At 44.5% G+C, this 230,686-nt stretch carries 166 protein-coding genes, 1 tRNA gene and 3 pseudogenes (2 of these 170 cut by a window edge); 113 read left to right on the top strand and 57 right to left on the bottom strand.

The genetic code is table 11. The features are described from left to right. The 3 genes from ACHFJ9_RS02630 to ACHFJ9_RS02620 all read left to right on the top strand — a co-directional run. Nucleotides 1–46: the end of a PAS domain-containing protein gene (locus tag ACHFJ9_RS02630; RefSeq protein ID WP_005396081.1), read on the top strand. Its footprint begins 392 nt before the window's first position; the window shows 46 of its 438 coding nt (coding positions 393–438); the start codon falls outside the window, past its left edge; the stop codon is at nucleotides 44–46. Nucleotides 47–132: 86 nt separating this feature from the next. Next, complete coding sequence (locus ACHFJ9_RS02625) at nucleotides 133–1,674, top strand: NAD(P)H-hydrate dehydratase (RefSeq protein ID WP_395355122.1); 1,542 nt, start codon at nucleotides 133–135, stop codon at nucleotides 1,672–1,674. Nucleotides 1,675–2,111: 437 nt separating this feature from the next. Continuing rightward, entirely contained in the window at nucleotides 2,112–3,155 is a 1,044-nt protein-coding gene (locus ACHFJ9_RS02620; protein ID WP_395355120.1) for a GMP reductase, read from the top strand. Between the two features lie 664 nt (nucleotides 3,156–3,819). Here the strand turns inward: ACHFJ9_RS02620 and ACHFJ9_RS02615 are convergent. Then, complete coding sequence (locus ACHFJ9_RS02615; RefSeq protein WP_395193904.1) at nucleotides 3,820–4,818, bottom strand: 2-oxoacid:ferredoxin oxidoreductase subunit beta; 999 nt, start codon at nucleotides 4,816–4,818, stop codon at nucleotides 3,820–3,822. After that, nucleotides 4,808–6,649, bottom strand: a complete 1,842-nt coding sequence (locus tag ACHFJ9_RS02610; protein WP_395355118.1) for a 2-oxoacid:acceptor oxidoreductase subunit alpha — start codon at nucleotides 6,647–6,649, stop codon at nucleotides 4,808–4,810. The genes ACHFJ9_RS02615 and ACHFJ9_RS02610 overlap by 11 nt, the downstream gene beginning before the upstream one ends. Nucleotides 6,650–6,915: 266 nt before the next feature. Here ACHFJ9_RS02610 and ACHFJ9_RS02605 point away from each other — a divergent pair, with 266 nt between their 5' ends. Next, on the top strand, nucleotides 6,916–7,845 hold the full coding sequence (locus tag ACHFJ9_RS02605) for a LysR family transcriptional regulator (RefSeq protein ID WP_006741107.1): 930 nt from the start codon (nucleotides 6,916–6,918) through the stop codon (nucleotides 7,843–7,845). A 249-nt stretch (nucleotides 7,846–8,094) separates the two neighbouring features. Here the strand turns inward: ACHFJ9_RS02605 and ACHFJ9_RS02600 are convergent, their stop codons facing one another. Next, nucleotides 8,095–9,072, bottom strand: coding sequence for a M23 family metallopeptidase (locus tag ACHFJ9_RS02600; protein ID WP_395355116.1), 978 nt, complete (start codon nucleotides 9,070–9,072; stop codon nucleotides 8,095–8,097). A gap of 381 nt (nucleotides 9,073–9,453) precedes the next feature. Here ACHFJ9_RS02600 and ACHFJ9_RS02595 point away from each other — a divergent pair, with 381 nt between their 5' ends. The 4 genes from ACHFJ9_RS02595 to ACHFJ9_RS02580 all read left to right on the top strand — a co-directional run bounded on the left by ACHFJ9_RS02595 (nucleotide 9,454) and on the right by ACHFJ9_RS02580 (nucleotide 28,292). Next, nucleotides 9,454–19,866 (top strand): tandem large repeat, encoded by a 10,413-nt coding sequence (locus ACHFJ9_RS02595; protein ID WP_395355114.1) that lies wholly within the window; start codon nucleotides 9,454–9,456, stop codon nucleotides 19,864–19,866. Between the two features lie 767 nt (nucleotides 19,867–20,633). After that, nucleotides 20,634–22,289 (top strand): hypothetical protein, encoded by a 1,656-nt coding sequence (locus ACHFJ9_RS02590; RefSeq protein WP_395355112.1) that lies wholly within the window; start codon nucleotides 20,634–20,636, stop codon nucleotides 22,287–22,289. Between the two features lie 23 nt (nucleotides 22,290–22,312). Further along, nucleotides 22,313–23,554, top strand: a complete 1,242-nt coding sequence (locus tag ACHFJ9_RS02585) for a hypothetical protein (protein ID WP_109169806.1) — start codon at nucleotides 22,313–22,315, stop codon at nucleotides 23,552–23,554. Further along, on the top strand, nucleotides 23,547–28,292 hold the full coding sequence (locus ACHFJ9_RS02580; protein ID WP_395355110.1) for an OmpA family protein: 4,746 nt from the start codon (nucleotides 23,547–23,549) through the stop codon (nucleotides 28,290–28,292). The genes ACHFJ9_RS02585 and ACHFJ9_RS02580 overlap by 8 nt, the downstream gene beginning before the upstream one ends. Before the next feature lie 72 nt (nucleotides 28,293–28,364). Here the strand turns inward: ACHFJ9_RS02580 and ACHFJ9_RS02575 are convergent, their stop codons facing one another. Continuing rightward, a complete protein-coding gene (locus ACHFJ9_RS02575) occupies nucleotides 28,365–29,996 on the bottom strand; it encodes a sigma-54-dependent Fis family transcriptional regulator (protein ID WP_085343953.1) in 1,632 nt (543 codons plus the stop codon). Beyond that, nucleotides 29,983–32,661, bottom strand: coding sequence for a type VI secretion system ATPase TssH (gene tssH / locus ACHFJ9_RS02570; RefSeq protein WP_395355108.1), 2,679 nt, complete (start codon nucleotides 32,659–32,661; stop codon nucleotides 29,983–29,985). Before tssH ends, ACHFJ9_RS02575 begins: the two co-directional genes overlap by 14 nt. Nucleotides 32,662–33,117: 456 nt before the next feature. Here tssH and ACHFJ9_RS02565 point away from each other — a divergent pair, with 456 nt between their 5' ends. The 13 genes from ACHFJ9_RS02565 (at nucleotide 33,118) to tssG (ending at nucleotide 48,643) form a co-directional block, all read left to right on the top strand. Then, nucleotides 33,118–33,636 carry an Hcp family type VI secretion system effector gene (locus tag ACHFJ9_RS02565; protein ID WP_005373415.1) on the top strand — a complete coding sequence of 173 codons (519 nt, stop codon included), beginning with the start codon at nucleotides 33,118–33,120 and terminating at the stop codon, nucleotides 33,634–33,636. Between the two features lie 72 nt (nucleotides 33,637–33,708). Beyond that, nucleotides 33,709–35,787 (top strand): type VI secretion system tip protein VgrG, encoded by a 2,079-nt coding sequence (tssI, locus tag ACHFJ9_RS02560; protein ID WP_109169809.1) that lies wholly within the window; start codon nucleotides 33,709–33,711, stop codon nucleotides 35,785–35,787. A gap of 2 nt (nucleotides 35,788–35,789) precedes the next feature. Beyond that, complete coding sequence (locus tag ACHFJ9_RS02555; protein WP_005392644.1) at nucleotides 35,790–36,272, top strand: hypothetical protein; 483 nt, start codon at nucleotides 35,790–35,792, stop codon at nucleotides 36,270–36,272. Nucleotides 36,273–36,383: 111 nt separating this feature from the next. Beyond that, nucleotides 36,384–37,703 carry a hypothetical protein gene (locus ACHFJ9_RS02550; RefSeq protein ID WP_395355105.1) on the top strand — a complete coding sequence of 440 codons (1,320 nt, stop codon included), beginning with the start codon at nucleotides 36,384–36,386 and terminating at the stop codon, nucleotides 37,701–37,703. Further along, nucleotides 37,684–38,676 carry a DUF2169 domain-containing protein gene (locus ACHFJ9_RS02545; protein ID WP_395355103.1) on the top strand — a complete coding sequence of 331 codons (993 nt, stop codon included), beginning with the start codon at nucleotides 37,684–37,686 and terminating at the stop codon, nucleotides 38,674–38,676. Before ACHFJ9_RS02550 ends, ACHFJ9_RS02545 begins: the two co-directional genes overlap by 20 nt. After that, nucleotides 38,669–39,613, top strand: coding sequence for a hypothetical protein (locus ACHFJ9_RS02540; RefSeq protein ID WP_301949008.1), 945 nt, complete (start codon nucleotides 38,669–38,671; stop codon nucleotides 39,611–39,613). Before ACHFJ9_RS02545 ends, ACHFJ9_RS02540 begins: the two co-directional genes overlap by 8 nt. 237 nt (nucleotides 39,614–39,850) lie before the next feature. After that, nucleotides 39,851–41,851 (top strand): serine/threonine protein kinase, encoded by a 2,001-nt coding sequence (locus ACHFJ9_RS02535; protein ID WP_395355100.1) that lies wholly within the window; start codon nucleotides 39,851–39,853, stop codon nucleotides 41,849–41,851. Next, nucleotides 41,838–43,400, top strand: a complete 1,563-nt coding sequence (gene tssA, locus ACHFJ9_RS02530; RefSeq protein WP_395355098.1) for a type VI secretion system protein TssA — start codon at nucleotides 41,838–41,840, stop codon at nucleotides 43,398–43,400. Before ACHFJ9_RS02535 ends, tssA begins: the two co-directional genes overlap by 14 nt. A 26-nt stretch (nucleotides 43,401–43,426) precedes the next feature. Next, the gene (gene tssB, locus ACHFJ9_RS02525) at nucleotides 43,427–43,933 is read left to right on the top strand and encodes a type VI secretion system contractile sheath small subunit (protein ID WP_005392637.1); all 507 of its coding nucleotides are present in this window, start codon (nucleotides 43,427–43,429) and stop codon (nucleotides 43,931–43,933) included. A gap of 8 nt (nucleotides 43,934–43,941) precedes the next feature. Further along, nucleotides 43,942–45,417 (top strand): type VI secretion system contractile sheath large subunit, encoded by a 1,476-nt coding sequence (tssC, locus tag ACHFJ9_RS02520; protein WP_005392635.1) that lies wholly within the window; start codon nucleotides 43,942–43,944, stop codon nucleotides 45,415–45,417. A 61-nt stretch (nucleotides 45,418–45,478) separates the two neighbouring features. Then, the gene (gene tssE, locus ACHFJ9_RS02515) at nucleotides 45,479–45,889 is read left to right on the top strand and encodes a type VI secretion system baseplate subunit TssE (RefSeq protein ID WP_005392634.1); all 411 of its coding nucleotides are present in this window, start codon (nucleotides 45,479–45,481) and stop codon (nucleotides 45,887–45,889) included. A gap of 10 nt (nucleotides 45,890–45,899) precedes the next feature. Next, nucleotides 45,900–47,648 carry a type VI secretion system baseplate subunit TssF gene (tssF, locus tag ACHFJ9_RS02510; RefSeq protein WP_395355095.1) on the top strand — a complete coding sequence of 583 codons (1,749 nt, stop codon included), beginning with the start codon at nucleotides 45,900–45,902 and terminating at the stop codon, nucleotides 47,646–47,648. Then, the gene (tssG, locus tag ACHFJ9_RS02505; RefSeq protein ID WP_006741089.1) at nucleotides 47,645–48,643 is read left to right on the top strand and encodes a type VI secretion system baseplate subunit TssG; all 999 of its coding nucleotides are present in this window, start codon (nucleotides 47,645–47,647) and stop codon (nucleotides 48,641–48,643) included. The genes tssF and tssG overlap by 4 nt, the downstream gene beginning before the upstream one ends. Nucleotides 48,644–48,697: 54 nt before the next feature. On the opposite strand, the gene ACHFJ9_RS02500 is transcribed toward tssG, so the two are convergent. From ACHFJ9_RS02500 to ACHFJ9_RS02490, 3 genes are read right to left on the bottom strand one after another with little or no spacing between them, the layout of a single operon-like run. Then, on the bottom strand, nucleotides 48,698–49,150 hold the full coding sequence (locus ACHFJ9_RS02500) for an Lrp/AsnC family transcriptional regulator (protein WP_005373369.1): 453 nt from the start codon (nucleotides 49,148–49,150) through the stop codon (nucleotides 48,698–48,700). Nucleotides 49,151–49,178: 28 nt separating this feature from the next. Further along, the gene (gene tssM / locus ACHFJ9_RS02495; RefSeq protein WP_395355094.1) at nucleotides 49,179–52,571 is read right to left on the bottom strand and encodes a type VI secretion system membrane subunit TssM; all 3,393 of its coding nucleotides are present in this window, start codon (nucleotides 52,569–52,571) and stop codon (nucleotides 49,179–49,181) included. 27 nt (nucleotides 52,572–52,598) lie between these two features. Continuing rightward, complete coding sequence (locus ACHFJ9_RS02490) at nucleotides 52,599–53,912, bottom strand: type VI secretion system ImpA family N-terminal domain-containing protein (RefSeq protein ID WP_085343945.1); 1,314 nt, start codon at nucleotides 53,910–53,912, stop codon at nucleotides 52,599–52,601. A 538-nt stretch (nucleotides 53,913–54,450) separates the two neighbouring features. Here ACHFJ9_RS02490 and ACHFJ9_RS02485 point away from each other — a divergent pair. The 11 genes from ACHFJ9_RS02485 (at nucleotide 54,451) to ACHFJ9_RS02435 (ending at nucleotide 64,518) form a co-directional block, all read left to right on the top strand. Beyond that, nucleotides 54,451–55,050, top strand: coding sequence for a hypothetical protein (locus ACHFJ9_RS02485; protein ID WP_395355092.1), 600 nt, complete (start codon nucleotides 54,451–54,453; stop codon nucleotides 55,048–55,050). Nucleotides 55,051–55,059: 9 nt separating this feature from the next. Beyond that, nucleotides 55,060–56,553: a type VI secretion system-associated FHA domain protein TagH gene (gene tagH, locus ACHFJ9_RS02480; protein ID WP_395355090.1), complete on the top strand. Its 1,494-nt coding sequence runs from the start codon at nucleotides 55,060–55,062 to the stop codon at nucleotides 56,551–56,553. Continuing rightward, nucleotides 56,546–57,046, top strand: coding sequence for a type VI secretion system lipoprotein TssJ (gene tssJ, locus ACHFJ9_RS02475; protein ID WP_005392625.1), 501 nt, complete (start codon nucleotides 56,546–56,548; stop codon nucleotides 57,044–57,046). Before tagH ends, tssJ begins: the two co-directional genes overlap by 8 nt. Nucleotides 57,047–57,057: 11 nt before the next feature. Then, complete coding sequence (gene tssK / locus ACHFJ9_RS02470; protein ID WP_395355088.1) at nucleotides 57,058–58,383, top strand: type VI secretion system baseplate subunit TssK; 1,326 nt, start codon at nucleotides 57,058–57,060, stop codon at nucleotides 58,381–58,383. Continuing rightward, a complete protein-coding gene (gene icmH, locus ACHFJ9_RS02465; RefSeq protein ID WP_006741083.1) occupies nucleotides 58,380–59,171 on the top strand; it encodes a type IVB secretion system protein IcmH/DotU in 792 nt (263 codons plus the stop codon). Before tssK ends, icmH begins: the two co-directional genes overlap by 4 nt. A 148-nt stretch (nucleotides 59,172–59,319) precedes the next feature. Beyond that, entirely contained in the window at nucleotides 59,320–60,828 is a 1,509-nt protein-coding gene (locus ACHFJ9_RS02460; protein WP_395355085.1) for a PAAR-like domain-containing protein, read from the top strand. A 7-nt stretch (nucleotides 60,829–60,835) separates the two neighbouring features. After that, nucleotides 60,836–61,603 (top strand): AHH domain-containing protein, encoded by a 768-nt coding sequence (locus tag ACHFJ9_RS02455; RefSeq protein WP_053807557.1) that lies wholly within the window; start codon nucleotides 60,836–60,838, stop codon nucleotides 61,601–61,603. 3 nt (nucleotides 61,604–61,606) lie between these two features. Next, nucleotides 61,607–62,179 (top strand): imm11 family protein, encoded by a 573-nt coding sequence (locus ACHFJ9_RS02450; protein WP_038899731.1) that lies wholly within the window; start codon nucleotides 61,607–61,609, stop codon nucleotides 62,177–62,179. Between the two features lie 8 nt (nucleotides 62,180–62,187). Then, a complete protein-coding gene (locus ACHFJ9_RS02445) occupies nucleotides 62,188–62,679 on the top strand; it encodes a hypothetical protein (RefSeq protein ID WP_085343938.1) in 492 nt (163 codons plus the stop codon). A gap of 101 nt (nucleotides 62,680–62,780) precedes the next feature. Then, nucleotides 62,781–63,191: a hypothetical protein gene (locus ACHFJ9_RS02440; protein WP_006741077.1), complete on the top strand. Its 411-nt coding sequence runs from the start codon at nucleotides 62,781–62,783 to the stop codon at nucleotides 63,189–63,191. Nucleotides 63,192–63,414: 223 nt separating this feature from the next. Next, nucleotides 63,415–64,518, top strand: coding sequence for an alpha/beta hydrolase (locus tag ACHFJ9_RS02435; RefSeq protein WP_134645542.1), 1,104 nt, complete (start codon nucleotides 63,415–63,417; stop codon nucleotides 64,516–64,518). 116 nt (nucleotides 64,519–64,634) lie between these two features. Here ACHFJ9_RS02435 and ACHFJ9_RS02430 read toward each other — a convergent pair whose 3' ends face one another. Next, a complete protein-coding gene (locus ACHFJ9_RS02430) occupies nucleotides 64,635–65,771 on the bottom strand; it encodes a multidrug effflux MFS transporter (protein ID WP_134645543.1) in 1,137 nt (378 codons plus the stop codon). Nucleotides 65,772–65,870: 99 nt separating this feature from the next. Here ACHFJ9_RS02430 and ACHFJ9_RS02425 point away from each other — a divergent pair, with 99 nt between their 5' ends. Then, nucleotides 65,871–66,644 (top strand): AraC family transcriptional regulator, encoded by a 774-nt coding sequence (locus ACHFJ9_RS02425; RefSeq protein ID WP_395355081.1) that lies wholly within the window; start codon nucleotides 65,871–65,873, stop codon nucleotides 66,642–66,644. Between the two features lie 90 nt (nucleotides 66,645–66,734). Here the strand turns inward: ACHFJ9_RS02425 and ACHFJ9_RS02420 are convergent, their stop codons facing one another. Further along, on the bottom strand, nucleotides 66,735–67,643 hold the full coding sequence (locus ACHFJ9_RS02420) for a LysR family transcriptional regulator (RefSeq protein WP_395355079.1): 909 nt from the start codon (nucleotides 67,641–67,643) through the stop codon (nucleotides 66,735–66,737). Nucleotides 67,644–67,778: 135 nt separating this feature from the next. On the opposite strand from ACHFJ9_RS02420, the gene ACHFJ9_RS02415 reads away from it, so the two are divergent. The 9 genes from ACHFJ9_RS02415 to mnhG all read left to right on the top strand — a co-directional run bounded on the left by ACHFJ9_RS02415 (nucleotide 67,779) and on the right by mnhG (nucleotide 75,851). After that, entirely contained in the window at nucleotides 67,779–68,498 is a 720-nt protein-coding gene (locus ACHFJ9_RS02415) for an SDR family oxidoreductase (protein ID WP_046875926.1), read from the top strand. A 396-nt stretch (nucleotides 68,499–68,894) separates the two neighbouring features. Beyond that, a complete protein-coding gene (locus ACHFJ9_RS02410; RefSeq protein WP_258660348.1) occupies nucleotides 68,895–69,830 on the top strand; it encodes a universal stress protein in 936 nt (311 codons plus the stop codon). 110 nt (nucleotides 69,831–69,940) lie between these two features. Next, complete coding sequence (locus ACHFJ9_RS02405) at nucleotides 69,941–70,132, top strand: hypothetical protein (RefSeq protein WP_005392611.1); 192 nt, start codon at nucleotides 69,941–69,943, stop codon at nucleotides 70,130–70,132. Between the two features lie 166 nt (nucleotides 70,133–70,298). Then, nucleotides 70,299–72,968: a hydrogen gas-evolving membrane-bound hydrogenase subunit E gene (gene mbhE, locus ACHFJ9_RS02400; RefSeq protein ID WP_395355076.1), complete on the top strand. Its 2,670-nt coding sequence runs from the start codon at nucleotides 70,299–70,301 to the stop codon at nucleotides 72,966–72,968. After that, nucleotides 72,968–73,321, top strand: coding sequence for a Na+/H+ antiporter subunit C (locus ACHFJ9_RS02395; RefSeq protein WP_395355074.1), 354 nt, complete (start codon nucleotides 72,968–72,970; stop codon nucleotides 73,319–73,321). Before mbhE ends, ACHFJ9_RS02395 begins: the two co-directional genes overlap by 1 nt. Continuing rightward, nucleotides 73,318–74,814 (top strand): Na+/H+ antiporter subunit D, encoded by a 1,497-nt coding sequence (locus tag ACHFJ9_RS02390; RefSeq protein ID WP_395355072.1) that lies wholly within the window; start codon nucleotides 73,318–73,320, stop codon nucleotides 74,812–74,814. The genes ACHFJ9_RS02395 and ACHFJ9_RS02390 overlap by 4 nt, the downstream gene beginning before the upstream one ends. Continuing rightward, nucleotides 74,811–75,287: a Na+/H+ antiporter subunit E gene (locus ACHFJ9_RS02385; protein WP_395355070.1), complete on the top strand. Its 477-nt coding sequence runs from the start codon at nucleotides 74,811–74,813 to the stop codon at nucleotides 75,285–75,287. Before ACHFJ9_RS02390 ends, ACHFJ9_RS02385 begins: the two co-directional genes overlap by 4 nt. Continuing rightward, complete coding sequence (locus tag ACHFJ9_RS02380) at nucleotides 75,280–75,558, top strand: cation:proton antiporter (protein WP_269043622.1); 279 nt, start codon at nucleotides 75,280–75,282, stop codon at nucleotides 75,556–75,558. The genes ACHFJ9_RS02385 and ACHFJ9_RS02380 overlap by 8 nt, the downstream gene beginning before the upstream one ends. Further along, nucleotides 75,558–75,851 carry a monovalent cation/H(+) antiporter subunit G gene (gene mnhG, locus ACHFJ9_RS02375; protein ID WP_054867462.1) on the top strand — a complete coding sequence of 98 codons (294 nt, stop codon included), beginning with the start codon at nucleotides 75,558–75,560 and terminating at the stop codon, nucleotides 75,849–75,851. The genes ACHFJ9_RS02380 and mnhG overlap by 1 nt, the downstream gene beginning before the upstream one ends. Before the next feature lie 26 nt (nucleotides 75,852–75,877). On the opposite strand, the gene ACHFJ9_RS02370 is transcribed toward mnhG, so the two are convergent. The 3 genes from ACHFJ9_RS02370 to ACHFJ9_RS02360 form a co-directional block, all read right to left on the bottom strand. Further along, on the bottom strand, nucleotides 75,878–77,884 hold the full coding sequence (locus ACHFJ9_RS02370) for an acetoacetate--CoA ligase (RefSeq protein ID WP_395355067.1): 2,007 nt from the start codon (nucleotides 77,882–77,884) through the stop codon (nucleotides 75,878–75,880). A gap of 87 nt (nucleotides 77,885–77,971) precedes the next feature. Beyond that, on the bottom strand, nucleotides 77,972–78,898 hold the full coding sequence (locus ACHFJ9_RS02365) for an electron transfer flavoprotein subunit alpha/FixB family protein (protein ID WP_005392603.1): 927 nt from the start codon (nucleotides 78,896–78,898) through the stop codon (nucleotides 77,972–77,974). After that, nucleotides 78,895–79,647 (bottom strand): electron transfer flavoprotein subunit beta/FixA family protein, encoded by a 753-nt coding sequence (locus tag ACHFJ9_RS02360; RefSeq protein WP_395355065.1) that lies wholly within the window; start codon nucleotides 79,645–79,647, stop codon nucleotides 78,895–78,897. Before ACHFJ9_RS02360 ends, ACHFJ9_RS02365 begins: the two co-directional genes overlap by 4 nt. 156 nt (nucleotides 79,648–79,803) lie before the next feature. Here ACHFJ9_RS02360 and ACHFJ9_RS02355 point away from each other — a divergent pair, with 156 nt between their 5' ends. The 9 genes from ACHFJ9_RS02355 (at nucleotide 79,804) to ACHFJ9_RS02315 (ending at nucleotide 90,532) form a co-directional block, all read left to right on the top strand. After that, nucleotides 79,804–81,441, top strand: coding sequence for an electron transfer flavoprotein-ubiquinone oxidoreductase (locus ACHFJ9_RS02355; protein WP_395355063.1), 1,638 nt, complete (start codon nucleotides 79,804–79,806; stop codon nucleotides 81,439–81,441). 241 nt (nucleotides 81,442–81,682) lie between these two features. Next, a complete protein-coding gene (locus tag ACHFJ9_RS02350) occupies nucleotides 81,683–82,483 on the top strand; it encodes an ABC transporter ATP-binding protein (RefSeq protein WP_005392600.1) in 801 nt (266 codons plus the stop codon). Continuing rightward, nucleotides 82,483–84,435, top strand: coding sequence for a long-chain fatty acid--CoA ligase (locus tag ACHFJ9_RS02345; protein ID WP_395355061.1), 1,953 nt, complete (start codon nucleotides 82,483–82,485; stop codon nucleotides 84,433–84,435). The genes ACHFJ9_RS02350 and ACHFJ9_RS02345 overlap by 1 nt, the downstream gene beginning before the upstream one ends. Then, entirely contained in the window at nucleotides 84,435–85,328 is an 894-nt protein-coding gene (locus ACHFJ9_RS02340; RefSeq protein WP_005373295.1) for a branched-chain amino acid ABC transporter permease, read from the top strand. Before ACHFJ9_RS02345 ends, ACHFJ9_RS02340 begins: the two co-directional genes overlap by 1 nt. Before the next feature lie 11 nt (nucleotides 85,329–85,339). Beyond that, the gene (locus tag ACHFJ9_RS02335) at nucleotides 85,340–86,407 is read left to right on the top strand and encodes a branched-chain amino acid ABC transporter permease (protein WP_395355059.1); all 1,068 of its coding nucleotides are present in this window, start codon (nucleotides 85,340–85,342) and stop codon (nucleotides 86,405–86,407) included. A 45-nt stretch (nucleotides 86,408–86,452) separates the two neighbouring features. Then, on the top strand, nucleotides 86,453–87,697 hold the full coding sequence (locus ACHFJ9_RS02330; protein WP_395355057.1) for an ABC transporter substrate-binding protein: 1,245 nt from the start codon (nucleotides 86,453–86,455) through the stop codon (nucleotides 87,695–87,697). A gap of 80 nt (nucleotides 87,698–87,777) precedes the next feature. Then, nucleotides 87,778–88,599: an ABC transporter ATP-binding protein gene (locus ACHFJ9_RS02325; protein ID WP_005392594.1), complete on the top strand. Its 822-nt coding sequence runs from the start codon at nucleotides 87,778–87,780 to the stop codon at nucleotides 88,597–88,599. Nucleotides 88,600–88,608: 9 nt separating this feature from the next. Then, on the top strand, nucleotides 88,609–89,811 hold the full coding sequence (locus ACHFJ9_RS02320; RefSeq protein WP_395355055.1) for a phenylacetate--CoA ligase family protein: 1,203 nt from the start codon (nucleotides 88,609–88,611) through the stop codon (nucleotides 89,809–89,811). A gap of 124 nt (nucleotides 89,812–89,935) precedes the next feature. Beyond that, a complete protein-coding gene (locus ACHFJ9_RS02315) occupies nucleotides 89,936–90,532 on the top strand; it encodes a methyltransferase domain-containing protein (protein WP_395355053.1) in 597 nt (198 codons plus the stop codon). On the opposite strand, the gene ACHFJ9_RS02310 is transcribed toward ACHFJ9_RS02315, so the two are convergent. From ACHFJ9_RS02310 to ACHFJ9_RS02300, 3 genes and pseudogenes are all read right to left on the bottom strand, one after another. Continuing rightward, the gene (locus ACHFJ9_RS02310; protein ID WP_124007757.1) at nucleotides 90,529–91,011 is read right to left on the bottom strand and encodes a hypothetical protein; all 483 of its coding nucleotides are present in this window, start codon (nucleotides 91,009–91,011) and stop codon (nucleotides 90,529–90,531) included. The genes ACHFJ9_RS02315 and ACHFJ9_RS02310 overlap by 4 nt on opposite strands. Before the next feature lie 117 nt (nucleotides 91,012–91,128). After that, nucleotides 91,129–91,764, bottom strand: a complete 636-nt coding sequence (locus ACHFJ9_RS02305) for a c-type cytochrome (protein WP_282150059.1) — start codon at nucleotides 91,762–91,764, stop codon at nucleotides 91,129–91,131. A 43-nt stretch (nucleotides 91,765–91,807) separates the two neighbouring features. Beyond that, nucleotides 91,808–92,031: pseudogene (locus tag ACHFJ9_RS02300) on the bottom strand (molybdopterin containing oxidoreductase); the annotation flags it as partial. On the opposite strand from ACHFJ9_RS02300, the gene ACHFJ9_RS02295 reads away from it, so the two are divergent. Next, nucleotides 92,016–92,306, top strand: a complete 291-nt coding sequence (locus tag ACHFJ9_RS02295; RefSeq protein WP_258508513.1) for a TPMT family class I SAM-dependent methyltransferase — start codon at nucleotides 92,016–92,018, stop codon at nucleotides 92,304–92,306. The pseudogene ACHFJ9_RS02300 and the gene ACHFJ9_RS02295 sit on opposite strands and share 16 nt — an antisense overlap. 150 nt (nucleotides 92,307–92,456) lie before the next feature. Further along, nucleotides 92,457–94,370 (top strand): BCCT family transporter, encoded by a 1,914-nt coding sequence (locus ACHFJ9_RS02290; RefSeq protein ID WP_258684132.1) that lies wholly within the window; start codon nucleotides 92,457–92,459, stop codon nucleotides 94,368–94,370. A gap of 90 nt (nucleotides 94,371–94,460) precedes the next feature. On the opposite strand, the gene ACHFJ9_RS02285 is transcribed toward ACHFJ9_RS02290, so the two are convergent. The 3 genes from ACHFJ9_RS02285 to budA are packed head-to-tail and all read right to left on the bottom strand — an operon-like array spanning nucleotide 94,461 to nucleotide 97,734. Further along, complete coding sequence (locus ACHFJ9_RS02285) at nucleotides 94,461–95,219, bottom strand: SDR family NAD(P)-dependent oxidoreductase (RefSeq protein WP_069549253.1); 759 nt, start codon at nucleotides 95,217–95,219, stop codon at nucleotides 94,461–94,463. Further along, the gene (alsS, locus tag ACHFJ9_RS02280) at nucleotides 95,216–96,919 is read right to left on the bottom strand and encodes an acetolactate synthase AlsS (RefSeq protein ID WP_047008215.1); all 1,704 of its coding nucleotides are present in this window, start codon (nucleotides 96,917–96,919) and stop codon (nucleotides 95,216–95,218) included. The genes ACHFJ9_RS02285 and alsS overlap by 4 nt, the downstream gene beginning before the upstream one ends. Before the next feature lie 29 nt (nucleotides 96,920–96,948). Then, a complete protein-coding gene (gene budA, locus ACHFJ9_RS02275) occupies nucleotides 96,949–97,734 on the bottom strand; it encodes an acetolactate decarboxylase (RefSeq protein ID WP_005392587.1) in 786 nt (261 codons plus the stop codon). Nucleotides 97,735–97,831: 97 nt separating this feature from the next. Here budA and ACHFJ9_RS02270 point away from each other — a divergent pair, with 97 nt between their 5' ends. From ACHFJ9_RS02270 to ACHFJ9_RS02255, 4 genes are all read left to right on the top strand, one after another. Beyond that, entirely contained in the window at nucleotides 97,832–98,719 is an 888-nt protein-coding gene (locus tag ACHFJ9_RS02270; RefSeq protein WP_395355049.1) for a LysR family transcriptional regulator, read from the top strand. A 279-nt stretch (nucleotides 98,720–98,998) separates the two neighbouring features. After that, a complete protein-coding gene (locus ACHFJ9_RS02265; RefSeq protein WP_395355047.1) occupies nucleotides 98,999–105,064 on the top strand; it encodes a DUF4011 domain-containing protein in 6,066 nt (2,021 codons plus the stop codon). A 108-nt stretch (nucleotides 105,065–105,172) separates the two neighbouring features. Next, nucleotides 105,173–105,514 carry a hypothetical protein gene (locus ACHFJ9_RS02260; protein WP_301583515.1) on the top strand — a complete coding sequence of 114 codons (342 nt, stop codon included), beginning with the start codon at nucleotides 105,173–105,175 and terminating at the stop codon, nucleotides 105,512–105,514. Nucleotides 105,515–105,653: 139 nt separating this feature from the next. Continuing rightward, complete coding sequence (locus ACHFJ9_RS02255) at nucleotides 105,654–106,409, top strand: PhzF family phenazine biosynthesis protein (RefSeq protein WP_301656361.1); 756 nt, start codon at nucleotides 105,654–105,656, stop codon at nucleotides 106,407–106,409. A 58-nt stretch (nucleotides 106,410–106,467) separates the two neighbouring features. Here the strand turns inward: ACHFJ9_RS02255 and ACHFJ9_RS02250 are convergent, their stop codons facing one another. Genes ACHFJ9_RS02250 through ACHFJ9_RS02240 form a run of 3 tightly spaced genes read right to left on the bottom strand, consistent with a single transcriptional unit; the run spans nucleotide 106,468 to nucleotide 109,017 of the window. Next, nucleotides 106,468–106,596: a DUF2474 domain-containing protein gene (locus ACHFJ9_RS02250; protein WP_395355044.1), complete on the bottom strand. Its 129-nt coding sequence runs from the start codon at nucleotides 106,594–106,596 to the stop codon at nucleotides 106,468–106,470. A 20-nt stretch (nucleotides 106,597–106,616) separates the two neighbouring features. Beyond that, on the bottom strand, nucleotides 106,617–107,624 hold the full coding sequence (gene cydB / locus ACHFJ9_RS02245; protein WP_150916824.1) for a cytochrome d ubiquinol oxidase subunit II: 1,008 nt from the start codon (nucleotides 107,622–107,624) through the stop codon (nucleotides 106,617–106,619). 28 nt (nucleotides 107,625–107,652) lie between these two features. Then, entirely contained in the window at nucleotides 107,653–109,017 is a 1,365-nt protein-coding gene (locus tag ACHFJ9_RS02240) for a cytochrome ubiquinol oxidase subunit I (protein ID WP_395355042.1), read from the bottom strand. Nucleotides 109,018–109,153: 136 nt separating this feature from the next. Here ACHFJ9_RS02240 and ACHFJ9_RS02235 point away from each other — a divergent pair, with 136 nt between their 5' ends. Continuing rightward, a complete protein-coding gene (locus ACHFJ9_RS02235) occupies nucleotides 109,154–110,587 on the top strand; it encodes a PLP-dependent aminotransferase family protein (RefSeq protein ID WP_395355040.1) in 1,434 nt (477 codons plus the stop codon). Between the two features lie 9 nt (nucleotides 110,588–110,596). Here ACHFJ9_RS02235 and ACHFJ9_RS02230 read toward each other — a convergent pair whose 3' ends face one another. Continuing rightward, nucleotides 110,597–111,145 (bottom strand): sugar O-acetyltransferase, encoded by a 549-nt coding sequence (locus ACHFJ9_RS02230; RefSeq protein ID WP_395355038.1) that lies wholly within the window; start codon nucleotides 111,143–111,145, stop codon nucleotides 110,597–110,599. A gap of 248 nt (nucleotides 111,146–111,393) precedes the next feature. Next, nucleotides 111,394–111,714 carry a DUF1840 domain-containing protein gene (locus ACHFJ9_RS02225; RefSeq protein ID WP_005392576.1) on the bottom strand — a complete coding sequence of 107 codons (321 nt, stop codon included), beginning with the start codon at nucleotides 111,712–111,714 and terminating at the stop codon, nucleotides 111,394–111,396. Between the two features lie 132 nt (nucleotides 111,715–111,846). On the opposite strand from ACHFJ9_RS02225, the gene ACHFJ9_RS02220 reads away from it, so the two are divergent. Both ACHFJ9_RS02220 and ACHFJ9_RS02215 read left to right on the top strand, forming a co-directional pair. Next, entirely contained in the window at nucleotides 111,847–112,683 is an 837-nt protein-coding gene (locus ACHFJ9_RS02220; protein ID WP_395355035.1) for a phosphate/phosphite/phosphonate ABC transporter substrate-binding protein, read from the top strand. Between the two features lie 11 nt (nucleotides 112,684–112,694). Further along, on the top strand, nucleotides 112,695–115,316 hold the full coding sequence (locus tag ACHFJ9_RS02215; RefSeq protein WP_395355033.1) for an ATP-binding protein: 2,622 nt from the start codon (nucleotides 112,695–112,697) through the stop codon (nucleotides 115,314–115,316). Between the two features lie 87 nt (nucleotides 115,317–115,403). Here the strand turns inward: ACHFJ9_RS02215 and ACHFJ9_RS02210 are convergent, their stop codons facing one another. From ACHFJ9_RS02210 to ACHFJ9_RS02185, 6 genes are all read right to left on the bottom strand, one after another. Beyond that, a complete protein-coding gene (locus ACHFJ9_RS02210; protein ID WP_395355032.1) occupies nucleotides 115,404–116,306 on the bottom strand; it encodes a hydroxymethylglutaryl-CoA lyase in 903 nt (300 codons plus the stop codon). Then, the gene (locus tag ACHFJ9_RS02205; RefSeq protein ID WP_395355030.1) at nucleotides 116,287–118,335 is read right to left on the bottom strand and encodes an acetyl/propionyl/methylcrotonyl-CoA carboxylase subunit alpha; all 2,049 of its coding nucleotides are present in this window, start codon (nucleotides 118,333–118,335) and stop codon (nucleotides 116,287–116,289) included. The genes ACHFJ9_RS02210 and ACHFJ9_RS02205 overlap by 20 nt, the downstream gene beginning before the upstream one ends. Then, nucleotides 118,328–119,110 carry an enoyl-CoA hydratase-related protein gene (locus tag ACHFJ9_RS02200; protein ID WP_395355028.1) on the bottom strand — a complete coding sequence of 261 codons (783 nt, stop codon included), beginning with the start codon at nucleotides 119,108–119,110 and terminating at the stop codon, nucleotides 118,328–118,330. Before ACHFJ9_RS02200 ends, ACHFJ9_RS02205 begins: the two co-directional genes overlap by 8 nt. 107 nt (nucleotides 119,111–119,217) lie before the next feature. Continuing rightward, the gene (locus ACHFJ9_RS02195; RefSeq protein WP_258684115.1) at nucleotides 119,218–120,825 is read right to left on the bottom strand and encodes a carboxyl transferase domain-containing protein; all 1,608 of its coding nucleotides are present in this window, start codon (nucleotides 120,823–120,825) and stop codon (nucleotides 119,218–119,220) included. A 114-nt stretch (nucleotides 120,826–120,939) separates the two neighbouring features. Then, nucleotides 120,940–122,109: an isovaleryl-CoA dehydrogenase gene (locus ACHFJ9_RS02190; RefSeq protein ID WP_074190552.1), complete on the bottom strand. Its 1,170-nt coding sequence runs from the start codon at nucleotides 122,107–122,109 to the stop codon at nucleotides 120,940–120,942. Nucleotides 122,110–122,154: 45 nt separating this feature from the next. Next, nucleotides 122,155–122,541 carry a MerR family transcriptional regulator gene (locus tag ACHFJ9_RS02185; protein ID WP_005373242.1) on the bottom strand — a complete coding sequence of 129 codons (387 nt, stop codon included), beginning with the start codon at nucleotides 122,539–122,541 and terminating at the stop codon, nucleotides 122,155–122,157. Nucleotides 122,542–122,750: 209 nt separating this feature from the next. Here ACHFJ9_RS02185 and ACHFJ9_RS02180 point away from each other — a divergent pair, with 209 nt between their 5' ends. From ACHFJ9_RS02180 to choV, 14 genes are all read left to right on the top strand, one after another. Further along, the gene (locus ACHFJ9_RS02180; RefSeq protein WP_395355025.1) at nucleotides 122,751–123,929 is read left to right on the top strand and encodes a thiolase family protein; all 1,179 of its coding nucleotides are present in this window, start codon (nucleotides 122,751–122,753) and stop codon (nucleotides 123,927–123,929) included. Between the two features lie 70 nt (nucleotides 123,930–123,999). Next, nucleotides 124,000–125,493, top strand: coding sequence for a CoA-acylating methylmalonate-semialdehyde dehydrogenase (locus ACHFJ9_RS02175; protein ID WP_395355023.1), 1,494 nt, complete (start codon nucleotides 124,000–124,002; stop codon nucleotides 125,491–125,493). 90 nt (nucleotides 125,494–125,583) lie between these two features. Beyond that, nucleotides 125,584–126,738: an acyl-CoA dehydrogenase family protein gene (locus tag ACHFJ9_RS02170; protein ID WP_395355021.1), complete on the top strand. Its 1,155-nt coding sequence runs from the start codon at nucleotides 125,584–125,586 to the stop codon at nucleotides 126,736–126,738. A gap of 49 nt (nucleotides 126,739–126,787) precedes the next feature. After that, a complete protein-coding gene (locus ACHFJ9_RS02165) occupies nucleotides 126,788–127,564 on the top strand; it encodes an enoyl-CoA hydratase (protein WP_256952578.1) in 777 nt (258 codons plus the stop codon). A gap of 10 nt (nucleotides 127,565–127,574) precedes the next feature. Then, the gene (locus ACHFJ9_RS02160; RefSeq protein ID WP_395355018.1) at nucleotides 127,575–128,705 is read left to right on the top strand and encodes an enoyl-CoA hydratase/isomerase family protein; all 1,131 of its coding nucleotides are present in this window, start codon (nucleotides 127,575–127,577) and stop codon (nucleotides 128,703–128,705) included. Nucleotides 128,706–128,723: 18 nt separating this feature from the next. Beyond that, complete coding sequence (gene mmsB / locus ACHFJ9_RS02155; RefSeq protein ID WP_256952576.1) at nucleotides 128,724–129,620, top strand: 3-hydroxyisobutyrate dehydrogenase; 897 nt, start codon at nucleotides 128,724–128,726, stop codon at nucleotides 129,618–129,620. A 9-nt stretch (nucleotides 129,621–129,629) separates the two neighbouring features. Further along, nucleotides 129,630–130,388, top strand: coding sequence for an SDR family oxidoreductase (locus tag ACHFJ9_RS02150; protein ID WP_395355016.1), 759 nt, complete (start codon nucleotides 129,630–129,632; stop codon nucleotides 130,386–130,388). 463 nt (nucleotides 130,389–130,851) lie between these two features. After that, a complete protein-coding gene (locus tag ACHFJ9_RS02145; RefSeq protein ID WP_154204445.1) occupies nucleotides 130,852–132,873 on the top strand; it encodes a GGDEF domain-containing protein in 2,022 nt (673 codons plus the stop codon). A gap of 605 nt (nucleotides 132,874–133,478) precedes the next feature. After that, nucleotides 133,479–134,078, top strand: coding sequence for a transcriptional regulator BetI (betI, locus tag ACHFJ9_RS02140; protein WP_005392557.1), 600 nt, complete (start codon nucleotides 133,479–133,481; stop codon nucleotides 134,076–134,078). A gap of 18 nt (nucleotides 134,079–134,096) precedes the next feature. Further along, nucleotides 134,097–135,557 carry a betaine-aldehyde dehydrogenase gene (gene betB, locus ACHFJ9_RS02135; RefSeq protein ID WP_025767886.1) on the top strand — a complete coding sequence of 487 codons (1,461 nt, stop codon included), beginning with the start codon at nucleotides 134,097–134,099 and terminating at the stop codon, nucleotides 135,555–135,557. Nucleotides 135,558–135,737: 180 nt separating this feature from the next. Beyond that, nucleotides 135,738–137,453 carry a choline dehydrogenase gene (gene betA, locus ACHFJ9_RS02130; protein ID WP_005373209.1) on the top strand — a complete coding sequence of 572 codons (1,716 nt, stop codon included), beginning with the start codon at nucleotides 135,738–135,740 and terminating at the stop codon, nucleotides 137,451–137,453. A gap of 36 nt (nucleotides 137,454–137,489) precedes the next feature. Continuing rightward, nucleotides 137,490–138,428: a choline ABC transporter substrate-binding protein gene (locus tag ACHFJ9_RS02125; RefSeq protein WP_005382646.1), complete on the top strand. Its 939-nt coding sequence runs from the start codon at nucleotides 137,490–137,492 to the stop codon at nucleotides 138,426–138,428. Nucleotides 138,429–138,505: 77 nt separating this feature from the next. Then, entirely contained in the window at nucleotides 138,506–139,348 is an 843-nt protein-coding gene (choW, locus tag ACHFJ9_RS02120; RefSeq protein ID WP_005392552.1) for a choline ABC transporter permease subunit, read from the top strand. A 2-nt stretch (nucleotides 139,349–139,350) separates the two neighbouring features. Continuing rightward, the gene (choV, locus tag ACHFJ9_RS02115) at nucleotides 139,351–140,529 is read left to right on the top strand and encodes a choline ABC transporter ATP-binding protein (RefSeq protein WP_005392551.1); all 1,179 of its coding nucleotides are present in this window, start codon (nucleotides 139,351–139,353) and stop codon (nucleotides 140,527–140,529) included. A 103-nt stretch (nucleotides 140,530–140,632) separates the two neighbouring features. Here choV and ACHFJ9_RS02110 read toward each other — a convergent pair whose 3' ends face one another. After that, nucleotides 140,633–141,289, bottom strand: a complete 657-nt coding sequence (locus tag ACHFJ9_RS02110; protein ID WP_258677925.1) for an NAD(P)H-dependent oxidoreductase — start codon at nucleotides 141,287–141,289, stop codon at nucleotides 140,633–140,635. A gap of 238 nt (nucleotides 141,290–141,527) precedes the next feature. Here ACHFJ9_RS02110 and ACHFJ9_RS02105 point away from each other — a divergent pair, with 238 nt between their 5' ends. After that, nucleotides 141,528–141,932, top strand: a complete 405-nt coding sequence (locus ACHFJ9_RS02105) for a globin (RefSeq protein WP_005392547.1) — start codon at nucleotides 141,528–141,530, stop codon at nucleotides 141,930–141,932. Between the two features lie 84 nt (nucleotides 141,933–142,016). On the opposite strand, the gene ACHFJ9_RS02100 is transcribed toward ACHFJ9_RS02105, so the two are convergent. The 3 genes and pseudogenes from ACHFJ9_RS02100 to ACHFJ9_RS02090 form a co-directional block, all read right to left on the bottom strand. Continuing rightward, complete coding sequence (locus tag ACHFJ9_RS02100) at nucleotides 142,017–142,799, bottom strand: slipin family protein (RefSeq protein WP_395355011.1); 783 nt, start codon at nucleotides 142,797–142,799, stop codon at nucleotides 142,017–142,019. A gap of 10 nt (nucleotides 142,800–142,809) precedes the next feature. Beyond that, entirely contained in the window at nucleotides 142,810–144,186 is a 1,377-nt protein-coding gene (locus ACHFJ9_RS02095; protein WP_085344417.1) for an NfeD family protein, read from the bottom strand. A 255-nt stretch (nucleotides 144,187–144,441) separates the two neighbouring features. After that, nucleotides 144,442–147,090: pseudogene (locus ACHFJ9_RS02090) on the bottom strand (EAL domain-containing protein). A gap of 720 nt (nucleotides 147,091–147,810) precedes the next feature. On the opposite strand from ACHFJ9_RS02090, the gene ACHFJ9_RS02085 reads away from it, so the two are divergent. The 3 genes from ACHFJ9_RS02085 to ACHFJ9_RS02075 all read left to right on the top strand — a co-directional run bounded on the left by ACHFJ9_RS02085 (nucleotide 147,811) and on the right by ACHFJ9_RS02075 (nucleotide 151,695). After that, on the top strand, nucleotides 147,811–148,779 hold the full coding sequence (locus tag ACHFJ9_RS02085; RefSeq protein ID WP_395355008.1) for a cytochrome-c peroxidase: 969 nt from the start codon (nucleotides 147,811–147,813) through the stop codon (nucleotides 148,777–148,779). Further along, nucleotides 148,772–151,129: an ATP-binding protein gene (locus ACHFJ9_RS02080; RefSeq protein ID WP_395355006.1), complete on the top strand. Its 2,358-nt coding sequence runs from the start codon at nucleotides 148,772–148,774 to the stop codon at nucleotides 151,127–151,129. The genes ACHFJ9_RS02085 and ACHFJ9_RS02080 overlap by 8 nt, the downstream gene beginning before the upstream one ends. Nucleotides 151,130–151,227: 98 nt before the next feature. Then, complete coding sequence (locus tag ACHFJ9_RS02075) at nucleotides 151,228–151,695, top strand: OsmC family protein (RefSeq protein WP_167427412.1); 468 nt, start codon at nucleotides 151,228–151,230, stop codon at nucleotides 151,693–151,695. A gap of 75 nt (nucleotides 151,696–151,770) precedes the next feature. On the opposite strand, the gene gdhA is transcribed toward ACHFJ9_RS02075, so the two are convergent. Further along, entirely contained in the window at nucleotides 151,771–153,123 is a 1,353-nt protein-coding gene (gene gdhA / locus ACHFJ9_RS02070) for an NADP-specific glutamate dehydrogenase (RefSeq protein ID WP_395355004.1), read from the bottom strand. 302 nt (nucleotides 153,124–153,425) lie between these two features. Between gdhA and ACHFJ9_RS02065 the strand changes: the two genes are divergently transcribed. Together ACHFJ9_RS02065 and ACHFJ9_RS02060 are read left to right on the top strand one after the other, a co-directional pair. Then, a complete protein-coding gene (locus tag ACHFJ9_RS02065) occupies nucleotides 153,426–154,436 on the top strand; it encodes a DUF2804 domain-containing protein (protein ID WP_395355002.1) in 1,011 nt (336 codons plus the stop codon). A gap of 7 nt (nucleotides 154,437–154,443) precedes the next feature. Continuing rightward, entirely contained in the window at nucleotides 154,444–155,301 is an 858-nt protein-coding gene (locus tag ACHFJ9_RS02060; RefSeq protein WP_395355000.1) for a sterol desaturase family protein, read from the top strand. A gap of 17 nt (nucleotides 155,302–155,318) precedes the next feature. Here the strand turns inward: ACHFJ9_RS02060 and ACHFJ9_RS02055 are convergent. Beyond that, nucleotides 155,319–155,393: transfer RNA gene (locus ACHFJ9_RS02055), tRNA-Gly, on the bottom strand. Between the two features lie 371 nt (nucleotides 155,394–155,764). On the opposite strand from ACHFJ9_RS02055, the gene ACHFJ9_RS02050 reads away from it, so the two are divergent. Both ACHFJ9_RS02050 and ACHFJ9_RS02045 read left to right on the top strand, forming a co-directional pair. Beyond that, nucleotides 155,765–156,283 (top strand): DUF4136 domain-containing protein, encoded by a 519-nt coding sequence (locus ACHFJ9_RS02050; RefSeq protein ID WP_005397138.1) that lies wholly within the window; start codon nucleotides 155,765–155,767, stop codon nucleotides 156,281–156,283. A gap of 575 nt (nucleotides 156,284–156,858) precedes the next feature. After that, a pseudogene (locus ACHFJ9_RS02045) lies at nucleotides 156,859–157,514 on the top strand (DedA family protein). Nucleotides 157,515–157,569: 55 nt separating this feature from the next. On the opposite strand, the gene ACHFJ9_RS02040 reads toward ACHFJ9_RS02045, so the two are convergent. From ACHFJ9_RS02040 to ACHFJ9_RS02025, 4 genes are all read right to left on the bottom strand, one after another. Next, nucleotides 157,570–157,893, bottom strand: a complete 324-nt coding sequence (locus ACHFJ9_RS02040) for a hypothetical protein (RefSeq protein WP_046875977.1) — start codon at nucleotides 157,891–157,893, stop codon at nucleotides 157,570–157,572. An 86-nt stretch (nucleotides 157,894–157,979) separates the two neighbouring features. Continuing rightward, complete coding sequence (locus ACHFJ9_RS02035; RefSeq protein WP_005397143.1) at nucleotides 157,980–158,438, bottom strand: hypothetical protein; 459 nt, start codon at nucleotides 158,436–158,438, stop codon at nucleotides 157,980–157,982. A gap of 330 nt (nucleotides 158,439–158,768) precedes the next feature. Next, complete coding sequence (locus ACHFJ9_RS02030) at nucleotides 158,769–159,410, bottom strand: murein L,D-transpeptidase catalytic domain family protein (protein WP_006741014.1); 642 nt, start codon at nucleotides 159,408–159,410, stop codon at nucleotides 158,769–158,771. Between the two features lie 843 nt (nucleotides 159,411–160,253). After that, complete coding sequence (locus tag ACHFJ9_RS02025) at nucleotides 160,254–162,620, bottom strand: EAL domain-containing protein (RefSeq protein ID WP_395354997.1); 2,367 nt, start codon at nucleotides 162,618–162,620, stop codon at nucleotides 160,254–160,256. Nucleotides 162,621–163,092: 472 nt separating this feature from the next. Here ACHFJ9_RS02025 and rbsD point away from each other — a divergent pair, with 472 nt between their 5' ends. The 13 genes from rbsD to vctC all read left to right on the top strand — a co-directional run bounded on the left by rbsD (nucleotide 163,093) and on the right by vctC (nucleotide 175,694). Next, entirely contained in the window at nucleotides 163,093–163,512 is a 420-nt protein-coding gene (rbsD, locus tag ACHFJ9_RS02020) for a D-ribose pyranase (RefSeq protein WP_005397153.1), read from the top strand. 23 nt (nucleotides 163,513–163,535) lie between these two features. Next, nucleotides 163,536–165,041: a ribose ABC transporter ATP-binding protein RbsA gene (rbsA, locus tag ACHFJ9_RS02015; protein WP_395221494.1), complete on the top strand. Its 1,506-nt coding sequence runs from the start codon at nucleotides 163,536–163,538 to the stop codon at nucleotides 165,039–165,041. Beyond that, nucleotides 165,038–166,021, top strand: coding sequence for a ribose ABC transporter permease (gene rbsC / locus ACHFJ9_RS02010; RefSeq protein WP_006741011.1), 984 nt, complete (start codon nucleotides 165,038–165,040; stop codon nucleotides 166,019–166,021). The genes rbsA and rbsC overlap by 4 nt, the downstream gene beginning before the upstream one ends. 77 nt (nucleotides 166,022–166,098) lie before the next feature. Further along, nucleotides 166,099–166,977: a ribose ABC transporter substrate-binding protein RbsB gene (gene rbsB, locus ACHFJ9_RS02005; protein WP_005397160.1), complete on the top strand. Its 879-nt coding sequence runs from the start codon at nucleotides 166,099–166,101 to the stop codon at nucleotides 166,975–166,977. 225 nt (nucleotides 166,978–167,202) lie between these two features. Continuing rightward, the gene (gene rbsK / locus ACHFJ9_RS02000) at nucleotides 167,203–168,120 is read left to right on the top strand and encodes a ribokinase (RefSeq protein ID WP_104970609.1); all 918 of its coding nucleotides are present in this window, start codon (nucleotides 167,203–167,205) and stop codon (nucleotides 168,118–168,120) included. Between the two features lie 33 nt (nucleotides 168,121–168,153). Further along, nucleotides 168,154–169,176, top strand: a complete 1,023-nt coding sequence (locus tag ACHFJ9_RS01995; protein WP_104970610.1) for a substrate-binding domain-containing protein — start codon at nucleotides 168,154–168,156, stop codon at nucleotides 169,174–169,176. 500 nt (nucleotides 169,177–169,676) lie between these two features. Further along, on the top strand, nucleotides 169,677–170,408 hold the full coding sequence (gene pnuC / locus ACHFJ9_RS01990; protein ID WP_005397168.1) for a nicotinamide riboside transporter PnuC: 732 nt from the start codon (nucleotides 169,677–169,679) through the stop codon (nucleotides 170,406–170,408). Between the two features lie 10 nt (nucleotides 170,409–170,418). Beyond that, nucleotides 170,419–171,150, top strand: coding sequence for a nucleoside phosphorylase (locus ACHFJ9_RS01985; RefSeq protein WP_395354992.1), 732 nt, complete (start codon nucleotides 170,419–170,421; stop codon nucleotides 171,148–171,150). A gap of 132 nt (nucleotides 171,151–171,282) precedes the next feature. After that, complete coding sequence (locus tag ACHFJ9_RS01980; protein ID WP_005397172.1) at nucleotides 171,283–171,963, top strand: Crp/Fnr family transcriptional regulator; 681 nt, start codon at nucleotides 171,283–171,285, stop codon at nucleotides 171,961–171,963. Between the two features lie 163 nt (nucleotides 171,964–172,126). Continuing rightward, nucleotides 172,127–173,035: a siderophore ABC transporter substrate-binding protein gene (locus ACHFJ9_RS01975; RefSeq protein ID WP_104973603.1), complete on the top strand. Its 909-nt coding sequence runs from the start codon at nucleotides 172,127–172,129 to the stop codon at nucleotides 173,033–173,035. 22 nt (nucleotides 173,036–173,057) lie between these two features. After that, a complete protein-coding gene (vctD, locus tag ACHFJ9_RS01970; protein WP_041853077.1) occupies nucleotides 173,058–173,993 on the top strand; it encodes an iron chelate uptake ABC transporter permease subunit VctD in 936 nt (311 codons plus the stop codon). Further along, complete coding sequence (vctG, locus tag ACHFJ9_RS01965) at nucleotides 173,986–174,936, top strand: iron chelate uptake ABC transporter permease subunit VctG (RefSeq protein WP_012842333.1); 951 nt, start codon at nucleotides 173,986–173,988, stop codon at nucleotides 174,934–174,936. Before vctD ends, vctG begins: the two co-directional genes overlap by 8 nt. 2 nt (nucleotides 174,937–174,938) lie before the next feature. After that, nucleotides 174,939–175,694 (top strand): iron chelate ABC transporter ATP-binding protein VctC, encoded by a 756-nt coding sequence (gene vctC / locus ACHFJ9_RS01960; RefSeq protein ID WP_005397181.1) that lies wholly within the window; start codon nucleotides 174,939–174,941, stop codon nucleotides 175,692–175,694. A gap of 54 nt (nucleotides 175,695–175,748) precedes the next feature. On the opposite strand, the gene cueR is transcribed toward vctC, so the two are convergent. Further along, complete coding sequence (gene cueR, locus ACHFJ9_RS01955) at nucleotides 175,749–176,135, bottom strand: Cu(I)-responsive transcriptional regulator (protein WP_012842332.1); 387 nt, start codon at nucleotides 176,133–176,135, stop codon at nucleotides 175,749–175,751. An 87-nt stretch (nucleotides 176,136–176,222) separates the two neighbouring features. Next, nucleotides 176,223–177,191 (bottom strand): helix-turn-helix domain-containing protein, encoded by a 969-nt coding sequence (locus ACHFJ9_RS01950; protein ID WP_257888465.1) that lies wholly within the window; start codon nucleotides 177,189–177,191, stop codon nucleotides 176,223–176,225. Nucleotides 177,192–177,307: 116 nt separating this feature from the next. Between ACHFJ9_RS01950 and ACHFJ9_RS01945 the strand changes: the two genes are divergently transcribed. Continuing rightward, nucleotides 177,308–179,314: a TonB-dependent siderophore receptor gene (locus ACHFJ9_RS01945; protein WP_395354988.1), complete on the top strand. Its 2,007-nt coding sequence runs from the start codon at nucleotides 177,308–177,310 to the stop codon at nucleotides 179,312–179,314. Nucleotides 179,315–179,356: 42 nt separating this feature from the next. Beyond that, nucleotides 179,357–179,638, top strand: a complete 282-nt coding sequence (locus tag ACHFJ9_RS01940; RefSeq protein ID WP_005397185.1) for a DUF2218 domain-containing protein — start codon at nucleotides 179,357–179,359, stop codon at nucleotides 179,636–179,638. 98 nt (nucleotides 179,639–179,736) lie between these two features. On the opposite strand, the gene ACHFJ9_RS01935 is transcribed toward ACHFJ9_RS01940, so the two are convergent. Further along, nucleotides 179,737–179,982: a YgjV family protein gene (locus tag ACHFJ9_RS01935; protein WP_005397186.1), complete on the bottom strand. Its 246-nt coding sequence runs from the start codon at nucleotides 179,980–179,982 to the stop codon at nucleotides 179,737–179,739. Between the two features lie 860 nt (nucleotides 179,983–180,842). Here ACHFJ9_RS01935 and ACHFJ9_RS01930 point away from each other — a divergent pair. Next, the gene (locus ACHFJ9_RS01930; protein ID WP_395354985.1) at nucleotides 180,843–196,214 is read left to right on the top strand and encodes a retention module-containing protein; all 15,372 of its coding nucleotides are present in this window, start codon (nucleotides 180,843–180,845) and stop codon (nucleotides 196,212–196,214) included. Nucleotides 196,215–196,373: 159 nt separating this feature from the next. On the opposite strand, the gene ACHFJ9_RS01925 is transcribed toward ACHFJ9_RS01930, so the two are convergent. From ACHFJ9_RS01925 to yccS, 3 genes are all read right to left on the bottom strand, one after another. Beyond that, complete coding sequence (locus tag ACHFJ9_RS01925) at nucleotides 196,374–196,676, bottom strand: hypothetical protein (protein ID WP_366999961.1); 303 nt, start codon at nucleotides 196,674–196,676, stop codon at nucleotides 196,374–196,376. 80 nt (nucleotides 196,677–196,756) lie between these two features. After that, nucleotides 196,757–196,987 carry a hypothetical protein gene (locus tag ACHFJ9_RS01920; RefSeq protein WP_041853076.1) on the bottom strand — a complete coding sequence of 77 codons (231 nt, stop codon included), beginning with the start codon at nucleotides 196,985–196,987 and terminating at the stop codon, nucleotides 196,757–196,759. 184 nt (nucleotides 196,988–197,171) lie between these two features. Continuing rightward, nucleotides 197,172–199,325, bottom strand: a complete 2,154-nt coding sequence (gene yccS, locus ACHFJ9_RS01915) for a YccS family putative transporter (RefSeq protein WP_005396670.1) — start codon at nucleotides 199,323–199,325, stop codon at nucleotides 197,172–197,174. A gap of 323 nt (nucleotides 199,326–199,648) precedes the next feature. Between yccS and helD the strand changes: the two genes are divergently transcribed. After that, nucleotides 199,649–201,718, top strand: coding sequence for a DNA helicase IV (gene helD, locus ACHFJ9_RS01910; RefSeq protein ID WP_256936507.1), 2,070 nt, complete (start codon nucleotides 199,649–199,651; stop codon nucleotides 201,716–201,718). 77 nt (nucleotides 201,719–201,795) lie between these two features. Here the strand turns inward: helD and ACHFJ9_RS01905 are convergent, their stop codons facing one another. Beyond that, nucleotides 201,796–202,251: a methylglyoxal synthase gene (locus ACHFJ9_RS01905; protein WP_005376571.1), complete on the bottom strand. Its 456-nt coding sequence runs from the start codon at nucleotides 202,249–202,251 to the stop codon at nucleotides 201,796–201,798. 64 nt (nucleotides 202,252–202,315) lie between these two features. Continuing rightward, on the bottom strand, nucleotides 202,316–203,320 hold the full coding sequence (torT, locus tag ACHFJ9_RS01900) for a TMAO reductase system periplasmic protein TorT (protein WP_048624953.1): 1,005 nt from the start codon (nucleotides 203,318–203,320) through the stop codon (nucleotides 202,316–202,318). An 88-nt stretch (nucleotides 203,321–203,408) separates the two neighbouring features. Here torT and torS point away from each other — a divergent pair, with 88 nt between their 5' ends. Next, a complete protein-coding gene (gene torS, locus ACHFJ9_RS01895; protein ID WP_395354981.1) occupies nucleotides 203,409–206,372 on the top strand; it encodes a TMAO reductase system sensor histidine kinase/response regulator TorS in 2,964 nt (987 codons plus the stop codon). Between the two features lie 49 nt (nucleotides 206,373–206,421). On the opposite strand, the gene ACHFJ9_RS01890 is transcribed toward torS, so the two are convergent. The 3 genes from ACHFJ9_RS01890 to ACHFJ9_RS01880 form a co-directional block, all read right to left on the bottom strand. Next, nucleotides 206,422–206,613, bottom strand: coding sequence for a hypothetical protein (locus ACHFJ9_RS01890; protein WP_005376565.1), 192 nt, complete (start codon nucleotides 206,611–206,613; stop codon nucleotides 206,422–206,424). Between the two features lie 18 nt (nucleotides 206,614–206,631). Next, the gene (locus tag ACHFJ9_RS01885; RefSeq protein WP_395354978.1) at nucleotides 206,632–208,986 is read right to left on the bottom strand and encodes a fatty acid cis/trans isomerase; all 2,355 of its coding nucleotides are present in this window, start codon (nucleotides 208,984–208,986) and stop codon (nucleotides 206,632–206,634) included. Between the two features lie 89 nt (nucleotides 208,987–209,075). Next, nucleotides 209,076–209,447 (bottom strand): winged helix-turn-helix domain-containing protein, encoded by a 372-nt coding sequence (locus ACHFJ9_RS01880; RefSeq protein ID WP_395193842.1) that lies wholly within the window; start codon nucleotides 209,445–209,447, stop codon nucleotides 209,076–209,078. A 330-nt stretch (nucleotides 209,448–209,777) separates the two neighbouring features. Here ACHFJ9_RS01880 and ACHFJ9_RS01875 point away from each other — a divergent pair, with 330 nt between their 5' ends. Further along, nucleotides 209,778–211,325: an arylsulfatase gene (locus ACHFJ9_RS01875; RefSeq protein ID WP_046875994.1), complete on the top strand. Its 1,548-nt coding sequence runs from the start codon at nucleotides 209,778–209,780 to the stop codon at nucleotides 211,323–211,325. A 123-nt stretch (nucleotides 211,326–211,448) separates the two neighbouring features. Here the strand turns inward: ACHFJ9_RS01875 and ACHFJ9_RS01870 are convergent, their stop codons facing one another. Further along, entirely contained in the window at nucleotides 211,449–212,306 is an 858-nt protein-coding gene (locus ACHFJ9_RS01870; RefSeq protein WP_269043672.1) for a LysR family transcriptional regulator, read from the bottom strand. 140 nt (nucleotides 212,307–212,446) lie between these two features. Between ACHFJ9_RS01870 and ACHFJ9_RS01865 the strand changes: the two genes are divergently transcribed. The 11 genes from ACHFJ9_RS01865 to yegS all read left to right on the top strand — a co-directional run bounded on the left by ACHFJ9_RS01865 (nucleotide 212,447) and on the right by yegS (nucleotide 224,577). Then, nucleotides 212,447–213,973 (top strand): arylsulfatase, encoded by a 1,527-nt coding sequence (locus ACHFJ9_RS01865; protein ID WP_170892605.1) that lies wholly within the window; start codon nucleotides 212,447–212,449, stop codon nucleotides 213,971–213,973. A gap of 115 nt (nucleotides 213,974–214,088) precedes the next feature. Further along, complete coding sequence (locus ACHFJ9_RS01860) at nucleotides 214,089–215,390, top strand: anaerobic sulfatase maturase (protein ID WP_256898719.1); 1,302 nt, start codon at nucleotides 214,089–214,091, stop codon at nucleotides 215,388–215,390. 85 nt (nucleotides 215,391–215,475) lie between these two features. Beyond that, nucleotides 215,476–216,459 (top strand): MoxR family ATPase, encoded by a 984-nt coding sequence (locus ACHFJ9_RS01855; RefSeq protein ID WP_074190586.1) that lies wholly within the window; start codon nucleotides 215,476–215,478, stop codon nucleotides 216,457–216,459. Nucleotides 216,460–216,471: 12 nt separating this feature from the next. Then, nucleotides 216,472–217,434 (top strand): DUF58 domain-containing protein, encoded by a 963-nt coding sequence (locus ACHFJ9_RS01850; protein ID WP_074190587.1) that lies wholly within the window; start codon nucleotides 216,472–216,474, stop codon nucleotides 217,432–217,434. Continuing rightward, on the top strand, nucleotides 217,435–218,013 hold the full coding sequence (locus ACHFJ9_RS01845) for a DUF4381 domain-containing protein (protein WP_074190588.1): 579 nt from the start codon (nucleotides 217,435–217,437) through the stop codon (nucleotides 218,011–218,013). After that, nucleotides 218,006–219,076, top strand: a complete 1,071-nt coding sequence (locus tag ACHFJ9_RS01840; RefSeq protein ID WP_005477545.1) for a vWA domain-containing protein — start codon at nucleotides 218,006–218,008, stop codon at nucleotides 219,074–219,076. The genes ACHFJ9_RS01845 and ACHFJ9_RS01840 overlap by 8 nt, the downstream gene beginning before the upstream one ends. Next, the gene (locus ACHFJ9_RS01835) at nucleotides 219,069–220,799 is read left to right on the top strand and encodes a VWA domain-containing protein (protein ID WP_395354974.1); all 1,731 of its coding nucleotides are present in this window, start codon (nucleotides 219,069–219,071) and stop codon (nucleotides 220,797–220,799) included. Before ACHFJ9_RS01840 ends, ACHFJ9_RS01835 begins: the two co-directional genes overlap by 8 nt. Continuing rightward, entirely contained in the window at nucleotides 220,796–222,112 is a 1,317-nt protein-coding gene (locus tag ACHFJ9_RS01830; protein ID WP_395354972.1) for a BatD family protein, read from the top strand. Before ACHFJ9_RS01835 ends, ACHFJ9_RS01830 begins: the two co-directional genes overlap by 4 nt. A 49-nt stretch (nucleotides 222,113–222,161) precedes the next feature. Beyond that, a complete protein-coding gene (locus ACHFJ9_RS01825; RefSeq protein WP_124007808.1) occupies nucleotides 222,162–222,587 on the top strand; it encodes a bifunctional diaminohydroxyphosphoribosylaminopyrimidine deaminase/5-amino-6-(5-phosphoribosylamino)uracil reductase RibD in 426 nt (141 codons plus the stop codon). Between the two features lie 173 nt (nucleotides 222,588–222,760). Then, nucleotides 222,761–223,666 (top strand): LysR family transcriptional regulator, encoded by a 906-nt coding sequence (locus tag ACHFJ9_RS01820; protein WP_374093560.1) that lies wholly within the window; start codon nucleotides 222,761–222,763, stop codon nucleotides 223,664–223,666. Nucleotides 223,667–223,674: 8 nt separating this feature from the next. Then, nucleotides 223,675–224,577, top strand: a complete 903-nt coding sequence (gene yegS, locus ACHFJ9_RS01815; RefSeq protein ID WP_048624961.1) for a lipid kinase YegS — start codon at nucleotides 223,675–223,677, stop codon at nucleotides 224,575–224,577. A 77-nt stretch (nucleotides 224,578–224,654) separates the two neighbouring features. On the opposite strand, the gene ACHFJ9_RS01810 is transcribed toward yegS, so the two are convergent. The 4 genes from ACHFJ9_RS01810 to ACHFJ9_RS01795 all read right to left on the bottom strand — a co-directional run bounded on the left by ACHFJ9_RS01810 (nucleotide 224,655) and on the right by ACHFJ9_RS01795 (nucleotide 228,732). Beyond that, nucleotides 224,655–224,990 carry a NirD/YgiW/YdeI family stress tolerance protein gene (locus ACHFJ9_RS01810; RefSeq protein WP_005398145.1) on the bottom strand — a complete coding sequence of 112 codons (336 nt, stop codon included), beginning with the start codon at nucleotides 224,988–224,990 and terminating at the stop codon, nucleotides 224,655–224,657. 15 nt (nucleotides 224,991–225,005) lie between these two features. Then, complete coding sequence (locus ACHFJ9_RS01805; protein ID WP_258642149.1) at nucleotides 225,006–225,653, bottom strand: AcfA family outer membrane beta-barrel protein; 648 nt, start codon at nucleotides 225,651–225,653, stop codon at nucleotides 225,006–225,008. A gap of 165 nt (nucleotides 225,654–225,818) precedes the next feature. Next, on the bottom strand, nucleotides 225,819–227,432 hold the full coding sequence (locus ACHFJ9_RS01800) for a VRR-NUC domain-containing protein (protein ID WP_395354968.1): 1,614 nt from the start codon (nucleotides 227,430–227,432) through the stop codon (nucleotides 225,819–225,821). A 67-nt stretch (nucleotides 227,433–227,499) separates the two neighbouring features. Further along, nucleotides 227,500–228,732, bottom strand: coding sequence for an OFA family MFS transporter (locus ACHFJ9_RS01795; protein WP_031780690.1), 1,233 nt, complete (start codon nucleotides 228,730–228,732; stop codon nucleotides 227,500–227,502). A 577-nt stretch (nucleotides 228,733–229,309) separates the two neighbouring features. Between ACHFJ9_RS01795 and ACHFJ9_RS01790 the strand changes: the two genes are divergently transcribed. After that, complete coding sequence (locus tag ACHFJ9_RS01790; protein ID WP_005398137.1) at nucleotides 229,310–229,666, top strand: hypothetical protein; 357 nt, start codon at nucleotides 229,310–229,312, stop codon at nucleotides 229,664–229,666. Between the two features lie 69 nt (nucleotides 229,667–229,735). Here the strand turns inward: ACHFJ9_RS01790 and ACHFJ9_RS01785 are convergent, their stop codons facing one another. Next, a protein-coding gene (locus ACHFJ9_RS01785; RefSeq protein ID WP_395354966.1) for a M48 family metallopeptidase crosses the window boundary here: on the bottom strand, nucleotides 229,736–230,686 show its 3' portion. 939 nt of this gene lie beyond the right edge of the window; 951 of the gene's 1,890 nt are visible here — the last part of the coding sequence; its start codon lies beyond the right edge, outside the window; it ends in the stop codon at nucleotides 229,736–229,738.

The following is a 230,686-nucleotide window of genomic DNA, read 5'->3' as shown; positions in this document are numbered from 1 at the left end:
TATACAAGACGCGACGGCTGAAGCATTGATGTCTCAGAGTCAGTAGCGATAAAAAACTTTCTCAAAAGCCAAGGTTCGCCTTGGCTTTTTTGTATACTTATAATTGTGTTTCCTAATGCGCAGAACGTGAAGATGGACTTTAATCTCGCCCTAAAACTCTACACCTCAGAACAAGTAAAAAACGGTGAAACGCTGGCAGCGCAAATGGCTGGTGTTTCTATGTATAGCCTAATGCAACGCGCAGGTATGGCTGTGTATGAGCGTTTTTTACACTTGTATCCCAAATCAAAAAATATCTTAGTCATTTGTGGCAAAGGGAATAATGGTGGTGACGGATACGTATTTGCCTCGCTTGCTAAACAAGCGCAACTCAATGTACAGGTTTTCCAACTTGGTGATGTGACTGCGCTCAAAGGTGATGCTTTACGCGCATATCAAGATTGGCAGTCCATCGATGGTGTTAACAATGATTGGGATGAGTGGAATACCGCATTGCTAGAAGCCGATGTGATCATTGATTCCATGTTAGGCACTGGTTTAAGTGGTGAGGTTCGTTCGGAGTACCGTCGCTACATTGAGCAAATCAATCAAATTCACACCCCAGTGATTGCAGTCGATATTCCTTCCGGGTTGTGTGCAAATACAGGTGCTATTTTAGGCGATGCCATTCATGCTGAGCATACTGTAACCTTCATTGGTGTTAAGCAAGGCTTGTGCACCGGACAAGCGAGAGATCGAGTTGGTGAACTCCACTTTTGTGGATTGGGTGTAAATGTTGAGTTTGATTCTATCGAAGTAGAAAGTGCACTAGGTATTGATCATCAGGTTGTTTCAAGGTTAATGCCCAAGCCAAACCCGACAGCACACAAAGGTGACAATGGCAAACTACTTTGCGTCGGTGGTAACCAAGGTATGTCAGGAGCGATTCGTTTATGTTCCTCCGCTGCGGTTAGAGCCGGAGCGGGTTTAACTGCCGCAATTACTCACCCGAGTAGCCTTATTCCAATACAGATTGGCTGCCCAGAAGTAATGAGCCAAAGCATCACCGCTGACTTACTCAGGGATACTGAGAACGACTTAACCAAACGCATTCGCTGGGCTGAAGTATTGGTGTTTGGTCCAGGTTTTGGTGATGATGAGTGGGCTTATCAAGCCTATCAATATCTGGCTCAAGAACAGAAACCTAAAGTTGTTGATGCTGATGGGCTCAATATTCTAGCGATGCTAAGCCAACGATGTGATGGCACTTTGGTGTGCGACAACCAGCGAGTGATCACGCCGCATCCTGGAGAGGCAGCTCGACTATTAAATGTAACCACTCAACAAATAGAAAGTGACCGATATTCTGCTGCAAGACAACTGCAAGAGCGTTATGGCGGTGTGGTGGTTTTAAAAGGCGCGGGAACACTTATTTACGATGGAACGAGAATGTACGTCTGCCTAGCGGGTAACGCCGGAATGGCGACGGGCGGAATGGGAGATGTGCTATCTGGTGTTATTGGTGCGTTGCTAGCTAAAGGGTTACCCATTTCCATTGCGGCACGTTTAGGTGTGGTACTCCACAGTCATGCTGCGGATATAAACGTGAGTCAGCATGGTCAAATTGGTCTTTTGGCAAGTGATGTTATAGGCACACTTCGTACCGCTATTACTCAACAAATCGATAGGACGTAGCTAGATCTCGCCCATCACTATGAAAAAATGATCGATTTTTTTGGAGTACTTTTTCCGAATTAGCAGCGCATCTTAGTATTAGGTGATTGAGTTTTAGGCAGATTTGAGAGGTGATGCGTTTTCATTTTAAAGGTATGACGCAAAGGTTTGCGCAATAGGTTAACTTAAACGTTTTCTTAAGTTGTTGATAATTATAAATAATGAGAAAAAATAACGACTTGAAGAGTGTTTTTGATATGCGATTATCAAGATGGTATCACAAAAAAAATTCAAATATCAGACTTGTAGGAAATAAATCACAGCCTATAATGCTGAAAACCGGAGCGTCTGCCAACGCTCCGGTTTTTTTGTGTCCGAAGAACAGTGAACTCGTCTGCCAACGAAATCACTACGCACTCTGAGATGACACATATACATATGAATCAAGGAATTACACAATGCGTATCGAACAAGAACTTAAGTTAGGTTTTAAAGATGTACTGTTTCGCCCGAAACGTTCTACCCTTAAGAGCCGTTCTCAAGTAAATTTAACCCGCAATTTTACATTCAAGCATAGTGGTCGTCAATGGTCTGGTGTGCCTGTAATCGCAGCAAACATGGATTCGGTTGGTAGCTTTGCAATGGCTAAAGCGCTAGCTGAGCATGGTGTAATGACTGCTGTTCACAAACATTACACGGTAGAAGATTGGGCTGAGTTTGCTAAATCAGCTGATAAAGCAACCCTGAATAACGTAATGGTGTCTACGGGAACATCTGACGCAGACTTCCAAAAAACCAAAGATATTATGGCGCTTTCAGATGAATTTATTTTCATCTGTATCGACATTGCAAATGGTTACTCAGAGCATTTAGTCGAGTATGTTGAACGCGTGCGAGCAGAGTTCCCAGACAAGGTGATTTCTGCGGGTAACGTGGTTACTGGTGATATGTGTGAAGAGTTGATCCTCGCTGGTGCAGACATCGTGAAAGTAGGCATTGGCCCTGGCTCAGTTTGTACAACTCGTGTAAAAACGGGTGTTGGTTACCCGCAGCTTTCTGCAATCATCGAGTGTGGCGATGCAGCGCACGGCCTTGGTGGCATGATCATTGGTGACGGCGGTTGCTCATGCGCAGGTGATGTATCCAAAGCATTCGGCGGCGGTGCGGACTTTGTTATGCTAGGCGGCATGTTAGCGGGCCACGAAGAGTCAGGCGGCGAAGTGATCGAGAAAGACGGCGGGAAGTTCATGAAGTTCTATGGAATGTCGTCGAAGAGCGCGATGGAGAAGCACTCAGGTGGTGTTGCTGGTTACCGCGCAGCCGAAGGAAAAACCGTACTATTACCTTACCGTGGAAGTGTTCACGGCACTATCCAAGACATCCTTGGCGGCGTTCGCTCAACTTGTACATACGTGGGTGCAGCAAAGCTTAAAGAGCTAACCAAGCGTACTACATTCATCCGCGTTCAAGAACAAGAGAACAACGTGTTCGGTAAAGAGTAAATCGACTGAATGTAACAAGTGTTGAAACAACCATAAATTGATATTTAAAACCATGTATTGATATTTGGTGCAAATATAATTGATATTGCCTCTTCATAAGTCTATGACTTTTTAAGTTTATGACATTTTTGAAGGGGCAATTTTATATCTGCTTTATGATGAGGTGCTTGCTACTATTCCGGTTTAATCTAATACTGATTGAATAATATCGAATGCTTCTTCTATTTTTTGGCTAGGGATAATGCCAAATCCAAATAAGAGGGCATTAGAATGATTGTTGATAGAAAAATGCGATGATGGATAAACCGCTACATTGGATGAAGCAAGCTTATTTACCATTTGTGTCGCGCACCCCGATACTTCAGCTGCTATATGCAATCCAACTTGGCTTGGAATACGTTGTAAGCAATCTACGTTGTCAATTAATTGAGTGAGCTTATGATACCTTTTGCCTTAAGCTTTATTCATATTAACTATAGTGACGATGTCACTATTTAAAAAACAGAAGAGGCTCATTATAGAGCCTCTTTTTAGTGTGATGGATATCTGCAACCACCACACTTCCTTATCAACTCATCATTCAGCAAGTCGCCAACTAGAATCGGAAACCTTTTAGTTTCATCCTTGTAGGGAAGATTGCCTCAATAGCTGGCTCTTTCAATTGTTAGCAGAGATGCTCATAACTGTTTTGTTTGAGCAATTCGGTTAAGTCGCCTTGACCATATTTTAGAGTTGCTTGATGTTTTTGATGTCGAGTGACCTGATCAAAAGTAGGTCGAGTCACTGAACGAAAAACGCCCACGGGTACGGGAAAGTCTGGATAGCTCAAGTTAGCAAGCGCATAAGCATAGTATGACTCCTCGTATTGACTGGAGTGGAGCAAAAGGTTCGGGGCCTCTGATTCGACAATCTCGAAACCAAACCCTCTATTGATCAACGCTTTTGAGTGTGTTTTACCAAACAATAACGGTTCATTATTTGAGAGATAAAGTAGATGTTCGCTTCTATTAGCTGGGCCGTTGTAAGGTTCGTGCACTTTATCGTTAAAAATGACACAGTTTTGCAGGATTTCAACTACAGCAATGCCCGAATGCGCGGCGGCAGCCTCTAACACCATCGTCATGTGTGCAGGATCATTGTCTGATGTTCGTGCTATGAACGTAGCACCTGCGGATGCTGCCAATGCCAAAGGTTTAAGCGCTTGATCGGGAGAGCCTTCAGGACTCGACTTAGAAATGAAGCCCTGTTCGCTTGTCGGGGAAAATTGGCCTTTGGTCAGTCCATAGACAGCATTATTAAAAAGCAAAATTTTAATGTCTTGGTTGCGTCGAATCGCGTGAATAAAGTGATTTCCGCCAATACTCAGTGCGTCACCATCGCCGGTTACGACCCAAACATCTAACTCTGGATTGCTCGCTTTTACACCAGTAGCGATGGCAGGGGCACGGCCGTGAATCGTATGAAATCCATAAGTATCGAGATAATAAGGAAAACGAGATGAGCAGCCAATCCCTGAGATGAATACGGTGTTCTCTTTAGTTCGATCTAATCGTGCTAGAACGGATTGCATCGTTTTTAATACGTTAAAATCACCACAGCCTCGACACCATTTGACTTCAACATCAGATGCGAAATCTTTGCGGTTGAGTACCTTAGCCGTCATTTTTAATATCCTTCAGGTGGTGGTTAATAGACTCAATGACCTCGTGAACTTTGAATGGTAACCCCTTAACTTGGGTTACGGAGCGGGCAGAAATGGCATATTGTGAGCGAATCACTTTAACGAGTTGCTGGTTATTCAACTCAAAAACAAGCACATGTTTGAATTGGCTAATGATCTCTTCCAAATTGATTGGAAACGGGTTTAGATACTTAATATGGGCGTGGGCAACCGATGCGCCTTGCTTTCTCAGATGCTCAATTGCGGTCGACACAGAACCTTGCGTGCCTCCCCAACTTAGTACTAGCAGTGAGTCTTGAGTGCTGCCTGTTAGCGTTTGTTTAGGGATGAAATGGCAGATGTTATTTACTTTTTTTGCTCTTTCATCAGTCATGCGCTGGTGGTTTTCAGGATCATGAGAAGGGTTGCCAGTAATCGCTTGCTTTTCCAATCCTCCAATGCGGTGCATTTTCTCTTTTGTACCAGGCGTGACCCACTCTCTGCTGTAATACACGTCATCACGGACATAGGGATAAAACGGGCTTATTTTTGCTTTTGTTGCCTCGGCAGTGAGCTTAATCTCATCAGGGTTGGGCACGAGCCAAGATTCGGAGCCGTTTGCTAAGTAGCCGTCACTCAATAAGATCACTGGCGTCATAAATGTAGTGGCAATTCGACAGGCCTCGATTGCCATATCAAAGCAGTCTGCAGGAGAGGCAGGAGCCAACACTGGGAGTGGTGAATCCCCATTTCTACCATACAAAGACAAAAGCAAGTCTGATTGCTCTGTTTTAGTCGGTAGACCAGTTGAGGGGCCTCCACGTTGTACGTTGATAACAACCATTGGCAACTCCGCCATTACGGCAAGGTTAATGGTCTCTGCTTTCAAACATAATCCAGGGCCAGACGTTGATGTGACTCCTAAACCGCCAGCATAAGATGCGCCTAAAGCTGAACAAGCAGCTGCAATCTCATCTTCTGCTTGGAATGTCGTAACCCCAAAGTGTTGATAGGTTGATAGCGTGTGTAGAATATCTGAGGCGGGTGTTATGGGGTACGAGCCCAAAAATAGCTGGCGTTGGAGTTTTTCTGCTGCGCATATTAACCCAAGCGATAATGCTTCGTTCCCTGAAACAGTGCGATACAAGCCTGCTTTATCTGCTACGGGAGCAACCTGAAAACAGTCGCTGAATATTTCGGTTGTTTCAGCATAATTAAATCCCGACTTTATGGCTAAAGTGTTTGCCTCTCTCACTTGCGAATTGTCAGCGAATTTATTATTTAGCCATTCAATGGTCGGTTCTAGCGGACGGCTGTAAATCCATAAAACAATACCAAGCATAAAAAAGTTTTTGCTTCGCTTCACTACTTTAGGCGCAATGTTTAACTCAGAAAGAGATTGAACGGTTAAACGCGTAAAACTGTCACTAATCACTCGATAATCTGCGAGGCTACCATCGCTCAATGGGTTAGATTCATAGCCAGCAAGCTCAAGGTTTTTTTTATTAAAACCATCGAGATCAATAAGCACCAAACCGCCTTCAACGAGTTGTGAGATTTTGGTTTTTAATGCAGCGGCATTCAGAGCGATTAAGACTGAAAAATCGTCGCCAGGAGTATAAATCTCTGTTGAGGCAAATTGCATCTGAAAAGCCGATACTCCAGATGTGGTTCCTGCCGGAGCCCTTATCTCAGCTGGATAATCAGGTAACGTCATGACATCGTTTCCTTGTTTCGACGAGTTGTCTGAAAAGCGTTCTCCAAGTAATTGGATACCATCTCCAGAATCGCCAGCAAAACAGATCACTTCGCGTTTAAGTTGAATTATTGTCATTAAAACCTCTTACCGTGTTAGAGCAAGTTCAGTATGTTTCATTGCACTTAATGAGATGCAATGGAATTAAAGGTTGGAGAAAATGCCGTAAGCCCGAGCATTTTGAGTGTAGAGTTAATGGTGTTGGCTTTATTTGTCGTCTCTGAGGTCAGTAGAAATATCTATAGCTAGGTATGCTTTTCCGAAATACTAGAAAAGTTTGCATGACACAAAAATACTTTTTCTGTCATATTAGATGTGATTATTTTTCATTAATTGTGAGCGTTATGGATAAGTTGTCATTAATAAAGTTGTTTGTATCTGTTGTGGACTTAGGGAACTTTACAGCAGTCGCGAATCAATTAGGGCAGTCGCCTTCTACTGTTAGTAAAGCGATTGCTCGCCTAGAACAGGATTTGGGTGTTCGTTTAGTGCACCGTACAACACGTCAACTCCAGCTCACTGAAGCGGGATTTAACTACCTTGAGACGGCAAGAGAAGTGATCAACTTGCTCAAAAGTAGTGAAGAGCAGCTTCATCAAAGTATTGCATCTCCGTTTGGTACACTTCGTGTCAGCCTTCCTTTATCGTTCGGGCAAAACTATATAACTCCGCTGATTCCAGAGTTTTGCGAACGTTACCCTGAAGTGAAGTTGGATCTTAGCTTTTCCGATGAATACACCAGTATATTGGAGAGTGGGATGGACGTTGCTATTCGAAGCGGGAGACTAAATGACAGCAACCTGATTGCGAGGCGATTATGTCCTATTGATATGGGTATGTTTGCCAGTCCGGAGTACATAAAGAAGTTTGGTCGGCCTCAGAGTGTTGAAGCGCTTAACCAGCACAAATGGATAATGTACCGCTATAAACAATCGGGGCGCTTGCTTACCTTGACGATGCCTTTAGATGGGCAATTAGTAGAATTTAGTCCTACACATCAAGTGACAGTAGACAATGGTTATGCGATGGCCTCTTTAGCGAGTTTAGGAGCAGGGATTGCACTGATGCCCCAATATCTTGCTCGAGACTTAGTACAGCAAGGTAAACTGATGTTGGTTTCTGAACCTCAAAGAACCGATGGTCAGGGTGTCTATATATACTATCCAAGTCGTAAGTTTGTGCCCGCGAAAGTAAAAGTGTTTATCGACTATATTATTCATAAACTTGATGAGCAGGGAGAGGCGATCAACAGCAGTTGGATGCTGAACCATTAAAGCTCTTACTGGAGGACGATAGCTTTTTCTGAAGTTTAAGCGTGTTACGTGCCAGTAAGTTTTCTACATTTAGTTGTGCCCACAAAAATATTAACTCATGGGTCTGTAAACAAAGATTTGCATCATTAAGAGCCGCATATAGCAGCTCTTTTTTGTCCTGAACTTGGAAAGTGGCGACAGGACTTGAAGCGCTCAGAGGGTTACGAGGACTCGCTTCAGATAAATGAAGAAAGATCGAACCGAAGTATTTTATTGCCGATTTGACTGCATATACCGTTGCCATTCCGTTGTTAATTCAGCTTTTTCTTTTCTCGCTGCAATTAGCATTTCTATATTAACGTCAGTGTTTGGGTGCTTTTGAATGTATCGCTCGTAATCAACCGGAATACCATTAATGTGCAGTTCAAGGTGTAAATGCGGCCCTGTTGTTCTTCCTGTGTTACCCGTTTTTCCTATCACTTGTCCTCGGCTGATCTTCTCGCCAACGTGGACGTTGCGTTGAGATAAGTGTAGGTAGCGTGATACCGCACCACTTGTGTGGCGGATATTAATGTAGTTGCCCGCAAAACGGTTGTAACGAGACTTTAAAACGATACCATCAGCAATACTACGAATCGGTGTACCTACTGGTGTTGCATAGTCAGTGCCTAAGTGCGGAGTCGTTATATTAGTTACTGGGTGTGTTCGTTTTAAGTCATAGCCAGAGCTTACTCTGTAGCTTTTATCAAAGGGGTCTGAAAATCGGAGTTTATTTTTTATTGACACGCCATGTTCATCAAATATGTTACCTTTCCCATCATTGATAATAAATAAATCGGTTTTACTACCTAAATAGTAAAAAGAACTAATATAGGTTTCATTTCTACTATTTAACTTAGTTCTTAAGATAAAATGGTCATCTCTCTTAACTGAATCAATAATATTAAAGTTACTTTTAATAAGGGCCAATAGCAAATTAATCTCTTTTTGACTTATCCCTGATTTTAACAATGAAGCGACAAACGAGTACTCAACCACACCTATGGTGATTTTTTGTCTAAGAGTACCCACCTCAAAAGGCGTTTGAACTCCCTCATTCTTGAACTCCAAAGGCTTAACGGTAGGCAGTCTATCCATGGGAGTGAGGATGTGGTGAGAAAGCGACACGCCAATAAAAATGAGTAAGGCAATGGTGAGAAGGGTTGCGGTAGGAGTTCGCATACTCCTTTTTATTATCAAAATAGTCATTAGTTTTGGTGGTTTATCAAGGCTGACAGTTGTGCGTAGAGTATAATATTTTAAATAAAACCTAGCATTAAAGTATGGCTAATTCCTCCGTTTTAACTAAGTGAATAATTATAGGTGATGATTTTAATTTAATAATTTAGTAAAAGTGACGGTTGGCCTGGTGTTTTTGGCTTTTTAAATGGTGTTATTGTCATGTTGAGAAAATATTTTACAATAATATAATCTCGGCAAAATATATTTTGCCAAATTACTATGTTCGCTAAAAATACGCTGAAATTAACATTAGGTCTTACGCTTACATCTCTTTTATTGAGTGCATGTGGTGGTGGTGATGGAGGAGACAACACACCTCCAGCTAGAAGCAAAGGAAGCATTTCCGGTATGGTTTTTGACGCCCCTGTAAATGGCGCAAAGATTGAGGTTTTCGAGTTCAAAAATGGAAACTTAGGCCGGAAGTTGGCTAACACGACGTCTGATGCGTTCGGAAACTATCTGCTAGAGTTTGAATCGTCTTCAATGCCTCTTTTTGTTGTTGCAAAAGAGGGGAGTTATACCGACCCGTTTACGAATGAAACGGTATCAGTGAGCAATGCGAAGACACTTAAATTTGAAGGTGTTGTGAACTTTAAAGAGGGGAGTGAGCAAAAGTTAATGCTTACTCCGCTGTCGAACTTGGCAGCAGGCTTGGCAAAGTACAAAATTTCTCAAGGATCCACAGATGAGAGTGCCTTTTCAACTGCTTTGGATAGTATCAATAGCATGTATGGGTTTGACGTAAATGAGACCAAACCTATTGATATAACCAAAGGTGGGCAAAGCAGTTTTGCTAGTGCTGGGCATCAATACGGCGCTTTATTAACTGCATACTCGTCTTACTCTTACGATCTTATAAAAAAATACGGCAACAGCGATAACGTCTACACTTCAATGCATTTCGCTGACATCCAATATAGGGATGTTATTGCAGATGGTGTTCTTGATGGTCTTGAAGTGAGCCAGACTTCAGGAGCAGTGACTCCCCTCAGCTTTGGACAGAAAAAGATAAATAGCGACATTTATACACGTGATTTATCTCAGCATGTTCTGATCGTGGTAAACGATCCAAGTGTCAATATCTCTGGTACTGATGCCGCAGACTATGTCGACTTTAGTAAGAAGCTTAATGACTTAGGTACATATGGCAGTACTGATGGCGTCATTCCACCGCGAGATGGTACGGATATCGATACAGATGCGCCAATAGTTACTCGTACGGACAGTGATGTGCTCGCTGGCACCGATAAAGTTGATCTAAAGATTGTTGATGCTATCGGTGTAGAAGACGTATCCGCCTTTATTCAGTATCAGGTTAATGGCTCTTGGTCTGGTGAATTTCAATGTAACGACATACAAGATTTTGGAAGCACATTCTGTTCGGTTGAATTTGATGATTTTGAAGTTGGCCTTCGAGAGACCAACGTTAAAGTTAACATTAATACCAAAGAGATCGATAGTGTGGATATGAACCCTGCCACAGGGCTCTCAAACGTAACAGCAGCACGATTAGTCTTATATACAGCGGATGTATTGGGTAATGAGTTAATTCCAGGCAGCCATTCGGGTCTTCATATCAACTTTGAATGGGATAACGATGCGCCTGTTATTGATATTACATCGGCGAGTGCAATTAATAATCAACTTAAAGAGTATGTTCTGAAAGGGGTTGTAAAAGAAAGCTCGCAAGAGATAAGTTCGGTCAGTATTTCATTTAAAGATGGCTTACATGAGGACGTCACATGTTCTCCTGTCACTGTAGAGTCTGGAAATGCTTGTGAGTTTAGCAAGGCTTACCCAACTGATGAATTCCTATCTACGACGGTCTTTGAGGTTCGAGCGAAGGATAGCAAAGGTAATACGGGCACCGCTCAGCATGCAGTAAGTCGTGACGATCAAGCGCCAGCACAAACGATTACTTATCCTGAAGGTGCGTCAATGACGTACGTAAATGTCGGTTTAGATGGTGAACGAACCACTTACGATGGTATCTACTCTCAAGATACGTATACCCCAGACAATGTTCAAGCAAGCCGCGATTTCCTAAAGATTGACTATGCGTACGCAAGTATAGGGATTCAGAACTCATTAAAAGGGATAGATTTTAGTAACTTCAACGCTAATTTATTGAAAGAGAATAAAATCCCTTATGTTCGTGTGAAAGTATCAGACGTAAATACCGATACGGTTTTAGGCTCCAACGCTAATAAGCTTAAGCTCGTCGTCAAGTACTACGTAAGCCAAAACAACGATAACAACTACTCACTTCAGCAAGTTATTGATACAACTGCATCAGATGACGATTACATCGCAAAAATTCCGCACGAAACGCTGTTAGACAGTAATGGGCGTGTAGAGGATGTCATCTATTACATTCCATTTGTAAGAGATATTTTGGGTGACAGCTTTAAATCGGTATCAGAAAACAGTAGTCAGAAGTTAGTCATTCAAACCGTCGATGAGTCTGATAACGAAAGCACTCCAAGAGAAGTATATTTTAGAAGTAGCTTTGATCTGCCAACTATAAAAGTGGTGACACCATTTATTGGTGCGCGAGCTCAACTTGAAGGGTTGAGTCCAAATGGTGAATTCACTTCACTTGCGAGTTGTACCACTATCCAACAATTGGAAAGTGACCAATCAATGGCTCTTGACGTCGCGAGTTGTGAAACCACAACTGATGTTGTGAATTATGACTTCATGCGTGTTCGTTTAATTGGTATCGAGGGCAGCGAGCCATACTACTATCAATGGAAAAGAGATCCAGGAACCAAAAAAGTAACGGTTGATTTAAACAAGGCCAATATTGGCGTGTACTTTAAGCTCAATGGCTCTCAGACTTACTATATTACTGAACTATCGACATATCAGACTAGCTTGTTTGATTTCCAGTGGGATCAAGTCACTGCCGGAGAGAAAACTTCTGAGCGTGCGATTCAAATTCTTGATGAGGTGCGCTACGCGTTATCAGGCACGAACAACAACTCATTCTTTGGGTTTGATCCAACGGTTGTGCCTTATGCAACTAACGAAATGCTTGCTACTAAAGCGATTCCAGAAAAGCCATCAAACGATTATCTACACCGATTTCTTGTCGAAGCCATCGATAGTATTGCTCAAGGAATGCCGAGAAATAACTCATTAGATTTTGCCTCCGCTATTTACGATGATTTGAGCTTTGATGGAAAAGCGAATGGTATTGGTGTTGGTGGACGTCAGGTTATGCTCGATTCTTATCAATTCGGTTCCGATACTTATCGAAAGGATTTAGCGCAATCGTATTACGAAATCATGGCGAGCAAATACGGTATTGAGACCAATATCGCGCAGCTCTATGCTGATGATATTTCGATGGCTAATCCTAACTTAAATGGTAAGAACATTTTTGATACAGAGGGTAGCAGTATCGATATCTTGCCTCCACAGCCAAAATTAACGATTGAAAGCGGTCGAGAGACGATGGTTGGCAATAGGCTTTATATTGCTGGTGAAGTTGTTTCTAAAATTATCCTAGACGATCCTTCTGGTATTGTAGAAACCGACGCTTATGGTCCGAAGTTTAGCACGATGTGGTATCAAGCCAGTGAGCCAAACATTGAAATACCGCTGGACATTAACATTGTAGAGAACCCTGGCAACAGCAATGCTTATCGAAAAGAGTACCTCTTTACCCTTAACTCTCAGTCTAGTGAACTAAAAGATATTGTAGAGTTTGCTGTGGAAACCAGTGCCATGGACCCACATGGTAATGCGTATGGTTACGATGGCAAAGATCCGTTCATAGAAACGGTATTTATTGATAATGATTTCCCTAAAACGAGTTACCTCCCACCTAATGATGTCGATGGTAAACCTGTAGAAGACGGTATTTATTTAAATGCCAAAAATACCCATGAATTGACCTTCAAGGTTGAAGACGTTGTGGGTGACAAGCTTTCTTCAAGAGGTCTTGTTTTCTACCAGCAAACGGGTGAAAAAGTCACATACACACCAGAGGACTTTGCGAATAACTCGAAAGACGCCTTTAAAGTCAAATTATGTACGGGGGAGCTTTGTTCAAATCAAGGCGCGACGATTTACCCGGGTGATGGTGATTGGCTAGTCGTTGCAGCGGCAGAGGATAATTTAGGTAACTCCGTTTCAGAGTTAACTAGCACGGCTCCGAGATTCAATATTCGTATCGACTCTGAAGCTCCTATTGTAAAAAGTGAGCAGGTCCAAAGCCGTTTAGGCGGTAACAACCAATGGACACCTGTCATTGATTGGGGGACGTTAAGCCCCGGCAATAATGTAAAAATAGATCTTCGCCGAGGGTCTGGTCAGGCACTGACATTAGAAAGCTGTGACCCTCTAACAGAGACGTGTGACGTACCATACCTAGTTGGTGAACAACCTGACGTCAAAGTCCAACTGGTTTCAAAAGCATTTGATTACGATGAATGGAATGAATTTTATGTCACTGCGACGGACAACGCTTACCCTGCCAATGTTAGTACAACAGGGAAATTCACATTCCAAGTCGATAACAAAGGTCCAGAAATCATCCTAAATACGCCTTGGGTTGAAGACACATTGTCCAAAGAGAACTATGTTGTCGGGCGTGAGTTCAACGTGCGATTTAAATCTGTAATAGACGATTCAGACATTGAGCAAGTCTCTCTATATCAGAATGGTAAAGATTCGCCAATTAAGACAATTGTGCCAACGGATTCATCTAAAGAGTTTGTAATGTCTCTCATTAAGAGTGACACAGATAAAATAGACATTTCTGAAGATGAAAAAACGACGTCACTGTATGTAAAAGCAACCGATATTTACGGTTTTGAATCTAGTTCTAACACGAGCAAGGTTATTCTTGATCGTGATGGGCCAACATTAGGGTTAAGTGGTTTCAATGCGAATGACTACTACTTAGGAAACTATGTCTTTGACCTAACGGCGTTAGACCTAAATGCCAACGGTGATGTTTCAATTAATGGCGTAAATCGAGAAAGCCTAGAGTATTGGACGTTTAGCTATCTTGAGCCATTACCTGGATCTCCAGGTAAAAAAATCAATGAAGATCTCAAAGTGAGCCTTGGTGATTTAGGTACGGGTACACACAAGGTTCGTTTAAAAGGGTCTGATGTTCGTGGCAACACAACCTTAACCAGTGGTGAGCAAGATTTTACCGTTAAAGTGTACAATTCCATCCCGCAGGTAACGCTAGCGATGAGTTACACGGATGGAACGCCAATTACAAACAACACCATCTATCAAGATGGAAATATCGTACTTACGCTTGATATTGTTGATGATAGTGGCGTTGATCGAATTGACTCAACGTATAGATTTTCTGGAGAGCAAAACGGGACTAACTTTACGTTCTCAGAAACCGCAGATGGCACTTGGACGGCAACGCTGCTTTCTACACAAATTGCCAAAGATGGTAACTATGAACTTGATATAAAGGTTTACAACAAAGTTCGTTACCTTGACGAAAAAGACAGAAAGGTTGGAAAAGTAAACCAAACCTTTAGCGTACAGCGTGAAGGCGTGGTTCTCTCGGTTGCAAGTCCGCTGGACTTCCAAAACTACTTATCTGATGGTGTTCTTGATGTCACCTTTACTACATTGAGTGCGGTCAAAGCCAAAACGTTAGAGTGTTGGGTTCGTGAAGAGTACAACTCTCTAGATGCACCACCAACTAATGAGCAACCAACTTCTGGTGTTATCAACGTATCGCAAGAACCTTACAGTTGTAGTGTCAATGTTGGGCAAAACATGACGAAAGCACCTGTCACTTTGATCACTAAAACCTTGGGTACAAATGGGCGTGAAACGATCAACAAGTTCAATTTTTCGATGGTGGATATTGATGCACCAACAGTCGTTGATGGTAACTCATACAGTTTTAAAGGAAGTGATGTTTGGTTTGATGAAGCTTTGAAGAAGAAGATGCTCACATTTGAGCTCTCTTTCAATGATGCTTTGTCAGGCGTGAATACTGAAAGTTCAGATAAATATCCAAAGTTGGTTCGTAATCTTGGCAACAAAGCTTATACACCAACGACCTGTGCCAAAGGTGTTGGAAATATCAAGTGTACGTATTCTGAATCCTACGCCGATATTATTGATGGCCTGAGTACAACTCAAGAATACAAAATCAAGAACGTATCTGATTTAGCAGGAAACTTGACGCCAGAGCATGATCTGCTGCTTGAATTACCTAAAGGTTCGGTAGTCGTTGAAATTACTGATCCGGTTGGAAACACAACCATTAATGGTCAGCAGCTTGTCGCTAAATTCAGAATTAAGTTGTATGAAAACTCTAGGCTAGACAATGTGATGGCCAGATTTGGAACGGAATCCTACAACTATAAAGATAATCCGGAGAAGTTTGCGCAATTGGAAGTGTGTGCAGATGACCCAACCTACAAGTGTTCAACATTTACGAGTGAACTTCCTAGCGATGCTGATGGAAAAACGATCAGGACAATTATTACCGCAACGGATGTGTGGTCGAGAGTCGGTGAAGCGACCGTTGATATTAAAGTTGACAACACACCTCCAAGTGTTGGCGATGAGATTATCGTAACCGAATCGCCAACAAATCCTGATAATGTTCGTTTTCGTTTTGATATAACGGACACTGGTAGCAGCCTCGCAAAAGTAAACTACTCGGTTTTAAACCCGAGTTATCAAGAAGAAAGAGTAGAGGATGGGAATGGTTCATCTACGTACTTTGAACTACCGAAATCTCAGTTAGAGGGGCGTGGTTCAATCACAGTAGACATCAAAGCGACAGATAGCGTCGGACTGTATTCTGATATCAGAAAAGTCATTGATATTAGTGTTCCTAAAGTCACAGTTGATTTCGATGGAATTACGAGTTTGCAGGGTGGGAAACTGTTTTTAACCAAGGCGAGCCAGCCGTTTACGGTATCTACGGTGGAAGGAGAAAGAGTGAAAGCTTCACAATATTCTGTGGAGCTTATTCCAAGCCTCGGTGATTCCTTGCGTTACTCAGGTGATGTTATCTCATCTAGTGGTAATGGAATGATGAACTTTGCCGTCGATAACCAAGGGGTATATACCCTTAAGGTGACGGTGACGGACTCAGTTGGAAGAGAGAATACAAGCTTTGAATTACTAGGCAAAAGTTATGATGGACAAGTTATCGAGTCTATTGTTGATTATGACGTTCCAAGTATTTCTGGCTTAAGTGCTAATCAAATCTCTAAGATACCGACAAACGATAAGTATCAGCTAGAAATTAGTGCATACATTACAGATAAAAATTTAAATCTCGTCACGTCAAAAGCGGTGAGTGGTGGCAGCACTGTGGCTCCTCAAGCGATTACTGAGCCGACAACCGAAGCGGGGCCTTATGTCATAAGCTATTTGTTACCTAAAGGCGATCATACGATCACGGTGGCAGCAACAGACAAGGTGGATAACAATAGTGAAAGTTCTATTGACGCGCATGTGGAAGCGGCAACCGTTCCCGGGCTAAGTATCTCTACCGCCTCAAGCGCCCCTCTTTTTGGAGGCGAAGAGATTACGCTCGCGTTTAACTTTACAGAAGAAGTTACGAACTTTGATATCTCAGATGTCCATCTTGTCGCTAGTGATAGCGGTGCAACAGGAACGTTAAAACAAGATACTTGGTCGACTTCAGACAATATTACGTGGACGGTTAACTATGTCAGCCCAGAAAAACAAGATAAAAATATCACTATTCAGGTAGAAGACAATAGCTATCAAAGTACCAACACAATTCCTGGAAAAGGAAGCAGCTTAAGTATCGCGGTTGAAGGAACCTTACCAAAACTGACCAATGTGACATTTAACCCCGAGCACCAGAGTGTGGGGCAAAGCGTGAGTGTCTCGCTTGAGTTTGATAAAGAGCTCCAAGAGGCGACCGCTATGCTTGGCGGCAATCGCATCAGTTCTCTGTCCGCAACGGCAGATAAAAAGGTCTGGGTTGGTGATGTACAAGTTCCGAGCACCACGCTGTTAAGTGTCGACTTGGTTGTTAGTCAGTTTAAAGATTTGACTGGTAACATAGGGAAGGATAACACCGCTCACGAATTACCTATCACGCCGACCTTAGCCATCACTCCAGTGGGCAGTGTGGATGAAACGCATGCCGCCACGTTACAATTCGAAGGTACGTCAACACGTTTTGACGGACAGTCCCTGCGTCTTGAAGTGAAAGCCCAAGGCAGCGCTGCCGTATTGAAAAGCAGCAGTGCAACAGTACAAGCCGGTGGCATTTGGACCAGTGACGCGATTGATATGAGTCATCAAACCAATGGCACTTACACCGTGATTGTGACAGGGACGAACTCAGCGGGTATTGAAGTGAGTGAAAGCCAGAGCTTTACACTCGCGCAATCTCTGCCAACCTTGACTAACGTGACGTTTACTCCTGAGCACCAAGTCATCGGCCAAAGCGTGACGGTAACGCTGGAATTCGATAAAGATCTGCAATCCGCCGCGGCGGAGTTAGGTGGCACGACGATCACCTCATTAGTGGCAACAGCGGACCCAAGCGTTTGGACTGGTGATGTGGTGGTACCAAGCACGTCAGAGCTCAATGTGGCGTTGCTGGTTAGTGACTACCAAGACTTATCAGGGAATACCGGTAGCCAGAATACGGCTTACTCCATGCCTATCACGCCGACCTTAGCCATCACTCCAGTGGGCAGTGTGAATGAAATGCAAGCCGCCACGTTACAATTCGAAGGTACGTCAACACGTTTTGACGGACAGTCCCTGCGTCTTGAAGTGAAAGCCCAAGGCAGCGCGACGGTATTGAAAAGCAGCAGTGCGACGGTACAAGCTGGTGGCACTTGGACCAGTGACGCAATGAACATGAGTCACCAAACCAACGGCACTTACACCGTGATTGTGACAGGGACGAACTCAGTTGGCATTGAAGTGAGTGAAAGCCAGAGCTTTACATTGGCGCAATCTCTGCCAACGTTGACTAACGTGACGTTTACGCCGGAGCACCAAGCCATCGGCCAAAGCGTGACGGTGACGCTGGAATTCGATAAAGATCTGCAATCCGCCGCGGCGGCGTTAGGTGGTACAACGATCACTTCATTAATGCCAACCGCGGACCCAAGCGTTTGGACTGGTGATGTGGTGGTACCAAGTACGTCAGAGCTCAATGTGGCGTTGCTGGTTCGTGACTACCAAGACTTATTAGGGAATACAGGTAGCCAGAACACAGCCTACTCTATGCCGATCACGCCGACCTTAGCCATCACTCCAGTGGGCAGTGTGGATGAAACGCAAGCCGCCAAGTTACAATTCGAAGGCACGTCGACACGCTTTGACGGCCAGTCCCTGCGTCTTGAAGTGAAAGCCCAAGGCAGCGCGACGGTATTGAAAAGCAGCAGTGCGACAGTACAAGCCGGTGGCTCTTGGACCAGTGACGTAATTGATATGAGTCACCAAACCAATGGCACTTATACCGTGACTGTGACAGGGACGAACTCAGTGGGTATTGAAGTGAGTGAAAGCCAGAGCTTTACATTGGCGCAATCTCTGCCAACGTTGACTAACGTGACGTTTACGCCTGAGCACCAAGCCATCGGCCAAAGCGTGACGGTGACGCTGGAATTCGATAAAGATTTGCAATCCGCCGCTGCGGAGTTAGGTGGTACCACGATCACCTCATTAGTGGCAACCGGGGATCCAAGCGTTTGGACTGGTGATGTGGTGGTACCAAGTACGTCAGAGCTCAATGTGGCGTTGCTGGTTCGTGACTACCAAGACTTATCAGGAAATACCGGTAGCCAGAACACGGCTTACTCCATGCCGATCACGCCGACCTTAGCTATTACGCCGGTGGGCAGTGTGAATGAAATGCAAGCCGCCACGCTACAATTCGAAGGTACGTCGACACGTTTTGACGGTCAGTCCTTGCGTCTTGAAGTGAAAGCCCAAGGCAGCGCGACGGTATTGAAAAGCAGCAGCGCGACAGTACAAGCCGGTGGCACTTGGATCAGTGACGCGATTGATATGAGTCACCAAACCAACGGTACTTATACTGTGATGGTGACGGGGACGAACTCTGCGGGCATTGAAGTGAGTGAAAGCCAGAGCTTTACACTCGCGCAATCCCTACCAATGCTGACTAACGTGACGTTTACGCCTGAGCACCAATCTATCGGCCAAAGCGTGACGGTGACGCTGGAATTCGATAAAGATCTGCAATCCGCCGCGGCAGAGTTAGGTGGCACAACGATCACTTCATTAGTGGCAACCGCGGACCCAAGTGTTTGGACTGGTGATGTGGTGGTACCAAGCACGTCAGAGCTCAATGTGGCGTTGCTGGTTCGTGACTACCAAGACTTATCAGGGAATACAGGTAGCCAGAACACGACTTACTCCTTGCCAATCACACCAACAATACATCTAGATGCTATCAACGATGTTACTGGAGTGGAAAGCGTGACAGTAAGTGGTAGCAGTGAACGGTTTGAAGATGGTGAGTATATAGATATCAAAGCAGTCGACGCTGATGGTACAGAGGCTACAGGCATGGCAACCGTATTTTCAGACTCATGGACAATTGACTTAGATCTTTCAGGACTGAAAGACGGGGCGGTGACGATTTATGTGAATGGTACCAACAAGCTGTCTGCCTCTGCTGAAGAGGCTCAAGCAACATTTAACTATGATCGTTACGCAAGTACGGCCTCTTTAGGAGCTGTCTATAACCGATATTTTGGCGAGAACAGAACCTTTAAAGATGCCGCATAAATAAAGCGAGCGTTTAGCTCGCTTTATTTATTTGGGACTTTTTGTGATATTTATCAAAATAATTGCCTTTATTGATAAGTTACTCGAATTAATGAATCGTCTTAATACAAGGCTGAATATCTATAATAACTAGGCCAATGTTGCTTTTAGGTGTGTATGACGTGATTGTGATGGTCGCTCGGTAGATGCTGTGGTGAATGTGTCGCGTTGAAAATCTTTTTAAATATTATATATTTACGCTCGTTTCTATACTCTGAGTATAGTGTTCTGCATGAGGTCGATGGGTAATACCTCGTCTCTTTAACTCGCGATGAAGCAAATTTAATCCTAGCAAGCTTCAGAGCAGTTACTTTTGTGAGTGCGTAATGCGCTCACCTTTTTATTTAAACTTCCTCAGTAACAGTCAATTTGTTGTTTGTTGCTGAGGAGGGCATCTCATCAGCTTCTGACTTTCCGAGCGCTTACCTCAAGCTCACGTTATTACGATTTTTGTTAACTTCAGTCCATAAATTAAATTTTTTTAGAGAGTAAGATTTTACCATTTTGACAAATCGGGTGATGTTACTGGCTTTCATTGTGGTTAAATCGCATGTTTTGATAGTAAAAATCACCATTTGTTTGGTGTTTTTGAATTCGGGTAATTTTTCTATCTCGTTGAAAATCAATGGCTAAGTAAGTAGGATACGCAGACCAAATCGTACCAGTAAGCCTTATCAGCTTAAACGTCACCGCAACCATATTTACGATGTTGGTTGTGGAGAATTCAAATGCATTTAGTTTGCAAATTTATACCTAGCTCGAAGCTATCCTCCAACGAGCTATCTTATGTTCTTACACCGGACGAGTGTATAGGACAGCTTTCGCGTTTGCGAAATTCAGATGACATCCTTAGAAACCTCCCTAAAGAATTGGCGCAAAAGATTTCCATCTCTGCCAAAAAAACGACCAGCGCATTGCTAGCTGCTATAAGAATCGAATTGGGGAAAGGCAATTGGGTGTCATTATCTACCGTTGCTCGTCGGTCGCCATTGACGGACTCTCAGCTGCAAAGCTTCCCTAGACTTAAATCACTCGTTGACTCTGTATCTGCTTCGAATGAAAGCAAAGCTTTTAAAGCAGGATACAAGCAGGTTACTGACGATGTTGCTCTAGTTCGCCGTTACACGCATGTACCTTCTGAGCCAAGCCCAGACCAAAAAATTGTTGTCGAGTTTGCGGGACAGTGGTCTAGTAATGCAGCATGTTTGATGTTGGGAAAAACCGACGCTCAAAAAGAAAAAGTGACTGTAGGCAAGGCTGATACCGAGAACAAACACCGTAGCCTTGCCACGTTTAAAGATCTGGATGCTGAAGGCAAAACGCTTTATATCAAAATCCCTTGCTCTGACCAGCCTCAGCCAATCTTGCTTAAACTCGCCGAAGACTTGCAACCCGTTGATAAAGAAACTCAGATGGATGAGTGGGATAACGTGTTGGTGCCTGTGAGACCATTGGCTTACTTAGATGGCAGCAACGACAAAGCAAAAGCTTCTGACCTGCGTGGTGGTTTCCTTTATGTGTTTTGGAAAGGGAAGCTTTGGCGAGAGATGGCTATCACCGAGAAAGGTTACTACCAAGATGTTGACGTCGAGTATTACCGTACCCTAGAGCAAGAAGAAAAGAAAAAGGACACACATCAGGTAATACAAAGAAGCGCAAGCGGTTTTGCCATGGCGCATTTTTGGGCACCTTACAAAATATCGGGTGAAGTCCAGCAGGGAGAAAATGGACTCAAGATCATTTTCTCACCAAAGCAAAAGCGCTTTGCTCAAATTGAAGCATTAGAATCGGATGCTGCTTTGCTAGAGAAATCCAGCACGCCATTAGATGAATTAAGCAGTTACAGTGACGCGCAGTCATTCAGTGCACGAGAATTCACCTCCGATGTAGACAGTGCCGCCATCCACAAAGTTACCGAGGATGACATGCCATGGCTGAGTGACCAGCAAGCCATAGTACGTAGTTATGACCAGAGTAATACGGTCATCGCTTATGTGGATGGAAAAAACAGTGGCCTATTATTCCGGGTGGATGTTGGTACGTCTGGCATCACCGCTTTGAATTCACTCTATGTAATCGATCACAATAGCGATTATAAAGACGTCTTTGATTTAGAGTTTTATGAAGGGGAAGACCACGACTGGCAGCAAGCGCTGTTAAGTGGGCTACCATCGGACGGGGTCTTTACTATGTCCCTGGTACATGACCAAGACCCAGACAGTCGTCACGTACTTTTTGATCGGGTCGCTTACAACGATTTATTTGTTGAACCTGAGAGCGCTACTGAACGTTCGCCCGAAGCTCAGCCAAACGATAAGCCTAAAGATATGACTGCAGCAGAAAAACAACGCTTTGAGTCATTAGTGCTGGATTGGTCGTTGTAACCTAAATAGAAAATGGATTAAGAATGAAAAAGAAAATATTACTCGGCTTGGGTTTGACGACTGTTGTTGTTGCGGGTGTTGGTTACATTATTGCTAAGCCGTATTTTGATGAGAAAGCTCGAATAGAGAGCATGGCAGACCGCCTAGATTTGTACAAAGGTAAAACGGATACTTGGCTTTACCAGTACGATTTTGAAATACCGGATAACCCAAATGTTGCAGATTGGAATACTGAAAATGTGACACTCCCTCAGGTCCTGTTTACTATCGAAAACCGAGAAGATAAATCCAAGGTCAGTTACTGGGTATTAAATATTGATGGTACTAACCCTCAATTGCTGATCCCTGAAGGGATATTGCCTCCCCCGCCTAATACTGGGATTGATTATGCTAAATATATGTCACGATCGCCAAACGGCCGCTATCTTGTTGTCCCTCAGAAAGATAGTACCGTGCTGTATGATCTAGATAATGGCGAAATAACTAACATTAGTGAGGAGTCTGGCTCAACTCGTCACGACATCATGTGGGATACAGACAGCACACAAGTTGTTGTGAAAAAAAGAGATGAGCTTCTTCTGGTTAAGCTAGACACCAAAGAGGTAGTGAAATTTACTGATGTAAATGGTTCATACGCACGTTACATGACCTCTTTTGCCAAGCCTTATATGAGCCAGTCAGAGCAAGCGATCTATTTGAGTTTTAATTCGAGTTTGGCGGGGTTTGGCTGTGGGTGGGAGAATGACGAATACCTTGAAACTTTTGGGGAGAGCGATGTACCCAAATGCGGTAATACATTCGTGTTTGATGCAAAAACCTTAAAACTGGTCGATCGCGGTGACTTTACTCCGGATAGCTACGATTGTAATGTCTGGGGCGGAAAGTATGGAGATGGTTTTTATTGCCTTGGAGGTGCGGCATACCGCTCGGGAAGGCCCTCTGAAAAAATAGGCGATTTCCCTGCTACAGTGGATTTGTTGGCTTTTAACGGTAGTGATATGTGGTTCGTCCCTGTTCACGGTCGAAACATAACCCGCGTATTACACCAGCCCACCGATAATAGCCCTACTACAGAAATGATATATGGGTTCGTAGGTTTTAGAGATGGAGAACGAGTTAAAAAATCCGCCTATGGCTTTGGCTTTAGCCGTAATGTGATTGAGCATAAAGAAGCGGATAATTGGAGCGAGTCACTCTATCCGCTACCAAGTTATGCTGACATCGAAAAAGCAAGAACCGTTCTAGAGGAGCGTAATCATGGCTAGGGCTAAGATTGAACAGCACTCTCTCTACTTGATGGGACAATTGGTCGGACCAGGCGGGGAGGCCATTACTGGCAACGGGCTCTATCCATTGCCCGGTTTTGCGTTAGCCCTTCCAGAGTTAACAGTTGGTCAAGCTGTGGATGGTAGCAATAGTAAGAATGCGTCACCACTATACTTCAGTGATTCATCAGGTCGGCTACAAGGTTGGAATACCAAGGTTCAATCAGTTAAAGAGCTTGATGGGAATAAGCTTTCTTCTTCACCACTAACGATTTCTAGCACGACAGATAAGCTAAAACCCGTCTATATCCCACCTTACTTAATTCCCGCTGCGGTTATGTCTGAAGATACTGCTTGGACGGAACGCTTAGCAGCCTTGGCCAAGGATGTTGTAAGTTCTAGTGATGAAAGCATTGAAGTTGGCGTAGTAACTAACAGAGATATTGAACAGGACCAAAAGCTAAGCAAAGACCCTGCCGAGAGGCGATTTTTAGCGCCCGAATTAGCCGAGTTTTTTATCCATAAAGCTGAAGCAGCAGAGGCGCAGTTTGGGCAAAATAAAGGCGCGTATAAACGCCTGTATGAAAAAATTTATAGCAAAAACTATAATCATAATTTTTATTATCTGCGTATTCCTCAAGTTTGGACCATCAATTTATTCTTCTCTGCCGACTATTTTGAGGGAGCAGAAGTTACTTTGTCCGGACAACCAGAAAACTTGATCATCCAAGGGGATGCTAAGGATATAGGCAATAAAATCACTAGCCGAGTAAGGCCGGTTACATACTTTGATATTGCTAATCAGGCCAGTGACTCTGACGTTGCAAAGGAAGTAACCCAATATGTCGCCACATTCTGGATAACTGGCGGTCATCTGGATGAGGATGATCAAATCAAGCAATTAGTCCGCTTTGATATAGATTTAGAGGGAATTAAGCGATATTGGGATGCATTACTTAAACCTTCAGATAGCCAGATGGCTCAGGTTGCTAAGTTAAATATCCCAAACAATTGTTACTCATTATCTGAGCAAGTCTTACACCTGCCTATTTATTCAATAGCAGGGCGCAGCATCATCCTTTCTGGTGATCCCATCTCTGTTGAGGAGTCACTGTTCCAACATGCGCCAGAAACATTTAAAGGCTGGCTCGATTGGAGTAAAAATCTCCCCTATACAAGCGAAAACAAACCTGCTACTGGTGTGCAACCGTCGATTAATATTCTAAATTCCATCGGTAACTATAAAGCCGTTATCGAGGCTTCAGCGTCTGGCGTGATGGATCCATTCAGTATGACGACGGTTCATAAAGCATTTAGCGCAGGTTTGAATCGAGAGCAAGCTGAAGATAAGCTCTTAAATGCTTTAAAACTCGCGGTCGGTATTGATGCAAAAGCAAAGGGTTTCTTAGATTTTGCGCAAAAGCTGAAGCCACCGGCTCAAGATACGCTTGGATCTGTTGAAGATTTAGCAAAAGCACTTAACTGGTCAAATCACTTTGGGAGCGCGTTACCGAGCGTTTATACAATTCCACCAGCGTTACAGCATTTTTGGCATAAGGTGGACGATAAGATCGTAACTCCTTTAAAGCCCGCCGTTCGGGCTATTGAATATGCACTTGATAAGCCTTTTGGCTTTGCTGAGTTTGTTTCTAGCGGTCTTGAAATTCCGAAAGGTATCGAGAATTCCGAGGCGGCGTTTAATGCCTATATTGATAAGTCGAAGGAATATGGCCAGAAAACACAATCGGTAATATCAACACTTTTATTGAGCGATGAAAAAGATCGTCAGGCACTGCTTGAGTCTGAAGCGGAACATAAAAAAGCGCTCCTTGAAGCATTCTCTGATAAAAGTGTAAGTCATAAAGTGCTGTTAAATGGTAGGCCGCTGTTAGAGAAAAAACGGGCAAAAGAAGGTGAGGCAAGCTATCTCACGCTGTTTTTTGAATTTGATAGCGCAAATGATGAACTTACCAATTCTGATAAGAAGCTCGTTTCTAAAGTGGCTGAATATCTGCGTAATACAGAATCAGAAATGTTGCTGAACATTGAAGGATATACGTGTGATATTGGCTCGGTGGAATACAACACTAAACTGTCGAAAAAACGTGCTTCGGCGCTGAAATCATCAATTTTAGAAGATCTTGGCACTGATGCTATTAAGTGGGACCATCGAATATCTGCGCTTGGTAAAGGCGTTTATGCCGATAATGATACGAGTAATAGGCGCTTAAGTCGTCGAGCGGAGATGAAGTTCTACCTCAACTCTGCTTTTGAATATCCTGCTTGTAGAAGTTGGCTGCTAGCTCTGGAGAAAAATCGACAGAAAGCGGTTTTAGCAGAGATGAAAGTCCATGAGGAAATTTGGAAATTTTCCGGCCAAGCCTTTGATATTGCATTAGGCTTTGCTGCGCCAATGCTTGGTCCAGGTGCTGCGTTAGCATATGGGTTGTATTGGTCAGGTGAAACCTTGGTTTCTACTTTGGATGGTGCAGCCAAAATTCTTAATAAAGAATTAGAAGAATACAAAGAGAAGCAGAAACGTTTTTCTGAATTTGATGTGGTAGGACAGGCGTTACTGTATCGAGGTTTACCTGCGTTCGATGAACTGAGTGTTGTTGGCAAGGCATATATAAAACGCGCTATAGCGCTCAATGGGCTGCTGCGATTGCTTCTACTTGAATCTCAAATAAAAGAAGAGAATAAAACAACTAATTACGTTTCGGAATATTACGCGGTTAATCACTTGACGTCTGGGCAAAGAGATCTTGATATTGAAGGCTATATAAAGACCTATCTTTTAAGTGATGAATGGGATTTGGGGGGAACTTGGCTTCCTTCTTTCCACCTTGATGAAGCGTGGCTAGAAACAAAGAATATTTACCGTAGTGCTTCGGAAAGTGTGCTGAGTTTTGCTGCAATGACGAGTTACGTAACATACCGAGCGAAGCAATCTCAGACTGGGATAAAAGCGCTTGAACAATCGCAGGTATATCAAAAATTCTGTCCTATACATACTATTGCGGACCCTAGTTTAACTAAGCTTAGATCTCTATTAAAAGCGCCAGATTTATCTAAGCTTGATGACTCCATGTTTGCTGGGCATATGGTTTCCGTAAAAGTCAATGACGAGTGGCTCCCACTCGAAGACAGGGTTAACAGCGGTGAAGCTATTACGCCGACTATGCCAATTAGAGTACTTATTATTCTTGATATGAAGGACGAAACGCTGACCAAGTTCAAAGAAGAAGGTTTGCTTAATCTTGTGCCTGTGGGTGTTAGACCTGTGAGGCAAAATAGGTTCTTTGATGATTTTGGCTCTTACACTACTGAGTATGTTCGTGAAATTGCACTGGAATCACTAGTTGAAACTGAGAGGGCGTATTTAACAGAGAAGCAAATGTTAGAGACAGATACGACACTATACGGTGTTGTTGTAAGTCCTACTTATTACTTTGGATGCAACATCATGAGTGGCATCAAGCCTATTGCAGATGACTACGGTAGCAAAGAATGGAAGTCGGTGTTTGGTCAGGTAGATGAACAACACTCAGCGTCTTATGTGATGCGTTACCTTTTAGAAGTTGGTGTGCCTAACGTTGCTAAAACAGAAACAAAGCTAACATATAAAAGAGAGCTCGTATTTAAAACACAAGATGGTGAGGAGCTAACTTCTAGTACGAATAAGGCTTCCATCTTTAATTTAACAATGTCGAAAGAGCATGAATTCTTATATGAGAAAACCTTCTTAGCAAGAGCAGGGAAAAAAGCAGTAGAGTATCCAGAATTATTCTCAGATGCTAAGGCAAACTTGTACATTTATGATGCTAGCGTTAAGAGCCTCATTCCCGGAAGTGAGCACGACGACATAATGGAAGCGCTCGGCTGGACAAAAAAACAGCCATCCTATGATCCTTCGGCTCAAGCCTCCAAGCTGCTACTTATTGTCAGCACTAAATCGGTTGCTAATGTGGAGATAACTCTTGAGCAAGGGGGGGTTGACACTCACCGTTTACCAGTGGATATTCGTTTGAAAGCAAACGACGCAAGAGGTCGCTACAGTTTTGAGCATCAAGATGTTGATCTGTATCCACTAGGAAAGGTCGAAGTGAATCTCGTGAAAAAAGAGGTCTTATTCAAACCTAAGTCGGTTCCGCAAAACTTGACTGACATTTCGAAGCATCTTTCGAGCAATATAAGTAAGCTTGTAGACGACATGGTAGTCAAGGAAGGAGGGATATTCGATTTATCACCAAACTTTGTTGACACTGATCTCTATGCAGTCGAGATTTCACTGAAGTACACTAATGCAACTGGGAAAGAGATGGCTGGCTTGCGCCCGTTTATCCCTAGTGAAAACGAAAAGCCATATATCATGCTCGATATCGATGGGAAAGCAGGCTTATCTTTAAACGCTTCATCACAGAAGCTTCCAGTACGAGCTATAAATACAACGGCGCCAACCTTGTTCAACTCACGAGAGATCCACTACAACCCAAAGTGGTATGAGATGAGTAAAAAGGAGTTTAAAGCTATTTCTGAATATACTGCGGGAACGACTGACGATGCTGATTCCAATTTGGCAAATTCAACTCGTAGCAAGATGTCCCACAAAGCTACTCCGTTGAGTGTTTGGATGAATGCAGAGCCTGTAATGAAAGACTACTCTGTCGCTAGGGATCTTCCATTATCTGCGCAACGAGAGCAAATACTTAAAAAGTGGTTACTTGATGGAAAATAAAAAACCGCCTTCGGGCGGTTTTTCTTTTCTTATGACTTCATACTGAATTTAGAATTTTCTTTTTAAGCCCCATCAACCCGCTGCAGAAATGTCGTATTTCTTCATCTTATGGTTGAGAGTGCTCATTGGCAGCGCCAATTGTTCGGCAGCTTTCTTGGTGTGCCAATTGCAGGCATTTAAGCAATCGATGATCACTGTACGCTCGTATTGGCTAACGACGTCCTTAAGGCTCTTTGAAGCGTCTTCTAAATCCGCTTGTGCCTGCCGCTCGTAAGCAGGTTGGTCTGGGGTAGGTGAGGCTGCTTTCATGTCGATACTTGGCACATCTTCTGGGATTTGTTCGCCAAACTCGATGTGAGTAATGGTTTCAAAATCAGACAGTAGCACCGAGCGCTCGATGATGTTCTTAAGCTCACGCACGTTCCCTGGGTATTGGTAGGCAAGCAGCTGTTTACGTACGTTGGCACTTAACCCTGGCGCTTGCGGCAAACCTAGCGTGTTAGTCGTGTGTTGCACGAAATGCTCAGCAAGGGGAATAATGTCCGACTTGCGTGCTCTCAGTGGTGGTAATGTAATAGGGAAGACATTCAAGCGATAGAACAAGTCGGCACGAAATCCGCCATCTTTGATTTGCTGCATGAGGTTACAGTGCGTTGCCGCGATAACGCGAACGTCCACTTCAATCTCTTTGCTGGTGCCGATAGGGCGAACTTTACGTTCTTGTAGCACACGTAGCAACTTTGCCTGCAGTAGCATTGGCATATCGCCAATCTCATCCAAGAAAAGCGTGCCGCCGTTGGCTGCTTCAAACAAACCGACTTTGTCTTTGTCCGCGCCAGTGAATGAGCCTTTCTTATGGCCAAAGAGTTCTGACTCTAATAACTGCTCTGGGATTGCGGCACAGTTCTGTACGATCAAAGGTTGTTCTGAACGATTAGAGTTTTCGTGAATGTATTTCGCGATCACCTCTTTACCAGCGCCCGTTTCACCACGCAACAGCACATCGACAGGAAGAGATAGCACCTTATCAAGACGATTCAAGACATTGAGCATTTCTTCGCTCTCTGCAATAGGACCTTGATAGGCTTTCTGGGTACGTTTTTTGAGCTGAGTGTTCTCGCGTACTAGGGCTTGATTGTCGGCATTGAGATTTTTTATTACTTGCCCGTATTGCTCTAACCAAACGGCTTGGCGAATATTACTCGCAGCCATTCGACAAAACTCCGTCAAGGCTGCCTCGTTGTCGATGACGTTCAAATCGAGTAAGACTAACAGCCCAATGGTTTTGCTTTCGCTATCAATCAAAGGCCAAGCCAGTAAGTTCTCGCTTTTTAATCCCAGTGTCTGTTCTGTTTGATAGATGCTTTCACAGTCATAGCCGTTGTACTTATACAACTCGTTAATCAACACCACTTCACCATTACGAATGGCAAAGTTAAATGGGTCGTTTTCACTGGCTGAGTCTAACTGCAATGCTTCCCAAGGATGGGAAACGATTGTTTTATCGTTATGGTGAGCGGTACTTGGAATCAACGCCTGGCCAGTCTGGTCCAAAACATAAATGATGCCATGTTTTGCGAGGGTCATTTGTCTCGCAGCGGTCAACACAGCATCCAATGTTTGGGTAAGCTGGCTGCGATCAGCCAAAGACTGACTGATCGCAAGTAGGGCGTTACTAAGTTCGCTATGGTTAGCTGAACGCATAGGTTAGTGTTCCTTGCTCATCGACAGACACTTCGATTTGCGTATGTGAATCATCCTTGTCATGCACTAATAGCTGAGTCGATAGTTGCGGCAGCAACTGACGGTTGATGACTGCGTCGATGTTACGCGCGCCCGTTTCAGCAAGGCGGCAGTTACCTAGTACGAACTCAACCAAGCTTTCTTCGTAGCTTAGCGACAACTTGTGATGGCTCTGTAGACGCTGAGAAACTTTGTTCAGCTTGTGGTGAATGATTTCTGTCATTGCTTCATCAGACAGCGGAACAAACGGAAGCACAGACATACGCGCCAACAGCGCCGGCTTGAAGTGTTGGTTCAAAGTAGGGCGAATAGCTTCTGCGATGATGTTCGCATCGATGTCTTTTGATTGATGAACCAAAGATTCAATCTCGTGCGTTGCAAGGTTACTGGTCATGATGATCAGCGTGTTCTTGAAGTCGATGGTGCGACCTTCGCCGTCGTTCAGCGTGCCTTTGTCGAACACTTGGTAGAACAGGTTCAACACTTCAGGGTCGGCTTTTTCCACTTCATCAAGAAGAACAACAGAATATGGACGTTGACGAACCGCTTCTGTCAGCATGCCGCCTTCACCGTAACCTACGTAACCCGGAGGTGAACCGATTAGGCGAGATACCGTGTGCTTCTCTTGGAACTCAGACATGTTGATGGTCGTCATAAAGCGCTCACCACCAAACATTTGATCAGCAATCGCACGAGCTGTCTCGGTTTTACCCACACCACTTGGGCCAACCAGCAGGAATACGCCTGTCGGTGCGTCTGGGTTACCTAGGCCGGCTTTTGCGGTTTGAATGCCTTCAGACAGTGCATCGATAGCGTATTCTTGGCCTTTGATATTTTGTGTTAGGCTTTCTTTCAGTTTTAGCGTGGTTTCTGCTTCGTCTTGAAGCATCTTACCCATAGGAATACCAGTCCAGTCCGAGATAACGTGGCTGACTTCATCTGGGCCCACTTCAAAGTGAACTAGTGGGTTGCCATTGCGGATTGCATCTAGCTGTTCTTGGCAGGCCGAAATTGCAATGCGAACGGCTTCTTCATCCATTTCTGCATATGGAGAAACGTCTTGCTCTTGTTCTGAATCTTCTTCTGCAACAAGCTCCTCTTCATTTTTTTCGCCAAAGACCAGTTCATGCAAGCGAGAGCGTAGAGCAATCATCTCTTGGATCTGCTCTTTTTCTTTGTGCCATTGCGCTTCTTGTTCTGCTAGCTCTTCTTTCGTTGTTTCCATGGCCAGTTTTAGGTCTGGAATGTTAGCAAGGCTGTGCTTGTCGCCAGTTTGCTGCAGAGCATCACGCTCAAGTGCTTCAAGCTCGCGCTGTTGAGCTGCAAGTTCTTGTTGCAGTGTCTCTACAGAAGCAGGAATGGCATTAAGGCTGATGTTCACTCGTGCACACGCCGTATCTAGTACATCGATCGCTTTGTCTGGCAGTTGACGACCAGAGATGTAACGAGCAGAAAGTGCTGCCGCAGCAGTGATAGCATCGTCACGCACGTAAACGTTATGTGATTTTTCATAAGCAGGGCGCAGACCACGAATGATCAATGCTGCTTGTTCAGGAGACGGTTCGTCGAGTTTCACCAATTGGAAACGACGCGCAAGAGCAGGATCTTTCTCGAAGTACTTCTTGTATTCCGACCATGTTGTCGCAGCGATGGTTTTCACTTCACCACGCGCTAGGGCTGGTTTTAGCAAGTTTGCCGCGTCGCTGCCGCCTGCTTGGTTACCACCGCCAACAAGGGTGTGTGCTTCATCGATGAATAGAATGATTGGAGTTGGCGAGTTTTTCACTTCATCCAATACTGCGTTTAGGCGTTTTTCGAATTCGCCTTTTACGCTTGCACCAGCTTGCAGAAGACCCATGTCCAGGCCGTAAAGCTCAACACCTTTGAGGTTGTCTGGTACGTCACCTTGTACAATCTTAAGTGCCAAACCTTCTACTACTGCGGTTTTACCAACGCCCGGTTCACCAACAGCAATAGGGTTGTTTTTACGGCGACGAGCAAGAATGTCCACGATTTGGCGGATTTCTTGGTCGCGGCAGAAAACAGGGTCGATTTCGCCTTTGCGTGCTTTACCAGTGAAGTCGGTTGTGAACTTGCTCAGTGCTGAACCACCTTCACGAGCTTGTGTTTTCTCTGAAGTAGCAACTTGCGCCTCAATAGATTGGCTTGTTAGCTCTGCAAAGTTACGCTTAAGGCTGTCAGGGTTTACCGCTTCAAGGATAGAGGCGTAACCATGTTGGCCGTAACGGAGAGGGTTGCTAACAAGAGTAAGGAGTAGGGCGCCAGAGCGGATTTGTGTTTCGGATAGATCTAAAGAAGAAACCAGCCAACTTTCTTGCAACCATTCGATTAATAAAGCAGAAAAAACAGGTTTGCTGCCATTTCCTTTGGCGTTGGTGTCGAGTGTGGATCGAACCGATTGTCTTAATAAGTTCTCAGAACAATCAAAATGACTTAATAAGACGTCAAAATCACTATTTGGCCTTTCTAATAGACTCAGTAAATAATGCTCAATTTGAACTTCGTTTGCTTTTTCAGAGACTGCAAGTGCAGCGGCGTCTTCTAATGCTACTTTTGCAATAGGGTGTAGACGCTGAATTAATGAAGAAAGGTTTATATTTATCATAGCCATTTTATTCTTTAGAGGAAAAGAGGTAGCGGCTATTATACTAAAAGTGATTGCGTTCTTTTTTTATCAAGATATTTTGACTATCGTTTGTTGGTTATTTTTAATGATTATTGTGACATTAATGTTTGTGGTTATTTTAATGGTGTTGTTATTCTAAATTAATTGATAGTAAAAGTGTCGGATTTATTAGTTTTAATGACTTTATTTACACAGTTTTATATGGTTATTTTCACTTTTTAAAATTAGAACAATTTATTATTATCTTAATCCAACTTTTTGGTTTTTTATCCAATAAATTGTACTCAAGATATTAGTGAATAATGTCTGAATTTGTTTAAGTTGTTGTTTTTGTTTTATTTTTAAAGTTGGCACGGACTTTGATTATACCAAGTGGTCGCGGTGATAAGCGATTTGGTGATTTAAACAAAACAGATTTTAGAAAAGGAAATAGCGATGCCAACTCCAGCATATATGTCTATCCAAGGTGAGACTCAAGGCCATATTACTAAAGATACTTACTCTGCAGATTCAGTAGGTAACACATGGCAAGAAGCTCACGTTGATGAGTTCCTAGTACAAGAACTTGATCACGTGCTAACTGTTCCACGTGATCCACAAAGTGGTCAGCCAACTGGTCAACGTGTACACCGTCCACTTGTTGTAACTAAAGTTCAAGATCGCTCATCTCCACTACTATTCAACGCACTAGTATCTGGCGAAAAACTTCCTGAGTGTGTGATCCGCTTCTACCGTACTTCAGTTCAAGGTAAACAAGAGCACTACTACTCAATCAAATTGATTGATGCGCTACTTGTCGATATCCAAACTCGTATGAACCACTGTCAAGACGCAGCAACAGCTGACCGCGTGACAGAAGAAGTGCTTAAGTTCACTTACCGTGCGATCGAAGTAACTCACGAAAACTGTGGTACTGCAGGTAACGACGACTGGCGTGCTCCACGCGAAGCTTAATTGCTCGTCGCGTAAAGATTCAGGGCCAACGATTGTTGGCCCTAATTCGATTATTTGTATCAGGTAAAAGATATGGTGAATGACGTAGAATTTAAATTTGAAGTGCCTGGATGTGGGCATGAATTTCGGGTTGAGAGCTTTCATGTTCATGAAGAGTTATCTAAGCCTTTCCACATCAATCTCTCATTACTTTCACTTGATCCAGATATCTCGTTCGATGAGTTAATACGTAAAGCAGGAACATTGACACTTTACGGACAAGGTGTTGGGGCTGCGCGTGTGTTCAACGGCGTGGTGAATGAAGTTCGTTACTTAGGGACTGGACGTCGTTTTTCTCGTTATCAATTAGTATTGGTTCCTCAAGCTTGGTTCTTATCTCAGCGCCAAGATTGTCGTATTTTCCAGCAAAAGTCAGCGCAAGACATCATCACAGAAGTACTCGATGATGGGGCAGTCACCGATTACCGATTTGAAGTGTCGGGTACTTATCCTCCAAAAGAATACGTTCTGCAATATCGTGAGTCTGACTTGCACTTCGTGCAGCGCATGATGGCTGAACACGGTATGTGGTATTACTTTGACCATAGCGATTCAAATCATACGATGGTCATTGTCGACAGTAATGACGCGATTGCACCTTTGATAAGCTCACCACTAAATGCTTCATACATTGGGCCGATTGTTTATCATGCCGATGGTGGCGGTGTTGCCGATCGCGAACATATCTCTGATCTCGAGTTAGTTAACCGCGTTAGAACGGGACAGGTTACGTACACAGATTACAACTACGAACACCCTAAAATTCCACAAGAGATGACACAGGCTGGCGAGCTCGACCAAGATCTCAAGCAGTTTGATTATCCTGGACGATACGTTGACCCGCTGATGGGCCAAGTGAGAACCACGGAGTGGATGTCGGAACACATAGTCGATAATCAACAAGTGGAAGCAACGAGTGACGTAATGCGCTTAGCATCTGGTTACAGCTTTAACGTCAGTGACCACCCACGTTCTGAGATTAACCGCGATTACCTCATGTTGTCTGTAATGCACACAGGGCAAGATCCGCAAGTGCATGAAGATGAAGCGAGTGGTATGCCAACCACTTACTACAACCAGTTCTCATGTATTCCACGTGATGTGGTTTTTAAAGCGCCTAAACTAGCAGCACCAGTGGTTGATGGCCCTCAAACGGCGGTCGTTGTAGGACCAGAAGGTGAAGAGATTTACACCGACAAACTTGGTCGAGTGAAAGTACAGTTCCATTGGGATCGCTATGGCGATAACGATGAACATTCAAGTTGCTGGATCCGCGTAAGCCAATCCATGGCGGCGCCAACTTGGGGCGCAGTGTACTTGCCGCGTATTGGCCATGAAGTCGTAGTGACTTTCCTTGAGGGGGATCCAGATCGCCCGTTAGTTACGGGCGCAGTTTACAACGGTTTGCATTTCCCACCGTACTCTTTGCCAGAAAACAAAACTCGTACCACGTTCCGCACGCAAACGCACAAAGGAACAGGTTACAACGAGTTGAGTTTTGAAGACGAAGCGAACCAAGAAGAAGTCTATATTCACGCTCAAAAAGACATGTCGACCAAGGTGCTCAACAACCGTTACCGTGATATCGGTCAAGATGAATTCCTGAAGGTTGCACGTCACCAAACGAATGAAGTTCATGGTGACCATAAAGAAACCATTCATGGGCATAAAACGACACAAGTAAACAGTACGTTTACCGAGACAGTCGAGCAAGACGTTACCGTCACATACAACGCGAATGAAGCTCAGTATGTGAAAAACAATTCTGACTTAGAAATTGGTGATAACCGTACGACTAAGATCGGCAAAAATGATGACTTAGATATTGGTGAAAACAGTAACCTTACTATCGGTGCGTCTAAGAGTTCAGACATTGGTGCTGATGATAACCAGACGGTTGGTGGCAACTTAACGGTATCAGTGAAAGGTAACACCGCTTATAAAGCCGATGGTGCGACGCAAATCATCAGTGGCGACAAAATTGTATTGAAAACGGGTGGTTCCTCTTTAGTGATGAACAGTGATGGTTCAATAAAGTTATCAGGCTCGGCTATTACGATCGAAGGCAGTGACAAAGTCGTCGTGAAAGGTGGCAACGTAGTGGTTAACTAACAATGGAAAAACAACCTCTTACAACAGAAGTAATATCAGAGCAGCAAGCCGAATCAACGGCTTGCTTTTCGCGTTTTGGAATAATAGTGGCTATCAATGAGTCTACGGGCAGTGTACGAGTTGATTTTGATGGTAATCCATTTAAGCAGCCACTCACTGCGAGACTAGGACGTGGCTTTCGTCGTTCTGAACTGCAAATGGCTATCGATAATCGATTAAGTTGTCGAATTGAGTTTTTGAACGACGACTTAAGCTTGCCTCTTGTGACGGACATTTTTTTCTCCATTCTGGATGACTCTGATGAGTTTGTATTGCGAGCGAAGAAGATGGTTATCGAGACAGAACAAGAGTTGGTAGTCAAAAGTGGTGAGACAGAAACTCGCTATAGCGGGCGCGATGGACGAATTACCACTAAAGCGAAGTACGTCACTTCTCAAGCAGAAAAAGCACAAAAAATTCAAGGCGGAACGATCGCAATTAACTAGTTACATCGCGTTAGCTAATGGTTTTGTGTTAACAAGTCACGCCGAGTGAGCTAATTACTTCGAGTTAACTAATTGCAATCGCGTTATGGCACGCTAATAACGGACAACTAGATGCGACAAAGAATCGGTGTCGAGCACCTAAAGGCACCCATAACCAATCAAGAAGTCGAAGGCGCGTTAGCAAAAGCTGAGCGTGCTGTGAACGACCTTTCCCAATTGCCAGTAACGTGGCTGGATTTCTGTAATGAAAAGCTGTCCATTGCTTCTGAAAGTATCGGGTTTTTAATCAGGCAGCGAGTTCAAATTCACAAAAGGGGTTATCCAAGTCGTGAGTTGGAGTATCTCAAACTGATCGAACGCCAAATTGAAGAACTGGAGCAGGTGTACTTGTCGTTTTATCGATTAGCGCCGGGCTTACTCCATCAATTAAGAAGCAAAGAGCCAGAAATCTATATCTGGCTCATGTTACAAGGAGAGTTAGGTTCAGATCTTGATAACCTTTTGTGTGGACTGAGTTTGCTCGAAGATATTGACGCTAAAACTGCAATGGTCATTGCCGTACAATCTCCGGTTGAGTCTATGGATAGCACGCTTTCGGAGCTTATTGAGGGTAATGCGACATCCAGTGCGTTTTACTTTGAATGCTTACGTGTCCGCCAGACATTAAGTGTTTCTCTCATCAAGCGCTGGCACAAAGCCAGCATCATTAGCTCTCATGTTGCTTTGCCACTACTCGCTTTACAAGACGTGAAAGAGGGGATTGATTGGCTCAATGACAATGCAGGCAGCGAACAATATCTATTTGAACGTTTGATTACCAAACGTGACAGAGGTACTTGGTTCCGTCAGTGCTTTGGCATCGAACCAAGTGGATTACCATCAGCGCAAGTGCTCACTTATGCCAAGTTGCTTGAGTTAAAAGAGTTTGAGGCGTTTGATATCTCTTCTCCATTAGCACCTGTTGATTTTGCTCTGAGTGGTGATTGGAAGTTGATGCCCCAAATCATCGAGCACTTGGAAAGCCTAGGGGAAGCAGAGGGTGAAATTTGGCTTCAAGCCTTGTATGTCGTCTACGGAAAACTTCTTCCTCTGACTCCGCAAGATGTTGGTGTCGAGTATGAATGGGAAGAGATCGTCGATCTTCTCAATGAGTGGGTGGAAGATGAAAAATATATCCAAAATCTACCAAGCCGCTTGGGTTACGCATTGAGCTTCGAGTCTACGTTAGCTGCGATGCAAGATGCTAACGTTGATGTGCTGTTCCGCGATTGGCTATGGCGTCAACTCTGTATTCAATCCAGAGCCTACGTGCCTTGGGATATGGCAATGCCGATTCATCAACAAGACTGGAACTTTAACAATTTAAAGACCGCACCTTCTGCGAGCGAACGATTCAACTTAAGGAATAGCAATGCAGTTATGGGATATTGAGGCGCACCCTGAGCTATCACTTAAAGGTCGTTTTCAACGTGACGAAAACGGCGATGAAGTCTGGGTTGTGGTCGCCAAACGCACATGGCAATTCGATGGTGTGGTTTGGCACGAATTAGGTGAAAGTGAAATCTTCGATGATCCCCAATATTTGGGCGAAGAAGGCTTCTCTGCGATGAAAGTTGACCATGAGTTCGCGTATACTAAAGACAACACAGATGTACTTGTTTACGGCAAAGCGCGCAGCTACGCGAAAAAGCCAGTGACATACCAAGAGTGTCGTGTGCTGATTGATGGTCATATCGATAAGAGTCTCGCTATTCACGGGGAACGCGTATGGGTTGAGCATGCTGGCAGTATCACGCTGAGTAACCCAGTCCCATTTATTGAAAAAGACATTGATTACACTTGCGCGATTGGTGGTGATTTACGCAACCGAATTGGCGGTGGTATTGCCGATTCCAACAAAGAGTTGCTTGAGCAGAAAGTGCCCTCGGTTTTTTATCCTCGAGAGGACTGGAGTGCCACCGCGAAAAAACTACGTGTTGCGGGTTTCGGGCCCGTGCCTCCGTTCTTTGAGTCGCGCCAGAAGCTGGCCGGCACGTTCGATGACGATTGGATTGAGAACCGCAAGCCAATGTTGCCACTCGATTTTGATAAGCGGTTCTTCCAAAGCGCGCCTATTGATCAGCAGTGCAAAGGCTTTCTTCGTGGGGGGGAGCGTTTGATGATGAGTGGCTTTTGTCATGATGACACGCTTTCATTCCGCATTCCTAAAGAGAAATATCGAGCAACTGCCGTTTTTAATAACGATAGCTATCAAGTTGATATGGTGATGTACACCTTATTCGTTGATGCTGAAAAGAAAACCATATCAATCAGTTACACCGCTGCGTTTCCTTGTCAGGGCAAGGAGCATTTGTTGGTGTCGACGTCTATCGCTAAGTTGGAAGAGGTAAGCGAGCATGCATAATTCGACAGGCCGTTACGTGCTAGGGATGGAAGTGATGACGCCAACCGGTATGAATTTAGATATTGCTAGTGCAGTTTCGTATGCTGATTTAGGAAGATTCGACCAATGTGTAGGGGATGATGGTATCGAGCGTTTTACTTACGCCAAAATCGAATACACCAAAGAAATTGAGCAGTTTGAGAAAACGTGTGAGTTAATAACCCACTTGCTTGATTCATTGTTAGCGCAGTTACCACGTTCATTGAGACCAATACCTTTGCTTATAGCGGTGCCTGCGTCTGTTTCACTAGTAAAGGTGCAAGAATGGCTTGGTGAAAGTCACTACGCTGACTTTCTCTCTGTGGTGAATGCAGTTCATGCCAGTGGGCCTAGTTTCGTTCTCCAGGCCATGAAATCATTGGATAAATATGATGCCATGATGTGTATCAGTGTCGATTCCTTGGTGAATTCGATGCAAACACTCATCGACGATGCGATGGTAATGAGTACGAATAATCCATGGGGCGTTATTCCGAGCGAGGGTGGGGCAGGTTTAATTCTTTGTCGCAGAAATACCATAGAGACATTGAAACTTAAGCCTCAAGCGCAGCTTGGCTACATTGATACGGAATTAAACACTTCAGACCGAAGAGGCATGTTTCGACTTGTTCAACGTGCGAGTAAAAAGCTCGATTCATTTGGTGAAGTGTATTCCGATATGACGAACCTTCGCATGCACACGGAAGATTACGGCTTTGCTCTGGGGGCTAAAGCGGAACGGTTCACGAATCCAGAACAACCGCAGCTTATTAACGAATTGTGGGGCACGTTGGGCAGTTGCTCTTCTCTAGCCTTAATCGCCTTTGCGGTCAGAGATCACCATTTTAGACAACCAACCACGTTGTTAATGTTTGACTTTCATGGTGACAAGGGGATTCTCCAGTTGCTGCAATGTTAGTAGGCACTCATCGATCAAATGGCAATGAAAATACACTCATATTATTAGGTTTACGTTTGTATCATGAAAAAGCGTATAACTGATGCAGTGAAAGCGTAAGTAAAAAACTCTAATAAGTTAGTAATAATAACTAAAATAATAGGCTTACTGTTTGTTTTAAATACTAGCCTTGATACAAGTATGTTCAAGAAAATATTATTCAACTCTAATAATATTTATTCTATAAAAGAGTACTAAGTGTCTAATAATCAGAGTACAGCCAAAGGATATATCGATCAGTTGGTTGTGAAAGCTATTGAGAAAAAGAAACTGAATGAGCAAAGGCTAGCAGAAAAAAATAAGCCGAAGCTTGAGTACGTGCTTTTTTCACAGTTTGATGTATTAGACAAGCTTCCTTCTAAAAATGGTAAGACAACGGTTTACCATCTTGCAAAAAAAGGGCAACCAGAGAAGCAGATCTGTTGCAAAGTTATCAATGATGACTCGCCAGAATTTGCGAGCAAAATGTTGGTTAACGAAGCGAGTCGATTAGAGCTTTCCCAACATCCGAGCGTGGCTAACTTCATAAAAATCGGCAACGAATTCGAACGCCCATATTTGATGTACGAGTGGATCCAAGGTGAATCACTCGCAGAAAAGATGGAGCGCCACTCTTCTAAAGGTTTCCGCCACGACCATATCGCTTGGGTGGTATATCAACTCGCTGGTGCCTTAGAGTTTATGCACACAAGAGGCATCTGCCATCTTGATATTAAGCCATCCAACGTACTAGTGAGTGAAGGCGATTACGTTAAACTCATCGATTTCGGTGCTGCTCGTTATATTGGAGAAACGGAACCTTACGCAGAAGCAAGCTTGAACTACGCTTCACCTCTTTATATCGAAACTGGCATCGCGGAACCGCAAGATGATGTTTACTCCCTTGCTTTGCTCGCTGGACATTTATTTTTGGGTTCAATATTTGGTGATACTTGGAATAAACAATTAAAAGACCGAAAGCGTCCTGCATTGATCCCGGCTCATATTTGGAAGTTGCTCAAACAAGTCATCAATAAACCAAGAGGGCATGGCTATACCGCTATTTCTTTCGCCCAGCAGTTAGCACGAATCGATACTCAATCGATTAACTCAAATTCTAACGCACCAATTTTCAGTAGCTTGCGTAATGCGGATCTTCTGCTTACACACTGTAAGTCGAATGATAAAACAGCGTACGGACGCTTTAAAATATTAGAGGCGAGCTTAGTGTTGAGTGTGCTGGCAATGACAGGAAGTTATTTGTATCAGCAAGATTCGGATGCATTGGATGCTATTTTTGCCCAAGAAACGACACCTTTAAGTCACACAATCACGCCCACAGATACTGCTTCTTTTTTGGCTGAGCCGCCATGGAAAATCAAAGAAGTATTAGCAAAAACTGAGCAGAGCGTTGATACGACTGAAGCCTACCGAGAAGCGTATCGAGTTCAGCAACTAAGCCTTTCGGGTTTATATAATGAAAAACAGACTCAGTTGAAGTCTTACCAAGCTTTAGCTGATGGACTACCACAGACATTAGTGGATTTACGTAAGGAGCTTGTCACGTTGCGAGAGGAACTCGTTCGTGATGGTGCATTGTTTCCTGATGCGGACGAAACGCTGACTAAAGTGATGTCGGGTTTGAATGTCGCCTCTGTTGATTCCATGAAAGTATCTGCCATTGCTGGCAGTCGTGATAAGCAGATTGCTCACTTAATTTTAGATGGTGAAGCTAAGCTCGCAGAAGAAGAAATGAAAGAGGCGTGGTTATTAAACCAGTCACAGGCATATTTCTATAGCCAAATCTTACCAAAGAGAGTGATGGAAAATATTAATGACTCCATTGATAAACATGCAGAAGCTCACTTTTATACCAAAGCGATTGAAGAAGCTGAATTAGCCAAAGACTACTTTGGTAATACGCCAGAACTAGAAAAAAAAATAACAGACTTAATCATCGCAAGAAGCGAATTTATTTTGTTTAGTACGGTGATGGAGCAATCCATTTTCGACAAACAGAAATTGCATGAGTCCCTTGCTGATTTAGAACGAAATGCGCCAAGAAAATTTACAGAAATCACAAAAATTCTAGATAGCATGGCGTCGGATGCGATTAATCAGAGTCATCAGTTTTCTAAGCCTGCAAATGGTGCCATTGCCGTAGCTCGTGCATTGAGAGACTACTTGACTGAAGGAGATGCGAATTTTGTCCAACATTGATACTGATCACCTTCTTAAACCGATTTCTGATGAATCTCCTGCGGGTAACGATGCTCGTTACGAGTTTTGCTATGAAATGATGGAAGCCGAGGTAAAAAAGTTCGGCTCTCTATTTGGCGAAACGGTCGACTGGAATGTAGTAAAAACCAATGCAATGGAAGTGCTCGAGCATCATAGTAAAGATTTAAAAGCACTTTGCTATTTAGTACGAGCGCTTGCCGAGGAATCTGGGCTCAAAGGTTTTGAGCAAGGTCTGAAACTGCTTAATGAGGCGTTAGCTTGCTTCGGTAGTGATCTTTACCCGTCACGGAAACGCGGTAGAGACGGTGCGGTGGAGTGGTTGAACCATCAATTTAAATTGATGAGCACTAAGCTTGCGGACAGTGCGCAAGCTTGGGAATTAGTTTCAGGCTGTATTTCGGCGATTGAAGAAGTGCAGCGTCAGTACGACGATGTTTACCAAGATTCCGAAGCGGACTTCTTTGAGATTCGTACGCAGCTTAATGTTTTATCTCAACAAGCGGCGGCCGATGACCAGAGCGATGACTCAGTCGCTAACATCGAACAAGCGGCACCTGCACCAGCTGCGGTAGAAACGCCAGCACAGAACGATGTTCAAACCGTTCCAGCGAAGACGGTTCCGCCGGCCCTTAAACCTGCGCCAGTTAAGAAAGCCGTAGCGAAAGAAGTCGATGTCGATACAGATTTCTCATCGCCTACGGCTTCAAAACGCACGTTAAAAAAAGTCGCGGAAGTCATGCTTCATGCGAATCCAAGTGATCCGCTGGCTTACCGAATTTATCGTCATCTGACTTGGGATGACATTGATGGTCTACCTGACCACCAAAACGATCAAACGCCATTGAGCTTGGCGGTATCGTCCGATCAACAAGCGGAATACCGCGACAAAGCCAATCAGGAAAGTGACATCGACACGATTAAACGTTTGGAGCGCACGCTAACTGACGCGCCATTTTGGCTCACGGGCCACCATTTCGTGTATTTGATGCTTACTAACTTAGGTTTTGATGACGCAGCACTTGCCGTGAAACAAGAAGTAAAGCGGTTTGTTGAGTCACTGGAGGGCATCGAACGCCTCTCTTTTAAGAATTCTATACCATTTGCAGATGAAGCAACATTGAGTTGGTTGTCTACTCAAGATGCTACTTCATCGGCAGCACAAACTGTCGTACAGACGGTTGTGATCGCTGAAGAAGATTCATTGCTGGTGGAGGATATCACTCTAGAACATCTAGGGGAATATGCCGCAGAACTCGCCCGCAAACTTGAGCTGGATGGCTCAGGGCGTGGACAGTTCATGCTGTATTTACAATTGATAGCAGCTTACCAGTCTGTTGGATTATACCCGTTGTGTTTGCCGTATCTTGAGAAGGGGTGGGAAGTACAAAATGCGTTTAATCTCGCGAGCTGGGAACCCCACTTATCGTCGCAGTTAGAAGACCTGATTCGAAAAACACTCCATCAGTTATTCAGAAGTAAGGATCTTTTACCTGAGAAGTATGAAGAGTGGAAAGCAATTTATGACTAATTAAAGAGTTAGATAAGGAACGAATTATGTCACGTGACGGCTCGGTGGCTCCTAAAGAGCGAATTAATATCCGTTATGTTCCAGCAACTGGCGATACGCAAGAAGACGTAGAACTGCCGCTAAGCATGATGGTGGTTGGCGACTTTACTGCACGTGCAGATGAGACGCCAATTGAAGAACGCACTCCAATCAATATCGATAAAGACAACTTTAACGAAGTGCTAGAAGGCATGTCTCCAAACGTTAAAGTGAACGTTGAAAACCGTCTTTCTGATGAAGAAGGCGGCCAAATCGGTGTTGATCTAACGTTCCAAAACATGAAGGACTTCTCTCCAGAAGCGATCGCGAAAAGTGTACCTGAATTAAACAGCCTACTTGAGCTTCGCGAAGCCTTGGTGGCGTTGAAAGGCCCTCTAGGTAATGTTCCTGCATTCCGCAAGAAGATCGCATCAGTACTTCAAGATGAAGACGCGAGAAAGAAACTGTTGGATGAACTAAGCATTGGTAACGACCAAGACGCGAAAGAAGAGTAAGGGATATCATGTCTGCAGAAGCACAAGCGCCAGAACAAGAAGCAGCCTTAGTTGAATCAGGCTCACTTCTGGATAGCATTCTTAACGAAACTCGTTTAAAGCCAAGTGATGAAGGTTTTGATGTTGCAAAACGCGGCGTAGAAGCATTCATCAGTGAGCTACTAAGCAGCTCGAACACAGAGAAAGTGGATCAGTCTTTAGTTGATCTGATGATCTCAGAAATTGACCAAAAACTGTCTAAGCAAGTTGATGCAATTCTTCACAACGAAGAAGTTCAAGCGATTGAATCAACGTGGCGCGGCCTTAAGTACCTGGTTGATCACACTGACTTCCGTGAGAACATTCAAATTGAATTGATCTCTGCAAAGAAAGATGAAGTTCTTGATGACTTCGAAGACGCACCAGAAGTGGTGAAGTCTGGTTTGTACAAACAAATCTATACGCGTGAATATGGCCAATTTGGTGGTAAACCTGTTGGCGCAGTCATTTGTGACTACGATATGTCGGCTTCGTCTCCAGACATCAAACTGATGGAGTACATGGCAAACGTGGGTGCAATGTCTCATGCACCATTTATTACATCGGCGTCTGCGAAGTTCTTTGGTTTAGATAGCTATGAAGAGCTACCGAATCTAAAAGATCTTAAGTCAGTATTTGAAGGCCCACAATACACTAAATGGCGTAGTCTACGTGAACACGAAGATGCACGTTACCTAGGTCTATGCACGTCTCGCTTTATGCTACGTACACCTTACTCTGTAGAAGATAACCCAATTAAGGCGTTTGACTACGATGAGCAAGTAACAGACAGCCATGACAACTACCTATGGGGTAACTCTGCGTACGCGATGGCATCAAAAATTAGTGAATCTTTCGCTAAGTACCGTTGGTGTCCAAACATCATTGGTCCTCAAAGCGGTGGTACTGTGCATGACTTACCGGTTTACAACTTTGAAGCCATGGGTCAAATCGAAACTAAGATCCCAACTGAGATTCTTGTTTCTGACCGTCGTGAGTACGAGCTAGCAGAAGAAGGCTTCATTGCGCTAACTATGCGTAAAGGTTCTGACAATGCGGCGTTCTTCTCTGCAAACTCAGTTCAAAAACCGAAAGTGTTTGCGAACACGCCAGAAGGCAAACAAGCAGAGATGAACTACAAGCTAGGTACTCAGCTTCCTTACATGTTCATCATCAACCGTCTAGCACACTACATCAAAGTGCTACAGCGTGAGCAAATTGGTTCTTGGAAAGAGCGTTCTGACCTAGAAATCGAACTGAACAAGTGGATTCGTCAATACGTTTCTGACCAGGAAAACCCGCCAGCGGAAGTTCGTGGTCGCCGTCCGCTTCGTGCTGCTAAGGTTGAAGTATCAGACGTAGAAGGCGACCCAGGTTGGTACAAAGTATCAATGTCTGTACGTCCTCACTTCAAGTACATGGGTGCAAGCTTCGACTTGTCTTTAGTTGGTAAGTTAGACCAATAACCCATTGCTGAAACCATAAAGCAGCCAGTAAAGACTGGCTGCTTTTTTCGTAGGAGTGAAGATGGAAAAAGGTTATCGCCTTTTAGAGCGGATTGAGCTTGGTGAACCCAAAAACTGTTACGAGAAAGTCGTTTCTCACAAGCATTTGATTGAATCTATTCATTCTCATCTCGCAGACTTGCTGAATACCCATTCTGGGAATGCAATGATCGACAATGAGTATGGTTTACCAGATTTTAATGACGTACTTTCTAACAACACGAACCTAGTTCGCCACATTCAAAAAAACATCACGTCAACCATAGAACGCTTTGAACCGCGACTGTTGAATGTCGAGGTTAATTATCGTGAAGATCACCATAACCCGCTACAACTCGGCTTTGGTATTCGCGGCGAAGTTTCCCATAACGGCGGTAAAGTCCCAATGTCGATAGACGTCTACATGGGAACCGACGGCCAATTTAACGTTTAGTAGGTGCCACTTGAGTAACAGTAAATACTTTCAAGATGAACTCACGTATTTGCGTGAGTCGGGTAGTGAGTTTGCCAAATATCATCCGAAGTTAACTCACTTTCTCTCTGAGGGAACCTTTGACCCAGATGTCGAACGACTGCTCGAAGGTTTTGCCTTTCTGACAGGTCGAATCCGCGAGAAGATTGATGATGAATTGCCTGAGCTGACGCAATCTCTGATGACTTTGCTGTGGCCACATTACATGCGTTCGATTCCGTCTTTGTGCATTAGCGAACTAAAACCGCATACCGGAAGTGTTACTGAGAAAACCGTGGTGAAACGTGGCGCAGAAATGGCGAGTGAACAGGTAGAGGGCACGCAATGTTTGTTCCGTACTTGTTACGACGTCAATCTATACCCAATTACGATCACTAACATCGAACAGACCAACAGCCGCACCAGTTCGATGATTGATGTGACTTTATCGACGGAGCACGGTCTTGAACTGTCTCGGATCGGTTTAGACACGCTGCGATTACACTTGCATGGCGAGATTCATATTACTCGAACTGTCTTCTTATGGCTGTTCCGTTACCTAGATTATGTCGAATTAGATGTTGGTGGTGGTTACAAACATCGCTTAGGGCCAGAATACGTTAAGCCAGTTGGGCATGAAGAGGACGAAGCGCTCTTGCCATACAGCAAAAATTCATTTGCAGGCTATCGTTTGCTGCAAGAATTCTTCTCTTTGCCAGATAAGTTCATGTTCTTCGACATTAAAGGCTTAGAGTGGTTAAAAGGCATTCCACAACGTAGCACGGTCAAAATCAAATTCCACTTTAAGCGTGCATTACCGTCAGAAGTGGTGCTTAAAGATAAACACTTGAAATTGCACTGTACGCCTGCCGTTAATTTATTTGAAAAAGATGGCGATCCAATTCGTTTAGAGCACCGACGTAACGAGTACAAGGTACGTCCGCAAAGCAACACTCAGGAGCATTACGAAGTCTATTCCATTGAGCAAGTGGAAAGCTGGAGTAAAGACGAGCGTCGTCGAAAGTCTCTGATTGAATTTGAATCATTTGAGCATCAAATTAACCAACGAGATAAGCGCGAGTTCTACAAATCTAAAGTCGCTGAGCGTGTAAGCGGTAGAGGTCTTGAGCGCTACATATCATTTCATACTCATAATGGGGACATTGCGGAACTGGGGACAGAAACGGTACTCATGAAACTGCAATGTAGTAACGCAGATTTGGCGGAACGTTTGTCAGTGGGGGACATCACTTACGCGACCCATAAATCACCGACCTATGCGACGTTTGGGAATATTACCAAGCCCACTCAATCGGTCAGTCCGCAAGTGAATGGTGAGCTTCAGTGGCAGCTAATTGCGAATATGTCACTCAACTATTTATCGCTGGCAAACATTGATGTACTTAAAGTACTTCTCTCTACCTATGATTTCCACTCTCGTGTTGACAGACAAGCGCACCGTGCATCCATTCATCGACTTGATGGGGTTATCTCTTCGGAAATGAAACCAATCGACCGTGTGTTTCGTGGCGTTTCGGTACGCGGCAATCAGTTTAAGTTGGTCACCAATTCCAAATTTTTTGTCAATGAAGGCGACATGTTCTTGATGGCAACGGTGCTTAACGAATTCATCCGTTTGTATTCGAGTGTGAACTCCTTTACCGAACTGGAAGTGTTTGATGAAGCGACAGGCGAGGTTTATAACTGGGCAAGTCTTATCGGACAGCAGACGATACTATGATTAATACACTTTCTGATAAGTCGAATGAGTTTAGTTTCTATCAAGCAGTCTTGCTGCTAGAGAAGCATTATCAACTAGAGCCGAACTCTAACTTTGTCGCCGTCGGTGAGAACAAGTACTTCCACCAAGAACGTATTGAGTTCAGCGTTTCGCCAAACTTATCTTTTCCAAAGAGCGATATGGACTTTATTGCTCATATGGAGAGAAATGGCCAGCAGTATTCTAGAGTCGAAACTAACTTTCTTGGCTTGCATGGTTCAAGCTCACCACTTCCTGCTTCTTATACTGAGAAACTGGCAGGGCGAGATCCTGAAGACAATCCGGTAAAAGATTTCTTTGATTTTTTCCATAATCGGTACACCAGTTTGTTGTATCGGGTTTGGAAGAAATACCGATATCACGTGCAGTACCAAAGCGGGGCAAGTGATGCCTTCTCTGGACGTATTCTGCACTTGGCGGGCCTATCTAGCGTAATGCAAGATAGTAAGGTCGCAGAGTTAGATCGAGCGAAAATACTGTCTTATGTAAACCAACTTTCTACGCGTACGCGTTCGCCGAAGCTGATTTCCGGTATTGTTTCGCATTACTTCTCGTTGCCTAGTGTGCGCATTGAAGAGTGGGTATATCGCCGCGTAGAAATCGCAGAAAGCCAACGGAATAAACTCAACCGTGCTAATTGCATATTAGGGCAAAATTTGCACTTAGGACAAAGCATTGCGGACTTAAACGGCAAATTTAATCTCTGCATCGACAGCATCGATTTTGAAACATTTAAGCAGTTTTCCTACGATGGTGAGTTACACAAAACACTGGTTGGCCTGATGCGTTTCATTTTGCGTGACCCGATGTCGTGGGACTTAAAGTTGACAGTTAACTTAGATAGTATTCCAGAGAATAAGCTAGGTAATGGGGAAGGGAACCACTTAGGACAAACATTCTGGTTAGGTAACCCAAGTGATAAAGATGCCAAAATCCGAGTTATCGGAAGCATATAAGAAAGCCGCTCTACGAGCGGCTTTTTATGTTGTCATCAAAAAGGTCAGAAAAGCTTAACGGCTGATCGGCTGGTGAAGTACAACGGTAGTATCAAGCCTTTGAATCCCGTTAAATGACTCAATTTCGTTACAAAGATGATGAATAGACTGCAGATCGGGCGCTTCAATTAGGGCAATAATATCAAAGTTGCCACCAACAACGCTTGTTAAGCGAACCTCAGGGATTTCTTTAAGCGCATTTGTTACATCATTTTTCTTACCCTTTTCACAAGATATCAATAGATAGCTTGCGGCTTTGCGCCCTTCGTTTTCTACACGAATTTGTGCGGTATAGCCTTTGATAATACCGGTCTTTTCTAAACGATTAATCCTTTCTGCTACTGCTGTACGAGACAAACCAATGTTTCGAGATAGATTCGCAATAGACTCACGCCCGTTTGACAATAGACTTGAAAGTATTTTTCGATCTAATTTATCTAAACCTTGTAAAGTCATGTTTGAAATCATGTGTTCTGCCTATTTTGTTTTTATATTGTTATTTAATCGACTCTGGGAGCGTAAAGTTATATAGCTCAGCAAGAGTGAATGGGTTTTTCTGCGTCAATGGAGTGATGCGTAAGCTTAAGTCCCTCCCTGACACTTTTATGTCACTGACAAAGCTGCCGTTATGAGTGTTTGTCAAGGTCGAGTCACCTAGCAATCTGTATATCGCCCATTGACCACTCTTATTTAAAACGTGCTGTCTACCTTCGTCGGTTACATCCTGGAGTGTGATACTAATATTGAAGTCACCATTTTGCGGTGGCCAGGCCATTTCACGAATTCGGCTTGGACCGTGGTAGTAACTCATATTGGTATCCGCAATTTTTAAACTGGCTCTAATTGCACTAGAGTCAAGGTCGAGTACTCTTGCACTAAACGGAATATGAACTCGGTTGGTGCTTTTATTAATTAATGTATCTCGAATGACATTATAGTTGCGTAGTTGCACTAGCAGAGCTGGAGAGATTGGCATCGTCTCACCATCTACCTGCTTTGGCGTCCACAAGTTCGTATCGTAGAACGGTGCAAAGTTTTTCTGAATAAATGTGTCTAACAAGCCACCTGAAGCAAATAGCAATTCGAAATCTTCAATTGAGATTTCCTCGGTCGCTGTTAGGTCAAATGGATATTTCCCCAATCCAATCTCTTTAAATTTGGTATAAATTTCACTGTACCACTGAGTTTGGATGCCTTTTGCGGACTCTGTAATCATTACTGACCAGCTTTGCTGAACCACATCTAGTAACCAGCTGCGAACGGGTTCTGGTGATTTTTGGGCTATCTGTTTAAGCTTTATTAATGGGTCCGCCTCAGTACTGTTCATTCGGTGCTGTGCTGCTGCTAGCGCCGCCATTTGTGGATCTGGCGCGTCGGCGATGTCCTTCATGTAGGTGCGAACACGGCTCAACGCTGCAACGGTCTCATCCCAAGGAGTAGGGGAGTTTGGTGTCTCACTCACTTGAAGCTGGTTTAATAGGTGAAAGGCTTGCTCAACACGTTGCATTAGCAAGTAATCAGGCTTTACCACTTCTTCTACGGCATCTGATGCAGAATCCGCTGCTGCCGCGAGTTTCGGGTCCAGTTTTGAAATTAGATCGCTTTTTTCGCCAACGGGTGAAAATTGTGTGTTGGCATAGACCTGCTTCAATACCGTTGTCATTGGTGAAGAAGGCCCAGAGATTAAGTCTATCGCGTTGGTCAGGTCACCAACGTTGTCATAGTTTTGGACTTTGAGCTCACTCAGCGCATTACGCCAGTTATTGATGTAGTCATCAGTATATTTTTTTCGCACTTCTTCTTTAAAGGCTTCTTGCTCTTCGTTGGTAGGGATGACATGTTGCGATAGACCTAGAACCCAGTTGTCGCTGATTACTCGTTGTGACATTAAGTCCACGCGTGGTCGATAAAAGGTGCTGAAACCAGTGGAGGTATAGATCTTATCGACGATTAAGCGTTCGCTATCGATTGGCGTATTAAATACATTGCTAAACTCAAAACCGACGGCTCGTTGCAGATCTAATGTTCCTAAATCAATAGAGCTTGCTTCGTTTAAAATGCCTGCATACACGAGGTCGACATTCGAATTTGCAAGTAATGAGCGACGTGTTGCACGAACAAGATCCATGTTGATATTGATTGGAGCAAATTGTGTGCGAAAGTAGGCGTCTAAGTAGCGCATGGCCTGATCAACGACGTCACTTTGGTTACTCAAATCACTCATCATTTGGAGTGTTTGATGACGTAAAAAACGGATATCACGCTTAGATGGATCATTAAGCATTAAATACCCCTTCAATAGAGGTAAAGCGCGCGTGAAAGCGTTTTGATTTTGTGCCAATTGTAGGCGGTAACCTTTCTCAATCAGAGGTATTAGCTGCTGAGCGACTTCCTTAAGTAACGCTTCGTAGGCAATGCGAGTGCTTTGATCCAAACGGCTAATATTGAGTGGTAATATTTCCTCATCTAAAGCCTTAGAACCTTTAAGCCATGCCCCATAAGACGGTTCTATCGCTTTGGTTGCATTTTCTAAAAGCTCACTAAATCTTGCATCGTGCTCTGCTTGTGATTTGTCATCAATACTTAATAGTTGATTCATCACATGTAAGTTACTGTCTAACGTAGTTGCAAAAAAGTAACTACCGCCAGCAAGCAGAATAATGGAGCCGAGTATGGCTAAACGGCTTTGTCTCTGAATTAGACGAAGATACGTCTTGTTTTCTCCCGCAAAATCGCTTTCAGGCAATATTTGCGAATCAATCAGAAAGCGAGAAAAATACGGTGTTTCCGTCAACTGGGTATGCTCAGAGGCGATAATTGGTAAGTTGAAGTAGTTACTACAACTTTTTGCTAGTAAATTGTATTTACGACCGCCTTGTAAACTTGAGCTAAAGAAAATTTCACGGATATCTAGCGAATAAACACCGTTGTTAACATCACACAGACGCTCTAGAACATAGCTGACTTCAGACTGACATAGCTCAAACTGCTTAGGGAAAGCGAGAATTGCCTGTTTCTCGTCGATATCTGTTGAGTTAGCTGATGCATCTAGCGCGTTACTTTCAAGCACTTTAACTAGATTTCGGTAACTATCACGATAGTATTCTGAAAAAACACCTTTGGCCTCTTTCAGTGGGATAGAAAGGAACTCTACACGTGTCTTAAGAGAGCTAAAGTGCATGTATTCTTTAAATCCATCTAACTTGTCTAGCTTCGACATAATTAGATAAATGGGTAATGCTGACGACGTTTTAGAGTTGATAGTGCTCAAGCGCTCCAATAACGACGAAATAGTGTACTCTTTTTGTTCTGGCTCAGAGACGATCATGAACTCGAAGTCGATAAAGAATAAACAGCCAGAAAATGGTTTTCTAGGTCGGTGGCGAATCACTTCTTCGATGAATGTATTCCATAAAGAAGCATCACTGCTTGATATTTCTTGAAACACTAAGCGTTGGTCAGGTTTGATGTATACAGCGCTGTCAGATTCGTACCATTCAAAAAAATCATTCTTAGCGGTTCTGGTGCGATCCATTGGTTTAATTGCACTAGAATTAAATAAAAATTGACGTCGCCCTGACCCTTTATTGCCAAGCATCAGATAAATTGGTTTCTTGCCTGAGTTAGCAAGAAGAGGTTGGATAACCATAGAAAGAGCTTCTTCCTCAGTTTCCAAATTTTGAGCTTTAGCGCTGTTCTTTTTTTTCAACCATAGTGTGAATTGAAAAGTGATGTAGAAAATGGCGATAACACCAAGGCTCAGCCAAAGATACAGTTTATCTGCATCTTTTAGAAAAAGAAGATAAATAGCGGTAATGGTTATCGCCACTAAAAGCGTTAATATAGTAGAAATCACAACTGGATTTCTAAACAGTTTTTGTTTGAACATAAGCCTAAAACTTCTTTAATTGTATTGTTATTTATTGTCAGTTTTTTCAGCTTGTAGCTGACTCAATTTATATAGGTAGATGTTCAGTAAAAGGGTTGCGCGGTCAATTTCCTTTTGCTGTGAATACTTTTCAGCGTATTCAATACGACCTAGAAGCGGGAATAGTGAGTTACTATATTCGTACGCCGTTTTAGAGTTCTTATCTACATTCTGTCTAGCTACGTTGGCAAACACCGTTCTTGCGTCTGAGAATCGCTTATACACATCCATAAACTGGTCTTCTAAATGAGCGCTCTGTGTCAAAAAGTTTTGACGTAACTGCTGGGCAGAAGATGAATCTGGATAGATTGCGATTAATTCATTGGTCAAGCTATCGAGCTCGCTGACGTTACTTACTTTGGCCGAGTCTAAAAACCAGTTATTCATCATAATATCTACGCGATTAATAGTTGGTGTTTTCAGTGACTGGGCATATTTTTTATTTTCGTAATCTAACGAGGCGACCAACTTTACAAGTTCATTAAGTGAAGCTTGACTAATTTTTTGCTCCAGCGTTCGATAGCGTTGTTGTTCGTACACAAAATGTGAACATATCGCCGTAACAATCAAGCCAATGATGAAGTAGATCATAAATCGGCCGGACTTTGTTGGGTTCGTTTTTTCACTGTTATTGAGGGGGGATGGCGAGTCCGGGGCAGGAGAGGGAGATACATTCACTTTAATTTCAGGTGTTGCCTGTGCGGAAGCTGAAGCGTTAGTATTTGCTTGTTTTTTCTCACGTAATTCTATGGCATGTTGTTGTTCTTTTATCTGTTCAGCCCATTGATTTAAGATACGACGAATGCGACCAAATGAAGGCGCTTGAATACCGTAATGAAGGCGAAGCTCTTCCTCTATTCTTAAACACAACTGGTGCGCAGCTTCAATCAGTGGAAGTTCTTCCGGCAACGCACGGTGCTTATTAATACGTTTTTCAGTATGCTCCACCATCCATTCAATTGCGCTCATTCGTGCTTTTGACTTTGAATGTTCAGGGTATGCGGTGTTCCAATAGACCACACACACATCAAGCAATGAATTTAACCCTTCAACAAGGCCTCTTAGACCATCGTTATATGTTGATGCGACCGTGAAGTAGCAGCAACAACGTAAGTCTTTAGCGTGAGTGCTCAAGATTTTTTTTGAGAGTGTTTGAACCGTTTTCCAAGAGACTCTTCCGGTGACTTTATTAAGATTATTTATTTGACGTTTTATTTCGTCAAAGTCTTCAGAGCCATTAGGGTTAGAGCCGCTTGGGTTATTTTCATCGATTGGTCTTCGAGCGAAGTCGCTAAAAAACATAAGGCAAATTCCAACTGATCATATAGAAGTATTAAAGTATATAGGACTCCACTGCTGTTATATTAAATTGTAAGCAGTGCATTACCGAAGTGATTCTATAGATAAAAGAAGTTGTTTAGATAATAAAAACACTTAAAAAATAAATTAAATTATCCTTAGTGTGATCTTTGTTCATAATATTAATGTCAATAGTTCGATTTGTTTTTAAGGAGAGCCTTATATATGACGAAGTCGATCTTTTGAGTTAATAAATGTGATTAAATTGTTAATTTTGTCTGTTTTTTGTTCGCCTATGTTCTTTAAAATAGCCCTCTTAAATTGGTGATAGAGCCTTCTTAATTTTTATTTAATTAAATAGGTTTACAGGCTCATTGCTTTAACTCAGTTCGGTCCATTAGTTTTTGTTTGTAGGTAAAATAACCAACCCTGTAGTTGAAATGTATTAAGTTATAGGTGTTTTTTTAGGCTTATTGAAAAAGAGAATATAATTGATATCTTTCGCCTCTAAGTAGAATATCGGTTTTCCTAGAGGGACGAAATGCTAAAACCAAGTCAAATCGGGCTGATTTCAGCCATGTGTCTATTTTCTTCTTTTGCAGTCGCAAAGGGAGAGCGTTATGGACTCTCTGCCAGTATGTTGACTATCGATAGCATTAATTACGAAGAAGGTAACAGTGGTGAACAAGACACTCTGAGGTTTGGCTTGGTTCATTCTCGCCCTATTGATGAAAATAATAACCGTTGGCGCTGGTGGTTAGGGCTTAACTACCTAGCAGAAGATATCGAAGCGCCAGCTAGCGGTCTATATCAAGAAGTAACTAACTATGAACTTCGTATTGTACCGCAATATGCGCTGGCTTCTTGGAGCGTTTTCACACCGTACGTAGGTGCTGGTTTATCTGCAGGTTACTCACAATATTCAAACCGTTGGCAAGTTGACCCAGAAGGTTACCGCTATAAGAGTGTCGAGGACATCGATCAGTTCGAGCTGGGTGCAGTTATCGCCGTTGGTACGGTCATTAAGCTAGGTAGTAACCCAGATGCTCATATACAAATCATTCCTCAAGCCTCTTATATTCTCCCAGTTATCAATGATGGGATAGGTGGGCTTGAACTGTCTGTTTCTATGCTATTTTGAGGTATATAGATGCACTCAAATCAGCTAGTTCTATTTATTTCTAAATGCCCAGAGGAATACACGGGTGCTAAGCACATTGAAATGCCCGAGAGTGGTGGTTCAATGGGGCGTTCACCAAGTTGTAGTGTGTCTTTAACCGATCACAACCGTTTTATATCAGGCACTCATTGCCTGATCAGTGTGTATGGAGATACCTACTATATTAGTGACGTCTCCACTAATGGCACTTTGGTTAACGGAAACAAAATACTAAAAAATCAACCTGTTGCGATAGTCGATGGCGATATTATTTCTTTAGGACAATATGAAATTGGCGTTTCTCTGGAGCATGTTACCTCGACACAAGACATTGCCGCTGATATAGCCCCTGAGCGAGTATCCAATGATCCTTTGGTTAGCCTCGGAGACGCAGTTGTCGAAGAAGAAGAAAAAGTAGGCGCTTTAGAAGATTTGTTTATGGAGACTAAACAGGATGACATTGATTGTCATGATCCTGTTGCGCACCTTAACTTTTCAATGCAGCGAGATGATGATTATTTAATTCGTGACGATGAGCATCCAGAACCTGAACAGCCTAAAACGGTGGAAAGCACACGTCAGGTGATCGATGACAGTTTCAGCATATACTCCGAGTTCGATCAGCCAAGCCTCATCCCTGAAGATTGGATGGCTACGGAGACCAAGAGTAACGCATCAATAAAGGGTTCGTTAGGGGTAGAGAACGGTACGCCATATAGAGAAGATATTGTCTCAGAAGAGACGGTTCAACCCCAAACGACGATTCTAGATAGGGCAGTTCAAAGACAGCATCATGCACCTAACTCCACCGAGACGGTCGTCGAACATACTGCTACGGGCTCAAAATGGGAAGAGATGACACAGTCATTTACTCCCTCTTCTCAAGCTAATCAGCCACTTCAAATGCCTGCGGTAGAACCTACGATAAACAGTACGACTAAAGAGCAAGCGGGTATCGAAGCAACCGCCTGTTCTCAAGATATAGCACAAGCGTTTTTTGATGGTTTGGGTATAAGAAATCCTGAGCTAATGACGAATGAAGCTCAGTTGTTCAAACAAATGGGCACTTGTTTGCGCTTATGTATCGATAACCTGCAGAAAGAATTACACGAAGTAGAGTCCTTGAAAGAAGAGCAGAGTACGAGTGAGTCTAACTCTAACATTGCGGAGCTGATGCTGACTCTCAATAGCCAACATCTACTGGCTCCAAATGAACTGGTAGAACAAATGCTTGATGAGTTGAATGACCACCAAGTCACGTTTAATAAAGCGCTGAATGAGCTCATTTTAGAACAATCAGAGACGAACGATCCCGTTGCATTTGCTAACAAAGTTGCGAGTCAATCTTTGTTCTCAACGAAGTCAAAACTGTGGGGCGAATATTTAGATTTCTACTCTAACAATCGTCGCCTGCTCAACGAAACATCCTTAAAAGGGCTGATTAAGAAAAACTATAACAAAGTGATTAAGGGAAACCATGCGTAGTATCGCCGTATTACTCGGATTTGCCATGTTGTCCGGTTGTTCCATGTGGGATCAATTTAAAGAGTCCACGGGTATCACACCAGAAACTTCGTCCATTGAATTGGTTATTGAGGCGTCACCTGTACTCAATGTGAGAGATGGGGGGCAGTCATCTCCGGTCATTCTCCGCCTTCACGAATTAAATTCGCCAGTTTTATTCCGGAGCTTAGATTTTTTTGCGCTGTTTGAAAACGATAAAGCGTCGTTGGGTGATGAGTACATCAAACGTTATGAATATCAAATACAGCCAGGTGGAAAAGTTCATGAAATGCTAACGCTAGACCCTGACACTCGTGCCGTCGGTTTTTCTGTGGCCTTTCGTGATATTGATGGTTCGTCATGGCGTAAAGTTGAAGTCATTGAAGAGAAGAGCGAGTACTACATCAAGCTCAAGTTAGAAGGCAGTGAGTTAATTTCTGATAATACTCGCGGCATTGAACAGGTTTACTTTTAAGGGATAGAAACATGTCTTTATACAATCCAGTTGTTTGGCAAGATGGAATGTTCATGAAGCCGCAGCATTTTCAACAACTCGATCGTTCGCAAAGTAAACTGTCGAGTATGTTGAGCAGCAACGCATCTCCTTTACATTGGGGGATTAAGCGTTTGGAAATAAATTCACAACTGCTAGCCCTCGGTAAAATTGGTATTACGCGTGCAGAAGGCATCCTACAGGACCGCACGCCATTTGAACTTCCACTGCTCGCTGAACTACCAGAAGTGAAAGATGTGGATCCTTCGATTGCCGATAAAGTGGTTTATTTGTGCTGTCCGTTACCATCGGAACGTTCTGAGTTATTTGGCACTAAAAAAGACGGTGCACGTTATACGATGGAATCTCAAGAAGCGGTTGATGCTTGTTATGATTCGGAAGACATGGCAAATATCGTTGTCGGCAAGCTTAACTTTTGCTTAATGTACGACCATGAAGATAAAAGTGCTTACACGTCTATTCCGATCCTCAAGATCTCGGAAGTGAAGCCAGATGGTAGCGTGATCTTAGATGATAGTTTCATTCCTACCTGTATTGATATTCACGCATCTACGGTACTTAATAAGTTCGCGACGGAGTTTGCTTCTATGCTGAAGCACCGCGCAGAATCCATAGTTCAGCGACTGGGAGTGGTGGATCAACAAGGCGTATCATCAGTTTCTGACTTTATGCTATTGCAAGCGCTCAATAGATACGAACCCTTGTTTTGGCATTTTGCAAACACAGAAGCTGTACACCCTGAGTCTTTGTATCGAATTCTTCTTCAGGCAGAGGGCGAGCTTTCGACGCTGTGCTCGACGACACGCCGACCTATTGAGTTTACTAAATACAATCATGGTGATCTTACTAGCTGTCTTTCTCGCGTTCTAGACAGTGCGAAAATGACATTGAGCGTGATGTCTGAACAAAGAGCAATTCCACTGACCTTAAAAGATCAGAACTATGGCATCAGAACGGCAGCGATACCTGACAATAAGATCACTGATACGACGACCTTTATCCTCGCAGTTAAAGCCGACGTAACCTTGGATGTCCTGCATACCCAGTTTGTCAGCCAAACGAAGATCGGCTCAATCGATAACATTCGCGACTTGATTAACCTTCAACTGCCTGGGATTGAGATCAAACCAATGCCAGTTGTGCCACGCGCGCTGCCGTATCACGCTGGCTATACCTATTTCGAGCTCGATAAAACGGGCGAAGAGTGGATGGCATTGAAGAACACTGCTGCGATTGCGATTCACGTTGCGGGCGATTTCGCTAACTTATCATTGCAACTTTGGGCCGTTCGTCTATGAGTTACGCAGAAACAGACGTCACCGTAGTCTTATTCCAACCAGAGCCTGGCAAACCAATGGAGGTAATGCCAGCGCCTGACTTATCGAGAAACATCGCAGTACAAGATCTATCTATCGACAACATGGGCATTAACCCGCTGGTAGATCAATTCTCATGGTTGATCGCCAGTCTGTCTTGCATGTCTTCGATCCCTTGGCTTGATGACCCGATGCCGTTTCGTGAACAAGTGGCACGTGAGATTCGAAAAGGTGAACGAAAACTTAATGAAATGGAGCTCGATCGTGCTTCGGTTCTTGTTATTCGTTACTGCTTGTGTGCGGCGATTGATGAATCTGTTTGTCGGCAAGAATGGGGGGCAAATAGTCACTGGAGCCAGAACAGCTTACTGTCTGAATTCCATAACGAAACATCTGGTGGTGACAAGTTTTTCGTTATTCTCGATCGCTTAAAAGCCGACCCTCGCAAATACCGTCACGTTATAGAGTTTCTCTATTTATTGCTTCAACTTGGTTTCCAAGGCAAGTACGGCCGTGAAGAGCGTGGTAACGAAAAGTTAGCGGAAATTGGCAGCACCATTTATCGATTAGTGCGAGATGACCGCCTAGCAGAACAAGAAAAAGTTTCTTTAATCAACCTTAAAGCTAAATACCTAAAGAAGCCGTTAAAAAGGGTAATTTCACCCAAGCTGATCTTGAGTCTTAGTGCGATTACGTTTGCGCTTATGTATGCGGCAACCTACATCGTCATAGACTTAAAATTCCAGCAACTGCTTGAAGTGTATAGATAACCAGAAATCTAAAAATGAGATCTTCTGCCAGTTTTAAGGTTTGCTGTGAATATCACTGGTCTTTTAGTGAAATTCACTAGTCATTTAGAGAGATTGCAATGTGCGATCTCTTTTATCATTCAATCAATAAAATTCAAATGGATTGGTTATGGGCGTAACAGTTGGTGCGAATGGACTTTCGATAGTTCATAAAGGCTCAGGTGGTGAAGCGAATGCAACGCTCCCAGATGTTTGTTTAACTAAGGTCGGCAAGCCAGTCGTTCCTATCCCTTATGGCAACAATGCTAAATCAGCAGACCTTGCAGGTGGGACTACGACGGTCTCTATGGATGGCGGTAACAGTGTCGCTATCAAGGGCAGTACGTTCTCAAAAAGTACTGGCGATGCGGGCGGTGACAGAAAAGGCGTTGCCTCAGGCACGATAGAAGCCGAAGCAAAATTCATTTCAGCTTCACCAACGGTTAAGTTTGAAGGTAAGGGCGTATGTCGCCTGTCCGATCAAATGACCATGAACAAAGCCAATACCATGTGTTTGGGTGGGGCACAAAACCCATCGGTTTCTGTTACAGAAGAGCAGGAAGGGACGTATACGGTTGACTTGTACCTTTCTTACTCAGACGGTGAACCCGTTCAAGGCGCAACTTACACTCTCACAGATCAATCTGGCGCCGTATTTGAAGGAACATTAGACAACAACGGTAAAGCATCGGTTGGTGGTGTTGCTCCGGGTGAGTTTGCCATAGAGTATGGTGAGGACAGTCGCGACTTTATGCCGAATGTTCCAACTAAGACCAATCCGAACTTTAACCCGAGTGCGAACGCTCAACTGATCATTGAAGAAACAAAGAAAGGCGAAGTTGGCTTCTGGGAAAATGCTTGGACGCGAATGTCTGGTGCTGCAAGCTGGGTTTGGGGCGTCATTCTTGGTGACTTTAACGATGATGCCTCCGTAGAACAGATCATTGCCAATACGGCCCTGACCATGATTCCTGTTGTCGATCAAGCAGCAGATGTCCGCGATTTATCAGCGAACATTATGACGTTGTTGAATGAGGAAGAACGTGAAAAGTCGGAAAACTGGCTGGCTCTTTCATTAACGCTTATCGGTTGTGTCCCGACATTTGGTAGTGCAGTCAAAGGTACGTGTAAAGTAGCCCTTAAAGGCGGAAAAGGAACATCAAAAGATACTTTACTGGCTGTTTTAAGAGGCATGGGTAAAGGCGATCCAGAGAAGTTCTTGCGTACGTTAGATTGGATGGATTATGCGAAACAAACCAGCCAGATTGTTAGTGATGTTTTAAAACCTTGTATTGAAGTGGCAACCGAGTTGGCGTCTTACGCAAACAGAATGGGTGCAGATGAGCTCGGTACGTATTTCTTGAAGTTAGCGGATGAGGTAAAAATCATCGATAAGATGGTTCCGGACAAGCTTAAAGAAGCGATGGGCGAGTTTGATGATCTTTTTGCTCGCATCTTAGGTAAGGGCGAGAAAACCTATCCAGCAAAAGTAAAACACAATACAGGTGAGTCTGCTCAGTCAGGAAAGAACTCTGCGAAGGCGAATGAAGATAAAGATAAGAAACCGATCAAATGTAAGGTTTGTAAGCGTATTGCGGGTAGAAAGAAAGGTCAATGCCAAGAAGCGTTGAAAATGTGAGGATGTTATGGGGATCATCAAAGATAAAGGTCGTTGGGAGCGTTCTAGTTTAAGCAACAGCAAAGTTAAATCGCTGCGTAATAAGCATCCACTTAACTTTCAAACTTACTCGATGGCTGCTCACCACTTAATTTCTTGCGAGGTTGCAAAAAAGTTATCAAGCATCAGAAAAAAGCAAATTGTTTACAAGGGTTATGATATTAACTATCTGTATAATTTAGTATTATTACCAACGATTGACCAAGTTTCATGCCAGTATAACGTACCATTGCATAAATCAGGGCATACCGATCGTCGCCTCGAAGAGTATTTTCAGAGAGAATCCGGAAAAAACCTTGAAGGCGAGCTGTCCGAGTTAGAAAGTGGTCTCAAGCAAGAGGCAGATGCGGATAAATCAAAGTTGCTAGCTGGAGATTTGTCTATGGTTGCTAGTGTGCGAGGTTATCACAAGGTCGTTGGCTCTATGTTAGCTAAAACGTTAAAAAATTTAGATTGTGACACAGAGGCTCAAGAGTATGTTGATAGCTTGGATGAATTATCTATCGATATTGCCGATCTTTTGGGTTGCCACAAACTTCATTTGATTTCACGTGGTAGGCATTTGACTCCTTCAGGTGGAGGTTGTCATATGTGTAGAAGTGGTAAAGTAGGCACACCAAGATTGCATTACTTGAGTGGAAGCAGAGATTTTGATGAACCAGTGCCTAGTCAAGCCAAGGTCAAAAAGTTCTGTTTTGAAGGGGCATCATTAAAAACAATGGGAGAATTAGTTTAGCCTATGAACTTTTCAATAATTAGTGAAAACTTTCATGAGTCTACAACAAGTTTTGTTTGTATTGACAGTAGAGAACCATTGTATAGCAAAGCGCAATTTGAGCCCACAAGCTCTTTAGAGCCTATTGTTTGGGAATCTACGGATGGTTTTATTAAAGGTGTAGGTAATATTGCGGATAATGGTGATCTCTGTGTTAGTAAGGAGTTCGCTGAACTGGTGATGAGTTTTGACCCTTATGGGATCGAATGTTACCCCGCAGAACTTAGATTACCAGATGGCTCGTTATCAAATCGTTATTTGTTGGCACTAAATAATGTTTTAGATGTTATTGATGAATCTAAATCTAGAATGAGAAAGTCACCCAAGAGAAATAAGATGTTAGTTATGGAACTTTATTTATCTGAGGAGAAATTAAAAAAAATCCCTCTTCAAAATAGAGTTTTGTTCCGCGTTAAAGGGGCAGAGACCGCAACAATTTTCTGTGAAGAAATTTTTGATCTTGTGAGTGGCACTGAATCATTTAGTGATTTAAGAGCTTTTAAATTGGATTGTGATAAGGAAGTACCAAAGTACTGAGGCTTAAAATGAAAGAACAATATCATTTACTAACTAAACAAGACCTAGGTAACTTCCCATTCCAACAAAGCCCTAAGCCAATAGTGCCAGTAGAGCCAGATTTGCTTTTGGAAATGACCTTTTCTCCAAAGCTATTTATCATCAGTGATATTGCGTCAAAAGTAGAGAAACTGGTCGTACACGGAGTAGAGTGGTTAGACGCTCGAGTGGATTGTTCCCCAAGCCAGCCATCTGATGATGAAATTAAAGTTTACGAAGATTATCGAATGCCTTATATCCATCAAACTTATAAATTGACGGACAAAGAAAAACAATACGGTATGTTGAACTGGTTAGATATCGAATCAACAAAGTTTGACTTCTCTAAATTAGAAAATATTCCTTTAGAAGAACGATTAATATTTAAACTAGAAGAAGATTTTGGCTTCGTTTTCATTCACCAAAGTGTGATTGACCTTCTTAAAAAAGACGTCAAAGACGTTTGGATAAGAGATGTATAATTAATAGCGCCGAAAGGCGCTTTTTATTTTCTTTAAAATAAAGTATGGTCTCCCTCCTTTTAAAATGGTAAGTGTTGAATAATTATACAGTGGTTAGGTAAATGAATAAAATAACTAAACTCGCTTTGGCTTTGTCCGTATTGACATCTGTTGTTGGGTGTCAACTGGTGTCAAATACGCCGATGCAATCGACAGCAACGAAGGAAATAATTGAAAAAGCAAAGGCAGAGTTTGATGGACAACGCTTTTATAAGTTGAATGAATATGATGAAGAAATCAACGTTTCAGATGATGGGGTCATTACCTTCAAGTCTTACTTACCACGCAGCGGCGGCTATGAATGGGTACCAATTGTGATACGCGATACTAGTTTTCGTGTTTCTTGCGATTATTTTAGTGAATATGTTGAAGCTGGAATGGTTGTTCAGGTTCAGTTTGTAGGTAAACGCGGGCGCATTGAAAATTACGACAAGCAACGTTGTGAAGAGTTTGGCGAGCCAACATGGCAATAAGATCTATGGATAATTAAAGCGCCGACAGGCGCTTTTTATTTACGCCTTAATTAACGTTAGAAGAGGTTTAGACCAATCTTCGGAAGATTAGGCAAGCAATGCGTAGTATCTGGTTAACGAAAAAATACGAAAGTTGCAACAATGTACGTGTCAGTAAAGTAGGAGCGATAAAGCCTCCGCGTACTGTACTCATCGTGTGTTACGTTAATTAGGAGTGTCTACCATGAAAAGCCAGAACGACAATCAAGCAAGTTACCAAGATGAACCTGATGAAGGTCGTCGCAATATGATGAAAATGACGGGTGCCAGCGTGGTTGCTATGGGGGTCGGATCGCTCTCAACGAGTTCCGTTCAAGCTGAGACGCAAATAAATCTTGGTGACACCTGGGATAAAACATTTACGAAAAGTAACCAAGTTCAACATCGCAAAGTGAGTTTTAAAAACCGTTATGGCATCACGTTGGCAGCGGATCTTTATCGACCTAAAAATAAAAGTGGCAAGCTTGCGGCTATCGTCATTAGTGGTCCATTTGGCGCTGTGAAAGAGCAGTCTTCAGGGTTATATGCTCAAACATTAGCCGATCGAGGCTTCATTACTTTAGCGTTTGATCCATCGTATACCGGAGAGAGTGGTGGTGAACCAAGAAACGTTGCATCACCTGATATCAATACAGAGGACTTTAGCGCAGCTGTGGACTTTATTGGCCTACAGAAAGACGTTGATCGTCAGAAAATTGGTGTGATAGGCATATGTGGTTGGGGCGGCATGGCGTTAAACGCAGTTGCTGCAGATAAACGCGTCAAAGCAGTCGCAACCAGTACGATGTATGATATGACCCGTGTAATGTCTAAAGGCTATAACGACAGTACGACGTTTGAACAGCGCACGCAAACGTTAGAGCAGCTAAGCCTGCAACGATGGGAAGATGCCGAAAATGGAACACCTACTTACGGGCCAGTATCGCTTGAGTTAGTTGGAGGTGAGCCCCAATTTGTTGTTGAGTATGCAGCCTATTACAAGTCTCCTGAACGTGGCTTTCATCCACGAGCCATTAATTCAAATGCAGCATGGACACTCACAACGCCGCTGTCGTTTATGAATATGCCAATTCTGACCTACATTGAAGAGATATCTCCACGCCCAGTGTTGTTCATTCATGGCGAAAAGGCGCACTCTCGCTATTTCAGTGAAACGGCGTATGAAGCGGCGGCAGAGCCTAAAGAATTGATGATCATTCCAAATGCGAATCATACGGATCTCTACGATCAATTGGATGTGATCCCATTTGATAAATTAGAGAGCTTCTTTAAGGTTAATTTAGTTTAGATCGCCCTCTAGAAGACAACTGAGGAGCGGTTACTATTGTGCTCCTCAGTTCCTATTGATTGAAAAATTCTCTAGATTCTCGGTGAACCATTACGGAGAGTATTTCATTATTATACTCACAAGTCGGTATGAACTTGTTTTGTAGAAAACGCTAATAAAATCGCTAAACAGCTACATGCTAATAGAACGACACCTAAGTTTTGTACTGTTCCAGCCATCGCTAATCCCGTCCCGATCATGATGTAGTACATGAGCCCAAATAAAGCACCTGCGCTACCTACCTGTTGTTTATAATCAACGAGTGCATCACTGAGTATGTTGGGTATCGCAATCCCATACGACATGACGACTAACATCATTGGAGCAACAAACCAGATTGATTGGCTCAGAATCAACACACCGACTGATCCCAAACTAAGCAATACTGCGGAGAGCCAAAGTAGTTGGTTTTTTCGAACATTTTTAGACACTAGGGATTTGTTTAAATAACTCCCAAGCAGAGTGCCTAACCCCAGTACCATGCCACTGTATCCAAATTGTTCGGAGCTATACCCAAGTGCTGAGAAAGTAAATGCGCCAAGCTGGTAATAAGAAAATAGAGCAATGTTATACAAAGCAACCAGTAATCCTGAGCGCCAAATTCGCGCGTCTCTTACCATTTTCCAGCTAAGTTGACGCAACCGTACTGGTGTCTGTTCTTTCTGTGTTTCAGGAAGCTTAATAACGTTATAAGCGAGCAATAATAACGCGATTAAAAACAAGGCAAAAAACACATAACGGTATCCACCAAGCGCTGTAAGCTGCCCGCCTAATAGCATGCCAACTACCGGGCTGATTGATATACCCATCCCCATTAAGCTGAAGACTTTACTCAGTTCTTGACCGTCAAACGCGTCACGAAGCATGGTCTGTGTGACAACGGAACCTACCGCGATACCAAATGCGCTCAGGGCTCGCGCAGCCATGACAACAGCAAAACTCTCGGTTTGAGTTGCGAGTAAAGACGCAAAACCATAGATAAAGAGCCCAATTAACATGGTAGGCCTTCTTCCCAGTTTATCTGCGAGCACTCCCCAAACTACAACGCCAATGGCAAAAGCTAGGAAGTAAATCGACAATGTTTGGGCTGCTTGTGCGTGGTTTACATCAAATGATAGAGCGATTGAGCTCAACGCTGGGCTATAGATGGTTTCTACAATTTGTGGAAACATCAACATAACCAGCATGAGCCATAAAGAGGGCTTAGTATTCATATTGTTACCCATCGTTAATGAAGTTGGCGGGCAGTATAAATGAGGCTATGATTGATCTAATAACAACATAAAAACCAAATACATCAACATTCGGACAAAATGGCACTTATTGACGAAGAAACACAATTTGACGCAGACAAAATTTCTAATTGTGTAGTGGGAATTGCTGCGGATATTGGCAAGCACGACTCAGGTATGCATCAGCACAAGAAAGGGCAATTGTTGTACGCATCTCAAGGTTGTATGAGTTTTGCTCTGAAAGATTCGATTTGTATTCTGCCCCCGACAAAGGCGGTTTGGATCCCACCTAATACGCCGCATCGCGCACTGATGACGAATGTGGTTGCGTATCGATCTTTGTATTTTGATTGTGAGGTGTTTGCGTGTCCGAGTAAGATCACGATGATAGAAGTAAATACTTTACTCCAAGCCCTCATTGATAAAATGTCATTTTGGGAGTGGGGTAAACCTAACAGCGAGATGGTAAATACGACGGCGCTTTTTTGGGAGGAGTTTTATGCTGCGAAACGTTATTCGTTTCAGTTGCCTTTGCCATCACATCGGCGTTTAGCAACGTTTCGCCGAGAGGTGGTGGAACCTTCATTTCTCGCTCCTTCGCTTACTACTCTTGCAGACAAAGTGGGGGCAAGTACTAAGACGGTAACACGATTATTTAAGTCGGAAACGGGTATGAATTATCAAGATTGGCGTCAACAGTGGAGGCTCTTAAAAGCAGTTGAATTGTTATCAACGGGAATGCAAGTCAGCGCCGTTGCTGATTGGCTGGCGTTTTCGTCAGACAGTGCTTTTATTGCATTTTTCAAAAAGCAAACTGGGCAAACACCTCTGACGTTTATGAAAACCAAGCCCTAAGCATCAAAATACTCACACTCTTTCTAGAACAAATCCTAGGTTCATAGGCTCAGCCTATGAAGCGTACATAGAGAGATACCAACGTGCACGTTACTTGTGTTTACTCGGCAGCTGACGAAAATATTGAGTAGCAAAGTCAATAAAGGCTCGGATGCGTTTTGGTTGATGTCGGTCGTGATGGTAAAGGAGTGAAAACTCCACACTCGGAATGCTCCAGTCGGTAAACACTTCTTTTAGCTTGCCTGTCTGGAGTTCTTGTTGGCAATAAAGCGCTGGCACACGGATGATACCATTTCCCGCCAACGCTGCTTTTATCATTACTCTGCCACTCTTACATCGTAACTGTCCACGTATCTGGTGTTCCGTCGACTGCTTTGTATTCGTATCCTCAAATGCCCACCGTGTCACACTACCTGTCAAACAAACGTGTTTTTCTAAGTCCTTTGGATGTGAAGGATAGCCATATGTTTCTAAATAGTTTGGGCTTGCGTATGTCCCCATTTCCACATCGATCAGTTTGCGAGCGATAAAGTTGGAGTCGTCTAACTTTCCCATTCGAAAAGCGATGTCGAATTCATCCGCGATTAAATCGACACGATGGCTGCTGAAATCTAAGTTAATGCTCACTTGTGGGTGTTGGATTAGAAACTGAGAAACGATATCTGCAACAACGTCTTCTCCTAAATAACCCCCCACGCAGTTGATACGAATTTCGCCTCTTAATTCTTCTACATCATCAACCACTGCCATAACAGCTTGATCAATATTATGAAGGGCAGTTTCACACTGTTTATACAGAACCTTGCCTGCTTCGGTGAGGTTCAGTGTTCGAGTGGTCCTTTGTAGCAAAGTGACACCAATCTGTTGTTCCAGATTTGTTATTTGACGTGAAACGTGTGAGCGAGAAACGCCAAGTTGCTCTGCTGCTTTCGTGAAGTTTCCTAGTTGAGCGATTAGGACGAAAGAGCGAATATCCGCAAGGTTGATGTGTGTTTGCATGATGACTTCTGCGTAATTCAAAAAAGTATTGTTGCAGTATAACAACAGTGTTTCAACTAGGTCGGTATATATCAACAAACAAAGTTTTCTTAAACTTATCGCCATTGAGGTAAACCGTTCTATTAAGGATTCAAAATGAAAAAGTTAATTGTTATTACAGGCGCTAGTTCAGGCATTGGTGAAGCGATTGCACGTCATTTCAGCGAACAGGGCCATGCTCTTCTTTTGTTAGCAAGACGTGTAGAACGTTTAGAAGCATTAAACTTACCAAATACGCTTTGTGAAAAGGTAGATGTGACCGATAAAGCTTCTTTTGAAGCGGCAATTGAGAAAGCAGAAGCGTTGTATGGTCCGGTAGATGCACTTGTAAATAACGCAGGCGTTATGCTTCTAGGCCAGATAGATACTCAGGACGCATCGGAGTGGAAGCGCATGTTTGATGTGAACGTACTTGGCTTGCTCAATGGTATGCAGTCCGTCTTAGCACCGATGAAAGCACGCAACAGTGGTACGATCATTAATATCAGCTCTATTGCGGGCAAGAAAACATTCCCTGATCATGCCGCTTACTGTGGTACCAAATTTGCGGTTCATGCGATTTCTGAAAACGTACGTGAAGAAGTCGCATCATCGAATGTTCGCGTTACGACTATTGCACCTGGCGCTGTGGAAACTGAATTACTTTCCCATACTACGTCTCAAGATATTAAAGATGGCTATGATGCTTGGAAAGAGGATATGGGGGGCGTGTTGGCAGCCGACGATATTGCACGAGCAGTGCTGTTTGCTTATCAGCAACCGCAAGGTGTATGTGTTCGCGAAATTGCTTTGGCACCGACAAAACAGCAACCTTAACATTAATTTACAGCGACTTCTGGATCATTAGGGCTGTGAATATTTGCACACCGATTCGTGATTGATATGGCATCTTTCAACTAAGTCGTATGAAAATTTAGGTTACCCATTTAAGTCCGTAGCCTAAGTGTGTTATTGCTTATACCCAAGTTACTCAAGGTGAGAAAAAACTTTGAGTAATTTGGGTTTTTATTTGGTCTCAATTTTTAGTATGTCGCTCTATTGGGGTCAGCGGGCCACAGTCGTAAAGAAAAGGAGAAGGTGACGTAAAGCAAAATGAAGCAATATCCATAGCTTAATGAGAATTGATTTCATCAACGTCACAAGCCGTTACAATTATCCGTTAGGTATTATACTTTGTGGGTGGTTAATATTTAACCAAACAAGGAGGTGTGTATGAAACGATTCGCGAACATACTTTTTGCAACACAAGGATTGCCTGGTCATAGTGAGGCGCTCGAACAAGCGATGAGGATCGCATCCAGCAACAAAGTGCCTGTTTCAGGGCTAATTGCGTGCCCCGACTTCCCCGCGGATATGCTCCAGTATCAGCAAAGTTATGAGCAATCGCTACAAGACTCCCTCAAACAAAGCATTCAGGAATACAGACAGAAGCTCGATCTTTCTGAAGATGATCTGGCATTTCCTCTTACTGTGAAAAGCAGTGAAAAACCCGCTGTCTGTATCATTAAAGAAGCATTAGCTGACAACAAAGATCTTATCATCAAAGAAGCTGAACCACTCGGTGAAGGCGCTGAAGGCTTCAAAGCCATTGATATGACACTGTTACGCAAATGTCCTTGTCCATTATGGTTACACCGACCGATTGATAAGCCGAGAGACAAACGCCGTGTGGCTGTTGCTATAGATCCGTTAACGGTGAGCGATGAACAGCACTCATTAGCGGTGCGTTTACTTGAATTATCTCGTTCAATAGCCGACACCTGTGACAGTCGTTTACATGTGATTTCTTGCTGGGAATATTACTTAGAGAATTACCTACATGACAATGCTTGGATTCAAGTCGATGACGCTGAGTTGAAACATGAACTCGACAAAGCAAAAGCCGATCATAAACAAGCTCTACAACAACTGCTGGAAGAGTCGGGGATTACGGGTGAAATTGTGATTCATCATTTACACGGAAAGCCTGATGAAAAAATCCCGGATTACGTAGAAAGCATAGAAGTGGACGTTCTAGTCATGGGTACCTTAGCGAGAACAGGGATATCTGGCTACGTCATTGGTAATACGGCTGAAAACATTTTGCAATCTATAAACTGTAGTTTGGTCGCTCTTAAGCCCGATGGTTTTGTATCGCCGATTCAGTAATTGGTGTGTAACAAACCTGGGTTTAAGTGGTTGTTTTAGGTAAAGGAGGGAGACGGAGTTCTAGAACATGGAATTATCAGTGTATCAATAAGTTATCAGAGGAGAGTGACATGAAAAACCTATGCCCGAAATGCCACACAGAAATGATAGAACGTTCGAACGTTTATGTTTGTCCGAGAAATGATATCGGTGACTGCACCTACGATGCGTTCGAGTTAACTGATGACGATAATCCATACACATTCAGTCGAGAACACGTAAGTAGTGATCTACGTTCTTACACCGTAGCGGACAGCAAGTAGCTGTTTGTATTAACGTTCCTTTAAGTAGCATTCAGTGATTGCTGTTTGCTACTTATCCCTTGGTTTTATGATCTTTTTTGAAATACTTGGGCTAAAACAATCAAGTGGAGCTTTTTATCTTTGCGCCAAATAGGGCGAACTTTCTTATAAAAATGAATGGGCTGCGATGTTGAATAGCATAACGGGTAAAGAAAACCTGCCGAAAAATCTCGATAATCAGTTGGTCTTACTGATTTTCCCTGTGCTGCCAATTTTAATCTTCTCTTTTCTTTTTTACATCTACACACCCGCAGGCGTAAGCTGGAATGCGGAATGGATACCTGGCCTCGATATTAACTTCAGCTTTAGGTTAGATGGTCTGTCATTCCTTTTTGCTGGGCTGATCAGCGGGATTGGCGCACTGATCCAAATATACGCTTTGGCTTACTTACGAGAGAGTGATAGCCGATTTTCCTTTCATTTATACCTAACCCTATTCATGCTTGCCATGCTAGGGATTGTGATGAGCGATAACATCCTGTTGTTATTTGTTTTCTGGGAACTCACCACCATCACTTCTTACTTACTGATTGGTTTTAATCACGAAAACACAACGTCACGAAAAAATGCACTGCAGTCGTTGATCGTTACAGGTGCTGGTGGATTAGCGTTGTTAGCTGGTCTTATCTTGTTGGGAGCGATGGCAGGGAGTTATGAGTTACATACGATCATCGCTCAGGCGGACACGATTGCGCAGCATGAATGGTTTATCCCATCTCTCGTGCTCATACTACTTGGTGCATTTACTAAATCTGCGCAGTTCCCGTTTCATTTTTGGCTACCTAACGCGATGGCAGCGCCCACTCCAGTCAGTGCGTATTTACACTCGGCAACAATGGTAAAGGCGGGCATTTACTTGTTAGCGCGTTTATCGCCAGTTTATGCTCATAGCGAGGTTTGGTTTTATGCCCTAGTGATCACAGGGAGTATCACCGCCGTTTGGTGCACGTTTGTCGCATTAAAACAAACTGACTTGAAGCTGATGCTAGCCTACAGCACGAATGTTGCTTTGGGTAAATTAACATTATTACTAGGTATGGGCACAGATTTGGCCGTGAGTGCAGTATTGATGTTTATTCTCGCTCACTCTTTCTATAAAGCAGCGCTGTTTATGGTGGTGGGCAATATCGACAAAGCGACAGGAACACGAGATATTGATCAACTGTACGGCTTGAAGTCAGTGCTCGTCATCAGCATGGTTGCGGGGAGTCTGGCAGCATTGTCGAAAGCTGGGTTTCCGCCGTTGTTAGGCTTTTTGAGCAAAGAGTACATGTACAAAGCCGCCGTAGAGCTCAATAACTGGATCGCCTTTGTACTTTTAATGGTCAATATATTGATGGTTGCGCTAACCATTATGCTTATTGCGAGACCATTCTTTGCTCGCCGTGATCTCGTGCCAATTGAAACGAAGCCAGTTGAGACAAAAAAAGCCATGTGGATCTCGCCTTTGCTCCTGGCACTTGGCAGTCTCATCGTTCCGTTAGTCGGTTTAAATTGGTTAGATCACCACATCATCTTTCCTGGCTCTGCTGACATTCTGCCTGCAGCCGATATTAAAGTGACATCATTATGGCATGGTGTGAATGTACCGCTGGTCCTAAGCGTTATCACGCTAGTATTGGGGTATGTGGTGTACCGTGTTTATCCTACTGTGTCTGCATTTTTTCAGCGGTTACATCTATTCGTCCCCAAAGCGGAGAATGTTTTTGAACGACTATTAGATGACATGATGACACTGGCGCAGTGGCAAACGGCGCTGTTGCAGCAAAAGAAGTTGAGTCGTTATGTCCTGCTATTTTTCGCGGTACTCGCCGTCGCTTTACTTGGTCAGGTAGCATTTATTCCTCTGCCTTTGTTTGAACAGCTTTCAAACGTGGCTTTCTATGAGATTGGCATTGCCTTATTGCTGATTGGTGCAGCGCTCGTATGTACGTTGTCTCACTCAAGGCTTCTTGCGATTTCTGCGCTAGGTATGATTGGTTTTATGACCACGCTTGTTTTTATGATCTACAGTGCTCCGGACGTCGCGAAGACTTTACTGTTAGTGGAAACATTAATGGTGGTCTTTTTAGCATTGTTAATGCGTCATATGCCGCGTTTAACCACCGTGCCCAAGCATTCAATAAAACGCAAATTGGCGAATGTTTGTATAGCGGGCGTGATAGGTGTTTCGATTACTTTCCTCTTGTTAGGAATCACGTCCCAGCCGATGGATTCATCGGTGTCGGAATTCTTTGCGGAAAATAGTGTCCCAGGCGGGCATGGGCGCAATATTGTTAACGTTATTCTGGTCGACTTTCGTGCGTTTGATACATTGGGAGAGGTTGTCGTCGTTGTCATTGCTGGGATTGCAGCAGTGAGCTTGCTTAAGACAAGAGCGAAAAAGCAAAACCGTATTCAATCATTAATTTTTGCAACCACGGCACATATCGTCGCGGCGCTCATGCTCGTGTTCTCAGTGTATCTGTTATTACGTGGTCATAACGAACCGGGTGGTGGCTTCATTGGTGCATTGATTGCCGTTATTGGCTTATCGCTTCTCATGTTCGCGGAATCACCGAAATACGTTCGTTCTAGATTGTATTTCAAGCCGTTTTTCATTGCGTTATCTGGCATTACATTGAGCTTAGTATCTGGTGCTTTGAGCTTTGCGTTTGATAAACCGTTTTTGACCGGACTGTGGTGGAAAGATGTGATACCACTGGGTACGCCGTTGGTTTTTGATGTTGGTGTTTATCTTGCCGTTATAGGTGGCGTGATGGGGATGCTGCTTCGTATTAATGAGGAGCTAGAGTGATGGAAATAGTCTGGAGTGTTGTCGTTGGAGTATTTGTCGCCGCAGGCGTTTACTTAATGCTGGAAAAGCATATCTTGCGTCTTTTGTTCGGTATCATGTTACTCAGCAGTGCGGTTAACCTTGCTATTTTTACAGCGGGAAGGCTGACTCCTGGAGAGCCGCCACTGATTGGCGATAATGCTATTTTGCCACCAGATGGCGCAGCAAACCCATTACCTCAAGCGCTAATTTTAACTGCGATAGTCATCGGTTTTGGGCTACTTATTTTTGCTTTAATGTTGCTCTATCGAGCTTATAAAGATTCTGGAACCGCAGATGTCGATGAAATGCAACGTTCTGAGGAGGGTCAATGAGTTCGATTTTGCTGACGTTACCTGTTGTTCTTTCATTGAGTACGGCGCTGACCATTTTCTTTGTACGTCGCTCAACAAAAAGTGCTGAGTGGTTAAGTGGCGCGAGTGCGATTTTGAACCTTGTTGTCGCAGGCCTTCTCACAGAAAACATCATAAGTAATGGTATTCAAGCCGTTGCTTTTGGCCAGTGGCAAGCACCGTTTGGTATCGTTTTTGTCGCAGATTACTTCAGCGTTGCCATGGTGATGATTACGGCGGTGATTGGTGCGATATGTGTTTTCTATGCCATGGCGGACCTTCACCGAAAACCTTCCTATAGCAATTACCATGCGTTGACGCACGTGTTGCTTGCTGGTGTTTATGGCGCGTTCCTCACCGGAGATATTTTTAATCTGTATGTTTGGTTCGAGGTCATGCTCATCGCGTCATTTGGTTTAATGGTATTAGATGCAACGAAAACTCAAATTGATGGGGCAGTGAAGTATGTGATGTTGAACCTGATTTCGACGCTAGTGTTCTTACTTGCCATCGGTTTGTTGTATGGCGCTACGGGCACCTTGAACTTGGCCGATCTCTATACCAAAGCGGGAGAGAGCGAACTGAGCATCAACATGATGTTGTCCGCCTTGTTTTTGTTTGCCTTTTCTATCAAAGCGGCACTCTTTCCTTTATTTGCTTGGTTGCCAGCTTCTTATCACACCTTACCAAGTGGTGTGGCAGCGCTGTTTGCTGCGTTGCTTACTAAAGTCGGCGTATACGCGTTAATACGAGTCTTCACATTAGTATTTCCGCTCGCCGAGAGTGGTTGGCAGCCGACGTTGATTTGGATTGCTGGCCTCACCATGTTAACTGGCGTTTTGGGGGCGGCAAGTCAATTCGACATTAAGAAAATTCTTTCTTTTCACATTATTAGCCAAATAGGTTACATGATAATGGGATTAGCGATTTACACTCCTTTAGCTTTAGCTGGCGCTATTTTCTACATTGTTCATCACATCATTGTAAAAGCGAATTTGTTCTTAATCGGTGGCTTTATTGAGCGCAAATATGGGTCTAGTCAACTTGAACATTTGGGCGGGGTATATAAAGCAATGCCTTGGTTAGCGTTCTTGTTTCTTGTCCCTGCGTTTTCTCTGGCAGGATTTCCGCCGCTTTCTGGTTTCTGGGGCAAATTCTTGGTCATCAAATCGAGCATACAGGCTGAATATTACTGGTTAGCAGGTACTGCGCTATTGGTGGGGTTGCTTACCGTCTATTCGATGACGAAAATTTGGAGTGAGGCATTCTGGAAAAAGCCGTTTAGGGAGAAAACAGAACAGACTCTGCAGGTCAAAGTACATTGGTTGTATTGCGTTCCAATTGCCGTATTGACCATGTTCACGTTGGTCATAGGCTTGGTGGCGGAGCCTTTTTATCAGTTTTCTGTTCAAGCCGCTGAACAACTGTTAAATCCGAATGAATACATTCGAGCGGTATTGGGAGGAAATCCATGATCTATCTATTCCTCAATCTTTTCTTAGCATTAGCATGGATGATGTTAAACGGCAGCTATTCGAGTCTGAATTTTGTTGTCGGATTTACGGTCGGTTTTTTTGCCTTACGGTTGAGCCAACCATTTGGATTAAAAACCAGCTACTTTCGACGTTTTGCGTCGGCATTCAAGTTACTGGTGTACTTCGCTTATGAAATGATCATATCGGTTGCAAGAGTCGTGTGGGATGTCGTGACGCCAACGCATTTGAGCCAGCCAGATATCGTCTATGTCCCTTTGGACGTCGATTCAGACCTTGAAATCACCTTACTTGCGAATATGGTTTCTTTAACACCGGGCACACTCAGTTTGGATGTTACGCCTGATAAAAAGCATCTTATCGTTCATGCCATGTTTGCGCCTGAGCATGAAGAAGTTATCCGTGGAATTAAAAACGGATTAGAGCATCGAATTTTGGAGGTGACGCGTGGATAGTTGGCTGCAAATAAGTGTCACTTTTTCCTATGCAGGGCTATTACTCAGTTTTGTTATGGCTTTCTTCCGTTTAATTTTAGGACCAACGCTGGCTGACCGAGTTGTGGCGTTAGATTTGATTTCATTTATCACCATCGGTTTTATTACGGTTTACACCTTAGACAGTGGTGAGGATGCCTTGTTAGATATCGCCATTACATTAGGTTTGGTCGCATTTCTTGGCACAATCGCATTTGCGCGTTTGATCGTTAAAAGGAAGGAGAGAGAATAATGGATGTGTTGATTGGGCTGTTTTTATGTTTAGGGACGTTATTGATTCTAAGCGCTAGTTTAGGTGTGTTGCGGTTGCCAGATTTATATACCCGAATGCATGCCGCAACCAAAGCCGGTACCGTCGGAGTTAGTTGTTTACTACTAGCGGTTGCCCTCTCAATTCCTGAAGTCACCGTGATCTCCCGAGTTATCGGTACGATGTTGTTTATCGTTCTCACGGCGCCTGTCGCCTCCCACTTGCTCGGCAGAGCAATGCGAGAGGTCGGATATAAGATTTGGCGCAATGATTAAGTTTTTTCTTGTTTAACCAATAGTCACTATTGATTCAGCTGGCTAATTTCTTCCAGCACTTCTGGGTTAGCAATGGCACCAATATTTTTTACAGCTTGCCCGTTCACCAGTTGTTTCACGGCTAGTTCAACCAGTTTTCCTGATCGCGTTTTAGGAATATCACTGATAGCAAAAATTTGGCGTGGCACATGGCGTGGTGAACATTTTGATTTTAGTGTTTGGCGAATTGAATCGGTGAGTTGTTGGGTTAACTCGACCTCGTGAGCGAGTTTTACTAGTAACCAGATTTCTTCAGACTGCTGGTTTAACTTGCCGACGGCGATGGAGTCCTCGACCTCGGGTAACGCGTTCACTTGCTGATAGATCTCAGCGGTGCCGATTCGTACGCCGCCTGGATTCAATGTCGCATCGCTACGGCCATAAAAAATAAAGCCGCCATGTTCGGTTTGCATCACATCGTCGCCGTGGTGCCAGATATCAGTAAACTTGCTCCAATAAGCGTTGTGATAGCGTTTGCCGTTGTCGTGCCAAAACCCAATAGGGAAGTTAGGTAGTGAGTTATTGCAAGTCAGTTCGCCGCGTTGCTGTGTAATGGTTTTTCCCTCGTCGTCCAAAACACGCACGTCGATTCCCAGCCCTGCGCCTTGGCATTCGCCTTTGTACACCGGTGAAATAGGGTTCCCAAGTACAAAACACCCACAAATATCCGTGCCGCCAGCAATGGAAGCCAAATGTAAATCCTGCTTGATGTGCTGATAGACATAATTAAATTGTTCTGGGTAAAGCACTGAGCCGGTCGAACACAGGGTTGTGAGTGATTTCAGGTCGTGTTCTGACTTGGGAGAGTAATTCGCTTGCTCTAGCGCCTCTAAATATTTCGCTGACGTACCAAACAGTGACACGCTATGTTCTTCCGCTAATCGCCATAAGATGGAGTGATCAGGGTAAACCGGGCTCCCATCGTAAATCACTAAGGTAGCACCACTCGCAAGTGCTGAAACATGCCAGTTCCACATCATCCAACCACATGTTGTGTAGTAGAAAACCTTGTCTTGTGGTTTGATATCGCAATGCAGTTGATGCTCTTTGAGGTGATTGAGTAGGGTGCCGCCCACGGAATGGACAATACACTTTGGTTGCCCCGTTGTGCCAGAAGAATACAAAATGAATAACGGGTCATTAAACAGCGTTGGTTGATATTGAATTGATTGTGGAGAAAAGTGGTGAGTAATATCGGACCAAGAAACAAACTCAAAAGTGCTAGCATTCTTAGCGTTTTGTAAATATTCGATTTGGCATACGCTAATAGTAGCGTCTTCGGAGGTACTGCTTAGCTTATTACTAAGAGTGGTGTTTTTGTCCGTCATATCGAAAGCTTTGCCTCCGAACTGGTAGCCATCACAGCAAAAAAGAACTTTCGGCTTGACCTGGCCAAAACGCTCTACGACGCTATCGATACCAAAATCAGGCGAGGTTGAAGTCCAAATGGCACCAAGACTGGTGGTGGCCAGCATGGCAATAACGGTTTCTGGTAGATAGGGCAAATAGCCTGCAACGACGTCGCCTTTACCAACGTCACAAGTGAGTAGCCATTGCTGAACGACAGACACTTGTTCGAGCAATTGTGTACCAGTGAGTTGCTTGTGTTCACCGCTTTCATTAGTAAAAACGATAAACTCACGCTCAGGTGTTTGTTCGGCCTGAGAGAGGAGATTCTCTGCGTAGTTCAGCGTGGCGTCAGCAAACCATACGGTGTCCCTATTTACATGGCTCTGAGTAGAATCTGTCTGTGTCCATTTGGGAGCACCAAGGCTTTTGACTTGCGAGCCAATATTTCCAATGACGTTACAGAAATGCCAGGTATGTCGCCAAAATTCGTCATGGTGGTCAATGGACCACTGGTGTAAAGACGTGTAATTATTGATTGAGATATCTTCGGTTTGGTGCGCATTAACCGTCTCGATAAATCGTAGCAAGTTGCTATTGCTGATGCGCTCAGCAGATGGTGACCAAATAGGTGCAGAATTTTGCATAGGTCCCTCTAATTTCGATTCTTTTTGAATATGACCAAAACAAAATAAAGGGGCGAACATAGCAGTGTTCGCCCCTTATCTGATTGTTTAAAGTTGTTCGGCAAGCTGAGGTAGTACCTCAAATAAATCACCAACCAATCCATAGTCGGCAACTTCAAAGATAGGAGATTCAGGATCTTTGTTGATCGCGACAATCACTTTGGATTCCTTCATCCCTGCAAGGTGCTGGATGGCACCGGAGATCCCAACTGCAATATAAAGCTTAGGCGCAACGATTTTACCGGTTTGACCCACTTGTAAATCGTTGGCAACAAACCCTGCATCAACCGCCGCGCGAGAAGCGCCAATGGCAGCACCTAGTTTATCGGCAACTTGTTCGATCAACGCGAAGTTCTCTTTGCTACCGACCCCGCGTCCACCTGACACAACCACCTCTGCCGCGCTTAATTCAGGACGCTCTGACACGGTTTTATCGACAGAAACCAATTCAACCAATGGAGTTGAGATGGTGACTTGCTGATGCTCGATATCAGCTTGGTTGTGACAAGTAACCGGCTCAAACGCAGACGCGCGCACTGTGATGACGCGAACCTTGTCGCTGGTGGTCACTTTGGCAAATGCATTCCCTGCGTAAATAGGGCGGATAAAAGTGTTTTCATCGATAACTTGGACAATATCGGAAATTTGCCCAACGCCGAACTTCGCTGCTATTCGCGGTGCAAGATCTTTCCCTTTTGATGATGAGCTAGCCCAGATTGCGTCAAAACCTTCAGCAATACTCACCACAATAGGTGCGATACTCTCGGCAAATTGATGCTTAAGTTGCTCATCATCGACACAAATTACGTTTGATATACCATCAACGCGACAAGCTTGCTGAGCGACTTCTTCACACTGGTGGCCCACTACGATCAAAACATTGTCTTGACTGACTTGTTTTGCTGCATTAACCACTTTGAGTGTGTCCGCATGCAATTGGTTATTGTCATGTTCCGCTATGATTAAGTTCTTCATGAAATCACCTTCGCTTCGTTACGCAGCTTATCGAGAAGCTCTGAGACAGATTCAACCTTGATGCCACCTTTTCTCTGCGCTGGTGGTGTGACTTCTTGAATGGTTTGGCTAAATACCACTTCAACACTCAGACTGTCAGGTGTGATTGTATCTAACGGCTTGCGCTTAGCTTTCATGATATTAGGCAATGAGGCAAAACGCGGTTCATTCAGGCGTAAGTCAGTACTGATCACTGCAGGTAAGTTCATCGCGACCGTCATCAAGCCGCCATCCACTTCTCTCACGACCTGAACTTTTTGATCTTCTATCTTAACGTCGGAAGCGAAAGTTGCTTGAGGCCAGTCAAGTAGGGCGGCCAGCATCTGGGCCACTTGGTTGTTGTCGGTATCAATCGACTGTTTACCCGTAATCACAAGCTGTGCTTGTTCTTGCTCAACCAGAGCTTTGAGCAGCTTAGCGACGACTAATGGCTCTATTTTGTCTTCAGTATCGACATGAATAGCGTGATCGGCACCTAACGCAAGCGCAGTACGTAGTTGCTCCTGACATTGGCTACCGCCAGCACTGACAACTATGACTTCATCTGCAATACCTTGCTCTTTTAGTCGTACGGCTTCTTCAACGGCTATTTCGCAAAATGGATTAATCGTCATCTTGACGTTATTGGTTTCAACATCGCTATGGTCCGCTTTCACACGAACTTTAACGTAGGGATCAATGACCCTTTTGATTGGCACTAGTATTTTCACGTTAGATTCCTTTTTACAGTGAAGACTATGTGTTTACAGTGAAGACGATGTGATGACGTCTTTAAAATGATGTTAATTTACCTTTACGTTTGCGTCAACTTTAAATATATTGTTGGTTAACAAGTTGGCAACATGCAAAGAAAAAGGAATGCAATCATGGAAAGAGACTGCATGGAATTTGATGTTCTGATTGTAGGCGCAGGTCCCGCAGGCTTGTCTGCGGCATGCCGAATCAAACAATTAGCAGCAGAAAAAGAACAAGACCTCTCTGTTTGCGTGGTAGAAAAAGGCTCTGAAGTTGGGGCACATATTTTATCGGGTGCGGTGTTTGAAACGCGAAGTTTGGATGAACTGTTTCCAGATTGGCAGGAGAAAGGCGCGCCGCTCAATACCAAAGTTAACCAAGATAAAACCTACTATCTGGGCAACGAAATTAATGGTCATGAACTGCCTTCTTGGGCAGTGCCTAATACGTTACATAACGACGGTAATTACATTATAAGTTTGGGCAGTCTATGCCGATGGATGGCGTTGCAGGCCGAGAACTTAGGGGTGGAGATCTACCCAGGTTTTACCGCCAGTCAAGCGATCATCGGTGAAGATAGTCGTGTTTGTGGTGTGGTCACGGGAGACATGGGGTTAGACAAAAATGGTGAACAAAAAGGAAATTTCGAGCCTGGTATTGAGCTGCGCGCGAAGTTTACTTTGTTTGCTGAAGGCGCGCGGGGTCATATTGGTAAGCAGTTGATTAACCGATTTAATCTTGATGAAGAGAAAACGCCTCAACATTACGCTATCGGTTTTAAAGAGCTGTGGGAAATCCCATCAGAGCAGCATCAGCAAGGTTTAGTAGTGCACGGATTAGGTTGGCCGTTATCAAACGAAGCCACAGGTGGCAGTTACCTCTACCATTTAGAGGGAAACCAAGTTGCCGTCGGGTTGATTGTTGACTTGAACTATAAGAATCCGCACTTGAGTCCATTCGATGAATTTCAACGTTTTAAACACCACCCGTTGATTGAGCAATACCTCAAAAATGGTAAACGCATTAGTTATGGCGCAAGAGCGATCACCAAGGGCGGTTTCCATTCGCTTCCCACGCAACAGTTTGCTGGTGGCTTGTTGATTGGCTGTGATGCAGGAACGCTTAACGGCGCTAAAATCAAAGGCACGCACACCGCAATGAAATCTGGCATGCTTGCCGCTGAAGCAGTATGTGAAGCCCTTGAGAGTCAGTCTGTTACTGTTGATTATCAAAAGCATTTCAAACAGTCTTGGCTGTATGAAGAGCTTTATCAAGCACGTAACTTCTCAAGTGGCATTCACCGCTTTGGATCGTGGCTGGGCGGTGGCTTAGCGCTGCTGGAACATAACGTGTTAAAAGGCAAAGCTAAGTGGCATATCCGCTGTGATAAGCCCGATCACCAGTCTCTGCTATTGGCGGAAAACAGCAATGAAATTGTCTATCCAAAGCCTGACGGTGTGTTAAGTTTCGATCGCCTTTCTTCTGTCTATCTATCCAATATCTTCCATGAAGAGGATCAGCCGTGCCACTTACGTTTGGCGAACCAGCGCATTCCCATCGAGCAGAATCTTGAGTTATATGCAGAGCCAGCACAGCGCTATTGCCCGGCAGGCGTGTATGAAATCGTGCAGGGAGAGCAACGGCCAGAGCTGCAAATTAATGCGGCGAACTGTATCCACTGCAAGACCTGTGACATCAAAGATCCAAGTCAGAATATTACCTGGACACCGCCGGAAGGTGGTGGTGGCCCTAACTATCCGAATATGTAGTCGTCTGAGAATAATTTTTATTAACAATTTATTTACTTAAAGTTTGCGTTAGTTCAAATCTTTCTCGATGAACTCGATTGCAACTTAATCTTTCAAGCACTATTCTGATTTTAAATTGACGTTTACGTAAACTGAATGCAAAGTTGATGCATAGGTGTAAAAGCGGTTACCAGTATCAAAGTTAGGTTTGATCAAATAGTGCTCAATGGAACGCACTTAAATAACGAAAGGGAGATCAACTATGGTATCGGAATCGCCTCTGTTGCAGGTAAACGATATTTCATTGGCTTTTGGTGGGGTGAAAGCTTTAACTGACGTGAGCTTCCATGTGAATGAAAAGGAAATCTTTTCAATCATTGGTCCAAACGGTGCAGGTAAAACCTCAATGCTCAATTGCATCTCTGGTCGATACACACCAAACAAAGGCTCTGTAATCTTCGCTGGAGATGATGTAACCAAACGAACACCTAGCCAACGAGCTGAGTTAGGGTTGGGAAGAACCTTCCAAAACTTAGCGCTCTTTTCTCATATGTCAGTACTGGACAACATTATGGTTGGCCGACATCACCTACTAAAAAACAACTTCGTCACGGGGCCACTGTATTGGTTCTCTAACGCACAGAAAGAAGAGATGGCGCACCGCAAGTACGTGGAAGACGTGATCGATTTTCTAGAAATCCAGCACATTCGCAAAGCCACCGCTGGCACACTTTCTTACGGTTTACGTAAACGTGTAGAACTTGCTCGTGCCATTGCCTTAAAACCTAAGTTGTTGCTGCTTGATGAACCGATGGCAGGCATGAACTTGGAAGAAAAGGAAGACATGGCGCGTTACATCATGGATTTAAACGAAGAGTTAGACATCACCATCATCATGATCGAGCACGATATGGGCGTGGTGATGGATATCTCTAACCGCGTATTGGTGTTGGATTTTGGTAAACACATTGCTATGGGCGAGCCAGAAGAAGTGATGGCCAACCCGCATGTGAAACAAGCGTACTTAGGCGAAGAGCTACCGACATTAGAGGAGAGTGCATAATGGCACAGCAACATAATGATTGGGCAGATATAACCCGCTTAGATACCTTTCCAAAAGTATTGCAGCACAACGCCAAGCACTGGCCCGAGCAAGTCGCAATGCGTGAAAAGGAGTTTGGTATTTGGCGAGAGTTCACTTGGCAAGATTATGAAAACCGAGTGAAGTGGATGGCTCTGGCGCTTCAAGATTTAGGTGTTGGTGAGCAAGACGTTGTTGGTTTGCTGGGTGATAACCGCCCGGAATGGGTATGGGGCGAGTTGGCCGCACATGCGATCAAAGGTTTCTCGCTGGGCATCTATCAAGATTCCATGCACGAAGAAGTGGCGTACCTCATCAACTATGCCAAAGCAAAAGTCGTGATTGCCGAAGATGAAGAGCAATGCGACAAGCTACTTGAGCTCGGTGATGAGATCCCAAGCGTAGAATTCATTATCTATTGTGACCCGCGTGGAATGCGCAAGTACGACGACCCACGACTGATTGATGTTGAGCAGGTCTATAAAAAAGGTCAACTGATCGACAAAGCGGATCCGGATAAATATCTCAATATGGTTGCGGCAACCAAAGGCAGTGATCTTTCGATTCTTTGTACCACGTCGGGTACGACTTCCAAACCAAAGTTGGCTCAGCTACACAGCGGCACTTTCTTAGATCACTGTGCGGCTTATCTGCGTGCCGACCCGCGCTCTCCAGGCGACAACTACGTTTCTGTTCTGCCTTTGCCTTGGATTATGGAGCAGGTGTATGTGGTTGGTCAGGCGTTGATTTCTCGTCAAATCGTTAACTTCGTGGAAGAACAAGAAACCATGATGTCTGACTTGCGCGAAATTGGCCCGAACTTCGTGCTGCTTGCGCCGCGAGTGTGGGAAAACATTGTGGCAGACGTGTCTGCACGAATGATGGATTCCACACCGTTTAAGCAGAAGATGTACAAACTGGGCATGAGCTTAGCGAATAAAGCGTTGGAGCAGGGTAAACGTTCAAAACTCGCTGAATGGATTTTGCTACGTGCTCTGCGTGACCGCTTAGGTTTCTCGAATCTAGCATCTGCTGCGACGGGTGGTGCGGCGATGGGACCGGATACTTTCCGTTATCTGCAAGCGATCGGCGTACCACTCAAGCAGCTTTACGGTCAAACCGAAATGTGTGGTGCGTACACCGTCCACCAAGCCGATGACGTGGACTATGATTCCGTCGGCGTTGCGTTTGACAATGCAGAAGTGAAAGTCATCAACCCAGACAGCAATGGCGTGGGTGAGATCATCGCGAAAAGTACGGGCATGTTTACTGGTTACCTGAATAACCAGGAAGCGTATGACGAAGACGTACAAGACGGATGGATGCACACGGGCGATGCGGGTTACTTTAAAGACTCTGGCCACTTGGTGGTGATTGACCGTCTGAAAGATATGTCGGAAACCAGCCATGGCGATCGCTACTCTCCGCAGTTCATTGAAAACAAACTCAAGTTCTCGCCGTTTATTGCAGAAGCCGTAGTGGTGGGCAAAGGTCGACCTTGGCTATCCGCCATCATCTGTATTCGCTACGCGATTGTTGCGAAGTGGGCAGAGCAGCGCGGTTTGGCATTCACTAACTACACCAACTTATCCGCTCAACCAGAAGTGTATCAAGCGATTCGTGAAGAAGTGCTGAAAGTGAATGAATCCTTACCAGATGCACAGAAGATCAGCAAATTCATTCTACTTTACAAAGAGCTAGATGCCGACGATGGCGAGTTAACTCGTACGCGTAAAGTGCGCCGTGGTGTGGTTGCGGAGAAATACGGAGACATCATCGAAACCATCTACAGCGACGATCCAAAAGTAGATGTCGATACAGTGATCACTTATCAGGATGGCACCAAAACACGCATTCAAACGTCGCTAGTGATTGAAACGCTTATTGAACATGAGCCAACACTAGTGGATAGCGAACAACGGAGGATCGCATAGTGAATACGGATTTATTACTGCAACTCGTCATTAATGGCGTGATCGTTGGCATGTTGTATGGCGTTGTCGCCATGTGCTTTGTATTGATTTACAAATCGACCCAGGTGGTCAACTTTGCTCAGGGTGAGTTTTTGTTGATTGGCGCGTGGGTATGTTGGGCGGCATTGGTACACCTACAGTTACCATTTTTTATCGGTTTTTTACTCACGCTCGCGTTCATGATGATTTTTGGTATCGCCGTGCAAACCATTGTGCTCAGACCGTTGATTGGTGAACCGATTATTTCTGTGATCATGGTGACCATCGGTCTATCGATGTTTTTCCAAGCGCTGATGAAGTGGATATTCGGCGTCTCTGCTGTGTCGTACCCGCAAGTGTTTGAAACCAACGTGGTGAATATCGGAGGTTTGAATGTTGAGTTTGCTTACATTCTGAGTTTGATCTTCTCAATGCTCATCATGGGCGCGTTTTACTGGTTCTTCAAATTCAGCAAAATGGGTCTGGCAATGCGCGCAACGGCATTTAACCAGCAAGTAGCCCAGAGTCTTGGCATTTCCATCAAGAAAGTGTTCGCCATCAGTTGGGCCATTTCGGCAATGGTATCTGCAACAGCAGGGATTGTTATCGGTATCGTTAACGGCGTATCTGACGCGCTATCCATTATTGGTATCAAAGTTTTCCCAGCCGTTATTTTAGGTGGCTTAGATTCGGTAGTCGGCGCAATTGTCGGTGGTATCACCATCGGGGTGCTAGAAAACTTGGCTGAGTTTTTTGATAGCCAATACCTGCAAGTGGGTAACCTGTACAACATCGCACCATTCTATGTGCTGTTAATCATTCTTGCCTTCAAGCCATATGGCCTGTTTGGTACCAAAGATATTGAGCGTATTTAAGGAGAAATAACATGGCTCAACTTAGCATGCGCCCATGTGGGGATTTTCGAACCACATACAAAAGCGATACGCCAATTTTTGAAACCAAAACCATCAGAAGCCTTGCGATTGCAGGTGTCATCGCCATGCTGGCAGCACCGCTGGTCTTGGATATTTACTTCCTAAACCTGTTTATTCAGATTGCATACCTCGGTATCGCGGCATTGGGCTTAAACATTCTGGTTGGTTTTACAGGACAAATCTCGCTAGGTCACGGTGCGTTCTTTGGCTTTGGCGCCTTTGCATCGGCTTGGCTAAATAACCAGTTCAACATTCCAGTCGTGTTTGCGATTCCGCTTGCGGGTTACTTAACCATGATTGTGGGGATGCTGTTTGGTCTGCCAGCGGCTCGAATTAAAGGTTTATACCTAGCTATCGCAACGTTGGCTGCGCAGTTTATTTTAGAGGACTTCTTTGCTCGTGCAGACTGGTTCAGTGGCGGCTCATATGGTGCTGGTGCAAATCCTATCAATCTGTTTGGCTTTGAGTTTACGACCGATGAAAGTTTCTTCTACATCGCTCTGTTTGCGTTGATCTTTATGTACATGTGGGCATCGAACTTGATCCGTTCTCGTGATGGTCGCGCGTTTGTCTCGGTACGAGATCACTACCTGTCGGCAGAAATCATGGGTATCAACCTAACCAAGTATCGTCTGCTCTCATTTGGAGTGTGCGCATTCTATGCGGGCATCGGGGGCGCACTCTACGGACATTATCTAGGATTCGTTTCAGCAGAAGGCTTCACCATCATGATGTCAATCCAGTTCCTGGCAATGATCATCATTGGCGGTTTGGGCTCAGTCAAAGGCACATTGATGGGTACGATATTTATCGTAGTACTGCCAGAAGTGTTGGAGTTTGGCGTGACGGGGTTGGCTGCGTTTAGCAATAACACTTCGTTCGTTGATGGGCTTGCTTACTTCAAAGAAATGGCGATCGGCTTGGTCATCATGCTGTTCCTTATTTTCGAACCTCAAGGGTTATCGCATCGCTGGCAACAGATTCGAGCATATTGGAAACACTATCCGTTCTCATATTAACGTGGAATTAAGTGGAATATACCTCAATAACAAGGACAACGAGTTATGAACAAAGGACATTTAGCGACAACGTTGGTGCTATCTTCGGCACTGTTTACTACCGCCACTTGGGCAAAAGACTCTGTATTTGTCGGGCAATTGGTCGACTTTTCTGGACCAACAGCCTACGTGAGCAAGCCCTATGGTTCTGGCGTACGAGACGCATTGCGTTGGATTAACCAAAACGGTGGCATTAACGGTACTGAGCTCGAATTTGAAACGGTAGACATGGCCTATAAAGTGCCAGTAGCCATTTCCAACTACAAACGTTGGGTGGCGCGTAAAGACATGGTTGCGCTACAAGGTTGGGGCACGGCAGATACCGAAGCACTCATCTCGTTTGTGACCAAAGACAAAGTCCCAGTGTTCTCTGCCTCTTATTCAGGTCACTTAACGGACCCAACCGGCAAGAACCCAAAAACCGCGAAACCAGCGCCTTATAACTTCTTCTATGGTGCGTCGTACTCAGATGCGTGTCGTGCACTAGTGAAGTGGGCGAAAGAAGACTGGGAATCAAAGGGCAACCAAGGTACGCCAAAATTTACCCACATTGGTGATAACCATCCATTCCCGAATGCGCCAAAAGAAGCGTGTGCAGAATATGCAGAAGAGCTTGGTTTTGAGGTGCAAAACCCAGTCGTTGTGTCACTAAAACCTGGGGACTTCAAAGCACAATGTCTGTCGCTGAAAGAGTCTGGCACTAACTACGGTTACATTGCCAATATCGGTAGCTCGGTTATCTCACTCGTGAAGTCTTGTAACACGGTTGGTACAGAGTTCCAGTACATGGCGAACATTTGGGGCGGTGACAAACCAGTACTTGAAGCGGCGGGTGACGGCCTTAAAGATTATGTTTTCCCTGGCATGACGGCGTTTTGGGGAGACGATAATGAAGGCATGAAACTGGTTCGTGAGATTTCTAAGCAGTCTGAATCAGAGCCTGGCGAGTTTAGAACTCACCACTACATTCGCGGCATTTGTTCTGCGTTCTACATGAAAGAAGCGATGGAGTGGGCGAAAGACAACGGTGGCATCACGGGTGAAAACATCAAGAAGGGCATGTATGTCCATGACAACTGGGTCCCACAAGGCTTAGAAGGTGTTTGTGTACCTGCGAACTGGAAGCCGGAAGATCACCGTGGCACAACAACCGTGAACGTGTTTATGGGTAACAACAACGGCGGCGCAGTCGATATTAAGAAAGCGTCCCAAGTGACGTTGTCACGTCGTGACGATTGGCTAGGTTACTAATCTACGACTTATTAATAACAAAGCTTACTGAAAATAAGGATGGGTGAGAGAACACTCTCACCCTAGCAAGGAGTAGCTTGATGGCTGAATTAGCAACGAATATCGAACCGGCAGAAATACTGCTTTCAGTGAACAACATTGAAGTCGTCTACGACGAAGTAATACTAGTACTTCGCGGTGTGAGCTTAGAAGTTCCAAAAGGGCAGATTGTGACCTTACTGGGCGCCAACGGTGCGGGTAAATCCACGACGTTAAAAGCCATTTCTGGTTTGTTGAAAACCGAAGATGGTGAAGTGACGCGCGGCGAAATCAACTTCATGGGCGAGCGCATAGACAACAAAAGCCCGGAAGAGATCGTCCGTTCGGGCATCTTCCAAGTTATGGAAGGGCGCCGAATTGTTGAAGACATGACGGTGATAGAAAATCTTCGCTTAGGCGCTTACACGCGCACGGACAACGAAGTCGAGCAAGACATCGAAATGGTGTTTGATTATTTCCCTCGCCTTAAAGAGCGCACCGGTCTAGCGGGTTATTTGTCAGGTGGTGAGCAGCAAATGCTGGCGATTGGTCGTGCACTGATGGCTCGCCCGAAAATGATCTTGTTGGATGAGCCGTCGATGGGGCTTTCGCCGCTGTTGGTGAAGGAGGTGTTCAGCATTATTAACAAGATTAATAAAGATCAAGGCATTACCATGCTTTTGGTTGAGCAGAATGCCAACTTTGCCCTTCAAGCGGCCGATTACGGTTACATCATGGAATCAGGCAAAATCGTACTGGATGGCAGCAAGCACGAACTGCTAAACAATGAAGATGTGAAAGAGTTCTACCTTGGCGGCGGCGATGAAGATCGCAAGAGCTTCAAGAATCTGAAATCTTACAAACGTCGTAAGCGTTGGTTATAAGGAGCAAGGATGAACGAACTATTTGATGCGAAAGAATCGTTGTCTCCGCAGGCACGAGAAGAATCGCTGTTTCAACGTCTGCCAACGTTGATTGAAAATGCAAAAGCCAACAGCGAACATTATGCGACGCATTTTGCTGAGTTAGATCCTACATTGGCGAATAATCGTGAAGGGCTTACCCAGTTTCCAATTACGCGCAAATTCAATATGCCAAACCAGCAGCAACTTAAACCGCCGTTTGGTGGTTTAAATAGTGTTGCGATTGGTCAGATGGCGCGTGTATTCCAATCACCGGGGCCGTTGTATGAGGCACAAACGGATGAGATGGATTTCTGGCGTATGGGGCGCGCGTTTCACGCGGCTGGATTTAGTGCGGGCGATTTAGTGCATAACACGCTCTCTTATCATTTCTCGCCTGGTGGATTTATTATGGATGGTGGCGCAAGAGCTTGTGGCTGCGCGGTATTTCCGGCGGGTGTCGGGAATACCGAAGCACAAATTGAAGCGATTAAACAGCTGCAGCCAACGGGTTATACGGGCACACCTTCTTACTTGCTGACGTTGCTACAAAAGTACCAAGAACAATACGATGAGTCGCCGAGTTTTACCAAAGCGCTGGTCTCTGGTGAAGCGGTCACCGCAGACATGCAACAGATGTTTGAGGACAAAGGCATTGCAGTCTCTCAAGCCTACGCAAGTGCAGAGCTTGGTTTGATTGCTTATCAAGTGTCTGGTGAGCAAGGCTTGGTGATTGCCGAAGATATTATCGTTGAAATCGTTAATCCTGATGGCATTCCTGTACAACCGGGAGAAGTCGGCGAAGTGGTCGTGACATCGCTCGATGAGAAGTTTCCGCTGATTCGCTACGCAACGGGAGATTTATCGGCATACCTAGAAACGGGCTCGGATTCGCCACGCACGAATGCGCGAATTAAAGGCTGGATGGGGCGTGCGGACTCAGCGGTGAAAGTGAAAGGCCTGTTTGTTTATCCGCATCAGATCCAAGAAGTCTGTCGTCGCCACGATATTAAAGGCTCCTTGAAAATTGAGCGTGATGGCTTCAACGATACCATTACTTTCTGCTGTCATGATGCTCACGTATCGGCAGAGGACATTCAAGCGACACTCCAGTCTGTCACCAAACTGAAAGGCAATATCCAGTTCGTGCCGAACCAGGCTGAGCAGCCGTTAATTAATGACCTGCGCAGTTAATCCGTCATTGTAAACCGCAGTTATAAAAAGCTAACAACGTAAAAATCAAAGGCTAGGAGAGGGGATACCACATTGTGCTGCGTATCCCTTTCTTTTTGTGCCAGTACAATCAAGAGGGCGATAAATGAAGCAGGCACCGACCATCAATCAACAGTTTTGGGATAATTTGTTTACCCAAGGCACCATGCCGTGGGATGCCAAAACCACACCTCAAGAGCTAAAAGCTTACCTAGAAAACGCGCTTCATAGCGGTCAGTCTGTATTTATCCCTGGCTGTGGCGCTGCTTATGAACTCAGCTCTTTTATTCAATATGGGCATGACGTGATCGCGATGGATTACAGTGAACAAGCGGTGAAAATGGCGCAATCGACATTAGGTAAGCACAAAGATAAAGTCGTGCTGGGGGATGTATTTAACGCTGACTCTACGCACGCATTTGATGTGATTTACGAGCGTGCCTTTCTTGCTGCACTACCGAGAGACCAGTGGCCAGATTACTTTGCTATGGTGGATAAATTGCTGCCAAGAGACGGTTTGTTAATTGGTTATTTCGTTATAGATGATGATTATCACTCTCGCTTCCCTCCATTTTGTTTGCGAAGTGGGGAGTTGGCGCAACATTTTGAACCAACGTTTACACTTATTGAATCTTCACCCGTTACAAATAGTGTGGATGTATTTAAAGGTAAGGAGTATTGGATGGTGTGGCAGAAGTGTTAGTCGCTTTTAATCTTTTTGAAGAAGTATTCGCGGAAACTTTCTGGCTCTTTTTTAATCGCTGAAAAGTAAGTCACAAATGTATGATATTTGGTCGATGCCATGAGCCAGAGAGCGATAATAGGAAAAAGTACAAAACTAACAAAAAAAAGTTTATGTTCATCTTCAAGAAGGAATAGGCCAAGAGCGTAAACAAGGAGCTGAAAGTAAATATTGATTAAGTTGATTTCTGCCGCTTTAGGTTTGCCTCTAACAATCATCATGTTTGGGATAACAAGCAGTAGAGTCATGATCCCAGCAAAAGAAAAGTTTAGAGCCAAGAAAGCATCAGTTGTTAAGTGCTCAGACGACTGGTCAATCAATATTGCCAGCAACGTTACTGCCATGCCGCCTCCCATCATAATCAAGGTAATGACTGCCACGCCAACAAGAAAAACCCAAATAGAAAGGTAATGGTTGTCAAAAAACTCTTCTGCCTTCAATCTCTTAAACCTCATCGATACGTACTGTGAAATAACAGAGGTTACTTCACTCTATTCCTGTAGAGGGGATGCTCACATAGAAAGAATACGTATGTAAAATATCAATAAGCGTTAGTTTTAAAGGCGGGAGTTACCCCCATAATAGGTCGAAAGGTATTTCAGAATGGCTTCGCGATCATCACCCGGCAGTTCATCCCATCGTTGGCGGCTTAGTCCTTGTTGTGTGACCATGTGTAACGAATGACAGGCTGAGCAGACTGCCGCGACGAGCTCCATATTCTCTCCCGGCCTTAATATCCCATCACCTGGCGATTTAACCTCTAATCCTGATGACGTCATATTCCAATTGGGTGGTGTCGGGTTTTTCGTTGCAAGCCATGCAATGATAGCCGCGCGCGCACCGGGATCTGTTACGCTAGGGAAGATCATGTTGGTCCCTGGCGCGAAGTTATTCGGAGCGGATAAAAATGCGTCCAACTTTTCTGCGTCCCATTTTCCTTGATGTTGTCTAATTCCGTTGCTGTAATTGAAGCCCTCAAAACTGGCGATATTGCGCTCTGCTAGCCCCCATAAGGGCGGGCCAACCACCGTTACGCCATTCGGCTCAAACTGATGGCAAGCTTTACAAACCATGGCTTGCTGCTCGCCTGCTGCAATCAACTCGTCGTTACTCGCAAGGACAGGGTCGCTCAACAAAGCCAAATGGGTGAAAGCGAGCGGGAGTACCCGCTCTGATGGTTGTTTTGTTCTCACCTTGTTATGTCCCCTAAGTTCTCACTATTCTGCTACTGACTCTTTAGCTTCGTACAATCAATGCGATGCGGTGGAAAGTGTTGTGAGGTAACCTTTCGGATTCCATGCGATGGCAAAAGGCTGGCTGATACCTTGATCGTCAGTTGCTTTCGCCCACACTTCGTAGTAACCCGCTTGAGGGAACTTCACCTTAGCATTGAACGTTTGCCAAGCACCGTCATTGGCAGGAGCTGCGAGGTCGGCATCCATCCATGTTGCGCCAAAATCAATCCTTTCTCGCTGCACTACCGAGAGACCAGTGGCCAGATTACTTTGCTATGGTGGATAAATTGCTGCCAAGAGGCGGTTTGTTAATTGGTTATTTCGTTATAGATGATGATTACCACTCTCGCTTCCCTCCATTTTGTTTGCGAAGTGGGGAGTTGGAGGGGTATCTAGAACCGGCATTTAAGCTTGTGGAATCCTCAGTGGTGGCAAACAGTGTTGAGGTTTTTAAAGGTAGGGAGCACTGGATGGTGTGGCAGAAAAGCTGCCGTATTTAAACGCTATGGCATCAAATAATGAATACAAAATCAGCGTCACATAATGCATATTTTAAAGACAATTATTCTTGTGGTAACGATAAGTGTTGTGAATTGGCGAAGTTGTGAGAAATGTAGATCATGTCCTTTGAAAACATAAGGATATATAATATGGACAAATCATTTTATCTCATCGATAAGCCTACCTTCTTAGGCTCACTCTTTCTTTTACTCAGCGTAGTTATACCTTTAATTTTATTTCCCACACAAGGTGCGGATTGGATAGCTTCGGCCAAATTTTTCATGACCGATAAGCTTGGTGTGTTATACCTCGCACTGGGTATCGCAGCAATGTGTTTTATGATTTACACGGTGTTCAGCGATCTTGGCCAAATCAAACTTGGTGAAGCCGACGAGCAACCAGAATTTGGTAACGCCTCATGGGCTGCAATGCTATTTTGTGGAGGTATTGGTGCAAGTATTCTGTATTGGGGGTGTATCGAGTGGGCATACTACTATCAATCACCACCATTTCAGTTGGAAGCAGGCAGTGAAGAAGCCATTCGCTGGGCCGCGACTTATGGTCTGTTTCACTGGGGACCGATCGCTTGGTCAATTTACCTTATTCCTGCTCTGCCTATCGCTTACTTCTTTTATGTACGCAAACAACCTGTTTTGAAAATCTCTAGTGCGTTAATGCCTGTATTAGGAGAAAAGCGTGCAAACGGTGGTATTGGCAAGTTTATTGATGTGTTGTTTATTTTTGGTATGTTGGGTGGCGCGGCGACTACGCTTGGCTTAGCAGCGCCTCTTATCAACGGTGGTCTACATCATATCTTCGGTCTTCCAAACAATACCTTCAGCCAAGTGGCTGTATTACTTCTCTGTACTGCTATTTTTGGTTACTCCGCGTATGCAGGGCTTGAGAAGGGGATCAAATTCCTTAGTAACATTAACTTCTGGGGTGCGATGGGCTTGTTACTCTTTGTACTTGCCGTTGGGCCAACCGTGTTCATGTTAGAAACGGGCTTAGATTCTATTGGTCGTATGTTGTCTAACTTCTTTGTTATGGCTACCTGGGCGGAGCCGTTTGGTGGTTATGGTGAGTTTACAGATACACACTTCCCGCAAGACTGGACTATTTTCTACTGGGCATGGTGGTTGGTCTTTGCTCCTTGTATGGGATTGTTTGTTGCGCGTATCTCGCGTGGAAGAACGATCAAACAGATGGTCGTAGGTTCGATATTTTACGGTTCTTTAGGTTGTTTCTTATTCTTCATTGTTTTAGGTAACTACGGGTTATCGTTGCAATTGACGGGTGAGCTTGATGTCATCGCAATCCTCAACGAATCGGGCGCACCAGCGGCTATTTTTGCAACGTTAGACACATTACCGTTAGGGCCAATCGTTATTGGTGTTTTTACACTATTGTGTATCATTTTTACGGCGACTTCGTTTGACTCTATCTCGTACATTCTTGCGTCTGTGGTTCAAAATGATGTGACGGAAGAACCGATGCGCTGGAACCGTTTGTTCTGGGCGTTTACTTTGTCTTTTCTGCCAACCGTCCTAATGTTCATGGGAGGTTTATCGACATTACAAACCGCTGCGATCGTGGGCGGTTTACCGTTGTTAGTTATCTCGGTGATGTTGATGGTGTCCTTTGTTCGCGCGGCGAGCCTAGATATTAAACATCAAGCAGAATACGAAGAGCCAACCATTAACATTGAAGAACTGCCGGAAATTGACCCTTGGTCAACAGAGGGAATGGCTTTGGCGAAATTTGAGCGCTTTAAAGACTTAGCTCAACAGGCGGCTGAAGAAGAGCGCGAAGCAATGGCGGCCCTGATGAGCATGCGTAAGAGAATTCGCGCATTCGCCTTAGAACACAGCTGTGAATCTGGGTTTTCGGACCATCATTTACCAGAAGAGATGCAAACAGAGCTACAACAACTAACCGAAGCGCTTGAGTTGGCTCAACAGAAGAAACAAGAACTGTCTGAACAAGCCCAAGAATCTCGAATGGAATTTAATCATGTGTTATTAGGCGGCGCGTCGGCAGGTTTAGCAACGTCGCAGGCTTAAGAACAGACACACAAGAGCCGAGTACAAACTCGGCTCTTTTTTGGCGTGGATACCTTACAGTTAAAGATTCTGCTCAGTCAGTGTTAATGCTTATACTATTTTAGGTTGACCATCTGATGCGGTGGCACCGCCGTCTACAGGTAGGTTTACGCCATTAATGAAAGATGCGTCATCACTTGCTAAGAAAGTCACGACGGACGCAATTTCTTCAGGTTCGGCGGCTCGGCCGAGCGCAATGCGCTCATTGAATTTATCGCGGATTTCCTGCGGCCAGCCGTTCGTCATGTTGGTTTTTACTAAGCTTGGGCATACGGCGTTAATTCTTACACCCTCCGCACCATGGTCCAATGCCATCGCTCTAGTCAGGTTGACCACAGCGCCTTTACTCGCGCAATAGAATGCGGCACCCCAGTCACCACCCAAACCAGAAACGGACGCGGTATTCACCATACAACCTTTCGTTTTTAAGAGTTCAGGTAACGCAAACTTCGCGCAATAAACGACGCCGTCAATGTTTACACCAGAGATCTTCTTCCAGTCTTCCACACTACCTTCAATCACTGAACCAGGGACATGTACGCCAGCATTGTTTACTAAAATATCCAGTTTACCGAAACGGGTAACAACATCAGAAATCAGTGCTGCGACTTTATCTGGATCAGAAACATCAATGGAATGCGCAGACACGCGCTGTTTATCAAAGCTCTCAACGGCGTTTGCCAACTGCTCTTCATTCCAATCGGCAAGAGCGACGTTTGCGCCTTCTTCATACAAACGTTTTGCGATGGCCAAACCAATACCATTGGCAGAACCAGTCACGAGTGCGACTTTATTTTTTAATCCTCTCATGCGATTTCTCCTTCGAAACTTACAAAAACGGGATCTTGATTTTTCTCTGTGCGCGGCAACATCAGTTTGTCGTTGTCGCTGTAATCTACGGGGATAGCCACCACTGCTGGTCCTTCAACGTCCATGGCTTTATTCAATGTCGGTAGCAATTCGTGTTGACTAGTCACTGCGAAGCCTTTCGCGCCAAATGATTCGGCGTACGCCTTGAAATCAATTGGTCCAAATTTCACACCAGAGCAGCGCTGATATTTGTTGATCTCTTGCATTTCTACCATGTTGTAGGCGTTATCAACCCACACAATATGGACGATATTGCAGTTCAGTCTAACCGCGGTTTCTAACTCCATGCTCGATTGCATAAAACCGCCGTCTCCCGATATCGATACCACTTTGCTGCCAGGTTTCAGTAGGCTGGCACCAATGGCCCATGGCAGTGCAACGCCCATCGTTTGTTGGCCGTTAGACACCAGCATTTGGCGAGCTCGAAAACAACTTAAGTAACGAGCGATCCAGATGTGGAAGCTCCCCATATCAAGACATAACGTGGTATCTGGTGTGATGATAGATTGCATGGCTTTAATCAGTGCCAGTGGATGAAATCCTTGCTTGTTATAGACATTGGGATAGGTTTTGATCACTTGCCGTTGCAGTGCTACCTCTTCCAGTACTGAAAGTGCCGTTGGGGAAAGGCGAGCATATTCAGAGATGTAGCTGCCCATTTTGTCTAATGACTGCGCAATGTTTCCGACGATTTCAACACAAGGCTGATAATTAAGTTGGTATTCTGCCGGTTCAATATCGAGGTGAATCACTGGGTTGCGGTGGCTGTTCCAAAGCTCAGGGTCATACTCTATTGGGCTAAAGCCGATGGTGAGAATTAAATCGGCATCACGCAGTAAAACATCGCCGGGTTGGTTGTTAAATAAACCAACACGACCAGCAAAGTGGTGATAGTAGTTGATGTCTACCGTGCCGGCGGCTTGGTAAGTGCCGACAACGGGTAGCTGCGTATTTTGAAGAAATCGGGCGATAGCAGCAGCGTTTTGGCTGCGGCTCGCGTGAAGGCCAAGTAAAACCACACAACGCTTTGCTTTGCTGATTCGACTGACCGCTTCTTCGATTGCTGCGATGTCTGCGCAACCAGGCTGTGTGTAAGGCGAGGGGACAATAATGTCCGTTTGGGTTTGCTCGGATAAAACATCTTGGGGGAGACTCAAAAAGCAAGCCCCAGGACGACCTGACTCTGCGATACGAAATGCGTTCGCCATGATCTCGCTTGCGGCGTCTACGTGCTGCACTTCAGCACTGAATTTGGTTATAGAGCGAAAAATACTGACGGTATCCATGCTCTGGTGTGTTTGTTTTTGCTGGTCAGTTCGTTTCACCGCACCACCGATAGCAATCAGTGGATCGCCTTCGGAGTTTGCTGTTGCAACACCCGTTACTAGGTTTCCACAGCCTGGACCTGACGTAACCATTGTGACGCCTGCTTTGCCGGTTAGTCTTCCCATAACGCCCGCCATAAACGCGCCGTTAGCCTCGTGACGTACCGGAATCATTTGGATGTTAGTGTCTTCAATCGCATCGAACAGTCGATCGATTTTTGCACCGGGAATACCGAAAATGTACTTAATGCCGAGAGACTCTAGCTGTTGAGCGATCAACTGAGCTCCATTTTTATTTGAAGGTTTGGATTGCATTTGTTGTCCTTATTATTTGCCTGACTTTGTTACTTTTCCGCCTTTTCTATGGCGGTATTTATATCTTCCGGAGCCAAATTGGCACTGAGGAAGTCTGTCGATACTGGTGTATCAATCACTAGCCGCGAGACTTTGCCAATCTGGAGGAACCCTGACGAAATGCTGTAATCCTGAATATGACCACCTCCTTGGCGGTCATCGGTAATAAAGTGTTCGTGATAGCCGGGTACATTGATGCCAGTCGTATATTTAGGACTACGAAAGCCAGCGACCACGCCTTGCTTATGCGTGAAGCGGAACGTTGGTTGTTCTTTGACCACTTCAAGCATTGGCCGATAAGGGCGTGTTTGTTTAGGTACGGTGCGAGTACGAACTGAATCGAAAACGCCATCAATGCGCACTGCGCAAAATAGGTTATCGCTTGGAACCATGTCGTCTATGAGGCTATGGACTTCATGACGTGACATGCGCGATGTTAGTGGCAGCTCGATATCAGGCTTAAAAAAAGTCATGACAGCAAAGGGCGTTTTTTGCGCCAGGTCTGCCGGGTTTGCGGAGCCATCCGACTTGAGTTGAAAAACTTCCTTATCAAAAGCAATCAACTCACCATCCAATTCATTGAACGTACCTAAACCAAAATCCCCATGTTTCAGCAGTTCTTCTATGGTTGTTGAGCCTTCGTAAACACCAGCGATCAAAGCACTCATTAACGAAGTCTGATAAATCTCACCATCTCCGGTAACGTGATGGTATTCAGAAAATTCTTTCGCTACTTCAAGCGAACAAGCACATAGAGGGTTATAAAATCCACGCATGAGTAAGACCAGTTATGCAATGAAGAGTATATTTAGATTGACTTCTACACGGTGCTAAATCCAATATAAAAAAGATTTATTTTGATATGGAAAATATATGGAATTTCGCTACCTGAAGTATTTTGTCGCGGTCGCCGAGACTCGTCACTTTACCCGAGCAGCTGAACAGCTAGGGATTGCGCAACCTCCTTTGAGTCAACAAATCAAAAAGCTAGAGCACGAGCTTGGCGTGGACCTATTTAAGCGCTTGTCTAGAGGAGTAGAGCTGACCCATGCTGGCCAAGTCTTTTATACTGATGCGGTAAATATTCTTGCTGATGTGGAACGCGCTAAAGCAAAAGCTCGACAGATTGCCCGTGGTGAAAATACGCAGGTTAAAATCGGGTTCGCAACGTCAACATCAACCTGCATTAAGGTATTAGAGAGGGTGGGGCGAATTCAAGAGGATGGAGTTCACTTACAGACGGCGGAACTGTCAATGCCAGAGCTTGCCGCTCAGTTAAAAAGCAAACAACTTGATCTCGCAATCATGCGGCTACCCTGCTACGCCAGTGAGCCTTTTGAGCACAAGGTGTTGTTTAACGACCCGTTTGTCGCGGTGATTCCGGCGGGGCACGAGCTGGCAAAGTATCCCTGTATCCAGATGAAACAGTTGAGAGACCATAAAATTTTACTGTTTCCACGAGAGACTGGACCTGCATTGTTTGATGGCATGAGCACACTTTTTGCCGACGCAGGAGTAAGACTCGAACCACAGTTTGCAGCACCGCAACTTCGTACGACGATTGCCATGGCGCAGGCTGGGTTAGGTATTGCTCTCGTTCCGCGTTCACTGGCTGAACATCTCGATGATTCTGCGACAGTCGCCGAGATTGATGATATCCCTCTCACTAGTCGTGTTGTTGTTGCTTGGGAGGCATCTAATCTCAATAAACAAGCGTTGAAAGTAGCCATGAACATCGGTCATGTTGAGGCTCTGCTTTAGGCCAAATCATTAGCTCAACACCGCTTGATCAAAAGGCTTCGTTTTATAAACGTTTTTGTTCTTTGGTGATCCAAATACGATATACACTTAATAAGCCGTATAATATTTTCATTGTGATTTGTTTCACGTTAGAGCTGTTTAAATAGATATTATTTTATCAATATTTACTGTATGACCCATCAATAATCATAGAATTTTAAATTCCAGTTAGACTTGAATGTATTGAGAGAGTAAAAGTTAACTCAGTTTCATATGTCAGCCAGCTGGAAGGAATTGAAAGTGTTAGATACAAGTGTCCAAGAGACATTAATTAACGGCATTGAATTAGATATTGATATTACTCCGACTTTTTCACTTGCTGCTCAGCAAAACTCTTATCCAATAATTAAGTCTATCCGAGTGAGTTACCCTAAAAAAGAGGAACAAGAATCCCCCACATATCGGTCGCTTGTTCTTAAACTCGAAGGAGTTGAAGGCTGGCTAGATGAAACATCATGGCATATTGATCGCTTAGAGCCTGGTGAGGTAGTAAGTTTAAAAGTAAAAGAGTTACAGTTTCCCTTTGATAAGCTGTTTGGGTTAACTGAAGAAGTAAAACTATCTTTGTTTTTTAAATTGATGAGTGACGATGGGGAGGTACTCAAAGAGTGTAAAGTTCCTCTTGATGTTCTGCCTGCTGATTATTGGGGCGGAGAGATACGTCAACCAGCTCTGTTAGGTGCATTTGTCAAGCCCAACGGTGTATATGTTGAATCTCTTATTCACAAGGTTACACAAGTTCTTGAAAAAGGTGGCTATGGGCGCTCTGTCGATGGCTATCAGTCGAATACACGTGAAAAGCCGTACCTAATGATCGCAGCTTTGTGGAACGTAATTTTTCAAGAAAAGCTAGCTTATGTAAGCCCGCCTAAGGGGTTTGCGAAATTGGGTCAGCGCGTTAGGTTGCCTTCTGATATTAGTAATTCCAGAATGGCGGCTTGTTTGGATTTGTCTGTGTTGTTTGCTAGTTGTATCGAAGCAATGGGTTTGAATCCTGTCGTGGCAATCACGGAAGGTCATGCTTTTGCGGGTGCTTGGCTTATTGATGAAAGATTACCTATCTTAACAAATGATGACCCGCAGGATGTAAGAAAACGGATAGATAACCGTGATTTAGTGTTGTTTGAAACGACTTTAGTTACTAGTGACTCTCCAATTACTTTTGAGCAGTCGAGAGAGCATGCTCGAGAATTGCTATCAGAAGAACATGAAAAACAGTTTGTGATGGTCATTGATATTGCTCAAGCGAGAGCGCAAGCGATAAAACCACTCTCAACCGTAGAAGCTACACGAGAAGAAAAAACGTCAGAAGATACTTCAGTTGAGCTGATGTTACCTGTTGTTCCACCGTTACCCCCTGTGCGAAAAGAAGAACAAGTGATAGAGGAAACTCCAGAAACTAGGATCGATACTTGGTCACGCAAGCTTCTTGATTTAACAAAGAAAAATAGCCTTCTTAACTTTAGTGACCGAGCCATTGCGATCAAATTGTATTGTCCTGATATTGCTGCGATCGAAGATATGTTGGCAGATGGCGTAAAATTTAAGTTTCAGTCTGCACAGGAAAGTCCTTACTTTGACTCTGAGCGCGATAACGAATTGTTTCGTCTTCAGTCAGGGTCTGATCTCCATCGAAGTTACGCGTTCAATCAAATTCAGAATAAGATTCTGATTGCTAATCAGTCACCTAATCGATTAGAGCGAAACTCTGTAGAGTTGTTCCGAAAAGCAAAAAATGATCTGGAAGAGGGTGGTTCGAATACGCTTTTTCTAGCGCTTGGCTTTTTGAAATGGAAAGAGAACCCAGAAGATACAAGAAGTTATAAAGCTCCTCTATTATTAATTCCCGTAAAGCTTACCCGTCGTAGTGCTCGTGCGTCTGTTTACGTCGAGCAACTTCAAGAAGAAGAACCAATTTTTAATCTTACTCTTATTGAGTTTCTGCAATCCGAGCATGATATCAACCTAAGTGAATTTCGAGATGAATTACCGATGGATGATAGTGGTATAGATGTACCATATGTATGGCACAGAGTAAGAGACGCCGTTAAGGAACAAGCTGGTTTTGAGTTAGTGGAAGAGCTAGTTTTAGGTTCTTTCTCTTTCGCTAAATATCTGATGTGGAAAGATCTTAAAGATCGGTTAGATGATCTCAAGGAAAATTTATTTGTTAAGCATTTAGTTGATAACCCTAGGGACCCATACCCTCAAGAGAGCTCGTTTATCGAACGAGAAGAAATTGATGAGAAATTAGATCCTGCCTCGATTTATACTCCTTTGAACTGCGACAGTTCTCAGTTGGTTGCAGTGGATGCTTCTGCTCGTGCACAAGATTTCGCTCTGGAAGGGCCACCAGGAACCGGAAAGTCAGAGACTATCGCTAATATCATTGCTCATAATATCGGGCTCGGGCGAAAAGTACTCTTTGTCGCGGAGAAAATGGCTGCACTGAATGTGGTATATCGCCGTTTACAGAAAGTAGGTTTGGATCATCTTTGCTTGGAACTACATAGCAATAAAGCGAACAAACGAGCAGTTCTTGAACAATTAAATAAGGCATGGCAGAAAAGAGAAGGTTTAAGCTCTGAAGAATGGGAAGCGAATATTATAGAGCTCAAGTCGAGGAGAGATGAGCTTAACAATTATGTTCGTGCTTTACATGGAAAGTCAGCATTTGGAATCTCAGCCAGAGACGCTATCTCTACCGTTGCTCTAAATGGTGAAACCTTAAAAGTCAAGCTAGATTGGCTCCCTGACATAACAGCAGCTCCTATTTCTACAAAAGAGGATTTAGTTAGGCTTAAAGAGTTAGTCGGGAGGCTAACACTAGCATTCTCTGATATTAAGAGCTTGAACATCAACGTATTTATGCCAGTTTTTGCTACTGAGTGGTCGAATGTTTGGCAGTCTAATTTACTTGCTGTTATTGATGACTGGTTAAAAAACTACGATGTCTTAATAGATTGGACACAACAGGTTCAATCGAGTTTTTCGCTTACCTCGATACGCCAAACGCTTAAAAATGTTGAAGCACTAGAAAGTGCTTATGAGTTGGCAATGATCGCAACGTATGAAGATATTGCATTCGCTGTAGATTCTGGTTCAAAAGAACGAATTGCAGCCATTCAAGAGTTGTCGGTATTAAAAGCAGATTACGACCAGCAGCTTAAAGACATATCGCATGGCGTGACTAGCGACAACTTGTCTAAGTTACCCACAGAGAGATGGCTGCAATTGGCTGAAGAAGCTAAAACAAGTTGGTTTAAAGCAATATTTCGCAAGCGTAAGATAAATCGCGAAGCGAAAGAGTTTGGCCTGTCTCAAATTGAAGATTTGTTACTTCTTGAAAAAATTGCGACGGTTCAGAAGCTCAAGAGCTCAATAGAAGAACATATCAACATTATTGGGGATTACTCGGTCTGGAAAGGTTGGGATACGTCTCACGAAATATTAGAAAGCACTGCAGTAACAGGGAAAAAAATTCGTGAGATTGTATCTAACCTGGTTAGCTTGACTGATGAACCCTCTGAAATATTGATTCCGATAAGAAAATGGTTTGTAGATGGGAGAGAGTTTTTAGAAGAGTCGAAAGTATATTCAAGCCTAAATAACTTTTCCAAGGCGGTAAAAGAATTCAAAAACTCGAATTCGATTGTTGCGGAACTTGGAGTCAGTATACCCGAGCAAGCTGAACTTGAATCACTATCTCGGAATTTTAATGATATAAAGACTCAGTCAAACAAGTTGAAAAACTGGTGTGAGTGGCAATCAGCCAAGCAAAAGGCGTATGACAATAAGCTTGATGTAATGGTTAAAGCTCTGGAATCAGGAGTAAGTAACCCTGAAGAGTTAAATGAACAATTTCGAGTTGCTTTTTCTTATTGGCTCGCCCCACTTCTTATTGATGCCAGCGATGAGCTTCGAAAGTTCAAAGCTTCAACGCATGAACAAACAATAAAAGAGTTTCAAGTGGTAGACGAACGTGTTGCTAAGATTACAAGCGATTACGTGGTTGCACTTGCTTCGAAGAGTGCTCCTACACAACAATCTACGGAGCAGAGTTCGAAACAATTTGGTGTATTAGCTAAAGAGCTTCAGAAAAAAACTCGGCATATACCAATCCGAAGTTTGATTAGTGAGCTAGGTCATTCGTTATTGGATTTGTGTCCATGTTTAATGATGTCACCACTGTCCGTTGCTCAGTTTTTGCCCTCTGATTTCAGAGGATTTGACTTGGTTGTTTTTGACGAAGCATCACAAATGACCACTTGGGATTCTGTAGGTGCTATAGCGAGAGGGAAAAACGCAATCATTGTCGGTGATCCAAAACAGATGCCCCCAACAAACTTTTTCTCTGCTCGAGGGAATTCTGATGATCCAGATGAAGAAGATCTAGAGTCTATTCTTGACCAAGCGCTTGCTGCGAGGTTACCGCTTAAAAGGTTGATGGGGCATTATCGAAGTAGGCATGAAACCCTTATTGCTTTTTCAAATAATAAATATTATGAAAATTCATTAGTAACTTATCCTTCTTCAGAAACAAAAGATTCAGCAGTTTCTTTGCATCGAGTTAACGGAATTTATGCTAAAGGAGCGGGTCGCAACAATACGGCTGAAGCAAAAGCAGTCGTAAATGAAATTGTTCGAAGATTACTGGATAAATATGAACAAGATAAGTCTATAGGTGTAGTAACTTTAAATACTGATCAGCAAAGAACGATTGAAGATCTGTTAGACGACGCAAGAAGACAAAACCCTGCTATCGAAAAGTACTTTCAAGAGGGGTCAGGAAGAGATCCTGTTTTTGTTAAGAACCTAGAGTCAGTTCAGGGTGATGAGAGAGACGTAATCATGCTCAGTCTCGCGTATGGTCCTACGGAACCAGGAGCCAAAACGATGAGTATGAATTTTGGGCCACTCAACAAAAGCGGGGGAGAGCGCCGCTTAAATGTTGCGATTACTCGCGCAACCACGGAGGTTGTTGTCTTTAGTAGTTTTGACTCTTCAATGATTGATTTAAGCAGAACGAACTCGGTTGCCGTTGAGCACTTAAAACACTTCCTTGAATTTGCAGAAAAGGGGCCAATTGCTTTATCTGAGATTGCTTCTGCAGAGCATGGAGTCGATCAATTTGATAGTGATTTTGAAGAAGCGGTAGCTCAAGCTTTAAGAATTAAAGGTTGGAAAATACAAACACAAGTAGGAGTAAGTAAGTTTAGAGTTGATCTCGGAGTACTTCATCCAGACAAGCCTGGCAAGTACATAGCTGGTGTTGAGTGTGATGGGGCTACGTACCACTCTTCTCCTGCAGCCCGAGATAGAGATCGGGTAAGACAGATAGTTTTGGAAGGTCTAGGATGGAATATTGTTAGGTTATGGTCGACGGATTACTTTATTGATCCTGAATATGCAATTGAAAACATTGACTCAAAACTTAGAGAAATACTTGAAGTGGAAAGGGAGCGAGACATACTGCTAGAAGCAGAAGCAGAAGCAGAAGCAGAAGCAGAAGCAGAAGCAGAAGCAGAAGCAGAAGCAGAAGCAGAAGCAGAAGCAGAAGCAGAAGCAGAAGCAGAAGCAGAAGCAGAAGCAGAAGCAGAAGCAGAAGCAGAAGCAGAAGCAGAAGCAGAAGCAGAAGCAGAAGCAGAAGCAGAAGCAGAAGCAGAAGCAGAAGCAGAAGCAGAAGCAGAAGCAGAAGCAGAAGCAGAGGGAAAAGTAGTGTTAGCGAAAGGTCCTTCAACTTTAAACTCAGGCACAGGTTTTTGTCTTGAACAAACTGGGATCTCTGGTAAAGAATTTGATGAAATCGAGAACGCTTCATCGATTACATTGGATGCCGCAAATTATTTTAAACCTGAATACGTTGATAGGCTCACTCAACTTGCTAAAGACATCCTTATCGAACGCCCTGGTATTACGCTGCATGCACTTACCCTTGAAATAGCCAACCTACATGGCTTAACACGTACAAGCAAAAAGCAACTCGAGTATATGAGAAAAATACTTGATACTTTCGCTGGTATCAAAGAGAGCGATGGGTACTCTCCAACACTCTGGGTTTCGCCGAGTAATATGGTCGATTTGATTGAGTGGCGGGGTGTAGAGGCATTCGGTTATGAACGAAAGTGGAATGAGCTGTCGTATGAGGAGGCTTTGGGGCTTGCTAAGTTTGCGATTCAGAAGAACCCAGAAGCGCCAATAGATGTTATTTGCGATGAGTTAAATATTAAGAGACGTCATGAGACATCCTTGAACCAATTTGCTATTTGGCTAAAAACCGTTAATGAATTTGACGATCAGAAATAGCTAATACATATGCTTGTCAGGCCTGATGCCTCAAAGCTTAGGAACTGACAAGCCTTTCTCGAATACTTTATATACGCAGTTAGATTAAATCATTAACAAGGATGTGTAATGAGAAATAGAAAATGGATATTTGCGGCTATTTTGCTTATTGGAGGACCTTCATTATTGCCCTTTAGTTTGGAAGTGATCTCAATAATTGAGCTGTTTGGTCTTTTGGGCTTGTGGACAATTTATTCATCTTACGCTGAATATTTGGTGAATCACCCTTGGTTTAAAAGAGGTCTGCGTTTAGCAACCAGCTGGGAATTTCAGCCTCAAATGCTGTTCTCGCTGAGAGAGCTTAGGGCATGTCCACAGTTAGTTTTCCACATGCTTCCTGTTCAAAGTGTGATGATCTGGACTTTGAACATTATTTTTTGGGCGAGTGTGGCTTGGTGCTACAGAATTTAAGCGAACAAATTGTTCAAGAGGGGTTCGCAACGCATGGCATTTTTACTGTGCGTTGGTTTTAGTGATTAAGGCGGTATGCAGTGGTATCAGTATTGAGTCGCTCACCCGTTAACAAGACGCCAAACCGCAAGGATGATGGATGATTAAAGCGCAAGTATATGATGTATTTTGTGATGAATTGGCTAAAGGTAACCCTTGTGGCGTTGTCGAACTAAATCACTGGCTGAGTGATTCTGAGTTACTTCAAATCACTCATCAGGTCGCTCAACCTGTCACATCATTTGTGGTTCAGTCTGGCAGTGACTACCACATTCGCTGGTTTAGCCTAGCAGGAGAGATCAACCTATGCGGACACGGAAGTTTGGGCGCAGGCGCTGCAATCATTTCCAACTATCATAAGAACGAGGTCATTCTACAAAGTCAGTATGGTCATGTTACCGTTACTGAACTGGATGGAATGTACAGGATCGTGATGCCAAGTTGGCAAGCCAAGCCTCATGTCATCCCCTTGGATATTTCAGGCTTCTCAAATCGCCCCGTAGATGCTTTTACAACGCGTGATTTGGTTGTTGTTCTTGAATCAGAAGATGATGTTGTTCGCTATCAACCTAACTTTGATGAGCTGATTAAAATTGATGAGTTTCATGCTGTCATCGTGACGGCTCAAAGTTCTGATAGTGGCTATGTGCTGCGTTACTTTGCACCTAAAATCGGTATTTCAGAAGATCTTGCCACAGGTTCGGCTCAGTGCTCATTAGCGCCTTATTGGTTTGAAAGGCTGGGCAAAGAAAAATTGACGGCTCGCCAGCTATCTCGCGCTGGTGGTTATTTTGAAGTGGCGCGCGGTTCAGAATCTACTATCGTATTGTCTGCACACGTGAAAAGTCGGACTTGAATGCAAACGCCTCTAGCTCTTACATAAGATCTAGAGGCACCCATTTTAAAGTGCCGAGCTAAGACTTTAATCCTGCTGCTGTCAGCATTATTCGAAAGAACATAGACACCAACCCTAATGCAGCGACGCTAGCGATCCAAATCCCAATCATCCATGCCCACTGGCGACACCAATTTTTGATTTTCATAATCACTCCTCATTAACTCGTTAATGGTACGCTTCGCCTTCTTTCACTTTTCCAGAAAAGACGTAATAACTCCAAAAGGTGTAAGCCAGAATGATCGGGATGATGATCACCGCTCCAACGAGCATAAAGCGCTGACTGCTTGCAGGAGCCGCTGCTTCCCATATCGATATGCTAGGAGGAATGATATTTGGCCATATACTGATGCCAAGCCCAGCGAACCCGAGAATCACGATCACCAATGCCATCACGAAAGGGCTGCGCTCTTTACGCTTTTTAACGGAGTCGGCAATCTTCAAACATACCAGCCCAGTAATGACAGGTACGGGCAGTAAGTAGAACAAATTAGGCAGAGAAAACCATCTTTCCGCAATGGCAGGGTAAGCAAGTGGAGTCCAAGCGCTCACAATGACTAATGCGGAGATCATCGCCAGTAGTGTTTTGTTAGTGAAGCGATACATCGTGTTTTGCAGTTCACCTTCCGTCTTCATGATGAGCCATGTGCTACCAAGTAGCGCGTACGTTGCGACTAAACCCAAACCACAAAAGATAGGAAAAGGGGTGAACCAGTCTAGTTGGCTACCTACGAAAACGCGGTTTTCCACCGCAAAGCCTTGAATTACCGCGCCAACAACGATGCCTTGGAAAAACGTGGTTAAAATCGAGCCGACCATAAAAGAGCGATCCCAGAACTTTAAGTGGTTTTCCAATGCTTTAAAGCGAAACTCAAACGCGACGCCACGAAAGATCAAAGCAATCAACATCAACGTCAAAGGGATGGTTAGCGCTTCAATAATTACCGCGTAAGCCATCGGAAAAGCGCCAAATAGAGATGCGCCTCCAAGCACAATCCAAGTTTCGTTGCCGTCCCAAACTGGCGCGACACTGTTGACCATGACGTCTTTTTGTTTTTCATCCTTGATGAAGGGCATCAGTATTCCAATACCCAAATCGAAGCCGTCCATGATGATGTACATCAAAGTGGCAAAAACGATGATCGCGAACCAAATCACGGATAAATCAAAATGCATATTCTCTACCTTCACTTTGTGACAAATTCTAAATGCGACCTGAAACGGTCGTCATGTCGTGCTCATCGTGCTCGATTGCATCGGGGCCTTTCTTGATTTGGTGGATCATGTAGTAATAACCAAAACCAAATACCAAGCTGTATACAACAAGGAAACACAGCAGGCTGATGCTCATTTGTAGGTCTCCGTGTGCAGAAACCGCATCACGCGTTTTTTGTACGCCATACACGACCCAAGGTTGCCGACCAACCTCTGTCGTAAACCAGCCAGCGAGTATTGCGATAAGACCAGATGGCCCCATAAATAATGAAAACTTGAGGAACCAACGCGAGGTATAAAGCTTGTTCTTTTTTCGTAACCATATGCTGTAGAAGCTTTGAAAAATCATCAGAAGTCCTAGCCCGACCATGATTCGAAATGACCAAAAGACGATAGGTGAGTTCGGTCGTTCCTCTTTCGGGAAGTCTTTCAGCGCCGGGATTGGCTCAGTTAAACTGTGGCGTAGGATCAAACTTCCTAGAACAGGAATTTCTAAGGCATAGTCTGTGCGTTCTTGTTCCATGTTTGGCATGCCGAACAATATCAATGGGGTTGGTTTGCCATCGCTGTTATCCCAATGTCCTTCGATGGCAGCGATTTTGGCGGGCTGGTGTTCGAGAGTGTTTAACCCGTGTACATCGCCAATCACGGCTTGGAGTGGCGCAAGGAACACTAAGATCCCGAGCGACATCGAAAACATCGTTTTTACCGCAGTCGATTGATTGTCTCTCAATAAATGCCAAGCGGCTGAAGCGCCTACAAAGAGTGCTGAACTGACGAAAGCCGCGACGCTCATGTGCGCCAAACGATAAGGAAATGAAGGATTGAAAACGATAGCAAACCAGTCGGTTGGCACCACGCGTCCGTCAACAATTTCATAACCTTGTGGCGTTTGCATCCAACTGTTGGAGGCGAGAATCCAGAAGGTCGAAATTATCGTGCCTAACGCCACCATCGAGGTTGCAAAAAAGTGCAGCTTTTCGCCGACGCGACGCCACCCAAACAGCATTACGCCAAGAAATCCGGCTTCGAGAAAGAAAGCCGTTAACACTTCATAAGTCAGTAATGGGCCAGTGATAGAACCAGCGAAGTCGGAGAAACCACTCCAATTGGTGCCGAATTGATAGGCCATGACAAGACCAGATACAACACCCATTCCAAAGTTAACCGCAAAAATTTTCGACCAGAAGTGATAGAGCTTTTGGTAATCGGGATTACGTGTTTTTAGCCATAAGCCTTCCAGCACGGCGAGATAGGTGGCCAAACCTATGGTGATAGCGGGGAAAATAATATGAAAGGATACCGTAAAGGCGAACTGTATCCGTGCAAGCATAAATGCGTCGAGGCCAAACATTAAACTTCCTTTGATCTTTTAAGTTTTATGAGAGAGCTATTTTAAAAGGAGCGAAATGAGGGAAGTAGGTACAGACAGTGACTATAAACCTATAACAGATTAAATATTGAAGTGTTATTATTTTGCATTCGGATTTATGAAAGGGGATTTGCGTTTGGCGAAGTATCAAGAGTTAGTGGAACAGCTTAAAAGGCAGATAAAATCGGGGATATGGCATCCGGGTGACAAGCTGCCTTCGCTGCGTCGCCAATCTGAACACTCGGGTTTGAGCTTGATGACGGTGTTGCACGCGTATCAAATTCTGGAATCTCAAGGCTGGGTAACGTCACAGCCGCGCTCTGGTTATCGAGTCGCTCCCAATATTAAGAGTTCAAATGAATCCCAAGCGCCAGCAGCGGTTTCGTGGACAGAGCAGGTAGACATCAATGAATTTATCTTTGATGTTCTGCAGGCGAGTAAAAATCCATCCATGATCAATTTTGGCTTTGCCTATCCAGATCCAAGTTTGTACCCACGTTATCACGTGAATCGGGCGATGAGCGCAGCCGCTCGCAATATGCCGATTTCCACCACCTTTGATAACTTACCTCCGGGAAACGAACAATTACGCACCATCATCGCGAAGCGTTATGCTGCGAAAGGCATTGAAATTTCACCCGATGAAATTGTCATTACGGCAGGCGCGCTGGAGGCGTTAACGCTCAGTTTGCAAGCTTGTACAAGACCGGGAGATTGGGTGGTTGTGGAGTCGCCTGCCTTCTATGGCGCATTGCAATCCTTAGAGCGGTTAGGTTTGAAAGCGCTCTCAGTAAGAACAGACCCAGTCACGGGTATTGACCTAGATTCATTGGAACGAGCGCTGCAAACACACGATGTGAAAGCGTGCTGGCTTATGTCGAACTTCCAGAATCCTCTGGGTTTTACGCTCTCCAACGAGAAAAAACAAAAGCTGATTGAACTGACACAGCGATATAACGTGCCAGTAATTGAAGATGATGTGTACAGCGAACTGCATGCCGAGAATGACTCGGTTTACCCACTAAGAATGTTTGATGACACGGGCAATACCATGTTGTGCTCCTCGTTTTCAAAATCATTAATCGCAGGGCTACGTATTGGTTGGGTTGCGGCAGGAAAGCGGGCGCTAGAGGTACAAAAGTTACAGCTAATGAGTACATTAGCGACGAGTGCACCAGTGCAAATGACATTGGTGCACTATTTAACAAGCCGCAATTATGAATCGCATTTGAAGCAGTTACGGAAAAAGCTGTTTGAACGTAAAAGTAAGATGACGGATCTGCTTAATGAGCTGTTACCTGAAGAAGTCAAAGTGTTAAGCCAAAGCGGCGGGTACTTTATTTGGTTAGAGCTTCCCAAGCATATCGACGCCTTGCAGATATATCGAGAAGCGCTAAAAGATAATATCAGCATCGCACCGGGAAAGATGTTCAGCCTGACAGAACAATACGATCACTGTATTCGTCTTAACGCTTCTTTTGAGCTTAATGACAAATACGTCTATGCTCTCAATTTGCTTGCCAACATTATTCGCGATCATTTGGCAAAATAGCGACTTTCTTCAGTTTTTTGGTTTAATGGAGCGCGCCGGATTTCCAGCAACTCGATCGCCCGGCGCAACGTCTTTGGTTATCACAGAGCCAGCGCCGACGACGGCCTCATCGCCAATGGTCACGCCTGGCAGTATGATAGCGCCCCCACCAATCCAAACGCTATTGCCGATTTTTACCGGTTTGGCGATCTCATCTCCGGCTAAGCGTCTTTGTGTATCGAGTGAATGAGCGGCTGTGTAAATTTGCACTCTAGGCCCAATCATGACGTTCGCGCCAATCTCAACCTGCCCATTGTCCAGAATAATGACATCCCAGTTGATGTAGGTGTTTTCCCCGATGGACAAGTGGCAACCGTAGGTAAGTTGAAGCGGTGGCTCTATACAGGCGCTGTTTTCTAATTGGACGCCCATTTCCGCCAATAGTTGTCTACGGATACCTGGGTTTGGCTCGTGGTTAAATTGGAAGACAAGCTGCGCGGTTTTGGCGCGCATTAGCTTTAGTTCTTCATCCAGGCAATTATAGGTTTCTCCAGAGCGCATCCGAGTCAGTTCTGACATAACAATCATTCCATTAATGGTTTGCAGTTGAGGCCACAATGATAAGTGAGTGTTTCAGTCAATAGGAGATTTTTATTATGAAATCAGACGTTTATCACTGATTTATATTCAATAGGTTAGTTTTGAGTAAGCACTCGTTAAGAGTCATTCAAATAGAGGAGTGAAGTGAATTGGGTGAGTTACTTTTAGCAGGGGAGGAAAGTATAGATTGGATGTTGCTTTCCTCTCCACAGCTTGGTTTGGAGCATTTATTGGCTGTCCCACATCACTTCGCATTCTTCTTTAATAGCCGATTTTAAAAGCTCAATAAGTGGAAATGCTCTGCGTCCTAAACTGACCGTTTGCTCCTCTTGCTCCTCATCTTCTTCCATTGCTTGACTGTTGTTCTTCTCTATCGCTTCTTGTGCTGCGAGAGCGGAGGTCAATCTAGATAGAGCATCAGGGATGTCTTGAGCGGAAATTGACCCTGGTACTGAGCCACTGTGCCCCATCATTTTGATCATCTTTATCGCAATATCGCCAAACATAGTGACGTTCGAGTGGCTATGGCAACGAAATGTAATAAGCATTTACCTGCTCCTGTTGTAGGTGTTCATTTGAGTATAAATGGTATCTGAGACACGAGGCAATTTAATCCGATAATTCGCAATCTTTCAGATAGCTATCTATCTTTAACGAAAGACAAACATAAGGAGATGATTTTGTTGAACTCCCAATTAAAGACGTTGATTTGGCGGCTTCACAAGCGAATATTTACGTTGCTTATGGTGTTATGCATATGGTCACCTTCTGTCGTTGCTCAACCTTCCATTGTTTTTGGTGTCGTACCGCAACAGTCGGCGACCAAACTAGTGCAACAATGGCAGCCATTACTGCAACGCTGGGGAGATCTTGCTGGCGTTGAGATTAAGTTTGCCACGGCACGTGATATTCCCACATTCGAAGCTCGCTTGATGGCTGGAGCCTACGACATTGCATACATGAACCCATATCACTTTACGTTGGTGAATCAAAACCCAGGTTATACGGCTTTAGCAAGAGCGAAAAATAAGCGCATCACAGGCATTATTGTAGCAAGGCGAGGGAAGTCGGTTTCCCTTGATGAGCTGCAAGAAAAGACCATCGCTTTTCCTGCCCCACGAGCATTTGCTGCTTCTATCATCACACAATCAGAGTTGGCGCAGAAAGGCATCAAGTTTACGCCTAAATATGTTGGTTCGCACGACTCAGTCTATTTGGGGGTACTTAAAGGTTTGTACATTGCTGGTGGTGGCGTGAAGCGTACCTTTGAGAGCTTACCGAGTGAAATAAAAGACCAACTTAGCATCATTTATACAACTGCTGGTTATACGCCTCATGCTATTGCGGTTTCAAATAATGTCGATGAAGAGATTACTCTTGCCCTACGAAACGCAATTTCGCAACTTAATGATGATCCAAAAGCACAGGAGAGTTTTACTTTACTCAACATTGACGGGTTACAGCTTGCACAAGACCAAGATTGGCAAGATGTTGTTCAATTGGGAATCTCAAGATAAATGGTTGTCCTATGACGCTGCGTTCGAAAACGATACTTGGCATTGCTCTTATTGAGGCCCTTGCGCTCGGTGTACTCATCATTAGTGGGCTTAATTGGTTGGAAAGTTCCAACGAGACTAGCCTCGAGGTTGGGAGCCAACACTTGGTGAGTGTATTTGCTCAGGCGTCGAGAGATGCGGTGATTGCGACGGACTTAGCCTATCTAGACAGTTTTGCTCGCTCTGTCGTGAGTGAGCGCGAGCTGGCTTATATTCGTATTGTTAATCAAGATGGCGTCGAGCTGACGCTACAGGGGGATTACAGCGGTGTTGATACTGGTGTGAGACCGTTTGATGTGACCGATGGAGTTTACGATGTTGCGCAAGAGATTACTCTTGGAGAGCAGACTTTCGGTAAGGTTGAAATGGGTGTGAATGTTGAACATGTACATCAAGTTCTTTCATTTGCGACTCATGCAAGTTTGGTTATCGCCTTTATTGAAATGTCGCTGGTGGCCATGTTTTCGTATGCTCTCGGTAGCTATTTGATGAAGCGGCTTGATCTTCTTCGTACTGGGGTAATCAAGGTTTCACAGCAAGGTCCGGGTTCGCAAATTTCGATTTCAGGCAATGACGAAGTTACACGTGTTGGCGAAGCGTTTAACCAAATGTCACGCTCTTTAGCGCAAGCGCAAACTAAACTTCAGCAAGAGCATCAAACCCAGCAACAGTTATCGGCCAAAATATCGCAGCTTGCTGAGGTTGCTGAACATGCGCGTGATACCATCATCATTACTCACCCTGACGGCACTATTGCATGGGTAAACCCTGCGTTTGAACAGCTAACCGAATATACGTTGGAAGAAGTTATTGGCAAATCGCCGGGCGAGTTACTCCAAGGGCCAGACACAGACCCAAATACGGTGGCATTGCTCTCAAAAAGTGTCCGTAAGCACTCTCCTATTAGGGTTGAAATACTCAACTATACCAAGTCGAAGCACCCGTATTGGGTCGAGTTGGAGCTATCTCCTGTGTTTGATGAAGATGGCGGGCTGTTACGTTTTATTGCGGTAGAGCGTGACATCACCGACAGGCGCAGGATGGAGAGGCGTCTGTCGTCTGCTTTAGATAAATCGAAAAAGGCGATGCAAGCCAAATCGGAATTTTTGGCGAACATGAGCCATGAGATTCGTACCCCAATGAACGCGATCATGGGGATCAGCGAGATATTGCTTGAGAACGAAAACCGTCGAGAGCCAAGGGAGTTATTACTCTTGCTGCACAAATCTGCCAACAACCTTGTGACCATCATTAATGACATCCTCGACTACAGCAAAGTAGAAGCGGGCAAGTTGACGTTAGTTGAAGAGGAGTTTGACTTGCGTTCACTCGTCGAGAGCTGCACCGCTTTGTGTGCCTATCAGGCGGATAAAAAGAACCTCAAGTTGTTGGTTGATATGTCATTGTCTATGAATACGGTCGTGGTCGGCGACAAAGGTCGGATTAATCAAATCTTGCTTAACTTGATCGGTAATGCGGTGAAATTCACGGATGAAGGCCATGTGCTACTCAAAGTCAGAGAAAGTGAGCACGGTTTTGATTTTTCCGTGAGTGATACGGGCATTGGTATTCCCGAAGATCGATTGGCTCATATTATGGATAAGTTTGAGCAGGTCGATACCTCCGCGACAAGACGCCATGAAGGTACAGGCTTGGGGTTGGCAATCTCAAAACGTTTGATCAGCATGTACAACGGCGAGCTTTGTGTGCATTCGGATTTTGGCAAAGGGTCGTGTTTTAGCTTTAGTTTGCAGTTGCCTAAGCAAAGTCAGCTTCTTTCCGAACCGATAGAGCTGAGAGCAAATCGACTATTGTTGATTGATGATTATCAACCGCGCGTGCAACACTTGATACATTTAGCTCAAGAGATTGGCATTGAAGTTACTCATGCCAACGATTGGTCAACTGCGCAGTCTTTGGGTAAAAAATTGGATGGTTTTGATCGTATCCTCGCGAGTGTAAACAATGCTCAAGATAGAGATGCGCTCTATGAACTTGATGCGACAGAATCCGCCGCCAAACGGGTAATGTTTCTTGCACCTTGCGTGATGGAGGAGGGGCATGCTTGGTCGTGCGAGCGGGATCGTTTATTGCCGCAACCGGTCACGCAGCATAAACTGCAAGCTCTGTTTTCTACTAAGACACAAAAGCGTCGAGAACTTTCCTCAGATGAGAACCCTGACTTTTCTAGCCTGCACCTATTAGTCGCAGAAGACAGCCATATCAATCGAATATTGATTGAAAAAATGTTGCAAGACACAGGTGTTAAACTGACGTTGGCGGAAGATGGTGTTGAAGCTGTTGAACTTTATAAACAGATTTCTCCGGACTTGGTGATTACCGATATTTCTATGCCAAACAAAGATGGTTTTGGCGTGACAAAAGACATTCGTGAGTTACAGGAAAGTGGTGCGTTTCCTTGGTGTCCAATCGTCGCGTTTTCTGCACATGCGATGCAAGAGCAGCAACAAAAAAGTATCGCATTAGGTATGGATGATTACCTGACAAAACCAGTTCAGAAAAGTGATTTGCTTAATATGATCGCGAAGTGGGGGGGCCACATCCTTGCAGAGGAAAAGCACGCTTCTGTTTAGTGTTTCGGTTAGATTAAATCGGCTCAAAGAAAACGAGCATGTTATTAAACATGCTCGTTTGTAGTTGTTTATCGCGGGTTGAGCAATTTACAAGCTGTTTGGGTCACCCAAAGCGAGTGCTACTTTGGAAGACGGACCTTTACCTAATGCATGGCAAATTTGCCAACCCGCTTCATTGATGATGTTGAGATCAATCCCCGTTTCAATCCCAAGTTGCTCACAAAGATAAAGCACATCTTCCGTTGCAACATTGCCACTGGCACCTTTCGCGTAAGGGCAGCCGCCCAAACCAGCAACCGCACTATCAATGGTGTTGATTCCCATTAACAAGGCTTGGTAAATATTGGCCAAAGCTTGTCCGTACGTGTCGTGGAAGTGCACGGCTAACGCATCTTTGGGTAGCTGTGTTAGCAGAGAGTCCAGCATGGCGATAACGCGATTAGGCGTTGCTTTGCCGACCGTGTCACCGAGCGAAACTTCATAACATCCCATATCAAACAACGTATTGGCGACCGCGGTGGTTTGCTCTGGCTTGATTACTCCCTCGTATGGGCAAACCATGGTGCAAGACAAATACCCGCGCACAGGTATGTTGTGCTGCTTTGCGAGCTCGATAACGGGCTCAAAGCGAGAGAGGCTTTCGGCAATACTGCAGTTGATATTCTTTTGGCTGAACGCTTCCGAAGCGGAGCCAAATACCGCAATTTGCTTTACACCACTTTCCAGCGCACGCTCTAATCCTGCGAGATTTGGTGTGAGCGCGCTGTAAACCACGTCAGGCTTTTGCGTGATACCAGCAAACACCTGATCGGAATCGGCCATTTGTGGTACCCACTTTGGAGAGACAAAAGAGCCTGCTTCAATGTGCTTTAAGCCACTGTTGCTCAGCAGATTAATCAAACGGATTTTATCAACCAGCGTCACTGACGTTTCATTTTGCAGGCCGTCGCGAGCACCAACTTCGACGATATTAACCTTCGCTGGTAGCATACTCACGCTCCTTATCGACAGAGACATTTTCGGGTATCGAAGCTAAATGCAGCAGTATCGAACCATGCTGTACTTGGTCTCCATGCTGATAAAAAATCTCATCAACAGTTGCAGCTACCGGAGCTGTGATGGTGTACTCCATCTTCATCGCTTCGAGCACTAACAGCGGATCGCCAGCCGCTACTTCGTCTCCCTTATTCACCATGACCGCCGAGATCACACCGTTCAGTGGCGCGGTTGGGCTAAGTTCATCGTCTTGACCTTTTGCGGATTCAAAACTTGGTTGGTGAGCAACGGTACGTTGCTGACCAAGATAAAACAGCGTCGTCTTTTGCTCGTCGTTGAGCGCATTAAAGGTGTAACGCACACTATCGATATCGACGATAAACTGGCTCTCACTTTCAAGCAGGATGACTTGATGCAACTCCTCGCCGCATCGGACAGTGAAGTGAGATCCTGTATCTTGCGATGATTGTTGCAAACGTACCTGATGGTTGGCATTGGCATCCGTGAAGTTAAATCGATAAACGTTGGCAACCGACAGTCTAAAACCCTGTTTGGTTGGCGCGGGTAACGTTGAGCTGCCTGATTTAGCAGTGAGAGCATTCCAGCGAGCAACCGCTGCCAACGTTAGCCAGATAGAATCCGACACATTTTGTTGCGCGCTGATGCCTTGCTGGTGTGTGACAAGGAAACCAGTATCGAGCTCAATGTTGGCAAAGGCTGGCTGCGAAATAATGCTGTGCAGATAACCGATGTTTGTCGTCACTCCACGTACATGATACTGAGTTAACGCCTGTTGAAGCTGTTTGAGGGCGATGTCACGAGTTTGACCCCAGACGATCAGTTTGCTGATCATCGGATCGTAGTATTCGCTAATGGTATCGCCTTGGGTAACACCACTATCAACGCGCACAAACGCTAAGCGCACATCCTTGTCTGATAATGGTTCTTTTAAGTAATCAATGCGGCCCGTCGACGGCATAAAGTCGTTGTCTGCATCTTCGGCGTAAATTCGTAGCTCGATTGAATGACCGTTGTGGGTGATTTCAGATTGCGAGATCGGTAAATGCTCACCTACTGCGACTTTTAATTGCCATTCAACCAAATCAACGCCGGTGATCAATTCAGTGACAGGGTGTTCAACTTGCAGACGGGTATTCATCTCCATAAAGTAGAACTCACCGCGGCTATCGAGCAAGAATTCAACCGTACCAGCGCCAACGTAGTCTATTGCTTGCGCGGCCTGAACCGCGGCTTCACCCATTTGTTTACGCAGTTCATCACTAAGACCGGGTGCAGGTGCTTCTTCGACTACTTTTTGGTGACGACGCTGAATGGAACAGTCGCGGTCAGACAGGTAAACACAGTTGCCATGCTGGTCAGCAAACACCTGAACTTCAACATGGCGAGGCTGCAATATGCATTTTTCGACAAGAAGCTGCTTGTCGCCAAAGCTTGAAAGTGCTTCACGCTGCGCACCGTCGATGGCCAACGGCATTTCGGCTGCGCTATTGACCACTCGCATGCCTTTGCCGCCGCCACCTTGGGTTGCTTTAAGCATCACTGGATAGCCAATTTTCTCCGCTTCCGCTAATAAATGCTCAACGCTATTGTCCGTGCCGTGATAGCCGGGAACCAAGGGCACGTTCGCCTCAGACATGATGGCTTTGGCTTGCGACTTCGAACCCATTGCTTCAATTGCGCTGGTGGAAGGGCCAATAAAAACAATGCCATTTTCGCTGCACGCTTTCGCCAGTTTCGGGTTCTCGGAAAGAAAACCATACCCAGGGTGGATAGCATCGGCTTGCCATTTTTTCGCAGCGCCGATAATTGCATCGATATCGAGATACGATTCACTCGCAGGAGCGGGGCCAATGAATTCAGCGAAATCCGCTTGTTTAACATGTAAGCTGCTGCGATCCGCTTCGGAATAGACGGCTACCGTCTCGATAGCCATGCTTTTTGCGGTTTTAATGATTCGGCAGGCAATTTCACCGCGGTTTGCGATCAGTATTCTTTTAAACATGATTCCTCCAATTGGCGGCGCGCTTTTCAAAAAATGCAGCTAGTCCTTCTTGTCCTTCGCTGGACACGCGGGCGGTTGCTATGGCTTGGCTAGTGTATTCAATTAATGAGTGATCGATAGGTTGGTTATCACAACGTAAGCAGAGTTCTTTTGCTGCCTGCATGGCTTGTGGACCGTTGTTGAGCAGGTTATCAATGGTGCGATTGACGGCTTCACGTGGTTGAGAGTCGATCTGATGAAGAATATTCATCGATAGCGCGGTTTCGGCATCAATCAGCTCCGCGGTTAAAAAGTAGCGTCGGCTTTTTCGTTGTCCAATCGCTCGGATTACGTAAGGTCCGATGGTGGCGGGTAATAAACCGAGCTTTACTTCACTCAAACAGAAGCGACTTTCAGGTGTACCGATAGCTATATCGCAGCAGCAGATAAGCCCCAGTGCACCACCAAATGCAGCGCCATGCACCATAGCAATGGTTGGTTTGCTAAAGGTATCCAGCGTATGCAAAAGTTTTGCTAGTTGCTGTGCATCTTGAAGGTTTTCACTCTCGGTTTTGGCGGCCATTGACTGCATCCAGCCGAGATCCGCACCCGCAGAAAAGTGTTTTCCCTGTGCAGTTAACACCAGTGCACGGAGAGAATCGTCCTTTTCGAGCTGTTCTAGTGTCTCAATTAGTGAGGCAATCAATACGTCATTAAACGCGTTGTGTTTTTCTGGCCGATTCAGGCTCAACCAGGCAACGCCATTGCTGTCTTTTTCAAGCAGTAGTCCGGTCATGTGACTTCCTTTGTCTGACATTTCAGTCTGATATTCCAATACTCGCTAACCAGTACTCGGATAAACATCGGTGGATAGCGAGGAGTTAAGGCTTGCCTTGCATCTGACTACATACGGAAGATGCCAAATTTGCTGTCTGGTATCGGCGCATTAAGCGCAGCAGACAGAGCAATGCCGACAACATCGCGAGTTTTAGCGGGATCAATAATGCCGTCGTCCCACAAACGGGCACTTGCGTAATACGCATGGCTTTGGACTTGATATTGCTCCGCAATTGGACGTTTGAACGCTTCTTCTTCCTCTACGCTCCAGCTTTCACCTTTGCGCGTTTTGATATCGCGGGTCACTTGCGCCATCACGCCAGCCGCTTGCTCTCCACCCATTACGGAGATGCGTGCGTTTGGCCACATCCACATCATGGTTGGGTCATAAGCTCGGCCACACATACCGTAGTTACCTGCGCCATACGAGCCACCAATAACAACGGTAAACTTCGGCACGTCTGCACACGCAACAGCGGTTACCATTTTCGCGCCATGTTTGGCGATGCCTTCGGCTTCGTACTTCTGACCGACCATAAAGCCAGTGATGTTCTGCAAGAAAAGCAGAGGAATTTTGCGCTGTGCGCACAGCTCAATAAAATGCGCCCCTTTTTGTGCGGATTCTGAAAATAGAATGCCGTTGTTAGCGACAATGCCAATCGGCATACCGTGAATATGGGCAAAGCCACAGACTAAGGTTTCACCAAATAGCGCTTTAAATTCATCGAACTGCGAATCATCAACAATTCGGGCAATCACTTCTTTTACATCAAACGGCTTTTTAAGATCGGTTCCGACGATGCCGTAAAGCTCCTGCGCAGAGAAACGCGGTTCTTGTGGCGCTTTTTGCTTGAGTTGAACGGGTTTCAAGTGGTTGATTTGGGAGACAGCTTGTCTTGCCAGTTCTAACGCGTGGTGATCATTTTCTGCATAATAGTCGGCTACGCCAGACGTTCGGCAGTGAACGTCTGCGCCACCAAGATCTTCCGCGCTGACTTCTTCGCCTGTTGCTGCTTTTACCAGAGGAGGGCCAGCTAAGAAGATCGTACCTTGCTCTTTTACGATGATGGAAACATCACACATGGCAGGAACGTAAGCACCGCCAGCGGTACATAGCCCCATGACCACCGCAATTTGCGGGATACCCTTGGCTGACATTCGGGCTTGGTTGTAGAAAATGCGGCCAAAATGGTCTTTGTCTGGGAAGACCTCATCTTGGCGGGGGAGGTTAGCGCCGCCAGAGTCGACTAAGTAAACACAAGGCAACTGACACTTCTCTGCGATTTCCTGTGCGCGTAAGTGCTTTTTCACCGTGAGCGGGTAGTAACTGCCGCCTTTTACCGTCACGTCGTTGGCAACGATCATACACTCGGTGCCATCAATTACACCCACACCCGCGACCACACCAGCACATGGAACGTAATCAGGATACACATCCCAGCCAGCAAACTGACCAATTTCTAGAAAGGACGAACCAGGGTCGAGTAGGGCAAGAATGCGCTCACGTACCGGAAGTTTGCCTTTCTTCTGTTGATGTTCTCTAGCTTTCTCACCGCCACCATCTTCTATTTGGGCAGTCACGGTATAAAGTTGATCTACAAGCGACGCCATAGAGCGGTAGTTTTCCTGATACTGCTCTGAATGGGTATTAATTTTGGTCGTCAAACAAGCCATAAATAGCCGATCTCCATTCGGTAGACGGGTGACACCACCCGTCTTTATCTATGTTGAATAAGATTTAGGTTGAATAAGGAAGTTATTTAGAGTCAGAGCGCCTAGGTATGATGATTAGGCGCTTTCGTTAAACAATTCGCGACCAATAAGCATGCGGCGAATTTCTGAAGTGCCCGCACCAATTTCATACAGCTTGGCATCACGCAACAAACGACCAGTATCAAACTCGTTGATGTAGCCGTTACCGCCAAGTAGTTGAATCGCATCCAGTGCCATCTTGGTTGCCAGCTCTGCGCTGTAGAGGATCGCGCCAGCAGAATCTTTACGGGTGGTTTCACCGCGATCACAAGCGGCAGCGACGGCGTAAACATACGCTTTAGCGGCATTCATTTGTGTGTACATATCCGCAATTTTTGCTTGAACTAGCTGGAATTCACCGATGGATTTGCCAAACTGTTTACGGTCGTGAATGTAAGGCACAACGATATCCATACACGCCTGCATAATGCCAAGCGGGCCACCGGCAAGCACCACGCGTTCGTAGTCCAAACCGCTCATCAACACTTTCACGCCTTGGTTTTCTTTGCCGAGAATATTGTCCGCAGGGACTTCGCAGTTTTGGAAGACCAGCTCACACGTATTCGAGCCGCGCATGCCCAACTTGTCGAGTTTTTGTGCTTGAGTAAATCCAGGGAATCCGCGTTCTACGATAAAGGCCGTGATGCCTTTGGAGTGCTGGCTTGGGTCGGTTTTGGCGTAGACAACATAGGTGTGCGCATCTGGGCCGTTGGTGATCCACATTTTGTTGCCGTTTAGCAGGAATATATCGCCTTTACGTTCCGCTTTAAGCTGCATAGAGACCACATCTGAGCCTGCACCGGGTTCACTCATGGCAAGGGCACCGATATGTTCACCGGAGATGAGTTTTGGTAGGTATTTTTCTTTTTGTGCTTGTGTGCCGTTGCGGTGGATTTGGTTGACACAAAGATTGGAGTGAGCGCCGTAACTTAACGCAACCGAAGCGGATGCTCGACTGATTTCTTCCATAGCGATAACGTGGGCGAGATAACCCATGTTCGCACCACCAAACTCTTCGCTGGTGGTCACACCTAAAAGACCCATGTCACCCAGTTTGGACCAAAGATGGTTTGGAAAGTCGTTAGATTGGTCGATAGATTGCGCTAGCGGCGCAATTTCTCTTGCAGCAAAACTATTGATTTGCTCGCGAAGCAAATCGGTATTTTCGTCATAAACAAAGTTCAGGGAAGAGTAGGTAGATTTCATTGCGTGTCCTTGCCTTTACGTCACCTACATCCCAGAGTTGAGGTGTTAGGTGACTTTTTCGCCTTTCATGGATCTCAGTGTGTTTTGGCATCGCAACTGCGCAGCATTTAACTCCATCATTACCGCTTGAATGTCGTTTGCTTGCTGTTGCAATGCTGCCTTCTTCTCTTCGATCAACCGAATCATATAGTTCAACTGCTCAGTACTTTGATCGGTATCGTAGAGTTCAAATAACTCTTTGATATCTGCAAGAGAAAAGCCCAATCGCTTACCTCGCAAAATCAGTTTTAGTCGAATTCGATCGCGACCATTGTAGATTCGTGTGTTGCCTTTACGTTCCGGAGTTAGGAGACCTAAATCTTCGTAGAAGCGAATACTTCGGGTAGTAATGTCGAACTCTTTCGCGAGCTCGCTGATCTTAAATGTGTTCATTCCTTAACCTTACGACTTTCGTATAACATTCATACGAATATACAATTCGTTAACGTTAAAGTAAATAAACAACATCCACTCTTGAGCCTTGATATCACTCGCATTTACTCGAAATCAAAGAATCACTCGAACAAACAATAACCTCAAACTTGACGTTAACGTAAATGTTAGTATAGTTATGACGTAAACGTCAATAAAAGGTTAATGGAATGAAAAATGAAACATGGATTGTTGCCGCCAAGCGAACGCCTATCGGCTCTTTTCAAGGTGCATTAGCTTCAACAGATGTCACGGAACTCGGTGCGAAAGCCATTCAAGGGGCGCTAGCCGAAAGCCAACTCGATGTGCACAAAATAGACGAAGTGTTGATGGGATGCGTTTTACCCGCCGGTGTGGGGCAAGCGCCTGCAAGACAAGCAAGTATTAAAGCTGAAATGCCACAATCGATTGGTTGTACGACACTGAACAAAGTTTGTGGATCGGGTATGAAAACCGTCATGCTGGCATATGACCTTATTCAATCTGGCAATGCGCATGCTGTCATCGCTGGTGGCATGGAAAACATGTCGTCTTCTCCTTATCTATTAAAGAAAGCGCGTGATGGTTTCCGTTTAGGTCACGAGCAAGTGCTTGATCACATGTTTTATGACGGGTTGCAGGATGCCTACCAAGGCGAGCTGATGGGTGTCTTTGCAGAACAGACGGCGCAAAAGTATCAGTTTAATCGTGAAAGCATGGATTCTTGGGCGCAGCAATCGGTGACTCGTGCGCAGCAAGCAATTGAGCAAGGTTTGTTCAAAGAAGAGATCGTGCCTGTTAACGTGAAAAGTCGACGCGGCGACATCTTAGTTGCCGACGATGAGCAACCGAGCAAACTCGACGTTGCCAAAATTCCAACTTTGCGCCCTGCGTTTGCTAAAGATGGTGGCGTAACAGCGGCAAACTCAAGCTCTATTTCAGATGGCGCGTCGGCAATGGTATTGGTCGATAGCGAGTTTGGTCGTCAGGAAAACCTTCAACCTCTAGCCAAAATTGTCGCGTACAGCACGCATGCAAGACAGCCTGATGAGTTCACCATCGCCCCCGTCTTCGCAATTGAAACGCTGTTGGAAAAAACGGGCTGGGACAAATCAGACGTGGACCTTTGGGAAATCAATGAAGCCTTTGCTGTTGTCACTCAATACGCGGTGAAGACACTCGAACTGGACGCGAGCAAAGTGAACTCTCGCGGCGGTGCATGTGCATTAGGCCACCCAATTGGTGCAAGTGGCAACCGAATCCTCGTTACTTTGATTCACGCTCTTAAACAAACAGGCGGTAAACGTGGCGTTGCATCGCTTTGTATTGGTGGCGGCGAGGCAACCGCCATCGCGATTGAAATCTGCTAATTCATTCTCAACAAAGTTTCACTTACATAACAGTAGTCAGTAACAAGCTGAAAAATACAAGGATGTCATCATGACAGAACAAGTAAAGCAGTATATCGGTGGTGAATTTGCCATCTCCGACTCAAAACAATGGCTAGATGTAACTAACCCGGCAACCAACGAAGTGATTGCGCAAGTGCCTTGTGCCACGGAATCAGAAATGAATGCGGCGATTGCTAGCGCAACGGAAACGTTCAAGCGTTGGAAAGAAGTTGCCGCTCCGGAGCGTGCGAGATTGATGCTGCGCTACCAACACTTGCTAAAAGAGCAACACGATGAGTTGGCGATACTGCTTTCAAGTGAGACAGGCAAAACCCTAGCGGATGCAAAAGGTGATGTTTGGCGCGGAATTGAGGTTGTTGAACAAGCAGCGAATATTTGTAGCTCAATGATGGGCGAAACGGTTGAAAACGTCGCGACCAATATTGATGGTTACTCTTACATTCAACCGCTCGGTGTTTGTGCTGGCATCACACCGTTTAACTTCCCTGCGATGATTCCACTGTGGATGTTCCCAATGGCGATCGCTTGCGGCAACACCTTTATTTTGAAGCCGTCAGAGCAAGTGCCGCTTACCGCAATGAAATTGGCAGAGCTGTTTGAACAAGCAGGCGCACCAAAAGGTGTTTTGCAAATTGTCCACGGCACCAAAGAGCAAGTCGACCGCATTCTGACTGATCCAGTCGTTCGTGCGATCTCTTTTGTTGGCTCTGTGCCAGTTGGTGAGTACATCTACAAAACGGGTACGGACAACTTAAAACGCGTTCAATCCTTTGCGGGTGCGAAGAACCACATGGTCATCATGCCAGATGCAAACAAACAGCAAGTGATTAATAACTTGGTTGGCGCGTCCGTCGGTGCCGCAGGTCAGCGTTGTATGGCGATTTCGGTTGCGGTGTTTGTCGGCGAAACTAAAGAATGGATTCCAGAGCTTAAAGAGGCGTTAGCTCAGGTTCAGCCAGGCGCGTGGGACGATGAAACCGCAGGTTATGGCCCACTGATTAGCCCGCAAGCGAAGCAGCGCGTGGTGAATCTGATTAATGAAGGCAAAGCGTCAGGCGCGAACTGTGTTCTGGATGGAACAGATTGCCAAGTACCTGGCTTCCCGAACGGTAACTGGGTGGGACCAACACTGTTTACCGACGTGACCACTGACATGTCGATTTATCAGGAAGAGATTTTTGGCCCAGTTCTGCTGACAATGGAAGTCGACAATTTAAATGAGGCAATTGAGCTGGTCAACGCGAATCGTTTTGGTAACGGTACGTCCATTTTCACAGCAAACGGCGCAGCCGCGAGAAAGTATCAACACAATATTGAAGTGGGTAACGTAGGTATTAACGTGCCGATTCCGGTGCCATTGCCATTCTTCTCATTCACGGGTTGGAAAGGCAGCTTCTACGGCGATCTGCATGCTTACGGCAAACAAGCGGTTCGCTTCTACACCGAAACGAAAACCGTCACCGCGCGTTGGTTTGAAGATGACATTCCAAGCGGCCCAAACATGACCATTCAATTGAGCTAGTCACAGAAGTAGCGATACCTCTAGCCAAGCCTTCAGTTTGGATGGGCTTGGCTCAGTCAAATGCAATGAATTAGACCTTAGGACTTCAAGATGGATTTTGAATTAAACGAAGATCAACTCGCGTTTGCCGAAGTAGCAAAGCAGTTTGCAGACCAAATGTTAGCGCCGCATGCGGCCGAGTGGGATGAAAACCATCACTTCCCTAAAGATGTACTGCGTCAAGCAGGTGAACTTGGCTTTCTGAGCATCTATACGCCGCCAGAGCATGGTGGTTTGGGATTGTCTCGTTTGGATGCGGCGATCATTTTCGAGCAGTTGGCTATGGGTTGTACCGCGACTACTGCGTTTATGACCATTCACAACATGGCGACGTGGATGATTACCAGCTTTGCCAAAGCGGAAGTGGCGCAACAATTTAGCGCGGATCTAATTTCGGGTGAAAAGCTCGCTTCCTACTGTTTAACCGAACCTAATGCCGGCTCTGATGCCGCTTCACTGACGACCAGTGCAGTGCGTGACGGCGATGAGTTTGTCCTGAATGGCGCAAAAGTGTTTATCTCTGGCGCGGGTGATACAGAGGTTCTCGTCGTGATGGCGCGTTCGTGCGGTGAAGGAGCGGGAGGCGTTTCTGCGTTCGTCGTTCCTGCTGACATCGAAGGCATTAGCTACGGTAAAAAAGAAGCGAAAATGGGTTGGAACTGCCAGCCAACGCGCATGATCACCTTCGAAAATGTCCGCATTCCTGCCGACTACCTGTTGGGTAAAGAGGGCGAAGGTTTTAAGTTCGCTATGCTTGGTCTGGATGGTGGTCGAATCAACATCGCTACTTGTTCCGTCGGCACGGCACAACAGGCACTGAACGAAGCCAAGCAGTACATGACTGAGCGTAAACAGTTCGGCCGTTCACTGGCGCAATTTCAAGCCCTGCAATTCAAATTGGCCGATATGGCGACGGAGCTGGTTGCTGCGCGTCAAATGGTGCGACTCGCTGCCGCCAAACTCGATGCTCAACACGCAGAAAAAAGTGCGTACTGTGCCATGGCAAAACGCTTTGCTACTGATGTGGGCTTTAAAGTCTGCGATCAGGCGCTGCAAATTCACGGTGGCTATGGCTACATCAAAGAATATCCAGTCGAGCGCCATTTCCGAGACGTTCGTGTTCACCAAATCCTTGAAGGTACCAACGAAATCATGCGTCTGATCGTCGCAAGACGATTACTAACGGAAGGCGTTGAGCTGCTTTAGTCAGCGAGACACAGCCTTACCTAAAGAAATGAAAAAGGACTGAAAGATTATGACGGCACAAATCAAATTAGAGCGCGAAGCGCATATTGCCAAGCTCACGATTAGTAATCCGCCAGCGAACACTTGGACGCTTGAGTCTTTGAATCAGCTAAAAGAGTTGGCGATTGAACTTAGCAATGATCGCTCTATTTATGCGTTGGTTTTAACAGGCGAAGGCGAGAAGTTCTTCTCTGCTGGAGCAGATCTTAATAACTTTGCATCGGGTGATAAATCACAAGCAGCAGACATGGCGTTCGCATTTGGTGAAGCGTTTGAAGCGCTTTCTGCATTCGATGGGGTTTCTATCGCAGCGATTAATGGCTATGCGATGGGCGGCGGTCTGGAAGTGGCGATGGCGTGTGACATTCGTATCGCAGAAGAACAAGTACAAATGGCACTTCCTGAAGCATCGGTAGGTTTGTTGCCGTGTGCGGGTGGTACACAAAACCTGACCGCGTTGGTAGGTGAAGGTTGGGCGAAGCGTATGATTCTATGTGGCGAACGAGTGACGGCCGAGCGAGCGGAAAAAATTGGTTTAGTCGAAGAGGTGGTGGCGAAAGGTCAAGCACTCGAAGCGGCTATGGAACTAGCGCAGCGTGTTGCAGGTCAATCACCGAAATCTGTGTCAGCGTGCAAAACGCTCATTCAAGGTCGACGCAGCCAAACTCACGTGGCTGGATTGGTTTTGGAGCGTGAACTGTTTTTACAGCTGTTCAATACACAAGATCAGACTGAGGGTGTGAACGCCTTCTTGCAAAAGCGCAAGCCACAATGGACAAACAGCTAGTGGAGGCCAAATGACAGGTACAGTAAATGTTTCAAAACTTGAGTGCGCTGATGGTTCTGTTATTGGTGTGCTGGAACTTGATAATCCAGCTGCTCTCAACGCGTTGAGTTACGTGATGATTGAGAAGTTGTACAAACAGCTTAATGAATGGCAAACGGATGACAGCATCGTCGCGGTATTCTTGCATGCTCAAGGTGAAAAAGCGTTTTGTGCTGGTGGTGACATTCAAGCGATTTACCGTGCACTTGAAAACAAAGAGCAAGACTTTGATTCTGCGTTTTCAGCGATGGAAACCTTCTTTGACCTCGAATATCGCTGTGATCATCTTATTCACACTTATCCAAAACCGATCATCGCGTGGGGGCATGGTTATCTGATGGGCGGCGGTGTGGGCTTATTTATGGGCGCAAGTCATCGCGTAGCAGAAACCACCACACGCTTTGCGATGCCAGAGATTAAAATCGGCCTTTACCCAGACGTAGGCGCGACGTACTTCCTAAATCAGTTGCCAAAACACTTGGCACTTTTTCTGAGTTTGACGGCTTGCCAAATCAACGCGACAGACATGAAAGCGTTGGGATTAAGCCAATGGATTGCAAAGCCAGGAAGCAAACAAGCACTGTTGGATCTGCTCGCATCGGTAAGTTGGAAAGGTGAAGTGAACATCAACGAAAAAATCGCCACTACGCTACGTTCGGTACAAGTGGACGAGCCAAGCGAAGGGATGTTGATGCCATATGCGGGATTGATTGAGCAGCTTTGTTCGGGTGATTTAGATTCGATTGTTCGCGCAATCAGCAGTGCCGACGTTGATGATAAGTGGTTCATCAATGCGCAAAAAGCATTGAATTATGGCAGTCCGTTGTCGCTCAATATCACTTATCAGCAGCTAACGCAGTATCAAAACCTCTCTTTGAAAGCGTGTTTTGATATGGAATTTAATCTGACGTTACGTTGCGGCTTAGAAGGTGATTTTAGAGAAGGGGTTCGTGCGCTGATTATCGATAAAACCAATCAACCGACTTGGCAACATCGCACGGTTTCTGACGTAACGCCACAAGTTTTGGAACGCTTCTTCGCGCCAATTGATTCAGCAGAATACCCACTGACCGCATCCTCGGTTGCCACTGTGGCACTTTAGACAAGGAAGAAATACGACATGGATAAAATTGCATTTATTGGCCTTGGCAACATGGGCGCGCCTATGGCTAAGAACCTACTTACAGCGGGCTTGAACGTCGAAGTGTTTGATTTGAATCCAAACGCTGTGGCAGAACTTACCGCACTTGGTGCGTCGAGTGCAGATTCGGTAAAACAAGCCGTTCAAGGTGCGAGCGTGGTGGTCACCATGCTACCTGCTAGCCAACACGTTCAAAGTGTTTATCTTGGTCAAGACGGGATCTTAGATAGCGTAGATTCTGGAACGCTGCTAATCGACTCTTCGACCATTGATCCTGCAACAGCAAGAAGCGTTGGAGAAAAAGCCGCACAGCTTGGCATCAGCTTTGTTGATGCACCAGTCTCAGGTGGCGTTGCGGGCGCAGCGGCAGGTACGTTGACTTTCATTGTTGGCGGCTCACAAGAGAACTTTGTTCAAGCCAAGGTGGTGCTTAGCCACATGGGCAAAAACATTTTCCATGCAGGAGACGCCGGAGCCGGTCAGGTGGCGAAGATCTGCAATAACATGATGTTGGGCATTTTGATGAGCGGCACTTGTGAAGCACTCAATTTAGGCATGGAAAACGGACTCGATCCCAAAGTGCTGTCTGACATCATGCTGCAAAGTTCGGGTCGAAACTGGGCGCTAGAGCTTTACAACCCGTGCCCAGGTGTGATGGAAAACACGCCTGCAAGCAATGGTTATCAGGGCGGCTTTATGAGTCAGTTAATGGCGAAAGATCTCGGTCTTGCGATGGAAGCGGCGGTTGCTAGTCAAACATCAACACCAATGGGCAGCTTGGCTCGTAACCTGTTTAATTTTCACAACGGTCAGGGCAACGGACAAAAAGATTTTTCAAGCTTGTTTGAGTTCTACCAAAAGCAAAATCAGGCCTAAGGAGTGCTTATGGATCTAGCAAATAAGGTTATTGCGATCACGGGGGCCGGGCAGGGGCTTGGTAAACAAATGGCGCTGTCACTAGCGGAAAGCGGTGTTCACCTTGCGCTTATCGACCTCAATTCAGACCAACTGGCTGAAACGAAAGCGGAGTGTGAATCTTTCGGCGTCACCACTCGTTTTTATGTAGCGAACGTGACGGAAGAAAAAGAAGTGTGCGCTGCTTTTGGGCAAATTGAAGCGGATTTCAAACAGCTCAATGGCGTGATCAATAACGCAGGCATTATGCGTGATGGCATGTTCATCAAAGTTAAAGATGGTCAGGTTAACGCGATGTCGCTGGAACAATTTCAGTCTGTTATGGATGTGAATGTGACAGGCACTTTCCTGTGTGGCCGTGAAGCGAGCAAGGTAATGCTGAACACCGATAGCAAAGGGGTTCTGATCAACATATCCAGCGTTGCGCGTGCCGGGAATATTGGTCAAACCAACTATTCAGCATCTAAAGCGGCGGTAGCCACCATGGCAACGGTGTGGGCGAAAGAGTTAGGGCGTTTCGGAATTCGCTCAGTGGCGATTGCTCCGGGTGTCATCAAAACTGCCATGACAGACCAAATAAAACCTGAAGCGATGGAACGTTTAATCGGAATGATTCCGGTTGGACGTTTAGGTTTGGCGGATGAAATTTCATCGACCATAAAATACGTGTTAACCAACGAATTCGTGACCGGACGAGTGTTTGAAGTCGATGGCGGAATGCGAATGTAACCCCCTCTGCAACATAAAAAAAGGGGAGCGAGTTTGATTGTCCGCTTCCTTCCACTTTCTTCTTTCTTTTATTGCTTCTATCTGAAAAATGTATTGAATGCATGGTCGACTGCTATCTCATCGAACGGTATAAAAATTGATTCTATTTCTTATGTGAATGGTTAGTTCTATATTGCTTGTCATGTAAATGTATCAACTCACAACTAAGACGATCTTTTGTCTCACTAACGAGATCATTATTCTTGGTGTGTAAAAAACACTCTCATTGGTTGTATTGTGACCGAAAACTATTTCGGCATCTAAAGATGGTGATTTATTATTCAGCGCAAAATACATGGGAATATGAGGCTGACTGAATAACCTTCAGTTGTCTTAATAATAAATAATCAGAATTCTCAATTACACTGAAGTAACTACCCATTAGGGAAGAGCAATAATGTCACTATTTCATTCGCTTAGGACGATGCCGCTATTATTGGGGTGTCTGTGTTTTTCTGTTCAGGCCTCCACAGAAAAGGTGGAACAGGAAGGTAAGTTTTTACAGTCGTTAGAAGGCATCGAAAATCAAATTTACGCATTACCTCAGAGTTCTTTAGCTTTGATTGAAGCGTTAGAAGAAGAGTCTTTACTACAAAACCAACCAACAGCGCTGTTGGTGCGTTACTGGCTTGCCAAGGCCACGGTTTTAGAGCTGCTAGGGCGCGTAGAAGAGAGTCAGAGTGTCGTTCAAAAAGGATTGGAGCTTGTGCGTCCACAGAGCCATGAGTATCTCCTGTTTAAGTTGATTCAGATGCGAACTATGGTTGGAAAGAGCGATATCGATACCGCGCTTTCTGCGTTGGATAGCTTGTTGGAAACATCGCGTGAGAATGGTGATAAGCAACTTGAATCAGAAATCCTGTTGCTAAAAGGACGCTATTACGATGAGCAAGGTGAGTTTAAAAAATCCTATGCTGCACTTATGTCGTCCATGGATGCGGCTGAATCTTCAGGTGTTCACGGGCTGGTCGAACGTGCAGCACTAGAGCTAGGTGACGTACTTGTCAAAATTCAGGGTTACGACCGATCTGAGGCGCTTTTGGAACAAGCATATCGCTATTTTAGGGATAGGCGTATGTCGTTCAATGAGTTGTTGAGCGTTTTGACGATAGCGAAACTTCATAAAGCACAGTTCCAATACGAAGAGGCGATAGCGTCATATCAGCGAGCGTTAAAGCTGGCTCAAATTATCGGTGATGGACGCTTTAGATTTCGAGTTAACCTTGAACTTGCAGCTTTATATCGCGAGACGAATCAAGAAAAGAAGATGGTTAACCACTTGAAGCTGGCGGAGAATTTACAGTACAGAGAAACGTCTAGCGCGTATTTGGCAACATTTAAGTTGTTACAAGCCGAATATATGTTAGAGCAGCAGCAATTTGAAATACTTTTAGCGATGATCGCGCCAATGCTGCCGGAGATTATAGAGAGTCGATACGTCAAGCAACAGCAAATGGAGCTACTAAAAGTCGCCGCTATGGCCTATGCGGGGAGCAATGACTTTAAACTAGCATTCGAAACTTACGGTAACTATCACGATAAATTTATCCAATTTAGCAATCAAAGAGAAGTTGAAAATCTTGAGCGCCAGCAGACGTTATTTGAGTTGGAACGACTTGAATATGAGAACGAAGATCTCAACTGGAACAATGTGTTGCAGCGTATGGAGCTAGAAAATAACCGTCGTACTTTTTACTTATTGGGTGAAGCGCTACTTGCGCTCATCGGTGTTCTATTTTTGATGGCGGTAGTATTTCTCGTCGTCAATCGCTCGCGTTTGAGAATGCGTCGCCTCGCAAAGACAGACACATTGACAGGGTTGCTCAATCGCCGTTTTTTAGAGGACTGGTTCACTAAGCCAGTAGAAGTGAGGCGTGAGCGAAAAGAGAAACCGGTACCTCAATCTAAGCAAGAAAAGATACAACACTTTGTTTTTGAGCAAGTCGAGCAAGTTAAGTACGGTTATCTAGCTTTAAATAAATGGGTAGATAGCAAACTCGATAAACAGAAAATGGTGCCAAATAAACCACAATCGGGGCCAGTAACTTTAGCGTTAATCGATGTGGATTATTTCAAGCAGGTAAATGATACCTATGGGCATGTGTTTGGAGATACCGTACTAACGGGCGTTGCCAAAGTGTTGGAGGAAACTGTACGTGAGAACGACATTGTTGCTCGCTTTGGTGGTGAAGAGTTTGTTGTTGTTATGCCCAATACAGACCATAAAAACGCCCTTATTACTGCAGAACGTTTACGTAGCGCTTTATCCCTACATGGCTTTGTTACGGAGCAGAAAGAAGAAGTGAGAGTGACCTGTAGTTTTGGAGTCGTTACCACTGAAGATAATGAGATGAGTTTTAAATCACTTTGCGATCAGGCCGATAAATTGCTTTATCAAGCGAAAGCGAACGGACGCAACTGCGTGAAAGGTCGCTCGCTAGCGTAACAGAAATCAAAAGTTCAGGCTCATCGCACGATGAATCTGAACTTATCCCTCCCATTTACTTTGATAGCCAAGTGACTTTGAGATCCTTGTTTCGAATATAAAACGCTGAATCTAACATCTTAAAGTCACTTGGCGATATTACTTAAAAATGGCTTAAGGATATCGAATCGCATATTCATGGCGTTCAATATAACCTCTCTTTTTGCCTTCTTCACCTTCAAAGTGCGAATGCCACTTGTGTCTACAAAACTATAACAAACTAGTGTGTCTATTCTTTGTACAAATAAACCGTGTACAGGTGAAATGATTAGTGGTCGATATAAATTTTTTGTGGCACAGATTTTTGTTGTTCAAAAATCAACTCGCTCATCATCGTTTTAAAAATGGATAAATGGTTAAGTATTTGATTTTGTTTTACTTATTTGTTTGTTCTTAAACTAAAATCTAGTTATCCCGACAAGTTCTTGCTGAGCAATTTTTCGTACACCCTCAACTTTTCATCCTTTTTTACTAACATTTTTCTTTAAAAATAATTTGAGTTCGAATTAATTTTCAGGCATTTTATATTTAACTAACCGTTCAATTAAAAATAACAGGGACGCAAAATGCCAAAGGTGGGGATGCCTGAAATCAGAAAACCGCAGCTTGTGAAAGCGACAATGTCGGTGATTGATAGAGTCGGTTTACACGCGGCGAGTATTTCGTTAATCAGCAAAGAAGCCGGTGTATCAACGGGGATTATCAACCACTATTTCGGTGGTAAGCACGGATTGCTGGAGGAAACGATGCGCGAAATATTGCGTCAGCTTTCGTCCACTATCACACAGAAGTTACGTGAGCTGCCAAGTGATGCTCATCACCAAAGAATTAACGCCATCATTGACGGTAACTTTGTCGGCTATCAGGCAGAAAACCAAGTTGCTAAGACTTGGCTGGCGTTTTGGTCGTACTCAATGCATGACGAGCAGCTCAAGCGTTTACAGCGTGTCAACGAACGACGTCTATTGTCCCACCTAAGAAAAGAACTCAAAGCATTATTAAATGCAGAGCAGGCTGAATTGGTTGCTCATGGTATTGCATCACTTATTGATGGAATTTGGCTGCGCGGAACGCTCAACCCGCAAGGCATTGATGCAGAAAGAGCGAGAATCATCATCAACGATTATCTCGACAAACAACTTACGTTTTATTCTGAAAAAATATAAAAGTTACAGGTCTTCAAAATGGAAATGAAAGCACACTATATCAATGGTGCGATGTACGACGGGTGTTCAGATGAACACTTCACCACTTACAATCCGGCGAATGGTGAGCCATTGGCCAACATTAAACAAGCGAACCAAGACGATCTTCAAGCAGCGATTGAATCGGCAAAGAAAGGTTTTGCTGCATGGTCGGCGATGACTGCGATTGAGCGCAGCCGTATTTTACACAAAGCCGTTGCCATTTTACGTGAGCGTAATGACGAACTGGCTGCATTGGAAGTGGCAGATACTGGTAAGCCCATTCAAGAAGCTATCGCGGTTGATGTCACAACAGGTGCCGATGTTCTTGAGTACTATGCTGGCCTTGCTCCAAGTCTACAAGGTGAACAGCAGCCACTCAGCGACGATCAGTTTTTCTATACACGTCGTGAGCCATTGGGCATTTGCGCGGGTATTGGCGCTTGGAATTATCCAATTCAAATTGCGATGTGGAAATCGGCGCCAGCACTGGCTGCGGGCAACGCAATGATCTTCAAGCCATCAGAAGAAACACCATTAACGGCGCTTAAGCTCGCCGAAATTTATTCAGAAGCGGGCATGCCAGATGGCGTATTTAATGTCGTGCAAGGGGATTACCGAGTAGGACAGATGCTAACGGCGCATCCTGATATCGCAAAAGTGTCATTCACGGGTGAGTCAGGCACCGGTAAAGTCGTCATGAGTGACAGCGCTAAGACACTAAAACAAGTAACGATGGAGCTTGGTGGTAAGTCTCCACTGATTATTTTTGATGATGCGAAGTTAAACGATGCCGTTTCTGCGGCCATGGTGGCGAACTTCTACACCCAAGGTGAAGTTTGTACGCACGGTACACGCGTATTTGTCCATGAAGGTATTTATGACGACTTTATCGCACAACTTAAAGCCCGAACCGAGCTGTTAGTCGTCGGCGATCCGCTTGATGAGAACACGCAGATTGGCGCGCTAATCTCTAAAGATCATGAATCGAAAGTTCTAGGAGCGATTGAAGCCGCGAAAGCGAGTGGCGCGACGTTACTGACTGGCGGCTACAAAGTAACAGACAATGGCCTAGCTAATGGTAACTTTGTTGCTCCAACCGTATTTGTTGATTGCGATGATGATATGAGCCACGTTCAACAAGAAATCTTTGGCCCGGTAATGTCAGTTCTGAAATTCCGCGATGAGTCGGAAGTGATTGCGCGTGCAAATGGCACCGATTATGGCTTAGCGGCAGGTGTATTTACTCAAAACCTATCTCGTGCGCATCGTGTGATCCACCAAATTCAAGCGGGTATTTGTTGGGTTAACACATGGGGTGACTCACCTGCGGAAATGCCAGTTGGCGGCTACAAGCAATCAGGTGTTGGCCGTGAAAACGGAGTCGAAACCCTTAAACATTACACGCAAACGAAGAGTGTTCTGGTTCAGCTAAGCGACTTCGAAAGCCCTTACAAATGATACTACTCATAGTAGATAACTGACCACTTTAGCTTGTTAAAATGCTCGATAACTACGTTGTCAATTTTGATTGTAGGTTAACTACTTATCAAAATTTCCGCCTTGTTCTCAAGCATTTTTCCTACGCTAATTTCGCTCACTTATCTACGGTGATGAGTATTAACTCCTAGGAGAATAAAAATGCAACAACACTACGATTACATCATCGTCGGTGCGGGTTCGGCCGGCTGTGTGTTAGCGGATCGCTTAAGTGAAAGTGGTCAAAATTCGGTCCTATTACTCGAAGCGGGTGGGTCGGATAAAAGTATTTTTATCCAAATGCCAACAGCGCTTTCTTACCCGATGAACACTGAAAAATACGCGTGGCAGTTTGAGACGGTTGAAGAGCAAGGGTTGGATGGTCGCCAACTTCATTGCCCTCGCGGAAAAGTTCTGGGCGGTAGCTCGTCTATCAACGGCATGGTTTACGTTCGCGGACACGCTTGTGACTTTGACCAGTGGGAAGAGGAAGGCGCGAAAGGCTGGAACTATCAGTCGTGTTTGCCTTATTTCCGTAAAGCAGAGTCTTGGATTGGTGGTGCTGATGAATATCGGGGCGATCACGGTCCAGTCGGCACATGTAACGGCAACGATATGAAGCTCAACCCGCTGTACCAAGCTTTTATTGATGCAGGCAAAGAAGCGGGTTACCCAGAAACAAAAGATTACAACGGTTATCAACAAGAGGGCTTTGGCCCAATGCATATGACCGTCGACAAAGGCGTACGCGCTTCGACCTCTAATGCATACTTAAGCCGTGCTAAAAAACGCAAAAACTTCACCCTAATGAAGAGGGTGACGGTTCATCGAGTTTTATTAGAAGAAACTGGTGCAGAAGGCAAGAAAGCGGTAGGCGTTGAATTTGAAAAGTCAGGTTCAATTCAGCAATGTTTTGCGAATAATGAAGTGATTTCGAGTGCGGGTTCGGTTGGCTCCGTTCAGCTGTTGCAGCTTTCAGGCATTGGCCCTAAGGCAGTATTAGAAAAAGCGGGCATTGAGGTGAAACACTCGTTGGAGGGGGTAGGTAAAAACCTGCAAGATCACTTAGAAGTGTACTTCCAATATCACTGTAAGCAACCTATCACGCTCAACAGCAAATTAGGTTTGGTGAGCAAGGGCTTGATTGGTACTGAGTGGATATTAACTCGCAAAGGCCTTGGTGCTACTAACCACTTTGAATCGTGTGCGTTTATCCGCTCTCGTGAAGGACTAAAGTGGCCAAATATTCAATATCACTTCTTGCCTGCGGCAATGCGCTATGACGGGCAAGCTGCTTTTGATGGTCATGGTTTCCAAGTGCACGTCGGACCTAACAAGCCAGAAAGTCGCGGGTCGGTCGAAGTTGTCTCTGCGAATCCGAATGATAAGCCGAAGATTGAGTTTAACTACATTTCCACTGAACAAGATAAGCAGGATTGGCGTGATTGTATTCGCCTTACTCGCGAGATCCTCAATCAGCCAGCCATGGATGAGTTTCGTGGGGACGAGATCCAACCCGGTCTGAACATCACAACGGATGAACAGATTGATGAATGGGTGAAGCAAAACGTCGAGAGTGCTTACCATCCATCTTGTACCTGCAAAATGGGCGCAGATAATGACCCATTAGCCGTCTTAAATGAGCGATGCCAAGTACGCGGTATTCAAGGCTTGCGTGTGGTGGACTCTTCTATTTTCCCAACCATTCCGAACGGTAATTTAAATGCGCCAACGATTATGGTGGCAGAACGCGCCGCGGATATGATTTTGGATAACGCCCTAGAAACGTCGAACAACGTACCAGTTTGGATTGCACCGGACTGGCAAGAGATGCAACGAATGCATCCGCCAAAAAGAGATCTCGATTCGATCTCATAAAATGAAAAAATCAGTAATCATTACAAGGAATTCAACATGTCTAAGATGACAAAAATCTTCTCAACAATTGCACTAAGTACTTTAGCAACAGGCGCTTACGCCAACCAATGTGAAACGGTTCGTTTCGCAGATGTAGGTTGGACTGACATCACTGCGACCACTGCCGTTACATCAGAGTTACTTAAAGGGTTGGGGTACAAAACGAAGACTGATCTTCTGTCTGTGCCTGTAACTTACTCCTCTATGGCTAATGGCGATATCGACATTTTCTTAGGTAACTGGATGCCAACGATGGAAGGTGATATCGCGAAATACCGTGATGCAGGTACCGTTGAAACCGTACGCGCGAACCTCGTTGGCGCAAAATACACGCTAGCGGTTCCAAAATACGTTTATGACGCAGGCGTGACCAACTTCGCTGACCTAGTAAAACATGCCGACAAATTTAAAGACCGCATTTACGGCATTGAACCAGGAAACGATGGCAACCGCTTAATTCAGTCAATGATTGATAGCAACGCATTCGGCCTAAAAGATTTCAGCCTAGTTGAGTCCAGTGAAGCTGGCATGGTGTCTCAAGTATCACGTGCCGCACGCCGCAATCAATGGATTGTGTACCTAGGTTGGGCGCCGCACCCAATGAATAGTAACGTTGAAATGGAATATCTAGCGGGTGGTGATGACTTCTTCGGTCCTAACTACGGCGGCGCGAACGTCTACACAAACGTACGTAAAAATTACCTCGCTGAGTGTCCAAATGTAGGTCAGCTAGTGAAAAATCTAGAGTTTAACCTAGAAATGGAAAATGAACTGATGGAAGCGATTCTTAACCAGAAACAGAAGCCATCAAAAGCAGCGCAAGCATGGTTGAATGCAAACCAAGAGCAAATTGAAGCGTGGCTAGAGGGCGTGAAAACGGTAGATGGCCAAGATGCGCTAACAGCTATTACAAACTACTTAAAAACAAACGCTTAATAAGCAGTATTTGAGCTCGTTTTTTTAAAAGAAAGTGGGCAGAGTTTTGCCCGCTTCATTAACACAAAGGTTTTATTTTGAATTTTATTACGGACAACAAACTACCGTTGGGCCAATGGATGGAAACTGGCGTCGATTGGTTAACCATCAATGCATCGGGTTTTTTCGATGCAATCTCTATTACACTTGAAACGATCATTCTTTTCGTGGTGGACATTTTTAAATGGATGCCACCTGCAGCGCCAATCATTATGACGGCGGCAATTGCTTGGTTCTTACATCGCAGCATTCCTCTTGTCGTATTTATCGTGTTGGCCTTACTCGCAATTCTCAACCTTGGTTACTGGCAAGAAATGCTGGAAACCTTTGTCCTTGTGTTTGCAGCGACAACGATTTCCGTATTAATTGGCGTGCCGTTGGGCATTATGGCGGCGCACCGTCCTTGGTTATACACCTTGTTGCGGCCAATACTCGATTTAATGCAGACCGTCCCGACATTCGTTTACCTAATTCCAACCTTGGTTCTGTTTGGATTGGGTATTGTCCCAGGTCTAATCTCGACCATCATTTTCGCTATCGCTGCGCCAATTCGATTGACGTACCTCGGCATTATTAAAGTGCCGGAGGAGCTACTTGAAGCGGGTAAAGCATTTGGTGCCAGCCGCATGAAGCTACTGTTTAAGGTGGAGTTGCCTGCGGCATTGCCAAGTATTATGGCTGGCGTTACGCAGTGCATTATGTTGTCTCTTTCTATGGTTGTCATTGCGGCGCTTGTTGGTGCTGATGGACTTGGTAAGCCAGTCGTACGTGCACTGAATACCGTAAACATCTCGCAAGGTTTTGAAGCGGGTTTAGCGATTGTACTGGTCGCCATCATTCTTGACCGCTTGTGTAAAGCACCAAACCAGAAGGAGGCTTAATCATGGACGCTATTACTATTCAAAATCTTGATGTGGTTTTTGGTCAGCAGCAGTCACAAGCGTTAGCACTACTAGACCAAGGCAAGTCTCGACAAGAAATCATCGACGAAACTGGCCAAGTGGTTGGGGTTGATAATGTTTCGCTGAACGTGAAACAGGGTGAGATCTGTGTTTTGATGGGGCTTTCAGGCTCGGGTAAATCAAGTTTGCTGCGAACAGTTAACGGGTTGAACGAAATTTCTCGTGGCTCTCTGAAAATTAAAGACGGCGACGACATGGTTGAGCTCTCTAACTGTGACGAACAGAAGTTGCGCCACCTTCGTACTCACCGCGTATCCATGGTGTTTCAGAAGTTTGCATTGATGCCATGGTTAACGGTATTAGATAACGTTGCGTTTGGTCTAGAAATGCAAGGCATTGGCAAAGCAGAGCGCCGTAAAAAAGCGCGTGAACAGCTCGAAATGGTCGGTTTGTCTGAGTGGGAAACGAAATTCCCGCACGAGCTCTCTGGTGGTATGCAGCAGCGTGTTGGCCTAGCGCGAGCGTTCGCGATGGACACAGATATCTTGTTAATGGATGAGCCGTTTTCAGCGCTTGACCCATTGATTCGTGCTCAGCTTCAAGATGAATTGATTCTGCTTCAAGAAAAGCTAAACAAAACCATTCTTTTTGTGAGCCACGACTTGGATGAAGCGCTTAAAATCGGTAACAACATCGCCATTATGGAATCAGGAAAGTTGATTCAACACGGCAAGCCAGAACAGATCATTCTTGCTCCAGAAAACGATTATGTGGCTGACTTTGTTGCCCACACTAATCCATTGAACGTACTTAAGGGACGCTCTTTGATGCGTGACGACTTAGTTCGTGAAGATGAGCGTGTTCTAATTTGCCCTGACAAAGATATTTGGGTGACCCAAGAGAGCAAAGGCTTAAGCTTAGCGGGTACAGATAAGTCGTTGGTTCAATGGAAGAGCGATTCTTCGAACCTTGATGAGGTAAACGAAAATTCGCTGGTTCAGGTTAGCCCGGAAATCAGTATGCGAGAAGCGATTGAGCTTAAGCAGCGCAGCAATCAGCCTCTGCTTATGGTGGAGGACAACCAGTTAGTTGGTGTGTTAAGCGACAACGAGCTTTACGATGCATTGCTTGGTAATTTTAAGTCTGAGCAAGTGGCATAAAGTTAGAGTAGAGTTGAAGCCAAGCTAAAAAAGAGCCGCACATTAGTGCGGCTCTTTTTGGTTTAAACAATGAGTTAAGTAGTTAAGCTAAGGAAACGGTCGACTATAGAGTCGTAATTACATCATCCATCGCAAGGCGAGCTTTTGGTAGACCATGATTATAATCTTCCCCGTCTTTGTGGTAGCCAATCGCCAGTGCAACTTCACAGACATGGCCTTCTAATTCTTCTTTGAATACTTCTCCAATCAGTGTTGGATCTACGCCTTCCATCGGCGTTGAGTCAATACCCAGACGAGCCAATGTGTGTAGTAGATTGCCTAGCGCTAAATAGACTTGTGCTTTTGTCCAGTTTCCGTTAAAGCCATTTTCATCCGTATTTGCATCGGCAAAAGCGTAGGCGCCCATAAAGTTGTTGTACATTTCCTCCGGTAGGTGGCCAGACGTTACTTCGGCATCCACACGTTTCGCGAACTTCTCTTTGGTGAAGTTTGGATCGTACGCAAACAGAATCGTATGTGACGCGGTTTTCGCGTGTGGCTGGTTAAATTGGTGCATATTTGCAAATGTATCGTGGAAACGTTGCTTGGCCTCATCACTTTCAATCACGATGAATTTCCACGGTTGCGAGTTAATCGAAGACGCTGAAAGACGGAGTGCTTCTTTGATGATTGCCATATCTTCTTGAGAAACGCGTTTGGTTTCGTCGTATTTTTTCGCAGTGTAGCGGCTGTTTAGATCAGTAATGATTTGATGAGACACGTTTGTATCCTTTTTATTTTTGTGACAAATGAGGATGCGCTTAGCATCGACAACCATGCGTACCTCGAATATGGATTCATAATACGGGATATTTTTTCATTGATAAGAGGGCGTTTATTTGAATCACTTTTTACTTTTTATTGAAAATTGGCGTGCTTCATAGGGTTAGGCATCATCATTTAGATGCTTTTGATGATTATTAAATTACACTCATATTAAGAGAGTGATGGAGAGCAACATGAACGTGATTCAAGTTTTCAACGATAGTTATGAACGTTGTATCGCGAACCAAGGCTTTTTCGACTTGTTTTACAAGAATTTATGGTCAAAAAGTACAAGCTTTAGACAAAAGTTTGATGGTGTCGACATGCACCAACAGGTGCGAATGCTTAGAGGATCTATAGTGTTTTTTATGATGGCCGATACCTCTAACGAGGCGCACAAGATGGTGGAGAAATATGGTAAGAAGCATGCGAGTTCCGATATTGGCATTGAACCACAGGATATTGATGTTTGGTTTGAAAGCCTTATCGAAACGGTTCAAGAATGTGATTTTGAATACGACGATGATGTCGAAACAGCGTGGAGAGCTTGTTTTAACACAGGTTTGTCGGTAATGAAGCGGGAGTGCTCCAAACACTAAAAGAGAAACTAAATGCTCTTCGAAAACAAGCAAGTTAAAGCAAGGAAGTAACGTGTAAGGTAGTTACTTCCTTGAATATGGTTTTTATTTGTCTTGTGTCTCTTTATTATTTTTTACCGCTTCAGCGATATCACTGACGGCTTCGACAAGGTTGATCGGCATTGGGAAGATAATAGTCGATGTTTTGTCTGTCGTGATTTCCGTGAGTGTCTGCATGTAACGCAATTGCAGCGCATTCGGCGCTTCGTTGAGCATTTGAGCTGCCTCTTTTAATTTATTAGAAGCTTCTAGCTCACCGGTAGCGTGAATGATTTTCGCACGACGGTTACGTTCTGCTTCGGCCTGACGCGCTAGCGCTCTGACCATGCTGTCATTTAAATCAACATGTTTGACTTCAACTGTGGCAATCTTGATGCCCCAGTCATCAGTCTGTTGATCGAGGATGGATTGTAAATCCTTATTGAGACGCTCGCGCTCTGATAGTAATTCATCCAGTTCATGCTGACCTAATACTGATCGCAGCGTGGTTTGCGCTAACTGGCTGGTGGCATCGCTGTAACTTTCAATGTTGTTAATTGCCATTTGAGGATCGACTACGCGAAAATAAACAACCGCATTGACCCGCACAGACACGTTATCTTTGGTTATCAAGTCTTGTGTCGGCACATCCAAAACGACAGTACGTAAATCCACCCGTACCATTTGTTGGATAAATGGGATAAGAATGATTAAGCCAGGGCCTTTTACTTCTTGAAAGCGACCAAGAAAGAATACAACTCCACGTTCATACTCTCTCAAAACCTTAAACATTTGGGTCGCAAGTGCGAACAACAGCACCACGATCACCGCAACAGTATAGAGCATCATAAAGCGCCTCCTATTTATTTTGGCGGTCATCAGGCATCACGGTTAAGGTCAGCCCTTTCACATTCACAATGGTGACATGATCACCTTGTTTGAGTTGTTGATGGTCTTTGGTTTTGGCTCTCCATAGCGCACCATCGAGTTGAACGCGCCCTTCGCCATCGATAAAGTCATCGCTCACGACAGCGATTTTCCCAGGGTAAGTTTCTAAACCTGTTGTCACACGTCGTCGTCGTATTTTGAGCAGCAGGCCGACCGTCAACACGATCAGCGCGACAGAAAAGATAGAAATACCGAAAATTAAAGGAAGGGCGATCTGAAACCCTGGCAACTCACTGTCCATGAGGAAGATGGAACCGAGCACAAAGGCGACAACGCCACCTAAGCCCAAAATGCCAAAGCTCGGACTGAATGCTTCTGCGATCATCAGTGCAATTCCGAGTAACAGCAGACCAAGCCCAGCGTAGTTCACAGGCATCATTTGTAACGCGTACATGGCGAGGAGCAAACAAATACCACCCAACACGCCGGGTAAGCCAATGCCCGGGTTGTAAAACTCAAGAAGCAAACCGTAGATGCCAATGAGCATCAGGATGTAGGCGACGTTTGGGTTTGTGATAACGGCTAGCATTTCTGCTCGCCAATCGGGTGTTCTTTCAATCCATACGGGATTTTCCAGTGACAATGTCACATCACGATTGTTAACTTTAACTGTTTGTCCATCAATGGCTTTGACTAAATCCTCTGGTGAGTTGGCTATATAATCAATAACGTTTAATTCCAATGCCTCTGTGGCGTCCAAACTCGCTGCTTCGCTCACTGCTTTCTCTGCCCACTCTGCATTTCGGCCATGAAGCTTTGCTAAGCCTTTAATATAGGCTCTAGCATCATTAATCACCTTTTTCTCCATCGCGGTTTTCGCAGGAACTTTCTCTGAACTTTCGTTGGTTCCTTCTGACGTTTCTTCCGCGTTTTGATCTTTGCCATCATCCGATGAAGGGGGCTGAGGGGCACCACCTAACGCGACGGGTGTTGCCGCGCCAAGGTTAGTGGCTTCAGCCATGGCAGCAACGTGGCTGGCGAGTAAAATGTACGTCCCTGCGCTAGCCGCTCTAGATCCTGACGGGCCAACCCAAGTTGCAATTGGAGTGGAGGAGGTGGTAATTGCGTGAATAATATCTCTCATTGCGCTGTCTAAGCCGCCAGGAGTGTCCATCTCTAAGATCACTAAACTGACACCGTTGAGTTGTGCCTCTTCTATCTCACGAGACAAATAGTCGCTAGTAGCAGGACCTATAGCGCCTTTGACGGGAACAATCCAGACAGTATTGGCCAGTGCTTGACTAGCAAACAAAAGTAAAGGTAAGACCCATATCCATAGTCGTTTCATGCAGTCCTCCTTGTGCGGTCACAGGGACTTTTTGAAAACCTAATTCAAGTATATACGCAGTAATACTAGTGCAAATAAGTAATTGATCACTCGAATTAGTCATATCAGCATTTATCATGGCACATCTGAGGCTACGGGCCTTAATATGAATATCGGTAGTCACGAATCGTGGGGCGTCTGGTGTGAAGAGGCTCAACAAAAAGGCAAAGTGACGGTAATCACTTTGCCTTCCTAATGTGTTTTAGAGGAGAGAGACTAACTGTTTACGTGGCGAGAAAATTGAACGAGTGCTTGCTCGGCAGGCATCGGTTTGTGGAAGTAAAACCCTTGCAACTCATCAATATTCCAAACTTTAAGCTTGCGTACTTGGCTCGCGGTTTCAACACCTTCGGCGACAATCGTTAACCCTAACTCTTGAGACATGTTGGCAATGTTTCTTACCAGTGTTTTCGCTCTGTCATTGGTTTCAATCTCGTCAATATAAGATTTATCCAGCTTCACAATATCCAATGGAAAATTACATACGCTACTGAATGATGCGTATCCAGTACCAAAATCATCCAAAGCGAGTCCAACACCAAGTCGCTTGATGTCTTGAATGCTTTGGATTGATTCTATTTCTCCGCCCATCAACATACTTTCGGTAATTTCAAGCACAAGCTGGCCCGCAGAGAGGTTGTATTGAGCCATCACTTTTTTTAGGTAGGGCATCAGTCCTGAATGATAAAAGTGCTGCGCACTTAAGTTCACATGCACGCTTAACATCGACAAACCTTGCGCATGACGAACTCCATTGAGCCGACTGATAAATTCGCACGATTGTTTGAGAATGGACTCTCCCAATTCGACGATAAGTTTTCCTTGTTCTGCCATCGGAATAAATACTTCTGGTGAAATCATCCCTAATGTTGGATGTTGCCAACGAGCAAGTGCTTCGAAGCTAATGACTTCAGTGGTTTTAGCATCCACGATAGGCTGGAAAAACGGTTTAATCGCATCTTGTCTAATGGCATTTTCTAAATCGCGATTGATCATCATAGAGGTTTCCGCTTGCTCTGATAGTTCTTCATCAATGACTAATACTTCGTGAGAGTGGCGACCCTTAGCGGATTGTGATGAGAAACGTGCTGCAAGCAGCAAATGCTCGACAGACTGGTGAGTAATGTTTAGGTCCATCATCACCGCTTTACTGTCTAATGACATCATGATCCCGGAGAGCTGGACCTTATGTGACAAATGATTCAGTAATCGATTGGTAGCATCTATCGCTTTTTGGTGGTGCTCGATATCTGGAATCAAAACGATAAATTCATGCTCACTAATTCGGCCTATTTGGAATGCCCCTAATTGCTCGCGTATTGCGGATGCGATGTATTGAATCACTTCATCAAAAATGAGGTGACCGTATACCCCTGCAATTTGCTTGAGAGTCTTACTGTTAATGTACACAAACGAAAAATGGTTTGGCCGTGTCTCTACGAGCTCGTGCAGTGCATTGAGAATGACAGGACGGTTACAGAAACCGGATACCGGATCAAAGTCGGTGAGTTTTTGGATCATTTCTGCTTGCTGTTTTGTCTCTCTCATATCCTGAAGCAACAACATCAGTGCACTTTGACCATGATGTTGAATGAGCGTGGCTTCTATCAAACAGTCGATTTCTTCGGTATTGCTATCGAGCACTTGCGCTTCGAATTGTGTTTTACCGTTTTTCAGCTCTCTGAACATGGCGTCAACTCGACATTCATCGTCCTCCGATGGGCACAAGGTGTCTAGAGGACGATCTATCAATTGCGATTTGCTGTAGCTCAACAGATCTAACGCTCGTTGGTTTACATCGACAATTTTACGATCGATAACAATTAGCATGCCCAGTGAGGAGCTATGGTACAGAGCACCAAACTTTTCCATCGAGTCTTTCAATTGCAGTTGGGTTAACGATGTATTTTCAGAGAGCTTTTGTACCAGTTTTGTCGCTAACTCTAATTCGTCTACTTTTACAGAATGCAAGCCTTCAAGCTGGTATTGAGAGGCGATTTCGCTTATTCCTTCAGCAAAATGATTAAAGCGAGTGGCGACCTTATTTTTAAACGTGATGTAGGTACCCGCAGCGATGATTGATGCCACAACGCCAACCGTTGCAAACAGGTACATGAATAGCGTATTACCTTTCGCATAATGCTCTCGCTGTGTTTTCGTTTTTAGTCATGCGATTGGTTCACCAGATAAATCAGAGAGTGAGGCCCATTTTGTTATTGACCGCGAGGTCTTCTCTATATCCCGCATCTCACTACTGTCTGATCCACTTACCATCTGCGTCTCTAATGAGTTTTCCGCAGTTAAAATGGATTTAAAGTCTCCAGGGAAGCGCAAAGATAGGTTTCTTCCCCAAAGCATCCATCCGTTAGAAGGGCGGTCGCCTTCACTATTTCTAACTGGGCTGAGGCTAAGACCCCAAATAGTATCGTTGATTTTAAACAACCCTGAGATGCTCTCTCTATGGATATCAAGCTTGTGATTCATGGACTTGATGTAATCTTGAAGAGTAGGTTGATTCGCCATTTTAGCGGTGAGTTCTGAAGAAGTGTCGGGGTTATCCTCACGAGTCAAGGAGAGCAGGGTTTGTCCATTAGTCGTGATAAACGCCATCATATCGAGGTTTAACGCATCAATGCTCTCTGTGTAAAGGTTTCGCTCGGTATATTTAGCAATATCACGATCAACAAACAGATCGTATGTTTCGTCCCAGTACGCCCAATCGTATGAGGCGCTTTCTTGCTGGCTCACCATCATGTCGATGACAGCGAGTGCTTGCTGATTCGCATGGTTAATTTCCATGTCTTCGAGCTCATCTAAGCTATACAGGAAAAAATAACGGCTAATAAAAAGGAAGCTGATGACCATGCCCAGCAGTCCTAATGAAAAGTATAAGGCGGTTTTATAGCGAAGATTCAAGTTAAACAAGCGAAGTGTTTTCATTAAAAAATAGTTATAGATGTTAATTCACTGAAAGTGTACGACATGTTCTAACAGAAATTGTTGATATAGATTCAAATTATAGAGATAAAATGAAGGATTTGCTGAGCTGATATGGTAAGTGAAACGTTTGCTCTAATTACTAGATTTTCGTGTTTGCAATTAAAATGCTCAATAACGTACCGCGCATTCAAATTACGGTTTAATCGTGCAGCTAGTAAAGGTATAAATCTTTTTATAAAACAGTCTATTAGTGTAACTAGTGCTTTTCTTCTGTATCTAAACTTCTTTTGTAATAGTAAACTGCGAAAAAATGATGGGTAATTATGATGTTTATTGTTCAACGCTTGGTCAAACTGGCCATTATCTGTGCCATTTTCTTTACTATCTTCGATCTCATCTCCTATGGTGAGATTACTTGGGTTCAAAGGTTGTTGGCTTCTATAAGCTAAATCTAGAATTCAATATGCACACATAACTCCACGAAGCGAGTCAATTCTTCGTTACTCGCCTTCGTCATTTGCTCCTTATCTGAGCTTTAAATAAAAGTCCCTCCACGTGCAGCTCTGGTAACCGTTTTCCATTAATGGAAAAAACCTAAAAATGCAACTAACTTCATACTAATGGCAAGTGTAAGGTATGCAGTTGATGAGGCAATTCAGCATAATCACATTAGTTGTTGTGGCACTCATTTTGAGCCAAGCAACAATCGCAAGAAATGCTAAGGTGCTAGGTGATATTTCGTTAGTTCAGCCGATAGAAGGTGACCCTGTCGTAGATATTAAGCTGGCGAGAATTGGCTGGCATCTCTTTCGTGATCCTCAGCTATCTTCAAACGGTAGCGTCAGTTGTGCGACGTGCCACAACTTGCAAACCAATGGCGCTGAAAATACACCAGTTTCTACAGAAGTGAAAGGTGATGGAACTCGAAATTCCATCACAGTGTTTAATGCGGCGTTAAATTATCGTTTTTTATGGGATGGTACCGAAAACACCTTGATGGCTCAGATTGATGGGCCAATCCACAATCCAATAGAAATGGACTCAAACTGGCAAACAATAGAGCAGTACGTGAAAGGAAGCGAACGTTATCAAGCGCTATTTAGCCGTGATGGTGAGCTACCGATTAATATTCATAATATCAAGTCCGCTATTGTGGAGTTTGTCGAAGGGCTCCAAACTCCAGGTGCACCATTCGATGCCTACTTACTGGGTTACACCCATGTCCTCAGTGAGCAGCAAATTAGGGGGTGGAAAACATTTCAGTCTTCAGGTTGCGTACAGTGTCATCAGGGCAAAAATATTGGCGGAGCGATGATACAAAGGTTCGCCTATTTCAAAGATAAGCCAGTAGTAGAGGACTCGGGACGACACCTGATTACGACGGAAAGTGAAGAACAATTCTATTTTAGAGTCGCCAGTTTACGTAATGTCGCCCTAACGAGCCCTTATTTTCATAACGGGCGAGTTGACCAGTTATCCGAGGCGATACAGATTATGGCGAAAACGCAACTCGGTATTACGATGAGCGATGAAAGTGTCGCTGATATTGAAGCGTTCTTACAGTCCTTGACAGCACCCAGACCCGTGATTTTAGAGGTGTTGGAAAATGAGTAAATTCAAACTCGTTAATATCTGCTTTTTTATTGCCATGCTGACGTGTTGTGTATTGGCGTACATGTCACATGTGAATTCAAAAAGTGCACAAGAATTCCACGCGGAGTTGACGGATATTGGGCACAAGTTGATTGAAGAGCGCGATGTTATCGTGAATCGATATGCGGTTGAAGATAGGAAGAACTATGAACTGACGACATCTTTAGTGGATATAGAAGTCGCTGCAGAGAAATTGCTAAATTCATCAAGGGAGTCAGTTTGGTTCCCTGTGACGCCCAATCATAAAAAAGTTGAGTATACGCTCAATCTATTCAAAAACCGTGTGCTTGATACAACGCTGAAGCTCGATATGTTGATTGGCGTTCAGGTAGAGAATCAATACGCGTTATTAATGCTATTCAACTTATATCAGCAAGATATTTCTACCGATACCGGAAAGACGTTGAGTGGGCATCACTATTTTGAGTTTCTCAACCAACTGCTTTTGACACAAAACGTAGTTGAGAGTGAAAGTGAAGCCAATTTCTTAGATCGGCTTCAAGCGAGCGATAAAAGGATAGAACTACTCACGAATGAACTGCTTGATCATGGATACTTTGTTTTTATCGAGGATGCGGAGCATCGGCTGCTCAATATTGCCCAAAGTGAAGCGCGTTTCACTTGGTTGTTTGTTTTTATTGCCGTGATGTTGTTAGTCAGTGCATTCTTGTATCAATCGCAATATCGAATGTACAACTTGAAACAATTGAACCTCGAAATCGAGGAGGCGCGAAATAAAGCCGAGCGAGCGGCAAAAGCCAAATCAAGTTTTCTCGCCGCAATGAGTCACGAATTAAGAACGCCGATGAATGGTGTATTAGGTCTTTCTCAAATGATTGCAGAGGAAACCAAAGAGCCGACGACTAAAGAGTACGTGAAAGTCATTCTTGATTCTGGCCAACACTTGATGACGATTCTCAACGATATTTTGGATTTCTCCAAAGTTGAAGAAAACAAACTGGAATTTGAGCAGGCTAAGTTCAATTTAGACCAAGTCATTTCTCCTGTGTGTAGCGCAATAAAACCGCTCATCGATGAAAAAAATATCGAATTGATCGTGGAAAATGAAGTGCCTGAATACGTTGAATTTACCGGAGACTGCGCACGTTTACGACAGATCTTGTTTAATCTTGCTGGCAACGCGGTGAAGTTTACCAGTGAGGGGCATGTGTTAATCAGAACAGAACTTGATAAGGTAAATCATTGCTTGGTGATGATTGTGAGTGATACTGGTATTGGTATCGCGCTAGACAAGCAAGAACATGTTTTCAACTCGTTTGAGCAAGCCGATTCTTCAACTACCCGAAAATTTGGAGGCACAGGGCTTGGTTTGGCAATAGTTAAAAAATTAACTGGCTTGATGGATGGTAAGATTACATTGAAAAGTGTGGAGGGTGTCGGAAGTCAATTCATCGTCGAGCTGCCCATTCCTTGGGTTGAATGCGAACTTCCAAAGGCACAAGAGCCCCCAAAAACGCGCAAGAAAACACACAATTTGCAGATATTGCTTGCTGAAGATAATCGAGTGAACGCCATTGTGGCGAAAGGGTTTTGCGAAAAGTTGGGACATGAGGTCGATGTTGCTGAAAACGGATTGGTGGCGGTTAAAAAGGCGAGAGATAACGAATATGATCTGATTTTGATGGACAATCACATGCCTGAGATGAATGGTGTTGAAGCGACGCGTGTGATTCGACAAGAGTTAGGTATCAAGACATTACTCTTTGCGTATACGGCTGATGTATTTCGTGAGGCGCATGATAGCTTTATTGAAGCCGGAGCGGATCATGTGCTTACAAAACCGCTACAGCAAGAGAGCTTTTCGGACGCTCTTAAACAGTTTGCTGCGAGGCTCGAACCAAAAGAGAATTTACCATTAACGAATGACAACAACGTTCTCCAGTTGCAGCGCAAGCCAATAGAGAAGTTACGGCTGACAGAAGAAGAGTTATCCAGTTCAGAGATGCTCATTTCTTTGCAAGAAGCGCCGGAAGCGATAGATGAGCTACTAAAAAGTATTATTGTCGATTTTGAATCATCGGTTGATGAACTTATTGATTATTTTATGGCTGAAGATTTCGCGTCTCTAGAAGACACGTTGCATAAAACAAAAGGTATGGCATTGAACCTTGGTTTGCCGATTTTAGCTGGACAAACGGAGGCGCTAGAAAACGCGCTCAAAGCGAAGCAAACTCCTGAAATTGAGCGGTTACAGATGCTAATCAACCGATTACAAGTTAACATCCATCAGGCTAATCGACTTCTGGATGACATACAGAAAAAAAACGTCGATCCTCAACAAATTTTGTAACGTCTCTGAGTTCATGCGTTCCTTACCTTGTTTCGTTATGGTTTACTATGACGTGAATGGATGTGTTGATTCGTCAATGAGAAAATCAGGGAGTTAGAATGAGTAAGCATTCCGCTTTAATCGAATGGCATCGCGAAGCTGACGAAGTGTTCAGTGATAACCAGTATAGTCGGGCGCACATTTGGAAGTTTGATGGCGGGTTGCAAGTCCCTGCGTCACCATCTCCACACGTAGTGCCGTTGCCATTATCTGTAGAAGAAAACGTTGATCCGGAAGAAGCATTTGTTGCGGCACTTTCCAGTTGTCACATGCTTGTTTTTCTCTCTATTGCGGCGAAACGACGTTACGTTGTGGATCGCTACCTAGATGAAGCAGTAGGAGAGCTGACAAAAGGTGAAAATGGAAAAGAATGGGTGTCTAAGGTAACACTAAACCCTAAGATCACATTTGCTGGTGATGAACAACCGACACGATCTCAATTAGAAAAAATGCACCACATGGCTCATGAGAATTGTTTTATCGCCAATTCGGTTAAAACTGAAGTGACGACGCTTATTGCGGATTAAATGAAACTCTGTGTTAAAGCGCAGTGTATCACTGAATAGTGTTAAGCCAGCAGTCCGGCTGCTGGCTATTGTGAACTAAACGATGCCTTGCTCGATCATCGCATCAGCGACTCTTCTAAAGCCGGCAATGTTTGCGCCTAAAACTAAATTACCAGGCTGACCAAACTCTCGACTGGTTTCGTTTGTGTTAATAAAGATGTTTTTCATGATGGTCTGCAACTGGCTATCGACTTGCTCAAAGGTCCAGTTTTGCATGCTGGCATTTTGTGCCATTTCAAGCTGACTGGTTGCAACGCCGCCTGCATTGGCTGCTTTCGCTGGCCCATAAGCCATTTCGGAATCCACGATGATATTGGCCGCATCACGAGTGGTTGGCATGTTTGCTCCTTCACTAATCAAAACACACCCATTATCGATAAGAGCAAGAGCATCGTTTGACGTCAGTTCATTTTGGGTCGCGCAAGGGAATGCGGCGTCAGCTTGATATCGCCATACAGCATGCCCTTCATTAGGATAGTCACCCAACGGCGTATACTCTGCTTCAGGGTAAGTGTCTAAATACTCTTCTAAACTTGCTCTTTTCACTTCTTTAAGTTGCTTGAGGAGCTGCAGGTCAATACCGTGCTCATGATAGATCGTGCCTCTAGAATCGCTGCATGTTACTGGGGTTGCTCCCATGTGGTATAGCTTTTCAATTGCATAGATAGCGACGTTACCTGCGCCAGAAACGAGGCAAGTTTTGCCTTTGAGTGAATCATTACGGTCATTGAGCATGCATTCCGCAAAATATACGGTTCCATATCCCGTTGCTTCTTTCCTAACAAGTGAGCCCCCCCAAAGAAGGCTCTTGCCTGTAAGTACCCCTTCGTAGCGGCCCGTCAATCGCTTATATTGACCAAACATATAACCAATTTCACGCGCACCGACGCCGATATCGCCAGCAGGAACATCGGTAACAGGACCAATGTGGCGGTATAACTCGTTCATAAATGATTGGCAAAATCGCATGATTTCACCGTCAGATTTTCCTTTAGGATCGAAATTTGAACCGCCTTTTCCGCCACCAATTGGAAGGCCAGTAAGCGCGTTTTTAAAAATCTGTTCAAAGCCGAGGAACTTTATGATGCTCGCGTTCACTGAATGATGGAACCTCAGTCCGCCTTTGTATGGACCTAACGCGGAGTTAAACTCGACGCGGTAGCCTTTGTTTACTTGCACATTCCCTGCGTCATCGACCCAAGGAACTCGAAACATGATTTGACGTTCTGGTTCTACGATTCTTTGGATAATCGCTTGTTCTTTATATTTATTATTGCTTTCTATGACTGGAGCGAGAGAAGTTAATACTTCTTCTACGGCTTGGTAAAACTCTTTTTGAGCCGGGCTACTGTGTTGCAACGCAACAATAGTATCGTGTATGTGTGACATAGATCTCTTCCTTGATATGAATAAGCAATCAGTTTATATGAATTTATTCCCGTTAAATAGTGATTTTGACCAATTCTCAATGGCTATAATGGTCTTTCCTGCGGATGAGAACGCTCAATTTCCAACTTCTGGTCGTATTGATGAGGAAGATTAAGTGAGTGACATGATTGGATGGTTGAGTGATCGGTTTCACATATAGCGAGCCGAAGCCAAATTAGTCGATATTGTTGTGCTGTCACGCAAACTGTTTTTGTTAACTCGGTGTTAACATTTGAGCGTGTTGACTCGAAAAAGATAAAAATATGCATGAGCTTAAGACTCTGGACTCGTTTATTCAGCAAAACGGTCTACCAGTGTTTGGCCATCTTGATGGGATTCCCACATCTTTACAGTTAGATAAGTTTACCTACCTTGATGAGATGGATAAGCCAGCGTCTAAGCGGCGCCGTTACTGTGACTATAAGCAGTTTCAGTTCGTTAATTTGGTCACACCTAACTACGTGATTGGGGTTGCGATTGCGGATATTAGGTATTTAGCATCTGGTTTTTGCTATCTGTTTGACATTCAAAATAATGAGTTAGTGGAGCAGCAGTGGTTAAAGCCTTTTAATATTGATTATCAAACTCAGCCTTCCAGTTGGTCTAGTCATGCCCATCTTGCTGACAAAAGTATTCAGTTTTCTATTCAGAATGGTATTTGGCACGTCCACTTTGTGACAAAGTCTGTCAATGCTGATCTCTACTTACGTCCAGAAAGTATGAGTTTGCCATTAATGTTGTGTACGCCAACCGGTTATGCGGGTTGGACTTATACGCAGAAACATAATGCGTTAACGGTAGATGGCAATTTATTCATATTAGGAAAGGAACAAGATCTCTCAGAAGTGGCTGCTGGTTACGACTTTTCCGCTGGGTACATGCGACGGGAGACAAGCTGGCGCTGGGCGAGTATTAATTGCTTTGAAAGCGGCAGACGATTGGGGCTGAACTTAGCTGCAGGCGTCAATGAAACGGGCTACTGTGAAAATGTATTCTGGATTAATGGTGAACGGCATTTTTTACAGTCTGTTCAGTTTCAATTTTCACGAAATGATGAAGGACAAAGATGGTATATAACGTCGGAAGACAAACGGATTGACCTAGTGTTCACGCCTTTAAACCGACGTTCAGAAAAGAAGAACTTTTGGTTTCTCAAAAGCAATTTTCGTCAATATATCGGCTATTTCTCTGGCTACATCGTTGATGGGAATGGTATCAAACATCAGTTAGAAGAAGTCATAGGTCTGACTGAAGATCACTATGCAAAATGGTAGAAACACAATGGATTGGACACAGTTGATGGAACGCCCTGAATTACTTCTGATGATTTTGGCGCCTGTTTTCTTTTTATGTATGGTTGCAGAGTACTGGTTTGGACAACGAAGGGGACGTTTGCCTGAAAGCGCGATGTATTATATTCCGGAAGTTGTATGTAATTTTGTGCTTGCGGGCTTACACCAAGCGACAGACATACTCACAGGTTTAATGATTGCTCAGTTATATTTGTGGTGGTTTGATTGGCGATTGTTTGATATCGAAATGAGCGTTTCAGCGTTTTTGTTACTTGTCGTCCTGCAAGACTTTTTCTATTACTGGTTTCATCGGGCTAGCCACCGTATTCGTTGGATGTGGGCTGCGCACGTGGTCCATCACAGTTCGGAGAGAATGAATTTCAGCACCGCGTTTCGTCAAAGCTTGATGTATCCGTTAGCGGGAATGTGGATTTTCTGGTTGCCTTTGGTGATTATTGGCTTTGATCCTAAGTGGGTCGTCTTCGTTGTGCTGTTTAATCTGGGCTTACAGTTTTTTGTTCATACTCAATCAATTCGCTCGCTTGGACCGCTAGAGTGGGTATTTAACACGCCATCTCATCATCGTGTTCATCATGGTATAAACCGTCAGTACATCGACAAAAATTACGCGGGGGTATTGATTGTCTGGGATCGGATGTTTGGAACGTTTGAACCAGAAGTGGAAACCGTTAGGTATGGAATTTCTAAACCTGTAAACAGTTTTAATCCCATTCGTGTGACGTTTGCAGAATGGAAAGATATGTTTTATGACGTAACACGACCAAATTTAACGTGGAAACAACGTTGGTGCTGTCTATTTGCTCCGCCATCGGATTCTTTTGAGTAGATTGAGATAAAAGAGATTGGAGCGGGCAGCGGGAATCGAACCCGCATCATCAGCTTGGAAGGCTGAGGTAATAGCCATTATACGATGCCCGCGCATCGATAGGACTCAGCTAATATGCCACACTGAACGAAAAAGAAAAGTCTTTTCTCATCAATTGTTTGTCAGGTGCCTAAAAAAGTAGCGTCTTGGTGTTAAAGTGTTCATTGTCTCTGTTTTTCAGGAGGGTCAGCGATTCCGCTTCTAAAATCGATGGCTGCTAATTAGGGGTAAACACACTGTCTACTAGCGTTTAGGCATTGATGATATTCAAGATTGTCAGTGTAAAGGTTAATCGCGTTTATTGAACAGTCAGGTTTCATGGTCAAGACTAGATATTGAAATGATTACTTTTTACTGCTGAAGCGTATGTATAGCACTACCGTAATTCCGCTGAAACAGTCAGCTTAACCAAAGGAGATTTAACATGTGGAAAGGTTTGATATTAGGGGCGGTGATGATGCTCGTGTCTGCTTGTACAACCGTAACGACGGATGTTGATAAGCAAGCCGATTTTTCAGCTTACAGAACGTTTGATTTCGGTGCCCAAGCAGAAGCCCCTACGAGTATTGATGGTCGACGTATTGAACAAGGATTGGCTGAACAGCTTGAAGACAAGGGCCTAATTAAAGTGAATAGTGGTGGGGACCTTTACGTTCATCATGATATCGTCGAAGAGTCCGAGCTTGTCTCTTCTGGGTCTTCGGTGAGTTTCGGTTATGGTTGGAATAGCTTTGGCGTGATCACTTCAAGCCCGGAACGATACAAAGAACGTAAGTATGGCAAACTGGTGGTAGAGCTTGTTGATGCAAAGGCTAATCAGGTTGTGTGGAAAGGTGTTTCAAGCAGGAAACTGTCTGAGTCTATGAGCTCTGAGAAAAGAGAATCTCTGATTGAAGAAGAAATTGCGAAAATGTTTGAAAACTACCCTTACGGTGAAAAATAATTAGTATTCTTAACGATTAAGAATACTAATTGCCAATCGTTACGCACAGGGTTAAAAGAACTTATTATTTTGGTTTTGGTTACCTTTGTGCGTACGACTCTGATTGCTTTACTCGGACTACTTTTCTGCTTGTTGGCTCCGAGCATGAGTATGGCGCACTCATACCCAAATTTTCTTTCATTTCATAACCAGAATATTGCTGTTGACGCTAAGTCGAAGCACTTTTCAGAACACTCTGCCTCTCCAATACAACAAGACTATCCGAGTTTAAACAGCCGGAATATATTGAGGGTTAGCCATTCTAAGGAAACGAGCTCGAACGACGATGTAGAACTCGAATGGTTTGAAACGCTTGCTGTAGTTTGGTGGACACATCGTTCGGCAATTCACTCGATGGGGCTGCTAAAACGCATCGGCAATGAGGCTTTAGGTCGTTGTGTTGAAAGTATTTTTACTCATTCTAAATACAGAATCGGTGCGAGGAAAGAATCGAATCTCATATACCGCTTTATACATGCTCGCTAACACATTCCATGTTTTTACAATTTTTGGTTAGTTATGCTTAGGAGCGGTTTATGTTTGATTCGATAATTCAGGTCTTGAGTGCCTTTTGGCATCAAGATTTTACGGCGTTAATGGCGCCAGGCGGTGCAGGATTGGTTTATTTTGTTGTTGCTGCGCTTATCTTTTTGGAAAGTGGTTTTATTCCTGCTGCGCCATTCCCATGCGACAGTGTCGTCGTATTATCCGGTACGCTGGCGGCGGTTGGTGTCCTTGATCCAATAATGATAATGTTGGTGATAGCTGTTAGTGCGGGATTGGGAAGTTGGGCGGCTTACTTACAAGGCAAGTGGCTAAATCGCTTACCTAAGGTTCAAGGCTGGGTAAGCGCGGTTCCTCAAAAGCGTTTGGAACAGGTCGACGTATTACTCAGTAAACATGGATTGATTGCGCTTTTTTGTGCGCGGTTTATTCCGGTTGTTCGTTCCCTATTGCCATTAATGATGGGGTTGCGAGTGAAACGTATTAGTAAATTCCATTACTTTGCGTGGTTGAGTGCGGTTTTGGTTTATTGCTTCCCTTGTTACCAGAGAATATGAGCAAAACGATCACAATGCTATTAATGGCGGCCCCAATAATTACTCTCGTGATTGGGGTGCTTAGTTTCTTGTTTGTTAAAGCACGTCGAACGTTCTGTAAATCCAAGGATGTGTCAGAGTTTTCTCAGTAAAAAGAAAGGCGCAATGTATGCGCCTTTCTTTTTGAGTGTCGTTAGGGTTTCGAGTTTAATAGCCAATGCTATATAGGTACTCGCCAACCTCTTTACACTGAGACTTGTAGATAGTTTCTACTTCGGATTCATTCTTATCTGCTGCTTTAAATTCAAGCTCAGCAGAAGATAACTGACTGAAACTATAGTTTCTTTCAGACATTAGGTAGTGTCTGAACATCGCTCTGTGTTCAGGAACCGCAATACGTGCATTAGAAACATTGGCACACTCTAGCAGAGTCTCATTGCTCATTTCTTCTGGCTTTGCTTCTGTGTTAGCGAAGGCAGAGCCCGTTGCAAATAGTAATGCTAGTGCGATAGTCGTAGCGAATTTTGTCATTATATGGACCTCAAATTGGTTCTAGTAACAATGAGCGTATTGGTTCTCATCGTTACATTTCCGTGTTCTCTGTATGTCATAAAAAGTTAAACAACAGGGAAGGCGTTGCGACCATGAGTAAAGACGTACATCAAATTGGCTTCTTTTCTTCCTGAGAGTCGATAGAGAGAGCGTTTACTCATCAGCCCGCCATAACCATCAAGAGGTAAGCGAGATGCTTGTTTCGCCAATTCCAATAGTGGTGGGGAAGAGAAAGCAACAAGTAAAAAATAATCAGGAGTAAAATCTGATGATAAAACACCATCAGTGGCGGATGTTCGGCGGCAGGAAACCAGCGCTAACAACTCGCGCTTTATGTGCAGATAATAACCTTCTGAGCCCCAAGAACTTGGAGAGGCAAATGTATGGAATTCGCTGTGTGCTAGTTCAAAATCGTCTTGTTGCGCGAGTTTAAGTAAGCGTTCAGAGGTGTAATGTTTAGTGTGGTGATACGTATGCGCATATGAGGCAGCGATGAACCCTGAAAATAGGGACAATGAAAGCATCAATAATATACGGTGTAGATAACGCAAGAAGTAACCCTAAACATATAACGTCATAGACTATCACTATGACTACGGAATCTTAGTGACATTATGATAACAATGAAAATCGGTGTCTGACCAACTCAGCGTATACTAACGAGATGGAAGAGGGATGAACAGAGTTTTCTGATGTTATTTGGGTATAAGCTAATACCTAAATAATTTTAGCGTTGAGGCAAGCGAAAACTGGAGAAACACGTAAAGAGAGTCATGAGACAAGGAAGCTTGAGCCAATCCGATTATTTGTTAGGGAAGAAATAGAGCATTCTTCCCCACATAATTTGCACCGTGTTATGCGCTTGCATAAATAACACTGCCGCCTTTTATGGTGTCAATGATCTCACGAGACAACTTCTTTGGCAGTGCAGGGCAACCCCAACTGCGCCCAAGGTAACCATTCTTCTTGATAAAAGAAGGGTTAGCATAGTCGGCACCGTGCACCACGATATAACGCTCGCGAGCTTTATCGTTCAACCCTGAGCTTAGACCATCTAATCGAAGTGAATAACCATTTGATCCGTAGTAGGTAGTGTCAGTCAAAAACGTACCCAGCGATGTTTTACGCGAGTTCACCACATTTGAAAACTGCGTCGCTGTTTTCTTTCCACTGTTCACACCGTGAGAAACATAAGTATTGTAGATAAGCTTCTTTTTATCTAAATCAACCACATAAAAGCGTTTTTCAGTCGATGGTTTACTATAGTCGATGATGGTTAGTACTGATTTCTTTCTATCGGGTGTTTTTTGGTACGCGATGTAAGCGTCACGAAACAATTTAAAGTCTACTACGCCATCTAACTTTGCTTGTTTGAACACTTGTTCAATTTGATTCTGTGGTATGTGACTTTTGACTTCGTTATCTGCTTGTTTTGCAAAGGCAAAAGGAGAGGCAGACAGAAATGTCCATATAAATAATAAAATTAACTTTTTCATCTTGGCTAAATAAAACTCTATGGTGTTACAAATTTACCGATTGCTTCATGCATTCGTTAAAACAACATGCACATCAATATAATTCTATTCCCAATGTTTCTTATTGTACGCTTAGGTACTTAATATTGGGTTAACGATAAGTTTTCAAGTTAAAAACTAACTGTTTGAAACTAAAATAAATTATGAAGTTAATCGATTGTTTCGATAAACTTCGGCATAAATAATATCTGATATGCGTAATTAATAAAACTGTGTTTAAGGATATTTGTGAGATGGAGAATTTATAAAAACGACGTTTTATTTTTTCTAGATTAGAAACTCTTTTTATTTCAATGTGTTTGTCTTTTGTGCGTCTATTCAGCCTGCGTTTAGATTTGTGATTTGACTCGTAACAAATCGTAACGTCAACTCGTTATGTGTGTTAGTGCATTTTAAGTGAGTGGGTAAACAACAAGATGGATAAGAAAGGTAGAGAAATACCGAGAAGAAGGGCATTTCCTGTTCACAAGTGATAAAGCTAAGTCTAAGTGGAGCCGACAAATGAGCTTCTACACGAATCATTTAAGTCGGTGATCAGCAGTACAAAAGTAAAGTTTGTCAGCTTTTACTTATTTCCTTATGTCTTCAATTAAAGAAGTAAAAACAGAACTAAACTTACCAAAAAGTAATTCTATCGTTTTGATTAAATATTTAAATAACTGTGAGGTTTCATCGAAAAATAATAATACCAAAAATTAACGTACGAACTTATGTGGTTGCTTATATTATTGAAACTAAGGGTAAAGTCTTGTTTCTATATTATATAAGTACAGCAGCCACATACATGGCTTCTGTACTTAATCTTTAATAAGATGTCCCTTGAACAGTAATTGAACCTACTATGGAACCATCGAAGCGGCTATCGTCATTTGCGGATTGCCACCACAAATTCAGTTGTTCCTTACTCATTGGCTTACCAAATAAATAGCCTTGCATATAGTCACAGCGGTAGGCCGATAACCATTCATGCATAACATTGTGCTCAATACCTTCTGCGGTGACCGTTTTATTTTGAGCGTGGCATAGCTCGATGATGGGTTTGATCACATGACCATTGTTGGTTTTCATCAATGTAACGAGGAACTCTCGGTCAAACTTGATCTTTTGAACTGGATATTGAACAAGTTGAGTCAGCGATGTATAGCCAGAGCCAAAGTCATCAATGGCGAGACGATAGCCACGCTTCGACAGCTCATCAAGTAATGCTGTACCTTGTTGTTCTGCGGCAAAGGTTTCTGTTATCTCTAACTCAATACATTCTGGTTTCACACCGTTTTTGCTTGCTTGGTCATGAATATAATTCGCCATTTCGATGGAGTTAAGTTCTGCTGAAGAGAGGTTGATCGAAAGGACAATGTCTTTACCAAAAATATTTCTTAATTGGTGATATTCCGCTGTAGCGTTGGCGAAAACCCAGCGATCAATTTTATCAAATAAGCCCGCCTGTTCCGCGATTGGGATAAACTCTTTTGGAGGCACGGGACCAATGCCTTCCGCTTCCCAGCGCAATAATACCTCTAGTCCTTCAATCTCGTTGTCCCGATTATTCATATAGGGTTGAAAAACGAGATGGAACTCTTCTTCTACGTTGCTTTTTCTGAGCGCTCGCTCAAGCTGACTGCGTCTTTGAGACTCAACATTGAGAGCTGCTGAGTAATAAGCGTACTGGTTTTTCCCGGCTCGTTTGGCTTGATACATTGCCGCATCGGCACTGGAGAGTAATTTCGCGACGTCTGTACCGTCTTGAGGGTACTGAGCGATACCTACGCTCGCAGTCACGGGGAATGAATTGCTCCAAGATGGACTGAGATTGCTAATCGGTTTAAGCAACTCTGAGGCCAGCAAGTCAGGTAGACGTTGTACATCCTGATTTGAGCTCAATAAAATAGCAAATTCGTCACCAGACAATCTTGCTGCAAAACAGGGACTATCGTAGTCGTACGAGAATTTTTGACAGACATTTTTGATGTGTGATGAAAACACCTTTAATAAGTTGTCTCCCAGTTCATGCCCGTATTTGTCATTAACGTACTTAAAGTTATCGAGATCGACATAAATGACCCACAAATGCTGCGAAGGGGAGACGAGTTCACGAGTTGCAAGTTCATGGAAACGATGGCGATTAGCGAGTTGCGTTAGGTGATCCGTTTCAGCCAGGCGTTTTGTTTTCTTATATATGACGTTGAGCTCTTCATACATATCAAAAAAGCGTGAGGATAAGCGTCCTATTTCATCGTTTGTTTCTAGCTTTTCAATGTTGCCGCGTTGATTTGTTTCCAGCTCTTGTAGCTGTTTATCGAGGCGAGAAACGGGGTGTAATACATAACGATACAAAACCAAAACAATTAAGGTGATGGTGCAAAACGCTGCCACACCAAAGGAAAGGGCCAGTTCTAGCCACACTTTATCGACTTTATTCCACATCAAATATTCAGCGGGGGAGAGTACCGCATAAAAGTGTGGCAATAGTTCAATCGTCTGAGCGAGAGGAATATCGAGATAAATAGGCTTGTCGGCAAAAGTTATCACGCTATGCGTGTCGAACTCGATTTCGTGCTTGATCTCATTGAAGGCTTCGAGCGATACCGATACCACCACGAAAAAGACATTTTGCGGATCAAAACTCAGAGGTTGTGTCCCTGTTCGTTTGTCGATGAGTTCGTATTGCAGAAGAATACTTTGCCCGCTGGAATTGTAAATAAAGCCAGTATGGTTAAACGCTTCTCTCGTACTAAAGCTTCGCGAGATGTAATCCAATACCTTAGGGTCGACTACACCTGATGATTCGTAGTATTTATTTTCTGTGTAATAAAGAAGGTTTTGTTTCCCGTCGAGAATCGCCATGCTTGCATCGCCTGTATAGCCATGGCTTAACACATCTGCGGTTTCATCGAGTCGGTTAAACAACACGCGCTCACGATACGGATTGTTATGATTCACCAAGTAGTCTTGCAATACATCACTTTTGCTTAATGTGTATGCATAACTATTGAGGAATATGTTGGCTTGTCGGAACTGCCCTGCGAGCTTTTCCATTTGCAATTGGATATAGCTGTCTTCTCGCTTGATGAGCGTTACTTTTTGAATGCTGTAAATAATATAACTTGATACCAGCGCGCTTAATAAGATCACTGGCGCGACAAGCAAGATGACTCGATTGCTTAACTTCATTATGGCTTTTAGTTTCCGTTTGTGTCCCTACAAACGTCGCATACCATATAAGGTACTGAACGGATGATGTGTTTTGCAAATTGTAACCAGATTGTAAGGTGAGCGTTCTCCAAAATCAGACAACCATCCAAGAACTGTGATGATGTGTAAGGTTTCCATCTCATTAACTAGAGTGTTTCTCAGTAATGGGACGTATCTCTTTTTCAACTGTCTTTAAAAACCTCACTTCAAGTGTAGATTAAGCCAGTCATCGAAACGTTTCGATGGTAAAGTGTGACTCATGTACCTTTTTACTATTCGATGACTCGCTAATTACGGATCATTCTCACACCTTATCGATCTCACTCTGGTCAAATTACCACAACGAATTATTATTTCATCGAAACGTTTCGATGAGTTTTCTGTTAATAACGAAAACACTTTAAAACAGGCGCTCATGGTTGTATGAACGTGTAACCGAAAGGTCGATGAGATGAAAAAAAGTACCCTAATTAACTCAGATATTTCTTACTTGGTGGCGACGCTAGGCCACACCGATGAGATCACGATATGTGACGCTGGCCTGCCAATCCCTGAGCATGTACAGCGAATTGATTTGGCGCTAACGCATGGCGTACCAAGTTTTCTTGATACTGTTCGCGTGATTCTATCTGAGTCGCAAATCGAAGGGGTCATCATTGCGGAAGAGTTTTCTGATGTAAGCCCAGTTTTGCATCAAGCATTGCTTAACGAACTGAGCAAAGAGAGCGAAGAAACGGGTAAATCTATCGAGATCAGCTACGTGTCACATGAAGCATTTAAAGCACGCACGGCACAAAGCCGCGCTGTCGTTCGAACTGGCGAATGCTCGCCATACGCGAACGTTATCTTTCAAGCGGGCGTGGTTTTTTAAGCCAGAGATATTGAGGACAGATTATGACTCAAGCCATTCTACAACTGAGCGACATTGAGAAAGCGTTCCCGGGCGTGAAAGCACTGGACAAAGCGAGCCTGAATGTTTACCCAGGCCGTGTCATGGCGCTCATGGGAGAAAATGGAGCAGGCAAGTCAACATTGATGAAGGTGCTGACGGGCATCTATCACATGGATGCGGGTAGCATCCAATATCAAGGCCAACCTGCCGCGTTTAAAGGTCCACGTGACTCACAGGAAGCGGGCATCAGTATTATTCACCAAGAATTGAACTTGATCCCTGAACTGACGATTGCTGAAAACATCTATCTAGGTCGTGAATTTACCGGCACGATGGGGCGTATTCAGTGGGGCAAGATGTATGAAGAAGCAGACAAGTTGCTTCAACGCCTTAACGTAAAGCACTCATCGAAAAAGTTGCTTGGTGATTTGAGCCTTGGTGAGCAACAAATGGTGGAGATTGCGAAAGCGCTTTCGTTTGAATCAAAAGTCATCATTATGGATGAGCCAACCGACGCGCTGACCGATACCGAGACGGAGTCACTATTTAAAGTGATCAACGAACTTCGAGAGCAGGGCTGCGGCATCGTTTACATCTCACACCGTCTTAAAGAAATCTTTGAAATCTGTGACGACATTACCGTGCTTCGTGACGGTAAATTTATCGGTGAATGCAAAGTAGCAGACACTGATGAAGACGGCCTGATCGAAATGATGGTTGGTCGTAAGTTAGAAGAGCAATACCCACGTATTGATGTGCGACATGGCGAAACTTGCCTTGAAGTGATTGGCCTGACTGGCTCTGGCGTTCACGATGTGAGCTTCACGCTGAAACGCGGTGAGATATTGGGTATTTCTGGTTTGATGGGGGCAGGCCGCACCGAACTGATGAAAGTGATTTACGGCGCGTTGCCAAGTGAGCATGGTGTTATCAACCTCGATAACAAAACCATTAACCCGGTTAGCCCACAAGATGGCTTAGCAAATGGCATCGCTTATATCTCTGAAGACCGCAAAGGCGATGGCTTGGTGTTAGGTCTCTCGGTTAAGGAGAACATGTCACTTTGTTCACTCAATCAGTTGACTAAGGGCTTCCAAATCCAACATAGCGATGAAGTGATTGCCGTGGAAGATTTTATCAAGCTATTTAATATCAAAACCCCTACGCGCGACCAAATCATTGGTAACTTATCCGGCGGTAACCAGCAAAAAGTGGCGATCGCGAAAGGGTTAATGACCAAACCTAAAGTTCTGATTCTCGATGAGCCAACACGTGGCGTCGATGTCGGTGCGAAAAAAGAAATTTATCAACTCATCAACAAGTTCAAAGCCGAAGGCATGAGCATCATCTTGGTGTCTTCCGAGATGCCAGAAGTGCTCGGTATGAGTGACCGCATTCTGGTTATGCATGAAGGTCGTATTACTGGCGAATTCGATGCGAAAGACGCCGATCAAGAAAAATTACTCGCCTGTGCCGTAGGCAAAAAGATCAATGAGGAAGCAGCATGAGTACTAATACCATGAGCAAACCAACCGAAGCTAGCAACAAGAAGTTGTTCACAAAAGAGTGGTTGATTGAGCAAAAATCACTGATAGCACTGATTTTTTTGATTGTTGTTGTGTCATTTTTGAACCCGAACTTCTTTACGGTCGACAACATTCTCAACATTCTTCGTCAAACCTCAGTGAATGCCATTATCGCGGTAGGTATGACACTGGTTATTTTAACCGCAGGCATCGACTTGAGTGTTGGTTCCGTACTGGCGCTATGTGGTGCCTTTGCGGCAAGCATGATTGCGCTTGAAGTCCCGGTGCTGGTGGCGGTTCCGACTGCTTTAGTCGCAGGTGCAGCGTTAGGTGCAATTAGCGGCATCATCATTGCTAAGGGCAAAGTACAGGCCTTTATCGCTACGCTGGTTACCATGACGTTACTACGCGGTGTGACTATGGTGTACACCGAAGGGCGTCCAATCTCGACAGGTTTTACTGACACAGCTGATGCGTTTGCATGGTTTGGTACCGGCTACGCGCTAGGTATTCCAGTACCTGTTTGGTTAATGGTGGTCGTGTTCGCTGCGGCTTGGTACTTACTTAACCACACTCGCTTTGGTCGCTATGTTTACGCACTAGGTGGCAACGAATCAGCGACTCGTCTATCTGGTATCAATGTAGACCGAGTGAAGATTGGTGTATACGCAATCTGCGGTATGCTGGCAGCGCTTGCAGGCATCATCGTGACTTCTCGTCTGTCTTCGGCGCAGCCAACAGCGGGTATGGGTTACGAGTTAGATGCGATTGCTGCGGTTGTACTTGGCGGTACCAGCTTGATGGGCGGTAAAGGACGCATCATGGGTACGCTAATTGGTGCGCTGATCATCGGTTTCTTAAACAACGCTCTTAACCTACTAGACGTTTCCTCATACTACCAAATGATTGCCAAAGCAGTGGTTATCTTGCTCGCAGTACTGGTAGACAACAAAAACAAATAATCCATAACCATTAAATCCTGAATACAAACCGAGCCAGTGGGCGTGTGCTGGCTCACCCTACACAAAGGACTAGAACGATGAAAAAACTTGCAACTCTTATCTCTGCTGCACTTCTTTCTTCCACTGTATCAGTAGCGGCACAAGCCCAAGATACGATGGCGATTGTGGTTTCGACGCTAAACAACCCGTTCTTCGTAACGATGAAAGACGGTGCGGAAGCTAAAGCGAAAGAATTGGGGTACGACTTAATTGTACTGGACTCGCAAAATGACCCGAGCAAAGAACTGTCGAACATCGAGGATTTAAGTATTCGAGGCGTAAAAGCTATTCTTATCAACCCAACGGATTCTGATGCTGTGTCTAATGCGATTCGTATGGCGAACCGTTCTAAGATCCCTGTATTGACACTAGACCGTGGCGCAAGCCGTGGTGAAGTCGTGAGTCACATCGCGTCCGACAACGTGATCGGTGGTGAAATGGCAGGCCACTACATCATGGAAAAAGTTGGCGAAAAAGCAAAAGTAATTCAGCTTGAAGGTATTGCGGGCACATCGGCGGCGCGCGAGCGTGGTGAAGGTTTCATGAATGCCGTGAAGGGCAGCGATATGGATCTTCTTGCCAGCCAGCCAGCAGACTTTGACCGTACTAAAGGCCTAAACGTGATGGAAAACCTACTCGCGGCTAACCCTGATGTACAAGCGGTGTTCGCACAGAATGATGAAATGGCGCTAGGTGCACTTCGCGCCGTTCAAGCTTCTGGCAAAGACGTCGTTATCGTTGGTTTTGATGGCACGGAAGACGGCATTGCCGCAGTTAACCGTGGCAAGCTAGCAGCAACCATCGCACAGCAACCAGATCTTATCGGTGCTTTAGGTGTTGAAACGGCTGACAAAGTCTTGAAAGGTGAAAAAGTAGAAGAATACATTCCGGTACCACTAAAAGTAGTGACTAAATAAGTTTGACGTTCAATAAAGCGTCCTAATTTTTGCTCTCTCCTCCGTTTATATCTGTCGTTTAGGAGGAGAGGGCAAACATACCCAAGTGACTTAAAAATGCAGGGTATAGATGCCTTTGGCTTTTTATCGTGACTCCTTCGCTAAGGAGAGAAGTTAAAGTCATCTAATGTATTTTCCAAAATAGTTTTTCAAAAAAAGGGTTCATTCAGAACCGAGGATAACCGTATGAATAAGTTAGTGGTGTTAGGTAGTGTAAACGCTGACCATGTTCTTCAAGTGCCTTCTTTCCCTCGCCCTGGCGAAACGCTACATGGTCGCAACTATCAAGTTATCCCAGGTGGCAAAGGTGCCAACCAAGCTGTTGCTGCAGCTCGACTCAAGGCTGATATTGGCTTTATTGCTTGTGTAGGCGATGACTCGTTCGGCATCAATATTCGTGAAAACTTCAATATGGACGGCATCGACATCACTGGTGTGAAGATGCAACCAAACTGCCCAACTGGCATTGCGATGATTCAAGTGTCGGATAGTGGTGAAAACAGCATTTGTATTTCAGCAGAAGCGAATGCCAAATTGACAGCAGAAGCGATTGAGCCAGATTTAGATCGCATTCGCCAAGCGGATTACCTGCTGATGCAATTGGAAACGCCGATATGCGGCATTGAGAAAGCCGCGCGAGTGGCGAAAGATGCAAAAACTAACGTCATTTTAAACCCTGCCCCTGCTCGTGAACTGTCAGACGAACTGCTTGCTTGTATTGATGTCATTACACCAAATGAAACCGAAGCTGAAGTCCTGACGGGAGTAACGGTAACGGATAATGACAGTGCGCAAGAAGCGGCGAATGTGCTTCATAGCAAAGGTATCGAAATTGTCATGATCACTCTCGGTGCGAAGGGTGTTTGGTTAAGTCAAAATGGTAGAGGTGAGCTCATCCCGGGGTTCCGTGTTGACGCGACTGATACCACCGCAGCAGGGGATACGTTTAATGGGGCATTCGTCACTGGCCTGTTAGAGGGTTTACCTTTAGAATCAGCAATTAAGTTTGCACATGCGGCGGCTGCAATTTCTGTGACCCGCTTTGGCGCGCAGACGTCGATCCCAACTCGCGAAGAGGTGGACGCGTTTCTCGCTGCACAATAGGGCTTAAACGCCTCATCAATTAGGAGTAATAACATGGCGACGATGAAAGACATCGCAAAACTGGCAGGGGTTTCCACTTCAACAGTGAGCCATGTTATTAACAAGACGCGTTTTGTGAGTGAAGAGATCTCCGAACGCGTCAATAATGCCGCAAAAGAGCTCAACTACTATGCGCCATCTGCTTTGGCGCGAAGCCTCAAAGTCAATCGTACCAAAACCATTGGTATGCTGGTGACAACTTCAACCAACCCATTCTTTGGCGAAGTCGTAAAAGGCGTCGAACGCAGTTGCTATCACAAAGGTTATAGCCTCATTTTATGCAATACCGAAGGTGATAACGAACGCATGCGCCAATCCATTAATACGCTTTTGCAAAAGCGTGTCGATGGTTTGATCTTGATGTGCTCCTCGCTAGAGGGAGAGCGTATTGATGTATTTGAGCGTTATCCTGATATCCCTGTCGTGGTGATGGATTGGGGGCCGATGCTGTTTACGAGCGACAAAATTCAAGATAACTCGCTTCGTGGCGGTTACCTAGCGGCGAAATACCTGATTGATTGTGGCCACACAGAAATAGGATGTATCACCGGCCCTTTGATTAAACACCAAGCGCAAATGCGATACGAAGGTTACAAACGTGCGATGAACGAAGCAGGCTTGGAATTTAATGCCAACTGGATAATTGAATCGGACTTCGAATGTGAAGGCGGATATCAAGCATTTATGAAAATGGCGCAGCGAGGCGCCTTACCCAGTTCGATTTTTGTTTCCAATGATATGATGGCGATGGGTGTGATTAACGCCGCAAATGAGCTCAATATTAAAGTCCCGGAACAGATTTCAATCATCGGTTACGATGACATACATATCGCGAAGTTTATGTCGCCATCACTCACCACAATTCACCAGCCTAAATACCGTCTTGGGCAAGCTGCCGTGGAAACGCTTGTCCGAAAACTGGATGATAAATCAACAGAAGCGCAAGTCGTGCAATTAGAACCTACCTTAGTTGAACGAAAAAGTGTCAAGATATTAAAGTCAAGCAGCACTAGATGACCTGTGATGTTGAGCTAAAAAATCAAAAAAGTCGTTTCTCTTTATACTATAAAGCCTTACTATCACCATTGATTATAAATAAAAATATTAATTGTTGTCTGGCGGATTAGTTAAATGTTATCAAAAGGTTACGCTAAGTTCTCCGTAAAGCATCCTTGGTTTCACCGAGTTAATGTTATTGCGGTCATACTGATTTTTTTTGTGAGCTGTTATCAGCTCTTGGTGAATGAAGCATTCGAGTACGCAATTGGGTTTGTTATTACACTTTTGGCGTCAGCTTTATTTGCATCAGCTTCCGCATTCAAAAAGCGCTATTTAGGTTTGGATTCTTAGGCGTGTTAATTTCCAAGCGGTTCAATTGAGTCATTTATTGCTTTCAAGCAAATATTGAACTGAATTATGATCGAGTGCATCAAGAGGGGGACAAATGTCCTCCTTTTTGTTAGGTGTCACGCCCTAATATAGGCATATACCCCAACAAAATAATAAAGGACATCGATATGGACCTACTTGCCTTACTCGATATAAACAACACCCTGGTTAACATTCCAATTGGCGGCGGTTACGCAATGAGTTGGATCGAAGCTTTCGGTACGGTTTTTGGATTGCTATGCATTTGGTTTGCTAGCCAAGAAAAAACCATCAACTACTTATTCGGTTTGCTGAATGTCACTCTTTTTGCCGTTATCTTTTTCCAAATTCAGTTATACGGATTATTACTTCTTCAACTGTTTTTCTTCTGTGCGAACATTTACGGTTGGTATGCGTGGACTCGTCCAAACGCGGAAGGTGAAACGCTGGAAGTACGCTGGTTAAACAAACAGAAACTCATCGCCACTGCTTCTATTAGCGTTGTGTCTATCGCGTTGTTAACCATCTACATCGACCCCTTTTTCTTTGCATTAGCAAACATTGCTGTTGATAGCTTGAATCTATTTGGTGCAGGTTTGGCTGATCCGGTACTTGAACCTGATGCGTTCCCGTTTTGGGATGCAACCATGACAGTACTTTCTGTTGTTGCACAAATTCTGATGACACGTAAATATGTGGAAAACTGGATTCTTTGGGTTGTGATTAACATCATCAGTGTTGGTATCTACGCGACACAGGGTGTTTATGCGATGTCCGTTCAGTATGCGATTTTGATGTTCATTGCTGCCAATGGTACGCGTGAATGGGCCCGTAGCGCCAAGCGCAATGGCGATAAAACCTTAGCTCAAGCTGCAGCTTAAGGAACGAAAAATGGCGAAACAACCTCATATTGGTGTTGATGAAACACAAGTCGCTCCTCTCGTCATTGTATGTGGTGAGCCAGACCGAGCTAATCGTATTGCCGCATTATTGGATGATGCAGAAATGATCTCGGAAAATCGCGAGTACCGTGTTTTTACTGGCAAATACAAAGACCAGCCTGTTTCAGTATGCAGCACAGGTATCGGCGCCCCATCGATGATCATCGCAGTTGAAGAGCTAAAACAGTGCGGCGTAACTCATGTGGTACGTGTTGGATCGGCAGGTGCGATGCAATCAGGCATTCAGCTTGGCGAGTTGATCATTGCCGAAGGTGCGGTAAGAGATGAAGGCGGCTCCAAAGCGTATGTGGATTCGGCTTATCCGGCGTACGCAAGCTTTTTCTTATTAAAGGAAGTTGAGCGTTACCTGTCAGTACAAGAGGCGCGTTATCATTTCGGTGTGGTACGTTCTCACGACAGTTTCTATACCGATGACGAAGATGCGATATGCCAATACTGGAACAAGAAGGGCGTCTTAGGTGCCGATATGGAAACCTCAGCTCTGTTTGCCGTTGGCCGATTACGTGGCCTTCATGTGGCTTCGATCTTAAATAACGTCGTTCTGTACCAACAAGATGTGAAAGAAGGGGTTAGTCAGTACGTGGATGAAGCGAAAGTAATGATGCAAGGTGAGAAACTTGCTGCAACGACGGCGCTAGAAGCGTTGATTGCTCAGAGCTAGTCCGTACGAACTTCAGTCACTCTTATAAATCAATGAATGTAAAGCGACAGGCCACTGTCGCTTTTTTATTTGGTGTTACGGGGTACAATCCACCTGAGATAGTTATCAGTAACTTTTCTGAGAGAGCAGAGAATGAAAATCAGCCCGTATCCAACTGGCCGCTTCAAAACATACCTTGAAAAAAAGAGCGTTGCCTTTCGTGAGATGATCTATCAGTGTCAAATTAGTACGCGTTACTTTGATGCTGGGGAAGAAATTCTCCGTCAAGGTGAGCAACTTCAGTACTTATATGTTGTGCCAGTAGGTCGAGTGTCAATGAGCATATTGGCCGCGAATGGGCGACGCTTTCAATTAGGAGAGGCAAACTGCGACTACCATATCTATGGTGAAATGGAGTACTTCACTCAGACTCCTTGCCAATGGAATGTGATTGCAGATGAGCACATGCAGGTTGATGTCATCTGCATCCAAAAACTAACTGAAGCGCTACAAAAGCATCCAGAAATGATGGTGTTCTTTGCTTCAGCGTTGGCCGAAGATTATCAAGACTCTATGGATATCTATACCAATCGGTTATTGCATCCCATTACTTATAATATTGCGTATGATCTTTTCGTCCGTAATCAAACCAACACATTGCTCGGTGGCTTTGACAAAGTAAATCAAGAAGCTGAGCGATTTGGTACTTCTGGCCGTGTTTATCGACGTGCAGTTAAAGATTTGATTGAAAAGGGATTGATTGCAAAAACGGAAAACGGGTTGGAGATTATTGATGAGCCAGCACTCAAAGCATTTATCGAAGCGCATGAATGATACACCTAGATATTGCAATGAATGGTTTTTATAAGTCTTTGATATAGTTGAAGCTAGAATAAGCGTAACTAATGTAAAGTACCTTAAATTTTGTTGAATGCAGTAAAGAGTAACGCTATATTGCGAACGCGCATGATAATAGATCTCATTAAGGCTTAACAAAATGAAAAAATTCGTCGGTGCGGCTATGCTGTCGCTATTTACTGTTTCTCCTTCTTTCGCTGCTAAGGTTGTGATTGACCATTACATGGGTCAAACCGAGCTAGAACAATCACCAGAACGCGTGGTTGTGATTGGCTTTGGACCGCTAGATGCGCTGGACAACTTTGGTATCGATCCTGTTGCAGTCTCTAACTCTTCTAATCTGCCTAGCTACCTTTCAAAATACAGCAAAGATAACTACACCTCTGCGGGTAGTTTGTTTGAACCTGACTTTGAAACCATTTACATGCAAAAACCGGATTTGATATTGGTTGGTCCGCGAGCGTCTGCGAAATATGAAGAGCTGAGTGAAATTGCTCCTACGGTCGTTTTTGCTGCGAAAGAGAATCAAGGTTACTGGGAAGGTACGCAAGCACAGTGGCGCAATATTGGTAAAATCTTCGATATCGAAGAAAAAGTAGAGCAGAAAATTGAAGCGCTAGATGCTCAATTCAAAGCAATCCGTGACTACAATCAATCAAATAACAATGATGCGTTAACGATTTTAAGCATGGGTGACAACATCAGTGCGTTTGGATCTCAATCGCGATTTGGTGTGATTTATAACGATTTCGGTTTCTTGGAAACAGTTGAAAACGTGAAGACGGGCACTCACGGAGATGTTATTTCTTATGAATTTATTCGTGAAGCTAACCCGAAAAATATACTCGTAGTTGACCGCAATTCGCTGAAAGGCACGCCAGATAACGATATTCGTAAGTCCATGGATAACGACTTAGTTAAAGCAACCGCGGCATATAAGAATCACAAAATCACTTATTTAGATGTGGACGCGTGGTACTTGTCGATGTCTGGCGTGACTGCAACAGAAAAAATGGTCAGTGAGATCAAGCAAACCGTTGAACTGTAATCCAAGATAGCAGAGGTTAACTTTGAAAAAGTTATTGCTAACCCTTGTGGTTTTAAGCACGGTTTCGTTATTTGTTGGGGTGGCAAACATGACGCCCCAACAGTTATTTTCGGGTGATGAGAAAGCGTTAGAGCTTTTCTTTACCAGCCGTATACCACGTTTATTCGCCATACTGCTTGCTGGTGCAGGCTTAAGTATTGCAGGCCTTATTATGCAGCAAATCAGCCAGAACCGATTTGCTGCACCTTCTACAACCGGTACGATCGAATGCGCCATGCTGGGCTATGTACTGAGCGTGGTTTTCTTTGGCAACGACAATCACCTATGGCTTGTCTTCGGTATTTCGGTGTTCGGGACGCTAGCATTTATTTTCTTTATTCAACGCATTCAATTTAAGAGTGTGGTCTTTGTGCCACTTGTCGGAATTATTTTCGGCAACGTCATCCAATCCATGACCACGTTTATCGCTTACAAATACGATGCACTTCAAAGTCTGAATGCTTGGACAGTCGCAAACTTCGCCAACATCTTACGTGGTGACTTTGAGCTACTGTACATCGCGGTACCAATGGCTATTCTCAGCTATCTTTTTGCCGCACGGATTTCAGCCGTGGGTATCGGAAAAGATTTCGCGGTTAACTTGGGGTTAAATTATCAGCAGGTTGTCACGATTGGCGTGCTGTTGGTGTCCATCATGTCGGCAAGTGTCGTGATGATTGTTGGGCAACTGCCATTCCTGGGTCTGATTGTGCCAAATCTCGTTAGTCACTTTTATGGTGATAACCTCAAAAAGAACATCCCGCTTACGGCCATGTATGGGGCGACTTTAGTGCTGTGTTGCGACTTGGTGAGTCGTTTGATTATCTTCCCTCATGAAATGCCAATCTCTATCGTGATCAGCATATTGGGTGGCGTGGTATTCATCGCGATGTTGTTGCGAGGTAAGCAACATGCGTGATTCAACGAAAATCCTACTGCTAGGTGGCATTGCGGTACTTTTTGCATGTTTGTTTATTGGTATTGGGCTAACGGCTGACAACTACCAGTATTTTTTATCTCGTAGAGTTCCTAAAGTATTGGCGATAGTGCTAGCGGGTGTGGCTATTGCTCAGTCTTCACTTGTATTTCAAACCATTACGCACAACCGAATTTTAACGCCAAGTATCATGGGGTTTGATGCGTTGTATGTGTTGACGCAAATTTTGATCGTGCTGATTTTTGGTGGTTTGAGTACTTTAGTTCTTAACTTGTACGTCAATTTCACGATTGCCGTAATTGTAATGGTGTCGTTTTCGTTATTGTTGTTTGGTTTTTACTTTTCTAAAGGAAGCAAGAACTTGATTACGTTGCTATTGGTCGGCTTGATCTTTGGTCAGCTATTTTCCAATGCGGCGTCATTTTTCTCTTTGCTGATGGATCCAAATACGTTTGCAATCGTTCAATCGAAACTTTACGCCAGCTTTAATAATGTCAAAGTGAATTTGGTTTACTTTAGTGCGCCAGCTTTGATGTTTGCATGTTGGTTGCTATTTAGTATGCATCGCACTTTAGATGTGTTTTGGCTCGACCAAGACAATGCGAAAAGTTTGGGCGTCGATGTACCTAAGGTGACGCGAAATGTATTCATTATCTCGGCGGTTCTGATTGCTATTTCTACGGCTCTAGTGGGACCAATTATGTTCTTTGGTTTGCTGGTAACCAACTTAAGCCGAGAAATGTTCAGAAGTTACCAACACAAAACGCTACTGGTTGGTTGTTCGTTTCTCTCCATCAGCTCGTTACTGGCTGGGCAATGGATTATCGAGAACGTATTCAGTTTTGAGACGACGTTGAGTGTCGTTATTAACTTTATTGGTGGTGCGTATTTCTTATACCTACTACTGAAAAACAAAGTTGTATAAATATGATAGTGATAGACAAATTAACGAAGGCCTTCGGTTCAAATAAAGTGGTTGATGAGGCCAATACTCAGTTTGAAAAGGGCAAGGTAACATCGATTATTGGCCCGAATGGCGCGGGAAAGAGCACGCTGTTATCTATGGCTTCGCGCTTAACGGAGCGGGATGGTGGTAGTGTTATCATTGATTGCAAGGAAATTGCGGAATGGGACACTAAAGAGTTAGCGAAAAAGCTGGCGGTACTTCGTCAAGCCAACTCGATTACCATGCGATTTACCGTGAAGGAGTTGGTCTCTTTTGGCCGTTTCCCATACTCCAAAGGAAATCTGACCAAAGAAGATCATGCGGTGATTGAACAAGCGATCGACTACCTAGATTTACAAGGTATCCAAGACAAATATTTGGATGAGTTAAGTGGTGGTCAGCGACAGCTTGCGTTTATTGCCATGGTGATTGCACAAGATACAGACTACGTTTTTCTTGATGAACCACTTAACAATCTAGATATCAAACACTCTCTTCAGATCATGAAAGTCGTGCAGCGGTTAGCTCATGACATGAACAAAGCCATGGTGGTGGTAATTCATGATATTAATTTCGCAGCGTGCTACTCGGATGTCATATTGGCGCTTAAGCAAGGCAAAGTTGTGGCAAGTGGTGCGGTGGAAGAGGTGATTCAGGCGTCTACGCTAGAGGATATCTACGAAACGCCGTTTAATATTATCGAATTAAACGGCAAGCGCATGTGTACTTACCACTAATCCAACCTCAGTGCTTAATGAAAGCGATTCTTCAATGAGGATAGATAGGCGAGTTTACTTGGTGAGCTCGTCTATGATTGGGCATCGGCTTTCAGCGTCTCCCGGACAAGAAGAAACCCAACCTTCAAGTTGCGTTTTGATCTCCATAAGGTGCGCGATTTTTTCTTCAACCTCTCTCAGCTTATCCATGGTTCTTGCTTTTACTTCGCTGCTTTTTCGGTTGGGATTATGGGCAAGCTGCACAAACTCTTTGCATTCTTGCAGTGAAAAGCCAGCGTTTTTTGCGCGTGATACTAAGTTAAGCTCTTGAATATGATTATCTGAATATTCGCGATAGCCAGAGTCGCTGCGCGCTGGTGGAGATATGATCCCTTTGTCTTCATACAATCGAATCGACTTAGATGAAAGCCCAGTAAGCTTTGCGACAGCACCAATATTCATGTTCAACCTCCATAACGTTTAAGGCGAGTATATACCGATGTTGTGGATAAGACACTCCTAAATAACAGTCAGTTACCTGGGGCCTCTTTACTCTTTTATCACTTCATGCGGTGGTACACCAAATACCTTTTTGAAAGCGCAGGTGAAGTTGGAAGGGTGGTGGTATCCGGCTTCATAAGCCGCTTCCGTGATCGTCACTAGGCCACGTTCCAAATGTTGCCTCGCAATCTCAAGGCGACGAAAGCGAATATAACCATTTACGGTCATATTGAGTGATTGTTTAAATCGGCGCTGCAGGTTTGAAACACTCATTGAAAACACGCTTGCCAACTTTTCTAAGCCTAGTTCTTGCTCAAGGTGAGTTTCTATATAGCTAACAATATCCTCTATTCGACCATCTGTGTGCCGTTCAAGGTTATTTTTATTAGCACTGAAGTTCTTGGGGATTTGCTCAGTCGCTTGATGCAAAATTTGATAGATCAAGCTTTCAACTTCCAACTTATCTTGGAATTCTTGTGGTGATTCTCGGCTTGTCAGCGTTTCAGCTAGTTCGCATAACGCCTGATTAAGCTCTAGAGGATGAAACGCCTGATGAGAGTTAAAAAAGGACCGATGACGACAGGTTTGGTCAAGGCGAGCCTCTAGCCACTGGGGCTTAACCAATATGTTGATCTTATTAATGAGGTTATCTTTGAGCAGTGAGCGACGAAAGTTTGCAGGTTTGAGTAGGTTCACCACGACACCTTTAGGGCCGTCGCCTGCGTCTAAATCAAATTGCAAATCGTCATAGCCAAACGAGAGCTTGCCTTCTAAAAGAATAGTGACCAACAGTGAGGCGTGGGCAGTAGAAACAATATGTGAATCAACAAGCTCTAGGCAGCGTCCACCATGAACAAAGATTTGATCATTGTACTGATATGATAGGAATTTGCCTTCTGCCAGTTGAGTTTGACAAGGTTGACCTTGAGTGACGATCCACTGTTTTTCTGTGGCTTCCAGTTTTTGGGTTAAAGCGATCTTGGCAATTCTAGTTCGTTTTGGTGTGACTTCCTGCATTTGACACTTCCTCATAACACTTGTGCGATTTCGCATAATCAAATCGCCTTTGTATTTATAAAACTCATGCTTATTATACCTGAGAATTATTATCATTAATATTTAGGAATGAAGTTATGGAAAGCCCTGCTTGTTCATCTATCAAGCTTTCAAGCCTTTGCCTTGCAGTGGGAATGGCGCTATCAAACCCTGTTTTAGCTCAAGATACCGAGTCACATTTTGAAGAAGTCGTTGTATGGGGAACAAAAGTTTCTAGCAATACTGAGTCGATGTTTGCGGACGACATGTCACTGAAGCAAGCGGATCATATGTCTGATTTACTGCGCGATATTCCCGGTGTGGATGTTGGTGGAACACACTCTGTGAATCAACGTATTACCATTCGTGGTTTGAGCGAAACCGATTTGGACATTCGTCTTGATGGTGCTTCTCAGCATGCGAGCATGTTCCATCACATTGGGAACTTAACGCTAAACCCTGACATTCTCAAATCTGCCGATATCCAGGTAGGTAATAACTCTGTGACTCAACATGGCTTAGGCGGCTCGGTTTATTTTGAAACGAAAGACGCTCGCGATTTACTTCGTTACGATGAAACGTTTGGCGCTCGTGTTTATGGCGGTTATGCATCCAACGACAACCAACAAGGCTCGTTGACACTGTACGGGCTTTTGTCCGAAAACATTGATGCGATGGTTTATGGCCATTACGTTACGCGCGATGACTTTGAAGATGGTGACGGCAACAAAACCTATGGCGCTGCGGGTGATGTTTACAACATTCTGGCTAAGTTGGGGTATGAACTAAACGACATCCATCGTTTTGAGCTCTCTTATGACATGTACCGAGACAGTGGTGATTACAGTCCGCGTCCTGATATGTCGGGTAGTGCGAACAATGGCTTGTCGAGCACGTTACTTATTCCTACGGATTATGACCGAGATACCGTTACCTTGAGTTACGAGCTGCGAGGCGAACAACATCAAGGTAACGTCACACTTTATAATACCGAGACGGAAATTAAACGGGATGAGAGCGTTATGGCTCCTCGCTGGCCTTCGAACCGTTTATCGAAGAACACCGCTAAAAACCAAAACTTTGGTTTGAATGGTAAGTTCCAGTCGGATGTTATGTTAGGTGAGTTTGATAATCGAATCACCTATGGTTTCGACTACATGGATAAGACATCTTCAAGTTACTACGGTAGTCGTAAGTTCATGGATGAATCGGCCATTTCAACCGCATTGTTTGTAGAAGACCAGTTCTTCTTCTCTGATGCTTTCTTTGTTACCGCAGGTATGCGTTTTGATGATTACAAACGTGAAGCTGAAACGGGGACGAGTAACTATGATGATGTGACCTGGGCCCTAGCAGCAGAATGGGCAGTCACCCAGGATTGGACGCTGTTTGCGAGCGCACGCTCTCTATTCAAAGGCCCTGAGCTGATGGAAACCTTTATTGCCTACCAAGACGTTGCATTTTTAGAGGATGGACTAAAGCCTGAAACGGGATTGAACACGCAGGGTGGTGTCCGTTTTGATAAAACCTTTGATAAGCATTTCTTTGGAGCGAATATTACGGCATTCCAAACGGAAATTGATGATTACATTGCAGACCAGTACCAAAACGCGACTCAAACTTACCTGATTTACAACTTAGGTGATGTTGAGATTAAAGGCTTTGAGGCAAGTGCTTCTTATGGCTACGACAAGTTTAACAGCAAACTTTCTTACTCTAAGTCGGACACCAAAAACAAGAATACTGGTGGCCCTGTTGCTGGGGGTAATGGGCGTAGCATTGATATGGGTGATAGTATTGCTCTAACTTTGGATTACCAGTCAGACGCTTTAGAAACGATCTTCGGGTGGAACTCAATGTTTGTTCTAGAGGAAGACAACGTCTTTGATGGTCAGCCAAAGAAAGCAAGTTATGATGTACATAATCTATATGCTCAATGGGTGCCGTCTGATATTGATGGACTGTCGGTGACCTTTGGTATTGATAATGTATTTGACGAGTTGTACAGCTCTCATGCGTCTCGTTCGGGTACTGCACGTGGCTTCACGCTTGATGACTACGAGCCGGGTCGCAACTTCAAACTTTCTGCTGCTTATCAATTCTAATAGGGCTCCCGAGAGGGGGCGCTTCAAAACACGAGTAAATTCATGATTAAAGAAAGCACCCGAATAGATAGCGAACACGCTGACAAATACTTAGTGACGCTTTGTCGGCATTTTGGACGAAAGGTTCCTGCTACTTGGAATGAAAACAGCGGTTTGGTGACATTTCCGACGGGAAAAGCGGAGTTTGCTCTTTGCGAGTCTAGCTTGACCATTATTTGTGAGGCGGATTCCGAAGAGAAACTGGGCAAAGTGAAGGCGATCATCTCATCGCATGTAGACATGTTCTCTCGTAGAGAAACATTAGCACTTAACTGGGTTCGCTAGAGCTATTGATGAATGTGCAGAAAATGAGAGCGCATTAAAAGCAAAAAGCCCGCGATCTTATCATTCGCGGGCTTTTATTGTTCGAATGCTATTGCTTTTTAGGCTCTAGATTCTAGGCTTTTTTTTTCCTGTTGCATTTTTGCTAGGAAGTAGATATTAACGCAAGCAATAAAGCCGTTAGTTAATACTACAGGCCAAGAATCAATCATTAGTCCGTAAGCAGTAAATAGCGCACAACCAATAAAGTTAAGGATACGAAGCTTAACAATATCTTTCATAGTTAGCGAAATTGCGACCATGATTGAAGCTGCATAACCTAAAATCTCAACCATATTCATGTCCATTTTTTGACCCTCTTAAAATCTGCCGAATTTTGTCGGTACCAATTCTTCTCATCTTGAGATTAATGAGGAAGCTCCATGCCTCGAATGGTCTTTTTTTGTTGTATGGACGCACTATATCAATGGAAAAACCGTGATAAAAGCCTCAAATCAAGGTTAAGAGAAGGTTAGCGATTACGCAAACGTTTAGGAAGGGAATTACTGATAATTTTACTTATTGTGTTGATTGATAATAACGATGGTATTAATAGCTCTCACATCATTGAAAGTGGGGGAATATTTACATATGATTGAAAATGATAATTATTTTCAAGTGTGATGTTTATGTATTTTCTTATTAGCTTGCTCGTATTTTTTTTACTGTATATCAGGACAAAGCCGAATTCGTGGTGCTCGGGAATTCATATTGTGAGCCACATTTTCATGGTTATATTTTGTCCAACGATTTATGTCATTCAATATTTAATCGTCACGTTTTTCTCGTCACCAATATTGATTAAGTTGTCATCACGTTCAGGTGTATACAACATTCTTATTGCTTTTCTTCCATTATTGATTGCAACCGGTAGTTTGGCGTTTAGCTGAGCGTTTTCATCTATCTTCTTTTTTAAAACGACTACACTTATACGGAATAAGATATCAATTTCATATAATTAATCGATATTGCGGTGTTAGGACATGTGTCACATTTCTGTGACTACTAGTAAGTTTTACTTACTTTGCTCATTAGTGCGCCATTTATCGATTGTTTAATGAGTTGATACTTAGTCTAATCGTCTAAAGGTGTGCAGTATGCCGCACTAAATCATTTAAAAACTATCTAAAAAGGTTAATGGGAAACGTAGGCCATTAGCGGAGGTCAGATGAGTACGCAAACCGTGCCGCAGAACGCGATTGTAAATGCTGTCAAAGGTGAAGTCTTGGTTTTAGGTCTGGATGGAAAAGTCAGGTCTATAAAAGCGGGGGATGAGTTAATATCTGGCGAAGTGATCATTACTGAAAATAACGCTTCTCTTGATGTACAGATACATAATGAGCTGTATCTGGTTGATGCTAATTGTGTCGCGTGCCTTCCAGAACCTTCTTTTGAACAACCAGAAACCTTGCTGCAATCTCCAGTGAATGGCCAGGTTACTTTCGATCCAACATCTATCGAAGGTGCTAACTTTGACGCTAATGATGTCGCAGCTATCCAACAGGCCATTTTAGATGGTGCTGACCCGACTGCTATTTTGGAAGCAACGGCTGCTGGTGCTGGCGCTGAAGGCTCAGCCAATGCTGGCTACGTGACGGTTGAATATAATAACCCGGAAGTACTCGCGTCTACTTTTTTTGAAACGTCTGCAACTCGCAGCGGAGAAGATGATCGCGACGAAGATGACGGTTTGAATGTCACGATTTTTTCTGATGGTGGGCAGTCACTGCAATCTAGCGTAACAGAAGGCTCAATTTCTCTATCAAGCTACCCGCAAACCATTTCTTCTAGTGTGCTGATTGAAGCAGGGGATCTCGCACTTGATACCGCTTCATTTGTACCTGAAACGTCCTCATTAGAGTCTCTGTTAACCGAGCTAAATAGTGATATTACCTCTGCTGGTCAGCCAGTGGCGTTCGTTTATGACGAAGCGCAAAATGCCATTATCGGCACTCAAGAAGGTAACGAAGTGCTTCGTATAGAGATCGAAGCGACATCTTTAGGCCGTAATTTAGAGTTAGAGGTCGTTACCACGATTAGCCAGGGCATTGACCATGTGGCGTCCATCGCTGATGGCCAAGTATCTATCGTCGGTGATCAAATCAATATTGCTTTTGACATTACAGGCGCAGATATTGGTGGTAACAGTATTCAAGCACCTATCGATTTCACGACAACCGTTATTGATGGCGATGATCCGGCGCCGCAAAACGTTACATTCGAAAACGTTGAATCTTCTTCTACTCCGATTACTGGCACCTTTGTTGATATTGGTAGTGATCAATTGGCAACGGTCACATTTAATCAAGAAGGACTTAGTCAATTTGATGGCCTATTGAGTGATAATCAGGCAACAGAGGCGGTACTCTCTGAAGACGGCAGCACTATCACCTTGTCCATTGCTGGCTCGAATGAAACCGTCTTAACCATCAGTCTGAATACTGATGGTACCTACCAATTTGAGCAATTTAAGCCGTTAGAACAAACAAACGGTGAAGATACGATTGAGCTCTCTTTGCCAACCACAATCGTTGATTTCGACCAAGATACGGCAAGTAACACCTTTACGATGACCATCCTTGATGGTGATAATCCAGTGATTGAAAACGTGACGGGATTGTCTTTAGACGAGGCGGGTGTTGACCAAGGTTCACAGGAAGGCGCGGTAGTAACAAGTGGCTCTGGGTCGATCACGACATCGGTCGGTAGTGATATCATTGACCACTATGAGTTGGAACCTACAGAGTTTAACGTTGGTGGAGAACTCCAATCTCAAGGGCAGGTTGTTCAACTGGAACTCGCGTCCGAGAGTAACGGCGTGCGCACTTACGAAGGCTTCATCGAACTGGATGGCGTGCGTATTACCGTATTTGATGTGGCGATCGATGCCCCTGCATTGGGCGAATATCAATTCAACTTGTATGAACAACTCGACCATACGGGTGCTAATGATGATGCGCTCACTTTCTCACTGCCAGTTTACGCGGTAGATGCGGATGGCGATCGCTCCTCTATTACCCAAGGTTCGAACACACCAGAAGCGGCGCAAATTGTCATTCAAGTTCAAGATGACGTTCCTACGATTGATGGCGTTGATGCGCTAGCCGTCGATGAAGACGATTTATCAAGCATCGGCTCCGATCAAAGCGATTCTGTGCTCGCGCAAGGCAGTTTCACGACAACTCAGGGCTCAGACCGAGTTGTAAGTTATCAATTAGAGAGCGGAACTGATCCACTCAATGGGTTGGAATCACAGGGTCGATCTATCTCTCTGACGGAAACAGCCAACTCAGATGGCAGCTTTACCTATTCTGCAACGGCAGAAGGGGACGCTATCTTCACCTTACAAGTGAACCCTGATGGTTCTTATTCATTTATCCTTGAAGGTCCAATCGATCATGCTGTGGGTAGCGATAGCCTAACCTTGGATTTCACGATTGTTGCAACGGACTTTGACGGTGACACCAGTTCACTTGTTCTACCGGTAACCATTACTGATGATGTGCCAACCATTAACGACGTTGTTGCTCTTGCCGTCGATGAAGATGACTTAAGTTCGGTAGGCTCTGACCAATCACAGCCAACGCTGGTTGAAGGCCAGTTCACGACAACTCAGGGCTCTGATGGCGTTGTACAGTATCAGCTGGATGTAAACGCTGATCCTTTAAATGGCCTGCAATCTCAAGGGCAAACCGTCTCCATTGCCGAAACGCAAAATGCAGACGGCAGTTACACCTACAGCGCAACGGCAAATGGCAGTGCAGTTTTCACATTAATTTTGAATACTGATGGCTCGTACAGTTTTGAGCTGCAAGGTCCAATCGACCATGCGGCAAATAGCGACAGCTTAACCCTTGATTTTAGCGTTATTGCTACCGATTTCGATGGTGACACAAGCCAAATCGTACTGCCTGTTACCATCGTGGATGATAAACCGACCATTACCGATGTCGGTGCGATTACCGTTGATGAAGATGACTTAGGCACGATTGGTTCGGATCAAACTGACCCGATTTCAATCGATGGCAACTTCACCACCACACAAGGTTCTGACCGAGTAGTGAGCTATCAGCTTGACGCGTCTGCAACACCAGTTGACGGCCTTACATCGCAAGGCGTGGCAGTCACGCTGACTGAAACCGCAAACGGTGATGGCAGCTTTACTTATAAAGCAACAGCGGGTAGTGAAGCGGTCTTTACGCTTACAGTGAATACCGATGGCTCTTATAACTTCACGCTTGAAGGGCCAATTGATCATGCTGTTGATAGCGATGAGTTAACACTCAACTTCCCAATCATCGCAACAGACTTTGATGGTGACACCACAAACGCGACTATCCCTGTCACCATCGTGGACGATAAGCCAGTTATTACTGATGTGGATGCAATTACGGTTGATGAAGATGATCTAGCATCAATCGGTTCAGACCAAAGTAATCCAATTTCTATTGATGGCAACTTTACTACCACACAAGGCTCTGACCGAGTGGTGAGTTACCAACTTGATGCTTCTGCAACACCGGTTGACGGTTTAACGTCGCAAGGCGTGGCTGTCACACTGACAGAAATCGCAAATGGTGATGGTAGTTTCACTTATGAAGCGACAGCGGGTGGCAACCCAGTATTTACTCTGACAGTAGATACTGATGGCTCATATAACTTCACGTTAGAAGGACCAATTGATCACGCGGTTGATAGTGACGAGCAGACACTAAACTTCCCAATTATCGCGACAGACTTTGATGGCGACACAGTAACTGAAATCATTCCAGTCACGATAGTTGATGATGTACCGACTATTACAGCCGTTGGTGCGCTGAATGTTGATGAGGATGACCTTAACGTTGTAGGTTCCGACCCAGGCGGCGATCTGTTTGTTGAAGGCGCATTTACCACCACTCAAGGTTCTGACCGAGTGGTGAGCTATCAATTGGATTCAACAGCCGATCCTGTTGCGGGCCTGACGTCTCAAGGTGAGGCGATTACCTTGGTGGAAACCGCGAATGGTGATGGCAGCTTTACCTATGTCGCGACCGCAGATGGTAACCCTATTTTTACCCTAAACGTCGCAACGGATGGTACGTACGACTTTACGCTTCAAGGACCAATCGACCATGCGGCCAACAGCGACAGCCTAACCATTGATTTCCCGATTATTGCCACCGATTTTGATGGTGATACGGCCACGGCAACTATTCCAGTCACGATCACGGATGATGCACCAGTCATCGATAACGTCGTGCCGCTGGCTGTGGATGAAGATGATCTCTCAGGTATTGGCTCAGACCAAAGCGACGCTGTTTATGTAGAAGGTGCTTTCACGACCACTCAAGGGTCAGACCGTGTGGTGAGCTACCAACTTGACTCAACGGCTGATCCTGTTTTGGGGTTAACTTCGCAAGGTGAGCCTGTTACCTTGGTAGAGACTGCGAATGCCGATGGCAGCTTTACTTACGTTGCTACCGCGGATGGTAACCCTGTCTTCACCATGAATGTGAATGCAGACGGTACATACAACTTCCGTCTGGAAGGGCCGGTCGACCATGCGTTAAACAGCGATGAGTTAGTACTGAACTTCCCAATCATTGCGACGGATTTTGATGGTGCTACGACGACCGCGACCATTCCAGTCACCATTACTGATGACGTTCCAAGCATTGACAACGTTGTTCCACTGACAGTAGACGAAGATGATCTCGCCACAATAGGCTCAGACCAAAACGATGATGCGTTTATGTCTGGTTCGTTTAGTACGACAGAAGGCTCGGACAGCGTTGTTAAATACCAGCTTGATGCAACGGCAAATCCAGTTGCTGGATTGACCTCTCATGGTGAACCTGTCGTGCTTGCTGAGACGGCAAACGGTGATGGTAGCTTTACTTACACTGCCACAGCAGATGGCAATGCCGTATTTGAGTTAGTGCTGAAGCCAGATGGCAGCTACACCTTTACTCTGCAAGGTCCACTAGACCATGCGATGAATAGCGACAGCCTACAAATCGATTTCCCGATTATCGCAACAGACTTTGATGGCGACACTTCAACTAAAATACTGCCTGTCACTATTGTTGATGATCAGCCAAGCATCACTAATGTTGATGCGATCAGCGTGGATGAAGATGACCTGGCTACGATTGGCTCTGATCAAAACGAGTCCGTGTCGATTGATGGTCACTTTGTCACGATGGGTTCTGATCATGTTGTGAGTTATCAGTTAGATGCATCCTCTAACCCTGTTGATGGCTTAACCTCACACGGGGTATTGGTGACAATGACGGAAAGCGCGAATGCGGATGGCAGTTTCACCTATATCGCTACCGCAGGATCAGAAGCCGTATTTACCTTGACGGTGAACAGCGACGGCAGTTACAACTTCACGCTTGAAGGTCCAATTGACCATGCAACAGGTAGTGATGAGCTCACGCTGAACTTCCCAATCATCGCGACAGATTTTGATGGTGATACCACCACAGAAACGATCCCAGTCACCATCGTGGATGATAAACCGACCATTACCGATGTTGATGCGATTACCGTTGATGAAGATGACTTAGGCACGATTGGCTCAGACCAAACTGACCCGATTTCAATCGATGGCAACTTTACCACCACACAAGGCTCGGACCGAGTGGTGAGTTATCAGCTTGACGCCTCTGCAACACCAGTTGATGGCCTTACATCACAAGGCGTGGCGGTCACGCTGACTGAAACCGCAAATGGCGACGGCAGCTTTACCTATAAAGCAACGGCAGGCACAGAAGCAGTCTTTACGCTGACGGTGAATACTGATGGTAGTTACAACTTCACGCTTGAAGGGCCAATCGACCATGCTGTTGATAGCGACGAGTTAACACTCAACTTCCCAATTATTGCGACAGACTTTGATGGCGACACCTTTGCTGAGACAATTCCTGTCAAGATCGTTGATGACAAGCCGACACTTGGTGGCATCGAAGCAACCAGTGTGCAAACGGTTGACGAGGACGATATCCCAACAGTCGGATCTGATGGTACGCAGTCGAACAGCATTGCCGGTAACTTCATCGCGACTGATGGCTCTGATGGCATTGTAGAGTATGGTGTTTCTGACCTAACGACGCCAGTACAAGGCCTGACCTCTGGTGGTCAATCACTGGTTATGGTTGAAGTATCAAACGCAGGTGGCGTTTCAGTTTACGAAGCACGTATTGATGGCACGACGACACCAGTATTCCGAGTGACCCTCGATGCCTCTGATGATAGTTACACGTTCGACTTGCTTGCTCCTCTCGATCATCCAAATGCTGATGGCCAAAATGAACTGGTCATCAATTTACCGATAAACGCGACTGACTTTGATGGAGACGTGTCGAACAACATCACCTTACCAATTACGGTTATGGATGATGTTCCGACCATTGATGGTTTACTAGCAGGCAGCGAACAAACCGTTGATGAAGATGACCTACCAGCAGGTACTGATGCTGCAAGTGCAGAAGATACTGTTATTTCAGGTACTTTTGATATCACCGAAGGTGCTGACCAAGTTGCTTCTATTCAGCTTAGTGACCTGACCACGCCTGTTGCGTCACTGACTTCAGATGGTGAAGCTATCACCTTAGTTCTGTCTTCTAGCGCAAACGGTGTGAACGTATACCAAGGTGTTGCTGGCAATCCTGCTGAAGTGGTTTTCGAACTGACGTTGGATGCAACGAACAACACCTACGAGTTCGATTTACAGAAGCCGCTTGATCATCCAGATGGTAATCAGCAAAACGAGATTGTTATTAATCTCCCTGTGACGGCGACAGATAATGATGGTGATACTTCACCAGTCTTCACATTGCCAATTACCGTTGTGGACGATGTTCCAGTTGTTACCAATATTGAAAGTCTACGTGTAGACGAAGATGACTTACCTCTTGGTTCTGATGGCACTAAAGAGCCATTAACGGTATCGGGTGAATTTGAAGTAACCAGCGCAGATGGTATTGATGCTTTCGAATTGGATCTGAGCTCAAATCCTATCCCGAATCTGAAATCGGGTGGGGAAGACGTCACGCTTTCTCAAGACGTTAGTGCTTCAACTGCTGACGCGCTTGTTTACGTGGGACAAACTCCGAGCGGAGTGACTGTTTTTACGCTGACACTTCATCAAGATGGTAAATACGACTTTGAGTTATCTGGTCAGTTAGATCACGCGGTTAACTCTGATGAGATTTTGTTGAATCTACCTGTGAAGATTACAGATGGCGACAACGATACCATCACTGCGACCTTGCCAGTGACGATCGTAGATGACAAACCAACCATTGATGCTATTAGCTCTGGTAGTACCTTGTCTGTGGATGAGGATGATATTCCAAGCCAAGGGTCGGACGACACGCCAGAATCCAATATCATTGGTGGCAACTTTGACGTTACCGATGGTGCCGATTCTATCGTTAGCTTCCAGTTGGATAGCTTAACATCGCCTGTTTCTAGCCTTACCTCAGGTGGTGAACAGCTTGAGTTAGTTGAGTTTTCAAATTCAAATGGTGTGATTGAGTACAGAGCTTATGTACAAGGTACGACGGATACCGTCTTTAAACTGACGCTAAATGGCTCAGCAGACAGCTATGAATTTGAACTGTTGGGTGCGCTTGATCATCCTGCGGGTAACGATGAAAACTCGCTAGTCATCAACTTCCCAGTCAACGCGACCGATTTTGACGGTGATGTATCAAACAACATCACTTTGCCAATCACAGTGGTGGACGATGTTCCAGCGATTGTGAAATTGACAGACTCTAGCCAGCAAACGGTAGATGAAGATGATCTTGCTGGTGGCTCAGACACGACAAGTGGCGATTCAACGGTATTAACTGGTGGATTTGAAGTCGTTGATGGTGCGGATGAGATTGTCAGCTACCAAGTTTCTGACCTCAATGCGGTTGTGTCTGGCTTAACTTCAAACGGCAGCAGCATAGAGTTGAATTTGGTGAGCTCGGTTGGTGGTGTAACCAGTTACGAAGCGGTGATTACTGGTACATCAACTAAGATCTTCACGTTGTCTCTTGATGCGAATAACGACAGTTACCAATTTGAACTGTTGGGACCAATCGACCATGACGCCGTTCAAGGTGAAAACAACCTTGTCATTGATATCCCAATTACAGTCACAGATTTTGATGGTGACACGTCATCTTCACTGAATCTTCCAATTACAGTGGTTGATGACATTCCCGAAATTAAATCAGCAGATGCTTTGGCTGTTGATGAGGACGACCTCACCAATGGCTCTCAGGCAACCAACAAAGACAGCCTTGAAGCAACGGGTAATTTCGATACGGTGGAAGGGGCAGATACCGTTGTCTCTTACCAGTTGGATCTTACTTCTAACCCGATCCCGGGAGTCACTTCAGGTGGTCTTGCGGTGACGTTAGTTCAAACCGCGGTAAGCAACAACAACTTTACTTATCAAGGTCAAACACCTGATGGTAACTCAGTGTTCACGCTAGTTTTGAACGCTGACGGCTCTTACAAGTTTACACTCGAGGGGGCGCTAGACCACTCAACCCAAGGCGAAGATACACTCATACTTGATCTCCCAGTCTTCGCGACCGATGTCGATGGCGATACGGCCGGTATTAACTTACCAGTGACGATTACCGATGATGTTCCAACCTTGTACGATGCATCTATTTCGCGTGTTGAGGGGCAAGGCAGTCGCACGGTTCATTTATTCCAAGACCCTGTAGAAGGTGATGACGATCTTGGTGCTGACGGCGCACAAATAACTTCATTTTCGGCTGATGATTCAGGCATTTACTTTAAGCAAAACGGTGTTGATTCCGATTCTGTCGATTTGAACGGCAGCGACCAAGTCGTATTTGTTCACAAGGTTCTTGACGGAGTGGATACTGAAATCGGTCGTTTGGTTGTTCGAACTGATGGCAGTGTGTCATTCCGTCCTAATGACGATCTTGACCATACCGAAACCGACTCGATTGATTTCACCATCAACGTTGTTGCAACCGATGGTGATGGCGACATTGCTGATGCCGATGTGGATATCTCGATAAGAGACCGTAATGCGCAAATTGACACGTCTACCGTTACTGCGTTCGAGGACCAAGGGCGTGATGGCGTCGTTGTGGGCGTTGACTCTGCAAATACTCAGGATAACTTGTCGACGCTGGATGTGACGCCGGCGAAAGTCGATTTGGTTATCGATTTGCATGATATCGATCGTAACGAAAGCTTAGGTGACATCACGATTCGAGATGCAAGCACGCACAACGGTACTTTCTATTACCGAGATGGCAGCGGTAACTTCATTGAACTGACACCAGTAGGCGATACGGTTGTTCTCGATGCGTCGAATGTCGAGCAATCATTTAGTGGCGAGCTTGTCTCGTTAGATAACTTGTACTTCGTACCAGATCGTCATACCTCGACCGATGCTTCTGGTATCGATCCTCGTATCCGTGTGGAAATTCTTAACAATGGTACGCCAGATCATACGATTAATGGTCGTTTAGACATTGAAGTTGCTGCCGTTGCAGATATTGCGACTTGGACGACGAGCAGCGAGTTTAACTATTCTGTCGATGAAGACGGAAACAACGTCGCACTTAATATCACGGCGGAAACTCAGGATACTAGTAATCCTGAAGATATAGTGTACGAGCTCGTCTTTACACAAGGGGAAGGTAACGCAGAGTTAGTATATTCGGATGGTAGTGCGATTCCACAAACTGGTGGTGTTTATCTCGTAGATGCCAGCCGAATTGGTGACGTTCAAATTGACCCAATCGATAATTTCTCGGGCGAAATCAAGATTGATGTAACCGCGATTACAACAGAAAACAATAATCCGTTATCAGGGAAGGAAACGGCACGTTCAGAGACAGAAACTATCATCATTGAGGTTAACCCAATCGCGGACCCAGGTAGTTTTACAGTCAACCGAATCAATGTCTTTGAGGATAACGCTCGAACTCAAGACACCGTCAATCCTGTCACGGATCATGATCCACTTCAGTTAAGTGAAGTGATTACCATGAAGCCGTCTGCGGATTTAGATGGTTCTGAAGCACTGTTTGTGCGTATTTCTGACTTCTCAATTGATGGCGTTACGTTAGTGTGGCTTGATTCAGCAAACCCAAGCCAAATAGTGGAAGTGACCGATTCAAGCGGCAATGTACTCTATTACGAAGTGCCAGAATCTGAGTTAGCCAACGTCGAAGTGCTTCCTCCGTTGCACAGCAATGATGACTTTACTTTCAACGTTGAAGGTATCGTAAAAGATACGGCATCGTTATCTAGTGGGGTTGCCAAAGATATGTTGTCACTAGGCAGCAAAACAGTGATCGTCGGTGTGAAAGGCGTAGCTGACATACCATTTATTGAGCTGAATGATAAATCAGGGATCTGGCATGAGTTTAATGACGGCAATGTGAGAGGTATTGAGACTAATATCGATGAGAATGGTCAAGTAGAGTTGGGCTTTAGTGTCATCTCTGGCGAGTTACCAGATAACCCGAATGATCACTCAGAGTCGGTTACGGTTCTGCTGTCCAATATTCCGGCAGGTGTCGAGGTATTTGATAGCGATGGTGCATCCGTCGATCTGACCTTTGTAGGCTATGACGCGCAAAATCAGCCAATCTATGAAGCCAATATCACCACGGCGAATATTAATTCTGGAATTGTTATTAAACCGGAAGCGTCATCGACGGAGAACATTCATATTACAGCGACGACGATCGTCACAGAGAATGATGGTCACAGTCGAACCTCATCGGGTGAGATCCGAATTATTGTCGCTCCTGTCATTGATGCGCAAGATAACTACACGGTTCAATCAGAAGGTGATGAAGATACACGCTTTAATATTGATTGGAAGCCAACGTTGGCTCAAAGCCCTGATACAGACGAGTTCTTTAGTGATGTGACGATTTCTGGATTTCCTCCAGGCAGCACGGTTTATGTCGATGGCGTAGCACAAACATTGGTTTCTGGAACATTAACACTTTCGCCACTAGCGAACGAGTCGGAGCAAGACTTTTCTGTTCGAATCTCTCAAAGCGGGTATGTCCAGGTGCAATTAGAGCAAGACTCTAGTACTGACTTTGATTTGAATACTACGGTGACGGTGAAAGAGATTGACCACGAATATGTCGATGCTTCTAATCCAGGGCAGGGAATTGCAGAAAAAACCATCAATGGCATGGTGCATGTCCAAGTCAATCCAATCGTTGAGCCAGAAAATACAACAGGATCGCTAGACGCCCAGACACGTTTGCTTGTTACTGAAAGCACTGGCGTTGTCACTGACATCGTGAAGTCAGACGGTCAAGGGAACATTGATTTTACGATCAATACTTCAACGGGTGGGGAGTCTGGTGCGAATATCATCAAATACCAAGAGTTTGACGCCTCTTCAGATGAAGTGGTGACTCAGCTTGTTGTTCAGTTCCACAATGTCGACCCTGAGATTCTCAATCAATTGGTCATTGTTGGTGCATTGAACGAAGGCGGCGGTCGATGGACAGTCATTGACGAAGAAAACTTCTCAATTAAAGCGCCTTCAGGTCTTGATTTAACGCCAAACGACGACAGCGATGATGGTGACAACGGCGGTCTATCTCAAATTGGGTTAACCATCTATGCCGAGGTCAACGATTTAGGTGAAGATGCCGTTGAAAAAGACGCAACAGTGGCAAGAGAAACTAACGTGACACTTGAGTTTCCGACGGTTCTCACGCCGCAAACAAGTGTTGCCGCTGAAATTCAGGTGGCTGATGACGTCCAAATTGAAGCATCGGAAGATAATGCGATCGACCTTGGCACTCAATTGACGTCGAAAGTCGATGCGATTAATGCGGATGGTGTGGAAGATGTTTTGACTGTTGTTATTGATCCATCCGCACCCGGTATTCCTCCAGGCTTGGTGATAACAGGCACTGATATCGATTTTGTCAATGGTAAATACGTTTTCCAAGCAGATATTGATGCTAGTGGCAATATCAAAGGTTTGGACGGTTTAACAATGCACTTGGCAGAAGATTACGCTGGTGATTTCGAATTGCCTGTGAGGTTTGTCACCAAAGACACAGAGTCTGGCGACGAAAAAGAAAACAACGTGCGAATTCCAGTTCAGGTTTTACCGATTGCAGATGTTCCGAGTTCGGCGGGTGATCAGCCATTAGATGGTGATGTTACACCAAATGTGACAGTGGATATCACAGGTACTCTCGGTTTAGACGCTAACAAACAACCAGTTAATGACCTAAATAACGATGTACCAACGGCGGATGGTGTGGGTTATGAAGATGGTTTAATCCAACTTAATCTAAATGTCGATTTTGCCGACCGTTATAACAATATCCAAGGTGGTCAGGAAACGCTAACGAATATCAAGTTAGAGCTCGATGACACAACACTGGGGGAGTTTGTTGACGCAAATGGCAATAGCTTAGGGACAAGTATTGAGTTTAATGAAGCAGAGATTTTAGCGGGTGCGCTTGATAATATTCTGTTTAAGCCGAAAGAAAATTATCCCGTAGGTGGGGGACAAAACACCGTCAAGATTAATATCGAAGGAGAGATCACGGACGAGGCTGTATTTGATCAGTCTATCCTAAATAACCCTGGCGATAATATCGACATAAGAACTTTTACTGATGACGTGACATTCGAAGTTACGCCAGTGGTGGACGATATTACGATTACAGGTGCCGATCCTACGCAGCCAATTACCGTGGTTGGTGACGAAGATACTTTAATTTCGTTGAATCAATCGGGCTCAGGGGTTTCGATCAGCTTAAACGATAATGATGGCTCTGAAAGTTTCGTTTCACTCAAGTTAACAGGGATCCCTGATGACTTTGTCGTGCAATCCAATTCCTCTGATTATGTTGTTAAGAACAACGGCGGAGGAGAATGGAGTATTCAGCTAAAAGACCTTACTCAGACATCCGTTGATTTGAGTGACATCCAAATCAAACCGCCGAAAAACTTCAGTGGTGAGGCAGAGATTGGCATTACCGTGTTCATCCAAGAAGAATTGTTACAAGTACCAACTGAGCGAACTAATAACTTTACGCTGGTTGTGAATCCTATTGGCGATGATGTTGATGTGAATCCTGATACTTCAGCTGCGGGGAATGAGGGAGAAGATATTGTTATCAACGTCAATGCGTTGGTGGTTGATAACAAAGAGTCCATCGGAGATGGCGCAACCTACCAGGAAAATGATCCAGAGATGCTGAGAGTTGAGATTTCAAATGTCCCTGATGGGGGGAGTGTTTCATTACCCGATGGAACGGTGTTTACTGACCAAGGAAATGGCGTCTTAGTATTAGAAATCGATGCTCAAGATTTGGATCAAGTGGTCTTTAATTCTGGTGATCGAAACGATAACTCATGGGTAGGGTCACTGCATTTCAAAGTGCAAGCCGTTGATACCGGGCTCGATGGTCGCCAAAATTTAGGTTCAGCCGAGGAGTTTGACGTAGCTGTTGATGTTGAAGCGGTGAATGATCGACCGGACTTCGTGAATGTCATTGACGTTGAAACACCAGAAGACAACGCTATCCTGCTGGATACATTTGGTATTTCGGATGTGGATGCGGTACTTGATGATCCTACCGCAGAGTATGTCTTGAATATTGCTGTCGATAGCGGTTACTTGGCGCTCAATCCATCGATTATTGCCACTTACGGATTGACGGTTTCTGGAGACGGCACTGGTTCAATTGAACTGAAAGGAACCGTATCTAACCTTAACGCCGCTATCGCTGATGGTTTAGTGGAGTTTAACCCAGCGCTTAACTTCTTTGGTAACGTCAATGTTGACATCTCTGTCGATGACCAAGGCAACGAAGGGATTGTGATTAGCGGTGTCGATGAAACACTCAATTCAAATAGCAGCCAATTTGTAATTGAAGTCACAGAGGTGAACGATGCGCCAACAACATCTGACGTGACGTTGACAAGTATTGATGAAGACAGCGGCGCTGTTATTGTTACCGCAGCGGACTTGCTGGTTAATGCGGTTGATATTGAGTCGGACAATTTAACCGTTAGCAATGTTACGCTTGTCGACCCTGCAGCAGGGACGCTTACTCAACTGAGCTCAACGGAGTGGAGCTTTGAACCTGCTCCTGATTTTTACGGGGATGTAAGCTTTAATTACGATATTACGGATGATGGCATGACCAATGGCGTCTCGGATCCGAAGACCGTCAGTGGCTCAGCCGTGATGACAGTGCAGGCGATTAACGATGCTCCGGAGGTTGATGGCTCAATGGTCACAAATACGATTGTGGAGTCATCGGATCAAAAAATCTCAGGTATCGAAATTACCGATGTTGATTTTGCAGGTGTTCATGAGAATGAAATCATGACGGTGTCACTCAGCATCGATGAGGGTGATATAAGTGTCCTTGTCCCGGCTGGGAGTGGCATTACTCAAGGCGTTGGTTTAGCAGGTGAAACTGTACTGATGGGGACTTTGTCTCAGCTTAATAGTCTTTTCGCTTCGACGGATCCGGATATCGGTGTATTTATTGATGCCAGTGACGTGAACAGCAATTCTATTGCGCTTACCGTTACCGCTGATGACAACGGTATCTTCTATGACAACTTAACGGGTACCTCACTACAAACATCAGAAACGTTTGATATTAACGTAACGCCGGTCGCTGACGTACCAAACTTGGCCATTGATCAGAACTTTAGTTACATTCAAAGAATTAGTGCGAGTCAAAGTGCAAGCCGTCAAGGCATCGCGCTGGTGGGTATTATGGCGGCGTTGACCGATGTCGATGAAGTACTGGCCTTAGAGCTCACTGGCGTGCCAAGAGGAGCCACTATCACGAGTGAAGCTACAACATCGAATATCAGCTTTGATGGTACAACATGGACTGTTCCAGAAGATGAAATTGATACGCTACATATCAATAATGCGATCCCGGGAGATTACGATATTACATTGACTGCGGTTTCTACTGCATCAAATGGTGACCAAGCGTATTCAACGCCATTAGATATTAATCTAAACGTTACGCTAAATAATCAAGATATTGATCAGTCTGCTGAAAGTGAAGACAGCTATCTTATTGGTAGTGATACAGGCATTACTTTAGCAGCAGGTACGGGAGATGATTATATCCTAGGAGGAGATGGAGATGACGTGCTTATTGGCGGACTAGGCTCTGATATTCTGACTGGTGGTGCGGGTAGCGATATCTTTAAATGGACAGAAGACACGGTGGATAATGGTGCGATTGACACCATCACTGACTTTAGCGTCAATGAGGACACCATTGACCTCAAAGACGTGATCGCTGATTTGAATGATCCAACGGCAGGTATTGATGATTTACTTGCGCACATTCAAGCCGATTACGACGCATCAACAGAAAATGTTTCTCTGAACATTACGACGGATGCAAATGTCCAGCAAACCATTGTTGTGGAAAACTTAGGTACATCGATAGACTTCAACGGTCTTAGCTCCAATGAGATTGTAGAGTCATTGCTGAATCACGGTGTTATTGATAACGGATAAATCTGGATTCAACATAAAACGGGCGGCTTTAACAAGGCGTCCGTTTTTATTGGGAGTTATTGATTTTTATCGAGACTTATTGAATCGAAATAGCACAACATTAGATAGCAAAAGAGGGCTTGTTACGGATTTGTAGTGACAGGTCGGAACTAAGAAGTTTTAGACGTGAATATCGAGTAAGCTGCCAATGACTTCATTGTTTTTCTCAATGACGGACGCACCCACTCGGTTGTAACCTGCAGCTTGCGTAAGGTTGATGAGTGATTCAACTTTTTGAGAAGGGAGGTTAGGAGTTGAAGCGGTTATTGCGACATCTGCCACTTTAGCCAAATCGATGTTGTGAGAAGCGATCTCTTCTTTCACTTTACCTAAATTATCATTAATACCATGCGCGGCTTTTTCAGCCATCTGCTGTGACATCTGAAGAATTTGGTGCCCAGATTGAATTCCTGATACAGGCATATCACCACTCCCAATACTATGCTAATGAGAGCATAGGTGGAGTTTATAAAACGTTCAAGTGTTTTATATCAATGATTTGATTAAGCAAACAGTTTAGAAAGCATTTCTCTTTCTTCAACAGAAAGTACTGGGTTTTGTGTTTTGTTTAACTTTACGCTTATCTCACCCTGTAATGATTTCAACTGACTCGCCGTTAAATCACTGAGCTTTTGTTTAAGTTCATTAAATTGTTGTGCGTTCATCTCAATACCCTCGTTGTAATTCGGTTTATCCTTCATTTCCCGAAATTCTTCGTCCTTTGGATACAACATATTTATTCAACCTAGATAGATTAGAATTTGATCGATTGCTTTTTGTCCGAACATTGTCAAGGTGTGTTAAGTGATACGTCAGATTTTTCCTATGAAGGTACATAATTACCCACTTTGGGGTAGATAGAAAAGTAGAAAGAAAAAAGGAAGCGACAATCCGCTTCCCTTTTCTATCCGTGTGTTACTAGTTAACCCTCACTGCAAACTTACTGGCGAGTGAATGTAGCTCTGGGAGCATGCGATAGATAAGGTGAAGTTGCTGCAATACCATGCGAGCGGAACTATCATCTTCATCTCGCCACTCATTTAAGCGTTGCTCAAGTCCCGCATCGTCAATATTAGATAAATCGCACTCTTCGCAATGCTGGTGAAGCTGTTTATGGAGAACGTCTAAATGCTGATGAATACAGCGGTGTGCATCTAAAACGAGCTTATGAATAGACTCATCTTCAATGCGAGTTCGGTGCGCGCCAAGAGCAGAAATATAGTTCAGCATTGCGTGATTTAACGTTAAGAAGCGGAAGCTCTCATCAACGGCAGCACGATATTTACCAGGTTCCGCAAGCATTGTACTGATGGCAGAAGAAAGTGAGGCATCACTGTTATGGGCTTGACGACGAGCAATGCGATAGCTCAAGTTGTCCTTTTTACCAATTCGATACTGACCAATGATCTGATCGAGATACTGTTTGTTAGCATCTATCGCATCCGACATGACTTTGTGCAGCCTTCTCGATTGCCAATCTGGCAAAATAACCAGCACGGCTCCTACAGCAAGCACACACCCGATGAGGGTATCAGCTAGTCGAGGAAGCACAACCGCGTAACCTTCTCCTAACTGGTTGAATAAGAAGAGGACCAGTAGTGTGATAAAACCGGTTGCGTATCCGTAATTGTTCATCCGAAAGGCGAAAAACATCACGCCAGAAATAACGATGAATACTAACTGGCTTTCTTGAGAAGGGAAGAAAGTCAGTAATGGTACGCCAATTAACAAACCAGCTAATGTGCCTATGACTCGCGCTGTCAGTTTTTGACGTGTTGCGCTGTAGTTCGGCTGACACACGAAGAGAGTGGTTAAGAGTATCCAGTAACCTCGGTCGATGTTGAATACTTGAATGATTCCATAACCAATCGTCAAGGCAATCGACATACGCAATGCGTGTCGAAACAGCATCGAATCTTTGTGTAAATTCGCGGATATACGCTGCCACATGGCTTTTAATGTGTGCGGGTTAGTATCGGCGAGGGTATCTTCCTCTAGGCCCTCAACATCTGGGTTGTTAATGTTATTCAGTTGCTTTTCTACCGTCGCTAAGTTATTGAATAAATATGTTAACTGCATTAGCAGACGTTTCCAGTGTCCTTGCTTTTGTTCTTCTAAGTAAGCAAGTGAATTTTGCACTTCAGCTAAGGCCAAGATGGACTGATCGGTATGTGAGTATTCATTCCCTAGCTGAATCGCTAATGCAATATCACGACACGCTTGGGCTTGAGATTCCAAAAGATATTTAAAACGAAACAGCACATCAGAACGTTCAAATTCAGTTGCTAAATCTTGATAGCGGTAATGGCTAGAGCTGACTCGTTCGTGGATGTCTTGAGCGATGAAGTAGATATTTAAGAATCGGTCACTAGGGCCATCAATGTGGCCGCGTTTCGAGCGGTTTAGTAATGTGGCTTTGCAAGCGTTTAGCGCCATCACCGTCGCTGCGTTGCACTTGGCGGCTTCAATCCGAAGTGGCTGTGGCGTTAGGTTGGTGACAGGGTGAAAGAGCTTGGCTTTCGCATCGAGATAATTTGCCATTTGGAAGAACACATTGGCTAAGCTTTGTTGCACAGGCTGAAGAGGCCAAAATATCTGCCAAATCATCGACATGAAGTAATACCAAGCAGCACCAGTTAAAAGCAGTAGTGGCTGAAACCAAATGTTAGTACTTTCATGCGCACCAAGCATGGTGTAAATGGCGATCAGCAAAGAGCCAAAAGCAATGCTCGCGTATTTAGGACCTATCGCTCCAAGAATGATAAAACCAAAGGTTGAGATAAATAACCCTAATGCAAATGCCCAAGGGGTGTCGAACAAGATTTCAATTGAGAAAGCGGCGAGCGCAAAACAGAGAAAGGTCAGAATCAGCGCCTTGATGCGCCCAGTGAAGCTGTCATCACTCTCTGCCAAAGCAGCAGCAATAACGCCCAATATTAGAGGCGTGATCAGCGTGTTTTGCTCGAAGTACCAAGTCGGGATAACCACACCCAGTAAGGTGATTAGGATAAGAACGCTGTAATTTATGGTCTTGTTTGCCCAGTAGAGCCGAAATTTAGAAGTTGCTTGCACAATGCGCCTTATGTTTCCGATGAAGAACGGGGGAATACTACCAAACCCACTATAGCGCGTTTATGATTTACTTTAAGAAAAATTCGTTGTTGCTGATAAAATCAACAGGGATGTCATTGACTTATACTAAAGCAGCCACGCAATGTGTCTATAATTGTAAAGTCAGCTTCAAATAGAATGAGCTTTAGGTTACTAAATCGACAGTAATGTGAATTTTATTAAAGAATAAAAGAAGATGCTTACTTAGGTGCTCGCCATTGCTACAATTTGGCGCCTTAAAATGATATAAATCGACAACTTCTAAATTAAAAGGCGCACGTTTCATGCAGCTCACTGCCACTAGCAAAGCACAGTTTTTTATTCAAAATGAGTACCATCACGTCGAAATAAAAGAGAACAGTGTTTTATTAAGCTCAATAGGCAGTGAAGAACATATTCCTTTTACGATCTGGAATGGCAAAGTTAGCGTAAAGCGTGGGTTGTTATGGAGCTCTTTGCAGTTTTTTGCTCATGAGCACGAAGGCAAACAACAAAGCTGGCTAGTACAAGGGCTACCGTGGCCACAATGCCGTAAGTTTGCTCTTGAAGCTGTTCGTCAGTATCAAGAATGGCACAATACTCAGTGCCGAAAACTGGCTGAGTATCTACCTAAGTGGGAAGAAGAGCTCTACAAACTTAAGCATCTTCCTGCCTATCTATCGCACTCTCAAGTGGTCTCCTGGGTGGAAAGTCTTAACCAAGAGTTAAGCGAAATGAAAACCACTCTAGAAGAAGCCAAAATGCGGATGCCGAATCGCATGGCGGAAATAGAACCTTGGCTTATTGATACGTCTGCGACGCTTGGTGAGCGTAATCGTGATTGGCTTGAGGAAGAACGTCCGAATTGGGAAGTGCTGTTTAATCGCATAGAATCTTCGCCTTTAAACTTATCCCAGCAATATGCGGTGTTGCTCAACGATGATCACAACTTAGTCCTTGCTGGCGCAGGCTCTGGCAAAACCAGTGTTTTAACGGCTCGAGTTGCATACTTGCTGCAAAGCCACCAGGCTCAAGCAGAAGAGTTGCTTATGCTGGCTTTCGGTCGTGATGCCGCGACTGAAATGAAAGAGCGTTTAGTGGATAAAGTAGGCATGGCCGCAGACGGTGTGCGTGTGAATACGTTCCATCAACTAGGCTTATATATACTTAATCAAGTTGAGCAACAGCCTGTTGAGATCAGTCCGTTGGCGTTAGATGACAACCAGCGAACGGCATGGTGTGTAGATTGGCTGAAAAAGCATTGGATGACGCCTACTAACTTTAAACGTTGGCAAAAACATTTAGACAAATGGCCGATTGCCTATTTAAAAGGGGACGATGAGTTAGGAAGTCACTCAGAAAACCCAAAACTGATCGCGTGGCTAGACTCTCAGTTGTCTCACTTAGCTGCGGTAGGGCTAACCAAAAAGCAAGTGCAAGAAAAGTTGGTAAATCACCAAGACTATACTCGTTTAAACAGCGAACTCGCCTTGTGTTGGCCATGTTTTACGGCGTGGCAGAAAATGCTTAAAGAAAGCAATCAAGTGGATTTCCCTACCATGATCAGTCGTGCGACAGATTATGTAAATAAAGGGAAATTTGTCTCCCCATGGCGCTTCATTATGGTCGATGAGTACCAAGATATCTCTCCAGACCGTTTAGCGCTGATTGAAGCACTGTGTGAATCCACTCAGAAACAAGCGGGTGCGACGTTGTTTGCGGTTGGTGATGACTGGCAGGCCATCTATCAGTTTGCTGGTGCGGACGTCGATCTTATCACTGGGTTTAAAGAGCGCTTTGCTCACTCTACCGTTCATCATCTAGATACGACTTATCGTTTCAACAATCAGATTGGTGATGTGGCAAACACTTTTGTGCAGCAAAACCCATCGCAATTGCCGAAAACACTAAATAGCCACAAGCAACGTAAGCAGAAGAGTGTGCATACCGCACCGAGCAACCAAGTTGAAAAAATCTTGGATCAATTGAATCAACAAGCCAAGCAAACCAAGTCAGTCTTATTGTTAGGACGTAATCATTATCACAAGCCCGACTTGTATGACGATTGGTTGCGACGTTTTCCTAATCTCGATATTCGTTTTATGACTTGCCATGCGAGTAAAGGGCGAGAGGCTGATTTTGTCATTATCCTTTCTGTGGATGAGGGGCAGTTCCCTGCGAAGAAGAAGCAAATTCACATTGATGGTGCATTGACCGAGTCTAAAGACAAATTCCCTCACGCAGAAGAGCGCAGGCTGTTTTACGTGGCGATTACGCGTGCGAAAGAGAAAGTTTGGATTACGCACACTGGCGCTGGGTCCGCATTTGTTCAAGAGCTCGTCAATGGCGATTATCCGATCATCGCTTCGCGTTGAAGGCAGAGTTCTGAATTTTAGAAACACTAAAGGCGATACTCAGTATCGCCTTTACGTTATTCGGTTGGCATCAAAGCTTACATGCGCTCAGCAAGATACGCTTCGTAATCCGGTACTTCAATATCCACTTCTTGCTCAAGAAGTGGGGAGTTAAACAAGAACTTAGCGGTGGCTCGGTTCGTTGCCACAGGAATATTCCAAACGCTAGCAATACGAAGAAGCGCTTTAACGTCTGGGTCGTGAGGTACGGCGTTTAGCGGATCCCAGAAGAAAACGAGAACGTCGATCTTACCTTCTGAAATGAGCGCGCCAAGTTGTTGGTCACCGCCCATTGGGCCACTGATCATGCTCTTAATCGCCAGTCCAGTTTCTTTGCTCAACATGTGTCCGGTTGTGCCTGTCGCGTAAAGAAAGTGACTCTGCAGTTTTTCTTTGTTTTCTTTTACCCAGCGAAGTAGCTCAGGTTTGCAGTTGTCATGGGCAACCAAAGCCACATGTTTGTGGGTTGGCATGGTACGAATGGTTTTTTGCATCAAGATGTTTCCGTTTGTATGATTTTAAAATTGTTGTTATTCAATAGAACACGTTTTTTGTCTTTCAATCAACAGCCTTAACACGGAATGTCGGCCTATATTCTGACGGAGATAACGATTCTTCGATCGTATCGTCATGAAGTGTCTTCGGAGTCAGTGGTTTGATCGTTGGTGAGGCATGTTTGTCATACTCTTTTCCCCTTAAGTAATGCGCTGCTTGCATGACGGAAAGCCTGCCTTGCTGCACCATTTTATCTGTTGGCGCGAAGAGTACTTTGTTACGCAATAGGCCTCGGTAAACACCGTGACTTAAGTACACAGAAACCAAGCCGATCTCCTCAGCTTTGCCTGCGCTACGCAGTTCACTGATAGCGGCTTCAATCGCAACCGCGCTGCCAACGATATAATCTATATTTCCCATATCAATCACACGTTGAACCAGGTTACGCTGTAACTCTTTGTCGTTGTCTGCCCAAAACGAGTCAACGATGTTGATATCACTTCCTTGGATCGCTTCATAAAATCCGGCAGTCACGGGCTTCGTGCCTCCACGAGTACGCGGCCCCAAAAGCAAGGCAATGTTTGTTTTTCCTGATCCCTTTGGATGGCGAGCAGCCAGATATTTTCCCGCTTCGTATCCCATCCAGTGCCAGTCAACACCGACCGTACCTTTTAACAGCTCACTTTGCTCTTCATCCAGATCGAGTTGGTTTACAGTAGCAAAGACAGGAATGTTTCCGACCCAATTCTTAAGCGAATGTTCATAGGCCTGTGGGTCCACTGTCCCAAGAACAATCGCATCTGCTCCCCATTGGCTGCACAGTGCGAGTTGTTGCTCTTGACGCGTTTTGTTTGGATAGCCGCCGGCTTCAAGGACTCTCAGCTCGACGCCTTCTTTTTTCGCTTCGGACACCATTCCATAGTTTACTGATAACCAGTATGAATCCTTTAGGTGAGGGTAAATGGCACATACTTTTTCTGCTGCAACCACTGGTAAAGAAGCGACGAGGGCTAATGTGACTGCTGAATGTTTGAAAATTGTGCGAAATGCGTGTTGATTTTTAACCATGAAATGAAGTTCGTTGGCATAGATTAAGTAAACACTGCAAAATATAACGTAATATGTCGCTGAACACGAACATTAAGGTCATGAAAATATGTTGCTAGCAACCGCAAGCATCGGTCGTAAACTCTTGTTGTCTTTCATTGCGATGGCAATGCTGGTTATGTTATCGGCACTTATTGGTGTGTCTGGATTTTCTTTAGTTGCCAAGACGGAAAGAAATGTCGTGGATTCTGCAATTCCCGCCATGATTGAAGCGAGGCAAGTCTCTGAGTTGAGTACTCGCATCATTTCGTCTGTACAACTGTTATCAAACGCAAGAAACGAGCAGGAAAGAAAAGAGTCTGGGCGTGTGCTTTTCGAACAGCTCGAATCATTGCTTACTCATATCAAAGAGCTGGGGAGTGAGTCGTTTGATTCTCAATTGCTAGAAGATCTCGAGAATAACGTCCAGAACGTTATCGACAACTTGGCAGAACTTGGTGTTTCGGTTGAAAGAAAGCTGTGGCTGGCAAAAGAGATTGATACTCGTGTCGAAGAGATGCGCTTACTGAGTGAAGAGTTGGAACAGCTAACTCGGACGCAAGTTCAGAACACGAGCACCATTGCCGTTGCTAACGTCACACATATCTATGACTTATTAGAATCGAATAAAAAATCGCAAGTTTATCAGGCACTAGATGCGCTGGTGGAAGTGGATCTAGATCTGACAGAGCGATTGCATGAGCTGCACTTATTGGCTTTTAAAATGCTGAATCAAATTGAAGAAGCTCGCACATTAACCAATATTGAGCGAATCCAGCAGGTGCAAAGTGATTTTGAAAGTAATCTCAAAATCATGAAGCGCCGTGTGCTTGCCGTAGAAGATCCCACTCGCTCCAAACAAATGAGCCAACTACTAACAGAGCTCGGTAAGCGTCAGGTCGTGTTCACTATTTTGATGCAGCAGTATGAGAATAACGAACAATCTCAACAACTGATGCAAAAGACACTGGAATTGTTTTCGGAGCTGAATGGTACCGTAAACAAGTTGGTTGATGATTCAAACAAAACGACAACCGTCGCTGTGGATGAATTGACGAGCACGCTGAAATTCGCTCAGTGGTCTCTAACGGTGATTTCAATTGTTGGTTTGATTGTGTTGGTGCTGATTTTATGGCGTGTTGTATACCTTTCTGTGGTTAAGCGATTGGCAGAGTACTCTGCCGCGCTGCTTTCTGTGGCGCAGGGTAACTTAGCCGTCGAGCTGGAGGTAAAAGGCAAAGATGAGCTAGCGCATATGGGGCAAGCTATCATCACGGCTCGAAATACAGCGCAAGCGCTAAAAGTGGTCGCAGAGGGAGAAGCTCAAGCCAAGCGAGAGCTCGAAGAGCACAAAGAGCATTTGGAAGAGCTCGTTGAGCAACGTACTTCGCAGTTAAAACAAGCGAACCGCCGTTTGAATGAAGAGGTTTTGAATCACGCGAAAGCTCGTAAGCAAGCAGAGCAAGCGAGTCGAGCTAAATCAGCATTCTTGGCGACCATGAGCCATGAGATCAGAACGCCGATGAATGGGGTGCTCGGAACGGCACGTTTGTTGATTGACTCCGGCCTCAACCCCATTCAAAAGCGTTATGCGGAAATCATCAACCGCAGTGGTAAAACGTTGCTCGCGATTCTGAATGATGTGCTGGACTACTCCAAGATTGAAGCAGGGCATTTAGAGATTCGCCACATGGGCTTCGATTTACACCAAATGGTTGAAGACACTTTCCAGTTGATGAACAGTCGAGCTCAAGAGAAGAAGCTGTTGTTTTCCTATCATATTGAAAGTGATGTAAGTCGTTATTGGAAAGGGGATGTCACCAGAATCAGTCAGGTGCTGAACAACCTCGTCGGAAACGCGATTAAATTTACTGACGAAGGTGAAATTGATATCTATGTTAGCCTCAACCCAGAGGATGAGTCGCAAGTCCTATTCGAAGTATCAGATACCGGGATAGGTATTGCCAAAAAAGATCAGAGAACGTTGTTTGATGCCTTCACGCAAGCCGAAGGTGGGATGAGTCAAACTGGAGGAACGGGGCTTGGCCTTGCCATCAGTAAACGAATCATTGAAGCGATGGGCGGCATTTTAGAAGTCGATTCTGAAGAAGGACATGGCAGTCGATTCTGGTTCTCCATTCCATTAGAGGAAAGTGAACCTGTTGAAACCGGTGCAGTGGCAACCGCGCGCTGCAAAGTGAAAGCGAAAGTCTTGTTGGTAGAAGACAATGAAGTAAACCGAGTGGTTGCGGAAGGCTTTTTAGAAAGCATGGGCCACCAGGTCGTGATGGCAGAAAACGGCTCACAAGCAGAGCAACTGATCAGCACGCAGGATTTTGATATCGCTTTAGTCGACATCAACTTGCCAGACTGTGATGGAACCGAGTTAATCCAACGTTTGAAACAAATTGAATGTAACAAACCAGCCAATAAAGCCCTTGCCGCTACGCCTATGATCGCAGTGTCTGCGCACGTTTTTGCCGAAGAAGTTGAGCGCTATTTAGCTGCAGGTTTTGACGGGTATTTACCTAAACCATTGGCAAAAGAAGCTCTAGCGGCATTGATTCAGGATGTGCTGGATGGAAAACCGTTGTTGTTGCCACAAAATGCCGACTGTACCCCGTTTGATCAAACTTCGCCTCAAGAACAAGCGATACAATCAAAGGTTATTCAAGTCCCTAAAACAGAGGAATCAGATGTGGTCATCATTAACCCGAGCGTGATTGAGTCCGATATGAAAATCTTGGGCAGAGAGAAGATGTTGCACATCATTAATCTGTTTAGAACGACCAGTGCCGATGTACTAAGCAAGCTGCAAGCGTCTGCTGGTGGTAATGACAGTAAAGAAGTGAAGAACCTTGCTCACAAACTAAAAGGCAGCGCAGGGAGTTTAGGGCTTACGGCATTAATGAACTCTTGCCAAGCAATTGAAGCTGCGCCTCAACCTTTAGATACCTACATGGCGACTAAAGATCAATTGGTGTCTCAAGTGTCTGAATCAATTCAAGCTCTTGATGAGTTGATGGCGAAGTAAATCAATTGCATCCCAAAAACAAAAACCTCCGGCAAGCCGGAGGTTTTTTCTATTCGGTCATGTCATCTTCCCACTCGAATCGAGTGTCTAGGGCATAAGGGTCGTCATCAAAAGGATGCTCCACTTTGCCACGCAAGTATTCGAGTTGATGCTCAAGCATGTTGACCGTTTCGTAGTCTCCCTCAGAACAAGCAACGTAAATCTGTTGTTCAAGAGCGGCAATGTTATCTCGGATACCCATGAGAACCCCCTTAAATCATCATCGATTCTCAAAACGATTATAGTCAAGTAATCCAAATTCGATCGGTTGTTTTGTACGGTACCAATTGTGCAGACGATCGCTAAACGGCCAGAATTTTTCTGAGCTTCTGCGAATCGCAAAATTATCCAACAACTTAACGTAATCGGATTCATTTTGGATGGCACTAAATTGATCGACAAATTCTTTTACTTGATTTTCGTTGATCGAGAAAAATGCCGCTGGGTAGCTTCCCACAACGCCACGTACGATGGTCATATCATCGTTAGCAAAGTCGCGGTTGCTTGCTTCATCAAACAAGCTAGAAATATTCGTGTGTGCATTATTGTGAAGTAGGGTGAATAACTCATCTTTTCCAGACTGGCTTCTCACCATAAGCATAGTGATTTGCGGAACGGTTTTCAGGCCTTCTCCACGAACTTGGCCAATACGTTGGAGCTGTTTTTCACTTTGAGCAGAAAGCTCAGTATCTTTAACCTCGTAGCGCGGAAGAAGAACATCTGAAACTCGTTCTCTAAGCAACTCGACTAACTCTGTTTTTGGATCGTCAGTTTTGTACTCGACGCTGGTTGGTTGGTTAAATGGCTTCACGTTGCGTTGTAAAAAGTCACTTAACTGTGGACTTTGATCTTTATACCAGCTTGATTGCAGTTCATGACGCATATCGGTTGGTAGCAACGAGATAAAGTTACTTTCGCCTTCCAGACGCAAAAAGTCCATGAACATTCGTGTCATGAGTTGGTGGCCGAAGTTGCCATACACATCAAACCCGGCAACGAGCAAATAGTGGATGCGTTCTAGTAACGCGTAGTCAAGAATCCATACCGTTTTCGGCTGCTCGCCAACTAACCCTTGTACGACAGATGCGCTGTCAAAGTGGCGGAAAATCGTTAATGCCGCATTGTGGTTGGTGCCATTACCGTCCCAAATTACGTCGGTGGATAGGTTTTCGCCTTCCTTAAACCAGTTATTGGTAAATTCAGACTTGGCTTCTAGGTAGCGAGCTTGCTGACGCGCGTATTTAACCCAGTTGGTAACAGGCAGAGTGTTGCTTTCCTGCTCTGCTGGCAGTCTTAGGTTATCAGCCTGAGAGCGGTAAAACTCATTTACTTCAGGGATATCTGCTTTATCTGGATCTAGAAAGAATATCCAAAAGCGATCATTGATAACATTCAGTGCAAGTTGGCCACGACAAACAGGCCCTTTAATGTAAGCCATGATCGTGTTTTGCGCATTGTCCAACATAAACTTGAAGCGTGATTTAACCGGAAGATCGATAAATGATGTCATCGGGTTTGCAGCAACTTCAGGTTCATAACTCGGTAGTTGATTAACCGTGTAATCCGCATCGATAAACCAAGTGTTCCAGTTTTCAATACGTTGCTTGTTTAACGCGAACGGCATGTGTGTTTTATCTACAATCGTCCCTTGTTCTGGAATAATTCGATAAAACACGCGCTCAACCCCGGGATCATCGTACGGGCGACGTGTTGAAATACGTTTTACTGGTTGCCCCGGTGGAGTAGAAGAACGAACTAACGTAAAGAATCGAGGATCTTCAGTGAGTTCTGAAAAGTAGAGGTGAGACAAAAACAAATGCTCGTAAATATAGCGAGCCATCAGTTGATTTTTTAGATCAGCGCGATTGAGCAAAGTTTCATACTTGTCGATTTGAGCTTGCTCTTGTTCACTAATTGGTTGGTGAACGTTCATTATCGCGCCGTTTTCCAGCCAAGTCATCAGTGTGTGGTATTCACTGTTTGATAGGTTTGGCATACCAAAAGGCATTCCCCAGGTTGGGTTATCTTTTTCGTACTGTTCGTACTCTTCAATTGTTGGACAGGTTTGTTCTCGATCTATCGAAAAATCAAAACCTTCTAACTGGACTTGATCAGGCAGCGGGTGGCGTTCTTTTTGTTGTAGCAAACGTGCAATGAGGCCTGCATCAATGTTGGCCGCCATGCTCTGATCACGTTCGTTAAGTACCGGATGAAAACCCGCATCGCGCCACTCTTGGGTTGTTTCTGCATCTTCGAATAAGCGTGTTGGCGCGGCGGCAGTAAGTCTTGTTCCTTCATATACAAGTGCTTTGCTCGCGCCACGGTCAATACCCTCAACGGAAGAAAGCTTAAGCTGACATGGTGCATCGTAGCACGCATGACAGACGACACAGCGGTTATCCATAATGGGTTTGACTTCGCTTTGGAAGAAGTTTGCTTGAGGTGTAGCTACGTCCGCCGTACGCTCACGAACGAGCTGTGGACCAAACAGTTGGTCATAGTTAAGGCCCGCATAGGTTGCACAGCCAGCAAACAATATAGCAATGCAAAGTATAAAAATTAAGCGCAAATTCATTGAGTTATTTTACGTGATTAGAATTTGCATTAATTAAAGCAAAATAAGCGGTCAATTACCAAAAGTTGGAGCAATTCGCCGCGATTTCTTTACTTTTTCGCATGCTTAAATACATAACCTTGTCGATGAACGGTCTGAATTCGATCCGCGTTAATCCCTTCGCTAACCAGTCGTTTTCTTATTCTACTAATGTGCATATCGAGTGCGCGGTCATGCTCTGAGAACGTGCGCTTCAGTACCGTTTCATAAAGGAAAGATTTGCTAAGTACTTGATCTTGATAATGAGTCAGAGTACGGAGCAACTCGAATTGAACGCTTGTGAGCTGAACAAACTTTTTGTCTGACGGACGATTTATCATCACAGTATGGCTGTGCTTATCCAGTACGAGCTCATATTCATTATTGAGACCGTTATCGGAAGCTGACGTCTTAGGAGCAGACGAAAGGGTAGACTCAAACATATTGGCATTTCAATTATTAATGATAGTAAAAACTATTATCATTAATGTTGGCGTGAGATCAATGCTGTATTTTATTTGTAATGCAATATGTCGGAGTCATATCAAAATTCTGATATGGAAGAAATAACTCTACGACGGAAAGAGCACCAATTTAAACCGCCAAATCAATAGGTATTACCACAATTTCTAAAGCAAATAATCAGCTATTTTGGGGACTAGAGCAGCTGTTAATGTATCTAAAGTTCTTATTTCTAAGATTCGCTTATCCACTATTTCTAGACTATACATTCTGTTGCAGGAAGCTCTTTTCTAATACACACAGAGGTTTATATGACAGCGAAATATGGCGTAAAACGTCGATTAGCGATTCTTGCTGCCGCCTTAATTGGCGCGACAAGTAGCAGTATCGCGGCAGAGAAACCTAACATTCTCGTCATTTGGGGTGATGATATTGGCCAGTCCAATCTCAGTGCTTACACCTTCGGCTTGATGGGATACAAAACACCAAATATAGACAGCATCGCGAAAGAGGGCATGATGTTCACGGATTATTACGGTGAACAATCTTGTACTGCGGGTCGTTCTACTTTTATCACCGGCCAGACCGTCCTTAGAACGGGTTTAAGTAAAGTAGGGCTTCCTGGCGCGGATCTTGGCTTGAAGGAAGAAGATGCCACCATTGCCGAAATGTTGAAGCCGATGGGCTATATGACGGGTCAATTTGGTAAAAATCATTTAGGCGACAAAGACGAACACCTGCCTACTAACCACGGCTTCGATGAATTTTTTGGCAACCTTTATCACTTGAACGCCGAGGAAGAACCAGAAAACGTCGATTACCCTAAAGATCCAGAATTTCGTAAAAAGTTTGGTCCACGAGGCGTTATTCGCTCATACGCTGACGGCAAAATCGAGGACACCGGGCCTCTGACTCGCAAGCGTATGGAAACCGTGGATGAAGAGACGTTGGATGCGGCTCTCGATTTTATGGATCGTGCCGTCAAAGCTGAAAAACCTTTCTTCGTCTGGTGGAACGCAACGCGTATGCATTTCCGTACCCACGTGAAAGAAGAGAACTCGGGAAAAACAGGCATCAGTGAGTATGCAGATGGTATGGTTGAGCATGATAATCATGTCGGCCAACTACTGAAAAAAGTGGACGATTTGGGCATAAAAGACAACACGATAGTCTTTTATTCAACCGATAATGGTCCACACATGAACTCATGGCCAGATGCAGGTACAACGCCATTCCGTGGAGAGAAAAATACCAACTGGGAAGGTGCATATCGAGTCCCTGCGATGGTACGTTGGCCGGGTAAAATTAAAGCTGGCTCTGTCTCGAATGATATCATGCATCACATGGACTGGATGCCAACTTTCGTTGCTGCCGCGGGTGATGACAGTATCAAAGAGAAATTACTCAAAGGCTATAGTGCGAATGGTAAGAAATTCAAAGTGCATCTCGATGGTTACAACTTCCTGCCATATTTAACTGGCAAAGAAGAGAAAGCACCGCGTGAAGAGATTTTTTACTTCTCGGATGATGGAGACTTAACCGCACTTCGTTATAACAAGTGGAAACTGGTTTTTATGGAGCAACGAGCAAAAGGTACGCTGCGCATTTGGGCGGAACCATTCACTACACTTCGAGTTCCTAAGATCTTCAACTTACGTATGGACCCTTACGAAGTGGCTGATATCACTTCCAACACCTACTATGATTGGATGCTAGACCGTGCTTATATGCTGGTTCCTGCCCAAGCTTACGTAGGACGATTCCTCGAAACGTTTAAAGAGTTCCCACCAAGGCAAAAAGCGGCAAGCTTCTCGCTCGATCAGGTGATGGAGAAATTAAAAGAGAACCCAAATAAGTAGGTTAGTGCTACGTAAGCAATACGATGCAACCATATAGAAAAGAGGCTCATATGAGCCTCTTTTTTCCGTCTAATAAAAGCTTTCAGAGCAACGAATGGCAAAGAAAATGCGAATCAACAAGCACTATAAGGAAACAGGCTCGTAGTGGGCTGCCGTTAAGTTGGCTTTAATTTTTTCACGTAGCGCAATATGAGCAGGGTTGTTTACCTCTCGCTTATGGTAGACGAACTTGTAAGGGATAGAGCGTATCGAAATGGGGCAGGACAAAATTTGAAGTTTGAGCGCTTTTCTCCACTTGTTTGCAAAAGATTGAGAAACGATCCCTAAACTATCTCTTTGGGCGACATACAGCGCCATGCCCGCTAGCGAAGATGTGATCAAGTCGACTTTTCTTTCTTGAATTGTTTCCTTTGCTAGCTGCTCGAACCCCGACATGTTGTTCCATTTCCCTGAAAATAAACAGTGAGTTTCCTCATAAAACTGTTCTTTTGAGAGCGAGCCTTGCACGCGGGGATGATTCTCACGACAGATAATCACCGCCTCTTCTTCGTAGGCATCTTCAATAATAAATGCGGCATCTTTTGTGATAACAGTATCAATGACAAGATCGACTTTTTGTTGTCTTAGAAGCTCAAATAATAAGAACTTTTCGGGTGGCGATTCATAAAAAATAGTGTTCTTTATCGGGTCCATAATGTGCAATAAAATTTCGGAACAACACACTTCAAAATGATTCTTATCGGATATCGCATTATCAATGATATTAACCGCTTGCTGGAATTGTGGTAGCAGTTGATAGGCGGTGGATGTTAGTGCGATTCCTCGCCCTTTTTTGACAAATAATTGCTTATCGACCACTTGTTCTAAACGCTTTATTGCAGCGCTCACAGCAGGTTGCGTAAGCCCCAATTGTTCCGCGGCTTTTGTATAAGATTGGAACTCCGCGACAACAAGAAAAGTTTGGATCAAATTCAAGTCCATAACGTTACTCATAAATTTAATTTATAGGTTAACTAATTCTGACTGCATTTATCGCCTGAAATTAGTGCTTTATCTTATATCAACAATGGTATTGAAAAGCGAATACCATTTTTACGCACTAGCGAACTCTTGGAGATAATATGAAAAATGCGACCAAAACGAGCAGTAAAAAACTCGTACTTAACGCATGTACGTTAGCATTAGGCGCTGCATCTGCAGTTGCACACGCAGCGGACAAACCCAACATTCTTGTCATCTTTGGTGATGATGTTGGTTACTGGAACCTTAGTACCTACAACCAAGGCATGATGGCGTACAACACGCCGAACATCGATAGCATTGCTAAAGAAGGTGCGAAGTTCACTAACTTCTACGCACAGCAAAGTTCGACAGCAGGCCGTTCTGCATTCATTACTGGTCAAATGCCAAAACGTACTGGTCTATCAAAAGTGGGCTTACCAGGCGCTCCGCAAGGTATCTCGGAAAAAGATCCAACGATTGCAACCGTGCTTAAGCAAATGGGTTATGCAACCGGACAATTTGGTAAGAACCATTTAGGCGACCGAGACGAACACCTTCCTACCAACCACGGTTTTGATGAGTTTTTCGGCAACCTATATCACTTGAACGCGGAAGAAGAGCCAGAGAACGTGGATTATCCTAAAGATCCAGAGTTCAAGAAGAAATTTGGCCCTCGTGGCGTAATCCACTCTTACGCTGACGGTAAAATTGAAGATACCGGTCCACTTACGCGTAAGCGTATGGAAAATGTTGACGGTGAATTCCTTGATGCTGCGGAAACCTTCATAGAAAAACAAGTAAAAGCAGATAAGCCGTTCTTTACTTGGTTTAACACCACTCGCATGCACAACTTCACGCACGTACCTGATGATTATAAAGGTAAAACAGGCGCTGGTTTTTATGCAGATGGCGTGAAGCAGCACGATGATCAAATTGGTCACCTACTTAACAAGATCAAAGAGTTGGGTGTGGATGACAATACAATCATTGTTTACACCACTGACAACGGCCCTATGGTTGATTTGTGGCCTGATGCAGGGATGACACCATTCCGCTCTGAGAAAAACACTGGCTGGGAAGGCAGTTTCCGTGTGCCGATGTTGATTAAATGGCCTGGAAACATCGAAGCAGGTAAAACGTTCAACGGCATGATGTCATTAGAGGATTTCTTCCCGACATTGGTTGCTGCAGCGGGTGACACCAAAGTTAAAGATGAATTACTAAAAGGTAAGAAAGTTGGTGATATGGACTATAAAGTTCACCTAGATGGTTACAACCAACTGCCATATCTAACGGGTAAGTCAGACAAATCTGCTCGTAACGAATTCGTTTACTGGAGCGATGACGGTGATCTTGTGGCATTACGCCAAGGAAAGTACAAGTTCCACTTTATGATTCAAGAGAATGAAACAGGCATGGATGTATGGCGCAAGCCGTTTACTAAACTTCGTGTTCCATTGATCTTCGACTTGAGTATCGACCCATTCGAACGTGGTGACCAAGGTATGGGTTACTCTCGTTGGATGTACGAGCGTTCATTCCTAATGATGCCAGCGGTAGAGAAAGTGAAAGAGGTAATGGGTACGTTTAAAGAGTTCCCACCTCGCATGGAAGCAGGTTCATTCGTACCTAAGTCTTCTAAGTAATAAAGAACATCGATAATCCATAGCGCTTTTCGGAGCGCTATATACCCAAATAGCTTCAATTCCTGCTGAAATGTGATTACGAGGTTATTTGGGTATATTAAATAGTGAGAAACGTATGAGTAAAATTTCCCCTCGCCATTCTACTACCATGCCTATTGTTCCTCTTAAAACGGCGTCTAAAGCACCGGTTCCGGGTGCGTACGATCGTCGATTCCATGTGATGGCAAAGCCAGGCGGAGCAAAATGCAATATCGATTGTCAGTACTGCTTTTATCTGCATAAAGAAAATCTACTGCACCAAGAAAAGCAGCCAAAAATGGACGACGCAACATTGGAAGCGTTCGTGAAAAGCTACATCGAAAGTCAGGATGGCGAAGAAATTGTTTTCTCATGGCAGGGCGGTGAGCCAACGCTACTTGGGTTGGACTATTTCCGCAATGTTGTAGCTCTGCAAAAGAAACATCAGCCGAAAGGCGTTCGCATTGAAAACGACCTTCAGACCAACGGCATTTTGCTAAACGATGAGTGGTGCGCGTTTTTAAAAGAGCACAACTTCCTAGTTGGCTTGTCGATTGATGGGCCACGAGAGCTGCACGACAAATATCGCAAAACCCGCAGCGGTAAGCCGACGTTTGATCTGGTGATGAAAGCGGTAGATAAGCTCAAAGCGCATGGCGTGAAATTCAACGCGTTGGTCACGGTGAATCGTCACAATGCGAAATACCCGCTCGAAGTGTATCGATTTTTAACCCAAGAATTGGGTGTGACTTACATTCAGTTTGCACCGGTGGTAGAAGCGAACGACTTCCAAACAACCGCACCGCAGTTTTGGAACGAACAGATGATCCCAACCAAAGGCAGTGATCTGGCGAAACCGGGTCACCCAATGTCTGTTGTGACGGATTGGTCGGTTGATCCTGAAGACTGGGGACGCTTTTTAATGGCGACCTTTGAAGAATGGGTGAATAACGATCTTGGCCGTGTACTGGTTAACCTGTTTGAAACCGCGGTAGCGCAAGTAATGGGGAAACCGTCTCAGCTTTGCGTGACAGCTGAGTTTTGTGGCAAAGGCTTGGCGATTGAGCACAATGGCGACGTGTTCAGTTGCGACCACTATGTGTACCCTGAATACAAACTCGCCAACATTCATAAACACTCATTGAGTGACATGGCCTTCTCTACACGACAATACACCTTTGGCATGGCAAAACGCGAATCTTTGCCGACGTATTGTAAGCAGTGTCCCTACTTGCCTTATTGCTGGGGCGAGTGTCCGAAAAACCGTCTGATCAAAACGCCGAATGGCGAGGCTGGACTAAACTATCTGTGTTCGGGAATCAAAATGTTCTTTGATTACGCGTTACCGATGTTGGTTGGTCTTGCACAGCTTCTCCAATCTGAAGAACCGCAAAGATAACATAGTGAATATAACCTTAAGTTATTTCATTTGTTCTTATACTTAACTATTGAAAAGACGGCTTAAACCACTGAAAAGGTACCCTATGAACCACGCACAACAAGCGATAAAAGAACTCATCGAACAAACAGAAAAAAGCGTCATTGGACAAAGCCACGTGGTTCGAGCTTTAGTCATCGGGTTATTAACGAACGGGCACATTCTTCTAGAAGGTTTGCCGGGAACGGCAAAAACACGTTCTGTAAAATCGTTGGCGAACTTGCTAAACACAAGTTTTGGTCGAATCCAGTTTACGCCGGATCTTTTGCCATCGGACGTGACGGGGACCGAGGTTTATCAAGAGTTGGATGGCAAGCCGCAACTTCATTTTCAACCAGGGCCAATTTTTAACAGTATAGTGCTTGCCGATGAGGTCAACCGTGCGCCAGCCAAAGTACAAGCGGCACTGCTTGAAGCCATGGCCGAAGGCACAATTACGGTAGGCGATAAAACTCACGTATTGCCAGACTTATTTATGGTGCTTGCAACGCAAAACCCAGTAGAACAAGAGGGCACGTACCCGCTGCCAGAAGCGCAAATGGACCGTTTTATCATGAAGGTTACCGTCGATTACCCAGAAGACGACGCTGAACGTGACATCATTCGTTTGGTGCGCAGTGAAGAATTAGGTGCGGAAACCAGCAGCGAAATTATTACGCCAAAACACATCGAACCTGACGTGGTGCTAGAAGCACGTCGTCAACTACCTGATATTGTTGTGTCAGATCTAGTGGAAAACTACATCGTCGCGTTAGTGATGGCGACTCGTAAGCCAGAGCGTTATGCCGATTCAAACTTAGCAAAATGGATTGAGATTGGCTCTAGTCCTCGTGCTTCCATCGCACTAGACAAATGCGCTCGTGCGTATGCGTGGATGCAAGGACGTGACCATGTCACTCCTGACGATGTGCGAGCCATGGTTCCGTCTGTACTGGGCCACCGTTTTTCTTTGACCTACGATGCACTAGCAGACGGAGTCGATCACCAACGCGTCGTGCAAGAGCTGCTAGATTGTGTAGAAATTGGATAAGCGGGAGGCATTATGGCTAAGCCAACTCTTGCGCCAAAATCACAGGGGATGGATCCCCGTTTGTACTGCGATTACGCTCGCTTAGTACGTCTGCAAGCACAGGCAGACTCATTCAGTTTACTTCCTCATCTAAAAGCGGGTAGCGTACTCTCAGGCCGCCACAATTCGCTGTTTCGCGGTCGTGGATTGAACTTCGAAGAGCTGCGTCATTATCAATTGGGTGACGACATTCGTAACCTGGATTGGAAAGTCACGATGCGCACAGGCAAGCCGCACGTGCGCAGCTACACCGAAGAAAAAGATCGCAACGTGATCGTGTGTGTCGACCAGCGCAGCGCAATGTTTTTTGCTTCGACACAAGTCATGAAATCGGTTGTCGCGGCAGAAATCGCGGCCATGTGCGGGTGGCGTGTGTTAAAAGATGGCGACCGAATTGGTTTTGTCATTGCATCCCAACAGGCGTTGTTTCACAGCAAGGCGCAGCGTTCGCAAAACGATCTTCTGGCTCAACTTAAGCGTCTCGCTAAAGCCAATCAATCGCTCAATGTGGACTCTCGCAATTCCGAAAAAGTGACGTTCAGTCAATGGATTGAGCTCATTAAACGCATGAAGCTCAAACAATCCACATTGATTTTTATCAGCGACTGGAGCGACTGCGAGGAGCACCACCTTGACCACCTTAAACAGCTACAACAGCACAACGATGTTCTCGCAGTGATGGTCAGTGACCCATTAGAACAAGCGCTACCAGACGATTTGGCAAAATCGAAATGGGTGGTTGGTGATGGGCAGTATCAACTCAATTTAGACAGCAAAGCAAAGGTAGAAGCCGCGAGCGCAAAGCTTGAGGCTCGAACTAGCTTACAGCGACAATCACTCTCTCAACTTATGGCGATGAAACACCTTCCGCACATCGAACTCGATACGACAGGCGAGCACATTAAACAATTTCAAAAACTGGTAGGGGGACGTTAAATGAGTGGTGTTCCTACGCCTCCGAGTACCTACATACTCAGAGAGCTACATGATGTGGCCGTGCCACCAAGCGTGAGTTGGTATCCGCAAACTATTGGCTGGAAAATTTTAGCGGCGGTTGCGCTCATTGCATTGGTGTATGTCGCGTATCGCTTGGCTCAACAATGGTGGTGTAACCGCTACCGACAAGAAGCTCTGTTGACGATTTCGCAAATCAAACCGAGCGACAAAGGCATGCCTAAAGCATTGTTCTCTGTGCTTAAAATTGTGTTGATTCATGTTGATAGCCGTAACGCGAAATTGTTTGATACCGCCTTTTTGCGCAAGCTCGATGCGCTATATCCGCAAACCGGAGATTCTCTAGCAAACTCGCAAGTGGTCTTTAACGATGAGCTTTCAAAGCGCTGGCTACAAAGTATTGTTGACCCAAGCGTTATGCTAACCAACGAAGAGCGAGTAACGCTTATTGCTCGTGCGAAAAACTGGGTGAGTGAACACCGCTGTGATGCTCAAAAAAGCGCGGCAAAGAAATCTCCATTATTGAAACGCAAAGCAAATCAGGGAGGTCAACATGAATGATCTTCTTGCATCGCTAACTGGTTTGTCTGGTTTTGAATTTGCTCACCCAATGTGGTTTCTGATTTTGCCGCTGCCATTGGTGGTGTACTACTTGGTGCCTGCATATCGCACTAAGCAAATGGCGATCAAAGTGCCGTTTTTTAGTCAGTTGGTGGAAGCGATTGGCGAGACGCCGTCAGAAGGTGCAAGCCAGTTAACCCCAAGCTGGTGGCAACGAGCAACGTTAATTCTCTCATGGCTTTTGGTGGTGTGTGCGATGGCAAAACCCACTGTGTTAGGCGAGCCTCAAGTTCGCGAGAGTTTAGGGCGCGATGTGATGGTCGTGGTGGATCTTTCGGGTTCCATGGCTGAGCCTGATTTCACCTCTCGTACAGGTGAAAAAATTTCTCGCCTTGATGCGGCAAAAGAAGTGCTGACGGAGTTTGTTCAGTCTCGTAAAGGTGACCGATTAGGCTTGGTTCTTTTTGGTGATGCCGCTTTTGTGCAAACGCCATTTACCGCAGACCAAAAAGTGTGGCTCGAACTGCTTAACCAAACCGATGTGGCGATGGCCGGGCAGAGTACCCATCTTGGTGATGCGATTGGCTTAGCGATTAAAGTTTTTGAGCAAAGCGATAAGTCGCGTGGTGCTTTAGAACAAGATCAAAACCGTGAAAAAGTCGCGATTGTATTAACCGATGGTAACGACACGGGCAGCTTTGTCGAACCGATTGATGCGGCGAAAGTTGCGAAAGCCAAAGGCGTGCGAGTGCACGTGATTGCGATGGGTGATCCTGAAACGATAGGTGAAACCGCGTTGGATATGGACACGATTCATCGCATTGCAAAAGAATCCGGCGGTGAAGCGTTTGAAGCTCTCAACCGTGATGAACTGTCGGCTGCCTACGACGAGATTGGCAAACTGGAACCTCAACTTTACGAAAGCACCACATACCGCCCAAAACAAAGTCTTCACCATTACTTGATGGCGTTAGTGGTCATCATGCATTTACTCGCGTTCAGCGTCGCGACACTCAAAAGAAGGGCTGCAACACGATCATCATTAGGAGAGAGCGATGTTTGATTCTCTTAGTTGGACGCAATTCTTTACGCAGTTTCATTTTATCCGACCGCTGTGGTTACTGGCTTTGATCCCCATGTTTTTCTTGGTGTGGTTGCGCTGGCGAGAAGAAAGCAAACCAAGCTGGAAGGATATTCTTCCCGAACATTTACGCAATGCTTTGACGATAGGTGAGCGAGGTTGGCGCAAGCAACTGCCGCTTAAGCTCTTGATGCTGATTGTGCTAATCGCCATTGTGATTTGTGCAGGCCCAACGTGGCAACGTGAATCTTCCCCCTTTGGTGAAGATAAAGCCTCTCTGCTTGTGGTGCTTGATAACAGCGACTCGATGCTGCAAAAAGATCTCCCACCAAGCCGCCTTGAGCGTTCCAAACAGAAAATACGCGATTTGTTAGTTGCGGGAAAAGGCGGAAAAACGGGTTTAGTCGTGTTTGCGGGCAGTGCTCATGTGGCGATGCCTGTGACTCAAGACAGCAAAGTATTTGACCCATTCTTGGCGGCCATTACGCCAGAAATCATGCCCGTGCAAGGTAAGCTTGCTGAAAAAGCCTTGCCGTTAATTGATCAACAATTGCAAGCTCAACCAGGCTCCACCGTTTTGTTGGTGAGCGACGGCGTGAACCCGGCCACGATTAAGCAATACCAAGCGTATTTTGCAGGCAAACCTTATCAACTGTTAATTCTTGCTGCGGGGAATACAGACATCGTGAGTAACAACCCGATGGATTTGGATTCTCTGCAAAAACTGGCCAGCCAGACCAACGGTCGGTTGGTGGAAGTGACGGTCGATAACAGTGATATCGAACAACTGAATCGATACGTTGAGCGCAATATGCAGCTTAATGGCGAATCTTCAATGCCTTGGAAAGACATGGGTTATCAACTGCTGTTCCCAATCGCGTTGATCATGATGCTGTGGTTTAGAAAAGGGTGGTTAGTGCAGTGGTGCGTGATTGCAATGGTGAGCGCTACACTGTTGATGCCGACCAGTGCAATGGCAGAGAACATTTCTGTTAAAGCCGAACAGCCACAAGTTGTGCAAAAAGTGACGACCTTCGACAAGGTGGCGCAATGGTGGTGGGATTTGTGGCTGACGCCAGACCAACAAGGACAGCGTTTGTTCAACCAACAAGCGTATTTAGAAGCTGCAAAACACTTTGTCGATCCATTACGCAAAGGCACGGCGTACTACTACGCTAGCGAGTTTGAGCTCGCGCACAGTGCGTTTTTGGAAATGCAAAACGACCCGTCCGAAGAGGTTAGAGATTACGGTCTTTACAATGCGGCGAGCGCATTGGCGCGTCAGCGTGAATATTTGGCTGCTCGTGACTTGTTAAAATCCCTAGCCAGTAAGCCAACGTTGAGCGAGTCGTTAAGACCTGATGTTGAGCACAACTTGAAAGTGATTGCTGGCATCGTCGATGAGATAAATCAGATGAGTGAGAGTCAAGCAGGAACAGAGCAAGAGGCGTCAACCGAGCTAGGCGACAACCCTCAAACCGCAGAAGGAGCGGATGAACAAACGTCAGCAGAGTTGATGATTAAAGAGACGTTAAGCGCAGACGACATCTTAGGTAGCCAAGAATTAGCCGACAAGTGGCTAAAGCGAGTCGAAGCGGATCCGAAGTATTTCTTACGCGCTAAATTTCAAATTCAATTACGCTCGCCAACAACGGGTAACTCAACTACGACAACGGAACACAATACAGAGGAGGCTGCCCAATGATGATGAATGCCCATCGCGTGACCTCTTTTGCACTTCCTGCAAGGATAGTGGCATGGTTAGTGGTTTGTTTGAGTCTGTTCGTAAGTCGTCACGTTTTCGCTCAGGATATTTACGATCTTCAACGCAATCATGGTGTTGAGTTGCAAGCGTGGGTCGGTCAACAACCAACGGCTGGGGAAAAGCGTAAAACGCCAAGTTTTAGTGTCAACGAGCAAGTCATTTTAACCATCGAAGTGGCAACGCCGCGCTGGTTTACGGGTGGGACGCGAATTGGCAGTATTGAAATGCCCAATGTTATCGCCAAACAGCGTAATCAGTTAGCCACTAACTTCACGGAGCACAAGGGCGGACAAACTTGGTCGCGTCAACGCTGGGAAGTGACTTTGTATCCACAAGCATCTGGTGATTTTGTGATTCCACCTGTCGCAGTGGGCGTTCAGGTGTCAGCACCGGACGGCGAGAAGGTGTCAGGTACCCTTTACACGCAGCCGATTAAGTTCAAAACTGTCTTGCCATCGGGATTGTTGAGCGGTGACACGCCTTGGTTTTCTGCAACGCACGTAGACGTAAAACAAGAGTGGGAAACCTCCACTGAGTCACTCAAAGTTGGGGATGCAATCACGCGTAAAATCACCATTTCAGCTCAAGATTCGCTATCTGTGTTGCTACCAGACTTGTTGAAAGGAGAATCAACAACCCGTTACCAAGCGTATCCTCAACCGCACCGTCTTACAGATACGCAAACACGTGGTGATTACCAGTCAACACGCACAGAAGAGAGCGTGTACGTGATTCAACAAGGTGGTGAATTAACCCTGCCAGATTATGAGTTCCGTTGGTGGAACAGTAAGACTCAGCAAGTGGAAACGGTGGTGTTAGAGGGCAAAACATTTGCCGCGAAGCACACGTTGAAATCCTTCATCAAAACGTACTTTGCATGGATTGTTTCCACGCTTGTATTGCTGGGCTTTGTGGCTGTTTCATTGGTAGCCATTAAACGTTACTACCGCAACAGACCCACACCAACATGGTTGACGTTCCACCGTTTGTTAAAGGCTAAACGTTGGTCTGAAGCAAGGACCGTATTGTACAAACAATTGCGTTTAAATACGGCAGAGCTGGAAATGACCAAAGCCGATACGAGTGAATCGTGGCAAAAAAGTGCGTCGCGAATGCAAAATGGTGAAAATAGCGCTCATTTAATGAAGTCGATGTGGCGCAAGATCCAGACCAAACAACAACGTTTTAAATTCCGTATACCGCGAGCGTTACCAGAACTGGACAAAGTCATTGGAAGAGATGGCAATGAATAAAACGGGGCGCTAATATAGCGCCTCGTTTTTATTAGAGAATAGAGTTCAAATGAGCCAAGAGTTTATGCGCCGCGCATTGGAAGTGTCCAAAAATGCGCTTCCTGAATGTCAACCCAACCCGCCGGTTGGCTGCGTGTTAGTGAAAGACAACCAAATCGTTTCAGAAGGTCATACTCAAGCTATTGGTGGCAACCACGCGGAAGTAGAAGCGCTGAATGCATATCAAGGCTCGTTAGAATCGGTGACGGCATACGTTACGCTAGAACCGTGTTCGTTTGTAGGTCGCACGTCAGCTTGCGCGGTGACATTAGTAAAATCCGGTATTGGCAAAGTCGTCGTAGCCATGTTGGATCCAGATCCGCGCAACAGTGGTCGAGGTATCGAGATTCTAAAACAAGCCGGTATTGAGGTAGAAATTGGTTTATGCGGCGAGGAAGTCAGCGAGTTTCTTACCCCATATTTAGGCAAATCTTAATGTAAGCTTTGGCTTGCACGGTAGCTGCTCACTTATGCGGTGAATGGAGCACGTCAAAATTGAGTTAAAACTCATTAAAACAGGTCGTACCGCCCATTTCTTGTACTTGGCTACGTTAACTATCATGCTGTTAGATTAAAATAGAGAAAGTGATTTTCGAAAAATTTAATAGCATGAAACCGACCGATCTGAATCTTATCCCCATCTTTATTGCCATTTATGAAGAGGGGAACTTATCTAAAGCAGCAGCACGTCTCAGCATCACGCAGCCCGCAGTCAGCAAAGCGTTGGCACGCCTTCGTGATATTTATGACGAACCTTTATTTCATCGCTGTACCAAGGGGGTAGAACCTACCTCTTTTGCTATGGATATTTACCCTGCGCTGCTTACTTCGGTGCAAAACTTTACTTCAACTCTGACGGCTTCTAGCGAATTTGACCCTAAAGTGTCGAATCGAGTGTTTTCCATTGCTTGTGTCTCTGTTGCAAGTTTTGAGTTGCTCCCTCAAGTTATGAAACAGATCCGTGAGTTGGCACCACATATTGCTTTAGAGGTTCATCCACTCTTTACAGAAGATTTTGAAAGCGATCTGCGTTTGCAACGTTACGACTTGATCATTGATATCGCGCCAAGAGCACGAACAGTTTTAAAAGTTGAAACTGTGCTTACTGAGCGCTTGGTGGTGGTGTCTAGCGAGGAGCACCCACGCTTAAAGGACGAGATTACGGCTGAACAATTTTTTGAAGAAGAACATGTGGTGGTTTCGCAGTGGCAGAGTCGTAAGAGCTTGTTAAACGCCGATGATATTGTCGACTTGGACAAAAGAAAGATAAAGTATCGAGCTTCTGGCGTGTTGGAAATGCTACCTGTTATCTGCGGTAGTGAATATATTGGTTTAATGCCCGAGTCGATGATCAACTTGTTCAACCACACCTATCATGTTAAATCTTTATCTATGCCATTTGATGAACAAACCTATGAGCTCTGCACAATATGGCATCCTAGTCGGACAAACGACAGTGCCCATCAATGGTTGCGATCACAGATTAAACAAGCAGGGAAAACCATCAACCAATAGGAAGTGCAATGAAGAAAACAATACGTGCCATCCTTAACGGCAAAAAAGCTGGGAACCCAGAGTTAAGAGATGCAATCATGAAAATGAGAGACAAGGGCGTCGATGTGCAAGTGCGAGTGACTTGGGAATCTCAAGACATGCCGCGCTTGGTGAAAGAAGCGGTTGATGAAGGGATTGAACGTATTGTTGTCGCTGGTGGCGATGGGACCGTCAATGAGGCGGCTTCTGCGATTATCCAAATTGAAGAAGAAAAACGCCCTGAGTTAGCCATTATCCCTCTTGGTACCGCAAATGATTTTGCCACCGCGATTCAAGTGCCAGCTTCTATCAAGGCGTCTTTATCTCTCGCCGTAGAAGGGCAGTCTGCTTTGGTCGATTGTGTCAAGGCTAACGATCGCTACTTTATTAACGTGGCAACAGCAGGGTTTGGCGCAGAAGTTACGGCAGAAACGCCTGTTGAACTTAAAAACTTTCTTGGTGGCGGCGCTTATACACTAACTGGTGTTGTAAAAGCCCTCGGCTTTAAACCTTATGACGGAACAATAACAATTGAAGGCGGGGCTTATCAGGGAGAAATGTTGCTTGGCGCTTTCTGCAATGGTCGCTTAGCTGGAGGTGGGCAAGAGTTAGCGTCGAAAGCGATGATTAATGATGGCTTGATGGATCTAACACTGGTGCGTCCATTCTTACCTCATGAGCTGCCAAAAGTTATCGAAGAGATCAATAATCCTAGCGAGAAAGGTGAGTTTGTAAAACACACAAGAGCAAGCTGGTTGGAGATAGACTTCCCAAATCCACTTCCGCTCAATTTAGATGGCGAACCATATCATTCGAGAACAATACGGTTTGATGTTCAGCCTAAGAGTATACGATTAGTCTTGCCGCAAGATTGTCCTTGCTTGACCAGCTAAACGAGTAGTTTCACGGCCCATAAACAACACAGCCTCCAATATGTGGCTGTGTTGTTTGTGTTGAGGTGTCAGGCGAATTAAAGCTTTTGAATGGTCTCTACGTCGATCTGCGTGGTTGTCCACTCTGAGTCAACTTCGCCTCGAATCGTCACTTTATCGTTTGGACCAACGTCTAACCCCATCCAATCTTCATTGTCGATTTCCACTTCGATTTCACCAGTCTCATCTTTGAACAAGTAAGTCTCGTTACCAAGAGATTGAACAATGTGCCCGGTTAACATGACGGCGCTGTCGTCGGTTGCGTTGTGCGCCTCTTTCACCGAATTAATTACGCTTACTTCTGGACCATTAAATGCGGCGAAAGCTGAGCTTGAAAGTAGGGCAAACATGGATGCTAAAATCATTTTTTTCATTATCGTCCCCTTAAATTAGAAGTAGTAAGTTGTGCCTACGTTAAAGGATGCCGTGTTTGCGTAGTTGTCTAGTTGATATTTTGCGTTTGCACCAATGGTGAACTGCGGGAAAATTCGGTATTCCGCACCCACTGAGAACATTGCGCCTAGCTCGTTGTTTTTCTCTGTGTTGTGGAAAAGCGTGTTGTTCATTTCCACATCGTCGTTCGCGACAAGCTCGTATTCTTGATGTTTCGAAACTTTGGTGTCGTATTGCGTGTACGTTAGACCCGCTTTGAATTTTGTTGTCCATTTGTCATTTAATGCATAGCTAAACACTGGAGACAGCGACACTTGCTTGGCTTTGATTGACGCATCCCAATCCATTTCATGATGGTAATCTTTGCCATCGATTGACTTGATACCTAGGTTTTTTGAACGACTATCATCAAGGTCAAACTGGCTGTAACCCAGTTCCAATGCCCAGTTGTCATTAAATGCGTAACCGACAAAGCCTGAGAAAATACCGTCTTCAAGCTCAGGGTTGAGTGTTACGTTGTCAGTTGAAAAGTGAGGTTCCAAATCATGGTCAGTGGTGCCTAGTCCATATTCCAGACCTACATAAGGAGCCGCAGATACCGAAACTGAGCAGGTAACAAGTAACGCAAGAAGTGTTTTGTTCATTTTATTTTGCCTCTTCAAATCAACTTAGTGAGTAGAAGCGCATTTTGTGTGAAGAAGCGTGAAGCAATCGTGAAGAAACGAAAAAAATTTTAGAAAAAAGAGCAAGGGGCGATAACTGAGGGGCGGTTTGAGTGAACAAACACCAAGCTCTTTATATAGAGTAAGTTAAGTTGCTGCGACGTAACACACCGCAAACGGGACATTAAGGCGAGTAAACTCTTTGATCCAACGCCATTGGTTATCCTGGAGTTTATCGCCAGGGCCTTTCACTTCAATCCACTCGAACTCATTTTCTTTAAAAGCAATGAGATCCGGCATCCCATTACGGTAAAGCTTAAGGTCGCTCAATTGTATTTTGAACAGCGCCATCAGCATATTGGTTGGGATAGTGTTGAGCGATGTTTCGAGTAGCTCTTTACTTATTAAATTCCAATGTACAAATGGATTACTGATGCCAAACTTCTCATCGTATTTTGTCAATAAGGTCTGGGTGTTGCCCGCTTCTAGTTCGGCAAAAGCGGTGTCTATCAAAGCTTGGCGCTTGGTAACAAAATCTGAGTGATATAAATCTAAAGGACGGTGTTGATAAGCGTTAATGAATGCCCCTTCAATAGGAGCAAAAATCGCATCCCAGAATGTAAGCCCCAGTAGCGAGTTGAGCAACGCATTTTCAGCGTAAAACACATTCCAGCCTAAGGACTCAAAATACGCTTTACTGGCAAGCTCGACTCGTTGTTGAGATAAATCCAGTTCAATATGGTATTCGGAGCAGAGTGGCTTCGCTACTCTTGGTACTTTCGCGCCTTGTTTTCGCTTCAACCGTTGCTCAAGTTTTTGTGCGACTTCGAGCTCAGACACATCAATTGGCGACTGCAGCATCTCTGTGACAATGTCACTAAATAAATCATCATGGTTCAGTTTGTCATAGATACGTGCACGTCGTTCTTGGCTCGGAGTGAGCTGAGTTTGGCTAAATAGAGATAGGGCGGTCTCTAGCTCATTAATACGCTCATAGTCTCGCGCAATGTCATTCAACATGTGTTCGCGTTTACGATCTACGTAATGGTGACTAACTGGATGAGGCATTGCCTCAATTAATAAGTCGAGGTTCGCTTTGTCTTTTCGATCAAATTGCCAGTACAGGTTGGCTAGTTGGCTCAGTTCAATTAAGCGGTCTATTTGCTCACGTGAATCAAAGAAACGGCGCACTTTACTCAATTGGTATTGCTCGAACTGATGTAGACCTAAGTCATCAAGCACAAACTGACTTAAGTCTTGATGGGTGTTGGCAAAAAACAGGGTGAGTAACACGTCGATCATGTGAGCTGAATTGAGTTTGATGATCGTAAACTCAAGCTGCTCAAAACGATCAAATTCCGTGTTGCTTAAACGCTCTACAAGGGCATCTTTCTTTAATGACTTCGGTAGCTCTGGGTAAAGTGCAGAGATCTCCGGTTTCGTCAGTAAGTTAGACGCTAACTCTTGATGAGCGAGTGTTGGGGAAAGGACCACAAACTCATGTTGACTCAATTCTGCCAGTGCTTCATCGATTGAAGGTATTTCTTGATAACTCAGCTTATCACTTCGAAACCAACACCCTTTTCGGCTGTATAAACGCACCAACAGGCACTGGGCGTGTTTGCTCAAAGAATCAAACGAGCGAAGCCAAGCGTGTTCTTCCTCGGCCAGTAAATCGCTGTACCAGGTTACTGCGTGGTGAGTCAGCTTAAAGAAGTTTTCTAGATAGTAGTCTGGTGCAAGTTCGATAGGGCTCTCCATAAACGACCTGTAACAAAAAAGGCTTAACCCATAGGTTAAGCCTTTTCGCTATCAAATCAATTCGCAATTATGCGTTTTTTAGCTGCGCTACTTTCGCTTCAGACAGTGGCTTAGTGATGAACGCAAGTACGATACATACTGCCATCATTGCTGATGAAATAGTGTAAGCCAAGGTGTAGCCTTCGCCGTTCGTCATAGAGAATCCAACAACTGCTGCGCCGATTGCACCACCGATACCCCATGCTGTGTAAAGCACGCCGTAGTTAGTTCCGTAGTTTTTCAAACCGTAGAACTCGGCCGTTAGAGTAGGGAATACCGCTAGAAGTGTACCGTAACCGACCGCTGCGATCGCAGTACCAATGATCAGAGTGAACTCAGAGTCGAACGTTGCGAACAGCACCATGTTTACGCCTTGTAAGACGAACGCAAGTAGAAGCGTACGAACACCGCCGATTTTATCTGCAAGCATACCCGCAGCAACACGACCGCCAGAGTTGAATACAGCAAGAATGGACGCTAGGTAAACCGCGTTTGGCAAGTTTGCTTGAACGCTTGCGATGGTCGTGATGTTACCGATGATCATTAGACCAACAGAAGCTGCGAACGCGTACATGATCCATAGAGAGTAGAACTGTGGCGTCTTCAGCATTGCTTTCCAAGTTAGGTCATCTGACTTTTTCACCGCTTTAGGTGCTTGGCCTTCTTTTACTTTCGGCTCAGCAGGTGTGTAGTCTGCTGGTGGGTTGTTGATGGTTGCTGCAAGAGGAACCGCAATCGCTAGGATACCAACACCAAGAACCATAAAGCTGGTTTGAATGCCCATGCTGTCGATCAATGATGATGTTACTGGTGCTAGGTAGATAGCCGCTAGACCAAAACCAGCCGCAATAATGCCGTTAACCATGCCTTTCTTCGAAGCGTGGAACCATTTCATTGCAGAAGGTGATAGGCATGCGTAGCCAAAACCGATACCTGCACCTGTGATCACACCGAAGGTAATGTTCAGCATGAGTGGAGTGTCAACAAAGCCAGATGCGATCATGCCTAGACCTGTAAGAACAGTACCTAGGATAAGGATCATACGCGGACCCATGCGGTCTTGAAGAATACCTGCAACAAGAAGACAGATAGAGAAAGTGATGGTTGCAGTTGCGTAAGGTGCAGAAGCTTCTGCAGCACTCCAGCCTGATTCAGTTACCAGTGCCTTGTTGAATACACTCCAAGCATACAGGATGCCAAGACAAAGGTTGATACAGAACCCTGCTAACAGGATGCGCATAGCTTTATCAATCTTGCTCATTTTCATTCTCAGTTTTTCCTCTTGTTGGCAATGCCGCAAAGAGGGTTGGTTTAAAGATGTTTTTTCTCAAAATTAGTTTGCGTTTTTCAACGATTAACGCAATGAGCGCGGATTATAACCAATAAATATGTGATTGGAATCTCTTTTTACCGTTACTGATAAAATAATTTGAAACATTAAAAGCGGATGTGAATTCATGGTTTTGTATGTGGTTAGCGTGTTATCAAAAAGTGATGATTTTTGTTGTTGGGAATGAGGAACTAGTCAAAACAGAGAATTCAGTGCGCAGTTGGGTGCACAGCTCACATTTCATATAAAAAATTTCAAAATGTTACCGTGTTAACTCCCTGTAACAAAAATGACTGAAATATCGTCTTGTCGCCGTAAGTATTGGATGTAAAGGGTTTCTTAAATTTAAATTGTTAACCTTTTGTAATAACTAGGGCTGATTAGGTTTTTTGTGCATTAAGTGAACAAAAAAGTCACTTGTAATTGCAGATTATAGGAGCAGAATATAGCGAAAAATGAGATTTCATTTATGAAGGGATGCTTTTTTAGACTTGTTGTGAGGTGACTTATGAAACTGTTCCTATTACTCATGGCTTCGGTATCTGCTGGTGTCGCATCTGCAGACCACATCCATTCATTTATGTTGGGTCTATCTATTGCTTCTCTAGCGGTAGGGAGCTGTTATTTCTTTGCATTCCGTAGCTCGCGCTTTCCACAACTTGCTTTATTCTTACTAATTTGCGGCATGCTTTCTAAGTTGACGATAACGGTTGTTGGTGTGATGTGGGGAATGTCGGCTGAATTAATTACATCTCCAATCGTATTCGCACTTTCGTATTTATTCTTCTCTCTCGCCGTGACCTACTTATGGTTTAGTTATCGAGAGAGTATCACTAAGATCCCTGATCGATTTAAGTCAGCGTAAATCGTCAAATAAGAAAACATAATGAAAAAAACGCCAGCAAAAGTGCTGGCGTTTTTGTTTAAAGCTAAGTCAGTTAGCTTGTTGTATTTGGCTCGGTAGGGTTTGTCCTGTATTGACTGATACTGTTAGTGGCGGCTCTGGAACTTCTAAGAAGCAGGCGATTACTCTATAGAGTTCTCCTTCCGCAACGGTAACCTTTCCATCCGATTCAATCGCTAATCGACACGCTTTTACGAACAAGCGACGACTTTTCGGTTTGAGCTGCAGTAGGAGCTCTAAAGCGGCGCGATTTAGGCCCCAGTTCTTATTTGCGGGTTGTAACTCTGCATCATTAAAGCCCAAACAGGTTAGGGCGCTGCTAAATGCACGTTGAGCGTCTTCCGGTTGAGAGTGACTAACCCAAGCCAATTCGCGCAGTAGCCAAAACACACTCTCTTTTAATTGCTTTAAAGATTGGATCTTTTTTGTACATCCATACGATTCGAGTAGTTGCTTCTCCAATAAGTTGATGACACACCATTCTGCGAGTGAGTAGTGATCATCAGTTTGAGAGAGTTCGCGTAGCACCTGGCACAGTCTGTTTTTCTGACCCTCACTCAGCGATTTCAAGGCAGGGATGGAGAGTTCGAGTAATGGAAAGCGTAGATGAAGAGGCAAATCATAATCTAGCCATGGTAATAATTGTGCTTGAGACACATTTGGGATATGACTTTTTATCATCTCTCGCTGGAGTTCACTGCCATCAAATATCAAGGCAAAAGCAATAAAGCGCGCACTGTATGGTTCACGAGCGATGTCGACAAGTTCGGAAGGAAGTTGGTTAAGTAGTTGTTGACCTACTTCGCTGAGTTCTGCGGTGGTTGGTTTCTCCGGTTGTGTCGATGTCCCTGATGTGAATCCACTAACGTTATCATTCTCAAAGCTTGTCGTTGGACGATGCGAACTTTGAGAAAAACTTCCATCCCAACCAGGTTCAATTCGGCGAATCCGTTCTTCTAGTGGAGGGTGAGTAGCAAATAG

The organism is Vibrio sp. D3, assembly GCF_043995865.1.
Lineage (GTDB): Bacteria > Pseudomonadota > Gammaproteobacteria > Enterobacterales > Vibrionaceae > Vibrio > Vibrio diabolicus.
The sequence above is the reverse complement of the archived record's forward strand: the minus strand, read 5'-3'. Positions and strand labels throughout refer to the sequence as shown.

Excerpts from the sequence above, each read along its gene's own strand:
- ACHFJ9_RS02215 (WP_395355033.1), top strand. The coding sequence starts at position 112,695 with ATGACGCTGCGTTCGAAAACGATACTTGGCATTGCTCTTATTGAGGCC.
- ACHFJ9_RS02290 (WP_258684132.1), top strand. The coding sequence starts at position 92,457 with ATGGACAAATCATTTTATCTCATCGATAAGCCTACCTTCTTAGGCTCA.
- torS (WP_395354981.1), top strand. The coding sequence starts at position 203,409 with ATGTTGCTAGCAACCGCAAGCATCGGTCGTAAACTCTTGTTGTCTTTC.
- betB (WP_025767886.1), top strand. The coding sequence starts at position 134,097 with ATGGAAATGAAAGCACACTATATCAATGGTGCGATGTACGACGGGTGT.
- ACHFJ9_RS02035 (WP_005397143.1), bottom strand. The coding sequence starts at position 158,438 with ATGCTTTCATTGTCCCTATTTTCAGGGTTCATCGCTGCCTCATATGCG.
- ACHFJ9_RS02330 (WP_395355057.1), top strand. The coding sequence starts at position 86,453 with ATGAACAAAGGACATTTAGCGACAACGTTGGTGCTATCTTCGGCACTG.
- rbsC (WP_006741011.1), top strand. The coding sequence starts at position 165,038 with ATGAGTACTAATACCATGAGCAAACCAACCGAAGCTAGCAACAAGAAG.
- ACHFJ9_RS02490 (WP_085343945.1), bottom strand. The coding sequence starts at position 53,912 with ATGTTTTTTAGCGACTTCGCTCGAAGACCAATCGATGAAAATAACCCA.
- ACHFJ9_RS01885 (WP_395354978.1), bottom strand. The coding sequence starts at position 208,986 with ATGAATTTGCGCTTAATTTTTATACTTTGCATTGCTATATTGTTTGCT.
- ACHFJ9_RS02235 (WP_395355040.1), top strand. The coding sequence starts at position 109,154 with ATGAAAGGGGATTTGCGTTTGGCGAAGTATCAAGAGTTAGTGGAACAG.
- ACHFJ9_RS01865 (WP_170892605.1), top strand. The coding sequence starts at position 212,447 with ATGAAAAATGCGACCAAAACGAGCAGTAAAAAACTCGTACTTAACGCA.
- vctC (WP_005397181.1), top strand. The coding sequence starts at position 174,939 with ATGATAGTGATAGACAAATTAACGAAGGCCTTCGGTTCAAATAAAGTG.
- ACHFJ9_RS02025 (WP_395354997.1), bottom strand. The coding sequence starts at position 162,620 with ATGAAGTTAAGCAATCGAGTCATCTTGCTTGTCGCGCCAGTGATCTTA.
- ACHFJ9_RS02040 (WP_046875977.1), bottom strand. The coding sequence starts at position 157,893 with ATGACAAAATTCGCTACGACTATCGCACTAGCATTACTATTTGCAACG.
- budA (WP_005392587.1), bottom strand. The coding sequence starts at position 97,734 with ATGCGTGGATTTTATAACCCTCTATGTGCTTGTTCGCTTGAAGTAGCG.
- tssB (WP_005392637.1), top strand. The coding sequence starts at position 43,427 with ATGTCACGTGACGGCTCGGTGGCTCCTAAAGAGCGAATTAATATCCGT.
- ACHFJ9_RS01925 (WP_366999961.1), bottom strand. The coding sequence starts at position 196,676 with ATGCCTGTATCAGGAATTCAATCTGGGCACCAAATTCTTCAGATGTCA.
- ACHFJ9_RS02195 (WP_258684115.1), bottom strand. The coding sequence starts at position 120,825 with ATGGCTTGTTTGACGACCAAAATTAATACCCATTCAGAGCAGTATCAG.
- ACHFJ9_RS02100 (WP_395355011.1), bottom strand. The coding sequence starts at position 142,799 with ATGATGCTCTATACTGTTGCGGTGATCGTGGTGCTGTTGTTCGCACTT.
- ACHFJ9_RS02615 (WP_395193904.1), bottom strand. The coding sequence starts at position 4,818 with ATGACGGCTAAGGTACTCAACCGCAAAGATTTCGCATCTGATGTTGAA.
- ACHFJ9_RS02395 (WP_395355074.1), top strand. The coding sequence starts at position 72,968 with ATGGAAATAGTCTGGAGTGTTGTCGTTGGAGTATTTGTCGCCGCAGGC.
- ACHFJ9_RS02325 (WP_005392594.1), top strand. The coding sequence starts at position 87,778 with ATGGCTGAATTAGCAACGAATATCGAACCGGCAGAAATACTGCTTTCA.
- cydB (WP_150916824.1), bottom strand. The coding sequence starts at position 107,624 with ATGCATTTTGATTTATCCGTGATTTGGTTCGCGATCATCGTTTTTGCC.
- vctG (WP_012842333.1), top strand. The coding sequence starts at position 173,986 with ATGCGTGATTCAACGAAAATCCTACTGCTAGGTGGCATTGCGGTACTT.
- ACHFJ9_RS02500 (WP_005373369.1), bottom strand. The coding sequence starts at position 49,150 with ATGATTTCAAACATGACTTTACAAGGTTTAGATAAATTAGATCGAAAA.
- torT (WP_048624953.1), bottom strand. The coding sequence starts at position 203,320 with ATGGTTAAAAATCAACACGCATTTCGCACAATTTTCAAACATTCAGCA.
- ACHFJ9_RS01940 (WP_005397185.1), top strand. The coding sequence starts at position 179,357 with ATGATTAAAGAAAGCACCCGAATAGATAGCGAACACGCTGACAAATAC.
- ACHFJ9_RS01980 (WP_005397172.1), top strand. The coding sequence starts at position 171,283 with ATGAAAATCAGCCCGTATCCAACTGGCCGCTTCAAAACATACCTTGAA.
- ACHFJ9_RS02425 (WP_395355081.1), top strand. The coding sequence starts at position 65,871 with ATGGCACTTATTGACGAAGAAACACAATTTGACGCAGACAAAATTTCT.
- tssM (WP_395355094.1), bottom strand. The coding sequence starts at position 52,571 with ATGTTCAAACAAAAACTGTTTAGAAATCCAGTTGTGATTTCTACTATA.
- ACHFJ9_RS01920 (WP_041853076.1), bottom strand. The coding sequence starts at position 196,987 with ATGTTGTATCCAAAGGACGAAGAATTTCGGGAAATGAAGGATAAACCG.
- ACHFJ9_RS01840 (WP_005477545.1), top strand. The coding sequence starts at position 218,006 with ATGAATGATCTTCTTGCATCGCTAACTGGTTTGTCTGGTTTTGAATTT.
- alsS (WP_047008215.1), bottom strand. The coding sequence starts at position 96,919 with ATGCAATCCAAACCTTCAAATAAAAATGGAGCTCAGTTGATCGCTCAA.
- ACHFJ9_RS02485 (WP_395355092.1), top strand. The coding sequence starts at position 54,451 with ATGCTAAAACCAAGTCAAATCGGGCTGATTTCAGCCATGTGTCTATTT.
- ACHFJ9_RS01935 (WP_005397186.1), bottom strand. The coding sequence starts at position 179,982 with ATGGACATGAATATGGTTGAGATTTTAGGTTATGCAGCTTCAATCATG.
- ACHFJ9_RS01845 (WP_074190588.1), top strand. The coding sequence starts at position 217,435 with ATGAGTGGTGTTCCTACGCCTCCGAGTACCTACATACTCAGAGAGCTA.
- ACHFJ9_RS01930 (WP_395354985.1), top strand. The coding sequence starts at position 180,843 with ATGAGTACGCAAACCGTGCCGCAGAACGCGATTGTAAATGCTGTCAAA.
- ACHFJ9_RS02555 (WP_005392644.1), top strand. The coding sequence starts at position 35,790 with ATGGAAAAACAACCTCTTACAACAGAAGTAATATCAGAGCAGCAAGCC.
- ACHFJ9_RS01810 (WP_005398145.1), bottom strand. The coding sequence starts at position 224,990 with ATGAAAAAAATGATTTTAGCATCCATGTTTGCCCTACTTTCAAGCTCA.
- ACHFJ9_RS02095 (WP_085344417.1), bottom strand. The coding sequence starts at position 144,186 with ATGAAACGACTATGGATATGGGTCTTACCTTTACTTTTGTTTGCTAGT.
- ACHFJ9_RS02450 (WP_038899731.1), top strand. The coding sequence starts at position 61,607 with ATGAACTTTTCAATAATTAGTGAAAACTTTCATGAGTCTACAACAAGT.
- ACHFJ9_RS02595 (WP_395355114.1), top strand. The coding sequence starts at position 9,454 with ATGGTTTTTGACGCCCCTGTAAATGGCGCAAAGATTGAGGTTTTCGAG.
- ACHFJ9_RS02440 (WP_006741077.1), top strand. The coding sequence starts at position 62,781 with ATGAATAAAATAACTAAACTCGCTTTGGCTTTGTCCGTATTGACATCT.
- ACHFJ9_RS01860 (WP_256898719.1), top strand. The coding sequence starts at position 214,089 with ATGAGTAAAATTTCCCCTCGCCATTCTACTACCATGCCTATTGTTCCT.
- ACHFJ9_RS02445 (WP_085343938.1), top strand. The coding sequence starts at position 62,188 with ATGAAAGAACAATATCATTTACTAACTAAACAAGACCTAGGTAACTTC.
- ACHFJ9_RS02165 (WP_256952578.1), top strand. The coding sequence starts at position 126,788 with ATGACGGCACAAATCAAATTAGAGCGCGAAGCGCATATTGCCAAGCTC.
- ACHFJ9_RS01870 (WP_269043672.1), bottom strand. The coding sequence starts at position 212,306 with ATGGACTTGAATTTGATCCAAACTTTTCTTGTTGTCGCGGAGTTCCAA.
- icmH (WP_006741083.1), top strand. The coding sequence starts at position 58,380 with ATGAGTTACGCAGAAACAGACGTCACCGTAGTCTTATTCCAACCAGAG.
- yegS (WP_048624961.1), top strand. The coding sequence starts at position 223,675 with ATGAAGAAAACAATACGTGCCATCCTTAACGGCAAAAAAGCTGGGAAC.
- ACHFJ9_RS02410 (WP_258660348.1), top strand. The coding sequence starts at position 68,895 with ATGAAACGATTCGCGAACATACTTTTTGCAACACAAGGATTGCCTGGT.
- ACHFJ9_RS01880 (WP_395193842.1), bottom strand. The coding sequence starts at position 209,447 with ATGTTTGAGTCTACCCTTTCGTCTGCTCCTAAGACGTCAGCTTCCGAT.
- ACHFJ9_RS02605 (WP_006741107.1), top strand. The coding sequence starts at position 6,916 with ATGGATAAGTTGTCATTAATAAAGTTGTTTGTATCTGTTGTGGACTTA.
- ACHFJ9_RS02345 (WP_395355061.1), top strand. The coding sequence starts at position 82,483 with ATGGCACAGCAACATAATGATTGGGCAGATATAACCCGCTTAGATACC.
- rbsD (WP_005397153.1), top strand. The coding sequence starts at position 163,093 with ATGAAAAAAAGTACCCTAATTAACTCAGATATTTCTTACTTGGTGGCG.
- ACHFJ9_RS01850 (WP_074190587.1), top strand. The coding sequence starts at position 216,472 with ATGGCTAAGCCAACTCTTGCGCCAAAATCACAGGGGATGGATCCCCGT.
- ACHFJ9_RS01790 (WP_005398137.1), top strand. The coding sequence starts at position 229,310 with ATGAAACTGTTCCTATTACTCATGGCTTCGGTATCTGCTGGTGTCGCA.
- gdhA (WP_395355004.1), bottom strand. The coding sequence starts at position 153,123 with ATGTCACACATACACGATACTATTGTTGCGTTGCAACACAGTAGCCCG.
- ACHFJ9_RS02405 (WP_005392611.1), top strand. The coding sequence starts at position 69,941 with ATGAAAAACCTATGCCCGAAATGCCACACAGAAATGATAGAACGTTCG.
- ACHFJ9_RS02240 (WP_395355042.1), bottom strand. The coding sequence starts at position 109,017 with ATGTTTGGCCTCGACGCATTTATGCTTGCACGGATACAGTTCGCCTTT.
- helD (WP_256936507.1), top strand. The coding sequence starts at position 199,649 with ATGCAGCTCACTGCCACTAGCAAAGCACAGTTTTTTATTCAAAATGAG.
- ACHFJ9_RS02460 (WP_395355085.1), top strand. The coding sequence starts at position 59,320 with ATGGGCGTAACAGTTGGTGCGAATGGACTTTCGATAGTTCATAAAGGC.
- mnhG (WP_054867462.1), top strand. The coding sequence starts at position 75,558 with ATGGATGTGTTGATTGGGCTGTTTTTATGTTTAGGGACGTTATTGATT.
- ACHFJ9_RS02270 (WP_395355049.1), top strand. The coding sequence starts at position 97,832 with ATGGAATTTCGCTACCTGAAGTATTTTGTCGCGGTCGCCGAGACTCGT.
- ACHFJ9_RS01890 (WP_005376565.1), bottom strand. The coding sequence starts at position 206,613 with ATGGGTATCCGAGATAACATTGCCGCTCTTGAACAACAGATTTACGTT.
- ACHFJ9_RS02545 (WP_395355103.1), top strand. The coding sequence starts at position 37,684 with ATGCAGTTATGGGATATTGAGGCGCACCCTGAGCTATCACTTAAAGGT.
- ACHFJ9_RS02160 (WP_395355018.1), top strand. The coding sequence starts at position 127,575 with ATGACAGGTACAGTAAATGTTTCAAAACTTGAGTGCGCTGATGGTTCT.
- ACHFJ9_RS02260 (WP_301583515.1), top strand. The coding sequence starts at position 105,173 with ATGAGAAATAGAAAATGGATATTTGCGGCTATTTTGCTTATTGGAGGA.
- ACHFJ9_RS02105 (WP_005392547.1), top strand. The coding sequence starts at position 141,528 with ATGAACGTGATTCAAGTTTTCAACGATAGTTATGAACGTTGTATCGCG.
- ACHFJ9_RS02145 (WP_154204445.1), top strand. The coding sequence starts at position 130,852 with ATGCCGCTATTATTGGGGTGTCTGTGTTTTTCTGTTCAGGCCTCCACA.
- ACHFJ9_RS01800 (WP_395354968.1), bottom strand. The coding sequence starts at position 227,432 with ATGGAGAGCCCTATCGAACTTGCACCAGACTACTATCTAGAAAACTTC.
- ACHFJ9_RS02030 (WP_006741014.1), bottom strand. The coding sequence starts at position 159,410 with ATGAAAAAGTTAATTTTATTATTTATATGGACATTTCTGTCTGCCTCT.
- ACHFJ9_RS01945 (WP_395354988.1), top strand. The coding sequence starts at position 177,308 with ATGGAAAGCCCTGCTTGTTCATCTATCAAGCTTTCAAGCCTTTGCCTT.
- ACHFJ9_RS01830 (WP_395354972.1), top strand. The coding sequence starts at position 220,796 with ATGATGATGAATGCCCATCGCGTGACCTCTTTTGCACTTCCTGCAAGG.
- ACHFJ9_RS02620 (WP_395355120.1), top strand. The coding sequence starts at position 2,112 with ATGCGTATCGAACAAGAACTTAAGTTAGGTTTTAAAGATGTACTGTTT.
- ACHFJ9_RS02295 (WP_258508513.1), top strand. The coding sequence starts at position 92,016 with ATGTTGCGCCAAAATCAATCCTTTCTCGCTGCACTACCGAGAGACCAG.
- ACHFJ9_RS01835 (WP_395354974.1), top strand. The coding sequence starts at position 219,069 with ATGTTTGATTCTCTTAGTTGGACGCAATTCTTTACGCAGTTTCATTTT.
- ACHFJ9_RS02365 (WP_005392603.1), bottom strand. The coding sequence starts at position 78,898 with ATGAAGAACTTAATCATAGCGGAACATGACAATAACCAATTGCATGCG.
- ACHFJ9_RS02435 (WP_134645542.1), top strand. The coding sequence starts at position 63,415 with ATGAAAAGCCAGAACGACAATCAAGCAAGTTACCAAGATGAACCTGAT.
- ACHFJ9_RS02175 (WP_395355023.1), top strand. The coding sequence starts at position 124,000 with ATGACAGAACAAGTAAAGCAGTATATCGGTGGTGAATTTGCCATCTCC.
- ACHFJ9_RS01995 (WP_104970610.1), top strand. The coding sequence starts at position 168,154 with ATGGCGACGATGAAAGACATCGCAAAACTGGCAGGGGTTTCCACTTCA.
- ACHFJ9_RS02225 (WP_005392576.1), bottom strand. The coding sequence starts at position 111,714 with ATGCTTATTACATTTCGTTGCCATAGCCACTCGAACGTCACTATGTTT.
- ACHFJ9_RS01805 (WP_258642149.1), bottom strand. The coding sequence starts at position 225,653 with ATGAACAAAACACTTCTTGCGTTACTTGTTACCTGCTCAGTTTCGGTA.
- ACHFJ9_RS02315 (WP_395355053.1), top strand. The coding sequence starts at position 89,936 with ATGAAGCAGGCACCGACCATCAATCAACAGTTTTGGGATAATTTGTTT.
- ACHFJ9_RS02075 (WP_167427412.1), top strand. The coding sequence starts at position 151,228 with ATGAGTAAGCATTCCGCTTTAATCGAATGGCATCGCGAAGCTGACGAA.
- tssI (WP_109169809.1), top strand. The coding sequence starts at position 33,709 with ATGGTGAATGACGTAGAATTTAAATTTGAAGTGCCTGGATGTGGGCAT.
- mbhE (WP_395355076.1), top strand. The coding sequence starts at position 70,299 with ATGTTGAATAGCATAACGGGTAAAGAAAACCTGCCGAAAAATCTCGAT.
- betA (WP_005373209.1), top strand. The coding sequence starts at position 135,738 with ATGCAACAACACTACGATTACATCATCGTCGGTGCGGGTTCGGCCGGC.
- ACHFJ9_RS02085 (WP_395355008.1), top strand. The coding sequence starts at position 147,811 with ATGAGGCAATTCAGCATAATCACATTAGTTGTTGTGGCACTCATTTTG.
- tagH (WP_395355090.1), top strand. The coding sequence starts at position 55,060 with ATGCACTCAAATCAGCTAGTTCTATTTATTTCTAAATGCCCAGAGGAA.
- ACHFJ9_RS02285 (WP_069549253.1), bottom strand. The coding sequence starts at position 95,219 with ATGAGAGGATTAAAAAATAAAGTCGCACTCGTGACTGGTTCTGCCAAT.
- ACHFJ9_RS02080 (WP_395355006.1), top strand. The coding sequence starts at position 148,772 with ATGAGTAAATTCAAACTCGTTAATATCTGCTTTTTTATTGCCATGCTG.
- ACHFJ9_RS02370 (WP_395355067.1), bottom strand. The coding sequence starts at position 77,884 with ATGCAAAATTCTGCACCTATTTGGTCACCATCTGCTGAGCGCATCAGC.
- ACHFJ9_RS02180 (WP_395355025.1), top strand. The coding sequence starts at position 122,751 with ATGAAAAATGAAACATGGATTGTTGCCGCCAAGCGAACGCCTATCGGC.
- tssG (WP_006741089.1), top strand. The coding sequence starts at position 47,645 with ATGATTAATACACTTTCTGATAAGTCGAATGAGTTTAGTTTCTATCAA.
- ACHFJ9_RS01855 (WP_074190586.1), top strand. The coding sequence starts at position 215,476 with ATGAACCACGCACAACAAGCGATAAAAGAACTCATCGAACAAACAGAA.
- ACHFJ9_RS01820 (WP_374093560.1), top strand. The coding sequence starts at position 222,761 with ATGAAACCGACCGATCTGAATCTTATCCCCATCTTTATTGCCATTTAT.
- cueR (WP_012842332.1), bottom strand. The coding sequence starts at position 176,135 with ATGAATATTGGTGCTGTCGCAAAGCTTACTGGGCTTTCATCTAAGTCG.
- ACHFJ9_RS02205 (WP_395355030.1), bottom strand. The coding sequence starts at position 118,335 with ATGTTTAAAAGAATACTGATCGCAAACCGCGGTGAAATTGCCTGCCGA.
- ACHFJ9_RS02355 (WP_395355063.1), top strand. The coding sequence starts at position 79,804 with ATGGAAAGAGACTGCATGGAATTTGATGTTCTGATTGTAGGCGCAGGT.
- ACHFJ9_RS02065 (WP_395355002.1), top strand. The coding sequence starts at position 153,426 with ATGCATGAGCTTAAGACTCTGGACTCGTTTATTCAGCAAAACGGTCTA.
- ACHFJ9_RS02230 (WP_395355038.1), bottom strand. The coding sequence starts at position 111,145 with ATGTCAGAACTGACTCGGATGCGCTCTGGAGAAACCTATAATTGCCTG.
- pnuC (WP_005397168.1), top strand. The coding sequence starts at position 169,677 with ATGGACCTACTTGCCTTACTCGATATAAACAACACCCTGGTTAACATT.
- tssH (WP_395355108.1), bottom strand. The coding sequence starts at position 32,661 with ATGATAAATATAAACCTTTCTTCATTAATTCAGCGTCTACACCCTATT.
- ACHFJ9_RS02415 (WP_046875926.1), top strand. The coding sequence starts at position 67,779 with ATGAAAAAGTTAATTGTTATTACAGGCGCTAGTTCAGGCATTGGTGAA.
- ACHFJ9_RS02050 (WP_005397138.1), top strand. The coding sequence starts at position 155,765 with ATGTGGAAAGGTTTGATATTAGGGGCGGTGATGATGCTCGTGTCTGCT.
- ACHFJ9_RS02585 (WP_109169806.1), top strand. The coding sequence starts at position 22,313 with ATGAAAAAGAAAATATTACTCGGCTTGGGTTTGACGACTGTTGTTGTT.
- ACHFJ9_RS02590 (WP_395355112.1), top strand. The coding sequence starts at position 20,634 with ATGCATTTAGTTTGCAAATTTATACCTAGCTCGAAGCTATCCTCCAAC.
- ACHFJ9_RS02210 (WP_395355032.1), bottom strand. The coding sequence starts at position 116,306 with ATGCTACCAGCGAAGGTTAATATCGTCGAAGTTGGTGCTCGCGACGGC.
- tssK (WP_395355088.1), top strand. The coding sequence starts at position 57,058 with ATGTCTTTATACAATCCAGTTGTTTGGCAAGATGGAATGTTCATGAAG.
- ACHFJ9_RS02170 (WP_395355021.1), top strand. The coding sequence starts at position 125,584 with ATGGATTTTGAATTAAACGAAGATCAACTCGCGTTTGCCGAAGTAGCA.
- tssC (WP_005392635.1), top strand. The coding sequence starts at position 43,942 with ATGTCTGCAGAAGCACAAGCGCCAGAACAAGAAGCAGCCTTAGTTGAA.
- ACHFJ9_RS02625 (WP_395355122.1), top strand. The coding sequence starts at position 133 with ATGGACTTTAATCTCGCCCTAAAACTCTACACCTCAGAACAAGTAAAA.
- ACHFJ9_RS02600 (WP_395355116.1), bottom strand. The coding sequence starts at position 9,072 with ATGACTATTTTGATAATAAAAAGGAGTATGCGAACTCCTACCGCAACC.
- ACHFJ9_RS01950 (WP_257888465.1), bottom strand. The coding sequence starts at position 177,191 with ATGCAGGAAGTCACACCAAAACGAACTAGAATTGCCAAGATCGCTTTA.
- ACHFJ9_RS01875 (WP_046875994.1), top strand. The coding sequence starts at position 209,778 with ATGACAGCGAAATATGGCGTAAAACGTCGATTAGCGATTCTTGCTGCC.
- rbsK (WP_104970609.1), top strand. The coding sequence starts at position 167,203 with ATGAATAAGTTAGTGGTGTTAGGTAGTGTAAACGCTGACCATGTTCTT.
- ACHFJ9_RS02125 (WP_005382646.1), top strand. The coding sequence starts at position 137,490 with ATGTCTAAGATGACAAAAATCTTCTCAACAATTGCACTAAGTACTTTA.
- ACHFJ9_RS02255 (WP_301656361.1), top strand. The coding sequence starts at position 105,654 with ATGATTAAAGCGCAAGTATATGATGTATTTTGTGATGAATTGGCTAAA.
- ACHFJ9_RS02350 (WP_005392600.1), top strand. The coding sequence starts at position 81,683 with ATGGTATCGGAATCGCCTCTGTTGCAGGTAAACGATATTTCATTGGCT.
- ACHFJ9_RS02455 (WP_053807557.1), top strand. The coding sequence starts at position 60,836 with ATGGGGATCATCAAAGATAAAGGTCGTTGGGAGCGTTCTAGTTTAAGC.
- ACHFJ9_RS02610 (WP_395355118.1), bottom strand. The coding sequence starts at position 6,649 with ATGACAATAATTCAACTTAAACGCGAAGTGATCTGTTTTGCTGGCGAT.
- mmsB (WP_256952576.1), top strand. The coding sequence starts at position 128,724 with ATGGATAAAATTGCATTTATTGGCCTTGGCAACATGGGCGCGCCTATG.
- tssE (WP_005392634.1), top strand. The coding sequence starts at position 45,479 with ATGGAAAAAGGTTATCGCCTTTTAGAGCGGATTGAGCTTGGTGAACCC.
- ACHFJ9_RS02060 (WP_395355000.1), top strand. The coding sequence starts at position 154,444 with ATGGATTGGACACAGTTGATGGAACGCCCTGAATTACTTCTGATGATT.
- ACHFJ9_RS02575 (WP_085343953.1), bottom strand. The coding sequence starts at position 29,996 with ATGCGTTCAGCTAACCATAGCGAACTTAGTAACGCCCTACTTGCGATC.
- ACHFJ9_RS02150 (WP_395355016.1), top strand. The coding sequence starts at position 129,630 with ATGGATCTAGCAAATAAGGTTATTGCGATCACGGGGGCCGGGCAGGGG.
- ACHFJ9_RS01975 (WP_104973603.1), top strand. The coding sequence starts at position 172,127 with ATGAAAAAATTCGTCGGTGCGGCTATGCTGTCGCTATTTACTGTTTCT.
- ACHFJ9_RS02540 (WP_301949008.1), top strand. The coding sequence starts at position 38,669 with ATGCATAATTCGACAGGCCGTTACGTGCTAGGGATGGAAGTGATGACG.
- tssJ (WP_005392625.1), top strand. The coding sequence starts at position 56,546 with ATGCGTAGTATCGCCGTATTACTCGGATTTGCCATGTTGTCCGGTTGT.
- ACHFJ9_RS02335 (WP_395355059.1), top strand. The coding sequence starts at position 85,340 with ATGGCTCAACTTAGCATGCGCCCATGTGGGGATTTTCGAACCACATAC.
- ACHFJ9_RS02185 (WP_005373242.1), bottom strand. The coding sequence starts at position 122,541 with ATGAACACATTTAAGATCAGCGAGCTCGCGAAAGAGTTCGACATTACT.
- ACHFJ9_RS02565 (WP_005373415.1), top strand. The coding sequence starts at position 33,118 with ATGCCAACTCCAGCATATATGTCTATCCAAGGTGAGACTCAAGGCCAT.
- ACHFJ9_RS02200 (WP_395355028.1), bottom strand. The coding sequence starts at position 119,110 with ATGACCGGACTACTGCTTGAAAAAGACAGCAATGGCGTTGCCTGGTTG.
- ACHFJ9_RS02430 (WP_134645543.1), bottom strand. The coding sequence starts at position 65,771 with ATGAATACTAAGCCCTCTTTATGGCTCATGCTGGTTATGTTGATGTTT.
- ACHFJ9_RS02250 (WP_395355044.1), bottom strand. The coding sequence starts at position 106,596 with ATGAAAATCAAAAATTGGTGTCGCCAGTGGGCATGGATGATTGGGATT.
- ACHFJ9_RS01985 (WP_395354992.1), top strand. The coding sequence starts at position 170,419 with ATGGCGAAACAACCTCATATTGGTGTTGATGAAACACAAGTCGCTCCT.
- ACHFJ9_RS02190 (WP_074190552.1), bottom strand. The coding sequence starts at position 122,109 with ATGAAATCTACCTACTCTTCCCTGAACTTTGTTTATGACGAAAATACC.
- ACHFJ9_RS02420 (WP_395355079.1), bottom strand. The coding sequence starts at position 67,643 with ATGCAAACACACATCAACCTTGCGGATATTCGCTCTTTCGTCCTAATC.
- rbsB (WP_005397160.1), top strand. The coding sequence starts at position 166,099 with ATGAAAAAACTTGCAACTCTTATCTCTGCTGCACTTCTTTCTTCCACT.
- betI (WP_005392557.1), top strand. The coding sequence starts at position 133,479 with ATGCCAAAGGTGGGGATGCCTGAAATCAGAAAACCGCAGCTTGTGAAA.
- ACHFJ9_RS02320 (WP_395355055.1), top strand. The coding sequence starts at position 88,609 with ATGAACGAACTATTTGATGCGAAAGAATCGTTGTCTCCGCAGGCACGA.
- choV (WP_005392551.1), top strand. The coding sequence starts at position 139,351 with ATGGACGCTATTACTATTCAAAATCTTGATGTGGTTTTTGGTCAGCAG.
- ACHFJ9_RS02385 (WP_395355070.1), top strand. The coding sequence starts at position 74,811 with ATGATCTATCTATTCCTCAATCTTTTCTTAGCATTAGCATGGATGATG.
- ACHFJ9_RS01905 (WP_005376571.1), bottom strand. The coding sequence starts at position 202,251 with ATGCAAAAAACCATTCGTACCATGCCAACCCACAAACATGTGGCTTTG.
- ACHFJ9_RS02390 (WP_395355072.1), top strand. The coding sequence starts at position 73,318 with ATGAGTTCGATTTTGCTGACGTTACCTGTTGTTCTTTCATTGAGTACG.
- ACHFJ9_RS02550 (WP_395355105.1), top strand. The coding sequence starts at position 36,384 with ATGCGACAAAGAATCGGTGTCGAGCACCTAAAGGCACCCATAACCAAT.
- ACHFJ9_RS01825 (WP_124007808.1), top strand. The coding sequence starts at position 222,162 with ATGAGCCAAGAGTTTATGCGCCGCGCATTGGAAGTGTCCAAAAATGCG.
- ACHFJ9_RS01795 (WP_031780690.1), bottom strand. The coding sequence starts at position 228,732 with ATGAGCAAGATTGATAAAGCTATGCGCATCCTGTTAGCAGGGTTCTGT.
- rbsA (WP_395221494.1), top strand. The coding sequence starts at position 163,536 with ATGACTCAAGCCATTCTACAACTGAGCGACATTGAGAAAGCGTTCCCG.
- ACHFJ9_RS02580 (WP_395355110.1), top strand. The coding sequence starts at position 23,547 with ATGGCTAGGGCTAAGATTGAACAGCACTCTCTCTACTTGATGGGACAA.